The organism is Allorhizobium sp. DMC15 (genome assembly GCF_056314065.1).
Genome location: NZ_JBQUZB010000002.1, coordinates 444969 through 669095, shown reverse-complemented (window position 1 = coordinate 669095; position 224127 = coordinate 444969). Strand labels below are relative to the sequence as shown.

General features: G+C 60.9%; 220 protein-coding genes, 1 tRNA gene, 1 other RNA gene and 1 pseudogene (2 of these 223 running past the window's edge). 116 read left to right on the top strand and 107 right to left on the bottom strand.

What is annotated here, in order from left to right:
- From ACT53S_RS11830 to ACT53S_RS11805, 6 genes are all read left to right on the top strand, one after another.
- Positions 1-609, top strand: the end of a protein-coding gene (locus ACT53S_RS11830; protein ID WP_476067115.1) for a KAP family P-loop NTPase fold protein. The gene continues 945 nt to the left of window position 1, outside the view; 609 of the gene's 1554 nt are visible here — the last part of the coding sequence; the start codon falls outside the window, past its left edge; the stop codon is at positions 607-609.
- Between the two features lie 14 nt (positions 610-623).
- The gene (locus ACT53S_RS11825; protein ID WP_476067114.1) at positions 624-1343 is read left to right on the top strand and encodes a hypothetical protein; all 720 of its coding nucleotides are present in this window, start codon (positions 624-626) and stop codon (positions 1341-1343) included.
- A gap of 4 nt (positions 1344-1347) precedes the next feature.
- Complete coding sequence (locus tag ACT53S_RS11820) at positions 1348-2274, top strand: hypothetical protein (RefSeq protein ID WP_476067113.1); 927 nt, start codon at positions 1348-1350, stop codon at positions 2272-2274.
- 236 nt (positions 2275-2510) lie between these two features.
- Complete coding sequence (locus tag ACT53S_RS11815; RefSeq protein WP_476067112.1) at positions 2511-3128, top strand: recombinase family protein; 618 nt, start codon at positions 2511-2513, stop codon at positions 3126-3128.
- A gap of 375 nt (positions 3129-3503) precedes the next feature.
- A complete protein-coding gene (locus tag ACT53S_RS11810) occupies positions 3504-4070 on the top strand; it encodes a transposase-like zinc-binding domain-containing protein (RefSeq protein WP_476067111.1) in 567 nt (188 codons plus the stop codon).
- A gap of 36 nt (positions 4071-4106) precedes the next feature.
- Positions 4107-4775: a hypothetical protein gene (locus tag ACT53S_RS11805; RefSeq protein WP_476067110.1), complete on the top strand. Its 669-nt coding sequence runs from the start codon at positions 4107-4109 to the stop codon at positions 4773-4775.
- A gap of 43 nt (positions 4776-4818) precedes the next feature.
- Here ACT53S_RS11805 and ACT53S_RS11800 read toward each other — a convergent pair whose 3' ends face one another.
- Positions 4819-5400: a hypothetical protein gene (locus ACT53S_RS11800; RefSeq protein ID WP_476067109.1), complete on the bottom strand. Its 582-nt coding sequence runs from the start codon at positions 5398-5400 to the stop codon at positions 4819-4821.
- A gap of 162 nt (positions 5401-5562) precedes the next feature.
- Between ACT53S_RS11800 and ACT53S_RS11795 the strand changes: the two genes are divergently transcribed.
- A complete protein-coding gene (locus tag ACT53S_RS11795) occupies positions 5563-5943 on the top strand; it encodes a hypothetical protein (RefSeq protein WP_476067108.1) in 381 nt (126 codons plus the stop codon).
- A 47-nt stretch (positions 5944-5990) separates the two neighbouring features.
- Here ACT53S_RS11795 and ACT53S_RS11790 read toward each other — a convergent pair whose 3' ends face one another.
- The 4 genes from ACT53S_RS11790 to ACT53S_RS11775 form a co-directional block, all read right to left on the bottom strand.
- A complete protein-coding gene (locus ACT53S_RS11790; RefSeq protein ID WP_476067107.1) occupies positions 5991-6614 on the bottom strand; it encodes a hypothetical protein in 624 nt (207 codons plus the stop codon).
- A 53-nt stretch (positions 6615-6667) separates the two neighbouring features.
- A complete protein-coding gene (locus ACT53S_RS11785) occupies positions 6668-7591 on the bottom strand; it encodes a hypothetical protein (RefSeq protein ID WP_476067106.1) in 924 nt (307 codons plus the stop codon).
- A 403-nt stretch (positions 7592-7994) separates the two neighbouring features.
- Entirely contained in the window at positions 7995-8378 is a 384-nt protein-coding gene (locus ACT53S_RS11780; RefSeq protein WP_476067105.1) for a DUF5681 domain-containing protein, read from the bottom strand.
- The gene (locus tag ACT53S_RS11775) at positions 8378-8650 is read right to left on the bottom strand and encodes a hypothetical protein (protein WP_476067104.1); all 273 of its coding nucleotides are present in this window, start codon (positions 8648-8650) and stop codon (positions 8378-8380) included. Before ACT53S_RS11775 ends, ACT53S_RS11780 begins: the two co-directional genes overlap by 1 nt.
- A gap of 95 nt (positions 8651-8745) precedes the next feature.
- Between ACT53S_RS11775 and ACT53S_RS11770 the strand changes: the two genes are divergently transcribed.
- From ACT53S_RS11770 to ACT53S_RS11695, 16 genes are all read left to right on the top strand, one after another.
- Positions 8746-9141: a hypothetical protein gene (locus ACT53S_RS11770; protein WP_476067103.1), complete on the top strand. Its 396-nt coding sequence runs from the start codon at positions 8746-8748 to the stop codon at positions 9139-9141.
- Positions 9142-9254: 113 nt separating this feature from the next.
- A complete protein-coding gene (locus tag ACT53S_RS11765; RefSeq protein WP_476067102.1) occupies positions 9255-10700 on the top strand; it encodes a hypothetical protein in 1446 nt (481 codons plus the stop codon).
- 79 nt (positions 10701-10779) lie between these two features.
- Positions 10780-13026, top strand: coding sequence for a portal protein (locus ACT53S_RS11760; protein ID WP_476067101.1), 2247 nt, complete (start codon positions 10780-10782; stop codon positions 13024-13026).
- Positions 13026-13280, top strand: a complete 255-nt coding sequence (locus ACT53S_RS11755; protein WP_476067100.1) for a hypothetical protein — start codon at positions 13026-13028, stop codon at positions 13278-13280. The genes ACT53S_RS11760 and ACT53S_RS11755 overlap by 1 nt, the downstream gene beginning before the upstream one ends.
- Positions 13281-13342: 62 nt before the next feature.
- Positions 13343-14374 carry a hypothetical protein gene (locus ACT53S_RS11750; RefSeq protein WP_476067099.1) on the top strand — a complete coding sequence of 344 codons (1032 nt, stop codon included), beginning with the start codon at positions 13343-13345 and terminating at the stop codon, positions 14372-14374.
- Positions 14375-14387: 13 nt separating this feature from the next.
- Entirely contained in the window at positions 14388-15317 is a 930-nt protein-coding gene (locus ACT53S_RS11745) for an SU10 major capsid protein (RefSeq protein ID WP_476067098.1), read from the top strand.
- A 76-nt stretch (positions 15318-15393) separates the two neighbouring features.
- Positions 15394-15735 (top strand): hypothetical protein, encoded by a 342-nt coding sequence (locus tag ACT53S_RS11740; protein WP_476067097.1) that lies wholly within the window; start codon positions 15394-15396, stop codon positions 15733-15735.
- 2 nt (positions 15736-15737) lie between these two features.
- Positions 15738-16328 carry a phage adaptor protein gene (locus tag ACT53S_RS11735; protein WP_476067096.1) on the top strand — a complete coding sequence of 197 codons (591 nt, stop codon included), beginning with the start codon at positions 15738-15740 and terminating at the stop codon, positions 16326-16328.
- A complete protein-coding gene (locus ACT53S_RS11730; RefSeq protein ID WP_476067095.1) occupies positions 16328-17857 on the top strand; it encodes a hypothetical protein in 1530 nt (509 codons plus the stop codon). Before ACT53S_RS11735 ends, ACT53S_RS11730 begins: the two co-directional genes overlap by 1 nt.
- A 7-nt stretch (positions 17858-17864) precedes the next feature.
- Complete coding sequence (locus ACT53S_RS11725) at positions 17865-18161, top strand: hypothetical protein (protein WP_476067094.1); 297 nt, start codon at positions 17865-17867, stop codon at positions 18159-18161.
- Positions 18161-18586, top strand: coding sequence for a hypothetical protein (locus ACT53S_RS11720; RefSeq protein ID WP_476067093.1), 426 nt, complete (start codon positions 18161-18163; stop codon positions 18584-18586). The genes ACT53S_RS11725 and ACT53S_RS11720 overlap by 1 nt, the downstream gene beginning before the upstream one ends.
- A 2-nt stretch (positions 18587-18588) precedes the next feature.
- Positions 18589-19812 (top strand): tail fiber domain-containing protein, encoded by a 1224-nt coding sequence (locus tag ACT53S_RS11715; RefSeq protein WP_476067092.1) that lies wholly within the window; start codon positions 18589-18591, stop codon positions 19810-19812.
- Positions 19812-21329 (top strand): hypothetical protein, encoded by a 1518-nt coding sequence (locus ACT53S_RS11710; RefSeq protein ID WP_476067091.1) that lies wholly within the window; start codon positions 19812-19814, stop codon positions 21327-21329. Before ACT53S_RS11715 ends, ACT53S_RS11710 begins: the two co-directional genes overlap by 1 nt.
- A 29-nt stretch (positions 21330-21358) precedes the next feature.
- Positions 21359-22303, top strand: coding sequence for a phage tail tip lysozyme (locus tag ACT53S_RS11705; protein ID WP_476067090.1), 945 nt, complete (start codon positions 21359-21361; stop codon positions 22301-22303).
- On the top strand, positions 22303-24396 hold the full coding sequence (locus tag ACT53S_RS11700; protein WP_476067089.1) for a hypothetical protein: 2094 nt from the start codon (positions 22303-22305) through the stop codon (positions 24394-24396). The genes ACT53S_RS11705 and ACT53S_RS11700 overlap by 1 nt, the downstream gene beginning before the upstream one ends.
- 54 nt (positions 24397-24450) lie before the next feature.
- Positions 24451-25590 (top strand): phage tail protein, encoded by a 1140-nt coding sequence (locus tag ACT53S_RS11695; protein ID WP_476067088.1) that lies wholly within the window; start codon positions 24451-24453, stop codon positions 25588-25590.
- On the opposite strand, the gene ACT53S_RS11690 is transcribed toward ACT53S_RS11695, so the two are convergent.
- Positions 25580-27424 (bottom strand): recombinase family protein, encoded by a 1845-nt coding sequence (locus tag ACT53S_RS11690; RefSeq protein ID WP_476067087.1) that lies wholly within the window; start codon positions 27422-27424, stop codon positions 25580-25582. The genes ACT53S_RS11695 and ACT53S_RS11690 overlap by 11 nt on opposite strands.
- Before the next feature lie 167 nt (positions 27425-27591).
- Here ACT53S_RS11690 and ACT53S_RS11685 point away from each other — a divergent pair, with 167 nt between their 5' ends.
- On the top strand, positions 27592-28587 hold the full coding sequence (locus ACT53S_RS11685; protein ID WP_476067086.1) for a KpsF/GutQ family sugar-phosphate isomerase: 996 nt from the start codon (positions 27592-27594) through the stop codon (positions 28585-28587).
- A gap of 9 nt (positions 28588-28596) precedes the next feature.
- Here ACT53S_RS11685 and ACT53S_RS11680 read toward each other — a convergent pair whose 3' ends face one another.
- From ACT53S_RS11680 to ACT53S_RS11630, 11 genes are all read right to left on the bottom strand, one after another.
- On the bottom strand, positions 28597-28884 hold the full coding sequence (locus ACT53S_RS11680) for a type II toxin-antitoxin system RelE/ParE family toxin (protein ID WP_476067085.1): 288 nt from the start codon (positions 28882-28884) through the stop codon (positions 28597-28599).
- A complete protein-coding gene (locus tag ACT53S_RS11675; RefSeq protein ID WP_142071711.1) occupies positions 28884-29120 on the bottom strand; it encodes a ribbon-helix-helix protein, CopG family in 237 nt (78 codons plus the stop codon). The genes ACT53S_RS11680 and ACT53S_RS11675 overlap by 1 nt, the downstream gene beginning before the upstream one ends.
- Before the next feature lie 46 nt (positions 29121-29166).
- Positions 29167-29625, bottom strand: a complete 459-nt coding sequence (locus ACT53S_RS11670; protein WP_476067084.1) for an NfeD family protein — start codon at positions 29623-29625, stop codon at positions 29167-29169.
- A gap of 2 nt (positions 29626-29627) precedes the next feature.
- Positions 29628-30656 (bottom strand): SPFH domain-containing protein, encoded by a 1029-nt coding sequence (locus tag ACT53S_RS11665; RefSeq protein ID WP_476067083.1) that lies wholly within the window; start codon positions 30654-30656, stop codon positions 29628-29630.
- 195 nt (positions 30657-30851) lie between these two features.
- Positions 30852-32813 (bottom strand): methyl-accepting chemotaxis protein, encoded by a 1962-nt coding sequence (locus tag ACT53S_RS11660; protein WP_476067082.1) that lies wholly within the window; start codon positions 32811-32813, stop codon positions 30852-30854.
- 80 nt (positions 32814-32893) lie between these two features.
- Positions 32894-33502, bottom strand: a complete 609-nt coding sequence (locus ACT53S_RS11655) for a hypothetical protein (protein ID WP_142071703.1) — start codon at positions 33500-33502, stop codon at positions 32894-32896.
- A gap of 401 nt (positions 33503-33903) precedes the next feature.
- Positions 33904-34938: a ferrochelatase gene (hemH, locus tag ACT53S_RS11650; RefSeq protein WP_142071701.1), complete on the bottom strand. Its 1035-nt coding sequence runs from the start codon at positions 34936-34938 to the stop codon at positions 33904-33906.
- A gap of 125 nt (positions 34939-35063) precedes the next feature.
- Complete coding sequence (locus tag ACT53S_RS11645) at positions 35064-36992, bottom strand: 5'-nucleotidase C-terminal domain-containing protein (protein ID WP_476067081.1); 1929 nt, start codon at positions 36990-36992, stop codon at positions 35064-35066.
- Positions 36993-37194: 202 nt separating this feature from the next.
- On the bottom strand, positions 37195-37560 hold the full coding sequence (omp10, locus tag ACT53S_RS11640) for an outer membrane lipoprotein Omp10 (protein WP_113376500.1): 366 nt from the start codon (positions 37558-37560) through the stop codon (positions 37195-37197).
- 206 nt (positions 37561-37766) lie between these two features.
- On the bottom strand, positions 37767-39209 hold the full coding sequence (locus ACT53S_RS11635; RefSeq protein ID WP_476067080.1) for a homospermidine synthase: 1443 nt from the start codon (positions 39207-39209) through the stop codon (positions 37767-37769).
- A 137-nt stretch (positions 39210-39346) separates the two neighbouring features.
- Complete coding sequence (locus ACT53S_RS11630; RefSeq protein WP_476067079.1) at positions 39347-40240, bottom strand: heme-dependent oxidative N-demethylase family protein; 894 nt, start codon at positions 40238-40240, stop codon at positions 39347-39349.
- Positions 40241-40424: 184 nt separating this feature from the next.
- Between ACT53S_RS11630 and ACT53S_RS11625 the strand changes: the two genes are divergently transcribed.
- Positions 40425-41495, top strand: a complete 1071-nt coding sequence (locus tag ACT53S_RS11625) for an alpha/beta fold hydrolase (RefSeq protein ID WP_476067078.1) — start codon at positions 40425-40427, stop codon at positions 41493-41495.
- A gap of 47 nt (positions 41496-41542) precedes the next feature.
- Here the strand turns inward: ACT53S_RS11625 and pyk are convergent, their stop codons facing one another.
- The gene (gene pyk, locus ACT53S_RS11620) at positions 41543-42982 is read right to left on the bottom strand and encodes a pyruvate kinase (protein WP_113376358.1); all 1440 of its coding nucleotides are present in this window, start codon (positions 42980-42982) and stop codon (positions 41543-41545) included.
- A complete protein-coding gene (locus tag ACT53S_RS11615; RefSeq protein WP_476067475.1) occupies positions 42982-43410 on the bottom strand; it encodes a DUF1036 domain-containing protein in 429 nt (142 codons plus the stop codon). Before ACT53S_RS11615 ends, pyk begins: the two co-directional genes overlap by 1 nt.
- Before the next feature lie 264 nt (positions 43411-43674).
- On the opposite strand from ACT53S_RS11615, the gene ACT53S_RS11610 reads away from it, so the two are divergent.
- From ACT53S_RS11610 to ACT53S_RS11600, 3 genes are all read left to right on the top strand, one after another.
- Complete coding sequence (locus ACT53S_RS11610) at positions 43675-44484, top strand: N-formylglutamate amidohydrolase (RefSeq protein ID WP_476067077.1); 810 nt, start codon at positions 43675-43677, stop codon at positions 44482-44484.
- A gap of 11 nt (positions 44485-44495) precedes the next feature.
- Positions 44496-44801: a DUF1244 domain-containing protein gene (locus ACT53S_RS11605; protein ID WP_476067076.1), complete on the top strand. Its 306-nt coding sequence runs from the start codon at positions 44496-44498 to the stop codon at positions 44799-44801.
- A 107-nt stretch (positions 44802-44908) separates the two neighbouring features.
- On the top strand, positions 44909-45175 hold the full coding sequence (locus tag ACT53S_RS11600; protein ID WP_054148241.1) for a DUF2312 domain-containing protein: 267 nt from the start codon (positions 44909-44911) through the stop codon (positions 45173-45175).
- 78 nt (positions 45176-45253) lie between these two features.
- On the opposite strand, the gene ACT53S_RS11595 is transcribed toward ACT53S_RS11600, so the two are convergent.
- Both ACT53S_RS11595 and ACT53S_RS11590 read right to left on the bottom strand, forming a co-directional pair.
- A complete protein-coding gene (locus ACT53S_RS11595; RefSeq protein ID WP_476067075.1) occupies positions 45254-47110 on the bottom strand; it encodes a peptidoglycan L,D-endopeptidase MepK in 1857 nt (618 codons plus the stop codon).
- Between the two features lie 184 nt (positions 47111-47294).
- Positions 47295-48836 (bottom strand): sigma-54-dependent transcriptional regulator, encoded by a 1542-nt coding sequence (locus ACT53S_RS11590; RefSeq protein WP_476067074.1) that lies wholly within the window; start codon positions 48834-48836, stop codon positions 47295-47297.
- A 280-nt stretch (positions 48837-49116) separates the two neighbouring features.
- On the opposite strand from ACT53S_RS11590, the gene ACT53S_RS11585 reads away from it, so the two are divergent.
- From ACT53S_RS11585 to ACT53S_RS11570, 4 genes are read left to right on the top strand one after another with little or no spacing between them, the layout of a single operon-like run.
- On the top strand, positions 49117-50967 hold the full coding sequence (locus ACT53S_RS11585) for a M3 family oligoendopeptidase (RefSeq protein WP_476067073.1): 1851 nt from the start codon (positions 49117-49119) through the stop codon (positions 50965-50967).
- 20 nt (positions 50968-50987) lie between these two features.
- Positions 50988-52151 carry an aminodeoxychorismate synthase component I gene (locus tag ACT53S_RS11580; protein ID WP_476067072.1) on the top strand — a complete coding sequence of 388 codons (1164 nt, stop codon included), beginning with the start codon at positions 50988-50990 and terminating at the stop codon, positions 52149-52151.
- Positions 52136-52756 (top strand): aminotransferase class IV family protein, encoded by a 621-nt coding sequence (locus tag ACT53S_RS11575; protein WP_476067071.1) that lies wholly within the window; start codon positions 52136-52138, stop codon positions 52754-52756. Before ACT53S_RS11580 ends, ACT53S_RS11575 begins: the two co-directional genes overlap by 16 nt.
- A 7-nt stretch (positions 52757-52763) precedes the next feature.
- Positions 52764-53048 carry a YciI family protein gene (locus ACT53S_RS11570; protein ID WP_476067070.1) on the top strand — a complete coding sequence of 95 codons (285 nt, stop codon included), beginning with the start codon at positions 52764-52766 and terminating at the stop codon, positions 53046-53048.
- A 64-nt stretch (positions 53049-53112) separates the two neighbouring features.
- On the opposite strand, the gene ACT53S_RS11565 is transcribed toward ACT53S_RS11570, so the two are convergent.
- The 5 genes from ACT53S_RS11565 to ACT53S_RS11545 form a co-directional block, all read right to left on the bottom strand.
- Positions 53113-53835, bottom strand: coding sequence for a tetratricopeptide repeat protein (locus ACT53S_RS11565; protein WP_476067069.1), 723 nt, complete (start codon positions 53833-53835; stop codon positions 53113-53115).
- A 111-nt stretch (positions 53836-53946) separates the two neighbouring features.
- Positions 53947-54072 (bottom strand): type B 50S ribosomal protein L36, encoded by a 126-nt coding sequence (ykgO, locus tag ACT53S_RS11560; protein ID WP_006726873.1) that lies wholly within the window; start codon positions 54070-54072, stop codon positions 53947-53949.
- A 178-nt stretch (positions 54073-54250) separates the two neighbouring features.
- Entirely contained in the window at positions 54251-55315 is a 1065-nt protein-coding gene (locus ACT53S_RS11555; RefSeq protein WP_476067068.1) for a 5-(carboxyamino)imidazole ribonucleotide synthase, read from the bottom strand.
- Positions 55312-55812 (bottom strand): 5-(carboxyamino)imidazole ribonucleotide mutase, encoded by a 501-nt coding sequence (purE, locus tag ACT53S_RS11550; protein ID WP_142071676.1) that lies wholly within the window; start codon positions 55810-55812, stop codon positions 55312-55314. Before purE ends, ACT53S_RS11555 begins: the two co-directional genes overlap by 4 nt.
- Before the next feature lie 16 nt (positions 55813-55828).
- Positions 55829-56032, bottom strand: coding sequence for a DUF465 domain-containing protein (locus tag ACT53S_RS11545; RefSeq protein WP_113376496.1), 204 nt, complete (start codon positions 56030-56032; stop codon positions 55829-55831).
- A 233-nt stretch (positions 56033-56265) separates the two neighbouring features.
- Between ACT53S_RS11545 and ACT53S_RS11540 the strand changes: the two genes are divergently transcribed.
- Positions 56266-56442: a DUF465 domain-containing protein gene (locus ACT53S_RS11540; protein ID WP_113376347.1), complete on the top strand. Its 177-nt coding sequence runs from the start codon at positions 56266-56268 to the stop codon at positions 56440-56442.
- Between the two features lie 152 nt (positions 56443-56594).
- On the opposite strand, the gene ACT53S_RS11535 is transcribed toward ACT53S_RS11540, so the two are convergent.
- Together ACT53S_RS11535 and ACT53S_RS11530 are read right to left on the bottom strand one after the other, a co-directional pair.
- Positions 56595-56855: a metalloregulator ArsR/SmtB family transcription factor gene (locus ACT53S_RS11535; RefSeq protein ID WP_113376346.1), complete on the bottom strand. Its 261-nt coding sequence runs from the start codon at positions 56853-56855 to the stop codon at positions 56595-56597.
- Between the two features lie 64 nt (positions 56856-56919).
- Positions 56920-57696, bottom strand: coding sequence for a sulfite exporter TauE/SafE family protein (locus ACT53S_RS11530; RefSeq protein ID WP_142071674.1), 777 nt, complete (start codon positions 57694-57696; stop codon positions 56920-56922).
- Positions 57697-57799: 103 nt separating this feature from the next.
- On the opposite strand from ACT53S_RS11530, the gene ACT53S_RS11525 reads away from it, so the two are divergent.
- The 7 genes from ACT53S_RS11525 to ACT53S_RS11495 all read left to right on the top strand — a co-directional run bounded on the left by ACT53S_RS11525 (position 57800) and on the right by ACT53S_RS11495 (position 65832).
- Positions 57800-58447, top strand: a complete 648-nt coding sequence (locus ACT53S_RS11525) for a thiamine phosphate synthase (RefSeq protein ID WP_113376344.1) — start codon at positions 57800-57802, stop codon at positions 58445-58447.
- Between the two features lie 8 nt (positions 58448-58455).
- Complete coding sequence (locus ACT53S_RS11520) at positions 58456-59646, top strand: tetratricopeptide repeat protein (protein ID WP_476067067.1); 1191 nt, start codon at positions 58456-58458, stop codon at positions 59644-59646.
- A 44-nt stretch (positions 59647-59690) separates the two neighbouring features.
- A complete protein-coding gene (locus ACT53S_RS11515) occupies positions 59691-60956 on the top strand; it encodes an MgtC/SapB family protein (protein ID WP_476067066.1) in 1266 nt (421 codons plus the stop codon).
- Between the two features lie 139 nt (positions 60957-61095).
- A complete protein-coding gene (locus ACT53S_RS11510) occupies positions 61096-61896 on the top strand; it encodes an inositol monophosphatase family protein (RefSeq protein WP_113376341.1) in 801 nt (266 codons plus the stop codon).
- 121 nt (positions 61897-62017) lie between these two features.
- Positions 62018-63058: a flagellar motor protein MotA gene (locus ACT53S_RS11505; RefSeq protein WP_142071666.1), complete on the top strand. Its 1041-nt coding sequence runs from the start codon at positions 62018-62020 to the stop codon at positions 63056-63058.
- Positions 63059-64090: a peptidoglycan -binding protein gene (locus tag ACT53S_RS11500; RefSeq protein WP_476067065.1), complete on the top strand. Its 1032-nt coding sequence runs from the start codon at positions 63059-63061 to the stop codon at positions 64088-64090.
- A 95-nt stretch (positions 64091-64185) separates the two neighbouring features.
- Positions 64186-65832: an FAD-binding dehydrogenase gene (locus ACT53S_RS11495; RefSeq protein WP_476067064.1), complete on the top strand. Its 1647-nt coding sequence runs from the start codon at positions 64186-64188 to the stop codon at positions 65830-65832.
- 70 nt (positions 65833-65902) lie between these two features.
- Here the strand turns inward: ACT53S_RS11495 and ACT53S_RS11490 are convergent, their stop codons facing one another.
- Together ACT53S_RS11490 and ACT53S_RS11485 are read right to left on the bottom strand one after the other, a co-directional pair.
- Positions 65903-66874, bottom strand: a complete 972-nt coding sequence (locus ACT53S_RS11490; RefSeq protein WP_476067063.1) for a Bug family tripartite tricarboxylate transporter substrate binding protein — start codon at positions 66872-66874, stop codon at positions 65903-65905.
- 211 nt (positions 66875-67085) lie between these two features.
- Positions 67086-68888, bottom strand: a complete 1803-nt coding sequence (locus ACT53S_RS11485) for an ABC transporter transmembrane domain-containing protein (RefSeq protein WP_476067474.1) — start codon at positions 68886-68888, stop codon at positions 67086-67088.
- Between the two features lie 199 nt (positions 68889-69087).
- Here ACT53S_RS11485 and rpmE point away from each other — a divergent pair, with 199 nt between their 5' ends.
- Entirely contained in the window at positions 69088-69309 is a 222-nt protein-coding gene (gene rpmE, locus ACT53S_RS11480; RefSeq protein WP_113376335.1) for a 50S ribosomal protein L31, read from the top strand.
- Positions 69310-69498: 189 nt separating this feature from the next.
- Here the strand turns inward: rpmE and rcdA are convergent, their stop codons facing one another.
- From rcdA to ACT53S_RS11465, 3 genes are all read right to left on the bottom strand, one after another.
- Positions 69499-70017, bottom strand: a complete 519-nt coding sequence (gene rcdA, locus ACT53S_RS11475) for a protease adaptor protein RcdA (protein WP_113376334.1) — start codon at positions 70015-70017, stop codon at positions 69499-69501.
- Positions 70018-70380: 363 nt separating this feature from the next.
- Positions 70381-70575: a DUF1192 domain-containing protein gene (locus tag ACT53S_RS11470; protein ID WP_476067062.1), complete on the bottom strand. Its 195-nt coding sequence runs from the start codon at positions 70573-70575 to the stop codon at positions 70381-70383.
- On the bottom strand, positions 70572-71861 hold the full coding sequence (locus tag ACT53S_RS11465; protein ID WP_113376495.1) for an MFS transporter: 1290 nt from the start codon (positions 71859-71861) through the stop codon (positions 70572-70574). Before ACT53S_RS11465 ends, ACT53S_RS11470 begins: the two co-directional genes overlap by 4 nt.
- Positions 71862-72080: 219 nt before the next feature.
- On the opposite strand from ACT53S_RS11465, the gene ACT53S_RS11460 reads away from it, so the two are divergent.
- Positions 72081-72236, top strand: coding sequence for a hypothetical protein (locus tag ACT53S_RS11460; protein WP_174238537.1), 156 nt, complete (start codon positions 72081-72083; stop codon positions 72234-72236).
- Positions 72237-72251: 15 nt separating this feature from the next.
- Here ACT53S_RS11460 and ACT53S_RS11455 read toward each other — a convergent pair whose 3' ends face one another.
- From ACT53S_RS11455 to tkt, 8 genes are all read right to left on the bottom strand, one after another.
- Positions 72252-72689: a PACE efflux transporter gene (locus ACT53S_RS11455; protein ID WP_476067061.1), complete on the bottom strand. Its 438-nt coding sequence runs from the start codon at positions 72687-72689 to the stop codon at positions 72252-72254.
- 176 nt (positions 72690-72865) lie between these two features.
- Positions 72866-73777, bottom strand: a complete 912-nt coding sequence (locus ACT53S_RS11450) for a PhzF family phenazine biosynthesis protein (RefSeq protein WP_476067473.1) — start codon at positions 73775-73777, stop codon at positions 72866-72868.
- 115 nt (positions 73778-73892) lie between these two features.
- Positions 73893-74807: a fructose bisphosphate aldolase gene (locus ACT53S_RS11445; protein WP_476067060.1), complete on the bottom strand. Its 915-nt coding sequence runs from the start codon at positions 74805-74807 to the stop codon at positions 73893-73895.
- A 426-nt stretch (positions 74808-75233) separates the two neighbouring features.
- The gene (locus ACT53S_RS11440) at positions 75234-76433 is read right to left on the bottom strand and encodes a phosphoglycerate kinase (RefSeq protein ID WP_142071652.1); all 1200 of its coding nucleotides are present in this window, start codon (positions 76431-76433) and stop codon (positions 75234-75236) included.
- Positions 76434-76517: 84 nt separating this feature from the next.
- The gene (locus tag ACT53S_RS11435) at positions 76518-78347 is read right to left on the bottom strand and encodes a potassium/proton antiporter (RefSeq protein ID WP_142071650.1); all 1830 of its coding nucleotides are present in this window, start codon (positions 78345-78347) and stop codon (positions 76518-76520) included.
- Positions 78348-78571: 224 nt separating this feature from the next.
- On the bottom strand, positions 78572-80212 hold the full coding sequence (locus ACT53S_RS11430) for a BCCT family transporter (protein ID WP_142072175.1): 1641 nt from the start codon (positions 80210-80212) through the stop codon (positions 78572-78574).
- 250 nt (positions 80213-80462) lie between these two features.
- Positions 80463-81473, bottom strand: a complete 1011-nt coding sequence (gene gap / locus ACT53S_RS11425; RefSeq protein WP_113376327.1) for a type I glyceraldehyde-3-phosphate dehydrogenase — start codon at positions 81471-81473, stop codon at positions 80463-80465.
- A 72-nt stretch (positions 81474-81545) separates the two neighbouring features.
- Positions 81546-83528: a transketolase gene (tkt, locus tag ACT53S_RS11420; RefSeq protein ID WP_142071648.1), complete on the bottom strand. Its 1983-nt coding sequence runs from the start codon at positions 83526-83528 to the stop codon at positions 81546-81548.
- 341 nt (positions 83529-83869) lie between these two features.
- Between tkt and ACT53S_RS11415 the strand changes: the two genes are divergently transcribed.
- The 3 genes from ACT53S_RS11415 to ssrS all read left to right on the top strand — a co-directional run bounded on the left by ACT53S_RS11415 (position 83870) and on the right by ssrS (position 84842).
- Positions 83870-84142, top strand: coding sequence for a DUF4164 domain-containing protein (locus ACT53S_RS11415; RefSeq protein WP_113376325.1), 273 nt, complete (start codon positions 83870-83872; stop codon positions 84140-84142).
- Between the two features lie 80 nt (positions 84143-84222).
- Entirely contained in the window at positions 84223-84606 is a 384-nt protein-coding gene (locus ACT53S_RS11410) for a cell division protein ZapA (RefSeq protein WP_113376324.1), read from the top strand.
- Between the two features lie 77 nt (positions 84607-84683).
- A non-coding RNA gene (gene ssrS / locus ACT53S_RS11405) (6S RNA) lies at positions 84684-84842 on the top strand.
- Between the two features lie 78 nt (positions 84843-84920).
- Here the strand turns inward: ssrS and ACT53S_RS11400 are convergent.
- Complete coding sequence (locus ACT53S_RS11400; RefSeq protein ID WP_476067059.1) at positions 84921-86939, bottom strand: methyl-accepting chemotaxis protein; 2019 nt, start codon at positions 86937-86939, stop codon at positions 84921-84923.
- Between the two features lie 164 nt (positions 86940-87103).
- Here ACT53S_RS11400 and ACT53S_RS11395 point away from each other — a divergent pair, with 164 nt between their 5' ends.
- The 3 genes from ACT53S_RS11395 (at position 87104) to ACT53S_RS11385 (ending at position 89473) form a co-directional block, all read left to right on the top strand.
- Positions 87104-87685: a 5-formyltetrahydrofolate cyclo-ligase gene (locus ACT53S_RS11395; RefSeq protein WP_476067058.1), complete on the top strand. Its 582-nt coding sequence runs from the start codon at positions 87104-87106 to the stop codon at positions 87683-87685.
- Positions 87686-87694: 9 nt separating this feature from the next.
- Positions 87695-88519 carry a TIGR00282 family metallophosphoesterase gene (locus tag ACT53S_RS11390; RefSeq protein WP_113376493.1) on the top strand — a complete coding sequence of 275 codons (825 nt, stop codon included), beginning with the start codon at positions 87695-87697 and terminating at the stop codon, positions 88517-88519.
- 111 nt (positions 88520-88630) lie between these two features.
- Entirely contained in the window at positions 88631-89473 is an 843-nt protein-coding gene (locus ACT53S_RS11385) for an MBL fold metallo-hydrolase (protein ID WP_476067057.1), read from the top strand.
- 9 nt (positions 89474-89482) lie between these two features.
- Here the strand turns inward: ACT53S_RS11385 and ACT53S_RS11380 are convergent, their stop codons facing one another.
- Positions 89483-89986: a pyridoxamine 5'-phosphate oxidase family protein gene (locus ACT53S_RS11380; RefSeq protein ID WP_113376320.1), complete on the bottom strand. Its 504-nt coding sequence runs from the start codon at positions 89984-89986 to the stop codon at positions 89483-89485.
- Positions 89987-90146: 160 nt separating this feature from the next.
- On the opposite strand from ACT53S_RS11380, the gene ACT53S_RS11375 reads away from it, so the two are divergent.
- Entirely contained in the window at positions 90147-90893 is a 747-nt protein-coding gene (locus ACT53S_RS11375; protein ID WP_113376319.1) for a YebC/PmpR family DNA-binding transcriptional regulator, read from the top strand.
- Between the two features lie 93 nt (positions 90894-90986).
- Here ACT53S_RS11375 and glmM read toward each other — a convergent pair whose 3' ends face one another.
- From glmM to ruvC, 19 genes are all read right to left on the bottom strand, one after another.
- Complete coding sequence (gene glmM / locus ACT53S_RS11370; protein ID WP_113376318.1) at positions 90987-92342, bottom strand: phosphoglucosamine mutase; 1356 nt, start codon at positions 92340-92342, stop codon at positions 90987-90989.
- Positions 92343-92576: 234 nt separating this feature from the next.
- Positions 92577-94508, bottom strand: coding sequence for an ATP-dependent zinc metalloprotease FtsH (ftsH, locus tag ACT53S_RS11365; RefSeq protein ID WP_113376317.1), 1932 nt, complete (start codon positions 94506-94508; stop codon positions 92577-92579).
- Between the two features lie 120 nt (positions 94509-94628).
- Positions 94629-95906: a tRNA lysidine(34) synthetase TilS gene (gene tilS / locus ACT53S_RS11360; protein ID WP_476067056.1), complete on the bottom strand. Its 1278-nt coding sequence runs from the start codon at positions 95904-95906 to the stop codon at positions 94629-94631.
- Between the two features lie 41 nt (positions 95907-95947).
- Complete coding sequence (gene ybgF / locus ACT53S_RS11355) at positions 95948-96925, bottom strand: tol-pal system protein YbgF (protein ID WP_113376315.1); 978 nt, start codon at positions 96923-96925, stop codon at positions 95948-95950.
- Between the two features lie 157 nt (positions 96926-97082).
- Complete coding sequence (gene pal / locus ACT53S_RS11350; RefSeq protein ID WP_113376314.1) at positions 97083-97622, bottom strand: peptidoglycan-associated lipoprotein Pal; 540 nt, start codon at positions 97620-97622, stop codon at positions 97083-97085.
- Positions 97623-97789: 167 nt separating this feature from the next.
- Positions 97790-99094, bottom strand: a complete 1305-nt coding sequence (gene tolB / locus ACT53S_RS11345; protein ID WP_140828895.1) for a Tol-Pal system beta propeller repeat protein TolB — start codon at positions 99092-99094, stop codon at positions 97790-97792.
- A gap of 21 nt (positions 99095-99115) precedes the next feature.
- Positions 99116-100189, bottom strand: coding sequence for a hypothetical protein (locus ACT53S_RS11340; RefSeq protein WP_476067055.1), 1074 nt, complete (start codon positions 100187-100189; stop codon positions 99116-99118).
- 9 nt (positions 100190-100198) lie between these two features.
- A complete protein-coding gene (gene tolR / locus ACT53S_RS11335; protein WP_113376311.1) occupies positions 100199-100651 on the bottom strand; it encodes a protein TolR in 453 nt (150 codons plus the stop codon).
- 25 nt (positions 100652-100676) lie between these two features.
- The gene (gene tolQ, locus ACT53S_RS11330) at positions 100677-101396 is read right to left on the bottom strand and encodes a protein TolQ (RefSeq protein ID WP_142071632.1); all 720 of its coding nucleotides are present in this window, start codon (positions 101394-101396) and stop codon (positions 100677-100679) included.
- A gap of 236 nt (positions 101397-101632) precedes the next feature.
- Positions 101633-102079, bottom strand: a complete 447-nt coding sequence (gene ybgC, locus ACT53S_RS11325; protein WP_476067054.1) for a tol-pal system-associated acyl-CoA thioesterase — start codon at positions 102077-102079, stop codon at positions 101633-101635.
- Between the two features lie 98 nt (positions 102080-102177).
- Positions 102178-102744 (bottom strand): DinB family protein, encoded by a 567-nt coding sequence (locus ACT53S_RS11320; protein ID WP_476067053.1) that lies wholly within the window; start codon positions 102742-102744, stop codon positions 102178-102180.
- Positions 102741-103250: an NUDIX hydrolase gene (locus ACT53S_RS11315; protein WP_476067052.1), complete on the bottom strand. Its 510-nt coding sequence runs from the start codon at positions 103248-103250 to the stop codon at positions 102741-102743. The genes ACT53S_RS11320 and ACT53S_RS11315 overlap by 4 nt, the downstream gene beginning before the upstream one ends.
- A gap of 4 nt (positions 103251-103254) precedes the next feature.
- Positions 103255-104295, bottom strand: coding sequence for a Holliday junction branch migration DNA helicase RuvB (gene ruvB, locus ACT53S_RS11310; protein WP_476067051.1), 1041 nt, complete (start codon positions 104293-104295; stop codon positions 103255-103257).
- Entirely contained in the window at positions 104292-104696 is a 405-nt protein-coding gene (locus tag ACT53S_RS11305; RefSeq protein ID WP_476067050.1) for a PIN domain-containing protein, read from the bottom strand. The genes ruvB and ACT53S_RS11305 overlap by 4 nt, the downstream gene beginning before the upstream one ends.
- On the bottom strand, positions 104693-104959 hold the full coding sequence (locus ACT53S_RS11300) for an AbrB/MazE/SpoVT family DNA-binding domain-containing protein (RefSeq protein WP_476067049.1): 267 nt from the start codon (positions 104957-104959) through the stop codon (positions 104693-104695). Before ACT53S_RS11300 ends, ACT53S_RS11305 begins: the two co-directional genes overlap by 4 nt.
- Before the next feature lie 94 nt (positions 104960-105053).
- On the bottom strand, positions 105054-105671 hold the full coding sequence (gene ruvA / locus ACT53S_RS11295) for a Holliday junction branch migration protein RuvA (protein ID WP_476067048.1): 618 nt from the start codon (positions 105669-105671) through the stop codon (positions 105054-105056).
- Positions 105668-106108, bottom strand: a complete 441-nt coding sequence (locus ACT53S_RS11290) for a type II toxin-antitoxin system VapC family toxin (protein WP_476067047.1) — start codon at positions 106106-106108, stop codon at positions 105668-105670. The genes ruvA and ACT53S_RS11290 overlap by 4 nt, the downstream gene beginning before the upstream one ends.
- On the bottom strand, positions 106089-106349 hold the full coding sequence (locus ACT53S_RS11285; RefSeq protein ID WP_476067046.1) for an AbrB/MazE/SpoVT family DNA-binding domain-containing protein: 261 nt from the start codon (positions 106347-106349) through the stop codon (positions 106089-106091). The genes ACT53S_RS11290 and ACT53S_RS11285 overlap by 20 nt, the downstream gene beginning before the upstream one ends.
- 55 nt (positions 106350-106404) lie before the next feature.
- Entirely contained in the window at positions 106405-106917 is a 513-nt protein-coding gene (ruvC, locus tag ACT53S_RS11280) for a crossover junction endodeoxyribonuclease RuvC (protein ID WP_476067045.1), read from the bottom strand.
- A gap of 150 nt (positions 106918-107067) precedes the next feature.
- Between ruvC and ACT53S_RS11275 the strand changes: the two genes are divergently transcribed.
- From ACT53S_RS11275 to ACT53S_RS11265, 3 genes are all read left to right on the top strand, one after another.
- Positions 107068-108069, top strand: a complete 1002-nt coding sequence (locus tag ACT53S_RS11275) for an LLM class flavin-dependent oxidoreductase (protein WP_476067044.1) — start codon at positions 107068-107070, stop codon at positions 108067-108069.
- Positions 108070-108222: 153 nt separating this feature from the next.
- Complete coding sequence (locus ACT53S_RS11270) at positions 108223-110502, top strand: methyl-accepting chemotaxis protein (RefSeq protein ID WP_476067043.1); 2280 nt, start codon at positions 108223-108225, stop codon at positions 110500-110502.
- Between the two features lie 236 nt (positions 110503-110738).
- On the top strand, positions 110739-111575 hold the full coding sequence (locus ACT53S_RS11265; RefSeq protein WP_476067042.1) for an outer membrane protein: 837 nt from the start codon (positions 110739-110741) through the stop codon (positions 111573-111575).
- Between the two features lie 88 nt (positions 111576-111663).
- Here the strand turns inward: ACT53S_RS11265 and ACT53S_RS11260 are convergent, their stop codons facing one another.
- Positions 111664-112656 (bottom strand): transporter, encoded by a 993-nt coding sequence (locus tag ACT53S_RS11260; RefSeq protein ID WP_476067041.1) that lies wholly within the window; start codon positions 112654-112656, stop codon positions 111664-111666.
- A gap of 276 nt (positions 112657-112932) precedes the next feature.
- Between ACT53S_RS11260 and ACT53S_RS11255 the strand changes: the two genes are divergently transcribed.
- The 5 genes from ACT53S_RS11255 (at position 112933) to ACT53S_RS11235 (ending at position 119674) form a co-directional block, all read left to right on the top strand.
- Positions 112933-114111, top strand: a complete 1179-nt coding sequence (locus tag ACT53S_RS11255) for a phosphoserine transaminase (protein ID WP_476067040.1) — start codon at positions 112933-112935, stop codon at positions 114109-114111.
- Between the two features lie 88 nt (positions 114112-114199).
- Positions 114200-115795 carry a phosphoglycerate dehydrogenase gene (gene serA, locus ACT53S_RS11250; protein WP_476067039.1) on the top strand — a complete coding sequence of 532 codons (1596 nt, stop codon included), beginning with the start codon at positions 114200-114202 and terminating at the stop codon, positions 115793-115795.
- A 230-nt stretch (positions 115796-116025) separates the two neighbouring features.
- On the top strand, positions 116026-117438 hold the full coding sequence (locus ACT53S_RS11245) for a cytochrome ubiquinol oxidase subunit I (RefSeq protein WP_476067038.1): 1413 nt from the start codon (positions 116026-116028) through the stop codon (positions 117436-117438).
- Positions 117428-118432 carry a cytochrome d ubiquinol oxidase subunit II gene (gene cydB, locus ACT53S_RS11240; RefSeq protein ID WP_476067037.1) on the top strand — a complete coding sequence of 335 codons (1005 nt, stop codon included), beginning with the start codon at positions 117428-117430 and terminating at the stop codon, positions 118430-118432. Before ACT53S_RS11245 ends, cydB begins: the two co-directional genes overlap by 11 nt.
- A 237-nt stretch (positions 118433-118669) precedes the next feature.
- A complete protein-coding gene (locus tag ACT53S_RS11235; protein WP_476067036.1) occupies positions 118670-119674 on the top strand; it encodes a TIM44-like domain-containing protein in 1005 nt (334 codons plus the stop codon).
- A 304-nt stretch (positions 119675-119978) separates the two neighbouring features.
- On the opposite strand, the gene ACT53S_RS11230 is transcribed toward ACT53S_RS11235, so the two are convergent.
- Positions 119979-120563 carry a transglycosylase SLT domain-containing protein gene (locus tag ACT53S_RS11230; RefSeq protein ID WP_476067035.1) on the bottom strand — a complete coding sequence of 195 codons (585 nt, stop codon included), beginning with the start codon at positions 120561-120563 and terminating at the stop codon, positions 119979-119981.
- Between the two features lie 94 nt (positions 120564-120657).
- On the opposite strand from ACT53S_RS11230, the gene ACT53S_RS11225 reads away from it, so the two are divergent.
- The 3 genes from ACT53S_RS11225 to ACT53S_RS11215 all read left to right on the top strand — a co-directional run bounded on the left by ACT53S_RS11225 (position 120658) and on the right by ACT53S_RS11215 (position 122730).
- Entirely contained in the window at positions 120658-120837 is a 180-nt protein-coding gene (locus ACT53S_RS11225; protein ID WP_476067034.1) for a four-helix bundle copper-binding protein, read from the top strand.
- A gap of 123 nt (positions 120838-120960) precedes the next feature.
- On the top strand, positions 120961-122061 hold the full coding sequence (locus ACT53S_RS11220; protein WP_476067033.1) for a Gfo/Idh/MocA family protein: 1101 nt from the start codon (positions 120961-120963) through the stop codon (positions 122059-122061).
- A gap of 27 nt (positions 122062-122088) precedes the next feature.
- Complete coding sequence (locus tag ACT53S_RS11215; protein WP_476067032.1) at positions 122089-122730, top strand: ThuA domain-containing protein; 642 nt, start codon at positions 122089-122091, stop codon at positions 122728-122730.
- Between the two features lie 7 nt (positions 122731-122737).
- On the opposite strand, the gene ACT53S_RS11210 is transcribed toward ACT53S_RS11215, so the two are convergent.
- The 3 genes from ACT53S_RS11210 to mnmA all read right to left on the bottom strand — a co-directional run bounded on the left by ACT53S_RS11210 (position 122738) and on the right by mnmA (position 124632).
- Positions 122738-123067 (bottom strand): hypothetical protein, encoded by a 330-nt coding sequence (locus ACT53S_RS11210; RefSeq protein ID WP_476067031.1) that lies wholly within the window; start codon positions 123065-123067, stop codon positions 122738-122740.
- A 132-nt stretch (positions 123068-123199) separates the two neighbouring features.
- Positions 123200-123276 (bottom strand) — tRNA-Met (locus ACT53S_RS11205).
- 159 nt (positions 123277-123435) lie between these two features.
- Positions 123436-124632, bottom strand: coding sequence for a tRNA 2-thiouridine(34) synthase MnmA (gene mnmA / locus ACT53S_RS11200; protein ID WP_476067030.1), 1197 nt, complete (start codon positions 124630-124632; stop codon positions 123436-123438).
- A 197-nt stretch (positions 124633-124829) separates the two neighbouring features.
- Here mnmA and dgcA point away from each other — a divergent pair, with 197 nt between their 5' ends.
- Positions 124830-125813, top strand: coding sequence for an N-acetyl-D-Glu racemase DgcA (gene dgcA / locus ACT53S_RS11195; protein WP_476067029.1), 984 nt, complete (start codon positions 124830-124832; stop codon positions 125811-125813).
- Positions 125814-126124: 311 nt separating this feature from the next.
- On the opposite strand, the gene ACT53S_RS11190 is transcribed toward dgcA, so the two are convergent.
- On the bottom strand, positions 126125-126793 hold the full coding sequence (locus ACT53S_RS11190) for a spermidine synthase (protein WP_476067028.1): 669 nt from the start codon (positions 126791-126793) through the stop codon (positions 126125-126127).
- 215 nt (positions 126794-127008) lie between these two features.
- On the opposite strand from ACT53S_RS11190, the gene ACT53S_RS11185 reads away from it, so the two are divergent.
- The gene (locus tag ACT53S_RS11185; RefSeq protein ID WP_476067027.1) at positions 127009-127821 is read left to right on the top strand and encodes an HpcH/HpaI aldolase family protein; all 813 of its coding nucleotides are present in this window, start codon (positions 127009-127011) and stop codon (positions 127819-127821) included.
- Here the strand turns inward: ACT53S_RS11185 and ACT53S_RS11180 are convergent.
- Both ACT53S_RS11180 and ACT53S_RS11175 read right to left on the bottom strand, forming a co-directional pair.
- The gene (locus tag ACT53S_RS11180; protein ID WP_476067026.1) at positions 127815-129146 is read right to left on the bottom strand and encodes a sigma-54-dependent transcriptional regulator; all 1332 of its coding nucleotides are present in this window, start codon (positions 129144-129146) and stop codon (positions 127815-127817) included. The genes ACT53S_RS11185 and ACT53S_RS11180 overlap by 7 nt on opposite strands.
- Entirely contained in the window at positions 129143-130975 is a 1833-nt protein-coding gene (locus ACT53S_RS11175; protein ID WP_476067025.1) for an ATP-binding protein, read from the bottom strand. Before ACT53S_RS11175 ends, ACT53S_RS11180 begins: the two co-directional genes overlap by 4 nt.
- A gap of 258 nt (positions 130976-131233) precedes the next feature.
- On the opposite strand from ACT53S_RS11175, the gene ACT53S_RS11170 reads away from it, so the two are divergent.
- The gene (locus tag ACT53S_RS11170; protein WP_476067024.1) at positions 131234-132571 is read left to right on the top strand and encodes a dicarboxylate/amino acid:cation symporter; all 1338 of its coding nucleotides are present in this window, start codon (positions 131234-131236) and stop codon (positions 132569-132571) included.
- A 147-nt stretch (positions 132572-132718) separates the two neighbouring features.
- Here ACT53S_RS11170 and ACT53S_RS11165 read toward each other — a convergent pair whose 3' ends face one another.
- A complete protein-coding gene (locus ACT53S_RS11165; protein WP_476067023.1) occupies positions 132719-133909 on the bottom strand; it encodes a ceramide glucosyltransferase in 1191 nt (396 codons plus the stop codon).
- 148 nt (positions 133910-134057) lie between these two features.
- On the opposite strand from ACT53S_RS11165, the gene ung reads away from it, so the two are divergent.
- The 7 genes from ung to ACT53S_RS11130 all read left to right on the top strand — a co-directional run bounded on the left by ung (position 134058) and on the right by ACT53S_RS11130 (position 140030).
- Positions 134058-134765 carry a uracil-DNA glycosylase gene (ung, locus tag ACT53S_RS11160; protein WP_142067670.1) on the top strand — a complete coding sequence of 236 codons (708 nt, stop codon included), beginning with the start codon at positions 134058-134060 and terminating at the stop codon, positions 134763-134765.
- A gap of 138 nt (positions 134766-134903) precedes the next feature.
- Positions 134904-136181, top strand: a complete 1278-nt coding sequence (locus tag ACT53S_RS11155) for an NAD(P)/FAD-dependent oxidoreductase (protein WP_476067022.1) — start codon at positions 134904-134906, stop codon at positions 136179-136181.
- Positions 136182-136289: 108 nt separating this feature from the next.
- Complete coding sequence (locus ACT53S_RS11150; RefSeq protein WP_476067021.1) at positions 136290-137717, top strand: aldehyde dehydrogenase family protein; 1428 nt, start codon at positions 136290-136292, stop codon at positions 137715-137717.
- Positions 137718-137747: 30 nt separating this feature from the next.
- Positions 137748-138644 (top strand): DMT family transporter, encoded by an 897-nt coding sequence (locus ACT53S_RS11145; protein WP_476067020.1) that lies wholly within the window; start codon positions 137748-137750, stop codon positions 138642-138644.
- Positions 138645-138658: 14 nt separating this feature from the next.
- Positions 138659-139048 carry a RidA family protein gene (locus ACT53S_RS11140; RefSeq protein ID WP_113376275.1) on the top strand — a complete coding sequence of 130 codons (390 nt, stop codon included), beginning with the start codon at positions 138659-138661 and terminating at the stop codon, positions 139046-139048.
- Between the two features lie 158 nt (positions 139049-139206).
- Complete coding sequence (locus ACT53S_RS11135; RefSeq protein WP_113376274.1) at positions 139207-139605, top strand: DUF1236 domain-containing protein; 399 nt, start codon at positions 139207-139209, stop codon at positions 139603-139605.
- A gap of 83 nt (positions 139606-139688) precedes the next feature.
- Complete coding sequence (locus tag ACT53S_RS11130) at positions 139689-140030, top strand: hypothetical protein (RefSeq protein WP_476067019.1); 342 nt, start codon at positions 139689-139691, stop codon at positions 140028-140030.
- An 88-nt stretch (positions 140031-140118) separates the two neighbouring features.
- On the opposite strand, the gene ACT53S_RS11125 is transcribed toward ACT53S_RS11130, so the two are convergent.
- From ACT53S_RS11125 to ACT53S_RS11100, 6 genes are all read right to left on the bottom strand, one after another.
- Positions 140119-140700, bottom strand: coding sequence for an NAD(P)H-dependent oxidoreductase (locus ACT53S_RS11125; RefSeq protein WP_476067018.1), 582 nt, complete (start codon positions 140698-140700; stop codon positions 140119-140121).
- 235 nt (positions 140701-140935) lie between these two features.
- Entirely contained in the window at positions 140936-142345 is a 1410-nt protein-coding gene (locus ACT53S_RS11120; protein WP_476067017.1) for an FAD-binding oxidoreductase, read from the bottom strand.
- A gap of 2 nt (positions 142346-142347) precedes the next feature.
- Entirely contained in the window at positions 142348-143661 is a 1314-nt protein-coding gene (locus ACT53S_RS11115; protein WP_476067016.1) for a cytosine deaminase, read from the bottom strand.
- Entirely contained in the window at positions 143661-144455 is a 795-nt protein-coding gene (locus ACT53S_RS11110) for an ABC transporter permease (protein ID WP_113376269.1), read from the bottom strand. Before ACT53S_RS11110 ends, ACT53S_RS11115 begins: the two co-directional genes overlap by 1 nt.
- Positions 144455-145273, bottom strand: coding sequence for an ABC transporter ATP-binding protein (locus tag ACT53S_RS11105; protein WP_476067015.1), 819 nt, complete (start codon positions 145271-145273; stop codon positions 144455-144457). Before ACT53S_RS11105 ends, ACT53S_RS11110 begins: the two co-directional genes overlap by 1 nt.
- A 255-nt stretch (positions 145274-145528) precedes the next feature.
- Entirely contained in the window at positions 145529-146545 is a 1017-nt protein-coding gene (locus ACT53S_RS11100) for an ABC transporter substrate-binding protein (RefSeq protein WP_476067014.1), read from the bottom strand.
- A gap of 178 nt (positions 146546-146723) precedes the next feature.
- Between ACT53S_RS11100 and ACT53S_RS11095 the strand changes: the two genes are divergently transcribed.
- A complete protein-coding gene (locus ACT53S_RS11095; RefSeq protein WP_476067013.1) occupies positions 146724-147677 on the top strand; it encodes a LysR family transcriptional regulator in 954 nt (317 codons plus the stop codon).
- 12 nt (positions 147678-147689) lie between these two features.
- Here the strand turns inward: ACT53S_RS11095 and ACT53S_RS11090 are convergent, their stop codons facing one another.
- Positions 147690-148490 carry a creatininase family protein gene (locus ACT53S_RS11090; RefSeq protein WP_476067012.1) on the bottom strand — a complete coding sequence of 267 codons (801 nt, stop codon included), beginning with the start codon at positions 148488-148490 and terminating at the stop codon, positions 147690-147692.
- Positions 148491-148684: 194 nt separating this feature from the next.
- Between ACT53S_RS11090 and ACT53S_RS11085 the strand changes: the two genes are divergently transcribed.
- A complete protein-coding gene (locus ACT53S_RS11085) occupies positions 148685-149446 on the top strand; it encodes a metallophosphoesterase family protein (RefSeq protein ID WP_476067011.1) in 762 nt (253 codons plus the stop codon).
- Here ACT53S_RS11085 and ACT53S_RS11080 read toward each other — a convergent pair.
- Positions 149443-150345: a DMT family transporter gene (locus ACT53S_RS11080; protein WP_113379038.1), complete on the bottom strand. Its 903-nt coding sequence runs from the start codon at positions 150343-150345 to the stop codon at positions 149443-149445. The genes ACT53S_RS11085 and ACT53S_RS11080 overlap by 4 nt on opposite strands.
- Before the next feature lie 214 nt (positions 150346-150559).
- Between ACT53S_RS11080 and ACT53S_RS11075 the strand changes: the two genes are divergently transcribed.
- From ACT53S_RS11075 to ACT53S_RS11060, 4 genes are all read left to right on the top strand, one after another.
- Entirely contained in the window at positions 150560-151858 is a 1299-nt protein-coding gene (locus ACT53S_RS11075; RefSeq protein WP_113378979.1) for an adenylosuccinate synthase, read from the top strand.
- Positions 151859-151915: 57 nt separating this feature from the next.
- Positions 151916-154438 carry a DNA polymerase III subunit gamma/tau domain-containing protein gene (locus tag ACT53S_RS11070; RefSeq protein ID WP_476067010.1) on the top strand — a complete coding sequence of 841 codons (2523 nt, stop codon included), beginning with the start codon at positions 151916-151918 and terminating at the stop codon, positions 154436-154438.
- A 150-nt stretch (positions 154439-154588) separates the two neighbouring features.
- Positions 154589-155533: an ABC transporter ATP-binding protein gene (locus tag ACT53S_RS11065; RefSeq protein ID WP_476067009.1), complete on the top strand. Its 945-nt coding sequence runs from the start codon at positions 154589-154591 to the stop codon at positions 155531-155533.
- Complete coding sequence (locus ACT53S_RS11060; RefSeq protein ID WP_476067008.1) at positions 155530-156324, top strand: ABC transporter permease; 795 nt, start codon at positions 155530-155532, stop codon at positions 156322-156324. Before ACT53S_RS11065 ends, ACT53S_RS11060 begins: the two co-directional genes overlap by 4 nt.
- A gap of 79 nt (positions 156325-156403) precedes the next feature.
- On the opposite strand, the gene rpoH is transcribed toward ACT53S_RS11060, so the two are convergent.
- Positions 156404-157306, bottom strand: coding sequence for an RNA polymerase sigma factor RpoH (gene rpoH, locus ACT53S_RS11055; protein ID WP_113378983.1), 903 nt, complete (start codon positions 157304-157306; stop codon positions 156404-156406).
- Positions 157307-157567: 261 nt separating this feature from the next.
- On the opposite strand from rpoH, the gene ACT53S_RS11050 reads away from it, so the two are divergent.
- Complete coding sequence (locus ACT53S_RS11050; protein ID WP_476067007.1) at positions 157568-158497, top strand: DMT family transporter; 930 nt, start codon at positions 157568-157570, stop codon at positions 158495-158497.
- Here the strand turns inward: ACT53S_RS11050 and ACT53S_RS11045 are convergent.
- Positions 158472-159500 carry an RluA family pseudouridine synthase gene (locus tag ACT53S_RS11045; RefSeq protein WP_476067006.1) on the bottom strand — a complete coding sequence of 343 codons (1029 nt, stop codon included), beginning with the start codon at positions 159498-159500 and terminating at the stop codon, positions 158472-158474. The two genes, ACT53S_RS11050 and ACT53S_RS11045, sit on opposite strands and share 26 nt — an antisense overlap.
- 162 nt (positions 159501-159662) lie before the next feature.
- Here ACT53S_RS11045 and ACT53S_RS11040 point away from each other — a divergent pair, with 162 nt between their 5' ends.
- Complete coding sequence (locus ACT53S_RS11040) at positions 159663-160049, top strand: hypothetical protein (protein WP_476067005.1); 387 nt, start codon at positions 159663-159665, stop codon at positions 160047-160049.
- Positions 160050-160054: 5 nt separating this feature from the next.
- Positions 160055-160888, top strand: a complete 834-nt coding sequence (locus ACT53S_RS11035) for a TrmH family RNA methyltransferase (protein WP_476067004.1) — start codon at positions 160055-160057, stop codon at positions 160886-160888.
- A 6-nt stretch (positions 160889-160894) separates the two neighbouring features.
- Here ACT53S_RS11035 and ACT53S_RS11030 read toward each other — a convergent pair whose 3' ends face one another.
- Both ACT53S_RS11030 and ACT53S_RS11025 read right to left on the bottom strand, forming a co-directional pair.
- Entirely contained in the window at positions 160895-162046 is a 1152-nt protein-coding gene (locus tag ACT53S_RS11030) for a hypothetical protein (RefSeq protein ID WP_476067003.1), read from the bottom strand.
- Positions 162047-162233: 187 nt separating this feature from the next.
- Positions 162234-162821 carry an EipA family protein gene (locus ACT53S_RS11025; RefSeq protein WP_113378988.1) on the bottom strand — a complete coding sequence of 196 codons (588 nt, stop codon included), beginning with the start codon at positions 162819-162821 and terminating at the stop codon, positions 162234-162236.
- Positions 162822-163010: 189 nt separating this feature from the next.
- Here ACT53S_RS11025 and chpT point away from each other — a divergent pair, with 189 nt between their 5' ends.
- Together chpT and ACT53S_RS11015 are read left to right on the top strand one after the other, a co-directional pair.
- On the top strand, positions 163011-163652 hold the full coding sequence (gene chpT, locus ACT53S_RS11020; protein WP_113379040.1) for a histidine phosphotransferase ChpT: 642 nt from the start codon (positions 163011-163013) through the stop codon (positions 163650-163652).
- 115 nt (positions 163653-163767) lie between these two features.
- Complete coding sequence (locus tag ACT53S_RS11015; protein ID WP_113378989.1) at positions 163768-164130, top strand: response regulator; 363 nt, start codon at positions 163768-163770, stop codon at positions 164128-164130.
- Between the two features lie 178 nt (positions 164131-164308).
- On the opposite strand, the gene ctrA is transcribed toward ACT53S_RS11015, so the two are convergent.
- Complete coding sequence (ctrA, locus tag ACT53S_RS11010; RefSeq protein ID WP_110791846.1) at positions 164309-165010, bottom strand: response regulator transcription factor CtrA; 702 nt, start codon at positions 165008-165010, stop codon at positions 164309-164311.
- A 432-nt stretch (positions 165011-165442) separates the two neighbouring features.
- Here ctrA and ACT53S_RS11005 point away from each other — a divergent pair, with 432 nt between their 5' ends.
- Positions 165443-165793 carry a flagellar export protein FliJ gene (locus ACT53S_RS11005; RefSeq protein WP_062279749.1) on the top strand — a complete coding sequence of 117 codons (351 nt, stop codon included), beginning with the start codon at positions 165443-165445 and terminating at the stop codon, positions 165791-165793.
- Positions 165794-165887: 94 nt separating this feature from the next.
- On the opposite strand, the gene ACT53S_RS11000 is transcribed toward ACT53S_RS11005, so the two are convergent.
- Positions 165888-166175 (bottom strand): GNAT family N-acetyltransferase, encoded by a 288-nt coding sequence (locus tag ACT53S_RS11000; RefSeq protein ID WP_476067002.1) that lies wholly within the window; start codon positions 166173-166175, stop codon positions 165888-165890.
- Between the two features lie 106 nt (positions 166176-166281).
- Between ACT53S_RS11000 and ACT53S_RS10995 the strand changes: the two genes are divergently transcribed.
- The gene (locus tag ACT53S_RS10995) at positions 166282-166743 is read left to right on the top strand and encodes a paraquat-inducible protein A (protein WP_476067001.1); all 462 of its coding nucleotides are present in this window, start codon (positions 166282-166284) and stop codon (positions 166741-166743) included.
- An 84-nt stretch (positions 166744-166827) separates the two neighbouring features.
- Here the strand turns inward: ACT53S_RS10995 and sciP are convergent, their stop codons facing one another.
- On the bottom strand, positions 166828-167103 hold the full coding sequence (gene sciP / locus ACT53S_RS10990) for a CtrA inhibitor SciP (protein WP_110791849.1): 276 nt from the start codon (positions 167101-167103) through the stop codon (positions 166828-166830).
- A gap of 401 nt (positions 167104-167504) precedes the next feature.
- Between sciP and ACT53S_RS10985 the strand changes: the two genes are divergently transcribed.
- A complete protein-coding gene (locus ACT53S_RS10985) occupies positions 167505-168245 on the top strand; it encodes a helix-turn-helix transcriptional regulator (RefSeq protein WP_476067000.1) in 741 nt (246 codons plus the stop codon).
- A gap of 72 nt (positions 168246-168317) precedes the next feature.
- Here the strand turns inward: ACT53S_RS10985 and ACT53S_RS10980 are convergent, their stop codons facing one another.
- Together ACT53S_RS10980 and cysQ are read right to left on the bottom strand one after the other, a co-directional pair.
- A complete protein-coding gene (locus ACT53S_RS10980; protein ID WP_476066999.1) occupies positions 168318-169340 on the bottom strand; it encodes a DUF2793 domain-containing protein in 1023 nt (340 codons plus the stop codon).
- A 128-nt stretch (positions 169341-169468) separates the two neighbouring features.
- On the bottom strand, positions 169469-170263 hold the full coding sequence (gene cysQ / locus ACT53S_RS10975) for a 3'(2'),5'-bisphosphate nucleotidase CysQ (RefSeq protein WP_476067472.1): 795 nt from the start codon (positions 170261-170263) through the stop codon (positions 169469-169471).
- 235 nt (positions 170264-170498) lie between these two features.
- On the opposite strand from cysQ, the gene ACT53S_RS10970 reads away from it, so the two are divergent.
- The 5 genes from ACT53S_RS10970 to ACT53S_RS10950 all read left to right on the top strand — a co-directional run bounded on the left by ACT53S_RS10970 (position 170499) and on the right by ACT53S_RS10950 (position 176760).
- The gene (locus ACT53S_RS10970) at positions 170499-171752 is read left to right on the top strand and encodes a sarcosine oxidase subunit beta family protein (protein WP_476066998.1); all 1254 of its coding nucleotides are present in this window, start codon (positions 170499-170501) and stop codon (positions 171750-171752) included.
- A gap of 9 nt (positions 171753-171761) precedes the next feature.
- Positions 171762-172043, top strand: a complete 282-nt coding sequence (locus ACT53S_RS10965; RefSeq protein ID WP_113378995.1) for a sarcosine oxidase subunit delta — start codon at positions 171762-171764, stop codon at positions 172041-172043.
- Positions 172040-174997, top strand: a complete 2958-nt coding sequence (locus tag ACT53S_RS10960; RefSeq protein WP_476066997.1) for a sarcosine oxidase subunit alpha family protein — start codon at positions 172040-172042, stop codon at positions 174995-174997. The genes ACT53S_RS10965 and ACT53S_RS10960 overlap by 4 nt, the downstream gene beginning before the upstream one ends.
- A 10-nt stretch (positions 174998-175007) precedes the next feature.
- Complete coding sequence (locus ACT53S_RS10955; protein WP_476066996.1) at positions 175008-175559, top strand: sarcosine oxidase subunit gamma; 552 nt, start codon at positions 175008-175010, stop codon at positions 175557-175559.
- A gap of 76 nt (positions 175560-175635) precedes the next feature.
- Positions 175636-176760, top strand: coding sequence for a metallophosphoesterase (locus ACT53S_RS10950; RefSeq protein WP_476066995.1), 1125 nt, complete (start codon positions 175636-175638; stop codon positions 176758-176760).
- Positions 176761-176814: 54 nt separating this feature from the next.
- Here the strand turns inward: ACT53S_RS10950 and ACT53S_RS10945 are convergent, their stop codons facing one another.
- Complete coding sequence (locus ACT53S_RS10945; protein WP_476067471.1) at positions 176815-178548, bottom strand: methyl-accepting chemotaxis protein; 1734 nt, start codon at positions 178546-178548, stop codon at positions 176815-176817.
- A gap of 255 nt (positions 178549-178803) precedes the next feature.
- On the opposite strand from ACT53S_RS10945, the gene ACT53S_RS10940 reads away from it, so the two are divergent.
- On the top strand, positions 178804-181230 hold the full coding sequence (locus ACT53S_RS10940; RefSeq protein WP_476066994.1) for a GcvT family protein: 2427 nt from the start codon (positions 178804-178806) through the stop codon (positions 181228-181230).
- 44 nt (positions 181231-181274) lie between these two features.
- Here the strand turns inward: ACT53S_RS10940 and ACT53S_RS10935 are convergent, their stop codons facing one another.
- Positions 181275-181481, bottom strand: coding sequence for a hypothetical protein (locus ACT53S_RS10935; protein WP_142067698.1), 207 nt, complete (start codon positions 181479-181481; stop codon positions 181275-181277).
- A 24-nt stretch (positions 181482-181505) separates the two neighbouring features.
- On the opposite strand from ACT53S_RS10935, the gene ACT53S_RS10930 reads away from it, so the two are divergent.
- The 6 genes from ACT53S_RS10930 (at position 181506) to ACT53S_RS10905 (ending at position 187037) form a co-directional block, all read left to right on the top strand.
- Positions 181506-182408 carry a branched-chain amino acid ABC transporter permease gene (locus ACT53S_RS10930; RefSeq protein WP_113379001.1) on the top strand — a complete coding sequence of 301 codons (903 nt, stop codon included), beginning with the start codon at positions 181506-181508 and terminating at the stop codon, positions 182406-182408.
- Between the two features lie 49 nt (positions 182409-182457).
- Entirely contained in the window at positions 182458-183807 is a 1350-nt protein-coding gene (gene livM, locus ACT53S_RS10925) for a high-affinity branched-chain amino acid ABC transporter permease LivM (protein ID WP_476067470.1), read from the top strand.
- On the top strand, positions 183807-184679 hold the full coding sequence (locus ACT53S_RS10920; protein WP_476066993.1) for an ABC transporter ATP-binding protein: 873 nt from the start codon (positions 183807-183809) through the stop codon (positions 184677-184679). Before livM ends, ACT53S_RS10920 begins: the two co-directional genes overlap by 1 nt.
- Positions 184679-185407, top strand: coding sequence for an ABC transporter ATP-binding protein (locus tag ACT53S_RS10915; protein ID WP_142067701.1), 729 nt, complete (start codon positions 184679-184681; stop codon positions 185405-185407). Before ACT53S_RS10920 ends, ACT53S_RS10915 begins: the two co-directional genes overlap by 1 nt.
- Before the next feature lie 18 nt (positions 185408-185425).
- Positions 185426-185779 carry a DUF6867 family protein gene (locus ACT53S_RS10910; RefSeq protein ID WP_113379005.1) on the top strand — a complete coding sequence of 118 codons (354 nt, stop codon included), beginning with the start codon at positions 185426-185428 and terminating at the stop codon, positions 185777-185779.
- A gap of 142 nt (positions 185780-185921) precedes the next feature.
- On the top strand, positions 185922-187037 hold the full coding sequence (locus tag ACT53S_RS10905) for a branched-chain amino acid ABC transporter substrate-binding protein (RefSeq protein WP_142067702.1): 1116 nt from the start codon (positions 185922-185924) through the stop codon (positions 187035-187037).
- 67 nt (positions 187038-187104) lie between these two features.
- Here ACT53S_RS10905 and ACT53S_RS10900 read toward each other — a convergent pair whose 3' ends face one another.
- The 6 genes and pseudogenes from ACT53S_RS10900 to ACT53S_RS10875 form a co-directional block, all read right to left on the bottom strand.
- Positions 187105-187638: an AAA family ATPase gene (locus ACT53S_RS10900; RefSeq protein WP_476066992.1), complete on the bottom strand. Its 534-nt coding sequence runs from the start codon at positions 187636-187638 to the stop codon at positions 187105-187107.
- A 123-nt stretch (positions 187639-187761) separates the two neighbouring features.
- Positions 187762-188685 (bottom strand): response regulator, encoded by a 924-nt coding sequence (locus ACT53S_RS10895; protein ID WP_476066991.1) that lies wholly within the window; start codon positions 188683-188685, stop codon positions 187762-187764.
- Positions 188678-192061, bottom strand: coding sequence for a hybrid sensor histidine kinase/response regulator (locus ACT53S_RS10890; RefSeq protein WP_476066990.1), 3384 nt, complete (start codon positions 192059-192061; stop codon positions 188678-188680). The genes ACT53S_RS10895 and ACT53S_RS10890 overlap by 8 nt, the downstream gene beginning before the upstream one ends.
- Positions 192062-192153: 92 nt before the next feature.
- Entirely contained in the window at positions 192154-192612 is a 459-nt protein-coding gene (locus ACT53S_RS10885; protein ID WP_113379010.1) for a DUF5680 domain-containing protein, read from the bottom strand.
- Positions 192613-192704: 92 nt separating this feature from the next.
- Positions 192705-195249, bottom strand: a pseudogene (locus ACT53S_RS10880) (HWE histidine kinase domain-containing protein).
- Positions 195206-195793 carry a biliverdin-producing heme oxygenase gene (locus ACT53S_RS10875; protein ID WP_476066989.1) on the bottom strand — a complete coding sequence of 196 codons (588 nt, stop codon included), beginning with the start codon at positions 195791-195793 and terminating at the stop codon, positions 195206-195208. Before ACT53S_RS10875 ends, ACT53S_RS10880 begins: the two are co-directional and overlap by 44 nt.
- A gap of 288 nt (positions 195794-196081) precedes the next feature.
- Here ACT53S_RS10875 and urtA point away from each other — a divergent pair, with 288 nt between their 5' ends.
- The 19 genes from urtA (at position 196082) to ureG (ending at position 211787) form a co-directional block, all read left to right on the top strand.
- Complete coding sequence (gene urtA / locus ACT53S_RS10870) at positions 196082-197371, top strand: urea ABC transporter substrate-binding protein (RefSeq protein ID WP_476066988.1); 1290 nt, start codon at positions 196082-196084, stop codon at positions 197369-197371.
- 174 nt (positions 197372-197545) lie between these two features.
- Positions 197546-199150, top strand: a complete 1605-nt coding sequence (gene urtB, locus ACT53S_RS10865) for an urea ABC transporter permease subunit UrtB (protein ID WP_476066987.1) — start codon at positions 197546-197548, stop codon at positions 199148-199150.
- The gene (urtC, locus tag ACT53S_RS10860; RefSeq protein WP_142067709.1) at positions 199147-200316 is read left to right on the top strand and encodes an urea ABC transporter permease subunit UrtC; all 1170 of its coding nucleotides are present in this window, start codon (positions 199147-199149) and stop codon (positions 200314-200316) included. The genes urtB and urtC overlap by 4 nt, the downstream gene beginning before the upstream one ends.
- A 4-nt stretch (positions 200317-200320) precedes the next feature.
- The gene (gene urtD, locus ACT53S_RS10855) at positions 200321-201076 is read left to right on the top strand and encodes an urea ABC transporter ATP-binding protein UrtD (protein WP_476066986.1); all 756 of its coding nucleotides are present in this window, start codon (positions 200321-200323) and stop codon (positions 201074-201076) included.
- 172 nt (positions 201077-201248) lie between these two features.
- On the top strand, positions 201249-201944 hold the full coding sequence (gene urtE, locus ACT53S_RS10850; RefSeq protein WP_476066985.1) for an urea ABC transporter ATP-binding subunit UrtE: 696 nt from the start codon (positions 201249-201251) through the stop codon (positions 201942-201944).
- A gap of 97 nt (positions 201945-202041) precedes the next feature.
- Positions 202042-203169, top strand: coding sequence for a CE1 family esterase (locus ACT53S_RS10845; RefSeq protein ID WP_476066984.1), 1128 nt, complete (start codon positions 202042-202044; stop codon positions 203167-203169).
- Positions 203112-203930, top strand: coding sequence for an urease accessory protein UreD (locus ACT53S_RS10840; RefSeq protein ID WP_476066983.1), 819 nt, complete (start codon positions 203112-203114; stop codon positions 203928-203930). Before ACT53S_RS10845 ends, ACT53S_RS10840 begins: the two co-directional genes overlap by 58 nt.
- A 21-nt stretch (positions 203931-203951) precedes the next feature.
- Positions 203952-204254 (top strand): urease subunit gamma, encoded by a 303-nt coding sequence (locus ACT53S_RS10835; RefSeq protein WP_062279689.1) that lies wholly within the window; start codon positions 203952-203954, stop codon positions 204252-204254.
- A gap of 11 nt (positions 204255-204265) precedes the next feature.
- A complete protein-coding gene (locus ACT53S_RS10830; protein WP_102018245.1) occupies positions 204266-204520 on the top strand; it encodes a DUF1272 domain-containing protein in 255 nt (84 codons plus the stop codon).
- Positions 204521-204540: 20 nt separating this feature from the next.
- Positions 204541-204846 (top strand): urease subunit beta, encoded by a 306-nt coding sequence (locus ACT53S_RS10825; protein ID WP_476066982.1) that lies wholly within the window; start codon positions 204541-204543, stop codon positions 204844-204846.
- A gap of 24 nt (positions 204847-204870) precedes the next feature.
- Entirely contained in the window at positions 204871-205299 is a 429-nt protein-coding gene (locus tag ACT53S_RS10820; protein ID WP_476066981.1) for a lysozyme inhibitor LprI family protein, read from the top strand.
- Positions 205300-205311: 12 nt separating this feature from the next.
- Positions 205312-205962: a Urease operon accessory protein gene (locus tag ACT53S_RS10815; RefSeq protein ID WP_476066980.1), complete on the top strand. Its 651-nt coding sequence runs from the start codon at positions 205312-205314 to the stop codon at positions 205960-205962.
- 5 nt (positions 205963-205967) lie between these two features.
- A complete protein-coding gene (ureC, locus tag ACT53S_RS10810) occupies positions 205968-207680 on the top strand; it encodes an urease subunit alpha (RefSeq protein ID WP_113379024.1) in 1713 nt (570 codons plus the stop codon).
- Positions 207681-207753: 73 nt separating this feature from the next.
- Positions 207754-207996, top strand: coding sequence for a hypothetical protein (locus tag ACT53S_RS10805; protein ID WP_476066979.1), 243 nt, complete (start codon positions 207754-207756; stop codon positions 207994-207996).
- 138 nt (positions 207997-208134) lie between these two features.
- Entirely contained in the window at positions 208135-208824 is a 690-nt protein-coding gene (locus tag ACT53S_RS10800) for a TIGR02117 family protein (RefSeq protein ID WP_476066978.1), read from the top strand.
- A 254-nt stretch (positions 208825-209078) separates the two neighbouring features.
- The gene (locus tag ACT53S_RS10795) at positions 209079-209933 is read left to right on the top strand and encodes a GGDEF domain-containing protein (RefSeq protein WP_476066977.1); all 855 of its coding nucleotides are present in this window, start codon (positions 209079-209081) and stop codon (positions 209931-209933) included.
- A 63-nt stretch (positions 209934-209996) separates the two neighbouring features.
- On the top strand, positions 209997-210464 hold the full coding sequence (gene ureE / locus ACT53S_RS10790; RefSeq protein WP_476066976.1) for an urease accessory protein UreE: 468 nt from the start codon (positions 209997-209999) through the stop codon (positions 210462-210464).
- Positions 210457-211146, top strand: a complete 690-nt coding sequence (locus ACT53S_RS10785) for an urease accessory protein UreF (RefSeq protein ID WP_476067469.1) — start codon at positions 210457-210459, stop codon at positions 211144-211146. Before ureE ends, ACT53S_RS10785 begins: the two co-directional genes overlap by 8 nt.
- A 20-nt stretch (positions 211147-211166) precedes the next feature.
- Positions 211167-211787 carry an urease accessory protein UreG gene (ureG, locus tag ACT53S_RS10780; RefSeq protein ID WP_142067721.1) on the top strand — a complete coding sequence of 207 codons (621 nt, stop codon included), beginning with the start codon at positions 211167-211169 and terminating at the stop codon, positions 211785-211787.
- A gap of 23 nt (positions 211788-211810) precedes the next feature.
- Here ureG and ACT53S_RS10775 read toward each other — a convergent pair whose 3' ends face one another.
- The 10 genes from ACT53S_RS10775 to ACT53S_RS10730 form a co-directional block, all read right to left on the bottom strand.
- On the bottom strand, positions 211811-212494 hold the full coding sequence (locus ACT53S_RS10775; protein ID WP_476066975.1) for a Crp/Fnr family transcriptional regulator: 684 nt from the start codon (positions 212492-212494) through the stop codon (positions 211811-211813).
- A gap of 315 nt (positions 212495-212809) precedes the next feature.
- A complete protein-coding gene (locus ACT53S_RS10770) occupies positions 212810-213478 on the bottom strand; it encodes an outer membrane protein (RefSeq protein ID WP_476066974.1) in 669 nt (222 codons plus the stop codon).
- Between the two features lie 148 nt (positions 213479-213626).
- Positions 213627-216950, bottom strand: coding sequence for an efflux RND transporter permease subunit (locus tag ACT53S_RS10765; RefSeq protein WP_476066973.1), 3324 nt, complete (start codon positions 216948-216950; stop codon positions 213627-213629).
- A 14-nt stretch (positions 216951-216964) separates the two neighbouring features.
- The gene (locus tag ACT53S_RS10760; protein ID WP_476067468.1) at positions 216965-218149 is read right to left on the bottom strand and encodes an efflux RND transporter periplasmic adaptor subunit; all 1185 of its coding nucleotides are present in this window, start codon (positions 218147-218149) and stop codon (positions 216965-216967) included.
- A 338-nt stretch (positions 218150-218487) separates the two neighbouring features.
- Complete coding sequence (locus ACT53S_RS10755) at positions 218488-219480, bottom strand: ABC transporter substrate-binding protein (protein ID WP_476066972.1); 993 nt, start codon at positions 219478-219480, stop codon at positions 218488-218490.
- A gap of 30 nt (positions 219481-219510) precedes the next feature.
- The gene (locus tag ACT53S_RS10750; protein WP_476066971.1) at positions 219511-220377 is read right to left on the bottom strand and encodes an ABC transporter permease; all 867 of its coding nucleotides are present in this window, start codon (positions 220375-220377) and stop codon (positions 219511-219513) included.
- Complete coding sequence (locus ACT53S_RS10745; RefSeq protein WP_476066970.1) at positions 220374-221261, bottom strand: ABC transporter permease; 888 nt, start codon at positions 221259-221261, stop codon at positions 220374-220376. Before ACT53S_RS10745 ends, ACT53S_RS10750 begins: the two co-directional genes overlap by 4 nt.
- Positions 221261-221596 carry a hypothetical protein gene (locus ACT53S_RS10740; RefSeq protein ID WP_140828683.1) on the bottom strand — a complete coding sequence of 112 codons (336 nt, stop codon included), beginning with the start codon at positions 221594-221596 and terminating at the stop codon, positions 221261-221263. Before ACT53S_RS10740 ends, ACT53S_RS10745 begins: the two co-directional genes overlap by 1 nt.
- Entirely contained in the window at positions 221593-222000 is a 408-nt protein-coding gene (locus tag ACT53S_RS10735; protein ID WP_476066969.1) for an endonuclease domain-containing protein, read from the bottom strand. The genes ACT53S_RS10740 and ACT53S_RS10735 overlap by 4 nt, the downstream gene beginning before the upstream one ends.
- 265 nt (positions 222001-222265) lie before the next feature.
- Positions 222266-223054 (bottom strand): ABC transporter ATP-binding protein, encoded by a 789-nt coding sequence (locus tag ACT53S_RS10730; protein WP_476066968.1) that lies wholly within the window; start codon positions 223052-223054, stop codon positions 222266-222268.
- A gap of 124 nt (positions 223055-223178) precedes the next feature.
- Here ACT53S_RS10730 and ACT53S_RS10725 point away from each other — a divergent pair, with 124 nt between their 5' ends.
- The gene (locus ACT53S_RS10725) at positions 223179-223592 is read left to right on the top strand and encodes a cupin domain-containing protein (RefSeq protein WP_476066967.1); all 414 of its coding nucleotides are present in this window, start codon (positions 223179-223181) and stop codon (positions 223590-223592) included.
- A gap of 362 nt (positions 223593-223954) precedes the next feature.
- Here ACT53S_RS10725 and hydA read toward each other — a convergent pair whose 3' ends face one another.
- Positions 223955-224127 carry the final stretch of a dihydropyrimidinase gene (hydA, locus tag ACT53S_RS10720; RefSeq protein WP_476066966.1) on the bottom strand. It continues 1285 nt past the right edge of the window, so 173 of the gene's 1458 nt are visible here — the last part of the coding sequence; the start codon falls outside the window, past its right edge; it ends in the stop codon at positions 223955-223957.

The following is a 224127-nucleotide window of genomic DNA, read 5'->3' as shown; positions in this document are numbered from 1 at the left end:
AGCCAGTTCATTGATGCAATGGTTGCCGCGCAGGCCGTAGATACTTCGAAATGGCACTCAATCGGCGCAGCGAACGATTGCGTGAAGTTCCTCGGCGAAGCCTCTGACCGATTTGGTGCAGGTCTTCGCGAAATTCAGAGGGCTATGGATGTTTTGTTCGACCTGACGACCTCCTGGAAGCATCCCTTCCCAATAGAAATCGGTTTGCTTTACCCGATGATCCTTGGTTACCTAAGAGGACAAGACATCGACCAGTGGGGCGCGGGATCTTGGCTGGATGTCGAGGTGCAGCGGTTGGTTACTGCGGGATGGCTTCTGGACGAGGTTCATTCAGACCCTTATGGACGCAATCCTAGTAGCCGACCAAACATTCCGTATTTCATACAATCACTGTATCGGGCGGCGAAAGTCGATTTTCACGAGCATCTGAGCAGTTTACGGGAAACTGCTTACTCGGACAGCAACCAGGCTGATCCCATCCCACGGTTCGTAGTTCAGGTGCTTGAGCAAGAGTATCACGCTCGTTTTCAGAATTACGTGAAAAGACAAGAGCGATCCGTACTGGAGACATATCCAAAACTGATAAAATATGCAGGTAACCTTAAGTGATTGAGGAGTGTGGCGTGAACTATTCGAAGAGACCCTGGAATTGGTTTGCTATCGCGGTCGCTGTGATCGTCATTTACGTAGCCGCACTAATATGGATGGTCGGCCCGGCTGACGTTCATACGTTTTTCGACCGCCCCGGTCTGAATGAAATCGGTGACTTCCTAGCCGGCTTCTTCGCCTTGCCAGCGCTGGTGATGCTCGTTGCCGCAGTAGCAACACAGCGACAAGAATTGAAGGAAGCGCGAGATCAGTTTTCGGAAAGCCAGCGGGTAGTGCAGCAACAGTTGGACAACGCAAACCAGCAAGCGAATGTGATCGCCTCACAGCAACGGCAATCAGAGGTTTCCGCAGAACGTGCTTATCGGTTGAGTTTGTTTCCGCACCGAATGGAGATATTCAAGCGGTTTGATCGCCACTGTAGAGACATCGTAGACAAATCAGCGCTAAGTGCCGCCTACGCCGCTTTAGAGCCTCTCGCTCAAGAATGTTTGTTCGCTTTCGGCCCAGTTATTCGTGACTACGTGCAGGATGTCGCGGATGCCACTAAAGAGGCGATGGACGCTCAAGTGCAGTATTCCCACTTTACCATGTGGGATGATGGTGCTGCAACGCCCGAGAAGACTGCGGCGATCGGCGTATTAAACGGCACGATTGACAATTTGAAGAGCATGGTAAGCCTTGAAGTTAGGTTGTCGAAATTCGGTCCCTATTTAACAATCGATGATGGTGTCTAAAAAAATGTCGAACAAGCAAAAATCAGAAATTGTTGAAGAAGAAGCGACAGCAAAGCGATCCTTCTGCGGGATTATTATGCCGATCGCGTCAATGCCCGGTTATGATGCTGCGCATTGGATAAGGGTCAAAAACATTTTAGAGCGCGGAATTGAGGCCGCCGGATACGTTCCAAGATTGGTTAGTGAAAGCGAAGAGATCGGAGTGATCCACGGGCGGATCGTCCAAAACCTGTACGATGATGACATCGTTGTCTGCGATGTAAGCGGAAAGAATGCGAACGTTATGTTCGAATTGGGAATGCGGCTGGCATTCGATAAGCCTACGATCATTGTGAAGGATAATGATACCGGATATTCCTTTGATACCCAGGTCATCGAGCACATCAATTATCGACAGGATCTGCGCTATGATGATGTCGAAGAATTTGTTGAAAAATTAGCGACGACCATCACTGCAACATTGGCTGCCAAAGCGGCAGACGCCAATTATTCGCCATTCCTCAGCCATTTCGCAAAGCGGATAAAACCCAAGAAACTGGAAACAGAAGAAGTTTCTGGTTTGGATTTTGTCTTGCAGAAGATGACTGAGATGGATGCTCGTCTTTCTCAAATGATGCGGTTAATCGACGGAGCGGGCCAGTTTGTGTTTAGCGAGGCTGATTATTTACGATTGGCTGCGATGCCCGATCGAGGACCCTTACGCGTTGCGCTAAAAGCGACGATACAAGGTCATATCGAAGCCATTTTGCGCGAGGCTAAGGCTGCGAATTCAGAGTATAACGATGCAAAGTTAAAGAACCTGGTTCATCAGAGGGTAGTTAATAGTGGATTTGAGGTTCCGATGGCGGACTTCTCCAAGGCCTTTGAGGAGGTTCTCAACTCGGGCCGATATAGAGTGCACCGTACGTTCGCTATGACGAAGCCAGACTGAAGAGTTGCTTGCGCTCGACGAATAAGTTGGGGATCAACGAGATTTCAGCAGGAACTCGATGTCGGCTGTGGCGCTGAAGAGATCAACACATGATCCTCTCCACCGTTCAATCACAGCGGAAAATCCGAAGAAGCGTATTTTAATCCGATCAGATCAAAGGGCAACCGATCAATTGTTTTGCCCTTTGCCGATTGCGGCAGCAGACAAAGAACGCACGTTCATTGTCAGAGGTTGCCATGCAGTATGTCGCTTACTATCGAGTTTCCACCCAACAGCAGGGTCGTTCCGGTCTCGGCCTGGATGCTCAACGCTCAGCAGTCAGATCGTTCGCTGGCGGTCACGAGGTTATTGCCGAGTTCACTGAGATCGAGAGCGGCAAGCGTGATGATCGCCCACAGTTGGAACTCGCCCTGCAAACGGCTCAAGCCGTTGGCGCAACGTTGGTGATCGCGAAACTCGACCGTTTGTCACGCGATGTGCATTTCATATCCGGGCTGCTCAAGCGCATGGTGCCGATCAAGGCCTGTGATATGCCCAACGCTGATAACTTCCAGTTCCACATCATGGCAGCGGTTGCCGAGAAGGAGCGCGAGATGATCGCTGAACGTACTCGACTGGCAATCGCGGCCAAGCGGGCTCGTGGTGACGAGTGGGGGACGAATGCTGCTCGTGCGGATGCAGCGCAGACATTTGCGGAAAGTGTTCGCAAAGACATCCAGGCGCTCATGGGCGCAGGTATCACAACTCCAGCAGCGCTGGCGCGTGCATTGAACGGACGCGCTGTACGGACGGCTGGAGGGCGATTGTGGGGTAGTGGTCAGGTGGTGCGGCTGCTTCGACGGCTATCGCTGTGAGGGCTGTTGCGTTGGCTGGGGGCAGGGCACATACACCCCCCTGTGGAGCCGCTTAAAAACTCTAACATGCGGTTCCAATTTTGGTATGCTGCCAAAAACGCTTCACAGATCAGAAAGTGATTGACAATCAAGAATTTCTGTAAATCAAAAAATCTATCTAAAAATTATCGAATTCCGAATCTCTTCTGACTGGTCGAAAACAGCCTTATCTTGAGCCTACTAAACCATGCTCGTTGAAGGGAAGGCAATGGATATTTCTACGATTACCACTGTGGTGACGGCACTCGCCTTGCTTCTTGGCGCGATCGCGGCACTGCTAAGAGAGGTTCGTTGCTGGAGGTCTAATTCTGGCCGAAACGGCAGGGATGGAGCCCAATGAATATGAAGTTCAATCTCCATTGCACGCGCTGCCCTGAATGCGTGACGGGCGAATGTGTGAAGAACGGTATCGTGCGTGGGGTGCAGCGCTACAAGTGCCGTGCGTGCGGATATAACTTCGTTACCCAGCCTAAAAATCGAGCCTCCCGCTCGTTCAAGTATGATCAAGTGGTGTGTCTGGTCCAGGGGCGGCCACTGAGCAGTGACGTGTCGTTGGCATCTGTTGAGAGATGGCTCCTGGAGGCTCAAGAGCACCACGACTGGTTTTTGCGCAGGATCGCAGAGTATGGTGTTTCGGCATATCAATATACGGGGCGCGAAGGTGATCGCCGTGCTCGCAACACACTGAGGCGCATGGATCTCGGTAAGGCTGCCATTGATGGCGCCTTCGGGGCTTATGAGCAGGTCCTTCGACGTGACCCGAAAAAACATCTCAGCGACATCCAGTTCAACAAGATCCTCGATTACATGGAGAAGATATCGTGGTGGGAATTGCCCGACGCGCTTGCCGAGTATCTGTCGAAACCGGATAACCTAAGTGGTTGGATTGTCGCGCCAGCCTAATGCGCGCTTCATAAGGTTGCACGCGAAGGAGCCTGCATGAACTGGGCAACTGTTCTTCAAACTGTATCGGCGGTAGTGGCGTCGCTTTCTTTCGCCTACGGGGTCAACGCTTGGCGGCGGACATCAGTAGGTCAACGTCGTATAGACCTCGCGGTGCGTACGCTGATAGCGTTCAATCGTGTAAAGCAGGCAATCCACGAGGTGAGATTTCCCGGTTCAAGTTCGGCTGAGGGCTTAAGTAAGTGGCCAGAGGGCACAAAGCCCGCTTCAGACGCCGAAAGGCAAGCATACATCGCCATCGAGCGACTAAACCGCCGAGCGGAACGCTTCACTGAATTGGAGGCCGTGAAACTTGAGTTTCAGGCGATCTTCGGTCGAGAAATAGATCAGGCATTCGCGGAGGTTGAGAGGGTCCGCAGCGATATAATCCGTGCATCTTTGCGGCTCGAACTTCATTGGAAGCAGCAAGGAAAGCCATTCAGAACAGAAGATGAGCGGCAGCAGCATCTTACGCGGATGCATGAAGCCGAAGCCGTCATTTGGGAGGGATTTGAAGAAAGCGATGCCATCAATATCAGGGTCCAGGCGGCGGTTGAGCAGATGGAGGAGTATTGCAGGCACGTCATCGATCCGGCCGCGACTTTCGCAGACCTGCGGAAGGGCTATTCGCGGCGATTTAAGCGCTACTGGGGAATTACCAAATGAGGTTTTTGCAACTCCCCTGTAGCAGGCTGAATAAAACGCGAAATTAAGAACTTCCGCCTGTTGTTGTCGGACTAGGTGAGGCTTCATCAGCCGTTGCGCCAGCCGCTGTCTCTGCCTGAGTTTCAGAGTTCGCAGCGGGTGGTGACACGGGCGCCGCTAAGTCGCGTTCTGCCTTTTGTACCTGTAAAGCGAGAAGTCTATCGTTAAGTTTCTGATGCTTTCTCCAAGCATTGAAGCCCGCCAAGAAAAATACAAATCCGGATGCAACCAAGAAACTTGAAAATATCCATCTAGTTGTGAGGTATCCAGATTCCTCCGCATATTTTTCTATCGCTCGATTATTCTCTGCAATCTGCGAGTTGCTTTTTTCCTGCTCTGTAATGTTTTTGTTTCTAAGTGCCTGACGCTCTTCATCGGATTGAATGCGAATGTAGGCTTGCCCTAGATTGCGCAAAACGCCGGTACTGTCCTCTACCGCGTATACGGTCTGATAAATATCATCGATCAACTCGCTATGGCGATTGTACGTTTCGTTGAACTGCCAGACACCAATTCCGATGAGCGCAATTCCGCCGACCGTGGCAAATTTATAAATGTTGTCAGTGGGTAACTCAGGTATCATCATGTAACTCCATTTCGATGGTGCTACCTACGGCACGGCGCTCTAAAATCGCCTTGATTAGATGCGGGCAATTTTAACGTTCTGAAATCTTCGGTTGCCCTGAAAATCCAAAGGCTATTGATCGGATGATACGGCGCAATTCAGCGCTGGTCTGTGAGAAGCCCAATGACCAATGCACTCGAAATCCTCAAGTCCGCAGCGACAACCGGCCCTGTAGGCGGGAAGAACCCCGTTGAGGTCTTCCTCGCCAAACTCGATCAGCAGGCCGCCTATGCGGGCGATCTGATCGCTGGAAAGCAGGTCAGCGGTCGCAGCCTTTGGTTCCGGAAGGATGGCGCTGGATGGATCGTCCGTATCGGACGCGACGCGTTCGAGATCGCCGGCAGCAAGATGTTCCGCGCAAAGGATCTCGAAGGGGTGGTTGCGCTGTTGGCGGCGGCTAAGGCTGCCATCCAGGCGGATAAGCAATTGCAGGACACGATCGCACTTTATGCGATGGAACGCAGCGAGCGGCTGAAGGCCGGTCGGAAGCCGAAGAAGAAGTAAGCGAACGCTACAAACGCAAGAAGCCCCGGAGTGATCCGGGGCTTCTTTCATTGCTGAGGTTTCATATGGATCTTGTCGTAGGCTTTGATCTTTTCCTCCCACTCGGCAGTCCATTCCTGTAGCAAACTGAGTTGCTCTTCGTGCAGGACTTCACGTGGTAGAGGGGCAAAATCGTCCCCTTGTTTCCATTCAACCAACCAGGCACAACGGTCATTGGGCCTGATGATGAAATCCCAGTCGTTTTCGTCGAGTGCGACAACTGCTTCTCGCAGCGCTGCCTTCTCAGATTTGATTTCGCGAAGTAGAGGCCGCAAGCGCTTCTTGTGAACGCGCAATTGGCTATCATCCGCTCGCTTCCAAGAACGAAGCCGCCGGAAAGCATCGGCGAGTTTTAAGCGCAAAGCCTGAACTTTTTTGCCTTTCTCGACGATGACCGGGAGATGGAGCAAACCGTGCTCCACAGCATGGCGCGAAGCGCTTTGAAGTTCGTCACGGTGCTTGTTCAAGCGCGCGACTGCAAGATCCCACTTTTGCTTCTGCTCCGGGGTCATAACCTTGTGGAGTAGGGGGTACTCGAAGGTGTCGGCTTTGAAACCCTCAAGGGCGACACGGAAGTGTGCTCGAACATTCCGTGCGTAAACGCTGGTTTTGTCTGGTCCTATAGTATGCATGGTAACCTCCGAAAGCGTGAGGGGGTGACCCGAAAGCCACCCCCTCAATCACTTCATCCCCTTGCGTTAGCGATCTCAAACTCTTCACCGAGAACGTCTGCCTCGTCCGGAACTCGCATTGCCTCATGGTAGGCCTTGCGGAGTTCGTCCTTTCGGGTCTTGAACTGGCGCAACACTGCGTTGCCGTTTTCAATACCAGCCGATCCCAGTAATAGGATCTGGCCGCCCTCGATGCGGATCGATGCAATTCCGAGTCCACCTTCACTCAAAGTGAAGGCAAGCGCCTTGGAAAGCCGCTTCGTGAGCGGAATGGTCGCGAGTGGCTGCAAAGCCATGATCTCGTGCCAATCCTCATCACTGAGGATTTTCCGCTCAGCGGCTTGATGCTGAACTTTATCTTCAGCAATCACTGCGTTGATCGTTGCCCGAACAGACTTCTCTCCATCCGGCGTTTGGATTTTGAACTCCTCGCCAGTCGTGAATTGCTTAAGCATCTCCGCGCCGGTGTATCCGTTGCGGACTGCGAAGCGGCAGACGGAAGCGTACTTCTCGCTGCTACGGTTCGGCTCCCAATAGATGACACTCTGACCAGCCTTATTCACTTTGGACGCCCACTTGCCATCAGCAATGCGGACGAGGTTGAGATAAGGATTGGTCTGAGTGAGCACCTGGCCTACAGGGTTCTCCGTCGTTTTGCGAACCGTAAGGAGCGCATCAGCGAGTTTCTGCACGCCGACCGAGTATGTATCGTCCTCGGCCATCTTGTGGGCCGCATCACACAACCTCGCAACGAAGTTATATGTGATGTCCCGAACCTTGACGGTTGCGGCATCGAGCGATTGCGCATCCGTATTGAGATCACCAATCTCCTTCTTGAGCACGTCGCTCAAAACGACGTCTTTGCCAGCGTAGTCGAGAGCCGACTTGCTAACCGAAGAGAGAAGGGTGGTGGAGGTTTCATTCTGTACGTTCGTCATTGTGTGCGTCCTTTTGCTTTTGCTCGGGATTGAGCTCCGCAGCAGACTGCTCACTTGTGAGTGAGGTGAACCAAGGTTCAAATCCACCAGCACATGGCACCCTAATGCCCACGGCAAAACCGCTGCCGGTTCGAACGGCTGAAACTGGCGTCAAAACTACTTGGACGCGAAAATGACGAATTCAAAGAACGGTCAAACAACAAGTCATTCGACGAGTTCAGATGTAGCACAATCTTCGTGCCCGTCAAGTGAATAAATCAAAAAAAGTGTTCAATAACAATATATTAACTTCACTTACGAGTGAAGAAAAATCGATGTCTGCATTCGATTTGACTTTAAATAAAAGTTTAGCAGACGCTACGCTCGGTTGAGGGTTTGGACTAGTCTTCACTTTGAGTGAAGATTAGTCGAGCCCACCTTTAGGGAGCGCCAGAATGGGGGAGTGTACGATATTACCCTCGATCACGTTGCGGCGTCGATTGACGCGAGCCAGCAAGTCGCTGACCTCCACCCGCACATCAACGTCCACCTTTTGCTCCTGTGCGGCTTTACTCACATTGAGCGCGAGGATCGTTTCCGACGCTTTCAAGCGGACCATCTCGTTGGTGCTGTTGTTGGCCAGGTCATAAAGGTTGTCCAGCATTTCGGGGGCCATGTAAGCGGCCTTGGTCTTGAGTTCCTGCGGCATGGGTGGTCTGCCCTTGGGGTTGCCGCTTTGGCCTTTCTTGAACCCTTGTCGCTTGAGTTTGGCCTTTTCCTCTTCCGTTAGTTCACGCTTCTTTCTCATTAGGTCTCCTCGACAACTCTGCCGCCGATACGTTTGCGAAACTCCAGCGCATCATCCTCGTATGTGAATTCGACCTCAAAGGACTGCTCGGCAACGTTGAGGATCGAATAGTTGTCTTGGGCTTGCGGCATGTTCGCAGCAATCCAGGGGACATATCGTTCTTGGATGAACTGATTGATCGCGTCGGATTGAGAGATCAGCGGATTGTGCAATCGAATTTCTTTGATGCGGCCATTAAGGTAGCCGTTCGCGATGTCTAAGCGTAGTTTCATTGGTTGCCTTGAAATCGATTAAATTGGGTTTACCCTTTATTTAATCGGAACGTTGCAAAACTCGCATCAAACGCCTCGTAATATGGAGAACACGCATGGCCAAGAACGAAGCCGTCAGAAAGAAGTTGCTCGCAAAATTCATGGAGCCTTCGAAAAAGAAGGTTGGTTCTGCCGATCGCGTAACCGCGTTGATCGAAAGCGGAGTTGAGCAGATCAAGATCATCGAGAAGTTGATCGCAAAGGATGCATCCACGAAGATCGTCGCTCAGCGTGATTGGTTCCGTGAAGTGGAAAACGGTCAATATGAGATCAAGGTTGGCCGCACGGCTTATCCGTTCAACGGGGACACGACAAAGCGCTTCAAGGCTGCTTCCCTCGAAGAGGTGAAAGAAATCGTCGAAGGTTTGGTCGAGTTGGCCAAAACTGATGACGATTTCCAGAAGGAAATCCGTGACTATCAGCCAAAGCCCAAGGCTAAGGCGAAGAAGTAGTATCCAGGTTGAATGACAGAAAAGGCCCGCCAAGTGCGGGCATTTTGCGTTTAAACAGTCAAAACAAGCGCCTTCGATAAATACCCCGGATTTCAATTACCGGTGTATTTTCGATGGTTTCTCAAAAGGAGCAATTGGAACTTATCGAGAGTTTGCTCGATGAGTATCGAAACGATATAAGCGCTTTCGCATTCGATGTTTTCGAAAGCGTTCTCAGACCCAAGCAGGTTGAGTTTGCAAACGCTGCGATGCGCAGCAAGCGCGTTACCTTTAAGGGTGGCGTAGGTTTCGGCAAAACCCATATCCTCGCGATCTTTGTTTGGTGGAGTTTGTTCTGCCACGATCGCGTCAAGTGCTCGATCTTCGGTCCCAGCGAAGCGCAGTTGAAGAGCGGCGTTTGGAACGAAATGCACAGCCTTTGGGAGCGAATGCCCGAGGAGTTCAAAAACGCCTGGGACGTTACGGCTACCAAGATTAGCCGAAAGACTGCACCGTCGAACTGCTATGCGGAGTTTCGTCTCGCCAGCAAAGACAACGTGGCGGCATCACGCGGTATTCACGCCGACAACAACTTTATCGTTGTGGACGAGGCCACTGGTGTTTCCGACGAGATCCTAAAGGGCGCTCTACAGAACCACCTCACATCGGACCCTAACCCCAAACTGATCCTGATCTCCAACCCCAACACTACCAGCGGGTATTTCTGGGACACCTGGAACGATGAGGATATCAGCCCGCATTGGGTCAAGGTTCACGGCAGAATGGCCGATAATCCAAGGGTCACCGAGGACGACTTGGAGATGGAAGCCAAGCAGCGCGGAGGCAAGTCATCCAACGATTACATCATCCACGTTGAAGGCGATTTCCCATCCAGCGATGATGACGGTCTGATCCCCGCTTATCTCATCGATGCAGCGGTAGAGCGTGAAGACGCCGTGCCTAGCGATCTAAGGCCGATCCATTGGGGCGTTGACCCCGCCGGTCCTGGCCGAGATCGATCAGTGATCGTCAAGCGTCACGACAACAAGATCATCGACGTTCACGAGTATCGCGGACTGACGACCACACAACTGTCCTATGTGATACGCGACCAGTTTCAAGCGCTGACGCCTGCTGAACGCAAACGGGTGATTATCTCCGTTGACGCGAACGGCCTCGGACGCGGTGTCGCTGACAATCTCTCCGACTTTGGTCTGCCGGTCAAAGCGGTTGCCACGCAAAGCCAACCCACAAAGGGTAGGGACGTCAAGGGCAACGACAAGTACGCGAAACTGCGCGATCAACTTTGGTGGGAGGTCAGGGAGTGGTTTGCTACTGAAGCGGTTTCCATCCCGTTTTGCGTTCCTCTGATCCGTGAACTCAAAGCCCCAACCTACGCCTACGATAATCGCGGCGCTATCAAGGTCGAGGGCAAGAATGAAATGAAAAAGCGGCTGAAAATGTCGCCGGATTATGCCGACGCTTTGTGTCTGACGTTTGCAGCGGAAGAAAGTCGATATTTCGGAAAATTCAGTTGGAGCAAGCCATTAGTGCAGATGGATCTCCGAGTTTTTGAATAAGCGGAGAAATCGGCATCACGAATAAATACTGAAATAGAAGAGAAATGAGAAGGGCGGATCAACCGCTCCGAAAGGTGCAATGGCGAAGGAAGTCAAAAAGAAAATAGATGAAGCCGCACTATGCAGCAGAATTTCAAAGGCGTTACAAGAAGCCGTAGGTATCTCTGACACCAATATCGCACAACGACAGGCTGAAGCGTTTCGCACATATATGCGAAAGCCGATGGCTGGTGATGAGCAGATCCAAGGCCGCTCCAAGTATGTCAGCAACGAGGTGCAAAGCGCCGTTGATTGGTCGGTAAGCACGGTAATCCGAGTTTTCGACAGTCAGCGCGAGCCTGTCTCGTTCCAACCCAATACGTCGAGCCCCGGAGACGCAGCGCTGGCCAAGCAGATGACGCATGTTGTCAATTTCGTTCTCCGCCAGAAAAACAAGCACGTGGGCTTTTTGCAGCCCTGGCTGACCAATGCGTTTCAGACCGGTCTCGGCGTGACCATGGTTTCGTTCAATTCCTATACCGAGCAATCGCTACCGCAGTTGGTCAAGGGTGTCACAGACCAAGCGCTGGTCGAGATCTACGAGGACGAAGAAGCCGGCCACATCGAGATCGTGGAGGTTGGCGAGCCATATCAGGCCAAACTATCCGCGAACCAGGCAGGTATGATGCCGCAAATGGCAATCCTCGCGGAAAGCCTCTTGCCGATGGTGAGAGACGTTAAAATCCGCCGGAACAAAAAGCAGATCGAACTAAACATCGAGAACTTGGCTCCCGAGGATTTCATCGTTTCCAAGGATGCCAAGTTCAATCAGCAAACCGGTGGTATCCGAGCCAGCCTCCAAGGCCACAAGCGCGTTATCAGTCGTGGCGAGTTGATCGATCTGGGTTTTGATAAGGCCAAGGTCGCGCAATTGCCATCAGCCAACGATGACGACGAAAGCGAACTCGCTCATGAGCGCAGCGAAGTTATCGACTACAGCCAGGGCGTTGGTGACGTTCATGATGACGTGTTGATTTATGAAATCTACACGCGAATGGCGATCGAAGACAAAAAGGCTCGTCACTATCGCATCACCATTGGCGGTGGGCTGGAAAGCAAGCCCATCCTGTTGGGCTATCAGGAAGTCAGCAAGTTCTATCCTTATGCGGCCTTCTGCCCATTTCCGACGCCGAACACGCTTTTCGGTCAGGGCATTTTCGACCGTATCGGACCCGAGCAAGCGTATATCAGTAAGATGATGCGCTATGTGTTTGACAACCTCGCGCAGCATTCCAATCCCATCAAGATCATCAATCCGAACGTCACGAACCCCAATGACGTGCTCAACCTATATCCGGGCGCGGTGGTTCGTTCGGAAGATCCAACCGGCGGCATCTCTTATAACCAGCCAGCATTTTCAGGCGGCAATGCCCTAAGCGTTATCCAAAGCGTGTCAGGTAAACTGGACTTCGCAACGGGTGTTGGTCCCAACATGATCGCCCTCAATGCGAGCGATCTGCAAAACTCGACCGCCACTGCCACAAGTCAACGTGCGAATGCCAGCCAGACGTTCATGGAGCGCATCTGCCGGTGGTTTGCAGAAACTGGTTATGCCTATCTGGTCAAATTGATCATCGACGCGCTGGTTTCCAACGCCGAAGACGCAGAGGCGTTTATCGCCCGTCTTACCGACACCTATGTTCCCATCCAGGTTGATGACTGGGATCCAGATATGGATGTGACCGCCAACATCTCGTTTGGGGTCATGAACAAGGACTTCAACGCGGCTGCTCTCAACCAGATCCTAGCCCAGCAGATGCAAGCGATGCAGATGGGAATTGTCACCCCGGACAAGATCATAAACACGCTGACCAAGATCGCTGAAAATGCCGGGTTTACGAACCCATACGAGTTTTATCTCACCAAGGAGGAGTGGCAGCAGAAGGTTCAGCAGGAGCAGGCCAACGCCAAGCCGCCGCAGCCAAGCGCGGATACCTTGGGACTTATCCAGATCGAGCAGACCAAGGCCCAATTGCGAGCGCAGTCGGATGCCGCCGAGCGCGATTTTGAGATGCGCAAACTGATTGTCACCAACGATATCGAGCGCGATCGAATGGCCCAGGAAAAGTGGCTCAAGGCCGCTGAAATCGCTGCCAAGTATGGCACTGAACTCGACTTGGCTCGTCTGCAACAGGAACAGGCTGCATCGCGCAACGACGTGGATTTGGCCATGGCCACAATCGACCAACAGAAAGAGGGAATGAACCGGCTGGCTGAAATTCACCAGGCCGAGCAAGCGGCTCGTGCGGTGCCGCAAATGCCCACAGCCCAGCAAGGACAAGCATAATGAACCGAGATCTCTTATTGCGCGGCCAAGCCGCCAAAAACCTATTGGCTAATCACGAATTCAAGTTCCTAGCCGATGAAGTTCGCAAGGACATCTTCGAGCAGTTCGTGCGCACGAACATCAATGAAACTGAAAAGCGAGAGGATCTTTTCAAATGCGTGAATGCGCTGGAAACGCTGATCGTGTTCGTCCAGCGATATGCCAATGACGCCGAGTTCGAACTCAGCAAGCAAGGCATGAACTTGGACGTCTAAAGGCGCCAAGATTGAAGCGATCTCCATAAATAGTTGAACAAAAACAACATTATGGAGAATTCATGGAACTCGCCAATAATCCCATCGAGGGAACTGGTCTTACAGTCAATGAAGCCGCAGAACGTATCGAAAAACTATTGGACTCCGAGATTGGAGCAACCGCAGAAGTAGATGCTGATATCGAAACCGAAGAGGTTTCAACAACCGAATTGGAAGTGGAAGAAATCGACACGGAACAAGCCGAAGAGGCCTCCGAGGAAGTCGATAAAAACTTAGAAGCCGATGAGGTTGAGGAAAGTACGGAAGAAGCCGAAGAGGCTAATCCAAGCGATGATGAGATTGTTTTCGAAGTCGACGGAAAGCAGGTCACACGCAAGGAAGCCCAACTGGGTTATCTACGTCAATCCGATTATACGAAGAAAACTCAGGAACTCGCTTCTGACAAAAAGGCTCACTTGGAGCGCTATAAGGTCGAGCAAGTAAACTTTGATGAACTTCGTACAAAAGTGGATGCTGAAATTCTTGACATCAAGAAAAGCATTGCACGTGAGTTTTCTTTTCAAGAACCCAATTGGGATGATCTCCTCGCGCACGACCCCTCGGAGTTTACGCGGCAGAAGCACGAATGGGAGCGCAAGCAGGCCAAGGTACGTGAACTTTACGAACTTGAACGCTTGAGTAACGAAAAGAAAGCCCAATGGCAGCAAGAGCAGATCAAACTCGCTCAAGCCCAAGCCTATGAAGAACTTGCAACCAAACACTCCGAATTCGCGGATGCCAAAAAGGCACCAGCGTTGCTGTCGGAAATTGGTCAGTATCTCCTAGATAATGGCTTCAAGCGTGACGAGATCGAAGGCATTGCCGACAGTCGCATCATGGACGTGGTTTACCGTCTCTACAAGTTGGAGAAGGTTCAGCAAAAAGTCCCGGAAGTGATCAAGAAGTTGGAAAATAAGCCTGCGCTCACAATGCCTGGAACGACAACGTCCAAGCAGGCAGTTGAAACCCAATCTTATGCAAAGGACAGAAATCGTTTGAAGAAGTCAGGCAGCATCAATGATGCCGCCGATTTTATCAGCAAATATATTCTATAAGGAGAAGCCAATAATGGCCACATTGAAGACAACCGACGTCAAGCACGTCAGAGAAGACCTTGGCGATCTAATCAGCGATATCACGCCAAAGGAAACACCAGTTCTTTCCTCGATCGGCACGGTCAAAGCATACAACACTTATCACGAAACCCTAAAAGACACCCTCGCTGCGCCAAACGCCGACAATGCCCGCGCTGAGGGTTCTGACGCTCCTGCTGCCAACAACACTGGACCAGAACGCGTTGGTAACTGGACACAGATCTTTTCCAAGCAGATCACCGTGGCGAGCACTCTCGAGAAGGTCAACACTGCTGGTGCCAAGAAGGAAAAGTCTCGTCAGATCGCAAAGGCGATGCTGGAACTAAAGCGAGACGAGGAAGCAGCAATCACCTCCGACAACGCTTCGGTTGCTTCCGGCACACGCAAACTCGCCGGTATTGGTGCATGGCTCGAAACTAACGTTGACGCAGGTGCAACTGGCGCTGCTGGCGGTTTCAGCAATGGTATCGTCGCTGCTCCAACACCAGGCACAAACCGAGTTCTCACAGAAGACATGTTCAAGGACATGGCACAAAGCGTTTGGGAGCAGGGTGGCGATCCAACGCTCGTGTTCGCACCAGGCGACCTGAAGGCTGCGATCTCGGGCTTTAGTGGTCGCGCAACTCAACACCAAGCGGTTGATGCTGGCACGATCTACGCGAACGCGGACATCTACGTGTCCAACTTTGGTACCCACAAGATCATTCCTCACCGCTACATGCCTACCACAAGCGTCTATTTCCTCGACAAGTCACTTTGGAACAAGGCTGTTCTCGGTGGGATCGAAAAGTACGACCTCGCCAAGACCGGTAACAGCGAGAAGATGGAGATCGTGGAAGAGTTCACGCTGGAGTGCTTGAACGAGGCCGGTAACGGCGTAATCCGCGACGTTGCAGCGGCTTAATCCGAGACTGAATGGGGAGCGAAATGCTCCCCATTTTTGCAATGCGCCCAATAACAAAAACAACAAGAGGCGATCAGTGTTTCATGAAGAATTTCAGATTGGCGATCTCGTAACGCACGGCACCTACGTCCTAATCGATGATCCGCAAAAGACCGTTTGGGTCACCCGTGATGGCGACCTCATGTACATCACGACCGAATACAAGGGTTTTCAGGCGACCCTGGATGCCAACGCCGAACTCGCAAACAGTTTCAGCAAAAACCAAAAACTCGGAGACATGGAGCGTGTCGCGAGCATTCCGCTGGGCGTTTATCACGAGTGGGCAAAGCATGGGATTACCGAGGACGACGACGCGTTGAAGCGCCGTCTCAATGATGCCGACTACCGCAAGTTCCGCACGAACAGTTTGAGGCTGTAACCATGGCCATCTCAAACTTCGACGACCTCAAAGCGGCTATCGTGAATTTTACCCCGGAACTCAGCACAAGCGATCCGATCGATCTCTTCGTTTCGCTGGCCGAGGCCGAGTTCACGCCCTACGTCAAACATTTCAAGGCAGAAAAGTCCGTGGTTCTCGCAACCACCGACAATGCCATCACGCTGCCCGAGGATTTTCAGGAAGCGATCCGCGTTTATGTAGATGGTAAGCCAGTAACACCAGTAAGCCGTCACGGAGCCACGCTAAAAGCGGGTGAGGTCGGCTATTTCCAAGCCGGTGATACCTATGTGTTTGTCCCAGCCGTTAATGAAAGCCGACAGATTGAACTCGACTACTATGCACGTCCGAGCGCTTTGTCTGTCACACAGCCATCGAACTGGCTCTTGAGCCGTTTCCCAAACCTTTACCTCCATGCGGCCCTCGCGCAGGGCTTCAACTGGCGCGGAAACAAGGAGGCAGAAGCCGCCGCAAAAGCACAGGTGGCCATGGTGCTCGGCGTTATTGCCGACGACCACAAGAGAGCAACTCAGATCAGCAACCAGTTTGTGATCTTCCCCGGAGGGTTCCACTAATGCAGATCGAACTTCCATTGCGCTCATGGCTTCCCGACCTACCAGAGTTGAATAATCCGGGCCTGACCACCGCATTCAATGTGGTGCCTGGATTTGGTGCTGGACAGGGTGCAGTCACATACCAACCCATGAGCGCGGCGACTTTGTATTCGGCCACCGCCATGGAAAGCCGACCGCTAGGCACAGCCATCGGTTTTGACACTCTTGGCAATGCCAAGGTCTACGGGGGCAGTGCTGCAAAACTCTACAAAGTTGATCCCGCCGATCGTGCTTGGCGGGATGTTTCACGTCCAAGCGGCTATTCTACGGGGCAGGGGGAAAACTGGAACAGCACCGAGTATGGAAACGCGGTCTTCTTCACGAACTTCAACGACGAGATGCAGTTCATCAACAAGGATCTCGACCTGCAGTTCGGCGATGTGACCACACTGGTCAAAGCCCGTCATATTGCCACGGTCAAAGATTATATCGTCGTCGGCAACACCTACGATGAACTCGATGGCGCAGTGCCGTTTCGAGTGCGCTGGTCCGGCCTTGGCTTGCCTCTGAGTTGGGAGTTTTCTCAGTCCACGGGTGCCGATTTCCAAGACGTCTACGGCTACGGCTCTATGCAGGGCATTGTCGGTGGTGAAGCCGGTTGGCTGCTTATGCAGAAGGGCATCGTGAAGATGACCTTTGTCGGCTTTCCGTTCTGGTTCCAGTTCGATCCTGTCCCAAACTCCAAGGGCTGCGCAGTCCCGCAAAGCGTAATCACTGTCGAGGGCAACACCTACTTTATTAGCGACGACGGCTTCTACGTGATGAATGGCAACACCGGTCAAACCACGCCCATTGGCGTTGGCAAGATCGACCAGTTCTTTCTCAATGGCGCGGATACCAGCCAGTATTCGCAAATGACCGTGGCCACAGATCCAAGAAGCAAACTCATTTACTGGGCCTACATGACCAAGGATGCCGTGGACGGCGTTCCCGACCGATTGCTGGTCTATAACTATGTGATCGGCGACTGGTCCCATGCCGAAGCATCAGCAAACTTTGTTTTCAACGCCCTGAGTTTACCGTGGACTATCGACCAACTCGACATTTTCGGATCAATCGACGCGATCCCTGCAAGTCTTGATAGTCCAATTTGGGCAGGCGGTAACGCCATGCTTTGGGCCATGGATGTCAGTGGGGCGATCTACGTTTTTGGCGGCCCGACGCTACCTGCAGTGATCGAGACCGGCGAGGTCATGCTTGCCTCTATGATGAAAGCAGCGGACCCGACGATTTCCGCGGATCGCGCCATAGTCCGAAAGATCCGTCCGCTTTTCCACGGAGACAGTGGGATTGCTCGTGTTCGTGTAGGGCATCGTTCAACTAGTAAAGAGCCGGTCGCCTGGAGCAACAGGGCGGATCTACACCCAGAAACACAGACCGCATACGTCCGGGAATGCGATCGTTTCCACCGAATTAGAATAAGCCTTTCAGGAGGTTGGACCAAAGTGATGAGCGTTCAAATTGACGCTGATCCAGCGGGTTCTCGATAAATAACGCATGTATGTAAGAGACGTAACAAACACCGCGCAACTCAAAACGCTGATCGACTGGATACTGCGTCAGATTTCCAACAACACGGGAAGCGTGACGTTAAGGGCAGGCCATTCAACGACGGTAGTTGAGAATGCCAAATGCACAGCGGAAACGGTGATCATTCTGTCTGCGCAAACGTCGGATGCAGCGAGCGAAATTTCTTCAACATACGCAACGGCAACTGGTGGGTCATTTACGATCAGCCATGCAGATAACAGCAACACGAACAGAAAGTTCGGATACGTTTTGATGAAGGTTTGATGGCGATAAAGCGAATTGACAGGTCAGAAGACTTTGAGAGTGAATTCGTTCGCTGTCTGCCTTGGTTGATCGCCGCACACCAACATAACAAAGATGGCATCAATTTTAGATCGATCATCAAAGGGTTGATCGAGCGAGACTTACTGCTTTGGGTAGGGGAGAATGCCGCTTGTGTGACGGCTCTCACTGAATGGCGCGATCACAAGGTTTGCTGCTTGTATTTGATTGGTGGCAATAAGGGCAAAGCCCTCAATGACATCCGTATGGGATTTGATCCGATACGAGAACATGCCTTGCAGTTCAATTGTGATGGCCTGATCGGAATTGGCCGGTCGTCTTGGGCAAGATTTTTAATTAGGGAATTCGGTTTTGAGATTGCTGAGCAGCAAGGAGAAGGCGAAGGCATTTTTTATAGGAAGTTGTAAGCATGGCGAGTACACCAAAAGAAACAACGCAAAAGGTTGAGCCCTGGGATGGTTCTCAGTCGTATCTCAAGGGCGTCTACAGCCAGTACGACAAACTTATAAAGCAGGGTGCTCCGGAAACCTGGTCGGGACCAACAGTCGCGGATCAATCAGCCGCCACGCAGCAAGCGCAGCAGCAACAGGTCACCTACGCGACAAACCCTTCGAACTCTCAACTGCTAACGAATGCCCAGAACGCTACCAGCGGGATTGCTTCGGGTGCATCAACAGACCAAGCCGGCAACAACGCGCTTCGAAGCCTTCTCGGTGGTGTTTCCTACGCAACTGACCCATCCGCTTCTGGCTATGGGGCATTTGCGTCGGGGTCGATGGTTGGAAAGAACCCCTGGCTTGATGCCAGCGTGAACAACGCTACCGCAAAGATCGCAGACCAATTGGGCAGCACGACGCTCCCGACGATCCAGGGACAAGCCGCTGGTGTCGGTCGCTTGGGATCGAATGCCTCTGCAAGCCTGATCAACGGGGCCAGCAGAACTGCTGCCGATGCGATGAGCAAGGTGGCAACAGATATGTATGCGAACCAGTACAACCAGGACATCGCCAACGTTTTCACCGGCCTGCAGGGGCAGAGCAACGCTTTCAATCAGGCTACGGCCAACGCCTTTAGTAATGCGGCAGTGAAGTCAGACGCCGCAAACTCTCTCAACGCAGGACAAAACCAACAGCAACAGACGCAGTTGTCGGCTGCTGGTATGGCAGGCGATCAATATCAGAACGGTTTGCTACCAAGTCAGGTGCTCGCTGGTGTTGGTCAGCAGCAGGACGATCGCGCACAGAACGTTCTCAACAACCAAATCGCACTGTTCGACCAGGAACAGCAGAAGGGCCTCACAAACTTGGCCAACTTCGCAAACGTGCTCAACGGTGGCGGATACTCGAACACAACCACCCCTGTCTATTCGAACACGGGCGGCCAAATCCTCGGTGGCCTCACATCGGTTCTTGGTCTGCTCCTTTCCGACAAGAGAGCCAAGCGCATTCATCGACTAGTCGAATTCGGTGTTGGAGGCATTCCGATTTACGAATGGTCCTACAAGCACGACAACGACAATCAGATCCACGTTGGCCCTCTCGCGCAAGATGTTGAGGCCGTCATGCCGGATGCCGTCGTCGAGATCGCGGGTGCGAAGTTTATCGTCACTCACAGATACTCGGAGGCCGCATAATGGCAGTGGATTTTTTGGAAGAATTTTTAAAGCGTATTCGCGAGGGACAAGCGGCTATCGCAGTGCCACAGGCACGTCCAGAGCAGCCTACCAGCGTTCCAGTTGCGCAAGCACCCGCAGCGCAGCCCGCAGAGGAAACGCGTCCTAACCTGCTTGGGCGTCTGTTTGATACTTCGGAGGAAGCAATGGCCGAGCGCAGAGCAACGCTGCTGCCGATGGGCGCTGCAATGATGGTCGCTGGTGGTCCAAGCCGAGACCCGACAAACTTCCTCAGTGTTTTGGGGCAGGGCGTTGCAGCGGGCACAACTGCAAACGATGCATTCAATAAAGACGCTGGTGCGAGAGCCGCCGAGCGTGCTCGCTCTCAAATGCAGGAGCAATTGCTGACTGGCCTGGGGGCGAATGGTTCGAACAATCCGTACTCGATCGCGGAACTCAAGCAGATCTTGGCTTTTCAAGTGCGAACAGGTGATGACGCCGGTGCCCGTGATACCTTGGGTATGATCCAAGCGCTGCAAAAGGAAGCCGCCGACAACGGTATGTTGATCGATGAAAGCGGAAGCATGGTCGCTGCTCCGGGGTACAATGAAGGGCTTGGAACCACCGAGCAGATCAAGGCTGCTGGCCGCGTCGCTGGTGAGGAAAGCCAGCGTCAAACCGACGACATCCGCGAGTACAATCTCTACGTCAAACAAACCACAGACGCTGGCGGAGAGCCGTTGGATTTCACGACATGGGTTCGTGAAAACAAGAAGGCTGGTTCAACGCAGGTCAACGTGGATACTGGCGTAAACGGCAGCAAATATGGGGAAAAGAACGACACCTTAGCCGCCGAGCGTCACAATCAGATAGTCGCTGATGGTGCAAGAGCCACGCAAATGATCGGCGACATGCAAATGCTTGCTGATCTTGGCCGTCAGGTAAAGAGCGGCAAGGGCGCAGAGATCATGACTACGTTGGGGCCATGGGCTGAAATGTTGGGCGTTGAGATTGACGGTCTTGATGCCGCACAGGCATTCAAATCCATCACGGATCGCCTCGCTCCGCAGATGCGTCCGGCGGGTTCAGGTTCTTCGTCTGACCTAGACGTGAAGATGTTCCTCAACGCCCTTCCAAACATCGGCAATACGCCTGAGGGCAACGAGATCATCAACTACACTTGGCAGGCGATTTCCAAAAACAAGATTGATGCCGCTGAAATCGCTCGTCGCGCTCAGATGGGTGAGATCACCTGGCAGGAAGCAGACAAGCAGATTGAAGCACTGCCAAATCCATACGCGCGTTTCAAAGAATTTGAAAAGGCCGGGGGCAAGCCTTCAGAGCAATTCGGAGAGCAGCCCGCAGAAGGTCCGGTTCGCGTTTTAGGTGGCGCTCGAATTGGAGGAACGGGAGAGCAACCAAAAAGCATCCCTCAGGTAAATAGTCCCGAGGACGCATACAAACTTCCAAGAGATGTCGAGTTTTTCACAACGCCGGATGGTCGCAAAAAGCGTAATCCGAATTTTGAAAAGCAATAAGAACCCCGAAAATGGGGCGAGGTGAATGGGTGGCATTAAACGAGAATGCTCAATACGCATATCGCTATTACATGGATAAGTGGAAACTAAAGCCGCATCAGGCCGCTGGTATCGTTGGCAATCTGATGCAGGAAAGCAGCCTAAATACGGGAGCAAGAAATCCCGGTGACGGTAGCGATGGTTCCGACAGTATTGGTGTCGCGCAGTGGAATGGCGGTCGAGCCAGAGGCTTGCACCAATTCGCAAAAGAGCGCGGCACAGACGTCAGCGATCTCGACACGCAACTCGACTATGTCATGCACGAGTTACAGGGGCCGGAGCGCAGTGCTTACGAGCGTTTGATGGCTGCCGAAGACGTGGCCGGTGCCACACAAGCGATCATCGGCTTTGAACGTCCCGCAGGCTGGTCTGCTGACAACCCAACCGGCGGTCACGGCTATGGCAACCGCTTGAAGTACGCTGGCACAATCCTGGGAATGTCTCCCGAACAGTTGGCGCAAGCAACTGGCACCAGCGGCAGATTGGAAACAGGTAGTTCTCCCTCGATCGCAGCCGCAGGTTCGGCGGGGGCTGGAACCGGTGCAGGTGCTTCCGGCTCAGTCACAGTTGGCAAACCCGAAAGCGAGGGTTTGCTCGCCAAATTGGGCATCAGTGTTCCCGATAAGATCCTCGGTATTGAAACCAACAAGGGCCTGAGCGCGATGAGCGGCTTTGCCGAGTTGATGGCCAAGCAAGCCGACAACATGAACCAGCAGATGCATCAAACGGCACAGGCTGCCCAGGCCCGCCGAGCAAGCACGGGACCCATTCAGGTCCAGGAGCACAAGCCCACGCCGATGGGAGGGATGTCTGGTCCGTTGATGGCCGGTGCCATGGGAACAGCAAACACACAGATTGATGAGGAACTACTCAAGAAATTGATGCTCGCCCGCAGGGGTGGCCTTGGTGGCCTCGGTGGAATTGGGAGAGCATGATGCAACCGCGACTTAACCTGAAAAAGAAGGACATCTGGGCCGACTTCGAAGACGCACCCGAAGATGATGTTTGGGGCGAATTCGAGGATGCACTCGACGATGAGGCTTCACTCAAGGTGAAGGCCCTGGACCCCGAGCAGATCAACGTCAACTACTCGGCCCCCGCTGCCGTCCGCTTGGAACTCAGCGGCCTCGAAAAGCCCGAGGACAAACTCGCAGCCCTCCGAAAATACTACCCGGATGCACAGCCCTACGAAGACGGCAATTTCATCATGACCAACCCGGAAAACGGCGAGGTAATGCTGATGAACCAACCCGGTTGGATACCTGATGCCGGAGATTTCGCAGAACTCACACCCTTTGCCGGTGAAATCGTCGGTGGTGTTGTCGGCAGTGTTGGAGGTGCGGCAGGTGGTGGCGCGGTGGGTTCGGCAGTACCAGTCGTGGGCACAGCCGTTGGTACCGTTGGCGGCGCTATCGCCGGTGCAGGAACCGGTGCAGCAGCAGGCAGAGACTTAGTTCAGAGAGTGATCAACTGGGGCTTTGGTAACGACGACACCCGAACACTTAGTGAGTACGCTAAGGACAAGGCTGTCGATTTCGCCATGGGTGCAGCGGGTGAGGGCGTAGGTCGAGCCGCAATAAAGGGTGCATCTCTTGCTGCTCGTCCCATTCAGAAGGCTCTCGCGGGAAAAGCCGATGATGCAGCCGCTGCGGTTGGTCGTGCCCAAGATTTCGCAGACGCAGGTATCAGTCCAACCGTAGGAATGATTACGCAGAACCCACAAGCCTTGGTGCGCGAAGCAACCATGGTTCGCGACTTCCCGCAGTCTCGACTGGCTCAAGCCGCCCAGGGAATCGATGACAACGTAGGTCGCGAGTTCGACCGGATTACAACAGGACTTGCATCGAGCACAAACCCAGCGCTCAAACCGACAACCGTGCAAAGCGTGGGTGAAGGCCTGATTGGCAAAGCCGACGAGGCCAACCAAGCGATAAACGCGCAGCGTGATGCCCTCTATAAGCAGGTAGACAGCCTGGTAGGTGCCAAGCCTGCGACCACAAATTCCAACACGAAAACGCTGCTGGAAACGCTCAACGCGGAAAAGAAGAACCTTGGAAGCAGTGCGAAACTGAACAAGGGTGGCCTACTGGATGATGTGATCGAACAGGCAAAGGCCGCATCATCGGATCTTGGAAAGGGCCTGTCGTTCTCGGATGCGCAGGCCATGCGCAGCACCATAGGAAAACTCGCATTCGACAAGAACACCGACCCCTTTTTGGCCACCCGTATGAAGTCGCTCTATGAAAGTGTGACCAAGGACATGGCCGAAACGGCCAACGGTGCTGGTGATGACGCTTATAAGGCTTGGCGAGAAGCCGATGCATTCAACGCGTCGCTTTATGGACCAGACAGCCCAAGATCCGCGATCAAGGGTATTGCGAAGGCTCAGGATGGGGAAAGCGCATACAAGTTCCTGACCGCGAAGATCCGTGACGGTGGAAGTAGATTGGCTGCTGCACGCGAACAGATCGAAAAGGTTGGAGGTCGCGCGGAGTGGGATCAAATGACCGCTTCATATCTACAACGCATGGGCACAACGCTTTCCGCTGATGGTGCCGAAGCATTCAGCCCCAAGCGCTTTATGACCGAGTGGAACAAGATCGCTCCGGAAGCCAAGGATGCGATGTTCGCCGGAACGACACGCCAAGGGTATCGTAAGGACTTGGATCGTTTGGCTCGTATCGTAGACATTCGCCAGAATGCGTTGAAAACACGTGCAAAGCCCCAGGATGATTTTGTCGATCAAGGCACTCGTTTGCTGCTGAATGCCGCAACGGGTGGAGCAGCGATCGCAGGTCGAAGAATGCGAAACGCATACATGGATCGGCTTTTGACCAATCCAGAAGTTGTTCGATGGATGACTGGAATCCCTCAAGCGCAAATGACCCGGAACGGGATCAATGAGCACGTGGGATTGTTGCGCAGAATGGTTCGCGCATCGGCGCCCACGGTCGAGGGAAGAGCGCTTCTAGAAGCCGTTGAAAGTTATCTCGAAGAGAGTGGCTTCCCAAATGAGGAAGAAGAATAGGGCCTCATAAACACGAGGCGCACCCGATAACAAAACAATAAGCGGTGATTTTAAATGGTTGATATTATTGATAACAAGTGGACAGAAGAGGATAACAACAACACCAGTCCCGCGCCGGATGGCGTGCAAGGTGGTTACCTCCCCAACTCGATCGCGCCGATCCTCAGAAACATCATGGGTGGCGTCAAACGTTGGTATGTCCGACAGAATGCCATCTATTCGGCAACGGGTTCGGCTAATGCATACGCCTTAGAATATGATGTCGCGCCCACAGGCTATCGAAAAGGCGAAATTTTCGCATTTTGGGCAAATCATTCCAATACCGGTGCGGCTACACTCAACATAAACGGGCTTGGCTCTAAAGCCATTCTGGCATCAGACGGTTCGACCCTTGCGGCGGGTAAAATTGGTGCAAATCAGATCACCAGTGTCGCGTATGATGGTGCTGCATTCCGTTTGCTTTTCACAGGTGACGGAATTGTTGGCAGCGGGTCGGCAGCAGTTGCAAGCAATCGCGCTACACTCGGCATCAGCAACGTTGATAACACTTCTGATTTGAATAAGCCGATCTCCACGGCGACCCAAACGGCTCTCACTTCCCTGCAGAGTTCGCTCAACACGCATACCCATCCGATTAGCGCCGTGGTGGGGTTGCAGACTGCATTGGATGGTAAAGCCAATTCCGCTGATATCACTGCTCCAGTTCCATCGGGTGCCGTTATGGCATTCGCAATGTCGAACGCACCAACAGGTTGGTTGAAGGCCAACGGCGCGGCGGTTTCTCGCGCAACATATGCGGCGTTGTTTGCTGCGATCGGCACTACATTCGGGGCGGGGGACGGGTCAACCACCTTCAACCTCCCAAATCTGCGCGGTGAGTTTGTTCGCGGGTGGGACGATGGTCGTGGTGTGGACAGTTCCCGTGCTTTCGGTTCTGCCCAGACGCACGAATTTGCTAGCCATAGCCACACCGGTACAACCAACACCACTGGAGCGCACACGCACACATTTACGTCGTATGGTAACAACGGCGCTGGCACAAACAATCCAGACACAGGCAACAATAGCAATACGCCGCGCAACAACAGCACAAGCAGCGCAGGCGCGCACTCGCACACGCTCAGTATTGATGCGACTGGCGGGACGGAAACTCGTCCGCGCAACATCGCACTGCTCTACTGCATCAAGACGTAATTGCAGCCCGGCGTTTGGCCTTGATCGCTTGAACGTCGGGATCTTTAAGCCGTGGGTTTTCGGTGACAACTCGTTTTAGAGGTGCCTGCATGATTTGTTCAACAGCGAGTACACGCTCTGCTCGATCGGTCGCGTCTCTCAGATCCGTCGCAAAGTGCTCGGCGCGCAGACTACCGGGGTGATCGTTGATCATGCCGCTTTCCATAGCATCGAACACCTGTGTGAGTTTGCCGTCTCTAACCTTGAACGCCCGGATGCCACCGCCGATTACGACTAAGTGTTCTTTGGCCACGGGATCAAAACTGATCATCGTCACAAACCGCTTAAGCGCGGAATGTACACGGGTTCTCGATCGGAATAGGTTTTCCTGGTCCATAGAAGCCCATGCAGCGCGTTCCTGCTCTATCTCGGCCTCTACGTCTGTTTGAGGGTTTTGCTGCGCGAGCGCGTTAATCCGGAGGTTTTCCAATTCATCGCGTTCTCGATCCAACTGCTCCAGCAGTTTTGCATTTTCGCTGATCTTGTCACGAAAAGCCTGACGTGCCGCTTGGGGTGCTTCACTGAGTTCTGTGACCAGCGTGAGCATCTTCTTTTCGACCTCCTCCCGTTCGTATTGGAGATCAATTAGACGGGTAGCCATGGCGTTTATGTCGGCTGGTTTCTCTCCTTGTCGAAACGCCTCATGAAGTTTGAATTCAGGGATCAGGTCGAGCATTTGCTGCTCGAACATGGGGTAGTTGATGCCCTTGCCGTTGGTGCACTGAAATTGCTTTGGCTGATCGTCGTACCGCTTGTGCGTCCGCATTCTGTTATAGCAACGCAGGTAGCAATTCCGCTCCTTATCACGACCGTGATAAAGCGTCATCGGACCATGGCAGACAGCACAGGAAACCAATCCTTGAAAAAGATTGGCCATCTTTTCACCTTTACGTCCTCGATTTGGTCGAGCACGTTTGGCCTTGATCGCTTTCCAGTAGAGATCGGTTTCCACGGCAGCAGGGAAGAAGTTTCGCTGTGGCGGTCCTGCATTGTGATATGCGCCATTGCGAAACTCGCGAACCTGCAACGTACCGACAACGGTTTCGGTGTTCAGCAAGTGCGATACCGTTGATTGATGCCATCCGCGTTGCGCCTTGCGGAAAACCGGCACCTCCCTCCGATGTAATATTCGGCAGATTTCCATTTGGCCCAATCCATCAGCGGCCAACTCGTAGATCAAACGAACGGTTTCAGCATGTTCGTTCAGGTCGTAACGGATCGTGCCATCTGGCTGCTTTGTCGCATCAATCCATGTGGGAAGGTTGATGTTGTATCGGTTCTCGCCCTTCATTGCGGCTTCACGTTTCCGCATCATTGCTTCGCGGATACGTTTGCTCTTTGTTTCGCTTTCCTCGTTCGCACGGATCATAACGATCAAACTACCCATCAACTGGAATGGGCTGTCTTTGATCTTTTCCTCTGAATAAACCTGACGGTCAGCGAGGGTAACGACGATGATGCCCGCATTGATCAAGGCCAAAAACCTCGGCAACGCTTCGAGTACGTTTTGACGGCTCAAGCGATCCAGGCTTTCAATGATCAGATAACTTCCTTTGGCAACTTGCCCAGTTTGGACCAGTTCATGGAACTTTGCCAGTTTACCAGTCTGTGCGTTTTCACCCGTGAATGCGGAAACGCCTATATCCCGAAGGCTGTCATCGAGATCCAAACCATGTTCAGCCGCATATTCCCTGCTCGCTTGCAACTGACGCCGAAGGCTATCGCCCGAGATCTGTTTCTCGGTACTCATGCGAATGTAAGAGTACGCCTTTGGCTTGATTGGAAAAATTGTCATCATACACCTCGATCGCATCCAAGCACGTTGCGCTTAAAAAACGCTTGCTGGAGACCTGTGTATGTAAAACAACATTAGACAAAAGCCTGGTGGTTAATGTTTGGTTTCGCGGAGTGGCATGCAGGGCGGCTGATTTACAGCGTCCGTCAAACGCAGTAAGGACGGCCATGATCAAGCGCGCCGTCAATCTCGTCGAAGCCAGTGCCACCCAATCTGCGATCCGGGTCGTCGCGACCGAGCGGGAGGGCTTGCAGGTGCTGGAAGATGCATTGGCCGGACCCCTTGCCGTACCTTTCGGTCATGCCGTGAAGACGATCGGCGACATCAGCGGGCGTGTCATTGTCACGGGCGTCGGCAAGAGCGGTCATATCGGTTCGAAGATTGCTGCGACCTTCGCTTCGACCGGTACGCCCGCCTTCTTCGTCCATCCGGCCGAGGCCAATCACGGCGATCTCGGAATGATCGCGCAGGACGATGCCATCCTTGCCATTTCCTGGGGGGGCGAGACGGTAGAATTGCAGGGTATCCTCAATTACTCTCGTCGGTTCTCGATTCCGCTTATCGCAATCACTTCCGGTGAGACTTCCACCCTGGCCCGCAATGCCGATGTCGTGCTCCTGATGCCGAAGGTCACGGAAGCCTGTCCGCACGGATTGGCGCCGACCTCTTCCGCCGTGCTGCAGCTCGCGATCGGCGATGCCATCGCAATCGCTCTATTGGAGGCACGGGGCTTTTCGCCCTCGGACTTCCGGACATTCCATCCCGGCGGAAAGCTCGGGGCGGCGCTCACGCATGTGCGCGACATCATGCATACAGGTGATCGCGTGCCGCTGGTTCCCCTCGGCACGTCCATGCCGTATGCAGTCAAGACCCTGTCCCACAAGCGCTTCGGCTGTGTGGGGGTGGTTGATGGCGAGGGCAGGCTCTGTGGGATCGTCACCGAAGGCGACATGGCCCGCAATCTCGCACGCGATCTCTCGGTGCTTTCCGTCGAGGACGTGATGACCCGCAATCCCAAGGTGATCAAGGGCGATGCGCTGGCGACCACGGCGGCGGCGATGATCAACAAGCTCGGCATTGGCGCTTTGATGGTGGTCGACGATCACGATCATCCGATCGGTCTCATTCACTTCCACGATTTGCTGCGGATCGGCGTTGCCTGAGGGGTACCCTTATGCGTCCCCGGGCCAATCCCGCGCTCCATGGACGACCGCGAGTATCTCCACCTGATCGGAAATTCGGTAGACCACGAAGTAGGGGGTGCCGACGACGACGAGCTCCCGAGTGCCGACAGCCCGTCCTCGCCGCCCAATCTGCGGGTTTTGGCCGAGAAGATCGTTGGTTCTTGACCATGTTTTCAATGCGACCTGATAGGCAGCGCGTGGGCTTTCGACGGCTATATAATCCTCGATCGCTTCGAGATCTCCCAGAGCCCGCAGGGTCCAGGTGACCTCCATCATCATGCTGGCCGGTATTTATTCAAGACCCGCTCAATTTCCTGCGGATCCGCAAAAGCGCCTCGATCAGCTTCCTCAGCGGCTGCGGCCACTTTTTCCAGAAAGCGTTCCTGCCATTCGATGGAACGACCGTTCTCAAGGGCATCCCGCACGATGTCGGAAGCCGACAGGTTCGACCTGGCCGCGAGTGCATCAATGCGGGCAGCAAGATCGGCGGTGATGTCGAGTTTAATGCTCATGGGCGAACTATGCCATGGATTATCGTGGTTTCAAGATAGCGGCGCATCAGACCTGTTCAACCGTCAAATCACGGCCGTTGCTCGCGATGACGCGGACCTGTGTGCCAGCAGGCAGATCGGGGCCGGAGACGATCCATATGGTGTCGTCGAGGCGGATGCGGCCGCGACCTTCGCGGATCGGTTCGGCAAGGGTTGCCGTGCGCCCGACAAGGCTTGCGCCGCGCTGGTTGAGCAGCGGTTCGTCACTGCCGATATCTGTGCGGCCGAAATGGCGGCGGCCAATGAGCGTGAAGAGGACGGCAGCCGCGGCGAAGAACAGCGCCTGCACCTGCCATGTCCAGACGGCGAAATCCCACAGGAGCAGGGAGAGCGCACCGGTCCCCAGTGCGGCGAGCCCGATCCAGACAAGGAAGACGCCGGGCATCAGCAGTTCGGCCGCGAGCAGCAGCATCCCTAGAACCCACCAACTCCATGGGCCGAGTTCGGTTATGATGCGGGCCGCCATCGTCATGTCTCGCTGGAGGGGCCGAAGGGATTGACGGCGGGCGTTGTGCGAGCTGGTGTCGTGACACGCGGTGCGGCGGCAGGTGCTGCAGGGCGCGCGGGCGGCTGATCGCCGAAGACTTCACGGGCGATCGCGCCGATCCCGCCGAGCGAACCGATCAGGGCGGAGGCTTCCATCGGCATGAGGACGATCTTGGAGTTGCCGGCTGTGCCAATGGCTGCCAGGGCCTCTGTGTATTTCTGTGCGACGAAGTAGTTGATCGCGTTGACATCCCCGGCGGCGATGGCCTCCGAGACGGCGCGGGTCGCCTTGGCTTCGGCTTCGGCGAGGCGTTCGCGCGCTTCTGCCTCGCGATAGGCGGCTTCGCGCTGACCTTCGGCCTCCAGGATTGCCGATTGTTTTGCGCCTTCTGCCCTGAGGATCTGGGCATTGCGGAAGCCTTCGGCCTCCAGCACCTGGGCGCGTTTCTCGCGCTCGGCCTTCATCTGTCGACCCATCGCATCCACGAGGTCGGCGGGGGGCTGAATGTCCTTGATCTCAACACGGGTGACCTTGATGCCCCAAGGACGCACGGCTTCATCGACCACCTTCAGCAGCCGGTCATTGATTACTTCGCGGTTGGACAGGAGTTCGTCGAGGTCCATGGAGCCCATGACAGAGCGAATGTTGGTCATGGTGAGGTTCAGGATCGCATTCTCCAGATTGGCCACCTGATAGGCGGCTTCGGCTGCATTGAGAACCTGGTAGAATGCTACCGCATCGGCCGAGACAGATGCGTTGTCCTTGGTGATCACTTCCTGTGTGGGGACGTCGAGGACCTGCTCCATGACGTTCATCTTCGCGCCGATGCGCTCGATGAAGGGAACGATGAGGTTGAGGCCCGGCTCCAGCGTCCGCGTGTAGCGTCCGAAACGCTCGATCGTGTAACGATAGCCCTGAGGCACTGTCTTGATGCCGGCGAAAAGAACGAGAACGACAAGCGCCACCAGCGCGATGACGACGATATCCGGACCTGCGAGCATGACGTGCATCCCTCCCCAAAACGGTCGCATGCGACCACGATCATGGCGCTAACATCGGGATATCAGAGGTTTATTGCAAGACCCGTTAGAGAATCGGAAGCCAAGTATCGTCGGGCGGGCGGTATGAAAACGACAAGAGGCGGAGGGTGTCCTCCGCCTCTTGTCGTCGTATTTCAGTGCAGACTGCTGCTAAGCCGCTTGTTCTCAGAACTCTTCCCAGCTGTCCTGAGCGACCGCGGCATTGCCGTGTGAGCGCGGGGCAGGGGCTGCGGCGCGCGTCGGTTGGCTTGGGCGCGAGGGCGCCGGCATTGCGGCGGGGTGGCTCGGGCGAGCCATGGCACGCGCTGTATCACGCAGAGCGCCGGCTTGGGCCGTCTGGACGCCGTCGATCTGGAAGTGCGAGATCAGGTCGCGCAGCTTGGCGGCTTCGGCAGCGAGTGCGCCGGAGGCAGCGTTCGATTCCTCGACCATTGCGGCGTTCTGCTGGGTCGTCTGGTCCATGGCGTTAACGGCGTGGTTGACTTCCGAAAGGCCGGTCGCCTGTTCCTTGGCCGAAATCGCGATGGCATCCATATGCGTGTTCATCTCGCTGATGAAGCCGCCAATGGTGCGCAGCGCCTCGCCTGTCTTGCGAACGAGATCGACGCCGCCGGCGACTTCCGTCGAGGAGTTCTGGATGAGCGCCTTGATTTCCTTTGCGGCGTTTGCCGAACGCTGGGCGAGTTCGCGGACTTCCTGAGCGACGACGGCAAAGCCCTTGCCGGCTTCCCCTGCGCGGGCAGCTTCGACGCCGGCGTTGAGGGCGAGCAGGTTGGTCTGGAAGGCGATTTCGTCAATGACGCCGATGATGTTCGAGATCTGCTGCGAAGATCCTTCAATCCGGCGCATGGCCTCTTCAGCGCGAGCGACAACTTCCGAGGACTGGTTTGCCGATGCGTTGGCCTGGGAGGCAACACCGCGGGCTTCTTCGGTACGCTTTGTCGAGTTCACCACGTTTGCGGTAATCTCCTCGACTGCAGCGGCTGTCTCTTCAAGAGCTGCGGCCTGCTGCTCGGTGCGCTTCGACAGGTGATCGGTTCCCGAGGCGATCTCGCGGGTGCCGGTCTCCATGGTTGCCACGCTGTTGGTGATGCCTGCCATGGTCTCGTTCAGCTGGCGGACCGACTGGTTGAAGTCGTGGCGCAGGGATTCAAAGTCTGGCGCGAAAGCCTCGGTGATCTGGAAGGCCAGATCGCCGGCTGCAAGCCGCTTCAGGCCGCCGGCGAGGCCGGATGTTGCGATACGCAGGCGCTCTGCCGCATCGGCTTCTGCGCGCTGCTGGTCGGCAATGCGGTTTGCCTCCGCCCTCTGGCGGTTGGTTTCGGCTTCCTCTTCCAGGCGCTTGTTGGCAATGGCGGCCTCGCGGAAGATCTGCATGGAGCCTGCCATGCGGCCGATTTCGTCCTTGCCACCCTGTTCGATGACGACATCCAGATCGCCGTTGGCGAGGCGCGACGTGACATCTGTCAGTTTGCCGAGCGGACGGGAGACCAGCTGGAAGTTCAGGAAGCCCATGAGGACGGCGGCCGCGCCGACGACGAGCGAGGCGATCAGGCTGACGCCCTGGACGATGTCCAGGGCCGCATGCTGCGTTGCATTGGCCGCCTGTGCTCGGGCCGCCATCGCGGTCTGTACCTCAGCCAGTTTCTTCTCGATCACGCCGACGTAACGCGCACCTTCACCCGTGACCTCAATGGCGCGGGCGAGTTCGACCGTCTGCGGGTCGCGCATCAGGAGGATCTGGCGTTCGACAACCTTGCTCGTCCAGTCGGTGACCGCAATGAACGCGTCCTTCAGCTTGGGAAGCTCCGACGGCGCCGATTCGGTGAACATCTTTTCGATGGCGGCCATGTCGCTCTTCATCTCGGCGACACCCTTGTCCGCTTCAGCCGAATATTCCCGGTTGCCGGTCAGCAGGAAGGTCTTCAGATGCGTGTCGGTGACAGACAGATCGGCAGAGAATTCATTGATCGTGTCGACCAGTTGGTTGACAAGCTCGGTTTCCGCTACCTGGTGATTGGCTTCCACCGCGCGGTTGTAGATGAAGGTCGATGATGCGATGGCGATGGTCGCCAAAATGCCGAAGGCGATGAAGCCCTTGGCGCTGACAGAAAGGTTCTTCAGCATGGTCTGATCCAGTTTCGGTCCGAGAGAATGTGCAACATGGTTTCGTGGCACAGTCGCCGTCATGGCGCCGTGGCGGTCGCTCAGGAACCGGCCTGCATGCGTCTTTCGAGTTCCGTCAGGTTCAATTCGACCGTAACGGCACCAATCTTCTTCTTGTCGGCCGACAGAATGGTGAAGCTCACCTGGTCGCGCCAGATCTTGGCTTCATCGTCCCATTCCGGCTCATCGATGAACAGTGCATCGTCCGCAACGGCAAAGGTCTTCTGGTACTTGTCCTCGTCACCCTGCCAGAAGTCGCTGGTCACAGAGCTCTGGCCGACGTTGAGGCCGGTCTTGTCCATCACGAAGACTTCGGCATAGAGGCCGAGTGACTTGCCCTGAATGCGGGCGAGATAGACCGACAGGGGGCTCGACAAGGTCGCTGCGATCAGCGGCTTGTCGGCTGCTTCGCGCTCTGCCTTCCACTGGTTGTCCAATGCGTCGATCTTGTCCTGCGTGAGATTGTCGAAGCGGGCGTTCTGCGCTTCGACCGAGACCTGGACGATCTCTGTGTCGATGAATTTCCGCATGTCCTCGATGACGGCGGGCGTCACGAGCTTTGCAACGTCCGGCTTCGGCGGTTCGGCAAAAGCCGAGCCAGTGGTCATCATCAGAACAGCCATTGCTGCGGATGTTTTCAGAATACTCATCGGGGGTCTCCTGTTGTTGATGAGAATTCTAGCATCCATTGTTAAACGGTCCCTTAATATAAGAAAACGCGGATCAAAAACTGTAATAAAATTCAAATGGTTGCAATTGAATTTGATCGGGTGACCAATTTTTTACCCTCGCAGGTTGCTGAGGCTTGCCGCGAAGAAGCCGCCGCAAGACTACTCATTTGCCTTGAATATGTGCGGGTTAGCCGATGGTGGCATTGCTCTGGTGGTGAAGATTTGCTCACGAATTAAAAAGGTTGCATGGTATAATGGTTGTGCCACTGCCTTGAACTGGCACGCCATCTGCAACACGCGCTGTGCCATTCGAAGACGCAGGCGGAGCTCCAAAGTAAAAGGCCGCCCGAAAGGCGGCCTCGAAGGTCGTCGACGGGCGTTCAGGCCCAGCCTTGCAACTCGCGCCGCACGACGTTCTCGATCACGCGCATGCCGTTGGCGCTGTCGTTCAGGCAGGGAATGTGGGTGAACTTCTCCCCGCCATTGTGAAGGAAATCCTCGCCCGCTTCGCCGGCGATCTCTTCCAGCGTTTCAAGGCAGTCCGAGACGAAGCCAGGATTCATCACGGCAATGCGCTTCACGCCTTCCTTGGCCAGTTTCTCCACCGTCTTGTCCGTATAGGGCTGCAGCCATTCTTCCGGCCCGAAGCGGGACTGGAAGGTGACCATCAGCTTCTCCTTGTCCCAGCCGAGATGTTCGCGCAGGAGGCGCGTCGTCTTGTAGCACTGGCAGTGATAGGGATCGCCCTTCATGAAATAGGACTTCGGAATGCCGTGGTAGGAGGTGATCACGAGCTCCGGCTCCCAGTCGAGCGTGGCGAGGTGTTCGTTGATCGAGTTGGCGAGTGCCTCGATATAGACCGGATCGTCTGCGTATTGCGGAACGGTACGCAGGGCCGGCTGCCAGCGCATTTTCAGGAGTGCCTTGAAGGCTTCGTCATTCACCGTCGCGGTCGTTGCCGCCGCGTATTGCGGATAGAGCGGATAGACGAGGATCCGTTCGCAACCGGCCTTCTGCATCTCGTTCATCTTCGCCTGGATCGCCGGCTGGCCGTAGCGCATGGCCCAGTCGACATGCACATTGGGTAGGTCCTTCAAGGCAACGGCGAGTTTCTCGGCCTGGCTGCGGGTGTAGGTGCGCAGATAACTTTCATCGAGATCCTTGTTCCAGATCTCTTCATAGGCCTTGCCGACCTTTTGCGGACGTTTGTTGAGCACGATACCGTAGAGGATGGGATACCAGAACCAGCGGGACCACTCTATGACGCGCTTGTCCGTCAGGAATTCCTCGAGATAGCGACGCATGGACTTGTAGTCCGTGCCATCGGGCGTGCCGAGATTGACGAGGAGCACGCCGACCTTGCCGAAATTGACGGGTGGGTGGTCGGAGGGCCAGTGGGCGGGCATTGCGGTCATTGGGACATCCTGGTGATTTGCTGCGGTGAAGCAATACGTCGAAACATCGCGCTGGGATCATCTGATAAAAGCAAAAGCCGGCCCGGGGAAGCCCGGACCGGCCAATGTGTCTGCGGCGAAGGGTCTTACTTCGGCGGCAGCTGCAGTTCCTTGCCGATGGCGATCAGGTTCGGGTTGCGCAGGGCATTGGCCTCGGCAATCTTGGTCCACAACAGACCGTCGCCATAGGTGGCTTTGGCGATCTTCCAAAGGCTGTCGCCGGCTACCACCTTGTAGGCAGTTTCTGCGACTGTCTTGGCGGTTTCGGTTGCGGTCGGGGCCGGAGCGGTTGCTGCCGGTGCTGCAGCTGTGGGCGCCTCTGCTGCCGGGGCGGCAGGAGCAGCCGGGGTTTCCGTGGCGGTTGCTGTCGGCGTTTCAGCGGCGGGCGCCGTCGTCGCGGCCGCAGCCGTTTCGACAACGGTGATGCGACCGTCGGTATAGGGCTTGTAGGGGCTGTTCTTGGCGATGTAGTCAGCCACCACGGTTTCAAGGCCAGGGCCGAAGTCATAGGCGTTCTGGCCCCCGGTCGCGAAGACCTTGTAGCCGTCGCCGCCGGAGCGCATGTAGTTGTTGGTCGCGACCCCATAGATCTTGTTGGTGTCGATGGCGACCCAGGCGTCGCCCTCCTTCACCTGAACGTCGGAGATGCGGCTGCCGGCGGGCTTCGATTTGTCAAAGGCAAATTTCAAGCCCGAGACCTGCGGGAAGCGACCAGCGCCTTCCTCGACCTGGCTGACGCCATTCTCCAATGCCGCGACAATGTCAGAGCCCTTGAGCTGGAACGAGGCGAGGGTGTTCTGGAAGGGCAGGACGGTCAGGACTTCGCCCATGGTGACCGTGCCGGCATCGATCGAGGCGCGCAGACCGCCACCGTTCTGGATGGCGATGGTGACGCCCTGTTCCTGCAGGCGATCAACCATGGCATCGGCGACGAGGTTGCCCATGGAGCACTCGACCGAGCGGCAGGTTTCGCGCGCGCCATCGATGGCGTCGGCGGTAGCGCCGATCTCCTTCTGCTTGATCTCTTCGATCGGCCCGGCGAGTTCGGCAACCTTGGCGGTGAAGGCGGCATCCGGGGTCACCGAGGCATCGAGCAGTTTCGGCGCGCCCGTAGCGGACTTTACGACGCCTGAGTCGTCAAAGGTGACGGTAAGATCGCCGAGGTATTTCGAATAGGCATAGGCCGTGACGATCGGCACGTCATTGCCGGACGGGTTCTTGACCAGCGTCGGATAGGGGCCGGCGGCCTTTTCGTCGGTGGAGGACAGAAGTGTGTGGCTGTGACCGCCGACGATCACGTCGATGCCATCGACAGCGGCTGCGATTTCCTGGTCCCTGACATAACCGACATGCGACAGAAGCACGATCTTGTCGATGCCCTGGCCTTCGATCTCCTTTACGGCTTCCTTTAGATAGCCGATCTCATCGGAAAAGAGGATCGCATCGCCGGGCGAAGAGGTTTCGTCCGTGTCGGTTGCGAGAACGGAGACGACCGCGACTTTCTCTCCGCCGAAGTCCTTGACGATGTAGGGCTTGAACTTGTCGGCGACCGGCGAATTCAGGCCCGCGAGCGTATTCCCGGAGATCATTGGGAATTTCAGCGCATCGATGAACTTGGCGAGTTCCTCCGGGCCATCATCAAATTCGTGATTGCCAATCGCCATCGCGTCAAAGCCGATGCCGTTCATGAACTCGGCGATCGGGGCGCTCTTGTATGTGGTGTAGAACAGCGAACCCTGGAACTGGTCGCCGGCGTCGAGCGTGAGCACGTTCTTGCCGGAAAGTTCGGCGCGGCGGGCGTCGATGGCGGTCTTCACGCGGGCAATGCCGCCGAAGCATTCGTTCTTGGCCGCGTCTTCGGCCGAGCAGGTGGAATCCGACTTGTTGATCGCCTCGATGCGGGAGTGCAGATCATTGATGTGCAGGATGTTGAGTTCGAAATCGGCAAAAGCCGCGCCGGTGGAAAGGGCGAGCACGGACGCACTCAAAAGGCCAATTCGCAGGTGTCTGAACATCATTTTTCTCCTGTTTCAATCCGTCTGTCACTGTCTGGCATGCAACTGTGACAGAGGCATGCCGGCTCGGGATGCCGGATGTTTTCATCAAGGTCGTGACAGGGCAAGGGAAAAAGCAGTTGCGTGCGTTCGGGCGGGCGTTCCCAAACGAAAAAAAAGCGGCCGTGGTGGCCGCTTTGATTTCCGGAGATAAAACCAGTGCTTATGCGCGCCGGGCGAGCGAGAATTGCGCGCCGCTGTCGGAGGTGCAGTTCAGTTGCGTCGGCGTGACCAGGGCGCAATTGACCTTCTGCTGGGTGTTGCGGACGAGCGAGGTCATGTTGATCTCGACGAGGCGGTCGCCCTGCAGTGTGTAGGTGCCGGAGGCCAGCACCTGGTTCGTGTCGGTGGTGCGCGTGGTGAAGGTGCCACCCCGGAAGCTTGACGCGATGCCGTTGGGGTCAACCCAGTCGCCCTCGATCGACGGACCTTGCTGTACGGTCGGAAGCTGACGCGGGGGACCGGACGAATAGCAGGACGTGAGGGCGAAGCTTGCCGCTGCGAGCGTCACCACGGTTTTGGTCTTCATCTCAATCTCCCAGGAATTCGACGGTTCGGCCACGCCGCCCGCCCTTCTGCGTTGTTGCAAACCATGCCGCGAAGCCTTGGCCAAAGCAAGGCGCAGCGCTTCAGCACCCTCAGTTATCCCGGCCCAGTTGCGCTCCAGGATGCCGGCCGGCGCCGCATGGAAAAGGCCCGCCGCAAGCGGCGAGCCTCAATCGGTGTCTGAATGGCTCAGCGCACCAGAATGTTCCGGAACTGCCACGGATCCTTTTCATCGAGGTCTTCCGGGAAGAGGCCCGGGCGGCCGTCGAGCGGGGTCCAGTCGGTGTAGTGGCCTTCGACCGGGCCGAGATAGGGCGACTGCACTTCGAGGCAGCGCTTGTAGTCCATCTCGTCAGCTTCGACGATGCCGGCCTTCGGGTTCTCGAGCGCCCAGACCATGCCGGCGAGCACGGCGGAGGTCACCTGCAGGCCGGTCGCGTTCTGGTAGGGCGCGATGCGGCGGGTTTCTTCGAGCGACAGGCGCGAACCGTACCAGTAGGCGTTCTTGTCGTGGCCATAGAGCAGCACGCCCAGTTCGTCGACGCCATCGACCAATTCGTCTTCGTCCAGAACGTGGAGGACCGGCTGCGGCGTGCCGCCATTGCCGAACATCTCGTGCAGCGAGAGAACGGCATCATTGGCCGGGTGGTAGGCATAGTGGCAGGTCGGGCGATACACGACCTCGCCGTCCTTCTCGACGGTGAAGTAGTCGGCGATCGAGATCGACTCGTTGTGGGTGACGAGGAAGCCATATTGCGGGCCGGGCGTCGGGCACCAGGTGCGAACGCGGGTGTTGGCGCCCGGCTGCTCCAGATAGATCGCCGCCTTGCAGCCCTTCTTGTGCTTCTTCGCGTTCTTCGGCATCCAGTTTTCGTGCGTGCCCCAGCCGAGTTCGGCCGGCTGCAGGCCTTCCGAGATGAAGCCTTCGACAGACCAGGTGTTCCAGAAGACGTTGAGCGGCTTCGGGTTCTTGGTGCGCTGGGTGTCGCGCTCGGCGATGTGCACGCCCTTGACGCCGACCTTCTTCATCAGCTTGGCCCAGCCGTCGCGGTCATTCTGGTCCGGCTCGTCGAACTTGATGCCGAGTTCGTTGGCGATGTTGACGAGGCCCTGCTTGACGAACCAGGAGACCATGCCCGGGTTTGCGCCGCAGGTGGAGATCGCCGTCGTGCCACCGGGGTTCTTCGCCTTTTCCTGGCGCACGGTTTCGCGCAGCGCATAGTTGGTGCGCTCGGAGTTCTTCATGTTCTTGTCGAAGTAGAAGCCGAGCCAGGGCTCGACGACGGTGTCGATGTACAGCACGTCGAGCTTGCGGCAGAGCTTCATCAGGTCGAGCGAGCCAGTGTCGACCGAGAGGTTGACGCAGAAGCCCTGGCCTTCGCCTTCGGTCAGAAGCGGCTTCAGGAGCTTCTTGTAGTTATCCTTGGTGACATGGGCCTGGATGTGCTTGATGCCATGCTTGGCGAGCAGTTCGGCCTCGTCGTTGCGGGGATCGATGACGACCATCCGGCTCTTGTCGAACTTGAAGTGGCGTTCGATCAGCGGCAGGGTGCCGCGGCCGATCGAGCCGAAGCCGATCATCACGATCGGACCGGTGATCTCGCCATAAACCGGGTAGGTCATTTCACTCATCTGGGTCTCCTTGGAGGCGTGACCATGCTGGTCGCGCAGGTGCGTTTCGGCTCATGACAAGAGCCTCAACGATAATGGCGGTTCTAGATCACAAAACACTGACACAATAAAGACCGTCACCGAGCCGCTGCCGGCCGTCAGCCGCTATTTTTCAGTGCCGCATCCTGTCGCAGCCGCGCAACCAGCCGCGCCCTTTGCCGATCAAGGCCCTTGTATGCGAGTTGGGCGGGCTCCAGGGCCTCCAATTGGTCGGCAAGCGCGAGCGCCAGCCTGCCGCCTTCAGGATGGGTTTTGAACACTCTGACGGGGTCGAGATAGATGCGGATGGTGAAGACGATCGCCCGCGTGCGCGGAAGCTTGGTCAGGGTCTGCCGCTCGACGCGGATCACAGCCTCTTCCGGGGTAGCCTGATCGTTGCGGCCGGTTTCGGGGTGGAAGAGCTTGTGTTGCCAGTTGATCGACCAGTTGAAACGCTCCGCAGGCTGCCCGGGCAGGAGGTTGTCGAAGATACGGTTGATCATCGCTGCATTGCGTGTCCCCGCCTGGAAGCCGGGCACGTGCTCGTGCACGGCTTCCATCGGCCGGCCGAACTTTTCGGAGATCAACCAGGAGGAGGGGAAGGACAGGTGGGCCGCGGCGATATGCCATCCCATCTCGCGCTTCATCATGATCACGAGGTCGTCCTGCACAAGCATACCCGCGCGCAGCAGCGGGGGAATGGTTTCATCGGCGAGGTTCGTTGCATGCCCGGCCACATGAAACGTGTTGCCTTCCTGGCAGCCGTGGTTGGGGTGATCGGAAACCAGATGATCGAGCAGCGCCTCCAGGCACTCCCTCTGGGCCGGAAGGCTGTCCTCCGTGGCGCGAAAAACCTCGTCGCGGCGCGTCTCGATCAAAGTGCGCTTTTCGTCGAGATAGCGCTGCAAATCTGCATCAGGCTCGATCCAGCGCCTTGGGTCAAGGGCGGAGAGGCCGATGGTGAAGGGCCTGGTCGGACCGGCATAGGGGGTGTGGGAAAAGGCATCGGACATGGGCTCAGGCTCGCTTTGCCGTCAACCTGCCGTGTCGGCGGTCCGATGGCAAGCGCGAGGTTGCCGTCCTTGGCAAGGCAGGTGTCGTCTTTGCCGGCAGGTTGCTTTTGCGGTCAGGGTCTTGACGAAAGGCGCCTCGGGCCGATCTTCTTTCCCTGTCTCTCCTTCTCCGAAAGCCCTGTCTTTGTTCCTGCTTCCCCGTCTCGGCCTGATCCTGCTCGGTCTCCTCATTGTCCTGGTGCTTCTTTCTGTGGCGCTCTTCATCGCGACACAGATAAGGGCGCGGGGCATTGAGGCGCAGTTTCCCAATACCGGCACGCTGACCGATGTCGGCGGCTTCCGCCTGAATGCCCTGCATGTGCCAGCCGGCTCCGATGCCGACCTGCCGCCCATCGTTTTTATCCATGGGGCTTCCGGCAACCTGCGCGACCAGGCCGGGGCTTTTCTGGAGCCGTTGAGAGGACGCGCCGAAATGCTCTTTGTCGACCGGCCCGGGCACGGCTATTCCGAACGAGGCGGGCCTGACAACGATACGCCGGCCGGTCAGGCCCATGCGATTGCGACGCTGATGGAGAAGAAGGGCATCGCGCGGGCGATCATCGTCGGACATTCCTTCGGCGGCGCCATCGCCGCGAGTTTCGGCGTTTTGCATCCGGACAAGGTCGAAGGGCTGATTTTCCTCGCAGCCGCGACCCATCCCTGGCCCGGCGGCGTGGACTGGTACTACCACGTCGCTTCGGCGCCGATCATCGGTCCTTTGTTCTGCAACACGCTGGCGCTGCAGGCCGGTTTCTCCAGGATCGAACCGGCAACCGCGCATGTGTTTGCCCCGAACCCGGTGCCTGCGTCCTATATCGCCGAAACCGGGGCGGCGCTGGTCCTGCGTCCGGCGACCTTCCGAGCAAACGCGACCGATGTCGCGGGGCTGCACGCCTATGTGACGGATTTTTCGAAGCGCTACAGCGAGATCGACAAGCCCACCGTGATCATCACCGGGGATAGTGACGAGATCGTGCTGGAGGAGATCCACTCGAAAAGCCTCGCCCGCGACATAAAGGGGTCGGAACTCGTCTGGATCAAAGGGCTTGGGCACAAGCCCGACTATATCGTGACCGACATCGTGATTGCTGCCCTGGAGAAGGTTGCGGGACAGCCGCGCGACCTGCAGGCTATGGCGCGTGCCGTGGAACCGCGTCTTGCGGCGACGCGCGTGGAGCCCGAGGGAAGCGCGCCGTCTTTGCAGGCCGGCCAGTAGCGCACCAAAAAGCCGCCCGGAGGCGGCTTTTCGGTAATGGTGCGCGATCAGATACCCGTCTGGCCGTCCGAGCCGATATAGGCGATGCGCAGCATGTTGGTCGAACCGGGGGTCCCGAGGGGAACGCCGGCCGACATGATGATGCGGTCGCCGGGCTTGCCGAAGCCTTCTTCCACGACGATGCGGCAGGCGCGGTTGACCATGTCGTCGAGATCCGTCGGCTCCGAGGAGACGACGCAGTGCAGGCCCCAGACCACCGACAGGCGGCGCGCGGTCTGAATAACCGGCGACAGCGCGATGATCGGAACTTCCGGACGCTCACGCGAGGCGCGCAGGCCGGTATTGCCCGACGACGTGTAACAGACGATCGCCTGCAGACGCAGCGTCTCGGCGATCTGGCGGGCTGCCAGCGAAATGGCGTCGGCGCCGGTCGCTTCCGGCTGGGCGCGCTGGGCGTAGATGATGCCGGGATAATGCGGCTCGCGTTCGACGGTTTCGGCAATCGAGGCCATGGTGGCGACGGCTTCGACCGGATACTGGCCAGACGCAGACTCGGCCGACAACATGATGGCGTCGGCGCCTTCGAAGACGGCGGTCGCAACGTCGGAAACTTCCGCGCGGGTCGGGACCGGAGCGGTGATCATCGATTCCAGCATCTGGGTCGCGACGACGACCGGCTTGCCCTCGCGGCGGCAGGCGCGGATCAGTTGCTTCTGGATGCCGGGAACGCGCTCGAGCGGCATTTCCACGCCGAGGTCGCCACGGGCAACCATCAGTGCGTCGGACAGTTCGATGATCTCGTCGATGCGCTCGATCGCCTGAGGCTTTTCGATTTTCGACATGAGGCCGACACGGCCCTGGGCGATCTTACGGACTTCCGCCAGGTCTTCCGGACGCTGGATGAAGGACAGCGCCACCCAGTCAACGTCATTGACGGCGAGCACCGCATCCAGGTCGGCGCGGTCCTTGTCGGTCAGGACGCCGGTGGCCAAAATGGTGTCGGGAAGGCTGACACCCTTGCGGTCGGAGATCTTGGTGCCGGACACGACGGTCGTCACGATGCTCTTGCCGTCGCACTTCTCGGCCTTCAGATGCAGCTTGCCGTCGTCGATCAGCAGGCGATCGCCGGGCTTGACCGATTCCAGGATTTCCGGATGGGGCAAGTAGACGCGGGTCGCGTCGCCGGGCACGTCCTTGTTGTCGAGCGTAAAGGTCTGGCCGGGTTTCAGCTCGACGGTGGTATCGGCAAACTTGCCGACGCGGAGCTTCGGGCCCTGCAGGTCGGCGAGGATGCCGATCGGGCGGCCACAGGCGGCCTCGACATTGCGGATGCGCTGAACCAGCGTGCGCATCAGGTCATGGCTGGCATGGCTCATGTTGATGCGGAAAAGATCGGCGCCAGCTTCGTGCAACTTGCGGATCATGGCCTCTTCGGAAGAGGCGGGACCGAGGGTGGCGAGGATCTTTACTTTGCGGTTGCGCTTCATCAGTTCTGGCTTTCCTGGGTGCCCGACGTGTCGGAGAGCTGGACCATCCAGCTGCCTTGTCGTCCGGTGTCGTATTCCTTGAATCCCATCTGCTGGTAGCCGCGTGCGAAGCAGTCCTTCACGCCGACGATCTTGAACTCGTTTTCGGCGACACACATGTTGATGTCACCAGCCCAGCGTCCGCCTCTAGCAGCGTCCTCAGCATAGAGATAATAATAACGCGATTGGAGTTCGCCTTCGATCAGCGTGGCACAGGTGCCGGCCGGAACCTGCCACCAGCCTTCGGTAATCCAGCCCTCTTCCGCGCGGTAACCGACGGCGACACCGACGAGGTTCTGCGTGCCGTTGCAGACCCGGAATTCGGCATGGGCTGCGCCGGCTGCGAGCATCGGGGCAAGGAGTGCACCCGCGATCGTGAGAGGCCTCAGAAAACGCGCGGCAACGCGATTGCAAAACTCTGTGAATTGCTTGTCCACGATTGCCGCCGGAACTCCAAAAATGCGCATGGGATGCCTTCTTGCGATGCTGACCTGAGAATGTCAACGCAACTCTAATCGATTATATTTCCAGTCTTCACCCAGTCCCGGGACCATGTTGTCCGATCTTGGCACAAACGTGACAGGCATGAAAGCTTGCGCTCCCTATTCCCCCATGCGATCAAGCCTGCCTTAGCAGACGATGGCTTCGAACTGATGAACGATCTTTCCGTTTTCGAAATTTTGGACGGCCGTCATGACAGCGGTTTGGTGCTGCTCGCCGATCATGCCACGAATATTGTGCCAGAGCGCTATGGCCGCCTCGGTTTGCCGGACAACGCTTTCGAACGCCACATCGCCTATGACATCGGCATCGAAGCGCTGACTAGACGGCTTTCCGCCGTATTGAACGCGCCGGCCGTGCTGTCGCGCTTTTCCCGCCTTTTGATCGATCCGAATCGCGGCGAAGACGATCCAACCATCATCATGCGTATCTCGGACGGCGCGATCATTCCGGGTAATCATCCGATCAGCGCGGAAGAATGGCAGCATCGGATCGAGACCTATCATCGACCATATCACCAGGCTGTGTCGCAGGTCATCGCAAAGGTGGCGGAAGCATCCGGCAAGGCGCCTCTGGTTCTTTCCTTGCACTCCTACACGCCGGCCTGGAAAGGCGTGCCCCGGCCATGGCATGCGGCCGTTCTCTGGGACACCGATGCTCGCGCCGTCCGTCCGCTCATCGACGGGCTGGAAGCTGCGGGAGACATTCTCGTCGGCGACAACGAGCCCTATGACGGCGCGCTCAAGGGCGACACGATGTATCGTCACTGCATGATGAGAGGTATCCCCCATGCGCTGCTCGAAGTGCGGCAGGACCTCATTGGTCACGAAGAGGGCGTCGAGGCCTGGACCGGACGGCTGGCGCCGATCTTCGCTCGCCTCAATGCCGACCCGATGCTGCACGAATATCGCATCCACGCTTCCCGCACAGGCCCTTATCCGGACCTGCCGATTACGCCTTGAAGGATGACGCCATGTCCCTGCCCACAAAGGAGCAACAGACCGAACTGGAGGCTGCCGCGTTTCGCCGTCTTGTCTCCCATCTGCGCAACCGTGCCGACGTGCAGAACATCGACCTGATGAACCTCGCCGGGTTCTGCCGCAATTGTCTGTCGAACTGGTATCTCGATGCGGCGAAGGAAAAGGGTCTCGATCTGACAAAGGACGAGAGCCGCGAGATCGTCTACGGCATGCCCTATGACGACTGGAAGGCGTTGCACCAACGGGCGGCGAGCGCCGAACAACAGCGGGCCTTCGAGACAAACCGTCCGAAGGAATGACGCGCGGCGCCTGCTTTGGGGACTTGACGCGGGCTTCGGTTCGCGGCACGTGATCGCCCACGAATTTCCATCCCGAACTGCCATCCCCGACATGAAGGAGATTGCCCATGTCTGATGCCGCCCACGGCGTCGCTCGCGACCAGCTCCGCGCTTTCGTCGAGCGTATCGAGCGCCTCGAAGAAGAAAAGAAGACGATCGCCGACGACATCAAGGACGTCTATGGCGAAGCCAAGTCCATGGGCTTCGACACGAAGATCCTGAAAAAGGTCATTGCGCTGCGCAAGAAGGACGATCAGGAGCGTATGGAAGAAGACCTGATCCTCGACACCTATCTGCATGCGCTGGGTATGATCGAAAGCCCGCCGGAAGGCTGAGCGACGTTCAGAACGCCGACAAAAAAACCCGCCGATCCGGCGGGTTTTCTTTTGGCTGCAATTCAGATGGACTGAAGATCAGGGCGTGCCAAAGCGGCTCGGGTCGACGGTCGTGGCATCCAGGCGGAAGCCGACGGGGACGGTCGTGGTGGGGGCGAGCAGCGAGCGCGATACGACGCGCGGCGCCTTGCCCGGTTTGATCACCGTTTCAAACTTGCCCTGGTTGAGAGCCCATTGCTCGATCATGCCCTTGGTGAGCTTGGTGCCACCATACATGGCCATATGTGCCCGTTCGGCCTCTTCCTGACCCGGACGGCCACCCTTGACGGGCAGAGCCGCATCGGCGGCGGGAACGCCGGCCTTGGGCGTGTCGAACATGTCGCCGAAGTCCGATGTCGGCTCCCCGGCCGGCTTCTGCGGCAGGGATGCGACTTCCACCGACTTGGCGGCGGGTGCTGCCGGTGCGGGCGTGGCTGCGACTGGCGCTGTCGGTGCGGCACTTGCCGCTGCCTGTTGCGGCGGGATCGGTGCAACCATCTCTGCCTGATTGCTGCTTTCCAGAGCTTCGGCTGCTTCCGGCGACAGAATGGCCTGCTCGACTTCGTCGACTTCGGCTTCGTCTTCGGCCTGGGCATTGGCGAGCAGGGCCTCGGCGACGGCCGGGCGTGCGGTCGGAACCGGAACCGTCGCGCCATTGGCGAGAACCATGGCGTCGCTGTTGGGATCGATCGACGCCGTCATCACAGCCGGATCATTGGTTGTCTGGTCCGGACGCGGTCCAAGCAGGGTCGGGACCGGCACCTTCATGTTGGCGAGATCGGCAAATTCACCGGTCGGAGCGCTGGCCGGAACAGGAACACCATTTGCTACCTGCTGGAGGGCGTCTTCGGCGGCGTTGCGCGGCGGCTGGTAGAGCGCCACGGCAAGGCTGGCATCAGCCGGTCGGAGCGCGGGGCGAGCCTGCGGAACCGGTGCGGAATCGACGCCCGGCAGGGCGTTGGCGACCATGACCGGCTCGGTTGCTGTGACGACCGGCGGCGGAGGCGGTGCTGCGGGCTCGGGCTGCGCGGCGAGAGCGGGGCGCTCGGCCGGAGCCGGGATATCCTCTTCCTCATCTTCGTCACCACCACCAAACAGCATGGCAAGGAAGTTGCGCGGACGGCTCGGACGCTTGTCGTCCGCCATCATGATCGCGCCACCGGCCTCAAGCCGGCGCTTGTATTCGGCCATTGCCTGCTGATAGCCCGGCAGCGGCTTGCCGTCCGACGGAATATGCACGGTCTTTCCATCCGGGAACAAACGCACGAGGTCCTGGCGGTTCATGCGCGGCCAGGCGCGCACACCTGCCACATCCATGTGAACGAAGGGAGAGCCGGAATTCGGATAATAGCCGACGCCGCCGGCCTGCAGCTTCACACCCAGTTCGCGCAGCGTCTTCAGCGGCACGCCAGGAATGTAAAAGTCCATCGCGGTGCCGCGCATGTGCTGACTTTCCTTCGCGACGCCCTTGGAGCGCGAGCGCAGCATGGCATTGGTCTGCGGCGAACGGTAGCCTGAGACGGCCTTGATGTAACCCTTGGCGCCGGCGCGGCGATAGACTTCCCAGACGAGGTCGAAGAGGCGCGGATCCATCTTCGTCGGCTCGTTGCGGCGCCAGTCGCGCAGGATGTAGTTGAGTTGCTTCAGACCCTTGGGGTCATAGCGCCCATTGCGCTTGAAGGTGATCGAGGCGCGTTCACCCGTATGGACGAATTCGATGTTGAGGGTGCGTGTTTCGGCGCGTGCCGCCGTCGTCGTGCCGAGCACGGTTGCGGCACCGACGAAGAGAAAGGCCATAAACGAACAGACCAGTCTCGCTGCAATCTTTGCGCATGCGGCCTGGGCCTTGCGCCCGTTCTGCCATCGGCGCGCGCTGATGTCTTGCGATGTCTGCAATGCTATCCCCGTCAGAATACGTCCCACGCCAACTCAAGGTGAACGTCAAATGCGGTCACACCATGGCAAATTTGCCACATCCGCACAAGCAGTCCCGTTATGGTGAACGTCTGCCTAACACATGTCAGGCTCTTGGTAGGCGATTAAGCTTACTCCAGGGTTAACATTGGCCGATTGCGCCAAATCAAGCGGCATCCTTTTGCGGGTCGTCGGGATCGATTCCATAGTCCTTGAGCTTGCGGTAAAGCGTCGAGCGGCCGATGCCGAGCTTGCGGGCCACCTGGCTCATCTGACCCCTATAGAATTTCAGCGCGAAGCGGATCAGCTCCTCCTCGATCTCGGCGAGCTTGCGCACATTGCCGGCCTCGTCCGTGCTGATGATGACATTGCCGGTCGTCGTTGTGCCGAAAGTTGTGGACGGGGAGGGGGCGGGTGGGTTTGAAAAGGTCGCCGTGCGCTCTGCAAGCGCGGCCTGCACCCTGGCGACAGGACTCGATTCGTCCCTGACCTCGGTCGCTTCGCGCGCATGCATTCCGGCGCGGTGGCCGCTGACCTGTGCTGCAATCTGCGGAAAATCGCCTTCGGTCAGGCTGCCGCCCTCCGCCAGGACCACGGCGCGGAAGATGGCGTTTTCCAGCTGGCGGGTGTTGCCGGGCCAGTCAAATGCCGTGAGCAAGGCGATTGCGGAGGATTCGACCTGGAGCGTGCGGGGCAGCCGCTGCTCCAGCGAAAAGCGCTCGACGAAGGCGCGGACCAAATGCGGGATATCCTCCTTGCGGCGGCGCAAAGCGGGAATCGTGATCGGAAACACGTTCAGTCGGTAATAGAGATCCTCGCGGAAGCGGCCGGATTTGACCTCTTCGATCAGATCCTTGTTGGTGGCCAGGACCAGCCGGACATTGGTTTTAGAGGATTGCCCCTGGCCGCTGCGCGTCAACTCGCCCGTCTGGACTGCATCGAGCAGGCGCACCTGGGCCGCGGCCGGCAGTTCGCTGATCTCTTCAATGAAGAGCGTGCCGCCTTCGGCCTCCGCGAACTTGCCGGCGGAAGGTCCTTCGGTTCCGGCGTGGAGATTATCTCCGAACAGGATGTCGCCGAATTGAGCCGGCGAAATTGCCTGGCAATTGACCGTCACAAATGGGCGCGAAGATCGGTCGCTCGCCGCATGGATGGCGCGAGCCACCAATTCCTTGCCGACGCCGGCCTCGCCCTCGAGCATCACGGGAATTGTCGATTGCGCGGCGCGTCGGCCGAGTTCCACGACGCGCGACATGGCAGCGCTCGCCGCCACGATATCGGCAAAACTCACTGCACCGCTGCGGGCCCGGCGCGGCGTGCGTCCATGCAGGGTGCTGCGATGGATCTTCAGCGCGGCCTCGACCGCGCCTGAAAGCCGTTCCGGGGCGAAAGGCTTGACCAGAAAATCGAAAGCGCCGGATCGGACCGCGTCGAGCGCCGTCTCTGTGGCACCTTCCGCCGTCGCGACAATCACTGGGACACCCGGATTGACTTCGGCAAGAACGCTAAGAAGGCCGGATTGCAGACCTTCGGGGGACGAGGCGTCGACCACGATGACGCCAATCTGCTCACGAAGGCGTCGAAAGGTGTCGATCGCGGTATGCGCCGTATCGGCGACATGAACGGCATGGCCGTGCGCCTCGATTGCAGCCTTCATGCTGCGGCGCTCGGCGGCATCTTCATCGATGAGTAGGATTTGTGCAGTCAACGTGCGGCTCCCCGAGGTCAGTACCGGCGCTTTGCGCTCCTGGGTTATCGACGGGGAGCCTGCCAGAAAGGACTGAACATGTTGTTGGGAGAAAGCTTCGGATTTTAACGATTCTTAACCTGTATTGGCACAGGCGACCAAAATCACGCGGGATGCCGGATTCCTGCGCATAAGCTCCGCGAGGCGGATCGAGCCAGGGGATATGCGACTGCTGCGTCGCTTGCCGATTGTACCGGGACTGACTACATCTCCCCGACAAGAGACAGGAAAGGACATCACTATGAAGATCGAACGAAGCACCGTTCTCGCCGGCGCTGCCGATGCTCAGGCAAGGCAATCAGGACAGCTTGGCGATCTGCCTGTCTGGACCCTCGACCATCTCTATCCGGGGCAGACATCAGCTGAATTTCTGTCTGCCGTCGATAAAGCGGGTGCCGATGCGCTCGCTTTTGAAACGAAGTGGAAGGGCAAGCTGGCTGCCGCGCTCGAAACCGTGGGCGATCACTCGCTTGCTGAAGCGCTGCGCGAAATGGACGCCCTGGAAGACTTGCTCGGTCGCATCGCTTCTTATGCGGGTCTCACCTATTATTCCGACATGACCAATCCGGCGAACGGCAAGTTTTTCGGTGATATCCAGGCAAAGCTGACGGATATGTCGTCGCGCCTGCTCTTCTTCCCGCTGGAACTCAACCGTCTGCCCGACGACGCGGTCGATGCCGCCATGGACCGCGATCCCGCACTTGCCCACTTCCGCCCCTGGATCGTCGATCTGCGCAAGGACAAGCCCTTCCAACTGGATGACCGGATCGAGCAGCTTTTCCTCGAGAAGTCGCAGACGGGCGCTGCCGCCTTCAATCGCCTGTTCGACGAGACGCTCGCAGCCCTCCGCTTCAAGGTCGGCGAGGACGAGATGCCGCTCGAGCCGACGCTGACACTTCTGCAGGATGCAGATCCCGCCAAGCGAAAGCTCGCCGCCGAAGCCCTGTCGAAGACCTTCAAGGACAACATCCGCATCTTCACCCTGGTGACCAACACGCTGGCGAAGGACAAGGACATCTCCGACCGCTGGCGCGGGTTCGAGGACATCGCCGACAGCCGCCACCTCGCCAACCGTGTCGAACGCGAAGTTGTCGACGCACTGGCAGAAGCCGTGCGCGAGGCCTATCCGCGCCTCTCGCACCGCTATTACAAAATGAAGGCGAAGTGGCTCGGGATGGACCAGATGAATTTCTGGGACCGCAATGCCCCGCTCGCCGAAACCCCGGACCGCCTCATCTCCTGGGATGAAGCCAAGGATATGGTTCTCTCGGCCTATGGCGGTTTCGCCCCTGAAATGGCCGAGATCGCCGGCCGCTTCTTCGACGGCGGCTGGATCGATGCCCCCGCCCGCCCTGGCAAGGCTCCGGGCGCCTTCGCCCATCCGACCGTGCCCTCCGCACACCCCTACGTGCTGGTCAACTATCTCGGCAAGCCGCGCGATGTCATGACACTCGCCCATGAACTCGGTCATGGCGTGCACCAGGTGCTGGCCGGCGGCCAGGGCGCGCTGATGTGCCAGACCCCGCTGACGCTCGCCGAAACCGCCTCCGTCTTCGGCGAAATGCTGACCTTCCGTGCCCTCCTCGACAAGACGACCGACAAGCGTGAACGCAAGGCCATGCTCGCCCAGAAGGTCGAGGACATGATCAACACGGTCGTGCGCCAGATCGCTTTCTACCAATTCGAGCGCAAGATCCACACCGCCCGCAAGGAAGGCGAACTGACAGCCGACAAGATCGGCGAATTGTGGCTCTCCGTGCAGCAGGAAAGCCTTGGGCCGGCGATCAAGATCTCCGAGGGCTATGAGACCTGGTGGGCCTATATTCCCCACTTCATCCACTCGCCCTTCTATGTCTACGCCTATGCCTTTGGCGACTGCCTGGTGAACTCGCTCTACGCCGTTTACCAGAACGCCGATCAGGGCTTCCAGGACAAGTACTTCGCGCTGCTGAAGGCCGGCGGGACGAAACACCACTCCGAGCTTCTCGCTCCCTTCGGCCTTGATGCGACCGATCCGTCGTTCTGGGCCAAGGGTCTGTCGATGATCGAGGGGCTGATCGACGAGTTGGAAGCGCTAGATAAGGCAGCCTGAAGCGGAGCAGCCGACATTCCATGCGTGACCACGCGCCCTATGCGCTCTTCCGCGACGACCGCGCGGGAACGAGCCTCGTTTTCGCCGAACCGGAGACGCTCGTCGTCGCCCGGGCGGCAGACGAGGTGGAGCCTGCGCTTGCGCGGCTGGAAGCGCACCGGAAGGCCGGCAAGTGGCTGGCCGGTTATCTATCCTATGAAGCCGGTTTCGTTTTCGAGCCGAAGCTTCGGCCGTTGATCGAGGATGGACGCGAGACACCGCTCATCGCTATGGGTGTTTTCTCCGATCCGGCAGCGGACCATCACCCGCTGGCGCAAGCGCCGTCCAACATTGCGAATGCGCCGCTGCTCAGCGATCCCCGCGCCGCCTGGAACTTTGACACCTATCGCAATCGTTTCGACCGACTGCACCACCATCTGCGCAAGGGCGATTGCTATCAGGCCAATCTCACCATGCCCATCGAGGCCAATTGGGAGGGCGATCCCTGCGCGGCCTTCTGGTCGCTCGTCGGCCGCCAGCCCGTGCATTATGGCGCCCTGATCGACTACGGCGCCGGCCCCGTCATCCTGTCGCGCTCGCCCGAACTCTTCTTTTCCGTCGATGAAGAGGGCTGGATCGAGACCCGTCCGATGAAGGGCACGGCAGCGCGGGGCGCGTCCCCAGAAGAGGACGAGGCGATTATTGAGGCGATGCTGGGAGACGAAAAGACCCAGGCCGAAAACCGCATGATCGTCGATCTCCTGCGGAACGACGTCTCGGTCATATCCGAGGTCGGCACGCTCTCCGTTCCCAAGCTGTTTGCCATCGAGACCTATCCGACGGTCCACCAGATGGTGAGCTATGTGCGGGCCAAGCTCCTGCCGGGAACCGGCCTGCCCGAGATCATGGCCGCTCTCTTCCCCTGCGGTTCCGTGACCGGCGCCCCGAAAATGTGGGCCATGCGCATCCTGCATGAGCTCGAAGCGGGGCCGCGCGATGTCTATTGCGGCGCCATCGGATGGTGCGACCCTTCCGGGCCGATGCGTTTTTCCGTGGCGATCCGCACGATCTCTCTTTTCAACGGCGGACGGGCCGTCTTCAATGTGGGCGGCGGCATCGTCTTCGATTCGAAGGCAGAGGCCGAATATGAGGAATGCCTCTTGAAGGCGCGCTTTGCCCTGGGGGATCAATGGATTTCTCGCTGATCGAGACGATGCGGTGGCAGCCGGGTACGGGGTTTCTCCGGCTCGACCAGCATCTGCGCCGGCTCGCCCGCTCTGCCGATGCGCTCGGGTTTCGCCAGCCGCAGGACGCCAAGGGCAAGCTTGAAAAGGAAGTGTCAGGCGACGCGCCGCTGCGTGTCCGGCTGGTGATGAGCTTTCGCGGCAAGATAGAGATCTCGACCAGCGCCTTCATCCCCGAAGGGGACGAGACCGTATGGCGGCTCAAGGTCGCGAAAACGCGACTGCAATCCGAGGATAGCCTGTTTCGGCACAAAACCACCCGCCGCGAACCCTATGAGGCGGCGCGCGCCGAATATTCCAAGGACGAAGCCGACGAGGTGATTCTGCTCAACGAGCGCGATGAGGTCTGTGAGGGCACGATCACCAATGTTTTCGCCGAGGCTGCGGACGGGACGCTGATTACCCCGCCGCTGACCAGCGGCCTTCTGCCGGGTGTGCTCAGGGCGGAACTGATCCGCGAGCGCAAGGCGCGGGGTGAGGTCCTGAAGCTTGCCGACTTGCGCCATCGCAGGCTTTTTGTCGGCAATTCCCTGCGCGGGCTGATCCGTGCCGAACTGGTTGAATAGCTATCCGATGTTCATTCTCTCCCTGACCTATGTAAAGCCCGTCGAGGAAGCCGACCGCTTCATGGCGGCGCATATGGATTGGGTGAATGAAGGCTACGATCGCGGTGTGTTCATCGCGTCCGGACGCAAAACCCCGCGCACCGGTGGCGTCATCCTGGCCGATGGTGAACGTCATCAAATCGAAGCCTATGTCGCCGACGATCCCTTCGTGGTGGAGGGCATCGCGGTTTGCGAGGTGATCGAAGTCGCGATAACGCGGACCGTGGCGGGCCTTGAGGGCTTGAAGGGCTGAATAGGCCCAAGCCAATCGTCGATGCATCACGCGTCTGTGGCCTAGGCCAGGTCGGCCAGTGTCTTCACGTTCGCTGACCGGCCAGCTCTTCGGAGAGTTTCGAGACGATTTCCTGGGCCTCGCGGTCTGCCGGGTAGATGTCGAGATATCGCTCCCAGGCATGCAGGGCTGCCTGTTTGCTGCCGCGCTCTGTCAGGATGCCGGCAAGCCCCGCAAGTGCACCGAAATGGCGCGGCTCCAGCTTCAGCACGCGCTCGATGTCCGAGACGGACTTCTTGTAGTTGCCCATGGTGAAATGCAACGTGGCGCGCTGGTTCCAGGCGCCGACAAAATCGGGCTTCAGCGTGATGGCCTGGTCGATAAAGTCGAGCGCTGCAGAATTGCGCTTCTCGGCAGCCGCTTTTGCAGACCATTGCATCAGGAGGTCGACGGTCGGGCTGTGCGACTCACTCCAGGCTGCCATGGTGGAATTCGCAAGAATACGGGCAGCCTGAGGATCACGCTCACGCTTCAGTTGCGCCAGCATGTCGTCGATGCTCTGCGCTTTCGGCGGAGCCAGCGGTACCCGTTCTATGGCGGCCTCAGCCGGCGGCGTCACGGTTGGGGCAGGGGGCGCCGGCATTGGCTGCTGGGGCCGATCGGGCAGGGCCTGATCTGGCACTGGCTGCCCAGGCATGGGCTGCTGCAGCATCTGCTGATCGAGCGCCTGCGCTGCCGCGTTGCCGGAAGATAGCGCGGATGAGAGAAGCAGAAGGCTTGAAGCGAGTCGCAAAGAAAAACGGCGCATGAAGGGAAGGTAGTCCCTCAGCGCCGTCTTTCAAACTCAAATCTTCGGTATCAACACGCCGTTGCCGGCGGCAGTCACATCGCGCCGGGATCCCTAAGGATCCCGAAAGTCTCAGCCCTGGCGAGCCTTGAAGCGCGGGTTCTGCTTGTTGATGATGTAGATGCGGCCCTTGCGGCGAACCAGACGGTTGTCGCGATGACGGGCCTTAAGCGCTTTCAGCGAGTTCTTGATCTTCATTTTTCTGGTCCACAACGATTGTCGGGGAATGTGTCATTCACCCACTGTCTTCAAACAATCAAAAGCGCGCCGCTGGGCGCGCCCCTGAAGAGTTGGCGGCAATTAGCCCGAGGAGGGCCTGCCTGTCAACCGGTCCGGCGGCATTTGCCTCGCCGAAACGGCTAAAAAACCCGGCATATCAATCGCGGAAAGGCAGGATTTCCGTCACATGCCCCATCTTTCGGCCGGGACGGGCTTCCGTCTTGCCGTAGAGATGGACAAGCACATTGGGCTTGGCGAGCCAGGTCGGGACAGAATCGATGTCGTGGCCGATCAGATTCGTCATCACGCAGTCGGAGTGGCGGACGGGATCGCCCAAGGGCAGGCCGGTTACCGCGCGGATGTGCTGTTCGAACTGTGAGACGATGCAGGCGGCTTCCGTCCAGTGGCCGGAATTGTGGACGCGCGGCGCGATCTCGTTGGCAATCAGATGGCCGTCTTCGAGCACGAAGAACTCCATGCCGACGACGCCGACATAACCAAGGCCGTCTAGCAGCTTCGTCGCGGCGGCCCGGGCTGCCGTCGCCGTTTCCGGCGTGATCGCGGCAGGCTGGGTCGAGGTGTGCAGAATGCCGTTCCGGTGGACGTTCTCTGTCGGGTCGTAGCAGCGCACCTGGCCGTCGATGCCGCGGGCAGCGATGATCGAGACCTCGCGGACGAACGGCACGAAGCTTTCGAGAATCAGCGGCACGGAACCGAGGGCCTCAAAGGCGCCACCTGCCGAGTCGCCTTTGCGGAAGACCTTCTGCCCCTTGCCATCGTAACCCAGCCTGCAGGTCTTCAACACGCCTTCGCCGCCGAAATCGGCGAGGGCTGTCTCAAGGTCGGCCTGGCTGTTCACGGCGTGGAAGCGGGCCGTCTCGATACCGGAGGCGTTGAGAAAGCGCTTTTCAGTCAAGCGATCCTGAGCGACTTCCAGCGCCTTTGGTGGCGGATAGACGGGGACGCTCTTTGCCAGATGTTCGGCCGCCGAAACGGGTACGTTTTCGAACTCGTAGGTGACGACGTCGCAGAGGCTCGCGAGTTCGACCAGTGCTGCCGGGTCGTCGTAAGCTGCGGTAATCTGACGGTTGGCCACTTGGGCTGCGGGACTGTCAGCCTGCGGTTCCAAGATGATCGTGCGGAAATTCAGCCGCGCTGCTGCCATGGCCAACATGCGGCCGAGCTGGCCGCCGCCAATGATGCCGACCGTGTGCACTGTCATGGAGTTTCGTCCATCGGGTAGTCGGCGACCGATCCTGCCTGGCGGGCGATCCACTCGTCCAGGCGGTCGGCCAGTTCGTCGTCATGAAGCGCCAGCACGCGAGCGGCCATCAGGGCGGCGTTCACCGCACCGGCGCGTCCGATGGCCAGCGTGCCGACAGGAATGCCGGCCGGCATCTGGACGATGGAATAGAGGCTGTCGAGTCCGGACATGGATTTTGACTGGACCGGTACGCCAAAGACGGGCAGGGGCGAGAGGGAGGCCACCATGCCAGGCAGATGAGCGGCCCCGCCGGCACCGGCGATGATCACCTGGAAGCCTTCGTCACGGGCGCCCTTGGCAAAGGCGTACATCCGGTCAGGCGTGCGATGTGCCGAAACGATGCGTGCCTCGTAGGAAACGCCGAGTGCGTCGAGGGTATCGGCGGCATTCTTCATGGTTTCCCAGTCGGACTGGCTTCCCATGATAATGGCGACGGGCGGGCAGTCGGCAGCCATGCTTGGTCCTTCCGGCTCAGGCGATGATATCGGGGATGATCTGGTCTTCCAGCGCTGTGATCTTGTCCTTGATGGACAATTTCTTCTTCTTCATGCGCTGGATTCTGAGGGCGTCGCAACCGGTTGTGATCATCGCGTTGATCGCCGCGTCATAGTCTTCATGCTCCTGGCGAAGCCGCGCCAGCGAGAGCCGGATGTCAGCCTGTTCCTGATCGGCCATCTTGTTCCCCATCTTCGCCCTGTGGCCCATCGTTAAAGAATGGCCGTTGGATTCGCGCAAGCTCCTATCATCAAATACCGGTAACGGGAAGTTATCCTTGTCCCTGATTTTCGGGGGTCGAAATCACGAAATCGCCTTCGACAAACCGCATTTCTCGTGTCACATTACTTTCGCAAAGCCTGAAACTCCAGCGGATGAGGGCTGGAGGTAGGCGACAAGGAAGGACGTATCAAATGACCATACAGGCTCATCTTGACTCGCTGCAGAAGAAGCATGGTGCACTGGAAGACCAGCTCCATGACGCGCTCGCATCCCCCTCCGTCGACGACCGTCAGATCGCCGAACTCAAGCGTCTGAAACTGCGCCTCAAGGATGAAATGGAACGCCTGAAGGCGTCTACGCGCCACTAACCTTCCAGACCGGCTGCGCCGGGATCCAATTGCCCCCGAGGCCCCCGAAGATCCCGATGTATTCTTGAAGCAGCCAGAAACATTCCCCCGCCCCGGAGTTCCCAAGGACTTCGGGGCTTTTCTTTGGCTTCAGGGCTGTGCGGAGATCACTATCAGGTCCAGAACTGGTCGAGCCAGATGTTCATCCGGTCGAAACCGGGTCGGCGAACGCTGTAGAAGCGGCGGGTACCCTCGGCGTTGACTTCGACCAGGCCGGCGTCGAGCAGGGCCTTCAGATGCTGCGAAACGGCGGGGCGGCTGATGGGCAGGCGGCTTGCCAGATCGTTCACGGTCTTCGGCCCCCGGCGCAAATCCTCAAGGATGTGCCGCCGGTTCGGGTCTGCGATCGCCATGAAAGGGTCCGCGTTCGTCATGGCGAAACGTTATGTCAAAGGCCGGTCTCCGGCAAGCGCGATGTGCGGTGCAGCAAGCGCCCGGTCAAGGACCGAGCAGGCCTGTGCCGCCGTCGTAGAAGAGCTTCGCCCCTGCGATCAAGACCATGCCATACATCAGCGGGTAAAAGATCTTCGGCTTCATGTAGTGGACCACTTTCGCGCCGATCAGGGTGGAGACCAGTGCGACGGGCAAAAGGACCGCGGACAGGCTCAAATTGGTGCTGTCGAGCTCGCCCAGGGCGAAATACGGGATCACCTTGATCGCATTGAGAATGGCGAAGAAGCGGGTCGACATGCCGGTATAGGTTTTCGGGTCGAGCTTCAGCGGCAAGGTGTAGACCTGAAAAGGCGGGCCACCGGCATGGGCGACAAAACTGGAATAGCCGGCAAGCGCCCCCCAGAAGGAACCGGCAATCGGCCGTTCGGGCGCTGGAGGCTTTTCTCCGCCGTCTCGTGCCGCATAACTTTCGATAAAGTAGCGCAGTGCAAAGATGAGCGAGATGCCCCCGAGGACCAGGCGCATGGCATTCGGCGAGACGAGCGTCGAAGTCGCCCAGCCGAGGATGATGCCGATGATGGCGCCGGGAAGCATAACGAAGAGCGTTGCCCGGTTGTTGTGCCTGCGCCAGGCCCAGAGCGCCACGGCGTCCATGACCAGCAGGATCGGCAGGAAGATCGCGGCCGCCTGCATCGGCGGCACGGCGATTGCCAGCAGGGGCACGCCGATCAGGGCAAATGCGCCACCCAGCCCACCCTTGGACAGGCCGACCAGTGCGACAGCGGGAATAGCGACGGCATAGAAGTTCAGGTCTGTCAGCATTGATCGGTTGATCCTTTCGGAAGAGCGGTCTATCGGATTTGTCTAGATAAAACGAGGACGAATTCCACCGTCGTGGAAATGTCCCGCAAACGGATATCGCTGCATGACTGAAGACCGCTGCCGCCTCGTGCTCATCGTCCCCGAGATCGCCGATCCGGCTCTGCGCGCCGAGACGGTGGCCAATGCTCTGCGGGGTGGGGACGTGGCCTCAGTCATCATCCCGCAATACGGGCTCGACGACGGTGAGTTCCAGAAACATGCAGAGCTTCTGGTGCCGGTGATCCAGGAGGCCGGCGCTGCCGCTCTCGTGGTCGACAACAGCCGGGTCGCAGGGCGGGTGAAGGCAGATGGTCTGCACATCACCGGGAATGCGGAAGCACTGGCCGAAGCGGTGGAGAAACACCAGCCAAAGCTGATCGTCGGCGGTGGCAATGCGATGGACCGGCACCATGCGCTGGAAATCGGCGAAACTCAGCCGGACTATGTCTTCTTCGGCAAGCTGGACGGCGACATCAAGCCAGAGGCGCATACGAAAAACGTCGCGCTCGGCGAATGGTGGTCGGCGATGATCGAGATCCCGGCGATCGTCATGGGTGGCACGGACCCGTCATCGGCGGTCGTTGTGGCCGAAGCCGGCGTCGAATTCGTAGCGCTTGGCAAGGCGGTCTTCGAGGATCCGGCCAATGCGGCCGCGATCGTTGCACGGGTGAATGCGGAGCTTGACGAAAAAGCGCCACGGTTTGCGGATTGAACCGCGGCATGCGCCAATCTTTGACCTCCCGCAGCCTGATTCTTGCCGTTCTCATCGGAGCCAGCCTGGCTTCGGGCCTGCCCGCGATGGCTCAGGAGAGCGAGGATGGTGTCGAGATCGGTGACGCACCGGCCATCCAGCCGGCCAATCCTTCCGATGCGGGCGACATCGATCGCGGCAAGCGGGACGACAGCGCCGGTGGCGATGCCACCAAGCTTGATCGCAATGCCGGGAAAGCGGATCCGCCGCTCGTCAAGGGCGGGAAGGTCACAGCGGGGACAAAGAGCGAAGAGCTGCAGGGCATCAACATCTACCTGCGCATGGGCGCCCCTCTGCCGGACCTGCCGGCGGAGAAGCCGTTCAACGGAGAGCCGGATGAGGCTTACGGTGCCTTTCAGCGCGGGCTGTTTCTGACGGCCGTCGATAAGGCCCTTCCGCGCGCCCAACTGGGCGACCCGGCGGCACAGACCCTGCTTGCCGAGATCATGTCACGAGGGCTCGGGGTAAAGCGGGACACAAAAGGCGCTGCCTTCTGGTATGCCCAGGCCGCGCAGGGCGGAGACACCTCTGCCATGTTCAAATACGCCCTTCTTCTCATGGAAGGGCGTGAGGTCGAACGCGACAAGGCCAAGGCCGACGATTACATGAAAAAGGCCGCCGACGGTGGCAACGGATCGGCGCAGTTCAACTGGGCGCAGATCCTCGTCTCGCAGAATCCCGGCGTCCGCGGGCTGGAACTCGCCATGCCCTATTACGAGAAGGCTGCTGAACAGGGTATCGCCGATGCGCAGTATGCGCTGGCTCAGGTCTATACGGCCCTGAAGGAGGTGCCGCCGGAAAAGAAGCAGCGGACGCGCGAATGGATGGAGCGCGCCGCCAAGGCCGGTTTCGATACAGCGCAGCTCGATATGGGGCTGTGGCTCGTCAACGGGATCAACGGTCCGCGAGACTATGAGGGGGGCTATCGCTGGCTGTCGATTGCCGCCAAGCGCGGCAATGTGGTGGCGCAGAACCGGTTGGCGCATGTCTATATCAATGCGCTTGGCACGGCGCCCAATCCGGTGGAGGCCGCGAAGTGGTACGTGTTGTCGCGACGGGCCGGGCTGAAGGATCCAACGCTTGAAGATTTCTATCTCGGACTGAACGAAGAGCAGCAGAAGCAGGCAATCGATCGCGCCAACCGGTTCCGCCGGAGCTGAGTTGGCAGCACGGGTCGACGTCGCGTCCGGGGAGGGCGGCGCTCATGGATCTCGTCGATGTCTTCCAAAGACTGGGCCTGGCAATCGCGATCGGTGCGGCCGTCGGGGTCGAGCGCCATTGGCGCGAGCGTGCCGAACCCGAAGGAGCCCGCACGGCCGGTATCCGAACCTTTACGCTGATCGGCATGACCGGCGGATTGGCCGGTCTTCTGGAACTCGGGATCCGCGTCAGCCCCTTGCCCGGACTTATCGTCGCCGCCTTCCTCGTTGCCGTCACGACGGTCGTGCTGCGCTTTGAGCTGATCCAGGCGCGAGCCGAAAACAGCGTCAGCGCAACGACCGTCATTGCTGCCATCACCACGTTCGCGCTCGGGGCGCTCGCCGTGCTCGGCGACATGGTCATCGCGTCTGCAGGCGGTGCCGCGATCGTGACGGTGCTCGCCAGCCGTGAGTTTCTGCACGGGGCCATTCGACGGTTGACCTGGGTGGAATTGCGTTCAGCGGTGGTGTTGCTGGCGATGAGTTTTGTCTTGCTGCCGCTGATACCCGCCACACCCTATGGTCCTTTCGGCGGTGTGTCTCCGCGCAGCCTGCTGGTCCTTGTCATTCTGCTCGCCTCCGTATCTTTCGTTGGTTACGTTGCGGTTCGCCTGCTCGGCAGCGGGCAGGGATATCTGGTGGCCGGCGCCGTCGGCGGCCTCGTGTCGTCGACCGCAACGACGGTCACGCTCGCCCGGCAAAGCGTTTCCGGCATGCCTTCGCAAGCCGCTGCCGGTGGTGCTGCGGCCGCAGGAGCGGTATCGCTGGTGCGGACCGGCTTTCTGGTCGCGGCCCTCGCTCCCTCGCTCGTTTCCGCCGTCTTGCCACCGTTGCTGATTTCCGGTGCCGTGATGATGGTCTGCGCCGTTCTCTTCATACGCCGTGACGCCTCGCGCGTCGCGGCGGAGCCACCGGCCAATCCGTTCGAGCTGCTGCAGGTGGTGAAGATGGCGCTGCTGATCACCGTCGTCGCCTTCGTCGCCCGGGCATCAAGCCAGATCTTCGGTGACGGCGGGCTATACCTTGTTTCTGCATTGTCGGCGCTTGCCGATGTCGATGCGGCGACCGTTACGGTCGCGGGGATGGCCGCACAGCTTACGCCCACCGTGGCCACTTACGCGATCGGTATCGCAGTCGTTGCAAATTTGCTGGCGAAGGTCGCCTATGGTGCGGTAACAGGAAGCCGGGCCTTCGTCCTGATGCTGACAACTGCCACGACACTTGCCGTCGCTGCGGGCCTGATCGCTGCGTTCGTGGCGCAGCTGCCGTGATCCAGTCGCAGGACGATCGGCGGCTTTGCCCCTTGAATTCCGGCGTTATTTGTGGTCTTGAACCCGCCAATCGCCGCGCTGTCGCGTGCTGCATCCTCGCCGCTCTCCGGCGACCATCCAATCTTGAGGAATACCACTTATGGCACGCTCCGCCCTTCTCAACGTCATGGTTCAGGCCGCCATCAAGGCCGGCAAATCGCTGGCACGCGATTTCGGCGAAGTGCAGAACCTGCAGGTTTCGGTCAAGGGCCCCGGCGACTTCGTCTCGCAGGCCGATTTCCGCGCCGAGAAGATCGTGCGTGAGGAGCTTCTGAAGGCCCGTCCGACCTATGGGTTCCTCGGTGAGGAAAGCGACGAGATCAAGGGCACGGACGGCGCACATCGCTGGATCGTCGATCCGCTCGACGGCACGACCAACTTCCTGCACGGAATTCCGCAGTTCGCCGTCTCGATCGCGCTGGAACGCAATGGCGAGATTGTCGCCGGCGTCATCTTCAACCCGGCGACGGACGAACTCTACACGGCCGAGAAGGGCGGCGGCGCCTTCCTCAACGATCGCCGCATCCGCGTCGGTGCCCGCAAGGTCCTGTCCGATTGCGTCATCGGTTGCGGCGTGCCGCATCTCGGCCGCGGCCAGCACGGCAAGTTCCTCGTTGAACTACGCCACGTCATGGGCGAAGTCTCGGGCGTTCGCCGCATGGGCGCTGCCGCGCTCGATCTGGCCTATGTCGCCGCCGGCCGTCTGGACGGCTTCTGGGAAGCGCAACTGAATGCCTGGGATATCGCTGCCGGCGTGCTGCTGATCAAGGAAGCCGGTGGTTTCGTTTCGGACATGAAGGGCGGTCAGGAGATGTTCGAGAACGGCACCGTGCTCGCCGGCAACGAATATATCCGCAAGGCTCTGGAAGAGGTCGTCAACCGTCCGGTGCCGCAGGCCTGACGCCGAAGACATGTCGGCCATGCGGTGGCAAGGTGGTAAAATTCCCCTGTCGCTTCGGCTTCAATTCGTCTCAATTTTCCACTAGCCTCCGCAGCAAGATTCTGCGGAGGTCGTGCATATTATGGCGAAAGTGAAGGTGGAGGACCTGGAAGTTGGGGTGACCCGTCCGGGAGACTACGGTCAGAAACTCTCCAGCCCGATGCCGTTCTTCACGACAATGGTCATCTTTCTGATCATTGTCTGTTTCATCGCAGCAATCCTCTACCGGCAGGCGCATGCCGCCTTCGTGACCAATCCGGGGCTCAATGGCCTCATTCTCGGTGTGCTCGCGGTCGGCATCATTCTTGTGTTCAACCATGTCTGGGCCCTGCGGCCGGAAGTGCGGTGGTTCAACAATTTCCGGGCCGCTGGCGACAATGCAGATCGGGTCGGGCGCGATCCGCGGCTTCTGGCGCCAATGCGTGCGCTGATCGGCGGGCGCCGGTCTATGGCGATCTCGACGACTGCGTTGCGCTCGATCCTTGATTCGATTGGCACGCGTCTCGACGAATCGCGCGACACCACGCGTTATCTCATCGGCCTTCTTGTCTTTCTCGGCCTGCTTGGCACCTTCTGGGGGCTGCTGGGTACCATCGGCTCGATCAACGACGTCATCCAGTCCCTTGACCCGGCTTCGGGCGACAGCAATGACGTCCTCCAGGCGCTGAAGAGTGGCTTGACCGCACCTCTTCAGGGCATGGGCACGGCCTTTTCGTCCTCGCTGCTCGGTCTTTCTGGATCGCTGATCCTCGGATTCCTCGACCTGCAGGCCGGGCGTGCGCAAAACCGCTTCTACGTCGAACTGGAAAACTGGCTGTCGTCGGTGACAGATCTCGATTCCGAGCGTCCGGTGGCGATCGATGCCGATGGCGCCGTTGCGGCGGAGGATATCCGCTCTCTCGTTGCCGAGATCCAGAAGCTCGCCAATCGCGAGGGTGCTGCCGGTGGCGATAGGTCGGTGGCGGCCATCGCCGGTCTCGCCGAGGGTATCCAGGGGCTCGTCAAGAACATGCGCAACGAGCAGCAGATGCTGCGCGACTGGATCGAGGCGCAGCAGGAAGACGCGCGGGCCATGCGCAAGACGCTTGACCGGCTGAACGACAAGATCGGCGGGGCGAAGTAAATGGCACTCGGGCGCAACCGCCGCCGAGAGCGCGCCGTCGATTACTGGCCTGGCTTTGTCGACGCCCTGTCGACGCTGCTTCTCGCCATCATGTTTCTGCTCACGGTTTTCGTCCTGGCGCAGTTCATCCTCAGCCGCGAGATCTCGGGCAAGGACGAGGTGCTCAATCGTCTGAACAGCCAGATCGCCGAACTGACCAATCTCCTTGCGCTGGAAAAGAGCGGCAAGCAGGATCTGGAAGATACACTGGCCGCGCTCCAGTCGTCCCTCTCGACGTCGGAAAGCGAACGTACCCGGTTGCAGCAATTGCTCGACAGCGGGGCAGGGTCGGCCGATGCAGCCAATGCGAAGGTTGGACGCCTCAACGACGAACTGGTCGCGGAAAAGCAGGTCAGCGCGCGCGCGATGAGCCAGATCGAACTGCTCAACCAGCAGATTGCGGCGCTGCGGTCGCAGATCGCCGCTGTCGAGGAGGCTCTGCAGGCGTCCGAGGCGAAGGACCAGTCGTCTCAGGCGAAGATTGCGGATCTCGGACGGCGGCTCAATGTGGCCCTCGCCCAACGGGTGCAGGAGCTCAATCGCTATCGCTCTGACTTCTTCGGCAGGCTTCGCGAAATTCTGTCTGACCGGGAAAACATCCGCATCGTCGGCGACCGCTTCGTCTTCCAATCCGAAGTGCTTTTCCCCGTCGGTGGCGCCGAACTCGATGCGGCGGGTCAGGCTGAAATGGACAAACTGGCCGCAGCTCTTCTTGAGCTGGCGCAGGAAATTCCCGCCGAGATCAGCTGGGTCTTGCGCGTCGACGGGCATACCGATGCATCGCCGCTCACCGGCACCGGTCGGTATCGGGACAACTGGGAGCTTTCCTCGGCGCGTGCCACCTCGGTGGTCAAATACCTGATCTCCAAAGGTGTTCCGGCCAACAGGCTGGTGGCCGCCGGTTTTGGCGAATTCCAGCCGATTGCGGAGGGCGATACACCTGATGTGCTCGCTCAGAACCGGCGCATCGAGTTGAAGCTCACCGAACGCTGACGCTGATCCCACGCAGGCCTTCTCTCAGGCGGCTGCAACTTGCGAACTGACTTACGTGTGCGTAAAAGTAAGACATGACGCTTTGGGAGGGTGGCATGCAGCAATTCGACGTCGTTGTGATCGGCGGGGGCCTCGCTGGCCTCGTGGCCGCGACGGAGGCCGTTGACAGAGGACTGAGGGTCTGCGTGATCGATCAGGAGGGCGAGCAGAACCTCGGCGGTCAGGCGTTCTGGTCGCTTGGAGGACTGTTTCTGGTCGACAGCCCCGAACAGCGCCGCATGGGCATTCGCGACAGTTTGGAACTTGCCCGGCAGGATTGGTTCGGCTCTGCCGGCTTCGACCGCACGGAGGATTTCTGGCCGCGCCAGTGGGCAGAGGCTTATCTGCAGTTCGCCGCAGGCGACAAACGCTCCTGGCTCAAGGCGCAAGGGGTCGGTTGGTTCCCGGTGGTCGGCTGGGCGGAACGCGGCGGATCGCTTGCCGATGGGCATGGCAATTCCGTTCCCCGCTTCCATGTGACCTGGGGCACCGGTCCCGGCGTGCTTGCTCCCTTCGTGCGCCGGGCGCGGATGGCGGCGGAGGTCGGCAGGCTCACCTTCCTGTTCCGACATCAGGTGGACCAGCTGACAGTCCAGGACGGCGTGGTCACAGGCTGTTCAGGCACGGTGCTGGCCGGTGATGCGACGGTGCGGGGCGCGAGCAGTTCCCGCAACGTCGTGGGAGATTTCGAGGTCCGGGCGGATGCCGTCATCGTGGCCTCGGGCGGGATCGGCGGCAACCACGATCTCGTGCGCAAGAGCTGGCCGGTCGATCGCCTCGGTCCTGCGCCCAGACACATGGTGGCCGGGGTGCCGGCCCATGTCGACGGCCGGATGCTGTCGATCACCCAGGCGGCCGGTGGCGAGATCATCAACGGCGACCGCATGTGGCATTACACCGAGGGACTGAAGAACTGGGATCCGATCTGGCCGAACCACGGGATCCGCATCCTGCCCGGGCCTTCGTCCTTCTGGTGCGATGCCGAGGGTAACCGCTTTGCACCGCCCGCGATGCCGGGCTTCGACACGCTCGGGACGCTCAAGGCGATCCGGTCGCGCGGGCATGAATACTCCTGGTTCATCCTCAACAAGGCGATCATCAAGAAGGAATTCGCCCTGTCCGGCTCTGAACAGAACCCCGATCTCACGGAAAAGAACATTCCTCTGCTGCTCAAGCGTCTGGGCAAAAACCCACCCGGACCAGTGCAGTCCTTCATGGACAAAGGCGAGGATTTTGTCGTCCGCGACACGCTGGAAGACCTGGTGTCGGGCATGAATGAGCTGTCGGGTGAGCACCGGCTCAGTGTGCATCACCTCCGCGCCCAGATCGAGGCGCGCGACCGGGAGATCGGCAACCGTTTTTCCAAGGATGCGCAGGTGACGGCGATCCGGGGCGCACGCAACTATCTGGGCGACAAGCTGATGCGCACGGCCAAGCCTCATCGGTTGCTCGATCCCGCTGCCGGGCCGCTGATCGGAGTGCGGCTGCACATTCTCACGCGCAAGACCCTGGGCGGGTTGCACACTGATCTCGAGGGGCGTGTTCTGAACCGGGAAAACAAGCCGGTGCCGGGACTTTACGCAGCCGGCGAGGTCTCCGGTTTCGGCGGTGGCGGCATGCATGGCTACAATGCGCTCGAGGGGACATTCCTCGGCGGCTGCCTCTTTTCCGGTCGGGTGGCGGGTCGCAACGCGGGACGTTGAGCAATCGTCGCTGAGGAACGGCAAAGGGCGGTGTCGTGTACCGGCCCTTTGCCGCAGTTGGATAGCGTGATCAATCCATCTGCACGTTGGCGTCCTTGACGACCGGGGTCCACTTGGCGACTTCCGCCTTCACATGGGCGCCGAGTCCCTCCGGCGAAGAGGCGACGATGGTGGCGGAGAACTCCTTCATGCGTTCGGCGACACCGGGATCGGCCATGGCCTTGACCGCTGCGGAATTCAGGCGGTCAACGACCTCTTTCGGCGTGTCTTTCGGGGCAAAGAGCGCGTTCCATGTATAGGTCTCATAGCCGGGCAGGCCCGCTTCGGCCATGGTCGGAATATCCGGAAAAGAGGGTGCCCTCTCGGACGTCGTTACCGCCAAAGCCCTCAGCGTACCCGCCTTGATGTGAGCCGAAGAGGACGGAAGGTTGTCGAACATGATCGACACCTGGTTGCCGAGCACGTCGTTCAAGGCCGGTCCCGACCCCTTGTAGGGGATGTGCTCCATGGTGACGCCGGCCATCGATTTGAACAGCTCGCCGGAGAGATGCAGCGGGGTCCCATTGCCGGAGGAGGCGTAGCTCCATTTGTCCGGCTCGGCCTTGAGAAGGGCCAGAAGTTCCTCCACCGATTTGGCCGGAAGCTCCGGATTGACCACGAGCACGTTGGGCACCACCACCAGAAGCGACACCGGGGCGAAATCCGCTTCGGCATCATAGGGCTTGCTCTTGAGGATCAGCGGATTGAGCGCGTGGGTCGCGACGGTGCCCATCAGGATCGTGTAGCCGTCCGGCTCGGCCCGGGCGACATTTCCGGCGCCGAGGCTGCCACCGGCCCCTGCCACGTTCTGGACGATCACCTGCTGCCCGAGATCCTCGGACATCTTCTCCGCGATCACGCGGGCGACGACGTCGGTCGAGCCGCCTGCGGCAAAGGGGACGACGAGCGTCACGGGACGCTCTGGGAAGGCGGCCTGTGCCTGAGCCGCCGCCAGGAATCCGGCAACCAGGCTGCCGGCAAAAAGGGATTTGTAGAACGACATGAGTACTCCTCCATCCAATGTCGGATGTCCCAGGCCGCTCCTCCAGCCCGCGGGACGGGTTTGAGTGTGTCAGGCCTGCCGGATGCTTCAACAGGAGGGAGTGCGCGAACGGGCGTCACGCTGGCGCCGGAAAACTCTATGGGTGGGTTCCCACCCATTTCAGCATGTCCATAGGGTGGATATCCACCCATCTCGCAGCGCGGTGAATACGCTACTGCGCCGCAGCCGTGAAGTCGCGACCACCGGTCTCGAACTGCAGACGCGCGAGCTTGGCGTAGAGGCCGCCCTGCTGGATCAGGCTCTGATGGGTGCCTTCCTCGACGATGCGTCCGTCGTCCAGCACAAGGATACGGTCGGCCTTGAGCACTGTTGCGAGGCGATGCGCGATGACGATCGTGGTGCGGTCGCGCATCAGGCCGTCGAGCGCCTTCTGCACCAGCGTTTCGCTTTCCGCGTCGAGCGCCGAGGTCGCCTCGTCGAGCAACAGCAGCGGAGCATTGCGCAGAAGCGCGCGGGCGATTGCGATGCGCTGGCGCTGGCCGCCGGACAACGTGATGCCGCGCTCGCCGACCAGCGTGTCGAAGCCGTTGATCTGCCGGCCGATGAATTCACTGGCCTGGGCTGCATCGGCTGCGGCCTCGACCATCGCTCTTGTTGCGCCCGGAGAGCCGAAGGCAATGTTGTCGTGGATCGACGAGGCGAAGATCGTCGTGTCCTGCGGCACGATCGCGATGCGGTCGCGGACAGCCTGGGGATCGGCCGTGCGAATGTCGACGCCGTCCAGACGGATCGTGCCGGAGGCTGGATCATAGAAGCGCAGGATGAGCGAGAAGATCGTGCTTTTGCCGGCGCCTGATGGGCCGACGATGGCGACCGTTTCGCCATGAGCGACCGAGAAGGAAAGACCCTTCAGGGCCGACTTCGTTTTTGCGGAAGGATAGGAGAACTGCACGGCCTCGAAATCGACGCTGCCGCGGGCCGGCGTCGGCAGGAGGGCGGGATTGGCCGGTGCGGCGATCTCCGGATGTTCGGCAAGCAGTTCATGCAGGCGCTCGGCAGCACCGGCGGCTTGAGACAGTTCGCCCCAGACTTCGGACAGCGTGCCGAGCGAGCCGGCGGCAATCAGCGAATAGAGCAGGAACTGGCCGAGCGTGCCGGCGGTCATCGTGCCTTCAAGCACGTTCTGGGCGCCATACCAGAGGACGCCGACGACGCTGCCGAACACGAGTGAAATGGCGACGCCGGTCAGAAGCGCGCGCGACTTGATGGCGGCACGGGCAGCCTCGTAGGCACTTTCGACGGCGGTGACATAGCGGCCGCGAGCCGCATCCTCGGCGTTGAACGCCTGCAGCGTGCGGGCGGCGCCGATGACCTCACCGGCATAGGAGGAGGCTTCGGCCAGCGTATCCTGTGCGGCGCGCGAGCGCTTGCGCACGGACCGGCCAAAGGCGACCAGCGGGAAGACGATGACGGGAATCGCTGCCAGCACCATGATCGACAGTTTTGGGCTGGTGGCGATCATCATCACCATGGCGCCGAGGCAGAGAATGGAATTGCGCAGTGCCAGCGAAGCGGTGGCGCCCACGGCCGATTTCAGCTGCGTGGTGTCTGCCGTGAGGCGCGAGACGATTTCGCCGGACTGGTTGATGTCGAAGAAGGCGGGCGAGAGGCGCGTGACATGGGTGAAGACATCGCTGCGCAGATCGGCCACGACGCGTTCGCCGATGGTGATGACATAGTAATAACGCAGCGCGCTTGCGACCGCGAGCACGAGTGCCATGACGATCATCATCGCGAAGTATTTGTTGATGAATTCGCTGTCGGCAGCGTTGAAGCCATGGTCGAGCATGCGGCGGATGGCGATCGGCAGCGCCAGTGTCGTCACGGCCGCGAGACAGAGGAAGATCAGAGCGCCGGCAACGAGGCCCTTGTAGCGCTTCAGGTAGGGATAGAGATCGGCGAGCGGTTTCAGGGAGCGGCGCTTCTTCTCGGTGTTTTCGGCTTCCAAGGTCACTCTGTCATGCTCCTGCTTCACGCTCACAAGGGCTGTCAGGCTTTGCTGCCATGGCACTTGTTATCCCTGCGCCCTTCATGTATAGGCACGGCATCGAATTGGGAAGCCGTAGCCCATTGGACTGCGGCTTCATCTATTGAATAGGTCCCGCTGACGCAATTGCGGCAAATGGACCCCACGGCACAGCAGGAACAGAGCGATGAAGGCTGACATCCATCCCGACTACCACGTCATCAAGGTCGTCATGACCGATGGCACCGAATACGAGACCCGTTCGACCTGGGGTTCCGAAGGCGCAGTGATGAACCTCGAAATCGACCCGAAGTCGCACCCGGCCTGGACCGGTGGTAACCAGCAGCTGCTGGACCGCGGCGGTCGCGTTTCGAAGTTCAACAAGCGTTTCGGCGGCCTCGGCCTCTAATCGTCTTGAACGATCTGAATACGAAAAGCCCGGCCTTCGCGCCGGGCTTTTGCGTTTGGGCGAACCACGCCTTGGCTCGGTGAAGTGTTACCGGCCTAACGTCCCCGGGCTCGACCCTATTTGCAGGACAGAAAAAAGCCGGCTCTGCGGGTGCAGGCCGGCTGAAAGGTGGTGCTGTCGCTGATAGTATCAGCCGGCGTTGAAAGCGGTCCGCAGAAGGTTGAGTTGGGCCTGGACGCTGTTTTCATTGTCCGGCTGGAATTCTTCCTCAGAGGCGGGGCGATAGATCTCGCGGTCGAGCAGCGCAATGCGGTTCTGCAGGCGGAGCGAGCGTTCGACCAGATCGCGGAAAGCTTCCGGCAGATCGTTCCAGCCCGGTGCATTGCGGTCGACGTTGAAGCCGTCGAGGCGAACCTTGCTCTTTTCCGACAGGACCTGATCGCGGCTCATCTCGCCGTTGTTGACGGCGCGCTGCAGGAGAAGCCAGGATGCCATCTGCATCAGGCGGGTGGTGAGACGCATGGATTCGGCAGCGTAGAGAACCGATGCCTGACGCGGCAGAACCTTTGCGGCAGCGCGGCCCGGGCCATCGAGAAATGCGGCCGTTTCTTCGACGAGACCCATGCCCTCGGCATAGGTCGCCTTGAACTGGCTGGATGCTGCTGCTCGTCCGGCGAAGCTCACCGTATTCATACCGAGTTCCGACATGGATGTTTCCCTGTAAAACGCATCACTATGGCATGTAACGAGAGCGCTACGATCTTGTTCCTGCCGCATTTGGTGAAGGCACGATGCAATCATTACCCCAAATGCGCAAGGCGAAACTTAAGGAAGGGTTAATTCCCACACTTTTGCGATAACCCGTGATCGCTAGACAAAAAAAGAGCCGCAAATGCGGCTCTTAAGGTAAAACAGGGAGAAAATCAGACCATCGCCATGAGGAGAAACTGCCTGAGTCCAGAAGTTCTGGATGAGCATAGTTTCCCAGAAAACGCTTAACGGGAAGTAAACGGGATCGTGAGAAATGGTTCTTTCCGGTCCTGTTGGAGCGCCTCTGCAATAAACGGGCGCCTATACTTTCGGTCCGAACAGCCTGTCGGCGGCCTTTCGGCTCGCTTCCTTGCTTGTGATCTCGGCATTGATTCGCACAATCTCGGCTTCGAGCTCCGCTATCCGCCGGCGCAATTCGTCGGCTGATATCGCCGACAGGTCGCAGCCCAGCTGGTGGGCGGTCGGAGCCTTGCGGGGTTCTTCCTCGATCGTCATGCGCTTGCTCCCATGCGGACTTCGGGTTCTTCGGTGTGCTCGGGCAGGGGGGCGGCGCGCGGATCGAGGTTCAGGCTTTCAGGCGTGCTGAGCGGCGAGGCGCTGATCGGCAGGTTCGGCATGTTTTCCCGATCCTCCGCCGGGATCGCCTTGCGCAGTCGGCTGCGATAGATCGCATAGGCCGAGATCGAAAGATGCGCGAGGGCCGTGACGGTGAACAGCGAGTAGGGGCCAGCCGCCGTCATAACGGGGCCGCCGATCGTGGGGCCGATGATGGTGCCGATGCCGAAGAGCAGCAGGAGGCCGCCCGAGACCTTCACGAATTCGTCCGGTTTGGCAAAGTCGTTCGCGTGGGCAACGGCGATCGGGTAGAGGGCGTTTGCCGCCGCGCCATAAATGCCGACGAGAATGAAGATCCAGGTGGGGCTGGTCGGCTCGATGAAGACGAGGGCGACGGCGGCAAAGGCGGCCAGTGCCGAGAGGGCTGCCAGGACATAGCGGCGGTCGATACGGTCCGAGAGTTTGCCGGCTGGAAACTGCATGACAGCGCCGAGGAAGATGGTGACGGACAGGAGCGTTGCGATGGTCGCAGCGTCGAGGCCGACCCGGGTGCCGAAGACGGCGCCGAGCGTGCCATAGGCGCCGTTGGCGATCCCGACCAGCAGGATGCCGACGAAGGAGACGGGCGAATTGCGATAGAGCAGCGGCAGGTCAAGCTTCAGCGATTTCAGTGGCTGGGGGGAAGCCGCCGTCGACATGGTGGTCGGCATGACGGCGACGCCATAGACGATGCCGCAGATCATGAACAGGATGGTCGTCGTCGGGTCGAAGACGCCGACCAGCATCTGACCGCCGACGACGCCGATCAGGGTGATCGAGATGTAGAAGGAGAAGATGGCGCCGCGGCTCTCGTTGGTGGCGCGCTCGTTCAGCCAGCTTTCGATGATCATCGAGGTGCCGGCGGTGCAAAAGCCGGTGATGGCGCGCAACACGATCCACCAGTGTGCATCGATGATAATCCCGCTTGTCAGCGCGATGACGGAGATGAGCGACACGAAGGTGGAGAAGGCGCGCACATGGCCCACCCGCATCACGAGTTTCGGGGCCACGAAACATCCGAGCACGAAGCCCGCGGCCCAGGATGTGCCGAGCAGGCCGAGAACTTCGTTGGAATAGCCTTCAGCCGCGCCGCGAACAGGAAGCAGGAGGCCGTAGAGGCCATTGCCGAGAAACAGGAAGAGCGTGCCCAGAAGCAGGGCCATTACGGGCAGGAGATTGCGTCTCATGGTCTTCTTCATCGATCGGAGTTTTGGCGAGCCTGCAGCCATCGGCATGGGACTGCTATGTTAGTCCCATCTTCCTACCGTTGTCTGAACACCCCGCCTTGGGCTTGCGGGATCTGTGTCTGGAGGGCAAAAGTGACAGCGATGTGGCTGGTGGGGTGTCTGGCCGACATTTCCTGCCGAAGGGCACATGTCTGCGGCCAATGCCGACAAGGAATGAGAATGAACAAGGCCATATCCGCCTTCCTGCTGCTCGCCATGCTGATCCAGATCATCAAGCCGCTCGGCTTGCCGGGACTTCGACGTCGTCTGGATTTCTGGAAGCTCGCCGTGGTCGCCTTCGTCGCCTGGTCGGTGACGCTTCTGCTCAGGCCGTGATTCGGCTTTATCCGTTCAACGCGCCGACTTTACCGTCTGCCATTCCGGCAGGGGGAAGAGGCGGTCATAGGTCCAGTTGAACACGAAAGCATAGACCATGTAGAAGGCTGCGAAGGCGATATCCATGACAAAGGCCTGCAGCAGGCCGATGCCGAGATACCAGGCGACGAACGGCAGCAAGATCATCAGCAACCCGAGTTCGAAGGCAACGGTGTGGACCACCCGCATCGGAACGGTCTTCAACGTTGTGCCCCTCAACCGCAAGAGCATGTGGTCGAAGCCGAGATTGTAGATGTAGTTCCAGGCGGTTGCGAGTGTGGCGCTGACGACGCCGACAATGCCGATATCAGCGGCGGGCATCGAAAAGGCCCAGCTGCCGACGGGAACCAGGATGGCAAGGCCGATGAGTTCGAAGCTGACGGCGTGGCGAATACGATCTGCTGCGGTGCGCATGTTCTTCCCTCCGGGAAACCGGCGGGTCGTCCCGCAGTGCAATCAGACCCATAATGGGGAGGTCGTCCTCGTCGCGCCATATAGGTTGTGTTCGAGTGACGAACAAGCAGGTTGTGCTGTCGATTTGAGCAAAAGCACAACAATTAAGCTTTATTGGCGAGGTGGTTGCCTTCCGGTCACAGATGGATCTCTCCTCGCATCACGGGAACGGAGCAGCCGCTGATCTCGACAAAGTCGAACCGCCCGTCCGTTGTCGAGACCGCGAGGTGGATCAGGCTCCGCCGGCCCATCTCCACGCCCTGTTCGACCAGCAGACTGCGCTGGCGTGGATGGGGACCGAGAGTCGTGAGGAAGGCGCCGAGGGCCGCAGACGCGCTGCCGGTCGCCGGGTCTTCCGCAACATTGTCGAACGGCGCAAACATGCGGGCACGCACATGGTCTTGGCCAACCCAGGTGTAGAGGAAGGTCGCGCAGTCGCAATCCTCGTCGGCATGGGCGGCGCGCAGGGCGGCTAAGGACTCGATATGCGGCTGTGCACGTCCGAGCGCTTCGAGATCGGTGACTTCGATCAGAATGAATTTCAGTCCCACGGAGGCAAAGACGGGTTCATGCCGGCTCGTCTCGATGTCCCTGATGCCCAGATTGAGGCATGGCGCCATCGTGGACGGCGAGATGGGCGCGCCGATGACAAGCGGGCCGGGCGCCCGGATCGTCGTTCCGGTGAGCCGACCCTCGCTATCGCGTGTCACGGAGACTGAAACCAGGCCCGCCTTTTCTTCGAAACGAATGCTGTCACCAACCGGATTTCCGAACACGCTGCTGGCGCTCGCAAGCACGAAGGCCGTCCCAACATTGGGATGGCCGGCAAAAGGCACTTCCGTGACCGGTGTGAAGATCCGCACCTCGGCTGTATTTCCCGGATCCTTCGGCGGCAGGACGAAGGTCGTCTCGGAATAGCCGAACTCGGCTGCAATCCGCTGCATGTCGGCGTCGCTCAGTCCCCGTGCGTCGGTGATCACAGCGAGCGGATTGCCGGCGAAACGGGTTTCGGTGAAGACGTCGACGGTGACGAAGGGGAGGGGCTTCATGGCGGACGGCATTATTGCTCCGAGGTTTGGTCGTGCCACTGATAACGGAAAAAGCCCGGCGGGTGGCCGGGCTTTTGTGTCCTCGTGACAAGTTTTGAGAGCTATCCGTGGCCGGTCACTCGGCCGCTATTGCGCTCACTTTGTTCACGCTTGCCGCATAAATCTGCTCGATGGTCTTGGCGATGCTCGTGTTGAATTCCGCATCGCTCATCGACACGCGCAGCTGTTCGGCGAGCGCGCGGGAGAAGCTGGCGATCATGCCGTGGTTGCGGCTCAGCTTGTCGCAGGCCTCGATCGTCTTGTAGCCTCCGGACAGGGCGACGACGCGAACGACAGAGCTGTGGGCCACCAGAGCGGCGTAGAAATCATCGAGCGTCGGAATGGTCAGCTTCAGCATGACCTTTTCACCCGACGGCAGCTTGTCGAGCTGGGCGGCAATTTCGTCGCGCAGGATGGCCTCGGCTTCCACCTTTGTCGGGCTCTTGATCGAGACTTCCGGTTCAACGATCGGCACGAGGCCCTGGCCGATGATCTGGCGGGCAACCTCGAATTGCTGCTTGACCACCGCGGCGATGCCGGCCTTGTCTGCATGGGCGATGACCGAGCGCATCTTGGTGCCGAAGATGCCCTTCTCGCGTCCACGAATGAGGAGCGCATCGAGGTCAGGCATCGGCTTCATCAGCTGAACGCCGTTTTCTTCGTCCAGGAGACCCTTGTCGATCTTCAGGAACGGGACGACGCCGCGCTTCTGCCAGAGGAAGGTGGGTACCGGCTCGCCGTCGACATCGCCATCCATGGTGCGTTCGAAGAGGATGGCGCCAATGACCTTGTCGCCGGTGAAGGCGGGGGCCTTCATGATGCGCACGCGCATGGCGTGGATCAGGCGGTACATTTCGTCGTCGCCGCTATAGTCGGTTTCCTGCACGCCATAGAGACGCAGGGCGCCTGGTGTCGAACCGCCACTCTGGTCGAGCGCGGCGATGAAGCCGGGTGCCGAGGTGATCTTGTTCAACATTTTCGCGTCCACCATATCTCACTCCTATCCCTGAACATGGCGCCACCGCGCCTCACAATCTCTGACGTCTGCTGGCGACATTGCAGCCGCCCCGGTCACTCCCTGACCGCATTCGATCCGTTGAGGATCGCGATGACTCCGGCGATAACAGAAGTTAAGCAAAGGGAAAATGGGTGGCTAAGCTATTGAAACGATTGAAATCATTTCAATCGTTTGAAAATTCAAAGATTTTTAAACCCATTTCAAACGGCATGGAAATTGCCGTGCCGAAGTCGCCTCTATGCGGGTCATTCATGGGCCGGGAACCCTCCAAACGCCTGGAAGTTCCTTCGGCCAGAATGGTAACATCGAATTCCGGACGGCCCAATGACATCGGGCACGAAAAAACCGCGTGTCCGGGGACACGCGGTTTGACAGTCTATTGTCCGCTTGTGGAGCAGATCAGCCCTTGGTGAGGACCGCTACGCCCGGCAATTCCTTGCCTTCCATCCATTCGAGGAAGGCACCGCCTGCTGTCGAGACGTAGGAAAAGTCCTCCGCGACACCGGCATGGTTGAGGGCTGAAACCGTATCGCCACCGCCTGCGACCGAGACCAGCTTTCCGGCCTTGGTCTGATCGGCGGCATGTTCGGCGGCCGAAACGGTCGCCTTGTCGAAGGGCGCGATCTCGAAGGCACCGAGCGGACCGTTCCAGACCAGCGTCGCCGCCTTCTCGATCCAGCCGTTGATCAGCTCAACCGACTTCGGCCCGACGTCGAGCATCATCGCATCGGCAGGGATCGCCTTGATGTCGACCGTCTCGTTTGCCGCATTGGCCTTGAACTCGCGGGCGACGACGCCATCGACCGGAAGGACGATGGCGCAGCCGGCCTTCTTCGCGGTTTCCATGATCGAGCGGGCGGTCTCGGCCAGATCATGCTCGCAGAGCGACTTGCCGACATCGATGCCCTGGGCGGCGACGAAGGTGTTGGCCATTCCGCCGCCGATCACGAGGGCGTCGACCTTGGTGACGAGGTTCGACAGGAGGTCGATCTTGGTCGAGACCTTGGCACCGCCGACGATGGCAACGACCGGGCGCTGCGGCTGTCCCAGGCCCTTTTCCAGGGCCTCGAGCTCGGCCTGCATGGTGCGACCGGCATAGGCGGGCAGGTGGTGGGCGAGGCCTTCCGTCGAGGCGTGCGCCCGGTGGGCGGCCGAGAAGGCATCGTTGACGTAGATGTCACCGTTCTTGGCGAGTTCTGCGGTGAATTCCGGCGTGTTCTTCTCTTCGCCCTTGTGGAAGCGGGTGTTTTCGAGAAGCAGGATATCGCCGTTTTCCATCTTGGCGATGGCGTCTGCAGCTGGCGCGCCAATGCAATCAGATGCGAAGGCGACACGCTGGTCGAGCACTTCCTCGACCGCGGGCGCGATCAACGACAGCGACTGGTCGGCGACCGGTTCACCCTTGGGGCGGCCAAAATGGGCGAGCAGGATGACCTTGGCGCCCTTGTCCGACAGTTCCTTGATGGTGGGGGCGACGCGCTCGATGCGGGTCGTGTCCGACACCTTGCCGTCCGTGACGGGAACATTGAGGTCGACGCGGACAAGCACGCGCTTGCCTGCGATATCGGTGAGGTCGTCGAGGGTCTTGAAAGCCGGCATGGATCTACCCGTCTTGTATGCTGTTGAATGGGGCTGACGGGCCGGACCTTACACCGCTTATGTGACGGTGCAAGGCGAGGGCTGTCATTTTTCGCTCTGTGATCCGGTCTGGGCGGCCGCGCGTTTCTGGCGCAGATAGTCGCGCAGGGCATGGGCGAGTTCGCGGATGTTGAGGAAGATCGGCCAGGTGGTGGCCGGTTCCACCGGTTCCATCGAGACACCGACGGACGCAATGTGGCCATGCTCATCGATGTCGCGGACGATGAGTACGATGGTGCCGAGGCGCACACGGTCGGCATAGTCCGCCCGGCCGCCAACGCGCTGGGTGATCAGTTCGGCCACGGTCTTGCCGCGTTCGCTGTCGGAGATGGACAGCGGGCCATAGGCGTCATCAAGGTTCTTAACCTGCGTACCGGGCGCAATGGCGAAGGTGCCGAAGAATTCGCTGTCGTCATCCTCCACCGCCGCTTCCGTTGCGAAGAGCCGGTCGAGAAGCTTCGAGTAACTTGGCGCGATGAAGAGATAGACATGGTCGTTTTCGCGCAGCCGACCGGCATACTGGTAGCGCATGGACTTGCCATCGCGGATGACGAGCGAGGGCATGGCCCAGCGCGGGATACGCTCGCCACGCAGCACCGGGCTGCCCTTGACGACGCGATAGGCGAGCAGTTCATGGTTGGCCGTGCCCGGCAGGTCGAGTTCGACCTTGTCGATCGCACCGATGCGCGGCGGGATGATCAGGCCGAGCCGCTTGGCGACCGGCTTGATGGTCCAACCTTGTATCACCAGGGAGACCATCACGACGATGAAAGCCGTGTTGAAAAAGATCTGCCCGTTCTCGAGATTGCCGACGATCGGCAGGATGCCGAGCAGGATGGAAACTGCGCCGCGCAGTCCCACCCAGGCGATGAAGCCGGTTTCGCGCTGGGTGAAATCGAAGGGAAGCAGACACAGCCAGACGGCGAGCGGACGGGCGATGAAGATCAGAAACAGCGCCAGAACAACCGCCGGCAAGAGGATGCCGAGAAATTGCGAGGGTGTGGCGAGAAGCCCGAGCAGCAGGAACATGATGATCTGAGCAAGCCAGGTCATGCCGTCCTGAAAGCGGCTGATCGTGATGCTGGAAGGCAGTTTGCGGGAGCCGGCATAGATGCCGGCGACGTAGACGGCCAGGAAGCCGCTACCGTCCATCATGCCGGTGAAGGAGAAGATCATCAACGCGAGCGCGAGGATGAAGATGGGGGCGAGGCCGCGTTCGACCTGCATACGCCTGAGGATGAAGACGATGATCACGCCGCCGATCAGGCCGAAGACCAGCCCAACGCCCATCTGACGGACGAAATGCAGCAGGAGGTCCATGCCGAAACCGTTGGTGTCGCCGCCGCTCGCGATCAGTTCCACCAGGGCCACGGTCAGGAAGATTGCCATCGGATCGTTGGTGCCGGATTCGACTTCAAGCGAAGAGCGGACCCGGTCGCGGATGTTGATGCCGCCGATGCGTAGCAGGAAGAAGACAGCCGCCGCATCGGTCGAGCCGACGATGGCGCCGAGAAGGAAACCCTGCAGGTAATCGAGGCCGAGCAGAAAATGCGCCGCAACGCCAAAGATGACGGTCGTCAGCAACACGCCGACCGTCGCCAGCGTGATCGCGGGTGCTGCCGAGAGCTTGAAGGATTGCAGCGAGGTGCCGTAGCCGGAATCGAAGAGGATGACTGCTAGGGCAAGCGAGCCGATCACATAGGCCAGCGGAAAGTTAGAGAAATCGATGCCGAGCCCGTCGACGCCGGCGGCGAGGCCGATGCCGAGGAAGAGCAGGAGAAGGGGCGCGCCGAAGCGAAAGGCGATGAGGCTGGAAAAGGCCGCCAGAAGAACGAGCGCGGTGGCGACCAGTGTGACGGCATAGAATTCGGTCAAGCGCTCGTCCCCTTCCCGACAGCCGTTGGCACGACCGCCGCTCAATGCCGCCCAGCGCCGCTTCCGGTTTTCAAACCAGCGAGCGCACTTTTATCCCGCTGTCATGGCGGGCTGGCGATTGAAGATTATGCATGCATGCCGGATGGCATGCATCTTCATGGAACAAGATCGTGATGAGAGTGGGGCGAAATTTAAATTTTTGAATTTCGCCCCACTTTTTTTAGTCAGCGTGGTTCCGCCAGCAATCCCCTGATCAGTGCATAGGTTGCGCCGAGGAGGACGATGGCAAAGGGCAGGCCGGTGGATACGGCCATCGCCTGAAGCGCCACCAGCCCGCCACCGAGCAGGAGTGCCACGGCCACCAGTCCTTCAAAACTTGCCCAGAAGACGCGCTGGGGGATCGGTGCATTGACCTTGCCACCGGCAGAAATCGTGTCGATCACCAACGAGCCGGAATCAGATGAGGTGACGAAGAAGACGATGACCAGGACGATACCCACGAAGGAGGTGATTGCGGTGAGCGGCAGATGCGCCAGCATCTCGAAAAGCTGCAGTTCAAGGGCTGCATCCTTCACGCTTGTCATACCGTCGTTGACCAACTGGCTGATGGCCGTGCCGCCGAGAGCCGTCATCCAGAGTACGGAGACGAGTGACGGGATGAGAAGAACCGCCGTCAGCAGTTCACGCACGCTGCGGCCGCGGCTGACGCGGGCGATAAACATGCCGACGAACGGGGACCAGCTGATCCACCAAGCCCAGTAGAAGGCCGTCCAGCCATGGACGAAGTTGGTGTCCTCACGACCGAAGGGATTGGCAAGCGCCGGCAAATAAGTGCCGTAGGCGGCGAGGTTGAGGAAGAAGCCTTTGAAGATCTGCCAGGTGGGGCCGACGGCAATGACGAAGAGCAGCAGAAGCGCCGCTAGGCCGAGGTTGATTTCCGAGAGAAGTTTGACGCCCTTGTCCATGCCGGCTACGACGGAGGCAATGGCGATGGCCGTGATGACCAGAACGAGAGCGATCATCATCGTCTCGGTGGCTGGAATGCCAAACAAGAATTCCAGGCCGGCGCTCGCCTGCTGCGCGCCGATGCCGAGCGAGGTGGAGAGGCCGAAGATTGTCGCAAAGACGGCGAGGATGTCGATGATGTGGCCCGGCCAGCCCCAGACGCGTTCGCCGAAGATTGGATAGAATACGGAGCGCAGGGTGAGGGGGAGGCCCTTGTTGAAAGAAAAGAGCGCGAGGGACAATGCAACGATGGCGTAGATCGCCCAGGGATGCAGGCCCCAGTGGAAGATCGTGGCGGCCATGGCCAGGCGTCTTGCCCCTTCCGGATCGTTTACCGCACCGCCAAGGGGCGCCCAGTCGGTGCGAGCGCCGCCTTCGAAGACCGGACCATCAAGGGCTGCGGTGAAGTGGCCGATGGGTTCGGATACCCCGTAGAACATCAGTCCGATGCCCATGCCGGCGGCAAACAGCATGGAGAACCACGACAGATTGGAATAGTCGGGCGTCGCCTGCGGGCCCCCCAGCCGAATGCGGCCGAGCGGCGAGACGATCAGCCCAAGGCAGGCGAGCACCAGCACATTGCCGGTCAGCAGGAAGAACCAGTCGAGATGACCGGTCAGGAAATCGCGCAAACCGGTGAAGGCGGGCTCGAGCGTGGTCTGGAAAGCCAGCGTGAGGAAGGTGAATGCGACGATCGCGAGCGCCGATACGGTGAAGACGACATTGTGGATGTCGAGTTCAAACACCAGGCGTTTCCGGTAGCTGATGTTGTCCTGGCCGATCTCATAGGGTGTGTCGATGATCTGCGTCTCCCCTTCCGGGGCGGGGACAGCATCCTCCTGAGGCTCGACATTTGGCATGGTCGCGTGAGTCAACGTCTCGGATTCCTTTCGAATTGTCCGGGACTGAGAAGCCCGGGAACGCGGCTGAAGGCCGCTGGAGATGGCGTCGCGATGCCGCGTTTGTGCCACAATTCAAAGGGGCAACCGTCATGGTCGGATATTGTTCCATCGCCATGGAGAATTAATTGGCAAAGCCGTTGAGCGGCTTCTTTCGCAAAAAAAGGCGGGCCCTTGCGAGCCCGCCCTTTGGATACCGATCCTTCGTTGATCAGAAGGTCTTCGACAGAGCGACTGCCGTGTCCGACATGCGGTTCGAGAAGCCCCACTCGTTGTCGTACCAGGTCAGGATGCGGACGAAGTTGCCTTCGAGAACCTTGGTCTGGTCCAGAGCAAAGATCGACGAGTGGCTGTCGTGGTTGAAGTCGCGCGAAACCAGCGGCTCGTCGGTGTAGCCGAGAATGCCCTTCAGCGCGCCGTTGGAGGCGGCGATGATGGCTTCGTTGACTTCTTCCTTGGTGGTGTTCTTCTTGGCGACGAACTTGAAGTCGACGACCGAGACGTTCGGGGTCGGGACGCGGATCGAGGTGCCGTCCAGCTTGCCCTTCAGTTCCGGCAGAACCAGGCCAACAGCCTTGGCAGCGCCGGTCGAGGTCGGGATCATCGAGAGCGCTGCCGCGCGGGCGCGGTAGAGATCCTTGTGCATGGTGTCGAGCGTCGGCTGGTCACCGGTGTAGGAGTGGATCGTGGTCATGAAGCCATGATCGATGCCGATGGCGTCATTGAGGACCTTGACGACCGGAACCAGGCAGTTCGTCGTGCAGGAGGCGTTGGAGATGACCAGGTGATCCTTGGTCAGCTTGTCGTGGTTGACGCCGAAGACGACGGTCAGGTCAGCGCCGTCGGCCGGGGCCGAGACGATGACGCGCTTGGCGCCGGCGGTCAGGTGGGCCGAGGCCTTGTCCTTCGAGGTGAAGATGCCGGTGCATTCCATCGCGATGTCGACGCCCAGTTCCTTGTGGGGAAGGGTGGACGGATCCTTGATCGCGGTGACCTTGATCGGCTTGCCGCCGCCGACGATGATCGTGTCGCCGTCGACCTTCACGTCGGCCGGGAACTTGCCGTGGATCGAATCGTAACGGAGCAGGTGGGCGTTGGTCTCGACCGGGCCGAGGTCGTTGATCGCGACGACTTCGATGTCGGTGCGGCCGGATTCGACGATGGCGCGCAGTACGTTGCGGCCGATGCGGCCAAAGCCGTTGATGGCAACTTTCACAGTCATTGGTGGACTCCCGATTGAATAGTGGGCTCTTGAGCTATGTCAGGGCGCCCGAGGGACGCCCTGGCGGGAAGGTCAGGCAAGCTTGGCTTCGGCAGCCGCGACGACTGCTTCTGCGGTGATGCCGAAATGCTTGTAAAGGTCCTTTGCCGGGCCGGAGGCGCCGAAGGACTTCATGCCGATAAAGGCGCCGGTCGAACCGATGATCGCGTCCCAGCCCTGGCGGATGCCGGCCTCGACGCCGATCTTCACCGGAGCGTTGCCGATGATGGCCTGCTGGTAATCGGCGTCCTGTTCGAAGAAGAGCTCGAAGCAGGGAACCGAAACCACGCGGGTCGGAATGCCCTTGGCGACCAGCTGCTGCTGTGCCTTGATTGCGATCTCGACTTCCGAACCCGAGGCGAAGATGGAGACCTTGGCGTCGCTGGCCGAGATCAGCTCATAGGCGCCATAGGCGCAGAGGTTCTTGTCTTCGTATTCGGTGCGGGCCGGAACGAGGTTCTGGCGGGTGAGCGCCAGGCCGGACGGGCGATGCTTTTCTTTCAGCGCAATCTGCCAGCATTCCGCCGTTTCGGTTTCGTCAGCCGGACGGAAGAGAAGCAGGTTCGGGATGGCGCGGAGGGCTGCGAAATGCTCGACCGGCTGATGGGTCGGGCCGTCTTCGCCGACGCCGATGGAGTCATGCGTCCAGACATGCACGACGCGGATGCCCATGAGGGCGGCCAGACGCACGGACGGACGGCAGTAATCCGAGAAGATCAGGAAGCCGCCGGAATAGGGGATCAGGCCGCCATGCAGCGCGATCCCGTTCATGGCAGCCGCCGTCGCATGCTCGCGAATGCCCCAGTGCATGTAGCGGCCGGAGAAGTCGGTCGGCGTGATCGACTTCATCTGGCTGGTCTTCGTGTTGTTCGACGGCGTCAGGTCAGCGGAACCGCCCAAGGTTTCCGGCAACAGGCCGTTGATGACTTCCAGCGCGTCTTCCGATGCCTTGCGGGTGGCGACTGTCGGGTTGTTTGCGGCGATCTTCTGCTTGAAGGCGTCGATCGTGGTGTCGAAGCTGCCCGGCAGATCGCCGGCGAAACGACGGTTGAACTCGGCGCGCTTCTCGGCGTCCGCCTTGTTCAGCCGCTCTTCCCATTCCTTGCGCGCCTTCGTGGAGCGCAGGCCGACGAGGCGCCAGGCGTCCAGGACGTCGGCCGGCACGGAGAAGGCTTCCGCTTCCCAGTTCAGCGACTTGCGGGCGGCTGCAATTTCTTCGGCGCCGAGCGGCGAGCCGTGGACCTTGTGGGTGCCCTGCTTGTTCGGAGCACCGAAACCGATGATGGTCTTGGCGGCGATGAAGGTCGGCTTGTCGGACTTATGCGCGGCCTCGATGGCTGCTGCGATTTCGTCCGGGTTGTGACCGTCGATCTCGATGGTGTTCCAGTTGGCCGACTTCAGGCGGGCGATCTGGTCGGTCGAGTCCGACAGAGAGACGGCACCGTCGATGGTGATCTTGTTGTCGTCCCAGATGACAATCAGCTTGTTCAGCTTCAGATGACCGGCCAGTGCGATGGCTTCCTGGCTGATGCCTTCCATGAGGCAGCCGTCACCGACCAGCGCATACGTGTAGTGGCTCTGCAGGTCGGAGCCGAACTCTTCAGACAGCTTGCGTTCAGCGATCGCCATGCCGACGGCATTGGCGATGCCCTGGCCGAGCGGGCCAGTCGTCGTTTCGATGCCGGAGGCATGACCATATTCCGGATGGCCGGCGGTCTTGGCACCCAACTGACGGAAGGACTTGATGTCCTCGATCGTCATGTCTTCGTAGCCGGTCAGATAGAGCAGCGAATAGAGAAGCATCGAGCCGTGGCCGGCCGAAAGGACAAAACGGTCGCGATCGGGCCAGAGCGGGTTCTTCGGATCGAACTTCAGATAACGGCCGAACAGGACGGTGGCGACGTCAGCCGCGCCGAGGGGGAGACCCGGATGGCCGGAATTGGCCTTCTCGACGGCATCCATGGCGAGGAAGCGGATCGCATTCGCCATCCGGTTATGTTTTTCTGGAGAGATCATGGCTAGTCCGCTGGTTCGCAGTGTCAATCACGGCCCTTCGCAGGACCAAATGAGGAGCGAGCGATCCATATCAGGTGCCACGCGCAAGTCAACAAAATGGCCCGGTATAAGCCTTTTATCGTGCAGGTTCCCATCGATCTGCCGCTTTCCTGTGCGACCCGGCTGGATGGCTTCGGCAAGGGCAGGTGCACTTCCGATAGTCCACAGAATTGGACCATGCCGGGTGGGCGCGCTTTATTGACGCGTGCCAAGCGTGGGGCTTAGTGTCGCCGCTCAAATCACCCGGATTGCTTGGACGATTCGCAAACAGCGAAAGCGCAGCAACGAGGCAGGGGTCAGGGATGCCGGTGGAAAATTCGGTCGAAGCCGCGCTCGCGGCGCTTCGTCAGGCCGTGGGCGGCCTCGAAAATGCCGTCGACATGCGTTTTGAAGCAGAACGGGAAAGCAGCGAAGTCGATGGCGAGGTCCGTCGCGTGCATGCCGACCGTGCCCGTTTGGCCCAGGAACTGGACGAGTCGCAGTTTCGGGCCAACAGCCTGGAAGAGGTCAATCGCGAGGTCTCGCGGCGCCTCGTCACCGCCATGGAAACGATCCGGGCCGTGCTCGACCGGTAGACCACCGGTTCGTGCGGCCGCAGACCTGAGATTTGGTGTTGGGCGTCGTCCCGCCCGCGTAACGAAGAGTTGGATGGCCGATGGCCCAGGTGACAGTCACGATCGACGGGAAGGCCTATCGCATGGCGTGCGAGGAGGGGCAGGAGCCCCATCTCACCAACCTCGCGGGCCAGTTCGACCGTTATGTGGGCCACCTGAAAAGCCAGTTCGGGGAAATCGGCGATCTCCGGATCACGGTGATGGCCGGCATCATGGTCATGGATGAAATGGCGGAGCTCAATCGCCGGCTCGCAGACGCCGAACGGGAGCTGGCGGATCTTCGCCACGGGCGCGACAGCGTTCTCGACGGTGCGAGCCGGCGCGATGAGGCCGTGGCACAGACGCTGGCCGAGGTTGCCGAGCGGCTGAACGGCATTACCCGCAAGCTTACCCAGCGCCCGGCGCCGGCAACCAGCGACAATTGAGAAAAGCGGCTGTGGTCGCTTTATCCGAAACGCATTCTCCCACTGGCGGAGAGGGCGCGAAGCGCCTATATCTTGCATGCGGTCTGCGCCTCACGACAGGAACCACAATCCCTGGGGCCATACTCGATCCAAAGGGAGCTGTCCCTGGCCGGGCCCGTGGGCTCGGACATATGGCGCCCACCTACGTTTGTAGGCACCCAGGATCGTAAATCTCCATCGGTTGCCGTGGATCGCACTTCATCCTCGACATGAGACCACAAAAAAGCCGCCGCGATCGCTCGCGACGGCTTTGTTCGTCCTGGTTCGACCTTCGCTCAGAACTCTTCCCAATTGTCCTGCGAAGCGGCGGTCGCGATTGCGCCCGCACCGAAGGCCTTCGTCAGCTTGCCGACCATGGACCGCGCCGGCGAGGGCGCCGGGCGGGACTGGCTTTCGGCAGCACGCGGCGTTGTCATGCGCGGGGCAGGGCTAGCCGGCTGGTAGGTGGAAGCTGCGGCAGGTGCTGCCCGCTGCCCCTCGGCGGTCTGGAACCGACCGAGAAGGCCTGCCAGCGTGCGCGCACTGTCTGCCAGACGGTGGGTCACGGCCGTCGCTTCCTCGACCATTGCGGCGTTCTTCTGGGTGAACTGGTCCATGTGATTGACCGAGCCGTTGATCTCGTTCAGTGCCGTCGACTGCTCTCGGGCGGCCGAGGCGATGGCCGAGATGTGCTCGTTGATCGAGGCGACCTGGCCGGAAATTTCACCAAGCGCATCGCCGGTCTGCTGGACCAGGGAGACGCCACCGGCGACAGCTTCGCCCGACTTGTGGATCAGCGACTTGATGTCCTTGGCGGCATTGGCAGAACGCTGAGCGAGTTCTCGCACTTCCTGGGCGACGACCGCAAAACCCTTGCCGGCTTCGCCTGCACGGGCGGCTTCGACACCGGCGTTGAGCGCGAGCAGGTTGGTCTGGAAGGCGATTTCGTCGATCACATTGATGATCTTGGAAATTTCGCTTGAAGCCTGTTCGATACGGCCCATGGCGTCGATCGCGTCGGAAACGACCTTGCTGGAGCTTTCCGTGCTCTGGCGGGCGACGGCTGCGATCTGGGCGGCCTGATCGGCCTTGGCAGAGGATCCACGGACGGTCGCCGTGATCTCTTCGAGTGCGGCGGATGTTTCTTCCAGCGAGGCCGCCTGCTGTTCGGTCCGCTTCGACAGATCGTCGGTTGCCTGACGCATTTCGGCGGAGCTTGCCTCGATGCCCGACGTTTCGAGGCGAATGTCGGCAAGGGTGCTGCTCAGTTTCTCGACGGAGGCGTTGAAGTCGACCCGCAGCTTGTCGAGATTGCCGGCGAAGGACTGCCCGATGCGGACTGTCAGGTCGCCGTCGCTCAGCTTGTGCAGCGACTGGGCCAGAACGTCGACAGCCTGTTCGACAGCCTTGGCGTCCTCGGCCTTGGCGGCTTCGCGTTCACGGCGTTCCACCTCGCCCTGGGCGGCCGCGTCCGCCGCCTTGCGTTCGATCTCGATCTTGTGGATGGCGCTTTCGCGGAAGACGTTGATCGAGCGGGCGAGGGCTCCGATTTCATTCTTCAGGTCCTGATCCGGGACTTCGGTTTCGAGATGCCCGCTGGCCAATTGATCGGCGACGCCGGTGATGCGCGGCAGGGCGCCGACAATCTGGCGGACCAGAAGGGCAATCAGGGCGGCAGCGATGACGAGGACGATCAGAGCCGTGCCGCCAATGGCATAGGCCATTTCCGTCGCGATGCCGTTGATGTCGGCGGAGCGGACACCGGCATAGAGAATGCCGATGACGTCTCCCGTTGGAGAGAAGATCGGCTGGTAGATGGTGTAATAGGGAACGTCGAGGATGACGGCCTCACCGCGATAGACCTGACCCTTCGTGGCATAGGGATAGACGGCGCCCGTCTGGCCGAGGGCGGTTCCAACCGCGCGCTTGCCGTCCGGCTTGATAATGTTGGTCGTGCGGCGCCAGAAGTCCTTGCTTTCGGCATCCCAGCCGAAGATCGTCGCCGTCTGGCCGGTCATGCGGCCGATCGTGTCGATCATCGTATGGTCGGTGAATTCCTTGGGAACCTCCGGCATGACGATACGGTCGACATTGCCATTCGATGCCCAGGTGATCTTGGTGCCCGGCAGGTCGCGCTCAATGATCGTGGCGGCTGTGCGAAGGCTCGCGTCCTGACCGCTGATGGCCTGTTCCTGGATGCGCGTGGCAATGCTGCCGGAGATGACCCAGGAGACGGCGCCGAGCGACGCCACGAGGATCAGAACTGTCGTCGCCGTGATTGTTTTCGTGATGCCGAAGCGCGAAAAGATCTTCATGCAAAAGTGCCCCTAAAACGTTTGCTTGGGCTTTAGTATAAGCCAATACTGTTAATCCTTGGTTTTTCAGGGGATTTTGCGGATGGCTTGATAAATGGCAAAATTGAAGAAATTGCCCGGATTTTCTCCCCAAATTTGGCGGGTCTGCGGCTTCGGAGGCGAAAATGAGTGATAAAAGCGCTTTGAAGGCGATCTTGCGTAAGGAGCGGCTGAGCCTGCGTGACCAGATTGATCCGGCGGTCCGTTTGGAGCACAGTCTGGCGATGGCAGACTTCGCAGGCCAGACGATCGCCATCGAACCGGGCGCGGTGGTCTCCGGCTTTTTCCCGATCCGTTCGGAAGCCGATATCCGGCCCTTGATGGCGCGCTTGAAGACGCGCGGCGCTCGTCTCTGCCTGCCGGTCGTGCTGGATAGGGAAACCATCGTCTTTCGCGAGCTCGTTACCGGCGCGGAACTGGTCGACACCGGGTTCGGGACGCGCGGCCCCGGGCCGGAGGCCGAGGTCCTGGATCCCGACCTGCTGCTGGTGCCGCTCTCGGCATTCGATGCCAGGGGCAACCGGATCGGCTATGGAGCGGGTCATTATGACCGCGCAATCGCGCGTTTGCGGGAAAAAGGACGCAATCCGCGCCTCATCGGCATTGCATTCGACTGTCAGGAGGTGGCAGAAGTGCCCGATGAAGCGCATGACGTCCGGCTCGAGGCCGTTCTGACGGAAAGTGGCCTCAGAACATTCATGGAGTGATTGGACGAAATGCGACTTCTGTTTCTCGGAGATATGGTGGGCAAGACCGGACGGACGGCTGTGTGGGAGCGGTTGCCGGGTCTGATCTCCGATCTGAAACTGGATTTCGTCATCGTCAATGGCGAGAACGCCGCCGGCGGCTTCGGGATTACCGAGGACATCTATCTCGAAACCATCAATGCCGGCGCTGACGTTGTCACCACGGGCAATCATGTATGGGACCAAAAGGAGGCCGTCTCCTTCTGCACCCGCCATGACCAGTTCCTGCGGCCTGCCAATTATCCGGCGGGCACGCCGGGCAAGGGCTCGGGACTGTTCTATGCCCGCAACGGCGCGCGCGTGCTCGTCGCCAACATCATGGGCCGCGTCTTCATGCACCCCGAGCTCGACGATCCCTTCAAGTCGGCTGAGACAATCCTGGCTGCCTGCCCGCTGAAGGAACAGGCCGACGTGATCGTCTTCGATTTCCATGCGGAAGCGACGAGCGAAAAGCAGTGTTTTGGCCATTTCGTCGATGGCCGTGCGAGCTTCGTTGTCGGGACCCATACCCATGTCCCGACCGCCGATCACCAGATCCTGAACGGGGGCACGGCCTATATGTCGGATGCCGGCATGTGTGGCGACTACGACTCCTCGCTCGGCATGGAGAAGGAAGAACCGCTCAATCGCTTCATCTCGAAGATGCCGAAGGGGCGCTTTGAGGCAGCGAGCGGCCCGGCAACCATCTGCGGCGTCGGGGTCGAGATTTCGGATGCGACAGGGCTTGCCGAAAAGATCGCGCCACTCAGGATCGGGCCGCGGCTTGCCGAAACCATTCCGTCGTTCTGGGCCTGATCGCGACCCGATAACACCATTGTGACGCCATCTGCCGGTCGGGCTGCTTTACGCCCGCCAGCCTCTCCCGCATTCTCGTCACCGAGGACACGCGAGCGATGCGGGAGCGGCATGATGCTGAGACTGGTGTTTTCGAGCCTAGCCGTGTTTCTGGTCGCGCAACATGCGCTGGCACAGGACGCAGAGCGTCCGCCGGTCAGCCAGTGCCAGCTGATTGCGGAAGCCCTACCGCAGGTTCAGTTTGCAAGCTTCAAGCCCTCAGGCACTTTCGGTGGAGCCGTCATTCCTGCGCAGCTTCAGGAAGATGTCACGATCAGCTTCGTCGGGCACTCGACCTTTCAGATCGACACACCCGGCGGCATCTCGATCGCCACCGACTTCAACGGCTGGCTTCGCACATCCCGCACGCCCGATGTCGTGACGATGAACAAGGCGCATTCGAGCCACTACACGCTCAACCCGGATCCCGCGATCGCGACCGTGCTGCAGGGGTGGAATGCCGCACAGCCGGGCGAGAAGATCGAACACCGCGTCGTTGTCGGCGACACCTATGTTCGCAATGTCTCGACCGATATTCGCAGCTGGGGAGGGGAATTCGAGCCTAACGGCAATTCGATCTTCATTTTCGAGGTTGCGGGGCTCTGCATCGGCCATCTCGGCCATCTGCATCACGAACTCACCGACGCGCATTATGCTGAGATCGGCCGGTTGGATATTGTGATGGTGCCGGTGGACGGTGGGTTGACGATGGGCGCCCAGAGCATGAGCCGGACCATCGAGAGGCTGCGCTCTGCCGTCGTCCTGCCCATGCACCGGCGTGGCGCTGTCGTCGAAAGCTTTCTGGCAATGTTCGATGACAGTTTCGATGTCGAGCGGTCACAGAACAGCGGCTTCACGGTGTCCATGCGGACCTTGCCGAAGAAGCCGCTGATCTTGGTTCTGGCGGGCGTTTGACCAGGCTGATCAGGCAAAACGCACGTGGCGGTGGACGCCGACATCCGGCATTTTTTCCGGATCAAGGTTCGCCTTGGCGATTTCCCATCCGAACTTGACCGTGCTGCCGGTCGACGCCCAAATCTCGCCGTCGTCGAGAGACAACGACAGAAGGATGAGGCTGGGGTCGGACTTCCCGCCTTCGTACCAGGCTGCAACAACCGAGTTCCAGTACTCATCGATTTTCGCACTGTCCTTGACGGCTGTCAGCGGGCCGGAGAGGCAGGCGTGATAGTCATGGTTCTTGCCGACGACGCAGAAGTGTCCGCGGCTACCGGGTCGCAGGGCCTTGACGAGGTCCGTGTCGGTCTTGGTGAAGAACCAAATGGTGTTGGTGCGGTGATCGGCGAAGGGGGCCATGGGCCGCATATGCATGTCGGACCCGGCGAGACCGAGCATGCCGGCATGGATATCTTCGATCTCTTCCCAGAGCTGTTCCACTGGGTTTTCGCGGGCTTCGCTGAAGCTTGCCATCTGTCCTGTCTCCTTGTCGTTTAGCGAGGAGAGCAACGAGCAGCGCATCCACTTGTTCCGGGCGCCAGACGAGTTCCTTGTCGGTCGGTGGCCTTGAACAGGACCCCAATCGCCCGTATAAGGCGGCCATTCCGAACATTCAGACCTGATCAGGGGTGCCATGGCTGGCCATTCACAGTTCAAAAACATCATGCACCGCAAGGGGAAACAGGACGGTATCCGTTCGAAGATGTTCTCCAAGCTCGCACGCGAAATCACCGTTGCCGCCAAGACCGGTCTGCCCGATCCGGCGATGAACGCGGCCCTTCGTCTCGCCGTGCAAAACGCCAAGGCGCAGTCGATGCCGAAGGACAACATCGAGCGCGCGATCAAGAAGGCATCGGGCGCCGATGCCGAGACTTATGACGCGATCCGCTACGAAGGTTACGGTCCGGGCGGCGTTGCCGTCATCGTCGAGACGCTGACCGACAACCGCAACCGCACCGCTTCCTCCGTACGTTCGACCTTCTCGAAGGCCGGCGGCGCGCTCGGCGAAACCGGCTCGGTGTCCTTCTCCTTCGACCATGTCGGCGAGATCACCTACAAGGCCTCCGTCGGCGACGCCGACAAGGTCATGGAAGCAGCGATCGAAGCCGGTGCTGAAGACGTCGTTTCCGATGAAGACGGCCACACCATCTACTGCGCCTTCGAGGACATGAACGAGGTTTCGAAGGCACTCGAAGAGGTGCTGGGCGCAGCCGAGTCCGTCAAGGCGATCTGGAAGCCGCAGAACACGATCGAAGTCGACGAGGACAAGGCGACTTCGCTGATGAAGCTCATCGACACGCTGGAAGACGATGACGACGTGCAGAACGTCTATTCGAACTTCGAAGTGTCGGACGAAGTCATGGCGAAGCTCTCCGCCTGATCGCCCAATACGTCTGTTGAAACAAGAAGCCCGGCTGTGTGAACAGCCGGGCTTCTTGCATTTCGCCTTGGATGCGGCGGTGGATTTCGTGTCTCAGGCGGCAGCGCTGCGAACGCTGGCGATGACGTCAACGAGGCCATTGACGATGCGTTCGACCTGTTCCTTGTCGTCGCCTTCGGCCATTACGCGGATCAGCGGCTCGGTGCCTGAGGGGCGGATGACGAGACGGCCGGACTTGGCGAGTTCGGCTTCAGCGTCCGCAATCGCCTGCTTGACCGTAGCGTCCTCGAGCGGCTTGCCGCCGGAGAAGCGGACGTTGCGCAACAGTTGCGGCACGGGATCGAAGCGGTGGCAGATTTCGCTGACGGTCTTGCCGGTGCGCTTGACGGCGGCGAGGATCTGCAGGGCGGCCACGAGGCCGTCGCCGGTCGTTCCATGGTCGGACAGAACGATATGGCCCGACTGCTCACCGCCGACATTGAAGTCGTGGCTGCGCATGTGCTCGACGACGTAGCGGTCGCCGACCTTGGTGCGTGCAAGGGTGAGACCCTTGTCGCCGAGGAAGCGCTCGAGGCCGAGATTGGACATCACGGTGGCGACAATGCCGTTGCCGCGCAGCGTCCCATCCTGTGCCCAGGTTTCCGCGACAACGGCCATCAGTTGGTCGCCGTCGATCACGGTGCCATTCTCGTCAACGATGATGACACGGTCGGCATCGCCGTCGAGCGCAATGCCGATGTCTGCACGAACTTCGTGAACCTTCTTCTGCAGCGCCTCCGGATGGGTGGAGCCGCAATCGAGATTGATGTTGGTGCCGTTCGGTTCGTTGCCGATGGTCACCACATCGGCGCCGAGTTCCCAAAGTGCGGCCGGCGCGACCTTGTAGGCGGCGCCGTTTGCGCAATCGATGGCAACGCGAAGCCCGTGCAGCGTCACGTCGCGGGGCAGGGTGCGTTTGGCAAATTCAACATAACGGTCGTGAACGCCGTCGATACGCTTGGCGCGGCCGATTTCCGTCGGCGCTGCCAGCTGGCCATAGATATCCTTTTCCAGCAGCTCCTCGATCTGCAGTTCCAGCTCGTCGGAGAGCTTGTAGCCATCGGGGCCGAAGAGCTTGATGCCGTTGTCGGCGAAGGGATTGTGAGAGGCGGAGATCATGACGCCGAGATCGCAGCGGAGCGAACGGGTGAGCATGGCAACGGCCGGCGTCGGGATCGGGCCAAGGACGAAGGCGTCGAGGCCGGCTGCGGTGAAGCCCGCGACCATGGCGTTTTCAAGCATGTAACCGGAGAGGCGGGTATCCTTGCCGATCACCACTCTGTGGCGATGGCCGCCACGGCGAAAAATCGTGCCGGCGGCAATGCCGACGCGCATGGCGAGGTCCGGCGTCATCGGGAATCGGTTCGACAGACCGCGAATGCCATCGGTGCCAAAATAACGACGTGTCATCTGTTTTCCTTCAAGTCCATGCCGGGCGGCTGCCGGCTCAGGCCCGGTTAAGGGCGCACCGACACCAATAGGTCGGCTGCTCATGCCACAGTTCGCGGCAAAGAACACATAAATTACGGCAAAAACTGATTACATCCCGTTACCAATGCTGTCGCTTCTTCCGTGTCGCGTCGGCGGCAACGAAAAAAGGCCGCCCGGGTGGGCGGCCTCTGCGTCTATCAGGTCAAGATCCGCTCAGTGCGGCTGCGGCTCCAAGCCGCCCTCGGCCTCACCGCCTTTGTTGACGTCCTTGCGTCCCGTGGACGGGACTGCCGAGCTGCGGCTGGTCGGGCCTTCGTCGCCGCTGTCACGGGCCGGCTTTTCGCCGCGGATCAGCGCCTTGATCTCATCGCCGGTCAGTGTCTCGTATTCGAGCAGGCCTTCGGCAATGGCGACGAACTCGTCGTGGTGATCGGTCAGGATTCGACGCGCTTCCGTATAGGCTTCGTCGATCAGGCGGCGCACTTCGGTGTCGATCTTCTGGGCGGTCGATTCCGAGACGTTCTTCGACTGCGAGACCGAGTGACCGAGGAAGACCTCCTGCTGGTTCTCACCATAGGCGACCTGGCCGAGCACGTCGGAGAAGCCCCACTGGGTGACCATGGCGCGGGCGAGCTTGGTCGCCTGCTCGATGTCCGAGGAGGCACCAGACGTGATGTTTTCCTTGCCGAAGGTCAGCTCTTCTGCCACGCGGCCACCCATCATGATGATCAGGCGGGAGACCATCCACTTGTAGCTCATCGAATAGCGGTCGCCTTCGGGGAGCTGCATGACCATGCCGAGGGCACGGCCGCGCGGAATAATCGTCGCCTTGTGCAGCGGGTCGGCCACCGGCACCTGCAGCGCGGTGATGGCATGGCCGGCTTCGTGATAGGCGGTCAGCTTCTTTTCGGCCTCGGTCATGGCGGACGAGCGGCGTTCCGCGCCCATCATGATCTTGTCCTTGGCGTCTTCGAATTCCTGCATGGTCACGACGCGCTTGTTGCGGCGCGCTGCCATCAGGGCGGCTTCGTTGACGAGGTTCATCAGGTCGGCACCGGAAAAGCCGGGCGTGCCGCGGGCGAGAACCTTCAGGTCGACATTCGGTGCCAGCGGCACGTTGCGGGCATGGACCTTGAGGATGCGCTCGCGGCCAACGATATCCGGGTTCGGCACGACGACCTGGCGGTCGAAGCGGCCCGGACGCAGAAGGGCGGGGTCGAGAACGTCGGGACGGTTGGTCGCGGCGATCAGGATGATGCCTTCATTGGCTTCGAAGCCATCCATCTCGACCAGCAACTGGTTGAGGGTTTGCTCGCGTTCATCGTTACCGCCGCCGAGGCCTGCGCCACGATGGCGACCGACGGCATCGATTTCGTCGATGAAGATGATGCAGGGCGCGTTCTTCTTGGCTTGTTCGAACATGTCGCGGACGCGGCTTGCACCCACACCGACGAACATTTCAACGAAGTCCGAACCGGAGATCGTGAAGAAGGGCACGTTGGCTTCGCCGGCAACCGAACGAGCGAGCAGCGTCTTACCGGTGCCCGGAGGGCCAACCAGCAGCACGCCGCGCGGGATCTTGCCGCCGAGACGCTGGAACTTCTGCGGGTCGCGCAGGAATTCGACGATTTCTTCCAGGTCCTGCTTGGCTTCGTCGACGCCGGCGACGTCGTCAAAGGTGACGCGGCCATGCGCTTCGGTGAGCAGTTTGGCCTTGGACTTGCCGAAGCCCATGGCGCCGCGCGAGCCACCCTGCATCTGGCGCATGAAGAAGAGCCAGACGCCGAGGATCAGCAGCATGGGGAGAAGCGTGCCGATGTAGCTCAGGAAGCCGGACGAGCCGTCGGTTTCCGGACGGGCAACGATCATGACGTTCTTTGCTTCCAGCTTGCTCAACAGGTTGTCGTCAACAACCGGCGCATAGGTCTGGAAGGCGGTGCCGTTTTCGGAATAGGTGCCGAGAACGCGGTTGCCGGTGACCGTTACGTCCCGCACGCGGCCCGAATCGACTTCACGCAGGAATTGCGAATACGGAATCTCGCGCGAGCTCGATTGCGACGGTGACGTCTGGAACATGCTGAACAAAGCGATCAGCAGGAGAGCGATGATCGCCCAGAGCGCGAAATTGCGAAAATTTGGGTTCATGGAATTCCCCGAACATGTGCTGCGGGACGGAACCCCGCTATCTTACCGGCTAACATAGGAGCGCACTGCGCCATTGCCAAGGCAAACCGGCCCTCTCCCATCGTTTTCCGTCAATAAGTCTTAAACGGGACAGGCAATTGCAGGTTCCCGGCCGAAAAGACGCGCGATCTCGTTGGCGAGCGGAAGATCGAAGTCGGGCAGGAACTGATCGAAGACAGAGAGCCGCGGGGTGACGGTGACGGTCGGGGCGTCGGTGTCCGTGGTCGCGCAGAAACGCCGGCTCTGCGGGCAGTTTCCGGCCATGGCGAGACGAATACGGTGGGGCAAATCAGGCGCGATCTCCGGCGCCGGACCAGGCGAAATGATGACATCGGTGCCACTGTCGTTGACGATCTCGTAGCGTCCGTCCCAGACAGCGCTCGCTCCGGAGGGCAGGGGGAGCGGCAAAAGACCGCGCCTCTCGCGCGTGAGGAAAAAATCCGATTTTCGAGAAACGACGAGGCAGCCGGAGAGCGTTTGCGCAAAGTCCCTCTTCGTCGAAATCTGCGCGCCCAGCCGTTCCATCGCGTGCGTTGCGGCGCGGTGCGGCCGCCCCCCAAGGATTGCGGAGAGGGGGGCGAGGACATGCCGGGCTTCGGTGGTCTCTGCCCACGCATCGGTGTCTAAACGCAGGCGCAAGGCTCCATCACCGATGACCTCGGCATGATCTGCCAGCCACGTGGCGGCGCGTTTCGAAAGCGCCCGCCGTTCCTCGCCAGCCCTGGCGATCGCGCGCAGGTCGGGGGAGATTTGCCGCTGCCGGATACGGACCCGTTCGGAGCGAAGATCTTCGTTGCTCGGGTCATCGATCCAGCCGTGACCTTTGCCGGCGACGAAGTCGCGAATGGCGGCGCGTGTGGTCGACAGGAAGGGGCGCAGGATCCATAGACGGCGTTCGTAAAGGGTGGCAGCTGCCATGCCGGAAAGACCGAGTGCGCCCTCCGCGGATCGTTCCGAACGCATGGTAATCGTCTCGACCTGATCGTCGAGGGTGTGGCCGGTCACCACGGCGTCGGCTCCAAACTCGCTGGCGGCTTCGGCGAGCAGGCGGTAACGCGCATTGCGTGCGGCGGCGGAGAGACCGGTGGTCGGCTTGTCGCCGGTCCAGCGGATAGACCGGTGGCGGATCTCCAGGCTCTGGCACAGCGCTTGGACGGCGCGTGCTTCGGCGGCGGAGGCGGGGCGCAGTCCGTGATCGACGGTGACGGCGCAAACGGAATGGGGAAAGCTGCCGGCACGGAGCACCTCAAGGAGGGCGAGGAGAAGGCCGGTGGAGTCGCTGCCGCCAGAAATGGCAACCAGTAGACGGGAAGGCTTGTTCAAAGAAGAGAGAAAGGCGCGAGCAGCCTCTAGCGGCATGCGAGGTTCCGGCAGGACCGATGTCCCGGCCTCGGACGTCATCAGCAACGCAGGCGCTTCTGCTCGCTCGCGACCTTGGAAACGACGGCGCGGGAGGCTTTCGGGTAACGCTTGGAGACTTCGCGCAGCGTCGCGCAGGCGGTCTCGGTGTTGTCGAGGGCGGCAAGCGACATGCCGAGCTTCAGCAGCATTTCAGGCGCCTTGGGCGAGGTGTTGTAGGTCTGGTGGGCGTTGAGGAAGGTCTTGGCCGCCTCGTTGTAATTGCCCTGCGAGTAGAGCGCTTCGCCGAGCCAGAAGTTGGCGTCTGCAATCTTGGCGCTGCTCGGATAGGCTTCGATGAAGTCGCGGAATTCGCTTTCGGCCAGGCTGTAATCGCCGGACAGAACATGGCCGTAGGCGACCTGGTAGACGTCCGCCTCGGAGTTCAGGGATGCGGTTTCCTTGGGGGCGGCGGGTGGCGTGACCGACGGAGCGACAGTCGGAGCCTCGACGCCGGGCAGTGCCGAAGCGTTGGCGCCGGGTTCTTCGTTGAGCGTCGCGCCAATGGGCATACCGCTATCATCGAGCGCAATCTCACCCAGCGTCTGTTCGCCGGGTGCAGTACCGGAAACGTCGGCGCTGGCGCCGACGTCGGGGGTATCAGTGATGATCTGGGCGACGGAATCGGATCCACCGCCACCGTCGACGGGTTTCGTCAGCGAGCCCGTCTTCTTCTTTTCAAGATCCTGGAAGCGGAACTCGTTGTCTTCCTGCTGCTTGCGGATCGTCTCCTGCATCTGCAGAAGTTGGAAGCTCATTTCCTCAATGCGGCCATTGAGGGTGCGGATCTCTTCTTCGAGCTGCTGGACACGCAGGGTCGGATCGGTGGCCTGGGCCATGTGGACCTCGGCCTTCGGCTGCTCCGGCGCTTTCTTATGGCCGAGCGAGACGTTCGGAAACAGCTGGAACGCTTCTGCGCTGCCATGCAGTCCCGTGAGCGAGGCCGTCGCTAGCAGTGCGGCCATCACAAGTTTCTTCATGTCCCTTTTCCTGTTTTCGCGATGAAGTGCACCGAACCGGCGCCGACAGGAGATTTTTCCAATTGCCTGCAAAAAGCAACCAAGTTCGGCCAAACTAAGGAGAAATGTAAAAGGCGGCCCGGGGGCCGCCTTTCGTGTTCAGGCGATCCGTTGCGGATCACATGCCGGCGCCACCGAGAACGGTGACCGCGCGGCGGTTCTGCGACCAGCAGGAGATGTCGTCGCAGACAGCGACCGGACGTTCCTTGCCGTAGGAGATGGTCTTCATGCGCTGCGCCGGAACACCACGCTGGGCGAGGTAGTCGCGGGTCGCGGCTGCACGGCGGGCGCCGAGTGCCAGGTTGTATTCGCGGGTGCCGCGCTCGTCGGCATGACCTTCAATGGTGATGGCGTAGTTCGGGTAACGGGCGAGCCACTGGGCCTGACGGTCGAGCGTCTGGGCGGCATCCGCACGGATCGAGGTCGAATCCGTATCGAAGAAGATGCGGTCGCCGACATTGACGGTGAAGTCCTGGGTCGAGCCCGGGGTGGCGGCACCTGCGCCGCCGGCGCCGAGGCCGAGGTCACCGGCGCTGTTCGGCAGGTTCTTCTTATTGGCGCAGCCAGCAAGCGCCAGAGCGACCGTGAGGGCAATGAGGGCCGGGTTGCTGGCGAGGGTCTGCAGACGGCTCTTGGCCGGAGTGTGAATGCGGCTCATGCCGGTCTCCTTGAATTTCCTGTTAGGGTTGCTGGACCATAACCAATCGCGGTTAACCGGCTTCCAACAATCATGGTTAACAAATCGACAATTCGAATGGGATGACGCCCGATTTGCCTGAGTTTACGGCGAAAAAGAGGCGCTTTCGCGCCTCTTTTCAGTCAGTGCTATTCCATCAAAGGCGACCAGGCCGGGTCGGATGCGAAGGAGGGGGTCTTCACCAGCTGTTCGTTGTAACCCGACAGGTCGATCGAGTAGAGCTGAGGACCGCCGGCGCCGGCATTCTGGCGGAAGAACATCAGGACACGGCCGTTCGGTGCCCAGGTTGGGCCTTCGTTGTGGAAGCCCGTGGTCAGGATGCGCTCACCCGAACCATCGGTCTTCATCACGCCGATCGAGAACTTGCCACCGGACTGCTTGGTGAAGGCGATCAGGTCACCGCGCGGAGACCAGACCGGGGTCGAGTAGGAGCCGTCGCCGAAGGAGATGCGGCGCTGGCCGGAGCCGTCGGCCCCCATGACGTAAAGCTGCTGGCGGCCGCCACGGTCACTTTCGAACACGATCTGGCTGCCATCGGGCGAATAGGACGGAGAGGTGTCGATCGCCGCCGTCGAGGTCAGGCGGGTGGTCGTGCGCGAGCGCAGGTCCATCGTGTAGATATTGGCATTGCCGTCCTGCTGCAGGCTCATGATGACGCGCTGGCCATCCGGCGAGAAGCGAGGAGCAAACGTCATGCCCGGGAAGTTGCCGACCACTTCACGGCCACCGGTCTCCAGCTGGAGCAGGTAAACGCGCGGCTGATCGCCCTCGAAGGACATGTAGGTGATTTCCTGGCGGCTCGGCGAGAAGCGCGGCGTCAGAACGATATCCTTGCTGTTGGTCAGCATGCGGACGTTCTCGCCGTCCTGGTCCATGATCGCCAGCTGACGCTTGCGGTCGGTCTTGGGGCCGCTTTCCGAGACGAACACGACCCGGGTGTCGAAATAGCCCTTTTCGCCGGTGATGCGCTCGTAGATGGCGTCGGCGATGATGTGGGCAACGCGGCGCCAGTTCTTCGGGTCGGTGAAGAACTGCTGGCCGGTCATCTGCTGGCCACCAAAGGTATCCCAGAGACGGAATTCGGCGCGCAGACGGCCGTCAGCTTCGCGGGTGATGCGGCCGACGACAAGCGCATCGGCCTTGATGACCTTCCAGTCCTCGAAGCGCGGCGGCTGGTCGGGATTGGAGATCTTCTCGATGAAGGCCTGACGGTTGATCGGGGCAAAGAGGCCCGAGCGCTTCAGGTCGGCCTCGACCACGGCCGAGATCTGCGCACCGATGCCGTCACCCGAGATGAAGTCGGTGATGGCGATCGGCAGCGGCTGCACGTTGCCACGGTTGATATTGATTTCCACGGCTGCGTTCGCGGGGGAAACGAAGGCACCGGCCAGGCCGGCACAAACCAGCAGAAGTCGGAGGAATGCGTTTTTCATGCTCTCGAAGCCTTTCAGCTCTTACATCAGTTCGCTGGGGTCGAAATTGACGACAACTTCAGACCAAGCGTCGTATTTGTCCCGCGGCAGATTGGTGAACGGGGCGGATTTGCGAACGGCACGCACGGCGCCGCTCATGAGGACCTGTTGGGCGCTGGGGGAGCCACCGGTGGCGCTCGCCTCCGGTTCACCGACCAGTTCGCCGTTTTCGTCCAGGCGGAAGGTGACGCGGATGCGCACGTCGGCGGCATCGGCCATGCCCGGGGTGATCAGCCAATTGTTCTGAATGATGCCGCGCAGGGCATCCAGTTCGCTCTGGCTGAGCTTGGAGCCACCGGTATTGGTCTTGCCGCCAAGCGCTGCCTTGTCGGTCGAGCGTTTGGCGCCGCCACCGGCCGCATCCGTCTTGTTGAGCAGGGCGGCCACTTCGTCAGCATTGAAATCGCTTTCCATCTGCTGCTTCGACTTGGCGGTTTCCTGCGTCTTCGTATCCTGCTTGGCGTCCTTTTTCGCGGTCGTCTTCGGCTCCGGCTTTTTCTCAACGGGCTTGGCGACTTCCGGCTGCGGACGGGCGGCCGGGATTGGCGCCTGCTCAGGCAGCGGGATTTCCTCGGCAGCGGCCTGTTCGGCGGGCGCGGGTTCGGGTGGCTTGGTCTCTTCCGGCGGCGTCGGCTCGGCGGGTTTCGGCTCCGGTGGCGGCGCCGTCTCTTCCTTGACGATTTCCTTGACGTCGTTGACCTCGGGATCGGGCTCCGGCACCGGGGTCTCGACCTTTTCCGGGGCAGCCGCGACTTCCTGCTCAACCGGACGCTTGGATGGTGTCGGCGGCGATTTCAGGTCAACCTCGTTGTCGCCGAAGTTCTCGGCGGGCTGCGCAATCGGCGGCTTTTTGGTCGGAACGGGCGCGGATTTCTCGGCGAGCGGGGCCTTCTTGTCGCCCTGCTGGATCTGGGTGAACTCTTCGATCGGTACGATGTCGACCGGAAGCGATTCCATGTTGACCACTTCCAGCTTTTCAGGCGAGCCAAGGCTCACCAGCGTCGCTACGAGCGCCAGTCCGTGCAGAAACGTAGATGTGAAGAGGCTGCCCTTCATGTCGTCCGATCAGTTCTGCTGTTCCTGCAAGGTCACGAGACCGATATTGGTGAAGCCCGCGGCCGAGATCCGCGCCATGACCTGCATGACGATGCCATAGGTGGCGGCGGTGTCGGCGCGTACGTAGATGCGTTCATTGTAGCCGGTGGTGGCGATCGCCTGCAGCTTCGGTACGACCTCGTCGATCGGGATTGCCGTTTCCTGCAGATAGATCTCGCCCTTCGGATTGACCGAGACGGTGATCGGCTGGGTTTCGCTGTTCATCGCCTTGGCCTGCGTCTGCGGCAGGTCGATGGGAACGCCGACCGTCATCATTGGCGCTGCGACCATGAAGATGATCAGAAGCACCAGCATGACGTCGACCATCGGGGTGACGTTGATTTCGCTGACGAGGGCGCGCTTGCCGCTGCGACGTCCGCGACGGCCTCCGCCTCCTCCACCTGAACCGACCGACATTCCCATGCGCTAATCTCCTGCCGTCGAGGCCTTATTGCGCCGCCTGGCGGGGCTGCAGCTTCTCGTCGATCTGGCGCGAGAGGATGGCCGAGAATTCGTCGGCGAAGCCTTCCATGCGCGCGGTGAGCTTGCCGGATTCGCCCGAGAACTTGTTGTAGGCGATGACGGCGGGGATAGCCGCGACGAGACCGATCGCGGTCGCGAGCAGTGCTTCGGCGATACCGGGGGCGACGACGGCGAGGCTGGTGTTCTTCGAGCCGGCGATGGCCTGGAACGAGGTCATGATACCGATGACGGTACCGAAGAGGCCGATGAAGGGCGCGGCAGAGCCGATGGTGGCGAGCGAGGAGAGGCGGGCTTCCAGCGTTTCCGACTCACGTGCCATGGTCACGTCCATGGCGCGGTCGATACGCATCTGCAGGCCGATCGGCGAGCGGGCGCCGCGCTCAAAACTCTTCTTCCATTCGCGCATGGCGGCGACGAACATGGCGGCAAGGCCAGTGTTGTTACGCTCGGCGAGCGTACGATAAAGCTCTTCCAGCGACTGGCCGGACCAGAACACCTGTTCGAACTGGTCGAACTGGCGGCGCGCACGGGCATAGCTCAGATATTTGTCGATGACGATCGCCCAGGTCCAGACCGAGGCGGCCAAGAGGCCGAGCATGACCAGCTTGACGATCAGGCCCGCCTGCATGAACAGTCCCCACAAGCTCACGTCGTGGGTCGCTGCTGCCATTCCAACTTGTTCCATCGCCTAAAAATCCCCGAAATCCAAACGCCCGGTGAGAGGACCGGGCGGCGACATGAGCTGAGTTGCTGGAAGAATGCGGTCGCTGCCGCCGACATCCCTATCCCGCCTAAGCTCCCAGAATGCCTTCTGGGCTGAAAATTTGGTCAAAGGAAGGCGTGCGGTGCACAAACTCCCACTCCGGAGTAAGACCCCATTATGGTTAAGAAGGCGTTACTTTCGGGGAGATCACAGAGATGTCAGGATTGCCCGAGGAACTGTGAAGCGAGCGCCTCGGGCAGCCGCCGCGGACGGCCGTTCCGATTGACGACGGCGATGATCACCTTGGCCGCGATCAGCAGACCGCCATCGCGGAGGACTTCCTGCTGCAATACCATCTTGGCGCCGCCGGCTTTTTCCGTGCGCGTGCGCACCGTGATGATATCGTCCATGCGGGCCGGGGCCTTGAAGTCGATTTCCATGCGGTGGACCATGAAGGCCAGCCCTTCGTCGGAAGACTGGAAGAGGTCCGACTGTTCGACGCCGAGGCAGCGCAGATAATCGGTGCGGGCACGCTCCATGAAATGCAGATAGCGGGCGTGATAGACGGCGCCGGAGAAATCGGTGTCCTCGTAATAGACGCGCTGTGTGAGGGAGTGCACGCCGTCGGTGATCTCGCCGGAGAGGGGAATGGATAGGGGTGACATGGCATTCTCCGGCGGCGATCGTCTCAACGGCTCCTCCCCTCGAACGATTGCCGAGGGGAAAGGGCTTCACGTGCTGCGCTCGCTAGCGCATGACGGTCTCATCTGTCCAGATCCATGACGTCTGCTTCCGTCACTCCCAGCCTTTCCATCACGTCGACGCGGCTCGCCGCATCATCGGCGACGATGAATTCGTCCAATTGCGGCGGCTTGATGCTGGTGCCTGACAGCATGGCATGCGCCTGGCCGCGATGGTGGGTCTGATGCTGGAAGAGATGGGAGAGCACGTCGTCCGTGCGCTCCACCTGAATGCGGCCGGTGCGGTGAACGCGCGTAGGCCGTCCGAGATCCTCGTCCCCAAGCTTCTGGCACAAGGTCAACAGGCGAAGGTCGGATGCCTGTTGCGCGGCGCGGAGTTCGGCTGCGACCGGGTATGGTACCGCGTCCTGCCAGGCTCTAGGGCCGAGGTCGCCGCCATCCAGGGCGTCGATGTAGAACCAGTCGATGATCAGGATGTGATTGAGGGTTGCGACCAGTGACGGAAAGAAGCCGCTTCGCGGCCCCTCGAATTCGCCGGACTGAAGGGCGGAAACCGCCTCGTGCAGCCGGTCGTTGGCCAGCATATTGGCAAAAGCGAGCTTGCGAATGAACCTGATCGCATTGGTCATGGCGTATCCAGGTCTCCGTCGTGCCAGACGATGTGTTTCGGCGAGGTGGGCAACCTCTCGATTTCGTCCGCGATGAAGTAGGGCGGGATATCGAGCGCGGTCAGGGCTTGCCGCGTTGCCGGCACCCACTTGAATTCGAGGCTGTTCTTGCCGTCTTCGTTGCGGTGGACGATGTCGGACGCATGGAAGGGGAAGTGATCGGGGATTTCCATGCGATAATAGAAGCCGAGCTCGTGCCAGGCTTTGCCTTCGTAGTGGAAGAAATTTTCGGCGATCCAGAGAAGGGGGCCAACGACGGCCTCGACGCCCAGTTCCTCCTGCATTTCGCGGACCAGCGTTTCCGTCGACGTCTCGCCGATTTCCGCCCGGCCGCCTGGAAACGTCCAGAAAGTTTCATGCGTGGCGCGGTGGACGAGGACGTGACCATCGCGAAAGGCAAGGCCGGCGATGCGATGGTTGAAGCGCCGCTTACCGTCCTTGATGGTGATGAGGGTGCGTTTGGACATGAGGTCAGTCGTCCTCGAGTGTCAGCCTGAATTGTGCAGCCTCTAGATCCTTTGGTGGGGTCATACCGAGATGTTTCCAAGCGGTGGCCGTCAAAACACGGCCGCGCGGGGTGCGCTGAATGAAGCCCTGCTGGATCATGTAGGGCTCGATGATGTCCTCGATCGCGTCGCGCGGTTCCGACAGGCCCGCGGCGATGGTTTCGATACCGACGGGGCCGCCGCCAAAATTGACGGCGATCATCGAGAGGTAGCGCATGTCGAGCTGGTCGAGTCCCATATTGTCGACGTTGAGGCGCGTCAGCGCTTCATCGGCGATCTCGCGGGTAACCGCTTCGGCGCGGGCGACTTCGGCGAAGTCCCGGACGCGGCGGAGCAGGCGGCCGGCGATCCGGGGTGTGCCACGGGCGCGGCGCGCGACTTCGCGGGCGCCATCCTCGGTCATCGGCAGGTTCAACAGACGGGCGCCACGGCGGACGATCGATTCCAGTTCTTCGACGGAGTAGAAATTGAGGCGCACGGGAATGCCGAAACGGTCGCGCAGCGGGGTTGTGAGCAAGCCTAGGCGGGTGGTGGCGGCAACAAGGGTGAATTTCGACAGGTCGATCTTCACCGAGCGGGCAGCCGGGCCTTCGCCGATGATCAGATCGAGCTGAAAATCCTCCATGGCCGGATAGAGGATTTCCTCGACGGCGGGGCTCAGTCGATGGATCTCGTCGATGAAGAGCACGTCGCGCTCTTCGAGATTGGTGAGTAGGGCGGCAAGATCGCCGGCCTTGGCGATGACCGGGCCGGAGGTCGAGCGGAAGTTGACGCCGAGTTCCTTGGCCATGATCTGGGCGAGCGTCGTCTTGCCGAGGCCCGGCGGGCCGACGAAAAGCACATGGTCCAGCGCCTCGCCGCGGTTCTTCGCCGCCTCGATGAAGATCTTCAGATTGGCGCGCGCCTCGGCCTGGCCGGTGAAGTCGTCGAGCGTCTGCGGACGCAAGGCGGCATCGAGGTCCTCGCCGCGCTTTTCCGGGGTCAGGATCGGATTGTTGGTCATCATGCGAGAAGTTCCATGCCTGGCACGCGAGAGGCGGCGCGTTTGTCGAAGGTCTTTACGGAGGCGCAGCCTTCTTGAAGCGATCGGGCCGCAATCAAGGCGTCGGCGAAATCGGCATTCTTCTGGTCGACCTGCCGCAGCGCCTTAACCACAAGATCGTGGCTTTCGATGGTCAGCCCCCGGACCTGGAGGAGCTTGCCTATGGCCGCTGATGCGTCCCTTCTGGTGTAGCCGAGTTGCGATCGCAGCGCCCAGTCCAGTTCCAGTACGCAGATGAGGGGTAGAAAGGCCAGGTAGTTCTTGCCGAGATCCTCCGCAAAACGCAGCGCTGAACGTCGTTGGTCAGGATCGTCGTTGGTCAGAAGGCGGATGACAATGTTGGTGTCTAAGCCCACCAGCGTCATGCCGCGATGTCCGACGGATCGTCGCCTCCGGTGGATAGTGCGTTTTCGCCTGCACTGCGCACCACTGCTTCGTCGATTTCTTTCAGCGTCGCACGCCCGTTGGGTGGTGTGCCCAGGAAGCCTGCGAGATCCTTCAGATCGATGTTTTTCGGCGTGATGACGATCTCCCCGTCGACGACGCTGTAGACCATCTGATCACCAGGGCTCAGCTTCAAAAGCTCGCGCATCTCTTTCGGAATGGTGATCTGGCCCTTGGCCGACATGGTGGCTTCCCATATCTTCACGACACTCTCCGACGTCTTAAATATTGTCCGACTCTAGCCGATATGTCGTAGCGAAACAAATCTGGTGGAAAGATCACCGCGACAGCTCCTTCAGCCCCAACCGGATCAGCTTGGCGCTATCTGCCCCTTCGCCGCCGTTCTTCAGCGCCGCCGCGATGGCATTGGCCGCCTGGTCGCGGGAATAGCCGAGATTGGTCAGCGCCGAGACGGCATCGGTGACAGGCGCGGAGGCGACGCCTTCGCCGAGTTCCTGCTTGAGGCCGATATTCGCTGACGCCTCGCCGGCAAAGGCGGGGGCCTTGTTCTTCAGTTCGGTGACGAGGCGCAGCGCCACCTTGGGCCCGACGCCGGGGGCGCGGGAGATCGCGGCCTTGTCCTGCAGGGCAATCGCGTTGGCGAGTTCCGATGGGGTGAGGGTCGAGAGTACGGCAAGCGCCACCTTGGCACCGACGCCCTGGACGCTCTGCAGGAGGTTGAACCATTCGCGCTCCAGCGCGCTCATGAAGCCGAAGAGTTTCAGCTGGTCTTCGCGCACATAGGTCTCGATGAAGAGCACGACGGCTTCGCCGGCCGAGCCAATGCGCGACAGGGTGCGCGACGAGCAGTGGGCGACGTAGCAGACGCCGTGGACGTCGACGAGCACGTGGTCGTCGCCGATCTCGTCGATGGTGCCTTTGAGTTTGCCGATCATGGAAAGCGTCCGTCGCGTTCAAGAGGATGGGTTTCTGGGGAGATGATATCGATATCCGGGAAATAGCTGCGGTAGCGTGATGCATCCCGCGTCAGCAGACGATGCGAACGGACGGCTGCATGCGCGCCGATGAAAAAATCCGGGAGTGTCCGCTCGCGCTGTCCACCGTTCTTTCGATAAAGCAGGTGGGCCTTGCCGGCGCGGAATGCCACTTCATAGGAAAGCGGTTCTTTTTTCAAATCGAGCCAATCGAGCGCCTGGCTGAGTTGTTGTTCGCTGAGCGGTGAGGCTGCAAGCTCAGACCAGATGACAGGATTGATCACCAGCGGCCCCTCGTGGAAGCAAAGCCTCATGGCGCCCAATGACCATAACCGCGTCGGGCTATTCGGCCCGAGCACATCGATCAGAGCAGTGGTGTCAAGGATGGTCGAGGTCATCACGCGGTCCTCGAAGCCATTCGACATACTCGTCAGATGTCATTCCTTGCGTATCGAACGTCCCCTCGACACTTTTGGCCCAGGCTTCGAAATCCTCGAATGCGTCGCCGGCATCGCCGTTCTTAACCAGCATGACGCCCGCCTCTGCCACGACGAAGTTCACCTCCGATCCCGGCTTGATATCGAGCCGATCACGGATGTCCTTGGGGATGGTGACCTGACCTTTTTCGGTGACGCGCATGGTAATACCTCTTGGGTATTACTTACAGGCGGATGTGGAACAAGTCAAGAACAAATCAGGCGGAGGCCAGCACCTTGCGCATTCTGTCGCCGCCGCGATTGTGGGCGTGGCAGATGGCGATGGCGAGTGCGTCGGCGGCGTCGTTGCCCTTGAATTCCGCCTTGGGCATTAGGATCTTCAGCATCATATGGATCTGCTGCTTTTCGCCGTGGCCGACGCCAATGACGGCTTTCTTCACGGCGTTCGGCGCGTATTCCGCGACCCGCAGACCGGCTCGGGCAGGAACGAGCATGGCAATGCCGCGAGCCTGGCCGAGCTTCAGGGTGGCCACGGCATCCTTGTTGACGAAGGTCTGCTCCACGGCGGCCTCATCGGGCTTGTAGCTGTGCACGACCTCGGCGAGGCCGTCATGCAACTGGCACAGCCGGGAGGCGAGGTCCATGTCGCCGTCCGATGTCACCGTGCCCGAGGCGACGAAGCGCAGGGAGTTGCCGAGCGTCTCTATGACGCCCCAGCCGCAACGGCGCAGGCCGGGGTCTATGCCGATGATGCGAATCGTGGAAGTCATGGAACACCTTACGCTGGAATGGCCGACGAGTGCCAGAGAAATGTGAACAAAACAAAAACACCGAGAGTGGTTATAATTTATTATCATAACCTCTTGGGTGCCTGGACGGGCGTCCCTACATGAGCTGGACATAGATCAAAGGCTTCAGACATGATCCCGTTTTCCATTCTCGATCTCTCTCCGATTGCCGAAGGACACAGTGTCCGCGAGGCTCTCGACGCTTCGCGGACACTCGCGCAGGCGGCCGAGAGGAACGGGTATCGGCGGTTCTGGCTCGCCGAACATCACGGTATGCCTGGTATTGCCAGTGCCGCGACTTCCTTGGTCATCTCCCATGTCGCAGCCGGGACCGAGACGATCCGGGTGGGCTCCGGCGGCATCATGCTGCCCAACCACTCGCCGCTGGTGATCGCCGAGCAGTTCGGGACACTGGAGGCGCTCTATCCGGGCCGCATTGAGCTCGGCCTCGGCCGCGCGCCGGGAACCGACATGCGAACCGCTCGGGCGCTCCGCCGGAATATGGAAGCGGGTGCCGAGAGCTTTCCGCACGACATTCTCGAATTGCAGAGATTGATGGGAGAGCCGGATGAGGAGGGCGGTCTGATCGCCGTTCCCGGCATGAACAGCCATGTGCCGATCTGGCTCCTGGGGTCCAGCCTCTACAGCGCTCATCTCGCAGCAGCCCTCGGCCTGCCCTATGCCTTTGCCTCGCATTTCGCGCCAGACCAACTGCTGGATGCGGTTGCGATCTATCGCGAGCGGTTCCAGCCTTCAGCGGCGTTGCAAAAGCCGTATGTCATGGTCGGCACGATGGCGGCAATCGCGGATACGGATCGCGAGGCGTCTCACCTCTTCACCTCCGCGCAGCAGCAGTTCGTCAATCTGCGGCGCAATATTCGCCGGCCGTTCCCGAGGCCCGTCGACAGCATGGATGGGTTCTGGTCTGAAATCGAGCGGATCGGCGTCGAACACACGTTGCGCTATGCGATTGTCGGTTCACCGGAAACCGCAGCGGAGAAGCTCGCCCGTTTCATCGCGGAGGTCCGCCCCGACGAAATCATCGTTTCAACGCCCGTTCACGATCTCGCTGCGCGAATCCGATCCGTCGAGCTTTTTGCCGGGCTCAGAGCAGATGTGGCACAGGTGGTCTGACCCCCCGCATTACAGGGTTTCGCGCGCCGTCTTTACGGGCGATTAAGGCCTGAAGAGCGATTGTTCCCCGATAAAGAGAGAATCTGCCGACCCATGCGGCAGATCGAAACTCCGACCGGGGCCAGCTGTGGCCGGGTCGTCCGGGGAACAGTTATGACAGCTCGCATTCATTCGCTTTCGTTCAAGGTCATCGCCGTCTTTCTGGTCCTGACCTTCATCACCGTCGCCCTCCTGAATATCTTCGCCTATCGCAGCTCGAGCCAGCTGTTTGGCGAGCAGACGGAAAAGGCGATGGCGAGTACGCTGACCTTTCGCGGCGATCTGTTGACCGAGAAACTGCATGCGTTGGAAAACCAGGCGGCTTCCATCGCAAAGATCGAAACCCTGCAGCAATCCCTGACCGGCCTGAAGAGCGGCTGGAACACGATCACCAAGAGCAGCGGCGATGCCAAGGGGGAGCTGCAGCGGATCTTCGTCAAGGAAAACCCCTTCCAGGCCGGCGAGCGGGAAAAGTTGATCAAGCCGGAAGGGCCGAGCGGCTTCTACTATTCCACCCATGAAACAACCCAGACCCAGGTTGCCGCCTATCTCGACGGAACGAGCTTCAGCGACATGCTGATCGCCGATCAGAACGGCAATGTCGTCTATTCCTTCAAGAAGGGCCCAGCCTTCGGTGAAAACCTGAAAGACGGCAGCTTCGCCGCGACAGGTCTCGGAAAAGTCTACCAGCAGTCCGTCGATGCCGCTGCAAAAGCAGTCGACGACGTCGTCGGCGTCAATTTTTCGGGGCTTTCGGTTGGCGCCGATGCGGCCTATCCGGATATCTATTTCGCGGTTCCCCTGGTGAAACTCGGCAGCTTCAAGGGCAGTCTGATGTTCCAGGTCAAGGCGGACGTCTTCGTTGATCTCCTATCCAAGGGCATGGTGCCTGGAAGCAGCCAGACGGCGGCCATCGTGTCGGCCGAAGGCGCCGGCATCGCGCTGGATGCCGCCGGCAAACTGACCGATGTCCGCGCCGATTTCTCCGCGTCCGGTGACGGCATTTCCGTAACGTCCGGAGAACGTCCGGACGGTGCTGCGGTCATCTACGGGCGACGCGTGAGCTTTGGCGACCAGAGCTTTGTGGTGACTGAGAGCCTGACGGAAGCGGAACTGCAGGCGGGGTCCATCCGCATCGCGACCATCCTCGTGATCACCGGTCTCGTGGCTCTGGGTGTCCTTGCGGCTGCGACCTGGATCTTTACGCGCCGCCTCTTCGCGCCGCTCGAACGCCTCGTCATCTTTACGGGTGCTGTGGCCGACGGCCAGATCGACCAGCCGGTCGAAAACCAGGAGCGGCGAGACGAAATCGGCAGCATGGCGCGTGCGCTGGAGCGGTTCCGGCAGGCCCTCATCGAGCAACAGAGGCAGTCTGCAGAGCGCCGCGAGGAACGCGCGCGCGCCGAAGAAGAGCGCCGGCAGAGAATGGAAGAGAGGGACCAGGAGGCGAAAACCTTGCAGGAGGTCGTGGAAACGCTCGACACCGGCCTCGACAGGCTGGCTGCAGGCGATCTTGCCTTCCGCATCGAGCGCCGCTTCCCCGCCGATCTGGAAGGGTTGCGTTCCAATTTCAACAAGGCGATCGAGACGCTGAGTGCTACTCTCGGCGGTATTGGGGGCAACTCGGTCGCGGTTCGCGAAGGTTCCGAGGAGATGCGGGCGGGCGCCGATCAGCTCGCCGAGCGGACAGAGCGACAGGCCGCCGCGATTTCGCAGGCCGCTGGCGCGATCCAGGAGATTACCAGCGCGGTGAAGACGCAGATCGCGCGCGCTGAAGAAGCCGAGCGCATTGCGCGCGCAGCCAAGGACGATACGGCCATGTCGGGCCTGATCATGCGCGACACGATCGCGGCGATGGAGGCAATTCAGGGGTCGTCCCAGGAGATCAACAAGATCGTTTCGGTGATCGACGAGATTGCCTTCCAGACCAATCTGCTTGCGCTCAACGCCGGTGTGGAAGCCGCTCGGGCCGGTGAAAGCGGCAAGGGCTTCGCGGTGGTCGCGCAGGAGGTGCGCGAACTTGCGCAACGGTCCTCGAACGCCGCCAAGGAGATCGCCAACCTGCTTTCAAAGTCCCGCGGCGAAGTCGATCACGGCGTGAAACTGGTCGAGAAGGCCGGGAATGCACTGGATGGCATCGGTTCACACGTGCTTTCCATCAACAGCCATATCGGCGAGATCATGGAGTCGACGCGGGAGGAAGCGCAGACCCTGGTCGACATCAACGCTTCGGTGAACCAGCTCGATACGATGACGCAGCAGAATGCCGCCATGGTCGAGGAAACCACGGCTGCCATCCACCGCTTGGCCGGCGAGGCTGCAGAGATGGACCAGCGGCTTGGACTGTTCAACCTGGGGACCGTTGCCGGTCATGCCGGCAAGCGCGCCGCCTGAAGGCGAATTATCGGGTTTATCCAATATTTTAAGGCGCGGTTCCTTCGGGATCCGCGCCTTTCCTTTGTTTCTGCTCCGCAAATCCAGGTATCACGGTAAGCAAATCACTAAAGGTTAGAGTTAAGATCTGTAGTTAATCGCAACTTAACCTTTACGCGGCATTCTCTGTCCCAATTCAGGATATCGGGCCGTGAACCGGCCTGATGAGACAACGCTGGGATTTGGAGTATCCTGTCATGACGAAAACCATACTTGCTGCTGCAACGGCTCTCTTGTGCGCCAGCTCAGCCGTTCTTGCTGCCGACCTTTACCAGCCCGAGCCGCAGCCGGCCTATGTCGATGCTCCGGAAGTCACGGTTGCCGAAGCGTCCGGCTGGTACCTGCGCGGTGATCTGGGCTACAACTTCAACAAGCTGCGAGGCGCCGAGTATTTCCAGGGTTCCAATGACACCCTGACCGATTTCACGACGGCTTCGATCAAGGACAATTTCACGGTCGGCGCCGGTGTCGGTTATCAGGTCAACAGCTATCTGCGTACGGATCTGACCTTCGACTACATGTTCAAGTCGGATTTCCGTGGTTCGACGACAGGTACGTGCGGTGCAGGTCCTGAGCCATGCACTTCGAGTGATCTTTCCGCCATGAGAGCCTACACACTGATGGCCAACGCTTATGTCGATCTGGGTTCCTACGCCTATTTCACGCCGTATGTCGGCGCTGGTATCGGCGGCTCCTATGTCAAGTGGGACAAGCTGCGCAACACCTCCTGCCAGGACGACGGCGGCGGTTGCGATCCGACGGAAGAACATGGCGGCAAGGGCAGCTGGCGCTTCGCTTACCAGCTGATGGCGGGCGCCTCGATCGATGTCACCTGCAACGTCAAGGCAGATGTCGGCTACCGCTTCCGCCACACGCTCGGCGGCGATATGTTCGGCTACCAGGCCAATGGCGGCCCTGGTTACGACAAGGGTTTCTACAGCCACGGCATCCATGCCGGTGCGCGCTATGTCTTCGGCGGCTGCGAACAGCCGGTCGCCTACGAGCCGCCTGTCGAGCCGATCGTCTACAAGTAAGACTGAACGCGGCTGCGGGCGAGCACCTGCAATCCGTGATCAAGGCTTCCACCAAGGGTCCCTGCGGGGGCCCTTGTTGCGTTTGTCGTCAGAGAATTCCGGTGCGGCGCAGAACCCACCAGGACAGCATCACGGAAATCACGATGAAAGCGAAGGCATAGCCGGTGCCGTGCAGTCCCTCGGCGAAGGGCAGGCTGGTGGTGTTCATGCCGAAGAAGCCGGTTACGAGCGAGGGCGGGAGGAGCAGGGCGGTCATCAAAGACAGGATGTAGAGATGTCTATTGGTCTCCGCACTCTGCTTCGAGTCGAGTTCCTCGTGCAGCAGGCGTGCGCGATCGGCCAGAGCCTGGACGTCCTGATCGACGGCTTCCAGCTTGCCCGACAGACGCACAAGGCTTTCTTCAACGCCTGCGGGCATCTCGTCATCGTCGGTTGCGGCCGCCCGGCGCATGATCAGCAGCATGGTGCGCAGATGCCGGTGCAGCCGGACGATCAGGCGGCGGACAGGGGTGAGGCGGCGACGTTCGTCGCGCAGTTCGCTGCCGTAGACAAGATCCTCGATCTGGTTCAGCTCTTCCGTGAGTTCGAGAACGACCGCGATCAGCCCGCGCTGGAATTCCGCGACCAATACTTCGAACAGTTGCAGCGGCGAAGCATAACGGCCGGCATTCTTCTCGACGGCTGCCCGCACCTTGTCGACCGAGCGGATCGGCTGCAGTCGGGTGGTGATGATGAACTTTTCCGACAGCGCGAAATGCAGCCAGCCGATATCGCGAGTCGTGGCGTCGAACTCCCGCTGAAAGTCGATCAAGGTGCCATATAAGAGGCCCTCGTCGATGGCGAGGGCTGCATGGGTGTCGTGCGTCGTCAGTGCTGCGTGGACGGGTGGTGTAAGTCCTGGGAACTGCTCCAGGAATGTCGGTAGCCGGGTGTCTGCAAGGTTGAGATGCAGCCAGACGAAACCGTCGCCGGGCAGGGCTTCCTGGGCGGTACATTCGGCAGGGAGGCGCTCGCTTCCGCCACCTGCGGTCACCCGATAGGCCCAAACGAGACCGGGAATGGTGTTGGTCAGCGGAAACATCTGTCCTCGTGTGCTCGGCGATGGCTGCAGGCAGCAGGGCCGGTCGCCTCGGGGATGATCGGTGCGTCTGCTCATGCGCCCGGTGCATGAAGGATTGATGACAGTGCCTGGCCGCGGGGGCGATCCCTTCAGGATGCGAAACGGCTTGGCGCGGACGGAACAAAAATTTTGCTCACCGCGACGCAGACCCGCTTGACGACGCTTTCCGACAAGAGTAGTTCCGACGGCGGGACACCTCTCCCCAACGAGAGGCTAATTACCTGGAAGGGTATCTATATGGCTGATGTGATCGCCCCCGCCGCGCGTCCGGCAAACACTCATTTTTCGTCTGGCCCCTGCTCGAAGCGCCCCGGTTGGTCGCTCGATGCGCTTTCCGATGCCCCGCTCGGTCGTTCGCACCGCGCCAAGGTCGGCAAGGAAAAGCTGAAGCTGGCCATCGACCTTACCCGCGAAATTCTCAACGTTCCCGCTGACTACCGCATCGGCATCGTTCCGGCCTCCGACACGGGCGCCGTCGAAATGGCCATGTGGTCGCTGCTCGGCGAACGCGGCGTGGACATGCTCTCCTGGGAAAGCTTCGGCGCCGGCTGGGTCACCGATGTGGTGAAGCAGCTGAAGCTCGCCGATGTCCGCAAGTTCAATGCCGATTATGGCTTGCTGCCGGACCTGACGCAGGTCGATTTCGACCGCGACGTCGTCTTCACTTGGAACGGCACGACCTCGGGTGTCCGCGTTGCCAATGCCGATTTCATCCCGGCTGATCGCAAGGGCCTGACCATCTGCGACGCCACGTCTGCCGCCTTCGCGCAGGATCTCGACTTCTCCAAGCTCGATGTCACCACCTTCTCCTGGCAGAAGGTTCTGGGCGGCGAGGGCGGTCACGGCGTGATCATCCTTTCCCCGCGCGCTGTCGAGCGTCTGACGACCTATGTGCCGGCCTGGCCGCTGCCGAAGATCTTCCGCATGACCTCGGGCGGCAAGCTGATCGAGGGCATCTTCGTCGGCGAGACGATCAACACGCCGTCGATGCTCTGCGTCGAGGACTATATCGATGCGCTGAAGTGGGCAAAGTCGATCGGTGGCCTTGAAGCCCTGATCGCTCGTGCCGATGCCAATGCGAAGGTGATCTTCGACTTCATCGAGAAGAACGACTGGATCGCCAATCTCGCTGTCGACCCGGCCACGCGCTCCAACACATCGGTCTGCGTCAAGATCGTTGACCCTGAAGTCACGGCACTCGATGCCGATGCCCAGGCCGCCTTCGCCAAGGGTATTGCCAGCCTTCTCGAGAAGCAGGGTGTCGCCTATGACATCGGTGCTTACCGCGATGCGCCGGCCGGTCTTCGCATCTGGGCTGGCGCCACGATCGAAACCGCCGACATGGCAGCTCTGATGCCGTGGCTCTCCTTCGCCTATGAGACGCAGAAGGCGTCTCTGGCCAAAGCTGCCGCCTGATCATCGCCGATTTCGGCTCCGCCTGATGGGCGGAGCCCCGCAATTCCCATCATTTTCTTCAAACGAACTCTCTGAAGGAGGCCTCGTCATGGCACCTCGCGTTCTCGTATCCGACGAACTCTCGGAAACCGCCGTCCAGATCTTCCGTGATCGCGGCGTTGAAGTCGATTTCCAGCCGAAGCTCGGCAAGGACAAGGAAAAGCTCGCCGAAATCATCGGCAATTATGATGGTCTCGCCATCCGTTCGGCCACCAAGGCGACGGAAAAGCTGATCGCTGCTGCGACCAACCTCAAGGTCATCGGCCGCGCCGGTATCGGTGTCGACAATGTCGACATTCCCGCCGCCTCCAAGCGCGGTATCATCGTGATGAACACGCCGTTTGGCAACTCGATCACGACGGCAGAACACGCCATCGCGCTGATGTTTGCCGTTGCCCGCCAGCTGCCGCAGGCCGATGCCTCGACCCAGGCCGGCAAGTGGGAAAAGTCGAAGTTCATGGGTGTCGAAATCACCGGCAAGACGCTCGGCGTCATCGGTGCCGGCAATATCGGCGGCATCGTCTGCAAGAAGGCGATCGGCCTTGGCATGCATGTCATCGCCTATGATCCCTTCCTCTCGGCTGAACGCGCTCAGGAAATGGGTGTTGAGAAGGTCGAACTCGACGAGCTCCTGCCGCGCGCCGATTTCATCACCCTGCATGTGCCGATGACCGACAAGACCCGCGGCATTCTCGGCAAGGAGAACATCGCCAAGACGAAGCCCGGCGTGCGCATCATCAACTGCGCTCGCGGTGGTCTGGTGGATGAAGCAGCCCTTGCCGAAGCCATCAAGTCCGGTCATGTCGCCGGTGCCGGTTTTGACGTCTTCGAGGTCGAGCCCGCGACCGAAAGCCCGCTCTTCGGCCTGCCGAATGTCGTCTGCACGCCGCATCTCGGTGCATCCACCACGGAAGCCCAGGAGAATGTCGCCCTTCAGGTCGCCGAGCAGATGTCGGACTACCTGATGAAGGGTGCGGTTTCGAACGCGATCAACATGCCGTCGATCACGGCTGAAGAAGCGCCGATCCTGAAGCCCTTCATCCGTCTTGCCGACGTGCTCGGCTCGTTTGCCGGCCAGATGACCGAAGATCCGATCAAGGAAATCGAGATCCTCTATGACGGCGTCACCTCGACCATGAACACCAAGGCGCTGACGTCTGCGCTGCTCGCCGGCCTCATCCGCCCGCAGGTGGCCGACGTCAACATGGTCTCGGCCCCGATCATGATCAAGGAAAAGGGCGTCATCGTCTCGGAAGTGAAGCGCGACAAGACCGGCGTCTATGACGGTTACATCAAGCTGACCGTCACCACCGACAAGCAGACCCGCTCGGTTGCCGGCACGGTCTTCTCCGACGGCAAGCCGCGCTTCATCCAGATCAAGGGCATCAACATGGATGCCGATGTCGGTCAGAACATGATCTACATCTCCAACACCGACGTGCCGGGCATGATCGGCTTCATGGGCACGACGCTCGGCAATGCCAAGGTCAACATCGCGAACTTCCAGCTCGGTCGCGACAAGGAAGGCGGCGATGCGATCGCGCTTCTTTATGTCGACGGTCCCGTCGAGCAGGCCGTTCTCAACCAGCTGACCGCCAATCCGGCCATCAAGCAGGCAAAGCCGCTGGTCTTCAACGTCGACTGATCGACCAGCCAACGAACATGAATAAGTTGACGGCGCGGGATCAAACCCGCGTCGTTTTTGTTTCGGGAACAACCTGGAGAATGGAAGGGCCACATATAAGGAACAGTTGATGCGTTCAACTGCCGCATGGCGGCTTGTCGCATTGATCCTGACCTGTGAAGCTATAATTGACTTCTGTCATCTCAATCGGCGTCTGGCGATCGAGATCGAAAACGAAGGACGCAGTCATCATGTTCGAAAACTTCGACGCTCAGATCCTCGCGCGCATCCAGTTCGCGTTCACGGTCTCCTTCCACATCATCTTTCCGGCCTTCTCGATCGGTTTGGCGAGCTACCTCGCCGTGCTCGAAGGCCTGTACCTATGGAAGAAGGACAAGGTCTATCTGGAGCTCTTCGACTTCTGGAAGACCATCTTCGCGGTGGCCTTTGGTATGGGGGTCGTCTCCGGGATCGTGATGTCCTATCAGTTCGGCACCAATTGGTCGGTCTTTTCCGACAAGGCCGGGCCGGTCATCGGACCGCTGATGGGTTACGAGGTGCTGACCGCCTTCTTCCTTGAGGCCGGGTTCCTGGGCGTCATGCTGTTCGGACGCAATCGTGTCGGCCCGGGGCTGCATTTCTTCTCGACGCTGATGGTCGCCATCGGCACGCTGATTTCGGCCACCTGGATCCTTTCGGTCAATTCCTGGATGCAGACGCCGGATGGTTTTGCCATCAACGAGGTGGGCCAGTTCGTGCCCGTGGACTGGTGGAAGATCGTGTTCAACCCGTCCTTCCCGTATCGCCTGACCCATATGGTGATCGCCGCCTATCTGACCACCGCTTTCGTCGTCGGTGCGGTCGGCGCCTGGCACCTGCTGAAGGGGACGGCGCCGCGCCGCGCCGGCGTGATGTTCTCGATGGCCATGTGGATGGCCGCGATCGTCGCGCCGATCCAGATTGCCGCCGGTGATGCGCATGGCCTCAACACGCTGGAACACCAGCCGGTCAAGGTCATGGCGATGGAAGGCCATTTCGACAGCCATCCGGATGGTGCGCCGCTGATCCTGTTCGGCATCCCGAACACGGAAGAGAAGCGGATCGACTACGCGATCCAGATCCCGAAACTGTCCAGCCTGATCCTCAAGCATGACCTCAACGCACCGCTCGCCGGCCTCGATACGGTGCCCGACGACAAGGAACCGCCCGTTGCGATCGTGTTCTGGTCGTTCCGCGTGATGGTGGCGATCGGTTTTGCCATGCTCGGCGTCGGTCTGTTCTCGCTCTGGTGTCGCTGGAAGGGGACGCTCTACGAGAACCATTGGATGCATCGCGTGGCGCTGGTCATGGGCCCCTCCGGTTTCGTCGCCGTGCTCGCCGGGTGGATCACCACGGAAGTGGGTCGTCAGCCCTACACTGTCTATGGCCATCTGCTGACGGCGGATTCGATCTCGCCGATCGCGGCACCGGCGGTCGCTGCCTCCCTGATCGCCTTCATCATCGTCTATTTCATCGTCTTCGGTGCCGGCACCTTCTACATTCTGCGCCTGATGGCCCGCCTGCCGCGCGATCCTATGCCGGATCTCGACGACGGCCCGATCCGCTCGTCCGGCATCACGCCGGCCGCCCAGCCCGGTCACCATGGAGGCAAACATGCCCATTGATCTTCCCTTCATCTGGGCCGGCATCATCGCCTTCGCCGTGCTCGCCTATGTCATTCTCGACGGTTTCGATCTCGGTGTCGGCATCCTCTTTCCCTTCTTTCCGGAGAAGCACGAGAAGGACCTGATGATGAACTCGGTCGCCCCCGTCTGGGACGGCAACGAGACCTGGCTGGTGCTCGGCGGAGGAGGGCTGCTCGCCGTCTTTCCGCTCGCCTATGCGACGATCCTGCCGGCGATCTACGCGCCGATCATCCTGATGCTGCTGGGACTGATCTTTCGCGGCGTGGCCTTCGAATATCGCTGGCGCACCAAGCGCGCCGAACATCTGTGGAACTGGGCCTTCACAGGCGGTTCGGTTGTCGCGACCTTCTTTCAAGGCGTGGCGCTCGGAGCTCTGGTGCAGGGCATTCCGGTGGAGAACCGCGCTTATGCCGGTGGCTGGTGGGACTGGCTGACGCCGTTTTCGATCGCGACGGGTTTTGCCCTGTTGATCGGCTACGGCCTGCTCGGGGCCACTTGGCTCGTGATGAAAACAGAGGGCGAGATCGCCGAACGGGCGAAGGTTTTCGCGTTCCGGCTCGCCTTTGCCACGGTCGCCGCCATGGGCGTGTTCAGTCTCTGGACGCCGTGGCTCGAACCGGCCTATCTCGATCGGTGGTTCGGCTATCCAACCATCGTCTTCTCGTTCGTCGTGCCGGCGCTGGTGCTGGGCTGCCTCTGGCTGATCGTGTCGGGCCTGCGCAACGGTCGTGATGTCCAGCCGTTTCTGGCGGCGCTCGGTCTCTTCGTGTTGGGCTATGCCGGTATCGGCATTTCCTTCTATCCCTATATCGTACCGACATCGTTGACGATCTGGGAGGCCGCAGCACCGGATTCCAGCCTCGCCTTCCTGCTGGTCGGCGCTGTGGTGCTGGTACCGATGATCCTGTGCTACACCGCCTATGCCTACTGGGTATTTCGCGGGAAACTCAATCCGGATGAGGGGTACCACTGATGGACACACGCCAGACGCTCAGTCGGATCCTGTGGTTCGTCGCCCTCTGGGCGGCAGGCGTAGCGGCCATCACCATCGTCGGCTTGATCATCAAGTTCTGGCTGAGAGCTTGAGCCGATCACCTGAATTTCAACGGATAATCCGCCGCTCGGTCTACAAAAGAGATCGGGCGGTCTCCATATGAGCGGCAGGGTCCGATGGGACCAAGAGAGTTTAGAGGAGGAGGGGAGACCCCCAATGCGGCAATACGGAAAGATTTTTGCGACGCTGGCGCTCGGCATGATGGTCACTCTGGTGGCCGTCGACTTCGCCGAGGCGCGTCGCGCTTCGGGCGGCTTCGGTAGCCGCGGAACACGCACGTTCAACCAGCCGGCGATCACCCGCACGGCGCCGGCGCCGGCCGCGCCGATCGAGCGCACGATGACACCGCGGACCAATGCTACCCAACCGGGCGCCAGCCAGACGGCAATGCAGGGCCTCAATCGCCCCGGCGGCCTGTTCGGTGGTCTCGCCGGTGGCCTGATGGGCGGCCTGCTGCTCGGTGGTCTGTTCGGCATGTTGATGGGCACCGGGTTTGGCGGCGGTTTTGGTTTCCTCGGGCTGCTTCTGCAGGGCCTACTGATCTTCTTCCTGGTCCGGTTCGCCATGCGCATGTTCGCCAATCGCCAGCCGGCCTCTGCCGGCGCCGGCAACAATTCCGGCATCGGCGGCTTCCCCGGCTTCGGAGGCCTTGCCCGCGATAACCAGAGCGATGCTGGTCGCTCCAGCTTCCAGATCCCGAAGATCGGTGGCGGTACGGCAGCGGCTTCTGCTGCCCGGCCCGGCCAGCCGGACGAACTCGGCATCACCCAGGGTGACCTCGAGCGTTTCGAGCAGTTGCTGAAGGACATGCAGGCGGCCTTTGCGGCCGAGGACTATGGCACGCTGCGCCGGATCACGACGCCGGAAGCCATGTCCTATCTTGCCGAGGAACTCAGCGAGAACGCCACCAAGGGCGTGAAGAACGTCGTGCGCGACGTGCATCTCGTGCAGGGTGACGTTGCCGAAAGCTGGGCCGAGGAGAAGGCGGAATACGCCACCGTCGCGATGCGCTACGAGGCCGTCGACTACATGGTCGATCGCCAGACCAATGCGGTGGTTGAGGGCGACCCGAACACGCCTTCGGAATCGGTCGAGATATGGACCTTCGTCCGACGTCCCGGCACGCTGTGGCAGATCTCGGCGATCCAGAGCGCCAACTGATCTGACCTGCTTCGGTATTTCAGACCTCCCCGTCGGGTTCGGCGGGGAGGTTTTTCTAACATCGATGCTGGCGCGTGGGTTACCCCCCTCTGTCACTCCGTGACATCTCCCCCACAAGGGGGGAGAGTGTCCGCCGCGTCGTGGCCACCTCACCGAAAAGGCTCGGTAGCCAGCAACTGAACGGCCGTTGGATGTGCGCAGTTGGCCGCGCTCCGCTCTCCCCCCGTGTGGGGGAGATGCCCGGCAGGGCAGAGGGGGTAAACTCGATCACTTCCCTAAATTTGGTCAGATCGTGTTGCTGACCTCAACCCGGGCACTGCTGCAATTGCCGCGCATAGGTATAGGTGATCTCCGTAAACCGCTTCGCCCCCTTCAATGCTTCCGGGCGCTTCTTGTAAGCGCCCCGCAGATAGCCGGTCAGGCCGGAATGATAGGCGAGATAGAGATTGTAGGGATCGTTGAGCGGGATCTGCAACTTGTCGGCCGTCTCGCGATGGTACCAGCCGATGAAGCGGATGGCATCGGCGAAATCGGTGCGGCGGGCGCCCCAGCGGCCGGTTTCCTTCTGGTAGCGGTCCCAGGTGCCGTCGAGCGCCTGTGAATAGCCGTAGGCCGAGGAGGCGCGCTTGCCGGGGATGAAGCCGAGATACCATTTGCGCGGCGGCTTCGCGTTATGGCGGAAACTCGATTCGGTATAGATGGTCGCCATCAGGATCGGGACCGGAACGCCGTATTCGCGTTCCGCCGAGACGGCGGCGCGGCGCCAGTTGTTGAACAGGCCGTCGCGCTGCTCGAAGATCGCGCAGGCATTGCGAGTCTGGGATGGCGGCTTGGCACAGGCCGACAGCATCAGCATGACGCCGAGAGCGGAATAGAGAGCGGTACGCATGACAAAACCTCGCTACAGGCCGCCCATTCTATTCATTAAAATTTAACGAAAGGTTTTCTTAACCGCCCCCGGATCTCGCATCCCACGATCAGGGGTGGCAAAGCCTTCGCCGCAGGTGGTTGCCGAGGTCTTGCGGAGGCCCGTCGGGGTCTGTGTGCTCTGCGACGAGGAAGGTGACCGTCATGGCGAAAAGCACGGCTATTGCCGTATCCGCGCGCAGGCCTGCCGGAGCTGTGAAGATGCCTGTCGACAAGCTTTGACCCAGATACAATGAGGCGTTGACGACGGTTCGATTTGCCACCAGTCTGCCGGGCGATCGCGGGCAGCGAGGAGAGGCGTCACAGTCTTTGCCTGCCGGTCACAGATGGACATTTGTCCGGGAGCGAGGATTTCAGGCATGCAGCACGTCGGCGTCGGCATCATCGGATGCGGCAATATTTCAAGCGCTTATCTCAAGACTTTGCCAAACTTCCCGATCCTCAAGGTCTGCGGCGTGGCAGACCTCAATGCGGATCTGGCGGCAGCACGGGCGGTGGAGTTCAACGTCCCGGACCGCTCGATAGACGAACTCTATGCCGACCCGGAAATCAGCATCATCCTGAACCTGACGGTGCCGAAGGCGCATGTGGCGGTCGGGTTGAAGGCGCTCGAGGCCGGCAAACACGTCTATTCGGAAAAGCCGCTCGGCGTGACCTTTGCAGAGGGAAAACAGCTGTCTGAGACGGCGCGGGCCATGGGCCTTCGCATCGGCTCGGCGCCGGACACCTTTCTCGGCGGCGCCCACCAGACCGCGCGGGCGCTGGTTGATGATGGCGCGATCGGCCAGCCGATCGGCGGCACGGCTTACTTCATGTGCCCCGGTCACGAACGATGGCATCCCAATCCGGATTTCTACTACGAGGCCGGCGGCGGGCCGATGCTCGACATGGGGCCGTATTACATCACCGATCTCGTCAACCTGCTCGGCCCGGTCGAGAAGGTGGCGGGGTTTGCCACCAAGGTCCGCGATACCAGAAACATCGGCAGCGAGCCGCGCCGGGGCGAGGTCATCCCGGTGCATGTGCCGACCCATGTCACGGGGCTGATGTCCTTCGTCAACGGCGCCGTGGTGCAGATCTCCATGAGTTTTGACGTCGCCGGCCATCGTCACACGCCGCTTGAAATCTACGGCACGGAGGCGAGCCTGATCGTGCCCGATCCCAATCATTTCGGCGGCGACCTCTTCCTGCTGCCGCTCGTTGGCGAAGCCCAGGGCAAGCCCGTGAGCCTGCCCTATGCCGAGGGCAACTGGCGCTCGCTGGGCTTGGCCGACATGGCGCATGCGATCATCGAGGACCGCCCGCACCGGGCGAACGGCGATCTGGCGCTGCATGTGCTCGAAGTCATGGAGGCCTTCCAGACGGCCTCCGACCGGGGCGAAACCGTCGCGATCACCACCCGTGTCGAGCGCCCGGCGCCGCTCTCCGGTTCCCTCGTCGATGGCCTGCTTGGCCGCTGACCTTCCAATTCTAAAAAGGATTTCATCATGCGTCAGGCTCTGATCTGCTGGGGCGGCTGGGACGGGCATCAGCCCGAACAATGCGCCGCCCTCATCTCCGACATGCTCAAGGCCGAAGGGTTCACCGTCCGCGTCGAAGCGGGCACGGAGGCCTTTGCCGACCCTGCCATTCGTGACTACAGCCTCATCGTGCCGATGCTGACGATGACCAAGATCGAGAAGCCTGAAATCGAGAACCTGGAACTTGCCATCCGCGGCGGCGTCGGTCTCGGCGGCTTTCACGGCCAGGCGGGCGACAGTTTTCGCGATTGCGTGCAGTATCAATACATGATCGGCGGCCAATGGGTCGCCCATCCCGGCAATATCTATGATTACACGGTCAATATCGTGAAGCCCGAAGACCCGCTCGTCTCCGGCATCGGCGATTTCCCCTATCGCTCCGAGCAGTATTACATGCATGTCGACCCCAACAACGAGGTGCTGGCAACGACCACCTTTACCGGCGAACACGATGCCTGGATCGACGGGCATGTGATCCCGGTCGTCTGGAAGCGCCGCCACGGGCAGGGCAGGGTGTTCTACTCCTCGCTCGGCCACCAGGCGGCGGAGTTCGAGGTGCCGCAGATGCGGGAGATTGTAAGAAGAGGGTTGGTTTGGGCGGCGAGGTGAGGGCGGATTAGCCAACGAGCCAGGAGCGTACTGCGGTCCAGTTGTTGAGAATGACAATGACGGCAGTTGCGATCGACAGCATCGCGGCTGCCTTGCCCATGGTCGGCAGGCTGTTGACGCGGCCCTTCAGTTCGCCGAACTCGATTGCGGAGGGGGCTGCGCGCAGCATGCCCTTGATCTCGGCGGTGTCCTGCAGGACCCGCTTCATATCATCTTCAAGGGCTTTGACGCGCTGTTCCATGGCATCAAATGTGCCACCGCCGTCGCTGTCTTTCAAGGCGGATGCTGCCGCGAGGCGGCGCTTCGGCGTGTTGGTGACCATGTCATCCCATACCATCGGGTAGTCTTGACGATGGTTGCAATCTTTGCGGGAATTGGCTTGCGCGTCAAGAAACGCATTTCATCAGCGGAGCCGTGAAGCTGCTCTGATTCAATTCATTCTACCAAGTCAATGAGAACTAAGAAATTTTGGTAGCGGGGGGCGGACTTGAACCGCCGACCTTGGGGTTATGAATCCCACGCTCTAACCACCTGAGCTACCCCGCCACACATCGAACATTCTGGCTTAGAAGCCGTCGCCGTCCGAAGCGATGGGCGGCTTATAAGGCGATGGTCCGATCAAAGTCAAGCGCGGTTTCGGCAAAAACAACCTGGCTTTCCACCGGCTTGGCAGAAGCGCTTCAGAGCGGCCCGAAAGCCGCAGCTTCAGGCTGCCACGGGGCTGGCGAGAAGCGCCTTTAGCGCGCTTTCGGCCGTGCCGGAGCGTTCCGACCGCTCGATGAAGCCGCCGCCATAGACGCGGGCGTCGGCGCCCGGTGCCGAATAGAGCACGCAGGCCTGGCCGGGGGCCACACCGGCTTCGCCGATTTCGAGATCGACATAGACGCCCTTGTCGTCGGCATGCAGGACCGCCGGGGTCGGCGGGCGGGTGGAGCGGACCTTGGCAAAGCAGGGCATACCGTCGGCCGCGTCTTCCGCCAGTGTCCGGTCACCCAGCCAGTTGATGTCGCGCAGATAGACGCGGTGGGTTTCCAGCGCTTCCTTCGGGCCGACGATGACGCGGCGCGAGCGGGCGTCGAGATAGATGACGTAGAGCGGTTCGCCGGTAGCGACGCCCAAGCCCTTCCGCTGGCCGATGGTGTAATGCAGGATGCCTTCGTGATTGCCCAGCACCCGGCCATCGAGATGCACGATCTCGCCGGCCAGAGCCGCATTCGGCTTCAGCTTGTTGATCACGTCGGCATATTTGCCCTGCGGCACGAAACAGATGTCCTGGCTATCGGCCTTCTGGGCGACGACGAGGCCCATGTCTTCGGCGAGCTTACGCGTTTCCGCCTTCGACATGGCGCCGAGCGGGAAGCGCAGATAGTCGATCTGCTCCTGGGTCGTGGCAAAGAGGAAGTAGCTCTGGTCGCGCTCGCTATCGATCGGGCGGAAGAGGGCGCGGTGGCCGGGATCGTTTGCCAGCGGCACGGACTTGGAGCGGATGTAATGGCCGGTCGCCAGCGCATCGGCGCCGAGTTCTCGTGCCGTCGCCAGAAGGTCGGCGAACTTGACCGTCTGGTTGCAGGCCACGCAGGGGATCGGCGTTTCGCCGGCGACATAGCTTTCCATGAACGGGTTGATCACGGTGTCGCGAAAGCGCTGTTCGTAGTCGAGCACGTAATGGGGAATGCCCAGCGTTTCGCAGACGCGGCGCGCATCGTCGATGTCCTGGCCGGCGCAGCAGGAGCCGGCGCGGTGGACGGCAGCGCCATGGTCGTAAAGCTGCAGCGTGATGCCGAGGACGTCATAACCCTCGCGCTTCAGGATGCCGGCGACGACGGAGGAATCCACGCCGCCCGACATGGCGACGACAACGCGCGTATCTTCCGGTCTCTTGTCAAAATCCAGCGTGTTCACGGGCTTCGTCTCTGTGCTTCATGCGACCGTTGATGATCCCGCTTGCGGGATTTGAGCCGAGCTTCCCGGGCTTTTTCGCCCGCTGCCGCTGCCGGTCTGATTGTTGACGGATATAGAAAGGATTGCCTGTTCATGCAAGGGGAGCGATTCGCCGGGCTCTCGCCCCGTTCGCCCCCCGCCACCGGAGGTTTTCAATCATGCCATTCCAGATGACCGTGACGCCCGAGAGCTTTCCGATCGCAGGCACCTTTACCATCTCGCGCGGGTCGAAGACCGAGGCCAAGGTGGTGACAGTGCGGCTGACGGATGGCGTGTTTGTCGGCCAGGGCGAATGCGTGCCCTATGCGCGTTACGGCGAGACGGTGGAGAGTGTTGTTGAGGTGCTGAACGGGCTGGTAGCGGATGTGGCTGATGGTCTCGACAGGGTGGGTCTGCAGGATCGGTTGCAGCCGGGGGCGGCGCGCAATGCGCTCGACTGTGCGTTCTGGGATCTGGAGGCCAAGCGGGCTGGTAACCCGGTCTGGCAACTTGCGAAGTTACATGAGCCGAAGCCGCTCTCGGTCACCTATACGCTGTCGCTCGGCACGCCGGAGAGTATGCAAGCCGCTGCCGCGAAAGAGGCGGCAAGACCGCTGCTGAAGGTCAAGCTGGGAGGCGATGGCGATGTGGAGCGCATCCGGGCTGTCAGGGCAGGCGCGCCGAATTCGGCCATCATCGTCGATGCCAACGAGGGCTGGAGCCTGGAGCAATACAGGGCGCTGGCGCCGGTCTTTCTTGATCTCGGGGTCAAGCTGGTCGAACAGCCTTTTCCTGCGGGTGCCGATGATGCGCTTATAGGTCTCGAGCGCGTGTTGCCTGTCTGTGCTGACGAGAGCTGCCATGACCGGCATTCGCTGGCGGAATTGGTGGGCAAGTATGATGCGGTCAACATCAAGCTCGATAAGACGGGCGGGTTGACCGAGGCGCTGGCCATGCGGGATGCGGCTGTTGAGCAGGGCTTTCAGATCATGATCGGCTGCATGGTCGGCTCGTCGCTTGCCATGGCTCCGGCGTTTCTGGTGGGGCAGGGCGCGGCGTTTGTGGATCTCGACGGACCGCTGCTGTTGGCGCGGGATCGGGAGCCGGGGATTGTTTATGACGGGGCGATCATGGGCGTGCCACCGCGCGGGTTGTGGGGGTAGGCTGAAGAAAGTCCCCTCCCAAACCCTCCCCACAAGGGGGAGGGCTTAACCCAGCCGCGCCCTATGCGCCCAAATGCTATCTCATTCTCCGTGTGGCAAGAAGAATTCCGATTTCTGTGCGGTTTGCGCGGGGCTATCGCTTAGGGGAGTAAACCCTCTCTGGCCTGCCGACCATCTCCCCCACAAGGGAGGGAGAACACCCTGGGAAACCTCTCACTCAACCGTCTAGGGAGCACTCGGCGCCAAAGCCCCTCCCCCTTGTGGGGAGGGGGTGGGGAGGGGACTTTCTTCATAAGAAAAGCCCGTTGGACTCAAGCCTTCGCCATCCAGATCATGTGCTTCTTGCCCCGCCCGGTTTTGCCCGCGCGTGTCGGAATCTCTTCAACGACATAGCCGGAGCCCTTGAGGCGCTGGGTGAAGCGGGGATCGGGGCCGGAGGACCAGACGGCGAGGACGCCGTTTCTGGTCAGCGCGCTCTTCGATTTGCGAATCCCGTCATAGGCATAGAGGCTGTCGTTCTCTTCGCGCGTCAGGCCATCGGGGCCATTGTCGACATCGAGCAGGATGGCGTCGAACTGACCCTTCGACTTGGCGATCAAGGCACCGACATCGCCTACATGAACCGTCACGCGCGGGTCGTCGAGGCTGCCGGCATAGATCTCGGCCATCGGTCCGCGCGCCCAGTCGACGACGGCGGGCACGAGTTCGGCGACGGTGACCTTGGCATCCTGAGGCAGCACGGCAAGCGCGGCGCGGAGCGTAAAGCCCATGCCGAGGCCGCCGATCAGGATGTGCGGGCGCTTGTGATGAGCGATCCGGTCGTAGGCCAAAGTGGCGAGCGCTTCCTCGGATCCGCTGAGACGGCTGTTCATCAGCTCGTTGCTGCCGAGCATGATCGAGAATTCGGTGCCGCGTTGTTTCAGGCGCAATTCGCCGCCGCCGGGTATCTTGGCCGTGTCGAGCTGGATCCAGGGGAGCATGGCAAAACGTCCTCTTGTGCAATCTGGCGTCCCCGTATCACGGGCGATGCGTCGGGTTCAACGTTGCGGCCGTACCGACGGGGATGAATTGAGGCTTGCGGCGTTGGCGCATCCGGGGCTAGCTCTTCCCACGACGCCGAGCCTGCGCCGCCGGGCGAGACCATCCGCCGACGCTGCAGTTCTCTTGCTCGGATCAGAACTCCAGGAGACCGCCCATGCCCGCGCCCGTCAATCCGTTCAAGGCCGCCCTCCAATCCGGCGGTGATCTGCTGACCGGGCTCTGGGTGGCGCTCGCCAATCCGCATTCGGCGGAAATCTGCGCCGGAGCCGGCTTCGACTGGATCCTGATCGATGCCGAACACGGGCCGAACGACATTCCGTTGATCGCCGCCCAGCTTGCGGCCGTCACCCGCCATCCCACCCATCCGGTCGTGCGGCTGCCGATGGGCGAACCGTGGCTCATCAAGCAGGCGCTCGATATCGGCGCGCAGACGCTGATGATCCCGATGGTCGAGACGGCGGAGCAGGCGGAGTTGCTGGCCAAGGCGCTGCGTTATCCACCGTTCGGTATTCGCGGTATGGGCGCGAGCCTGGGGCGCGCCTCGAATTTCGGCCGGATCGCCGACTATGCCGAGACGGCCAATGATCAGGTCTGCCTGATCGCCCAGATCGAAAGCCGGCTGGGTGTCGAGAATGTCGATGCCATCGTCGCAACGGAAGGTATCGACGCGATCCTGATCGGTCCAGCCGATCTCTCAGCCGACATGGGTTATGGCGGCAAGGCAACGGTGCCGGAGGTCATGGAGACGGTCGAGATGCTGATCGGCAAGATCAAGGCTGCCGGCAAGCCGGCGGGCATCATGACCGGCGACCCGGAGATGATCGCGCTCGCGCGCCGCGCCGGCGTGCGATTCATGGCGAATGGGACGGATACCTGGTTGTTGGCCAATGCGGCTGCGACCATGGCGGCGCAGATGCGCAATCCGGATGGCGAAGGCGGCACATCCTCAGGTTCGACCGGTTACTGATAGTCGGCCCGGTTGATGCCGTGGCGCTGGAGCTTGTCGTAAAAGGTCTTGCGCGGGATGCCGAGCGTCTCGATCGTCGAGCGCACGTCACCCCTGTTCGCCTGCAGGGCCTCGCGGATGAGTGTGGCTTCGTGTTGCTCCATCTGTTCCGGCAGGCTGAGACCCGGCGCCGCTGACCTCAAGGCCTGTTTCGGCGGCGGGGTGATGCCGAGCACGACGCGTTCGGCAAAATGCGAAAGCTCACGCACATTGCCCGGCCAGTCGTGGCTTTCCAGATGCCGGCGCACGTCCGCCGTCATGCCGGGGATTTCGCGACGGAAGCGCTCGGCGGCGCGGGCGATAAAATGGCCGAAGAGCAGCGGGATATCGGCGCGGCGTTCCCTGAGCGGCGGGATCGAGATCGTCACGACGTTCAGACGATAATAGAGATCTTCGCGGAATTCGCCACGTTCGGCCGGATTGCCGAGATCGAGCTTGGCGGCGGCGACGACGCGCAGGTCGACGGGCCTCACCTCATTGGTGCCAAGCGGGCTCACCTCGCGCATCTCCAACACCCGCAGCATCTTCACCTGGGTAGACAGCGGCATGCTCTCGATCTCGTCGAGAAACAATGTGCCGCCGCTCGCATGTTCGATGCGGCCGACGCGCTTCTTCTGGGCGCCGGTGAAGGCGCCCGCTTCATGACCGAAGAGTTCGCTCTCGATAACGGTTTCCGGCAAAGCGCCGCAGTTGAGGGCGACGAAATTACCTTTGCTGCGCCGGCTCCAGCGATGCAGGAGGGTTGCCACCACTTCCTTGCCGCTGCCGGTTTCGCCGGCGATCAACACATCGACATCGGTGTCGGCGATCTGGCGCAATGTCTGGCGCAGATGCTCCATGGCCGGCGTCTGGCCGATCAACGGCAGATCGTCGGGCGTCGCAGTCGCCGCCTCGCGCAGACGGCGGTTTTCCAGGACCAGCCGGCGCTTCTCGGCAGCACGGGCGACGCTCTGGACGAGCCTGTCGGCGGGGAAGGGCTTGGCGATGAAGTCATAGGCGCCGTCATGCAGTGCGCCGACTGCCATGTCGACATCGCCATGGCCGGTGATCAGCAGGACAGGCAGATCCGGGTCGAGGGCGCGGATCTGGGCGAAGAGTTCCAGCCCGTCCATGCCGGCCATGCGGATATCGGTGACCACGACCGCCTCGCTGTCCCGCGACAGCTGGGCCAGCGCCTGGGGTGCTGCGCCAAAATCGCGAACCGGATAGCCGGCCAGTTCCAGCGTCTGGCGGGTGGCGCGGCGGAGCGCTTGGTCATCGTCGACAAGGATGATTTCGATGGTCATGCCCGAGCCCTCTTCAGGGTGATGGTGAAGGTGGTGCCCGTGGCCCCGGTTTCGACCGAGAGCCGTCCGCCATATTCGGTGACGATGTCGCGGGCGATCACCAGGCCGAGGCCGAGCCCACCCTCCTTGGAGGTGGTGAAGGGGATGAAGAGGTTGTCCCTGACATTGTCCGGTAGACCGGGACCGGTGTCGCTGACGGCGAGATCGAGCTCGTCGTCCGTGAGGCGCGTGAGCCCGATAGTTATCGCGGCATCCGCTTTGCCTTCAATGGCTTCCAGCGCGTTCTGCAGGAGGTTGATCAGCACCTGTTCGAGGCGGATGCGCTGGCCGAGGACCTTGAGATCGGCGGGGATGTCGCCGATCTCGAGGCGATCGAAGCTGCCGGCGAAGCGGCTTTTCAAAAGGAAAAGCGCGCCGTCGATGGCGGCCTTCAACTCGACCGGCTCGGCGGCCTGGCGGCCCTTTCGGGCGAGGCCTTTCAGCTCGCCGGTGATTGCGCCGATGCGATCGGTCAATTCCGCGATGAGGCCGAGGTTTTCCTTCGCGGTCTCGCCCTTTCCACGGTCGAGGAATGCCCTGGCATTGTCGGCATAGGCGCGGATGGTGGCGACCGGCTGGTTGATTTCGTGGGCGACGCCGGCTGCCACCTGGCCTAGGATCGCCAGACGGTTCGCCTGAACGAGGTCCTGCTGCACGCCCTGCAGGCGGATGTCGGTGGCGTGGTGTTCGGCGATCTCGGCCTCAAGGCGGTCGCGGGCCTCGGTCAGCTCCGCGGTGCGCAGCGTCACCTGGCGCTCGAGTTCCGCCTGGGCGGCTTCTGCTTCTGCTGTGCGGCGGGCGGCTCGGCCGGTGCGGTCGATCAGCCAGGCTCCTGATGCGAGGAGCGGCACGAGGATCGCCAGGGCAGAGAGGCGTCCCTGCCAGAGGGCCGCCTGCTCGATCTGCGAAGTCGGTGTCAGCACATGGATCAGCCAGCCATTGCCGGGTACGTCGAGCGATATCGCGAGATTGGTCTGGTGCGGCTTGTCTTTCGCCTCGTCCACGGCGACAAATGTTTGGCCGCCTTCCGTCTCCAGCGACCAGACGGGTAGGGTGACCAGGGGGGCTTCGCCGAACTGCAGGCTCTCGCGGATCGCCAGCCTTTCGGCCTGGGGGATGTCTGCCATGGTATAGAAGCGCCAGTCAGGCCGGCTGGTGATGAGCACGATACCACGCGTGTCCGTCACATAGGTGGTGTTGCCTGAGCGCTGCCAGTTCTTTTCCAGATCTCCGAATTCGACCTTGACCACGACCACGCCCAGCGCATGCCCCGCACCGTCCTCAACGCGTTGCGACAGGTAAAGGCCGGGTCTGCGGCTGACGCTGCCCAGAGCATATTGCTCGGCAGCTCCGTTCGCCATGGCGTCGGCAAAATACCGGCGGAAGGCGTAGTTGCTTCCGACGAAGCTGTCGGGTTGGCGGAAATTGCTGGCGGCGATGGCCGTGCCGTCTGTTCGGACCACATAGATGACGGAGGCGCCGGTGCCCGGGATCAGGGCTTCCAGCTTCTGGTTCAAGGCCGCCAGACCAGCCGGTGATGACGTGGTGAGGGCCGCGGCCAGGTCGGCATCTTCGGCCAGAACCAGAGGCAGGGTGCGCGAGCGGTCGAGAACAGCCAGCAGGAGCGCGCGCTTGAGCTCCGCGCCGGACATCGCTTCCTCCGCTAGCGCGCCAATCGCCGCCTCCCGCGCCCGCTGTCCGGCGTAGAGCAGCCCGATCAAGAGCGTCAGCGCCGCAAAGGTCGCATAGCTCAGCCACAAGGTTCGACCGGTTCGGCGAAGGGTGCGCATCAGACGGGGCTCTCACGAGAGGTGTGCGTTCATTCGCACACTAACACAGGAATCGTGTGTGGAAAACCGCACTTCGTGGGCCTCAATCAACTCCTTGCAGCACGGGTAAATCCATTTGATTCAATGATTTACTCCGGTGTTTTGCGTTTGGCACGCACTTTGCTGAACCAAATCACAAGCAGCTCGTCTCTGCGAATCCAGTTCAGCAACCGCCCGGGAGGCCGGAATTCGTTCCGTCGGGGCACCATGGAGGAAAGTATGCATATCGATACAACAGCAAGCGCCCCTGGCGGCGCGCGGCAACCCCTCTACAAGCATCTCTATGTCCAGGTTCTCGCGGCGATTGCCGCTGGCATTCTGCTCGGCCATTTCTACCCGGAGATCGGCGCGCAGCTGAAGCCTCTGGGCGATGCCTTCATCAAGCTCGTGAAGATGATCATCGCGCCCGTCATCTTTCTCACCGTCGCCACCGGCATTGCCGGCATGAGCGACATGAAGAAGGTCGGCCGCGTTGCCGGCAAGGCGATGCTCTACTTCCTGACCTTTTCGACGCTGGCCCTCGTTGTCGGGCTTGTTGTCGCCAACGTCGTGCAGCCGGGTGCCGGCATGCATATCGATCCTGCGACCCTCGACGCCAAGGCGGTCGCGACCTACACCGAAAAGGCGCATGACTCGACCATCGTCGGCTTCCTGATGAACATCATCCCGACGACCATCGTCGGTGCCTTTGCCGATGGCGACATCCTGCAGGTGCTGTTTTTCTCGGTTCTGTTCGGCATTTCGCTGGCGCTGGTCGGCGAGCGCGGCAAGCCGGTCACCGACTTCCTGCAGGCGGTCATTGCACCGGTCTTCAAGCTGGTCGCCATCCTGATGAAGGCGGCTCCGATCGGTGCCTTCGGCGCCATGGCGTTTACCATCGGCAAGTACGGCATCGGTTCGGTGACCAGCCTCGCAATGCTGATCGGGACCTTCTATCTGACGTCCTTCCTGTTCATTGCCGTGATCCTCGGTGCGGTCGCCCGTTACAACGGCTTTTCCATCCTGTCGCTCATCCGCTACATCAAGGAAGAGCTGCTGCTCGTCCTCGGCACGTCGTCTTCGGAAGCAGCCCTTCCTGGCCTGATGAACAAGATGGAAAAGGCGGGCTGCAAGCGGTCGGTCGTCGGCCTCGTCATTCCGACCGGCTATTCCTTCAATCTCGATGGCACCAATATCTACATGACGCTGGCGGCACTGTTCATCGCCCAGGCCACCGGTATTCACCTGTCGCTCGGCGAGCAGATCCTGCTGCTGGCGGTCGCCATGCTGAGTTCCAAGGGTGCCGCCGGCATCACCGGCGCCGGCTTCATCACGCTTGCCGCCACACTCTCGGTCGTACCGTCCGTACCGGTCGCCGGCATGGCACTGATCCTCGGCATCGACCGCTTCATGTCGGAATGCCGCGCGATCACCAACTTCATCGGCAATGCGGTTGCAACCGTTGTCGTTGCCCGCTGGGAAGGCGAACTTGACGAGACGCTGTTCCACGCAGCGCTCGGCGGCAAGGTGATGGAAGAGGCCGAACTGCCGCAGCCGGTGTTGCAGGCGGCGGAATAACACGTCCTCGCCGACCCAAGACGGCGGTGGAACAGAAGCGCGGCCCGGCATTTGTCGGGCCGCGCTTTTTGTTTGCATTCACGCGACGACAGTGATGCGAAATCTGCCGGGCTGGTCGGGGAAACCTGCCGACGAAACGATGGTGCCTTAGTGGCTTCGGGCGGCGACGAGGGCGCGGGCTTTTTCACGGGTGCGGGCGACGACCTGGCGGATGCGGGTGGTGCGGCCATTGTCATTGTCGGCGACTGTCATGGCATTGCCCCTCCATTCAAATCCGCTGCCGAACCATGCCGAAACGAAGAGGGCAGGAAGAAGCAGATCGCGGGCGGCCATGGCCGGCAGCATACGCCAGCCGCTGGGCCAGCCATAGGCGCGTGCAAGCAACACTTCGGCGCCGTACCAGGCGATGAGATAGATCGGAAGTGCCACTGTCGGCAGGCCGCCATCGATTGCAAGCGCCAACATGGCCGCCACAGGCAGGGCGGCGCCGGTGAAAAGCTCGGGCAGGAAGTAGAACGGGAAGGAGGCGCGACGCAGGCGGGCCCAGCGCAGCTGGCGTTTCCAGACGGCGGTGATGTCGCGGCGCCCGAGCGGCTGCGGGAAGGGCTCGTGTACGAGGCGGACATGGAGGCCGGCTCCCCGGATCAGAATGGTGGCTGCCGCATCCTCCGCCACCTCTTCGCCGAGGCGCTCGAAACCGCCGAGCCTTGTGATCAGGTGACGATTGAACAGCATGGACTTGCCCTGGGCGAAGCCGAAGCCGGCCGCATCGGCAAAGAGCTGCCAGCGGGCCTGGAAACTGTCGAGCCAGGCACTTTCCAGCATGGCCCCGAAATTCGCCGGTTCGGTTCCGGCCGGCGGCGAGCAGACGAGGCCGGTTTTGTCGTCCCAGCGTGCCATCATGCGGGTGATTGTGTCCGGCGGCATCAGGACGTTGCTGTCGGTCATCACGATCCAGTCGTGACGGGCGGATCGCCAGCCTTTCACCACGTTGTTCATCTTCGGATTGACGCTGAACGGATCCTCGCCGACCAGCAGACGCGCGGGTATGTGCGGGTGCTCCGCCATCAAACGTTCCGCGATCGTGGCTGCCGGGTCGTCTGGCCGCGCCACGCAGAAGATCAGTTCGTAGGCCGGCCAATCCAGTTGGAAGGAGGAGGCCAGGCAGCGTTCCAGATTGTTTTCCAGCCCGCAGATCGGGCGGATCAAAGAAACCGGCGGATGGGGTGCCCTTGGTTTGTCTTGATTGCGGTGACGCAGCCTGGATACGATGACGAAGGCAATGCTTGCAAGCTGCACCAAAAGCGCGATTGCAGCGAACCCGATCAGAAGTGTCATGGCGAGTCTCCGAAAATTCCTTCCCGGATAACACCGCTGTGTGACAGTTCGGCGAAGCCCGAAGGCCCACAGGATCCGGGCGGTTGACACGGGAGGCCTGCCGCCCTCTATCGTCACCGCGTAGTGAAACGAACGAGGAGCGGCGGTGATGGCGGAAGCAGAGGTCAGGCTCGATGACAGTTGGAAGGCCGTGCTCGGAGACGAGTTCTCGTTGCCCTACATGCAGGATCTCAAGGCCTTTCTCCGCAGCGAGATTGCCGCCGGGAAACACATCTTCCCGAAAGGCCGGGAGTATTTCCGCGCACTCGATCTGACACCGATCGACCAGGTGCGCGTGGTGATCCTCGGGCAGGATCCCTATCACGGTGCGGGCCAGGCACACGGGCTGTGCTTCAGCGTCCGACCGGGCGTGCGTATTCCGCCTTCACTGGTCAACATCTACAAGGAACTGCAAAGCGATCTGGGCATCCCGCCGGCGCGGCATGGTTTTCTGGAACACTGGGCCCGTCAGGGCGTCCTGTTGCTCAACAGCGTGCTCACCGTGGAGGAGGCGCGGGCGGCCTCCCATCAAGGACATGGCTGGGAGCGGTTTACCGATCAGGTAATCCGTGCGGTGAATGAGGATTGCGAGCACGTCGTGTTCATGCTGTGGGGCTCCTACGCGCAGAAGAAGGCGGGTTTCGTGGACCGGTCGCGCCATCTCGTGCTGAAGGCCCCGCATCCGTCACCGCTTTCGGCGCATAACGGTTTCTTTGGCTGCCGCCATTTTTCACAGGCGAATGCTTATCTGGCGTCGCAGGGCAAAAGTACCATCGAGTGGCAATTGCCCGACGATCCGTTATCCGGCAGTTCTTAATTAGTATTCCTGAAACAAATGATTGCAAAAGATACCAATTTTACTCCCTAATATCTTTACAGCCTGACGTTGGTGGATTTCCAAATGGCAATCGTCAAGATCATGTCGTTGGTTTGATGTCATTTCAGGTATTTCTACATGACCTCCTCTTTGTCGGGCCTGCCCGTATGGCGCCGCCCAGTCGGCGTTCCCATGTGCGGCTTGATCGAAGGGCCGATTGACCTGCTCGTCATCGGTGCGGGCTATCAGGGGTTGTCCACGGCTCTGCACGCAGCGCGCCGCGGGCTGCGGGTTCAGGTGATCGAGATGGGTGCGCTTGGCGCAGGCGCGTCGGGGCTCAACGGTGGGCAGGTCATTCCCGGGCTGAAGCACGATCCTGAAATCCTGCGGCGCATGCTCGGTGACGAAGCCGGGGAGAGACTTGCAGACTTTGCCGCCGGCACGGCCGATGCCGTCTTCGACCTGATCCGCTCCGAGGAGCTTGCTGTCGAACACCAACGCGACGGCTGGATCCAGGCGGCCCATACACGCACGGCCATGCAGGCCGCCATACAGCGGAACCGCCAATGGCGTCAGCGCGGGGCGGACGTGATGCTGCTCAACGATGCAGAAATCGCACTGCTGACCGGTGCGCGCGGCTATTGCGGTGGCTGGCTCGATCGCCGGGCGGGTGCGGTCAATCCCTTGGCTCTGGTGTTCGAACTGGCGCGACTGGCAACCCGTGCCGGTGCGGGCCTGCTACTCAACGAACGGGTGACCCTGTTGCAGCGGAGGGATGCTCTCTGGGTCGCCTCCACCGATCGCGGCCGGACGCTGCTTGCCAGGAAGGTGCTGGTGGCGACCAATGCCTATTCGGATGCGCTCGTTCCCGGACTGGCAGAAAGCCTGGTCTGGCTGCATTCCTTCCAGATCGCCACGGCGCCTTTGTCGAGCGACATTCTGGACCAGATCCTGCCAGGCGGGCAGCCGGTCTCGGACAGCCGGCGCATCCTGGTCTATTATCGCCGCAGCCCGGACGGACGGCTGGTGATGGGCGGACGTGGCCCCATGCGCGAGCCACGCTCGGCGGAGGATTGGGCGCATCTGGAACGCGCCATGCTGCGGCTTTTTCCCATGCTTGCGGGGATCTCGATCACGCATCGCTGGTTCGGCCGGGTTGCCATGACGCCCGACTATCTGCCGCATCTGCACGAGCCGGCGCCTGGCCTGATGGCCGTCGCCGGGTGTCAGGGGCGGGGGATCGGCCTTATGACGGCCCTGGGGCCGCGGCTTGCCGAATATGCGGCGACGGGCAATGCCGATACTCTGCCATTTCCGATCTCACCGATCGCGCCCATTCCGTTTCATCGTTTCAGACGGCTCGGTGTGGCTGCACACGTCGCGTGGTATCGCATGCTCGACCGTCTGGAACGGTAATCCTGTGCCGTGGTTGGGGATTGCCGGTGTTCCTGATCTCTCTCGCTTGAAGTCGTACTCGGCGTAGCCAATAGTATCCCATCAATTCTCGCAGGCCTCGGAGGCATGATGTCCAACTCCCTGAAGTTCTTTATCGACGGCGCATGGGTCGATCCAATGGTGCCGTCTTTGCTGGACGTCATCGATCCCTCCACCGAGGAGGCGTTCACCCAGATTTCCGTCGGCAGCAAGGGCGACGTGGATCGGGCTGTCGCTGCGGCCAAGGCGGCGTTCGTCAGTTTTTCGGTGACCGAACCTGCGGAACGGCTGGCGCTTCTCAAGCGTATCCTCGAGGTCTACAACGAGCGCTATGAGGACATTGCCCAGGCGGTCAGCCGGGAGATGGGGGCGCCGATCGCCTTTGCCCGCGAGGCCCAGGCCTGGGCGGGGCGCGCGCATCTGGAATCGACCATTGCTGCTTTCGAAGAGTTCGCGTTTTCCGAATTGCGCGGCTCGACGATGATTGTGCGCGAGCCGATCGGCGTCTGCGCGCTTATCACGCCGTGGAACTGGCCGCTCAATCAGATTGTCTGCAAGGTGGCGCCTGCGATTGCGGCGGGCTGCACGGTGGTGCTGAAGCCCTCCGAAATCGCGCCGATCTCCGGGGTCATCTTTGCCGAAGTCATGGAAGCTGCCGGGACACCGAAGGGTGTGTTCAATCTGGTGCAGGGACGGGGTCCCGATGTCGGCCAGGTCATGGCCGGGCATCCGGATGTCGACATGGTCTCGTTCACCGGTTCGACCCGCGCCGGTATCATCGTCGCCAAGACGGCGGCCGATACCGTCAAGCGCGTGGCGCAGGAGCTGGGCGGCAAGTCGGCCAATATCATCCTGCCGGATGCCGATCTGGAAACGGCTGTGCGCAAGGGTGTGGAAGGGTGCTTCGGCAATTCCGGCCAGTCCTGCGATGCGCCGACGCGGATGCTGGTGCCGCAGGAGTGGCACGACGAGGCGCTGCTGATCGCGCGCGAGGCTGCAGAAGCCCATACCGTCGGCGATCCGCAGGCGGAAGGAACCGTTCTCGGTCCCGTTGTCAGCGATGTTCAGTTCAACAAGATCCAGCGGCTCATCGAAACCGGCATCGAGGAGGGCGCGTTGCTCGTGACCGGCGGTCCGGGGCGGCCGGAACATCTCAATCGTGGTTATTACGTCCGTCCCACGATCTTCGGCCACGTCACCCCGGACATGACGATCGCGCGCGAAGAGATTTTTGGCCCTGTACTGTCGATCCTGCCTTACGAGACGGAGGAGCAGGCGATCGAGATCGCCAATGACACGGTTTATGGTCTGGCGGCCTATGTCCAGTCGGGCGATCTTGCCCATGCCCGGCGGGTCGCATCCCGCATGCGGGCAGGTTCGGTCTATCTGAACTATCCGGACTGGGACACGATGGCACCGTTCGGTGGCTACAAGCAGTCCGGCAACGGGCGCGAATATGCGGACTGGGGCATTCACGACTTTCTCGAGATCAAGGGCATCGTCGGCTACGGCAGCTGACGATCACGTCGTGAGAACCACCCGCGCGTCATGAGCCTCGACGATCCCCGCCAATACCGCCTCGGCCTCGTCTACGGCGCCATCTCGGCGCTGGCCTGGTCGTCTTCGGGTCTGTTCATCCGCCATATCGGCACCGATCTCATGACCATGCTGTTCTGGCGGGGTCTGTTTTCCGGCACTTGCGTCTTCCTGTTCTTCGTCTATCTGGAGCGCAGCCGTGTGCCCGGCATCCTCAGGCGCATGGGCTGGCCGAGCGTCTGGACGATGATCTTCTCCGCCGCCAGCATGGTTACCGGCATCGGCTCGATGTATTACACGGCGATTGCCGATGCGATGGTCATCTACGCCACCGTGCCGTTCGTCACGGCAGCTGTCGCCTTCGTCTTCATTGGCGAACGCCCGAGCCGCTCGACGCTGATTGCAAGCGGTGTGGCGCTGATCGGCGTTCTGGTCATGCTGACGGATGCGCATGGGCAAAGCGGCGGGCTGTTCGGCAAGTTTCTCGCGGCGGTGATGACGCTTTGCGTCGCGGCCATGGCCACCCTCATGCGCAAGCACCGTGACGTCCCGATGCTGCCGGCAATGGCTGGCTCCGCCTGGCTCTGTTCGTTCGTCACCTTCTGGTTTGCGGCCCCGCTGAGCGTGACCATGGTCGATCTCAGGATGATCATCCTCTTTGCCATCGTGCAGAATGCCATGGGTTTGATCTTCTACACCGCTTCGACCCGGCGGTTGCCGGCTGCGGATGCCAGCCTGCTGACGGCGCTCGAAGTGCCACTGACGCCCCTGTGGGTGTGGCTGGTCCTCAGCGAAGTCCCTTCTCAGGGGACGCTTGTCGGCGGACCGATCGTGCTCGCCGCCCTGTTCGGCCACATCCTCTACGAAGTGCAACGCAACCGCACGGCGCCTGTGGCGCCGCTCCCGTAAGAGAGGTCAAACCGATGAAACGCAGCTTCAACCCGACTTCGGTGCGCAAACCGTTCGGCCAGTATAATCACGGTCTGCTGGTGCCGCCGGGAGCGAGCCTGCTGGTGACCTCCGGGCAACTCGGCATCCGGCCCGATGACAGCATCCCGCCTGATGTGACAGGTCAGGCCGAACTCTGCTTCGAGGCGATCCGGGCCATATTGGAAGAAGCGGGCATGACCTTCGCCGATGTCATTCGGATCTCGGGCTTCGTGACCAGACGGGAGGATTTTCCGGCCTATATGGCGGTCAGAGATCGCTACACGCTGGAACCCAAGCCCGTTTCCACCCTGATCGTGGTCGGCGGGTTCACGCGCCCAGAGTTCCTTGTGGAAGTGGAAGTAACGGCTGCCAAAGTCATGTGACAACCTGCGGTCGTTTTCGATATTGTTCCGTTGTATAGTGCAGAAAGCGCTCTTTTTCTTCGCGGCTTCAGCAACAGAGGTCCCGTCTGTGCGGGGGAACAATTTATTGCTCCGGGTGTTCTTGTCGTCGATGGCAGTCAAACGGAAAGGATGAAGCCATGAAGACGAAGATTATCGCTCTTGGAGCTATCGTAGTTGGTTCGATCGCGTCGCCCGTCCTGGCCCAGGAAGGGACTGTTACCGGTGCTGCCGGTGGTGCGGTCACCGGTGCGATCGTCGGTGGTCCGGTTGGTGCCGCCGTGGGTGGTGTGGTCGGTGCAATCGCCGGCACGGCTGTCGCCCCGCCGCCGCCGCCGGTCGTCACCTACGTCCAGCAGCAGCCGATTCCGGCCCAGCCGATCGTGATCGAACAGCAGGTCGCCGTTGGTGAGCCTCTGCCGCAGCAGGTCGTCCTGACCCCGATCCCGGAGCAGCCGAAATATGCTTACGCCGTGGTCAACAACCAGCGCGTGATCGTCGACCCGCAGACCTATGTGGTCGTCGGCGTGGTGCAGTAAGCCACCTCTTTCGATCGATCCATCACATCGACGGGTGACGCGTGATCAACATGCGCACCGCCGACCACCCAAGGAGTTATACCATGGACCAACGTCCTGATCCTCGCCTCGATACGCGTCCGCACGTGACACAGCAGAATGCCGGTATGAGCGGCGCCAGCTGGGGTATCGCTATCCTGCTGATCGTTGTGATCGCAGCGGCAGCCTTCTTCGTCTTCGGTGACCGTAACCCGGCCGATACCACGACTGCCCCTGCGACCTCGACGAGCGAGCCGGCCACGCCGCCTGCTGCGGCACCGGCCGATCCGGCTCCGGCGACCCCGCCGGCTGCCACCGCTCCGGCAGAACCGGCGACGCCGCCGGCTGCTGAGCCCGCCGCTCCGGCTCCGGCTGCCCCGGCAACCCCGCCGGCAACCACGCCGTAACGCGGGAAGCGTCATGATTAAGGAAAGGCCAGTCCGACACCGGACTGGCCTTTTTCACGTTTGGCCCATCGCATTCACATACAGGGATTCAAAAGTTCTCCATCTCGCGGCGGATCTTTTCCATGAACCGGGCGCGGGTCTGTTCCGTGCAATTGTTCATGTCGTAATGGGCCAGATACTTCACCGGCGCGCCGATCTTGATCTGCGCGCGGATGACCCGCTTGACGATCTTCTTCGGCGGATTGCCGGCGAGGAAGGCGCGCATTGGGGTCGCGCCATAGGTCATGACGGCGGCGAGCTTTCTGATATGGCGGAGCGTCGGCGTCAGCTTGCCGTCTACCAGATCGAAAGATACGCCGGGCAGCCAGACGCGGTCGAAATAGCCTTTCAGCATGGCCGGAAAGCCGAAGTTCCAGACGGGCGTGACGATGACCAGCGCTTCAGCCTTCAATAGGCGATCGACATAAGGTTTCACCAGCGTCAGATTGTCCGGGATGTCATGATAGACGCGGCGGTCATGGGCCGATAGCACCGGGTCGAAACCCTCCTCGTAGAGATTGCAGCCGTCGACCTCATGGCCGACCTTTTCCAGGCTTTCGCAGGTGAGCTTGTACAAAGCCCGGCCGAAGCTTTCATCGAGAGGGTGGGAGTGGAGGACGAGTACGCGCATGTCAAAAGCTCCAAGTCGTTGCCCGCCGCTTTCGCAGTCGGGGTTCAATTCAAAACTTCCGCGCCGTTTGTCCCAGCATCCCCGTCCTTCGCCGCCTGATGCCGAGGGGTTGGGGGTGCCATGTCTTGGAGAGCATGGGCCGGAGGGCCGACCGGGAGTACCTTCGGAATAAGTTCGTTCCGGCGGTTCTTCGTTGCGGCTCCGGAACGGGGAGCCGCAACGCATCTGATGGGCCTTACGAGGCTTCGGAAAAAACCTCCAGCCCCGGGAACAGGTAGTTCTTGCCGGCGGAGAAATCGAAATCCGGGTTCTCCCAGGCGATCATCTTGCCGGGGTTCAGCAACCCCTTCGGATCGGTTTCCTTCTTGAAGGCAAGCTGGACCTGGTCGGTCTGCTTCATGCCGCCTTCTTCCAGCGTGTAGCGGTGCGGGTTGAAGATCGGGCAGCCGTTTTCCTCGTGGATACGGATGATCTCTTCGAGCCTTTCCTTTGTCGTGTAACGCACCAGTGGCAGGCCGGCGCACTGGATCTGGCCGTCGAACTTGATGAATTCGAGATGGCCGATGACCTCGTCCGGAAACAGCTCGGTCATCACGCGGACCTTCTCGACATGGTCGGGGCCGGGATACTGGACCTGCAGATAGGTGATGTTGGTGTCGAGCTTCAGGGCCCGCAGTGTCGTGTGGTTCCAGGTCAGCTCATAGGCATGCGGGATGCCCTTCATGCTTTCGACCGTATCGGAGCGGAAGCGGATGTCGCCATTCATGCGTTCGGCGAGCGCCAGGAACGGCTCCATCGAGTGCGGGGCCACCATCAGCACAACGACCGACTGGCCTTCCTTCAGCCAGGGTTTGTGGCGGGTGAAGTAGTCGAACGGGATCGGGGCAGCGATCGGGGCAACTTCCTTCAGGAGGATGCCGTTCTTGTGGGAGAGTGCATCGGCGAATTTCACCGCGTCCATGAACTCGTCATAGCCGACGATGACGTCCACCCAGTCGTAAGCGGGTGCCAGCGGCATCTCGACTTCGGTGATGATGCCATTGGTGCCATAGGCGTGGGAGACCTTCTGCAGGTCCCAGGCGGAGAGTTCGAGCACGCGGGGCTCGGCTTCCATGGTGACGACGCGGAGCCGCAGAATGTTGCCGAGGTCACGCAGTCCGCCCCAGGTGATCGAGCCGACGCCGCCGGAACCGCCGGCGATGAAGCCGGCGACGCTGGCGGTCTGCTTGGTCGACGGGTGGAAGCGCAGTTCTTGGGCCGAATGCTCCTTGGTCTGGCGGTCGAGTTCCGAGATGATGATGCCGGGCTCGCAGATGACGCGGCCGGGCAGAATCTGCTTCACCTTGTTCATGTTGATGAGGTTCAACACGATGCCGCCCGAGAGCGGCATGGCCTGGCCGTAATTGCCGGTGCCGCCGCCGCGCGGGGTGACGGGCACGCCATGGGCATAGGCCACTTTCAGAACCCGGATGACCTCTTCTTCCGTCGTCGGCGAGACGATGAGGTCACCCACCACGTTGTCCAGCTCGGCTTTCAGGATCGGCGAATACCAATAGAAATCGCGGCTCTTCTGTTTGACGAGCGCCGGATTGTCTTCGACGGCGATGCCCGCCAGCTCTTCCTTGATTTTGGCATAGTCGGCCATGGCTAAACTCCAAGCAACGGGTCAAGTTCGCGGTAATCCGGCAGGCTGCGGTCGATGCCCATGCCATTCCGCATCACGATGCGGTCGGCCTGCGGACGGGACAGAAATTCGCTCCAGCGGCGGGCGCTGAAGAGGATGAGATCGGCGCGACCGCCGACGGCGATGCGGCCATGATCGGGGCGTCTCAGGATATCGGCCGGGGTGCGGGTGACGACCCTTGCGGCGGTGTCGAGCGGGTGGTCGAGATGGATGATGCGCACCGCCTCGCGGAAGACCTCGACGGGGTCGAGGTCGCCATAGGCATAGAAGGGGTCGCGGGTGTTGTCGGAGGAGACGGCAGTGGCGACACCGGCGGCTGACAGTTCGTGAAACAGGGTAACGCCGCGCTGGCGGGGCGTGCGGCCGGGGTGACGGTCCTGGAGATACATGTTGCACATTGGAAGGGACACGACCGAGAGGCCGGCCTCTGCCACCAGATCGATGGTGTGTTTGGCGAGGTCGTCGTCCTGCTGGGCGAGCGAGCAACAATGGCCGACGGTGACAGAACCCTCGAAGCCATTGCGGAGCTTGGCTTCCGCGATGGTCTTCAGCGTGAGGGTTTCCTTGTCCTGCGTTTCGTCGACATGCAGGTCGATGTCGAGGCCCTTCTCGCTTGCCGTGCGGAAGAGGATGTCGAGCTTCTCATCCAGCCCAGGCATCAAGTAGGTGACGCCACCGAGCAAGCCTTTGTGGGCGACGATGACCTCAACCAGATCCTTGAAGAACGTCTCGTCTGTGATCTGGTCGAAGGGGAAGAGGGCGGCAGCCTGCAGGTCGATCTTGCCCGCCCAGGTGTCACGGACTTCGGCGAAGACCTCGAAAGAGATGCGGTGCTGGGGCGCGAGGCTGTCGAGGTGGGTGCGGATCAGGCTGGTGCCGTGGGCGTACGCCGTGCGCAGCGAGAATTCCATCCGGGCCTTCACGTCTTCCGCCGTCCAGCGGGCAACTCGGTCGGCATGCACGGCTTCGAGTGCGCCGGTGAAGTCGCCTGTCGGGTTCGGCTTGCGGTCCCAGATATGGCCCTTGTCGAGATGGGTGTGCATGTCGACGAAGGTCGGCCAGACCATGCCGTGGCGGAGATCAGTGGAGGGCAGGCCTGCGGGGGCTTCGCCCGGCTTCAATATCGCCTCGACCTTGCCATCAGCGACGACGATGTCGGCGCTGATCAGGCCCTCGCAAGCGGGCGCCTCGACGCCATCGACGCAGATTTCCGGTAGCGTCGCATTGGCGAGGACGAAGCGCTTGGCGGCAGGCAGAGTGGCAACGGCAGTCGACATCAGTTTTCTCGTTTCAGGCTGCTCTCATGCCAGCGGTGGAGCGCCAGCCAGGAGATGAAGGAGGTGATGGCGAAGATCACGACGCCCAGGCAGGAGAGCAGGAAGAGGGCTGCGAACAGGCGCGGAATGTTCAGACGGAACTGGGCCTCGAGCAGGCGGAAGGCAAGGCCTGATCCCGCGCCTGCGGACCCTGCGGCAAATTCGGCGACGACGGCGGCGATCAGCGCGAGGCCGCCACCAATGCGCAAGCCCGTCATGAAATAGGGCAGGGAGGCCGGGAGCTTCAGGTAAAGCAGCGTCTGCCAGCGTGAGGCGCCGTAGAGGTCGAAGAGGTTGAGCAGGTTGTGGTCGACGCTCTTCAGGCCCTGCACCATGTTTGACAGGATCGGGAAGAAGGCGACTAGGAAGGCGCAGATCAAAAGTGCGACCTGTGTCGAAGGCGCGTAGATTAGGATCAGTGGTGCAATCGCGACGATCGGCGTCACCTGCAGGATGACGGTGATCGGGTAGAAGGCGACCTCGATCCATTTCGACTGGACGAGGAAGACTGCGATACCAACGCCGCCGATCAGTGCCAGCGCGAGAGAAATCAGAGTGATCTGGGTGGTGACCCAGAGCGCCGGCGAGAGCGTGCCCCAGTCCTTGATCAGGGCGCCGGCGATGGCGATCGGGCCTGGCAGGATGTATTGCGGCACGCCGGAGACCCAGACGCCGACCTGCCAGATCACCAGCAGGACGCAGACAACGAGGATCGGCACGAGGATTTTCAGGAGGGTTTCGGCCGGTCCGGTCATCAGTGTTCCTCCCCGCCGATCGCTTCGAGCAGTGTTCTGGAGACGGTTTCACAGGCCTGGCGATAGTCTTCCGAGGTCCGATAGAAAGCGTCGCGGTCAAGGCTGGTCTGCAGCGGGAAATCCGCATGCACCCGGCCCGGACGCGCCTTCATGACGACGATGCGGCTCGAGAGATAGGCGCTTTCGTACACCGAATGGGTCACGAAGATGACGGTAATGCCGGTGTCCTTCCAGAGTTTCAGCACGTCGTCGTTCAGCTTCTGGCGGGTGATCTCATCAAGGGCCGCAAAGGGTTCGTCCATCAAGAGCAGTTTCGGCTTGGTGACGAGAGCGCGGGCAATCGAGACGCGCATCTTCATGCCGCCGGAGAGTTCGCGGGGATAGGCGTTCACGAAATCCTTCAGGCCGACGCGTTCCAGGGCGGCCATGATGTCGTCAAAGGCTGCATGTTTCGAGACGCCGCGCAGCTTCAAGGGCAGGTAAACATTGCCGAAGACGGTTGCCCAAGGCATCAACGTCGGTTCCTGGAAAACGAAGGAGATATCGCCGTCGGGCAGGCCCTTGGCATTGATGCGCGAACTTGGCCAGTCGATGGTGCCTGATGTGGTGTCACCCAGGCCGGCGATGATGCGCAGCGCCGTCGACTTGCCGCAGCCGGAGGGGCCGAGCAGCGAGACGAATTCGCCGCCGTTTACGGTCAGCGACATGCCGGTAAGCGCGACCGTACCACTGGAAAAGACCTTGGACACGTCCTTCATCACCACGAGCGCCCGGCGCTGTTCGGGGGGAGGCGGGGTGATGGGATCGATCTCAGCCATGCGATACTCGGTTTGAAGGAATGCTACTCGGCAATGTCAGCGGGTAAAAACTCCCCCTCTGGCCTGCCGGCCATCTCCCCCACAAGGGGGGAGCGGATCCGTGGCAACCGCTCGCTTCCCTTGAAGCGAAGGCGATGCGGCTGGGTTGAGCCCCCCTTGTGGGGAGGGTTTAGGAGGGGTTTTACTGTCAGTTGACGGCGATCACCCCCACCCGCAGCTTCGCTGCGACCTCCCCCCTCAAGGGGGAGGTGGCGACTACTTTTTCAGGGCCAGACCCACGCCCTTGCAGACGAATTGGGTGGTGTAGGCCTTCTTGAAGTCAAGGTCGGCCGGCTGGACGCCGATCTGGACCATGGCGTCGAAGAAGGCCTTGTATTTGTCGTCGGTCATGCAGCCGATGCCCTTGTCGAGCGCCTCGGCGGATTCGACGATGCCATATTCCTTCATCTTCTTGATCGAATACTCGATCTGACCATCCGTCATTTCCGGATTATCCTTCTTGATGAGGTCGTTGGCGGCCTTGTTGTCGCCGTAGAGATAGTTGTACCAGCCTTCGATCGAGGCATCGACAAAGCGCTGTACGACATCCGGCTTGCTCTCGATCATGGTCGCTGTGGTGGTGATCATCGTCGAGTAGGGGTTGTAACCGTTGTCGGCGAGCAGGAAGACTTTTGGCGCCCAACCGGCCTGCTTCTCGATCTCATAGGGTTCAGACGTGAGATAACCCTGCTGTGCGGACTTCGGATCGGCAATGAAGGGGGCCGGGTTGAAGGTGTAGGGCTTGTACTTCTCGTCGGTGAAGCCCTCGAAGTTCTTCTTCATCCACTCGTAATAGGTAACGTAGCCGTCCTTGCCCATGAAGATCGTGTCGAGTTTGGCGAGGTCGGCAAATTTCTCGATGCCCTGATCAGGATGGGCGAGCAGAACCTGCGGATCCTTCTGGAAGATCGCCGCGACATCGACCAGAGGAATGCCTTCCTTGACGGCGTCCATCTCGCCGAGCGGGCTTCCCATGTAGAAATCGACCTTGCCAGCGATCAAGAGCGAGCGGTTTGCGGCCTGCGGGCCGCCCTGGACCACGGTGACCTTCAGGCCGTATTTTTCATAGGTGCCATCGGCAACGGCCTGGTAGAAACCGCCATGTTCGGCCTGGGCCAGCCAGTTGGTGCCATAGGTGACTTCGTCAAGGGCCAGAGCCGAGGACGTGGAGGCCAGCGATGCTGCAAGGCCCATCAGGGCAAAGAGGCTGGTCTTGGTGAGCATGTCGCGCATTGATCGTTCCCCTGTTCGTTGCAGGACCCGTTTTCGGGCTCCCTTTTTGGTCATTTGATCGGTCCGATTGCGTCTTGAAAAGCATCAAAATTCGTCCGCATTGATGCTTTTTTTGCACTGCTCCAAAGTTTGATGCATAGTGATGCGGCATGACTAATTTTTGCGCAACGGAGGTCCCGTGCTGCACTCCAGAAAGCTCGTCTATATCAACGAAATCGTTCGATGCGGCTCGATCCGCAAGGCGGCGGCGCGGCTGAATGTTGCGTCGTCGGCAGTCAATCGCCAGATTCTGGCGCTTGAGGAAGAGCTGGGTGCTCCGATCTTCGAGCGGCTCCCCAAGGGGCTGCGCCTGACGGCTGCGGGCGAGCTCTGCGTCGAGCATATCCGCGAAGTTCTGAAGAACTACGAGCGGCTCGAGGGGCGCCTCAGAGGTCTCAAGACGCCGCAGATCGGCAAGGTCTCGCTGGTGACCACCGTCGGTCTGGCCTCCGGCCCACTGCCGGCGATCCTGGCCGGCTTTATCGCCAAACATTCGCGGGTGCAGATCAAGCTGCGCAGCGATGGCGGGGTGACGACGATCAATCCGGTGCTGACAGGTGAGGTCGATGTCGGCCTCGGTTTCAACATTCCGGCAACGCCGGGCATCCGGACGCTCGCCAATTTCGACGTGCCCGTCGGCGTGGTGCTGCCGCCCGGGCATCGGCTGGCGCAGGAGGAGGGGCCGGTCGATCTGGTCGAGGTGGTGCAGGAGCCGTTGGTCCTGGCACAATCGGGCACCAGCCTGCGCAACATTATCGACTTGGCGCTCGCACCACTGCCGCTGCCGGTCGAACCCGTCGTCGAGACGAACTCATCCGAACTGATGAAGCAACTGGTCAAGTCCGGGACGGGGTTGACGCTGCTCAACCCGCTCGATGCGCTGGCCGAATGTCGGCGCGGCGAGTTGGTGTTCCGGCCGCTGACCGACGCGCATGTTCGGCATCAGCCGATGAAACTCTTTGCCCGGGCGCGGGCGACACTCGATTCCGCCACCAGCCTGTTCATCGAATACCTGCTGCAGGAACTGATCGTTCTGGTTCAGGATCTCAAAGATCGGGGGCATATTCCTGAAAGCATTCGCGGCGGCGCGTGAGGCGATCGTTTCTCAGCCGGGTGTGTAGAGGTTTGACAGGGGATAGGCGGCGACGTCGCGCAACAGCTCGATGAAGCCGGCGACCTGATGTTTGCAGATCGCTTCACCCTTTTCCGCCGTGCCCTTGGAGGCGTCGCCGACCACGCCATTCGGGTTGAGGTCGTGGGCAATCCAGGCGAGCGAGTGCGGCGGGAGCGGCGTCAGGTATTTCGAGTTCGCCCGCATCTCCTCGGCCTTCGAGACGAAGTTCTGAGCCTTGTCCATGCGCACCAGCTCGGGGCGGAAATGCAGCATCAGCGAGGTCTCGACCTCGCCGCCATGGATGCCATAGCGGCTTTCATGCTCGGAGATCATGCCGTCCGGATTTCCGAAGCGGCCCCATTGGGTGGAGACAACCACCATCTGGTGGCGAACGCGCAGTTCGCGGGCGACGATGCTCATGACATCGACATTGCCGCCATGGGAATTGACGATGACCAGCTTGCGAATGCCGGCTTCTGCAACCTTCGTACCGATCGCCGTCCATGCGGGGATTAGGATTTCCGGGCCGAAGGACAGACTGCCGGGGCCGTAGACGTGTTCATTGGCCTTGCCGATTTCCTGGGTCGGCAGGACGAGAAAGTCCAGGTCGTCGGGCCGCTGCACCTTCAGTTCCGCCAGCATGCCATTGGCAATGGCCACATCGGTTGCGATGGGCAGATGAGGACCGTGCTGCTCGGTCGAGGCGATGGGCAGGACGGCGATCGTGGTGTCGGCGGAAAGGGCGGCGAAGTCCGTCGTCACCAGTTCGTTCCAGAAGAAGGGTTTCGCCATTGCCGTACCTCTTTGTCTCGTTTCATCGACCGATAGGGCAAAACGGCAGGCTTCGAAAAGCATCATAATCAGTGCAGGCCGCTGCCTTTTTGGGTGCGCGTTCCACTCCCGAGATCGTGGAAAGAGATTGCGGCGGCGACCGGCGCCGGCGCATGATGGCTGCACATCACATATGGGCTCCAGGGAACGGCGGAGTGGATAAACACGATCTGGGCGGGGATGGCTTAAAGCCGAGGATCGAGATCGAGCCTGGGACCTACTCCGCGATCTATGCGATCGGCGACGTGCATGGCTGCCTCGACCCTCTGCTGGCGCTGGAAGACAAGATCCGCGAGGATGCAAGCCTGCGCGAAGGGCGCAAGCTGATCGTGATGTTGGGGGATTATGTGGATCGTGGCCCGCAGTCTGCGGCCGTCCTTTACCACCTCAACGCCGCGCCGCCGGTCGGTTTCGACCGTATCTGCCTGCGTGGCAATCACGACGATGCCTTTCTCGATTATCTCAAGGGCGATCCGGCCGGAGACTGGTATCTGGAGCACGGGGCGGATGCCACGCTGCAGTCATATGGCATGGATATCGAGGCCCATGGGCCGTTCACAGGATCAAACTTTGCGCTGCGGCAGTCGGTGCGCGCGGCTATCCCGGCAAGCCATGTCGACTTCCTGCAGGCCCTGCCGGTGCTGCTGACCATTGGCGACGACGTCTTCGTCCATGCCGGCATCCGGCCGGGACGACCGCTCGCCGAGCAGGAGGACGAGGACCTGTTGTGGATCCGGCGGTCCTTCATCGATCTCGGACCGGGCTTGCCCGTGCGCGTCTTCCATGGCCATACGCCGATGCGCGAGGCCTTTGTCGGAGCGAACCGCGTCAGCCTCGATACCCATTGCTACAAGATGGGGCGGTTGACTGCCGCGCGGCTCGCAGACGGCGAGGTGCAGATCCTGTCCGTCGGCTAGGCTGAGGCTTTCAGCGGATCGCGCGGCTTGCCCCATTCGGCAATCGCGATGCCGCCGAGGACGAGGGCGAGCGCCAGGATGTGGAAATATTCGAGGGTCTCTCCGAGAAGGGTGATCGACAGCAGCGTGCCGAAGACGGGCACGAGGTTGATGAAGAGACCGGCGCGGTTGGCGCCGATTCCCTCGACACCCTTGATGTAAAGGATCTGCGAGATCAGCGAGGGGAAGAAGCCGCAATAGAGAATGATGAGCCAGCCGCGTGCGTCGGGCAGAATCATCTGGCCTTCGCTGGCTTCCCACCAGAGAAGCGGCAGGCTGGTGAGGGCTGCGGCGAGCGCTGGCACGGCCATCAGGCTCTTCCAGTGCACCGGCGGCTTCCAGCGCAGCGATATCGTGTAGATCGCATAGGCGATGCCGGCGCAGAGCATCAGCAGGTCGCCATAATTCAGCGTGAGGGTGAGAAGCGTCTGCAGATTGCCGTGCGAGGCCGTGACGGCTGCACCGGCAAAGCTGATGACGAAGCCCAGGATCTGGATTGCGGAGACCGGGATGCGGAAGAGCAGGAAGTTGATGACGAAGATCAGGACGGGAATGGCGCCCTGTTCGATCGCGCCGTTGACGGCGCTCGTATACTTGAGCGCCGTGTAAAGGAAGCCGTTGAATGCGGCATAGCCGACGGCGCCGTAGAAGATCAGAAGCTTCCAGTTTGCTTTCAGGAGATCCCAGTCCTTGCGGATCTGAGGGACCGAAATCGAGGCAATGACGAGCGTCGCGACCGCCCAGCGACCGAAGCTCAGGGCCATCGGGCTGACATGGCCGAGCGCTAGCTTGCCGGCAATGGTGTTGCCGCCCCAGAGCAGTGTTGTGATGACGAGATAGATATAGGCGCGGATCGGCAAAGCGTTTCTTCCCTGCATGTCTGCGCTCATTCCGGGAGACGTCAGGGCGTATCCCTCGCGGCGCGAATTGCCTCGGAAATAGGCGAGGGGTGACGCTTTGTCACGTAAAAAGCCAAATCGCCCGTCATGAGGGGTCGATTCCATAAAAACAACACAGTATAGATGCGCGGGTTTGGGTAGGGCGCAGACGCTGCGCGATATACAGGATTATGAGATGACGAATGTCGTGGTGATTGGTTCGCAATGGGGTGACGAGGGCAAGGGCAAGATTGTCGACTGGCTCTCCGAACGTGCGGACATCGTGGTCCGCTTCCAGGGTGGACACAATGCCGGGCATACGCTCGTCATCGATGGCGTGTCCTACAAACTGTCGCTGCTGCCATCGGGCGTCGTGCGTCCTGGCAAGAAGGCCGTGATCGGCAATGGCGTCGTCGTTGATCCGCATGCGCTGATCGCCGAAATCGGCCGGTTGAAGGACCAGGGCGTCGAAGTGACGCCTGACAATCTGCGCATTGCCGAGAACGCCACGCTCATCCTCTCCCTGCACCGTGAACTCGACGGCATGCGCGAAGATGCAGCTTCCAACAGCGGCACGAAGATCGGCACCACCCGCCGTGGCATCGGCCCGGCTTATGAAGACAAGGTCGGCCGTCGCGCGATCCGTGTCATGGACCTCGCCGATCTCGATGCGCTGGAAGGCAAGGTCGAGCGGATCCTTACCCATCACAACGCGCTGCGTCGCGGCTTTGGCGTGGCCGAAATCGAACACAAGACGATCATGGATGAGCTGACCTCGATCGCCGATCGTGTGCTGCCTTTCATGGATTCGGTCTGGGTGCTCCTGGACAAGGAGCGCCGCAAGGGCTCGCGCATCCTGTTCGAAGGCGCGCAGGGTTCGCTGCTCGACATCGATCATGGCACCTATCCCTTCGTCACGTCTTCGAACACGGTTGCCGGCCAGGCCGCTGCCGGTTCGGGCATGGGACCGGGTTCGCTGGGCTACATCCTCGGCATCACGAAGGCCTACACCACGCGCGTCGGCGAAGGTCCTTTCCCGACGGAACTGCATGACGAGATCGGTCAGTTCCTGGGCGAAAAGGGTCACGAGTTCGGTACAGTGACGGGTCGCAAGCGCCGTTGCGGCTGGTTCGATGCGGCGCTGGTGCGCCAGTCGGTCGCCACCAATGGAATCACCGGCATCGCGCTGACGAAACTCGACGTTCTCGATGGTCTCGATGAGCTGAAGATCTGCGTCGGTTACAAGCTCGACGGCCAGGAAATCGATTATCTGCCGGCTGCCCAGGCCGCCCAAGCTCGAGTCGAGCCGATCTACATCACGCTCGAAGGCTGGAAGGAATCCACCGTCGGCGCCCGCAAATGGGCGGATCTGCCGGCGCAGGCGATCAAATATGTCCGTCAGGTGGAAGAACTGATCGGTGCTCCGGTCGCGCTTCTGTCGACAAGTCCGGAACGCGACGACACCATACTTGTGACGGACCCCTTCGAAGACTAATCTGAAGGTTAACGATTTTTGCCGGCGCGGCGGGCCGGCTTTCAAGAGAAAGTGCTGATGGCTGACTTTATCGCAGTGATTCGACGGGCCGTGGACGGCCTGTCGAACAATACTCCGGAGATGCGTGCGCGGGTCTATGAAAAGGCCCGTTCTGCCGTCGTTCGGCAGCTCGAGAACATGTCACCGCGCCCGCCCGAGCACATGCTGCAGCGCCAGCTGGAAAAGCTCGATGCCGCGATCCGGGAGGTAGAGGCCGAACACGCGGAGGCCCTGCCGGCCATCGACGACGTCCAAGAACCCGCCTTCGTTGCCGACGTTGCGGAGCAACCTGCCCCTCAGACTGAGCCGGAACCGCAGCCCGCATGGAATGAAACGCCGCCAGAGGCGGCGGTCGAACCCGTCTATGCGGCACACGAGGAGCCGGCCGAACCTGAGCCTGCCCATGCCGTGGTCGATGAGAGCGACACCGCTCATCGCGAGCCGGAGCCGGTTCAGCCCGAGGCGCCCAGTGTGACGGGTGACGACTGGGCCGATGCCTATATGCGTGAGCACGCGCCCGAACCGGAAGCGCCTGTGCACGAGGCGGCTGTGGTTGAGGATGTAGTCGAGGACGCGCCCGTGCGCGCCGAACCCGCGGCCGAGCCGGCGCCGGCCGTTTGGTCGGATGCCGATTACGGAATCACCGGCGACGAAACCGATTATGCCGGCATGTATAATGCCAAGGTGTTCGGCGAGACGCCGTCACGCGAAGCCGAGGCCCAAACTGAAGAGCGTGCCGAGCCTGCTTTTGCCGCCGCGCCTGAGACGGACCGTGACGCTGCACCGGCACAGCCGGCAGAACCGGTCTTTACCGGATGGACTGCGGCGTCCGAGCCGGAGTTTGGCGCCGCCCCCAAGGCTGAGCCGGCCTGGGGCGAGTTTGCCGGAGAGCTGCCTGCTGCGACGACCGAAGCACCGGCTGAAGCCATCGACCATGCGCCGCCGGTCGCCGAGGCAAGGCCTGCCATCCTCGACGCGGTCGATGACTGGCTGCAGAGCCGTGCTGCCGATCCGGCTCCTACCATTCCGGCTGCGAGCTGGGACATTCCGCCTGCGGTCGAAACTGCTGCCAATCGTGTTCCCGAACTTCCCGAGATCGATCCCGCACCCGTTGCGGTGTCCTATACGCCGACCGACGAGTTTCCGGCTTACGATGAGCCTGCGCGCGTCGAGGTCGATCAGGACTTCCCCGTGCCCGCCGGTCTGCGTCTCGAGGAAAGCCAGCCCGAAGCCTTTGGCTCCGTGGCTTCCGGTCCCGCTGTGGCTGCAACGGTCGAACCCGATGATTTCAGCCAGTGGTTCCGCGACAATGTCGATGCGCAGCCCGCAGGGGCGGCCGGAACAGCGGCAACGACAGAACTGCCCGTAACCCAGGACTGGGACACGCATCTGTCGACCTTCTCGCCCGATCCGAAGGGACCGGGTATCGATCAGGACAATGATGTCGGTCGGATGATGGGGGGCTATGACCAGCCGGCCTATCGCCTGGAGCCGAAGAAGCGCCGCAATCTTGCGCCGATCATTCTCGGGGTTGTCGGGCTGCTGGTCATTGCCGGTGTCGGCTATGCCGGGTGGACCTGGCGGGACGATATCGGCGGCATGGTGGCGAGCCTGACCGGAGAGCCGGAGACGGCGACCGAGGGGGCGGCAACGACCCCGGCTACGACGGCGACCCCGCCGGCCGACCCCGCGCCGGCCACGACAACCGCACCTGCGGCTTCCACGTCGTCGCCTGCGGCGGCGCCTGCAGAAGACGGCTCAGCAAAGGGGCAGAAGTTCACCCAGCGGCTCAAGGCCGACGGGACGGAGATTGACGAAGGGGCGGGGGCTGCGTCTGCCGGAACGGCCGAAGAGGGACGCTCCGTCTCGGCCCAGACCGTTGCCTCGACCATCGAGCCGACGGATGTGCCGGCAGCAACGAATACGCCGACCGCCGGGCCGGCACCGACCAATGGTGCTTCCACCGTGGCTCCGGTTGCCGGTGGCGAAAAACTGTTCCTCTATGAGGAGCGCATCGGACAGGCGACCCCTGTTGCCGTCCCGGGCTCGATCGCCTGGTCAGCGGTGCGCGAGACTGGTGCCGACGGCAAGCCCGATCCGCAGATCCAGGGCAAGATCAACGTGCCCGAACGCGGTATCTCGGCACTCGTCACCATCAAGCGCAACACCGACAATTCGCTGCCGGCGAGCCACATCATCGAAGTGGTTTTCTCGGTTCCCGCCGATTTTGAAGGCGGCGCGATCGACAACCTGCAGCGCATCGCCATGAAGCGCACGGAACAGGATCGCGGTGATCCGCTCGTCGCCGTCACTGCCAAGGTGACCGATGACACCTATCTGGTGGCGCTCAACGATTTTGCCGATGTGGTGAAGCGCAACATGGAGTTGCTCTCGACGCGGGGCTGGATCGACATCCCCGTCACCTATCGCAACGGTCGTCGGGCGCTGCTCACCTTCGACAAGGGCACCCAGGGCGCCAATGTCTTCCAGCAGGTGATGCGCGAATGGGCGGCGCTTGCGCCCGCTGCGCCGGCCAACTGAGCGATAGCGTTTCATCTAGAGAAATCCGCCGAGAGACATTTCGGCGGATTTTTTGTTTGCGGCCGGATCCGAAGGTATCCACGATGGGCTTCATAGAAATGACGTGTCCGGTCGCGATCATTGGCAGCCCATGAGCGGCAGGAAAGAACGATGACAGCCATTGCCGACAACGTGCCTGCACGATCCGCCGTCCCTCCGGCCGGAGAGCCCGCGATCGCCTTCCTCTCTGTCGACAAGAGGTTCGGACGGGGCGGGGCATCCGTTCAGGCGCTGGACGGTCTCAGCCTTTCCGTCCCGAGAGGGGCCGTCTATGGACTGCTCGGCCCGAACGGTGCCGGCAAGAGTACGCTGCTGCGCATACTGGCGGGGCTGCTGACGGCCGATGGTGGCGATGTCATGATCTTCGGAGAGGCGGCCGCCCCCTCCAATCGCCGACGTCTCGGCATGCTGATCGAAGCGCCCAGCTTCTATCCCTTCCTCAGCGCTCGCGACCATCTGCAGATGCTGTCGCGCTTCACGGATACGGCGTCTCTCGTCGACCCCATTTTGCGGCGCATCGGTCTGGAAAAGGCGGCGGACAAACCGGTCTCCGGTTTTTCGCTGGGTATGAAGCAGCGGCTCGGGATCGGCTGCGCCCTGATCGGCCAACCGGAAGCCATAATTCTCGACGAGCCGACCAACGGGCTCGATCCGGATGGTATTCTCGAAATGCGCGCGCTGATCGACGAACTCGCCCATCGAGACGGTCTAACGGTGCTTCTGTCCAGCCATCTCCTCGACGAAGTGCAACGGGTCTGCGATCGGGTGGCGATCCTGCAGCACGGTCGTCTCGTCGCAGAGGGGGCCGTTGCTGATCTCCTCGAAAGGGAGGGGCGTTTCTGGATGTCGGTCGAGACGCCCGAGACGCTGCTTAAACAGCTGGGCGAGCGGGCGGTGGCCGGCGATGGTGGCGTGTACCTGCGGATAGAGAGGGAACAGGTTCCGGATCTGATCGCGAGCTTGGCACGCGCAGGTCTGCGGATCCACGAAGCCAAATGGGTCAAACCGGATCTGGAAACCGTCTTTCTGTCGCAGACGCGGGAGGACGGCCGATGAGATCGCTTTTGTCATCCGAAATGCTCAAGCTTGGTCGCCAGCGGGCCATCCTGTTCTGGGGCTTCCTGGCAGTGCCGCTTCTTTCCTTGGCGTTCAAGGTGATCCTCGAGGGGCTTCTTTTTGTGCGGATGGGACACCAGGGTGGCGGAGAGGTCGATATCTTCCTCTCGGCGGCCAAGAGCCTCAGTATTTCCGGCAATTCGCTTGGGCAATTGCTCTATGCGCTCGGCATCGCCTCGGTGTTCTTTCTCGAATACCGCTACGCCACCTGGCGGCTTCTGGTGCCGCGACAGGGCCGCATACCGCTCTTTGTCGCCAAGTATGCGATCTGCCTCATCTGGCTCGCTCTCGGGCTGCTGCTGGCTGTGCTGGGGGATATGGCGCTCAACGTCCTCTTTTCCGTGCTCAAGGGACAGGGGCTCGGCGGGGTCGTGATCCGGGTGGGGTCGTTCGTCACGCTGGTTGCCGCATTCGCCGGTGCGCTTCTGGAACTCGCTGTGCTCACGGCCCTCGTCGCCGTGCTGGTCGTCGTCTTCCGCTCGATGATCGCCGGTGTCATCCCGGCCTTTCTGCTCGCCATCGGGTCCACGGTTCTGCAGCTCTATCTGGGGGCGAACGCGGACCGGTTGCCATTGCCGAGCTATGCGGCGCAGTGGCTTCGCGACTGGATCCTGGCCGGTGGATCTCCGGTCGCGGGCCTGACCGGTGGTGCCGTGCTGGCCGGATGGGCCGTCATCCTCTTTGCCGGTGGCCTTCTGCTCTTCTCACGGCAGCAGCTCGCCGCGGAGTAGGGGGCGGGTTAAGGCCGCGCAACGAAAAAAGCCGCCCGGTGTCCCGGACGGCTCGTCTGCTTCAACGGTGATCGGTCGATCAGGCTTCGACAACCCTCAATGCCTTGGCCCGTTCCAGCGCGTCCTTCTGGACGGCTTCCTGGACCTTTTCGAAGGCGCGGACTTCGATCTGGCGAACGCGTTCGCGGCTGATGTCGAATTCGGCCGAGAGCTCTTCGAGCGTCACCGGATCTTCCGCCAGGCGACGCGCCTCAAAGATGCGGCGCTCGCGTTCGTTCAGCACGCTCATGGCCCGCTGCAGCATGCGGCGGCGGGTTTCCAGCTCGTCCTGCTCGATCAGCACCTCTTCCTGGCTGTCATGGTCGTCAACCAGCCAGTCCTGCCACTGACCGCTTTCGCCTTCCGAAGCGCGCAGGGGCGCGTTCAGCGAGGCGTCGCCGGAGAGGCGGCGGTTCATCGAGATGACTTCATCCTCGGACACGTTCAACTTGGTCGCGATCTCGGCCACCTGATCAGGCTTCAGGTCGCCTTCCTCGATCGCCTGGATCTTGCCCTTGAGGCGACGCAGGTTGAAGAACAGGCGTTTCTGGTTGGCGGTCGTGCCCATCTTCACCAGCGACCAAGAGCGCAGGATGTATTCCTGGATCGAGGCCTTGATCCACCACATGGCATAGGTCGCCAGGCGGAAGCCGCGTTCGGGGTCGAATTTCTTGACGGCCTGCATGAGGCCGACATTGCCCTCCGAGACGACTTCACCGATCGGCAGGCCGTAGCCGCGATAACCCATGGCAATCTTCGCCACAAGGCGCAGATGGCTCGTCACCATGCGGTGGGCAGCGTCGCGGTCGCCGTGTTCGGCATAGCGCTTGGCCAGCATGTATTCTTCCTGGGGTTCCAGCATGGGGAACTTGCGGATCTCGTCCAGGTAGCGATTGAGGCCGGCTTCACCGGCAGTGATGGAAGGTAGACTGTTGCGGGCCATATAGCACCCCTCTTTCTTCGTGGACTCCCTGAAACCGGCGAGTCCCATCTCCGTGGATCTCTCTATCCCACAGAAATCCGTATGACAGATAAGTATGGCAAAACGGCGATACAAGATTTGCGTTCCGTCACGAGAGCGTGACGGTGTGTTCGGAATCCGGGATAATCGAACACGTCGAGTAACGTCGCCTGATGACGTCACGGTGGCAGTTGGGCTCTGCTACAAGGGGCTATAGTTTATGTCTTTCAGAAGGTGCGCCGCATGTCCATCTCCTCCTATTCGCGAGGGCTGATTGCCGTCACGGCCGCGACGGTGGCGCTGTCCACGGCGGGGCTGATGACGCGGCTCGTATCTATCGACGGGCCGACGCTGCTCTTTCTGCGCGGGACGATCGCAGGGCTGTTCCTGCTTCTCTGCCTCGTCGGGACGGCGCGGGGGCGGGCGGTGGGGGATTTTGCCCGGCTCGGCTGGGCGGGCCTCCTGATTTGTGCGACATCGGCCGCCTGCGCCGTGCTGTTCATCGGTGCGCTCTACACGACCTCCGTCGCCCATGTGGCAATCATCTTCGCGACCTGCCCGTTTCTGGCCGCCGGCCTCGGCTATCTGCTGCTCGGCGAGCGACCCGGTCGGCCGGCGCTGGTTGCCAGCGGCGTGGCCATGGCCGGGGTGGTGGTGATGATCGGCAGTGGCGAGGAGGGCACGCTTCTCGGCGATTTGCTGGCTTTCGCCATGACCGCCATGGTGGCGCTGTGGACGGTGCTCATCCGCCGTCATCCCGATAAACCGGCGCTGCCCTGTACGGTGGTTTCCTGCCTGATGAGTGCAGCGCTCGCATTGCCCTTTGCGGCGCCCTTTGCGGCATCTGGCCATGACCTGCTGGTGGTTCTCGGGTTCGGGGTCCTGGCCTTTTCGCTGGGTTTCCTGCTGCTGACTTTGGGGGCGAGGGACGTGCCGCCGGTGGAATCGGCGCTGATCGGAGCGCTGGATGCGCCCCTTGCGCCGTTCTGGGTCTGGCTGGTGGTGGGCGATCGGCCTTCGCCGACCACGCTAATCGGCGGGGTCATCGTTCTCGCCGCCGTGATCGGTCACGTTCTCCTGGCACGTCACGTGGTGACGCTGGAGGCTGCGGTGCCGGTCGATCGCTTAAGCGGTCCGCCCGCCGCTGTCAGATCGCCTTCAAGGCGTCGATGACCTTCTGCAAATCGGCTGGGATCGGCGCTTCGAAGCGCATGGTCTTGCCGGTGGTCGGATGCTCGAAGGCAAGCAGATAGGCGTGCAGCGCCTGGCGGTGGAACTTGTTCACCGCGCGCTTGGCGTCTTCCGGCAATAGATTGGCCTTGGTCTTGAAGGCGGCGCCATATTCCTGGTCGCCGACCAGGGGATTGCCGATATGGGCCATGTGGACGCGGATCTGGTGGGTGCGGCCGGTTTCCAGGCGGCATTCGACCAGCGAGGCGAGGCAACTGGCATCAGGCTTTTCGCCGTAGCGTTCCAGCACGGTGTAATGAGTGATCGCCTCGCGGGCGTCGTCGGTGTCCTCGCGTTTCACTGTGCGCTTGGTGCGGTCGGCGCCAGAGCGGCCAAGGGCTGCGTCGATCGTGCCAGCGAGCGTGCGCGGGCGGCCCCAGACGACGGCGCGGTAAGCCCGCTCCAGCGGTCCCGTGCGGCCATGGTCGGCAAACTGGTCGGCGAGGTGGCGATGGGCGATGTCATTCTTGGCGACGACCATGACGCCGGACGTGTCCTTGTCGAGGCGGTGGACGATGCCGGGGCGCTTGACGCCGCCGATGCCGGAGAGCGTGTCGCCGCAATGATAGATCAGCGCATTGACCAGCGTGCCGTGCCAGTTGCCGGCACCTGGATGCACGACGAGGCCCGGCGGCTTGGCGATGACGATCAGGTCCTTGTCCTCGTAGAGGACTTCGAGCGGGATGTTCTCGCCCTTCGGCTGCGGGTCCTCAGGCGCCGGCAGATCGATGACGACGCTGTCGCCGGTCTTGATCTTGCGGTTGGGGGAATCCAACAGAACGCCGTTCACCTGCACCGCGCCTTGCTCGATCAGCGCCTTGACGCGGTTGCGGGAAAACTCGGCCCCGAGCGCTGCCGTCAGCCAGGCGTCGATGCGCCCTGCGGCATCCGCGTCGGCAATCAGCTCTTTTCTTGCGGCAGTGCTTTCGGTAAAGGGGGCGCTCATCGTGTCATTCCGTCTTTCCTCGACCGACGGTGCGGCCCGGTTTTCCTGCCATGTGGCACAGACCGGCGCTTTCGACAATCGATTGCCGGATGATTTCGCTCCCGTTGCCCCTGTGAGGGACGCCGGGTCTACGACCATGAAGCTTAGGACAGAACCGCAACCATGACCCATCTCGACGACGAAGAAGACGAAAAGCCGCTGGATCCGGCGATGGAAAGCGTCCGCCGCAAGATGATCAAGTTGCAGATGGTCTCCGGCGGCATTATGGCCGTGATGTTCCTCGCAGTGCTGGTTGCGATCGGCTACAAGCTGACGCGCGATGACGGACGTATGGCGCCTGCTTCGACGGTCGGACAGCCCTTTGCCGTGCCGTCGGGCCAGCCACTGTCGCTGACGGCCGATCTGCCAGCCGGGTTCCGGGTTCTCTCCACCTCGCTTTCGGGAAGTCAGATGCTGATCCTCGGCGAGACGGCTGGCGTCAAGAAGACGTTCATCTTCGATCTTGCGCTCGGCCGCATCATCGCCGATGTAACGCTGTCGGAAAAGTAAGCCTGATGGCCGGCGGGAGCACGATCGAGATCACTGATCCCGCCGATCCGCGGATAACCGAATTCACTGCCATCCGCGAACGCGACCTGACGGGCCGCCACGGACAGTTCATCGCCGAGGGCACGGTGGTGCTCTCGATGCTCGCCAAGGCGCATGCTGCCGGCGGGGATGTGGTCGCGGAGAAGCTGCTGATCCTCAAGAACCGGCTCGCCGGTCTCTCCGATCTTCTGGTGCGGTTTCCAAGCGATGTTCCGGTCTATGTGGCCGAAGCGCCAATGCTCGACGCAATCGCCGGTTTTCACCTGCATCGGGGCGTGCTCGCGCTCGGACGTCGGCTTCCTGCGCCGGCGCTCACCGACCGGATTGCGGCGCTGCCCGAGGATGCTCTGGTACTGGTTGGCTGCGGGATATCCAATCACGACAATATCGGGTCGCTCTTTCGCAATGCCAGCGGGTTTACCGCTGACGCGGTGCTGCTCGACGAAACCTGCTGCGATCCGCTCTATCGCAAGGCGTTGCGGGTCTCGGTCGGCTCTGTTTTGACGATGCCTTACAGCCGCCAGGGATCGGCCGAGGATCTGCTTGGCGCCCTGGCGTCTTCAGGGTTCGAGATCTGGGCGCTGTCGCCGGCGGGAACGGTCGAGATCGGGGCGATAACACCGGGTCGGCGCGTGGCCCTTGTGATGGGAACGGAAGGCGAGGGATTGCCCGAGGCGATCCTCAGGCGCTTCCAGTCGGCGCGCATCGCTCAGGCGCCGGGGCTCGACAGTCTCAATGTTGGAACGGCGAGTGGAATCGCGCTCTACGCCATCGCGCGTGCGATGGGCCGGTTGGGCTGAACCCGATTATTCTGCGGGTGTCGGCTGGCTTGCCGATCTGCCGACCGAGGGGTCGAGTGCCAGGACTCGATCAATGAGGCTCAGCGGTGCATTTGAACCGCGGGCGGTCGGCAGCAGGAATTCGCCGATGGGAGATGTGCCCTCGCCTGCATTTTCGCGCATCGAGGTCAGGAGGATCATCTTGGCGGCAATATCCCCCAGCTCTTCACGCAGTTCGTTGTCTGCCGCCGATGACGAGGCCTTCAACAGGCGTTCTGTCAATGCCGTCTGCCGATGGCGGATATCGTTTTCGAGAAGGTCGGGGCTGAGGCGCGGGGTAGAATTCTGCTCTTCGGGCATCGTCGGGTCATCCGTGATCTCGGGCAAAGGCAGGCCCGCCTGCTTGAGGCCGCGCTGAGCATTCCTGAGCTGCAGATTGGCTGCTTTCAGCTTGGCTCTCACGTCGGCCAATTCCCGCTGACGGCGCTCCAGAGCCGAACTCGCATCGGCGCGCTCTGCCGCATCCCGCGCGAGGCTGTCTTCCAGCCTGAGCACCTTGTGTTCTTCCTGGGTCAGCCGGATCTCGGCATCCTTGGCGCGTTTGGCCAGAAGCTTGTTTTCGCGGCGAAGCTCCTCACGCTCGTCCCGCATAAACTGAATCCGGGTTTTGAGCGTGTCGATCTCGGTGTCGCGGCTCATCGCTTCGATCCGCATGTGATCGATGTCGCTGACGAGGCGGCCGATACGGTGGGCGCGGTCCTCGAGTTCGACGTCCTTGGCTGCTGTCGCAATCTCGACGCGCTTCAGTGTTTCGTGAACCGTGGCCATGTCGAGATCGGCGCGGCGGAGGCCGGAGCGCATGTCTGCCGCCTCCGTGCTCATCTCGTCGATCTGAGTCTTCAAATCCTTGTTCTCGGCAACCAGGCGACCTGCTTCCGCAGACAGCGTCTCGTTCTGCAGTTTGAGCGCAATCCCTGCTTCGCGCTCCCTGAGCAGGGCGTGCTGGGTCTTGGCGTTTTCAGCAGCGTATAGCGCGCGCACCATGTCCTTCTGGGCACGGATTTCCTGCGGGCTCAGCGGCATTGTCGCCTTCAGGCGATTTTCGGTGTAGAGCACCACCCGTCTGTGGATTGCGGGTGCCAGCAGCATTGCCAGAAGGGCTGCGGCCATAAATCCCATTGCGAAAATCAGCGCATATTCAATCACGGTCGGGCCACGGCGTTCATGTGAGCATTAGAGCATATTTAATCATGGTGGCCCCGTGACGGCAAGGATTGCCGCCGGGGCTGCACCGGATTCTCGAACTATGCCTAACGACAGAGCAGAGCCAGCTTGCGTGAGCCTGAGCTTCCTCAGGCGGGTCGGATCAGAAGGGATTCCATGTGGGCGTGCGGGTCAGCTTTAGATAGCCGACATTGACGCCGAGGCGGGCACCGACGCCGGTGCGGATCGGCACCAGCACCACATCGCGGCTTTTCAGCACGGTCATGCCGACGCCGGCCACGATGTAGGCGGAACCGCTGACGCCGCCGTAACGGGCATAAAGGGTGTCTACATCGGGAAGATCGTAGACCAGCATCATGGCGCGGGTGCCGTTGCCGCCATAATCGATGCCGAGCGACGGGCCCTGCCAGAAGACGTCATGCTGGCCGACATTCTTGGTGTAAAGCGTGCCTTCGCCGTAGGTGAGGCCGGCAATCAGGGCGCCGGATCCTTCCTGACCCAAGATGTAGCCGTTCGGCAATCCGTATTGCTCGAAGGCCTGCTCGATGACCTTGGCCAAGGCACCACTGGTCTCGCCGAAGAAACCATGCCCGGCATCGACCACTTCCTGGATCGTGTATTCGCCGGCGGCCTGGACCGGTCTCGGAGCCGCTGCCAGTCCAGACACCGCAAATACGGCCAGTAGGAAGAGGCGCATGGCCGGGAAGGAGCGGATTGTCAGGTGACGCATGGAGCCTCCTTGATGTGAAGTCGACGGATTCGGCTTCTCCGATGGGGGTAATTAAACCTAGCGAGCATCATCTTAATAATCGGTTTACCAAATATGGTGTCATTATGGCCGACAAGGAATCCGGTGACGCCGCAGGCCGTGTTCATGTTCGACCGCTGCGAGACCCACGACACTTCTCTGGAGACGACCATGGCGAAAAACCCCAATCTCACGCTCGCGGGTCCCGATCTCGCGGCCCTCTTGTGCAGCCGTGTCTGCCACGACGTGATCTCGCCGGTCGGTGCGATCAACAACGGGCTGGAGCTGCTCGACGAAGGCGGTGCGGATGCCGACGCGATGGATCTCATCCGCACCAGCGCTCTCAATGCCTCCGTCCGGCTGAAGTTCGCCCGGCTCGCGTTTGGCGCCTCCGGTTCGGTCGGCGCGTCAATCGATACCGGCGAGGCTGAAAAGGCCGCCCGGGACTTCGCAGCTGCCGAGAAGAAGACGGAAGTCACCTGGAACGGTCCGCGCGCCATCATCGCCAAGAACCGCGTCAAGCTGCTGCTCAATCTCTTCCTCGTCGCCTACGGTGCTATTCCGCGCGGCGGTTCGCTCGACGTCACGCTCGAGGATCCGGAGAACGAGGCGAAGTTCAAGATCGTCGCCAAGGGCCGCATGCTGCGCGTGCCGCCGAAATACCAGGAAATCCTCTCGGGTCATCTGGAAGAGGCGATCGATGCGCACACCATCCAGCCTTACTACACGGTGCTTCTGGCTGACGAGGCGGGCATGGAGTTGAAATGCCTGCCCAGCGAAGGCGAGATCGCCTTTACGGCCGAGGTCATCTAAGCCGTTGATCCGTTTCGGGACGGGTTGTGTCCCGAGGCGGTAACGGTTCCTTAGGCGCTGTGGCATAAGGTGCGGGCAGCATTGTTTTTGCCCGGAAGCAGGAGAGGATTTGGCCATGAAGCGCCTCATGATTGCAGACGGCTCGGACGTGGTTCGCAAGGTGGGTCGCAAGATCCTGTCCGAACTGGGCTTCAAGCTGTCCGACGCGGCGACTGGCCGTGAGGCTCTGGCGCTTTGCGAGCGCGAATTGCCGGACTTTCTGATCGTCGATGCGGCCATGGACGACGCCCTCGATCTCATCACCAATGTGCGCGCGCTTCCGAACGGCAAGGACGTCCGGATCTATTACTGCGTGATCGAGGCAGAGCTGAAGGTGATGATGGCCGGCAAGCGTGCCGGTGCAAACGACTTCCTGCTGAAGCCGTTCGACCGGCAGATTCTGACGGCGACGTTCGGAGACAAGGCCATGGCGGCCTGACAGCGGTTACCGTTACGATCCAGATGAAGTGACAGGCGGCACCGTTTCGGTAGCCGCCTTTTTCTTGTCCGTTCCCCGGGAGCGGGTTGCCCTGGTCGTGCGCAGAATTCTGCCGTGCAATTCAAAAGGCCCGCATCCTGGATGCGGGCCTTTTGCGGCAACATATGCGGGAAACGGATCAGGCCGTTTCCATGTATTCCGCGCCATCCGGCTCACGCAGCACATAGCCACGGCCCCAGACGGTTTCGATGTAGTTGGCGCCACCGGCAGCGTTGGCGAGCTTCTTGCGGAGTTTGCAGATGAAGACGTCGATGATCTTCAGTTCCGGTTCGTCCATGCCGCCGTAGAGATGGTTCAGGAACATTTCCTTGGTGAGCGTCGTGCCCTTACGGAGCGAGAGGAGCTCCAGCATCTGGTATTCCTTGCCCGTCAGGTGAACGCGCGTACCGCCGACTTCTACGGTCTTGGCGTCCAGGTTGACGATCAGTTCGCCGGTGATGATGATCGACTGGGCGTGACCCTTGGAGCGACGGACGATCGCATGGATGCGGGCAACGAGCTCATCCTTGTGGAAGGGCTTCGTCATGTAGTCGTCGGCGCCGAAACCGAGGCCGCGAACCTTGTCCTCGATGCCGGCCATACCGGAGAGAATGAGGATCGGCGTCTTTACCTTCGACAGGCGGAGCGTGCGAAGCACCTCGTAGCCGGACATGTCGGGCAGGTTCAGGTCGAGCAGAATGATATCGTAGTCGTAGAGCTTACCGAGATCGACACCTTCTTCGCCGAGGTCGGTTGTATAGACGTTGAAGCTTTCCGATTTGAGCATCAGTTCGATGCTCTGAGCGGTCGCGCTGTCGTCTTCAATGAGTAGAACCCGCATATTTATCCCCTTTACCGCCGCCGAAAGGTCGAGAAGCCCCCTACGCGATACGGATCCAGTCGTTGCCTGATTTGCAGGCTGCCACCAAATGGTTAACAAATTCTGATTCCCTCTGGCAAGGTGTATCGAATTTATTAAGCAAAGATTTCAGCCTCATGATTTTGCATGTGTTTCGGTCATCGCCACACTTGAATCTGCGCCTCAGGTTTTACCCGTAACCGATTCATTTGACTCATCATTGTCATGTGCCGTTTTCCGGCGCTGGCATTTACTGACCCTTAAGTGATCCGCCTTATCATTAACGATGCCCGTAAACGAAAGGTTACCAAGGGTAGCTTTTTGTTAACGCCGCAGACTTTTTTTGGACGGTTCGCGGTCGGCGTGTTGAGTAGCAAGTGTGGCGGGGGGTCTCGCATCACGGGAGTATTGCGTATGAAGTCGCGTGAGAGCCTGGTTCGCCTGAAAGGTTTTCAGGTCACCGAAAAGCGTCGGCAATTGCAGCAGTTGCAGTCGATGATGGCGGAGTTCGAACGGATGGCGAAAGAGCTCGAAGCTCAGATCGGCATCGAGGAGAAAAAATCCGGCATCACGGATCCCAATCATTTCGCCTATCCCACCTTCGCCAAGGCGGCTCGCCAGCGCGCGGACAATCTCCAGGTCTCGATCCGGGAACTGAAGGTCCAGCAGGAAGCGGCAGAATTGGCGTTGGAAGAGGCAGAAGCGGAATACCAGAAGGCCTCAGCGCTCGAAGAGCGCGACGGCCAGATGCGTGTTCGGGCCTGAACCGACGGTTCCAGCCCATTGAGACTATGAAAAAGGCGGTCGCAGCTTTGTCTGCGTCCGCCTTCGTGCGTTGAGGATCTGTCGTTCGATCGGCTCAGGACTTGCGAACGTCATCCCAGTCGGGATGACGGTCCATCTGTGCCTTCATGAAAGGGCAGAGCGGGATGATTTTCCATCCACCCTCGCGGGCCTGGGCAACCGCGTGCTCGGCCAGCGCCTGACCGACGCCCTTGCCGCGCATCGCATCGGGCACCTGGGTGTGGTCGATGATGATCAGGGTAGGGGAGGCACGCGAAAAGGTCATTTCCGCCGCTTCCGAGACGCCCTCGACATGGCCGAGATAACGGCCGCCCGAGTCCTTGTCCTCGCTGGTGATCTGCATCTCCGTTCCTCCTGTTGCTGTACACTCTGTCCTCTGCTTAACATCTGGTCTGCGGATGCGGCAACGGATCGGCGCGTGACACAGCGTTCAGCAGGGAGGGGCTTGTTTGTCGATCTGGTCGAAAGCCTCGCTGCTTGTCCTGGCTCCGGCCTTGCTCGCTCTCGGGGTGACCCTGCCGCTCATGCGGTTTGAAAGCTTCTATGTGCTGAAGACCGACGCTTCGCTCGTTGATATCGTGGTTACACTTTGGGCTGGCGGTGACGCAGCCTTGTCGGTTCTCGTCGTTCTTTTTTCCATCGTCTTTCCGCTTGCCAAACTGATCCTGGTGACGGCGGAAAGCCTCTCTGCTCACCTCAACGAGGATTTTGGCTGGATCGGTCGGGTGGTGCCGCATCTTTCGCGTTGGTCGATGATGGACGTCCTTCTGGTCGCAATCATCATTTTTGCCACGAAGACCAGTGGGCTGGCGGAGGCCTTCACCCAGCCAGGTCTCTGGTTCTACGCGGGATCGAGCGTGATCGTGGCTATTTTGCACGGCGGGGTGCGGCGCGGGGGCCGCAATGAGTAAAACCGGCAGGCGGGGCCTTGCCGGTTTTGGGATGGGTCTTTTCTGAAAAGTGACTGGCGTGCCGCGGAAGCGGCGCAAAATCGATTAATGGCGATACTGCTGGATACGGGTGGTGCGCAGGCCCGGCAGACCGTGATCGTTGATCGAGGACTGCCAGGACAGGAACTCCTCAACCGTCAATGTATAACGGTCACAGGCTTCTTCCAGGCTCAGCAGACCGCCACGCACAGCCGCGACAACCTCTGCCTTGCGGCGGATCACCCAGCGGCGTGTGTTGGCCGGCGGAAGATCGGCAATCGTCAGGGGGCTGCCATCGGGGCCGATGACATATTTAACTCGTGGGCGGATCATTTCGGTCATTGGACTCTCTATACAAACTCAAGACCACACATCCGCATACTAGGAGCGATGCTTTAAAATTTGCCTAAGCAGGTTGTAAGCATTTGATAATAATTTCTCATTGCGCCAGTGCGCGAGATTCGCCGGTTTTGCACCTTACCCTGCGCAAAGTTGCGGCAAATGCATGGGAGTTATGCAGGGCTCACGGCTAGTCGTGTCGCCCGTTTCGTGCGACATGCGCCGCAGAATGCCTTGATCGACGTTCATTCGAACGATCGGCGTAATTTTTCTCCCCTTGCTGACGGTATCTACCCCGCAAGATCGGCGACAGGCCCGACTGATAGCTGTTCCGTATCGGAACGATACTTTGTTCATGCACATGCAAATCCCGGCCGGACATTCATCCGGTCGAAAGGAGTTCGATGTTTAGGCCGACTGATGTGGCGCGACGCCACGAACTGGGTGCTCATGCCGAGTTGCAGACGAATGACGCGGGATCGTCCGGTTCCTTTGCGCGTGACCTTGCCTCGCTCGGCCGAAGCAATGGGTTCGAGCACTGTCTGCTGACGCGGTTTCCGAAAGCGGACAGTCCGGAATTCGCCGCCAACCTGCTTGTTGCAACCTGGGCAAATGAATTGCGGCTCGCCTACGAGCATGCGGAGATTTTTGCCGGCAGCCTGCTGGTGCAGCGTCTTAAGCAGACGGCGTTGCCGATTTATTCAGTGGAGAACCTGTTTCTCGGCAATGCAGCATCCGAGGCGCGCAATCCTGTATCGCTTCTGTTCGATCAGCATGCGCCGTCTGGCCATCTCGCCTTCACTCTGCACGACCGGCATCAGACACAGTATATTCTCGTTTTTTCAGGCCGTCCCACCAAGCCTGCGCGCGAGGAGATCGCGATCATGCTGTTGTCGGCCATGGAACTGATCGACGGCGGCGTCGAAAGCCTCGTTCCGCGGCCAGGGCCGAAGGAGAAGCTCTCGGCCCGTGAAATCGAATGTCTGCGCTGGTCGGCTGCGGGCAAGAGCAGCGACGAGATCGCCATTATCCTCGACATCTCCAGCCACACAGTGGTCAGCTACCTGAAGAGTGCCATGCGCAAGCTCGAGGCGGTGAACCGCATGCAGGCTGTCGCGCGCGCATGCCGGTTTCGACTGCTCTGAGACGCGGGCTCCGGCCAAAAACGCAGGATGGGCGCCGCCTTGTTCGGCGCCCTCGTTGATCGTGGACTGGGGTCAAAGCAGGAACAGGCTCAGTTCAGTGCGCCCGTAGCCGAACTGATATTGGGCAGCATTGGCGTGACGGAGCGCCAGCGTGTCGCCCGCATCCAGCCAGACCAGCGTTGACGTTCCCGACGTGCCGACACTTCCGCTGTGGGTTGCGATATCGCTTGACCCGTTGCGGCTGACATGAAGCTCGTGAGCCGCATCGTCGGCCGTTACAGTGAGCGCCAGCAGGTAGTAACCCGAGGCGGAGACGGCGAGAAAACGACCGTGGCCCGAGGATAGAGCCGGGCCGAGAGCCATGTCGCCGCCCGATAGATGCAGCGTGTCAAAGCCGGTGAAGCTGCCGGAAGTGGGCGTGAGGGTGGCTGGCGCAAGGGCCGCACGCGCGAGCGGGCGCTGTTCGTGGCGCACATAGCCTTCCGGCGAAATTCCGATCGCCGGACGCCAACCGGTGATGTCCCCATACATCTTGAGCGAAAAGCGATCCTCGCCGGCGAGCCCCATTTCCGTACGACCCTGCCAGTTGGATTGAAACACCAGGCTTGCCGTGTCGGCGGTTGATGCCTTGTTGATCGACATGCGGTGACTGTCGCCGCCATGGTTGAACAGGCTGCCGGGCGACTGGACCAGCAGGCGATTGTAGCCATCGGGAGTGCCGGATATGCCAAGCCTGTCGAGGCTGACTGCGCCGGGCAGGGCAGGGCTCTGCCAGTCGCTGCCGTCGAAGATCTTGACCATGGCGCTATCCCGGAAAACGGCTATCCAGCCTATCTTCGGAGCGATGAAAGTCCATGCGCCGTCCTGGCGAACGGCCAGCGTCCGCGCACGGCCGGTGAAGGCGCCGCCGGCCGCATCGGTGATCCACAGGATTTGCCCCTCGCTCGGGCTTTCCGGCGGGTCACCGGCCTCGCTTTCGACGACGAGTTGGACGACAGCGTCGAGCCTCAGCAGGGCTTCGTTGTGGGTGACGTGTTTTTGTGCCTGAGCGGGCATTATGAACGGTAGATCGAGGCGTGTGGTTGTCTCGGACATCGGCATCTCCTCTCGGTTTCCGGCTGCAACATGCAGCAGCGGATGGCAGCGAGCAGTATGACGTCGTGTCCGGAGCGGGGGATGAAATCGCCACGCCATCTCTGATTTTGTTGGATAATTTTGAGAATTCATCCCCGCTGGTGCGGGTCGGCCCAGGCGATGAAATTGGGGTTGGCGAAGGGGGCGTCGTCCTGCACATGCTTGCCATAGACGAGCGGCGTGCCGTTCGTCGTCGCGGTCAGTCCGCCGGCGGCACGCAGAATGGCGTCTCCTGCGGCGGTGTCCCACTCCATCGTGCGGCCGAAGCGGGGGTAGATGTCGGCCTTGCCCTCCGCCAACAGGCAGAATTTCAGCGAGGAACCGACTGTGTGCTTCTCTTCTATGCCGGCCTCGTCAATGAAGGCCATGGTCGCCTCGCTGTTGTGCGAGCGGCTGATCAGGGCGCAAGGGCGAAGCGGGCGCTGCCGCGTGCGGATCGGGCAACGTGCCGCCACCTGGAAATCGGCGCCGATGGTCAGCCGCTCCGCAACGCCACCCGCTCCGAGATAGGCGACACCGAGGGCCGGTGCATACACGACGCCTGCGACCGGAACGCCGTTTTCGACCAGGGCGATGTTGACGGTGAAGTCGTCGTGGCCGCCGATGAACTCCCGCGTGCCGTCCAGGGGGTCGACCAGAATGAAGCGCCCGCCGGAGATGTCGGGCAAACGGCCGGCTGCCGCCTCTTCTTCGGCGACGACGGGAATTTGCGGCAGGCCGCGGGAAAGTGCCGACAGGATGATGCGTTCGGCGGCTTCATCGGCTTCCGTCACCGGCGTCCTGTCGCCCTTGAGCCGGATCTCGGCGCCCGCCCGGTAGACCTCGAGAATGACTGGTCCGACGGACAATGCTGCCTGTTCGAACAGGCTCAAGATTTCCGTCATCGGCGGCATGTGCATCTCCTCGGGACGTTTCTGTCTTCGTCCACCCGACCGATTTAGAGCGGCTTTCCAGACTTGTGAAGCCTTCTGCCACCAGCATAAGGCGGGTTGCGGCTTTCGTGCTGCACTGCGATCAAACCTGTGTTCCATGTCTCAAACAGCATAGTTTTTGTCCTGATCGCGCTTGCTCTTTGTGACGCCTATGCGAATGTGACGCGACATTTGCAGAGGTTGTTCGATGCGTTATTCCGCCCTTTCGATCTTCCGCCAGGCGCTTTCCGGCAACCGGAACTGGGCGCCGATGTGGCGCGAGCCGCAGCCGAAACCGCATTACGACGTCATCATCGTCGGCGGGGGAGGGCACGGCCTTTCGACGGCCTATTATCTCGCCAAGGAATTCGGCATCACCAATGTCGCCGTGATCGAGAAGGGTTATCTCGGCGGCGGAAATGTCGGGCGCAACACCACGATCATCCGCTCGAACTACATGCTGGAGGGCAACGAGCCGTTCTACGAGCTGTCGATGCAGCTGTGGGAAGGTCTGGAGCAGGACTTCAACTACAACGCCATGGTTTCCCAGCGCGGCATCGTCAATCTCTTCCATTCCGACGGCCAGCGCGACGCCTATGCGCGGCGCGGCAATGCGATGATGATGCATGGGGTGAAAGCCGAGCTGCTCGACCGCGAGCAGGTGCGCCAGATGATGCCCTATCTCAATTTCGATCATGCGCGCTTCCCGATTTTGGGCGGGTTGCTGCAGCGGCGCGGCGGCACGGCCCGTCATGACGCGGTCGCCTGGGGTTACGGGCGCGGTGCCGACGAGCGCGGTGTCGATCTCATCCAGCATTGCGAAGTGACCGGCATCCGCCGCGACGAACTCGGCCAGGTGACCGGCGTCGAGACGACCAAGGGCTTTATCGGCTGCAACAAGCTGGCGCTGGCGACGGCCGGCCATACCTCTGTTACCGGCAAGATGGCCGGGCTCGACCTCCCGATCGAGACGCATGTGCTGCAGGCCTTCGTCTCGGAAGGCATCAAGCCCGTCATCGACAACGTCATCACCTATGGCGCCGGGCACTTCTATATCTCGCAGTCCGACAAGGGCGGTTTGGTCTTCGGTGCCGACATCGACTACTATTCGTCCTATGCCCAGCGCGGCAATCTGGCGACCGTGGAGCATACGATCGAGGAGGGCGTGTCGCTGATCCCCGGCCTGTCCCGCGTTCGCGTGCTGCGCGCCTGGGGTGGCGCCATGGATATGTCGATGGATGGTTCACCGATCATCGACCGCACGCCGATCGACAATCTCTATCTGAATTGCGGCTGGTGTTACGGGGGCTTCAAGGCGACGCCGGCTTCCGGCTTCTGCTTTGCCCATCTGATTGCCAAGAACGAACCCCATCCCGTGGCCCGCCTGTTGCGCCTCGACCGCTTCGAGCGCGGTTTTGCCGTCGACGAAGGCGGCAAGGGTCCACAACCGAACCTGCATTGAGACATCGCCATGGCCAGCCTGATTACCTGTCCGCATTGCGGCGTCCGTCCCAAGGAAGAATTCAGCATTCGCGGTGACGCGAGCCCGGTTCGCCCGGCGCCAGGTGCGTCCGACGACGCCTGGAACGCTTACGTTTTCATCCGCGACAATCCGAAGGGCCGGATCATCGAGCACTGGCATCACACCGCTGGTTGCCGGCGCTGGCTTGTCGTCGAGCGCGACAATGCCGCGAGTCACGAGGTCTATAGCGTGACCGATGCGAGCGAATACGCAAAGGAGGCTGCACGATGAGTGGTTTCAGGCTGTCCTCCGGCGGGCTCGTCAACCGCGCGCGCACGATTTCCTTCACCTTCGATGGTCAGACCTATACGGGTTATGAGGGCGATACGCTGGCCTCGGCCCTGATCGCCAATGACCAGCTGCTGGTCGGCCGCTCCTTCAAGTATCACCGTCCGCGTGGTATCGTGACGGCGGGTTCTGCCGAGCCGAATGCGCTTGTGACGATCGGAGCTGAAGGGCGCACCGAGCCGAATACACGCGCAACCGTCGCCGAGCTCTATCAGGGGCTCGAAGCCAATAGCCAGAACCGCTGGCCGTCGCTGAAATACGACATCGGCGCGGTCAACAGCCTGTTGTCGCCGTTTCTCTCGGCCGGCTTCTACTACAAGACCTTCATGTGGCCGAAGGCTTTCTGGGAAAAGCTCTACGAGCCGATCATCCGCAAAGCCGCCGGCCTCGGCAAGACGCCGTTCATCGCCGATCCCGATCGCTACGAAAAAGCCTGGGCGCATTGCGACCTTCTGGTGATCGGCGCTGGTCCGGCCGGGTTGATGGCGGCACGGGCTGCGGCGCGAGCGGGGCTGCGCGTTATTCTGGCGGATGAAGGTTTCCGGCTGGGTGGTTCGCTGCTGTCCGAGCGCGTCACCGTCGGCGGCGTGCCAGCAGCCGAATACGCTGCCTCCGTCGTAGAGGAGTTAAAGAGCCTTTCCAATGTCACGCTGATGCCGCGCACCACGGTGTTCGGCTGGTATGACGACAATGTCTTCGGCGCCGTGGAAAAGGTGCAGAAGCATGTGGCGCAGCCTTCGGGCGATCTCCCGGTCGAGCGGGTCTGGCGCATCGTCGCCAAGCGGGCGATCCTGGCTTCGGGTGCGGAAGAGCGGCCTCTGGTCTTCGGCGGCAATGACAAGCCCGGCGTGATGACCTCGGTTGCCATCAGGACCTATCTCAATCGTTATGGCGTGGCCGCCGGCCAGAACGTCGCCATCTTCACCAATGGCGGTGCGGGTTATCGCACGGCGGCCGATCTCGTCGCTGCCGGGGTTGGCGTTGCGGCCGTCATCGACGGGCGGACACACTCGTCTGATGTTGGTCCACCAGGCGTGCGGGTCATCCGTGGTGGCTCCGTCATCGACACCAAGGGGTACTACCGCATCAAGGGTTTGATCGCCGAACGCATGGCCCATCAGGAAGAGATCGCCTGCGATGCGCTCGCCATGAGCGGCGGCTATAGCCCGATCGTGCATCTCGCCTGCCAGCGCGGCGCCAAGCCCACCTGGTCGGACGAGCACCAGGCCTTCCTGGCGCACGATGTGGGGCACGGGCTGCGGATCGCCGGCTCGGCTGCCGGTCATGCCTCGCTTGCCGCCGTGTTGCGCGATGGTGCTGACAAGGCCCATGAGGCGATCGGCGATCTCGGCCGTCTCGTCGGCAATGTCGATGTGCCGCAAGTCGAGGGCGAATATGATGCGAGCTTTGCGCCGCTCTGGTATGTGCCGGGCGCCAAATCCAAGGCCTTCGTCGACTTCCAGAACGACGTGCATGTGAAGGACCTGAGCCTTGCCCAGCGCGAGGCCATGGGCCATGTCGAGCACACCAAACGCTACACGACCGGCGGCATGGCGACCGATCAGGGCAAGCTCGGCAATGTCGCGACGATCGGCATCATGGCCGGCATGCGTGGCGTGTCGCCTGCAGAAATCGGCACCACGACCTTCCGGCCCTTCTATACGCCTGTCTCCTTCGGGGCGATGGCGGGCACCTCACGCGGTGAACATTCTCGGCCCGTGCGCACCTCGCCGCTGCATGGCTGGGCGAAGAAAAACGGCGCCGTCTTCGTCGAATCCGGCCTCTGGTATCGCTCCTCCTGGTTCCCGCGCGATGGCGAGAAGACCTGGCGCGAGGCCGTCGACCGTGAAGTCTTGAACATCCGCGCCAATGCCGGCATCTGCGACGTCTCGACCCTCGGCAAGATCGAGATCTTCGGCAAGGATGCTGCGGAATTCTTGAACCGCGTCTATTCCAACGCCTTCCTGAAGCTTCCCGTCGGCAAGGCGCGCTACGGCCTGATGCTGCGCGAAGACGGGATGATCTACGACGACGGCACGACGAGCCGCTTCTCGGACGAGCATTTCTTCATGACCACGACCACGGCCTATGCCGGCGAGGTGATGACGCATCTGGAATTCTGCTCCCAGGTTCTCTGGCCGGATCTCGACGTGCGCTTCGTCTCCTCCTCAGATCAGTGGGCTCAGATGTCGGTCGCGGGTCCCAAGGCTCGGATCATCCTCGAACAGATCATCGAAGACGATATCTCCGACGAGGCCTTCCCGTTCCTGTCTGCGCGCGAAGTGCTGCTCAAGGGGGGCTTGAAGGCGCGCCTCTTCCGCATCTCCTTTTCTGGCGAACTCGCCTTCGAAGTGGCGGTGCCGGCGAATTACGGCGAAGCGGTCGCCGATTCGATCATGGCCGCCGGCAAGCCGCATGGCATTTGCGCTTACGGCGTCGAGGCGCTCAACGTGCTGCGCATCGAAAAGGGCTTCATCACCCACAGCGAAATCGATGGTCGCACGACGCCAGACGATGTGGGCTTGGGCAAAATGTTCTCGACCCAGAAGCCTGACTTCATCGGCAAGCGTCTGTCGAGCCGGTTCGGCCTGACCGCTGCCGACCGTCCGCAGCTCGTGGGCCTGAAGCCCGTCGAGCGCGACAAGAGTTTCGCCGCCGGTGCGCATTTGCTGAAGGAAAACGTCAAGCCGTCGACGCTGAATGATCAGGGCTGGGTGTCCTCCGTCTGCCATTCGCCGACACTCGGCCACACGATCGGTCTGGCCTTCCTCAAATCCGGCCGCGAGCGGCTAGGCGAGAAGATCGTCGTCTGGGATGGTTTGCGCGGTTCGGAAGTGCTGGCCGAGGTCGTGAGCCCCGTCTTCTACGATCCCGACAACAAGAAACTGAACCTGTGAGGATCCGACCATGCCGGTGACCTATGCCGCCCGTCACGTGCTCGAGGACCACATTTCCGGTTTCGAGGCGACGCCGAACCCTCATCATCTCGCCATCCTGCGGGCCGTCTCCGTGTTTTCCGTGCTCGCCCATTCCGGCCATGAGGCCGACATCGACGAGGCGCTGACCAATCTCGAAGATGTGCATGTGCGGGTCTGCGGGCCCAGCGAGTGGCTCGTGCTCAGCGAGACGGTCGCCGCCGATACGATTGCCCGGCAGTTGGCAGACCTAGGGGCGAGCCGCGCGTCGTTCGTCGACCAGAGCGACGGTCGCGTCGTGCTGCGTATTCAGGGGCCAAAGGTGCGGGCGATCCTTGCCAAATGCACGGCGCTCGACCTGCATGCCGACCTGTTCGAAATCGGTCAGTCGACGAATTGCCAGATCTGCCATGTCGCCGCGAACCTCGCCCGCACGGGGCAGGACGCGTTCGAGATGATCGTGATGCGCAGCTTTGCCGGCTTCCTGTTCGACGAGATGCGCGAGATGGGCCGGGAGTTTGCCCTGACGGCGGGGTTTGCGTGAGGGACTGAGCGTTCTTATCTTCGGGTGAACTGCCTACGCAGTTTCAGCGTTTACGCTGCAAAGGAACCCGTCCCGCATGTTTCACCTGATGTTTTCGCTGCCATGGCTCATCGTGGCGTCCCGTTTCATCGCCCCCTTGCCGTGGCCGTGGTGGGTGAGGCTGCTGCTGGCAGTCTTCCTGCTGTTTGCCTCGCAATATCACCTGTTCAGCCGCTTCACCTCCGGATCGGTATTTGCGCCGGAATTTCCGCGGCCGCTGGTGATCGGCTTCAACCTGTTCTTCGGCGCGATCGTGCTTCTGGCCGCGATGCAGGTGGTCCTCGATATCGTCAGCATCCTGATTTTCGCCGTCACCTGGTCCTTCCCGGTCGTGCCGCCGGAGGTGCGATACACGATGGGCGTTGCGGCGCTTGTGCTCGCGAGCTTCGGCATCAGCCAGGCGATCCGGGTGCCGCCGGTGAAGCGGATCGAGGTCAGCATTCCTGGCCTCTCACCCGAACTCGACGGTTACCGGATGGTGCAACTGACCGACTTGCATATCAGCCGGCTGTTTACCGGCCGATGGGCGAGTGCTGTCGTTGAAAAGACCAACGCGCTTGATGCCGATCTGATCGTGATCACCGGCGACCTGATCGACGGCAGTCTCGATATTCGGCGCGAGGACATTGCGCCGCTGGCGGGCCTGAGCGCGCGGGATGGGGTGCTGACCGTGCCGGGCAATCACGAATATTTCTTCGATGTCGACCGCTGGCTCGGCCACCTCCCGTCGCTCAATATGCGCATCCTGGCCAATGAGCATGTGGTAATCGAGCGCGCGGAGGGCCGGCTCGTCATCGCCGGTGTCACCGATCTTTCGGCGCGATTTACCGGGGCGGTCGAGCCTGACCTTAGCAAGGCACTTTCCGGTGCCCCTGCCGATGCGCCCGTCATCCTTCTCGATCACCAGCCACGGCTGGCCGTGCGGGCCGCGAGCCATGGTGTTGCCCTCCAGCTTTCCGGTCATACCCATGGTGGCATGGTGCGCGGGCTGGACCAGATCGTCGCCCGCGCTAATAACGGTTTCGTTTCGGGCTTCTATCAGGTTGGTCAGATGCTGCTCTATGTGAACAATGGCACAGGCCTCTGGCCGGGGTTCGCGCTCCGGATCGGTGTGCCGGCGGAGTTGACGGAGTTCACGCTGCGGGCTGCGCCGCGTATCTGATAGCTAAAACCGGCCGGGCAGTCTGTCGCCGGGCCGGTTCTGACGTCAGTCGGGTCAGGAGGCGGCGCGGTAGGCGGGCTGTCCGAGACGGGCTGCACGCTCGGCCGGTGTCCAGACGTCCTTGCCGCCTTCTCGGATCTCGCTGCGACGGTTCAGCTTGAAGCGCTTCACGAGGTCTGCGAGTACGCTTGCCCCGTCCGATACGGCTCGGCTGATCTCGGTCGATTGCGTCACCATGGCCGCATTGGCCTTGGTCATGCCGTCGACTTCGCTGACAGCGCCATTGATGGCTTCGAGAGCGGCCGTTTCTTCCGCTGCCGATCGTGCGATGCGGTCGACATTCTGATCGATATCGGACACGAACTTCTCGATCTCCTGGAGAACGCGACCCGTCTCGCCGACGAGGCGAACACCCTCCTGCACCTCGGTTGCAGAGGTGTTGACCAGAGCCTTGATTTCCTTGGCTGCATTCGCCGATCGTTGGGCGAGTTCACGCACTTCCTGCGCGACGACGGCAAAGCCCTTGCCGGCTTCGCCCGCGCGGGCGGCCTCGACCCCGGCATTCAGTGCGAGCAGGTTGGTCTGGAAGGCGATCTCATCGATCACGCCGATGATCTTGCCGATCTCGTTGGAGGCACCCTCTATGCGCTCCATTGCGCTGACGGTATCCTTCACCACGGCGACGGAGGAAGTGGCAGCCGTGCGGGCTTCCATGGCGATCTTGCGGGTTTCCCGGGTGCGCTCGGTTGCCGTTCTGAGCTTGTTGGTCGCCTCGGAGAGGGCCGCTGCCGTCTGCTCGAGGGCTGCAACCTGCTGATGGGTGCGGCCGGACAGTTCCTCTGCGGAATTCCTCATCGAGCTGCCGTTGCGCGCGAGTTCATAGGTCTGGTCGAGAACGCCCGACAGGGTCTGCTGGAAAGCGCCGATCGAGGCGTTGAAGTCGCGGCGAAGCGGCTCGAATTCCGAACTGAACGGCTGGTCGAGCGTCATGCGGATGTTGCTGTCGGCGAGGCGGCCGAGGCCGGCGCCGAGTTCCTCGATCACCCGGATGCGCTCGGTGACGTCGGTCGCGAACTTCACGACCTTCAGCACCTTGCCGTCGGTGTCCATGATCGGATTGTAGGAAGCCTGGATGTTGATCCGCTTGCCACCCTTGCCGAAGCGGGTGAACTGGTCGGCCACAAACCGGCCTTCGCCGAGGCCCTTCCAGAAATCGCGATATTCGATCGAGGCCGCGTAATCCTTGTCGCAGAAAATGGAATGATGGCGCCCGACGATCTCCGACAGGCTGTAGCCCATGGCGCCGAGGAAATTCTCGTTGGCGTGCAGGATTTCGCCCGTCGGGGTAAACTCGATGATGGCCTGGGCGCGATCGAGTGCTTCCAGCTTGCCTTCGGCATCGAGCGACTTCAGCTTCATGGCGGTGATGTCGGTGGCGAACTTGACGACCTTGTGCGGGCGACCACCCTTCAGCACCGGATTATACGTCGCCTCGATCCAGATTTCGCGACCGCTTTTGGCCACGCGCTTGTATTGTCCCTGGCCGAAGTTGCCGGCGGCGAGGTTGCGCCAGAACTGCTTGTAGTCGGCGGAGGCAGCTTCGGTCGGGGTGACGAACATGCGGTGATGCTGGCCGACGATCTCGTTCAGCTGATAGCCGAGCGCCTTCAGAAAGTTCTGGTTGGCGTGGAGAATACGACCTTCGAGGTCGAATTCGATGATGGCTTGGGATTTTTCGAGGGCGTCGAGAATGGACCGGGCATCGCTGCCAAAGGCGAAAAAGGACATACGCATCTCTGGGTTCTAAAACGCGGCCAGGAGTTCATTGCCGCCCGCTGATGATTATATCTGCTAACTTACTGAACCCTTAAAAATTGGTGGAATTGTCGTGCTAGGTTGACACATTGCCCGGACAGGGCCGCCGCGCTGAGAACATTGCCTGTCATCCATGCGACATCTTTCGTCGCAGCATGGTCTTCTGGCTTTCATGCGCGCGATCTAGCTTTGCGACATCAATCTTTGCTGCCAAGGGGAGCGTTTTCCATGAAGAGCCATGCGCGTGTCGTCGTCATCGGCGGGGGTGTCGTCGGATGTTCAGTCCTGTACCATCTGACCAAGTTCGGCTGGACCGATGTCGTGCTGCTCGAGCGCTCCGAACTCACCTCCGGCTCCACCTGGCACGCTGCCGGCGGCATGCATACGATCAATGGCGATCCGAACGTTGCCAAGCTGCAGAAATACACCGTCGAGCTCTACAAGGAGATCGAGGAATATTCCGGTCAAGACATCGGCCTGCATATGACGTCCGGCCTGATGCTGGCGGCCACGAAGGAGCGCTTCGACTGGATGAAGTCGCTGCTCGCCAAGGGCAAATATGCCGGCGGCGAAGCGACGCTGATTTCGGCGCAGGAAGCTTATGAAATGATGCCGCTGCTTGATCCCAAGCAGTTCGTCGGCGCTGTCTTCGATCCGCATGAAGGCCACCTCGACCCTTACGGCACCACCCATGCCTATGCGAAGTCGGCCAAGAAGAATGGTGCGGAGATCTATCTGCACACCAAGGTCGAGGATCTGGTGCAGCTCGAAGACGGCACCTGGCGTGTCATCACCGACAAGGGCGAAATCCGCGCCGAGCATGTCGTCAATGCCGCCGGTCTCTGGGCGCGCGAAGTCGGCCGCATGGTCGGGCTGGAACTGCCGGTGCTGGCCATGGAGCACATGTATCTGATCACCGAGGACATGCCGGAGGTCATCGAGTTCAACAAGACGACCGGCAAGGAGCTGATGCATTGCGTGGACTTCGATGGCGAGATCTATATCCGCCAGGAGCGCAACGGCATGCTGATGGGCACCTATGAAAAGGACTGCCGTCCCTGGTCGCCGATCGAAACGCCGTGGACCTTCGGCCATGAACTCCTGGCGGAAGACCTGGAGCGCATCACCAATGAGCTCGAAATCGGCTTCCGGCATTTCCCGGCGTTCAACAATGCCGGCATCAAGAAGATCATCAACGGCCCCTTCACCTTCTCGCCCGACGGCAATCCGCTCGTCGGTCCCGTACGCGGCATGACGAATTTCTGGTCGGCCTGCGCGGTCATGGCCGGCTTCTCTCAGGGGGGCGGCGTGGGGCTGGCGCTTGCCAACTGGATCATCCAGGGCGATCCGGGCTTCGATGTCTTCGCCATGGATGTCTGCCGCTACGGCGATTATGCGACGCTCGCCTATACCAATGCCAAGGTGCGCGAAAACTATTCCCGCCGCTTTTCGATCCGCTATCCGAACGAGGAACTGCCGGGCGCGCGTCCGCTGCTGACCACGCCCATCTACGACAAGCTGAAGAGTGCCGGCGCCGTCTTCGGCGCGTCCTATGGTCTGGAAACGCCACTGTGGTTCGCCCCCGAGGGTGTCGAGGACAAGTTCTCCTGGCGCCGCTCGACCGATTTCGAGGCTGTCGGCCGCGAAGCCAAGGCCGTGCGCGACAGCGTCGGCCTGATGGAAACCTCGGGCTTTGCCAAATACATGGTGACGGGTGAGGGGGCAAAGGACTGGCTCGACCATATGCTGGCCGGCAAGATCCCGGAGGTCGGCCGCATGGCGCTCGCGCCGATGCTCAACGACGCCGGCAAGCTGATCGGCGACTTCACCGTCGCCAACATGGATGATGAGGATTTCCTCGTCATCGGTTCCGGCATCGCCGAAGACTATCACATGCGCTGGTTCGAGCAGCATCTGCCCGACGACGGGTCGGTCGACGTCGAGCCACTCAATCTCGGTCTGTTGGGCCTGTCGATCGCCGGGCCCAAAGCGCGCGACGTGCTGGCCAAGCTCACCCATCTCGATGTCTCCGACGAGGCGATGCCGTTCATGGCCATCCGCGAGATGGATCTCGGCATGGCGCCGGCAATTGTCGGACGCGTCAGCTATACCGGTGACCTCGGCTACGAGATCTGGATGCGGCCGGAATATCAGCGTTATCTGTTCGAGGCGCTGATGGAGGCCGGTGCCGAGTTCGGCATTTCGCTGTTCGGGCTGCGGGCCCTCAATGCACTGCGTCTGGAAAAGGCCTTCGGCAGCTGGTCACGCGAATACCGGCCGCTCTATGGCCCCTACGAAGCGGGTCTCGGCCGTTTCGTTGCCCTGAAAAAGCCGGCGGACTTCATCGGCAAGAAGGCGGCCATGGAAGAGAAGCTGTCGGGCGGGACGCTCAGGCTCAAAACCTTCATCATCGAGGCGAAAGACGCCGACGTCATCGGCGACGAACCCATCTTCCACAAGGGCGAAGTCTGCGGCTGGGTCACCTCCGGCGGATTTGCCCATGCCAGCGGCGTTTCCGTTGCGCTGGGTTATGTTCCCAAGGAGATAGCAGACGAGGTCGACGGTTGGAGCGTGGAAATTCTTGGGGACATTCTTCCGGCACGGCTCCAGCCGCAGCCGCTTTTTGACGCAAATGGGTCGCGAATGAGAAACTGAACCAAATTCGGCAAAAATGGGCTTGCATTAGTGCAAGTTCACGTTCAGCAGGTCGCCTCCGGTGACCTGCTGATTTCATAGACTTTTTCTGCCGCTTTTTTGTGTGCTGTGATCCTGACGGTGCCAAACTGTTGGTTAACAGTAACATTTTGTCCACCTTTTGCCTTTTTGGCTTCACATTTTCCGCCAAAGCGATATGGAATCCCCCTCATACCCATGGCTTCATGGGACAACAAAATGAGACGCAACACTCAGGCGCGTCCGGGGGATAATATATGGAGTACTTCATCCAGCAGCTCATCAACGGGCTGACTCTTGGATCCATCTATGGCCTCGTGGCTATCGGCTATACGATGGTTTACGGCATCATTGGCATGATCAACTTCGCCCATGGCGACATCTTCATGCTTGGCGGCTTTGCCGCCCTCATCGTCTTCCTCATCCTGACATCCTTCTTCGCCGGCATTCCGGTGGCGCTTGCGCTGCTGATCATGCTGATCGTGTCGATGCTGATGACGGGGTTGTGGAACTGGACGATCGAGCGGGTGGCCTATCGGCCGTTGCGCGGCTCGTTCCGCCTGGCGCCGCTGATCACCGCGATCGGCATGTCGATCGTTCTGTCCAACTTCATCCAGATCTCGCAGGGCCCGCGCAACAAGCCGATCCCGCCGCTGATCAACGACGTCCTGCACATCGGCAACGTCACCATTGCGCTGAAGCAGGTGGTGATCGTGATCGTGACGGCAGTGCTGCTTGCCGCCTTCTGGTACATCGTCAACAAGACGCCGCTCGGTCGCGCCCAGCGTGCAACCGAACAGGACCGCAAGATGGCGGCGCTGCTCGGCGTCGACGTTGACCGCACGATCTCCATCACCTTCGTCATGGGTGCTGCTCTGGCCTCCGTCGCGGGCACCATGTACCTCATGTATTACGGCGTGGCCTCGTTCAACGACGGGTTCATCCCGGGCGTCAAGGCTTTCACGGCTGCTGTTCTCGGTGGTATCGGCTCGCTGCCGGGCGCCGTTCTGGGCGGGCTGCTGATCGGCCTGATCGAGTCGCTGTGGTCTGCCTATTTCAGCATCGCCTACAAGGACGTGGCTACGTTTGCTATCCTTGCATTCGTGCTGATCTTCAAGCCGACCGGCATTCTCGGTCGACCGGAAGTCGAGAAGGTTTGATCCGATGACAACTCCTGTAAACGTAAACGCTGCCGCTTCGTCCGGCACGATGGCGCGCGCCGTCAAGGAAGGCCTGTTCGCCGGCCTTCTGGCCCTCGGCTTGTTCAGCCTCTATATCGGCATCAAGACCGACCAGAACATCAGCAACGAGCTGATCTGGTATACGCGCTGGGGCATGCTGGCGATCTTCGTGATCATTGCTGCCGTGGGACGTTTCGCCATGGTCGCTTTCTTCGCGCCCTGGCTTTCGGCGCGCAAGGAGAAGAAATCGGCAGCCATGCCGGTGCACGACATCGATGCAAAGCCGAGCTTCTTCAAGACGCATTTCCTGAAGATCGCTCTTCTCGCCCTGATCCTTTATCCGCCTGTCATCGTCGCGCTGAGTGGCGTACAGGGATCTCTGAAGTTCATCGACAACTTCGGTATCCAGATCCTGATCTACGTGATGCTGGCCTGGGGGCTCAACATCGTCGTCGGCCTCGCCGGTCTGTTGGACCTCGGTTATGTCGCGTTCTACGCGGTCGGCGCCTATTCCTATGCGCTTCTCGCGCAGAATTTCGGTCTGTCCTTCTGGATCCTGCTGCCGCTCGCCGGCATCCTGGCCGCTTTCTGGGGCATCATTCTCGGCTTCCCGGTCCTGCGTCTCAAAGGTGACTATCTCGCCATCGTGACGCTCGCCTTCGGGGAAATCATCCGACTGGTGCTGATCAACTGGCAGGAAGTCACGAAGGGTACCTTCGGGATCTCGAGCATTCCGAAGGCGACCTTCTTCGGTATCGAGTTCAACGCGTCTGCCGATGGCTTCGCGAAGACCTTCGGCCTGCCGATGTCGTCGGCTTACTACAAGATCTACCTCTTCTACGTGATCCTGGCGCTCTGCTGCCTGACCGCCTATGTGACGATCAAGCTGCGTCGCATGCCGATCGGCCGTGCCTGGGAAGCGCTGCGCGAGGACGAGATCGCCTGCCGTTCGCTCGGCATCAACACGGTGACGACCAAGCTGACGGCGTTTGCAATCGGTGCGATGTTCGGCGGTTTCGCCGGCTCGTTCTTCGCCGCCCGCCAGGGCTTCGTTTCCCCGGAAAGCTTCGTGTTCCTCGAATCCGCTGTCATTCTCGCCATCGTCGTTCTCGGCGGCATGGGCTCGCTGACGGGCATCGCGGTTGCGGCCATCGTCATGATCGGCGGCACGGAAGCGTTGCGTGAAATGGAGTTCCTGAAGCACATCTTCGGCGAGGACTTCACGCCGGAACTCTACCGCATGCTGCTCTTCGGTCTGGCCATGGTCGTGGTCATGCTGTTCAAGCCGCGCGGTTTCGTCGGCAGCAGAGAGCCGACGGCCTTCCTCAAGGAACGCAAGGCCGTCTCGGGCAGCTTCACCAAGGAGGGCCACGGCTGATGACCTCCGGGAACACGACAATGAGCAATGACACCATCCTGAAAGTCGAGCATCTGTCGATGCGCTTTGGTGGTCTGATGGCCATCAACGATTTCTCTTTCGAAGCCAAGCGCGGCGACATCACCGCGCTGATTGGCCCCAACGGTGCCGGCAAGACGACCGTCTTCAACTGCATCACCGGCTTTTACCGGCCGACCATGGGCATGATCACGCTGCGGCAGAAGTCCGGCCAGGAGTTCCTGCTGGAGCGCCTTCCGGATTTTGAAATCCCGAAGAAGGCGAAGGTCGCCCGTACCTTCCAGAACATCCGCCTGTTCTCGGGCCTCACCGTTCTGGAAAACCTTCTGGTGGCGCAGCACAATGCACTGATGAAGGCGTCGGGCTATACGGTTCTCGGTCTGCTCGGCATGCCGGCCTATAAAAAGGCGGCAGGCGAGGCGATCGAGAAGGCGCGCTACTGGCTGGAAAAGGCCGATCTCATCGATCGCGCCGACGACCCTGCCGGCGACCTGCCTTACGGCGCGCAGCGTCGTCTGGAGATCTGCCGCGCCATGTGCACGGGCCCGGAGTTGCTATGCCTCGACGAACCCGCCGCCGGTCTCAACCCGAAGGAATCGCTCGCGCTCAACACGCTGCTCAGGAGCATTCGTGACGAAGGCACCTCGCTGCTTCTCATCGAGCACGACATGTCCGTCGTCATGCAGATTTCGGACCACGTGGTGGTTCTGGAATACGGCCAGAAGATCTCCGACGGCACGCCCGATCACGTTAAGAACGACCCGAAGGTCATCGCGGCCTATCTGGGTGTCGAGGATGAAGAATTGGACGAAGCGATCCATGAAGTCGAAGCCGTTGCCGGAGGGAACAACTGATGTCCTCTGAACCGCTTCTGAAAGTCTCTGCCGTCGAGACCTATTACGGCAATATCCGTGCGCTTGCCGGTGTCAATGTCGAGGTCCACAAAGGCGAGATCGTCTCGCTGATCGGCGCCAACGGTGCCGGCAAGTCGACCCTGATGATGACGATTTGCGGCAGTCCGCAGGCACGCGCCGGCCAGATCGTCTTCGACGGAGAGGACATCACCAAGCTGCCGACGCACCTGATCGCCCGCCGCCGCATCGCGCAGTCTCCGGAAGGTCGTCGCATTTTCCCGCGCATGACCGTGATGGAAAACCTGCAGATGGGCGCCGGTCTCGACAATATGAAGTTCTTTGCGGAGGACGTGGAGAAGGTTTTCACCATGTTCCCGCGTCTGAAGGAACGTCAGAACCAGCGCGGCGGCACCCTGTCGGGTGGTGAGCAGCAGATGCTGTCCATCGGCCGTGCGCTGATGGCGCGGCCGAAGCTGCTTTTGCTCGACGAACCGTCGCTCGGTCTCGCGCCGCTGATCGTCAAGGGCATTTTCGAGCAGATCAAGCGCCTGAACAAGGAAGAGGGGCTGACCGTCTTCCTCGTGGAGCAGAACGCGTTTGCCGCGCTGAAGCTCTCTGACCGTGCCTATGTCATGGTGAACGGCAATGTCACCATGAGCGGGACGGGCAAGGAACTGCTCGCCGATCCGTCGGTCCGGGCGGCCTATCTCGAAGGCGGCCATCATTGAGCGCGCGGAGGATTTGACATGCAAGGATTGTTTTTCGAAAGCGACACCACCGTTCGGCTCGTGCTGAGGTTCCTGGTGCTCTTGCTTGGTTTCTGGACTGCCTGGCGCACGGGCAAGGCAGTTGCGGAGAACTGGCAGAGCTATGGCAGCGTGTTCATCGCAGTGCTCGGACTGGGTGTTGCGATGCGGTTCCTGCACTTTTCGTTGTTCGGCGGGCCGTTCATCAGCCCGTTCTACTACGTCATCGATGTCGTGCTGCTACTGGCCTTCGCGCTCGCCGGATTCCAGGCGCGGCGGACGACCCAGATGGTCGACAACTATTACTGGCTCTATGAGAGAACATCGTATCTTTCGTGGAAGAACAAAGATTGACAAGGTGTTGTTTTCTGTCACAGATTGGCGACAGAGAGCCTCGGCTTGAAATAACGAGTGGAACAGTTTTCCGGCGCAGTGAGAGCGGGTATTGCGCACGGTTTTCAAACCCAAACCCGCATAAAAAACTGGGAGTAACAGTATGAAGAAGTCTCTCCTCTCGGCGGTTGCGCTGTCGGCCATGGTTGCCTTCAGCGGCAACGCCTGGGCTGACATCCTCGTCGGCGTTGCCGGTCCGCTGACCGGTCCGAACGCTGCCTTCGGTGCACAGCTCCAGAAGGGCGCCGAACAGGCTGCCGCCGACATCAATGCCGCTGGCGGCATCAATGGCGAACAGATCAAGATCGTGCTCGGCGACGACGTCTCCGATCCGAAGCAGGGCATTTCCGTTGCCAACAAGTTCGTTGCCGACGGCGTCAAGTTCGTGATCGGTCACTTCAACTCGGGCGTCTCGATCCCGGCGTCGGAAGTTTATGCCGAAAACGGCATCCTCGAAATCACCCCGGCTGCGACCAACCCGGTCTTCACCGAGCGTGGTCTGTGGAACACCTTCCGTACCTGCGGCCGTGACGACCAGCAGGGTGCCGTTGCCGGTGCCTACCTCGTTGAAAAGTTCAAGGACGCCAAAATCGCCATCGTTCACGACAAGACCCCGTATGGCCAGGGTCTCGCCGATGAAACCAAGAAGGCGATGAATGCCGGTGGTCTGACCGAAGTCATGTACGAAGGCGTCACGACTGGCGACAAGGACTTCTCCGCGCTGATCGCGAAGATGAAGGAAGCCGGCGTTTCGATCATCTACTGGGGTGGTCTCCACACCGAAGCTGGTCTGATCATCCGTCAGGCTGCTGACCAGGGCCTGAAGGCTACGCTCGTTTCGGGTGACGGTATCGTTTCGAACGAACTGGCCTCGATCGCCGGCGACGCCGTCGAAGGCACGCTCAACACCTTCGGCCCGGATCCGACCCTGAACCCGGCCAACAAGGAACTCGTCGAGAAGTTCAAGGCTGCCGGCTTCAACCCGGAAGCTTACACGCTCTACTCCTATGCTGCTATGCAGGTCATCGCTGGTGCCGCCAAGGCTGCCGGTTCGGTCGACGCCGAAACCGTCGCAACGGCTATGAAGGAAAAGGGCCCGTTCCCGACCGCTCTCGGCGACATCTCCTACGACGAGAAGGGCGACCCGAAGATCCCCGGCTACATCATGTACGAGTGGAAGAAGGGCGCGGACGGCAAGTTCACCTACGTCCCGCAATAAGGTCTGCCACTACGGCGACAAGGAAAGCCCGGCTTCGTGCCGGGCTTTTTTGCGTTTTGGGGATCCCTCAGCAGGGCAGGGCCCGCAGCACGAAGTCGACACGTTCCTCGACGGGTGCTTTCGGAATGATCGTCCATTCGTAACCAAGGTCTGCGTAGTGGGCGCCGAGCCTGTCATATTCCTCAACAGCGGCTGCCAAGTCGTGTTGGCGCTCGTCATCCTTCGCGAAGATCTCGGGCCATGGCGGGACGGCGAAGACGCGGCGGTGATAGCGCGCGTCCGCTCTCAGGGACTTGATTGCCGCTGGGTTGCCGGTCGCGGATGCGAGGGCGGAGGCAGCATCAACGAGGCTGCGATCAAAGAAGACCCAGCCATCATGCTCCTTCATGCGATCTCGGTCCTCTCGGGCGACGCGGATTGCCTCTTCTGCGAAGGCCTTCAGATCGATCCAGGGCAATGCCCTGCCGCCGATCGCCAGCTGATGACGGACGATGCGTCTTCCAGGTTCCTCGACTGTCGCAAAGCCCCGGTCCTGCAATGCCTTGAGGAGCGTTGACTTCCCGCCGCCGGAGCATCCGGTGACGATGACGAAATTGTCCATGATCCTGTCCTTGCGGTCGGTTGACGGTAGGCTGGCGGCTTCGCTCGCCTAGGGCGATGCCCGGGCGGCGGCGCGGGGCGATGCCACATGCGCTTGCGCGTCCACCTGTCCGATCTGATGTACTCAGGTCTCGCGCAACACATCAGCCGCCTTGACGGCGGCCGAGGCGCGGTTTTCGACGCCCAGCTTGGCGTAGATTTGCTCGAGATGCTTGTTCACCGTGCGGGCGGACAAGCCGAGGATCTCGCCGATATCCCGGTTGGCCTTGCCCTTGGCGATCCAGAGCAGCACTTCGCTTTCGCGATGGGTCAGGCCGAAGCGTTCACGCAGCATTTCGTCCTCGCTCTGACGGTTCGCCGAGGTGAGGCGGAAAAGATATTCGTCCGCGCCGATCGTGCCGAGCAGGGAGAGGGTGAGGGGAAGGCCGGTGGCGCCCGGGAAGGGGAAGCTGGAGTCCGAGTGCATGGACGTGCCGGCCCGGCGGGCCTGAAGCCAACTGGCGGCTGCTCTGGCAACGTCGCCGATACCCTCGGCATGACCTGTCGCTGTCTCGATCAGGCGATTGGCCTGTGGTGTCGTCCAGTGCACCTGCCCGTCGCCCCGGATGGCCAGCAGATGCCGGCCCGCGGCATCGAGAGCCACGCGGGCGCTTTGAGCCGACCGCGCGTTCGACAGATGGACGCGGATGCGCGCGCGCAGCTCATCGATGTTGATCGGCTTGGTGAGATAGTCGACGCCTCCGCATTCCAGCGCCTTTACCACATGTTCCGTCTCGGTCAGTCCAGTCATGAAGATCACGGGGACCTGGGCCACGACCGGTTCGGCCTTCAGTGCACGGCAGGTCTCGAAACCGTCCATGCCGGGCATCACGGCATCGAGGAGGATCAGATCGGGGCTGATGCGGGCGACGATCGACAGTGCCGCGTGGCCAGAGGTCGCAATCAGCACCGAATAGCCTGAGGCTTCCAGCGCTTCCGTGAGGAAACCGAGTGCATCGGGGCTGTCGTCGACGAGCAGGACGATATCGCGCTTTGCGGCTTCAGCCATCGATGGCCTCCCTGGCGCTTTCGAAGGAGGTGAGGAAGCTGCGCAGACCGGCGAGGTCGAAAGCCTGGACATGGGCACGGGCGGTCTCGACGAAGGCGGCGTTACTTCCCAGTCCCGCCAGTTCGGCAAGCTTGGATTCGATGCCGCGGATGTAGCCGATGTCGCAGAGACTGATCAACTCCTCCAGATGGGCCGCTCCCGGTGACACCGGCTTTTGCGGTTGAAGCGCGGGCTGCAACAGGCGCGGATCGTCGGCATAAATCCAGTCGAGACCGAGGAAGCGGGCGAGCTTGTCGCGCAGGCGCGAGATGTCCACAGGCTTGGTGATCGCGTCGTCGTGACCCTCGCCGCCGGGGGCCGGGGCATCGCCAACATTGGCGGACAGCATCAGGATCGGTGCCTTCTGCCCGGCATCGCGCAACTTCTCAACCAGTTGCCAGCCGTTCATGCCTGGCATGGCGATGTCGACCAGGAAGAGGTCTGCCTTCACACCCTCGATGAGCGTTAGGCATTCGAGGCCACCGGCTGCCGTCAGCACGACGAAGTCCAGCGGCGCCAGTACCTCGCGCATCAGTTCGCGATGGTCCTCGTTGTCGTCGACGACGACGATGGTGCGGCGCGGGCCCGTATAGGAGACGATCTTGCGTTCGGGGGCCGGCGCCGTGTTCGGCCGGTCGATTGCCGACAGCATCAGGCGGATCCTGAAAGTCGATCCCTTGTCTCGCTCGCTGACCACCGAGATTTCGCCGCCCAACGTCTGGGTCAGCAGTTTGGTGATGGTCAACCCCAGGCCAAGGCCCGGCTGCGGGCGAATATTGTCGGCCTCGCCGCGCTGGAAGGGTTCATAGATGCGGGTCAGGTCCTTTTCCGCGATGCCGCGGCCGGTGTCGCTGACGGTGAAGGTGGCCACCTGGCTGCGATAGTCGACCGTGAAGCGGATCGTGCCTTCGTCGGTAAACTTGATGGCGTTGGACAGCAGGTTGACGAGGATCTGGCGGATGCGGCGCTCGTCTGTGCGGACGTAAAGCGGCAGGTTGCGCGAGCGCTGGTGCTCGAAGAGGATGCCCTTGGCAGCGGCCTGGGGAGCAAACATGTCGATGAGCTGGTCGAGAAAATCCTGGATGTTGACTTCGTTGGAGAAGACCTGCAGGCGGCCGGCCTCGATCTTCGAAATGTCCAGCAGCCCGTCGATCAGACCGGACAGGTGGTCGGCCGAGCGGCGGATGACTTTGATCGCCGATTGCCGAGGGAGGGGTATGGTCTCGTCGCGCTCCAAGATCTGGGCATAGCCGAGCACCGCGTTGAGCGGGGTTCGCAGCTCGTGGGAAAGCCCCACCACATACCGGCTCTTGGCGCGGTTGGCCGCCTCTGCCGTCTCCTTGGCGTTCTGTAATGCGGCGTCTGTCTTGCGGTGCGCGGCGATTTCCTTGAGCAGCAGGGTGTTCTGGCGCGAGGATTCCTCCTCGGCCACCAGCCGGCTGTCATGGGCGAGTACGTAGAACCAGGAGACGATACCGGCAATGATGGCGAAGATGAAGAAGACCACCAGCACCGTGCGGTTGACGACGTCGGTCATTGCGGGTGTTGCCACGTTCACCTGATGCGCGATGAGCGCAAGGATCGCCCCAATGAGCGAGATCGATGCCATGGCGGTCAGGGCGTAACGGCCGAGCCGGGTGGAGAACTTTTCCAAGAGCACGGCCGGCAGGAAGGTGCGGGCGACAGCGCCTGCCTGGGCGTTGATCTTCGCATGCGGCTTGCACATGTCGTGGCAGCGGCTGTCCAGTGTGCAACACAGGGAACAGATCGGCGCGGCGTAAGCCGGACACCAGGCCATGTCCTCCGGCTCGAAAGGATGTTCGCAGATCGAACAGGTGATACCGGTCTGGTTTTTCCAGCTCTGGCGGGGTTTGCGCGCGAGATAGAACTTGCCCGCCGTCGCCCAGGCGATCAGCGGAGAGATGAGAAAGGCGATGAGGGTCACAAAGGTCGACAGCGAGGCGAGAAGGCTGCCGAAGGCGCCGAAATGCGCGGCGAGCGCCATGCTGGCCGACAGGAGCATGGTGCCACAACCGACCGGGTTGATGTCGTAGAGATGAGCGCGCTTGAACTCGATACCCGGCGGCGAGAGGCCAAGGTTCTTGTTGATGAACAAATCGGCGGAGATGGCGCAGAGCCAGCTCATCGCAATGATCGAGAAGATGCCGAGCGTTTCTTCAAGCAGGCCGTAGATGCCGAGCTCCATGAGAAGCAGGGCGATCGCGACGTTGAAAACGAGCCACACGACGCGGCCGGGATGGCTGTGGGTCAGGCGCGAGAAGAAGTTCGACCAAGCGAGCGAGCCCGCATAGGCATTCATCACATTGATCTTCAGCTGCGAAATCACCACGAAACCGGCCATCAGCAGCATCGCGGCCGTCTCGTTGGGGATCATGTAGCCGAAAGCGGCAACGTACATATGGGCCGGATCAGCTGCCTCACCGATGGGTACGCCCGTCGACAGCGTCAGGACGGCCAGGAAAGAGCCCGCCAGCAGTTTCGGCACGCCCAGCACGACCCATCCGGAGCCTGCGAGGAAGATCGCGATGCGGTGATGGAGCTTGCGTGCCCCCTCGGGCGGCAGGAAGCGCAGGAAGTCCACCTGCTCGCCGATCTGCGGCATCAGAGCCAGGATCACGGCGGACGCCGCGCCAAATTCGAGGAGGTCGAAAGGGGCAGCGCTGCCCATGTGGGCATTCGAATGACCCACACCGGCAAAGGCGCGCCAGAGGTCGATCTTTTCCCAGTCGAGAAAGGCAATGAAGATGAATGGCAGGATGTTGAGTACGATCCAGAAAGGCTGGGTCAACAGCTGGAATTTCGAGATCATGCGGATCCCATAGGTCACCAGTGGCAGGACCACGACGGCGGAGATGATGTAGCCGAGCCAGAGTGGTATGCCGAAAGCGAGTTCCAGCGCCTTGGTCATGATCGAGGCCTCGATGGCGAAGAGCATGAAGGTGAAGCTGGCGTAGATCAGCGAGGTGATCGTCGAGCCGATATAGCCGAAGCCGGCGCCACGGGTCAGCAGATCGATGTCGACGCCGTGGCGGATGGCATAACGGCTGATGGGTACACCGACCAGCAGCATCAGCACCGCCGCAACAATGATGGCAAAGAAAGCGTTCGTGGTCCCGTAAGCAATGGTGATTGTGCCGCCGATCGCTTCCAGGGCCAGGAAAGAGATCGCGCCGATCGCCGTTTGGGATATGCGGCTGGACGAGAATTTTCGTGCGCTTTTGGCCGTGAAGCGGAGCGCGTAGTCTTCCAGAGTCTGGTTGGCGACCCAGCGGTTGTACTCCCGGCGGACGGGGATGATGCGTTGGCGTGCCGGCATGCCTAAATTCTAGCGCCTGTTCAAGGGTGACGTCGGTTTAGGCATTTTCACGGGATTGGTCAGAATAGCAAGGGCACAGAAAGGACTTGCCGTCAGGGTTTGACGAGGCCCCCGTGATAATCCAGCTGGTAGGACAGCCGTCCATTCACGCAAATGCGTTCCACGCCCTGAAAGCTTGCGACATCGCCGATGGATTCGTCGATATATTCCCCGAAGGCATGCTGGAAAGTGAAGCCACCGAGAAAGCGACCTTCCTGATAGAGGGCACTGAGTGCCTGACGGATCACCGTGCCGGCCCGCTCGCCATTGATCAGACCGGGTTCGAGGATGCGGCCATAATAATTGAGGGCCCACACCGGTTCGTCATTCTTCCAGACGACTTCCTGGCCGAGGAAATCGGTGCCGCCATAATAGCTGTCGAGATAGCCGAAAGGTCCGCGCCGGTAGGTGATGTCGTGGGCTGCCCGGCGTGATGCCTGCGTTTCTGCCGTCTTGCCGCCGACATAGCAGGCCGCCTTTGCTTCCAGGATAAACGATTCCAAGGCCCGCATAGCGCTCCCCATGTCAGAACATAAAGGGAACGTAGCGGGGTTGACGCTGTTCGGCAACCCTGCCTTTCCAGGGGGAATGTGGCGTCGGGGGGTTAGGCGCTCTGCAAGCGGTCCGACAGGGCTTTCAACAAAGCCACCGAATCGTACGGTTTGCGAACCACCGGGACATCGGCAAATCCTTCTGGCACGATAGAGCGGTCGTCGTAGCCCGTGGCAAACACGAAGGGAATGCCCAGCCTGGACAGTTCCTCGGCAACCGGCACCGAGGTGTCGCGACCGAGATTGATGTCGAGAATGGCGATCGAGGGCGTAAAGGTCTTCAGCCGGTTGAGAGCATCGGCGCTGGAACTCGCCGTCACGACGTTCTCCAGCCCGGCATCGGCCAGCATCATCTCCGCGTCCATGGCAATGAGCACCTGATCCTCGACCAGAAGCACGGGCAGGCCGGGTTGCAGCGGCTTGCTCTCTGCGGTCGGGCCTGATGTCTCAGCGGACGGGTGCTCTTGGGAAATTGCAGCAGTCTCCCAACTCAGAAATCGACCGGGAATGCAGAATTCCGCGGTCAGACCTTCCGGTTTATAATCCAGATGGCTGGTACCACCAAGGTCATAAGGAATGCTGCGTTCGATGAGCGCCGTGCCGAAGCCCTTACGGCCGATCGGGCCGACGGTCGGGCCGCCGCTTTCCTGCCAGCGGATCAGGCAATCGTCGTCTGCCGTCCGCTGCCATTCAACGGATAGCGTTCCCCCCGTCCGAGACAAGGCTCCATACTTCGCGGCATTGGTGCAAAGTTCGTGGATGACGAGCGCGGCAACGGCATGGGCGCGCGCGTCAAGGGTCACGGCTCCGCCCTTCAGCGACAGCGTGTCGAGACCGCCGCGATAGGGCAGGAGTTCCGCCTGCAGCAGATCGGATAGCGAACCGCCACCGTCCCCACGCGTCAACTGATCATGGGCATGGGAGAGTGCATGGATGCGGCCCCGCAGGGAGCCGATATAGTGGTCGATCGGTACCTCGTCCTGTCCGGGTGCTGCGACCAGCGACTTGATCACGGCCAGGATGTTCTTCACGCGATGGTTCAATTCCTCGTTCAGCATCCGCTGACGAACATCCGCCTTGCTGCGCTCTTCCTGCATCAGTTCGTTGTGATGCAGGACGATCTCGACGGTGGCGGACCGGATCGCCTCGGCGATCTCCAGGTCTGCGTCCTGCCAGGGTTCTGCCTGGTGACGCACCGTCTCTTTCCAAATGGCAAAACTCTTGCGCGGCGTCAGCCGGTCGCCGAGCGGGCCGACATCGTAGGTCTTTTCCGGATTGCCGGCCCAGTTCAAGGTCTGCAAACGCTCTTTGCGGAAAAAGAACAGATAATCTCGCGGGATCTGCGACAGGGGAACGGCCAGTACGCCGGAGACGATTTCGGGATAATCCGCTTCGGGACAGTCGGTCGACAGGGACTTCGTCGCCCAAAATGCGGCCATCGGAGGTTTCGCCGACGAAGCGCGCGAGTTCTGCTTCCTCGCCGGAAGGCGGCACGGTGCCGATCGCGGTCCAGCGGTCCTTCATCCAGAGGCCGACACCATCGCAGGCCAACAGCTTCTGAAATTCTGGCAGGGCGCTCGCCAAAATCTCATCGACGTCCGTTTGATGCGAGGCCGACTGGAGGAAGCGGTCGAGCGCGCGGCGGGCTTCCGTCGAGATGTCGAGTTTGCGCTTCTGTCGCAGGGCAAGGAGATGCAACGAGAAGAATTCGCCGAACATTTCGGCTGCGATCCGCTCAGACATGGTGAGCGTTTTCGGCGCATAGTGATGGCAGGCAATGAGGCCCCAGAGTTTGCCGTCGAGGATGAGAGAGATCGACATCGACGCGGCCACGCCCATGTTGCGCAGATATTCGCAATGGATCGGGGAGACGCTGCGCAGGTGGGCGAAGGAGAGGTCGAGCGGCAGACTGATCTCGTCTTCTTCCGGCAGCAGGCTGACGCGGGTACCGCGTGCGTCTGAAATGACACGGATTGGGTTTTGCATATAGAGGATGCGGGCCTGCTGGGGGATGTCCGTGGCCGGAAAGTATTGGCCCAGGAAACTTTCAAGATCCGGGCGCTTGGCTTCGCTTGCAACTTTCCCGGATCCATCCTCCTCGAAGCGATAAACCATGACCCGGTCATAGCCGAGGACCGTTCGTACCAATCGGGCCGAGGATGAGATCAACAGATCGATGTCGGCGATGTCCTTGACGCGGCCGATCATCTCGCGGGCCAATTGGAGCGGTTGCGTACGGCGCAGGGAGGGTTCGAATTCCAGGATGGCGCCGTCGTGCTGGCGGTGTACGGCGATGTCGAAATGATCGCCGTTGGGCAGCCGCAGATGGGCTATGACGGCGGGGCGGCTTGGATCCGGGGCCTGCGCGATGGCATTGCGCAGATCGTGGGTCGCTTCGTCGCCGAGCAAGTCGGCAATATGCCGACCCTTCAGCGCGCCCTCGGCGCGGAGCATAGCGTTGGCATTGGCGGAATAACGGTTGACCACGGTGATGCCGGGGTCGCAGGCAAGCAGGCAACCATGGGGCTGGATGCTGCCAGGGATATGGATCGGTTCACGGTCGCAATTCGACAGGTCGACGGTAGGCACGGTTGGCATTCAGGGCACTTTCGAAGGCGTTACGGGCATAGTCGAAAGCGGTGTCGGCCCAAGCTGCAGCTGCCCGATCGTCGTACACACACACGTTCTCCATACGCGTCGAGAACGCGCGCCAACTGGAAAAGTTCCGTGCCTGCGCAAAAAGATGACGGGCCCCATTGCTGTCAGTAAAACCCAGAGCTTCCGCCCGCTTGGCGAGAAGCCGGGCGCCGAGGGCTGAGCCTTCCAGAACATAGAGAAGTCCGATCTGCCCCGCGCCGTCAGGCGGCAAAAACTCTGGTAGATCGAGGGGCTCATCCAAACCGAGATCGCGAAGATCGGCCCGCAATTCCTCGCTGTACAGCCCGGGTTGCCAGTCCTCAAAGCCTGCGGGCGGCGGCGCCTTGGCAAGCCATGCTTCCACCGGCAGCCGGAAGCGCGCCATGCCGTCAAGATAACGCGCGTAGGAGGTGAGGGTGTCGAAGCTCCCGATCATCGTGTCGAGCGCGTGATGTGCCTCGGCGGTGCTGGTCTTCAGACCGAGCCGCCTGGGAGAGATATCCATGCTTCGTCTTTCGTTTTTCCGTACGATCCTACAGTGCCGCCTTGATCACTGACAAGCCAAGAGGGCGTTGCGCCGGCTTAGAGGGGCTGCGCATCCTGTCGGGTCAGCAGTGATATAGGCATGATGTGGACTTGGATCGAGGTGGCACGGCTCCTCTTCCCTCTTTTACCCCCTGGCCTACGTCAAACGACGTATACGGTTTTGCACTGCGGCATCCGATAGTCCCTCTCAGCAACGGTTAACAGACATTAACCGACCGGTTGCGACCAAGAAGAGGGGATCACAACAATGTCCATGAAGATGAAACTGACAGGCGCGCTTCTCGGCGCCATGCTGTCGACAACCGCCTTCCACGGCGCGTTTGCCGCAGACGACACCATCAAGATCGGCGTTCTCCACTCGCTGTCGGGCACGATGGCGATCTCTGAAACGACGCTGAAAGACGCCATGCTGATGCTCATCGAGGAGCAGAACAAGAAGGGTGGCGTTCTCGGCAAGAAGCTCGAAGCCGTCGTGGTCGACCCGGCCTCCGACTGGCCGCTGTTTGCTGAAAAGGCCCGCGAACTGATTTCCAAGGACAAGGTTGCTGCCGTTTTCGGTTGCTGGACTTCGTCGTCGCGCAAGTCCGTCCTGCCGGTCTTCGAAGAGCTGAACTCGATCCTCTTCTACCCGGTCCAGTACGAGGGTGAAGAATCCTCGCGCAACATCTTCTACACCGGTGCTGCTCCGAACCAGCAGGCGATCCCGGCTGTTGACTACCTGGCCGAAAACGAAGGCGTCGAGCGCTGGGTTCTCGCCGGTACCGACTACGTCTATCCGCAGACGACCAACAAGATCCTCAAGGCCTATCTGATGTCGAAGGGCGTTGCCGAAGAAGACATCATGATCAACTACACGCCGTTCGGTCATTCCGACTGGCAGACCATCGTTTCCGACATCAAGAAGTTCGGCTCTGCCGGCAAGAAGACCGCCGTCGTCTCGACCATCAACGGTGATGCGAACGTTCCGTTCTACAAGGAACTCGGCAACCAGGGCATCAAGGCTGAAGACATTCCGGTCGTCGCCTTCTCCGTCGGTGAAGAAGAACTCGCCGGCCTCGACACGGCCCCGCTCGTCGGTCACCTCGCTGCCTGGAACTACTTCCAGTCCGTCGATGCCCCGGTCAATGCCGAGTTCATCAAGACCTGGCATGCCTTCACCAAGAACGACAAGCGCGTGACCAACGACCCGATGGAAGCCGCCTATATCGGCTTCAACGCCTGGGTTAAGGCCGTCGAAGCTGCCGGAACCACCGACACCGACGCCGTTCTCGACTCGATCATCGGCGTTGCCGTCCCGAACCTGTCGGGTGGCTATTCGACCGTCATGCCGAACCACCACATCACCAAGCCGGTCCTGATCGGCGAAATCCAGGCCGACGGCCAGTTCGAAATCGTCCAGCAGACCCCGTCTGTCGTCGGTGACGAATGGTCGGATTACCTGCCCGACTCCAAGGACCTGATCTCCGATTGGCGCAAGCCGATGGAATGCGGCAACTTCAACGTTGCAACCGGCAAGTGCGGCGGCAAGGGCAGCTGATAATCCCCTTCTCCCTTCGGGGAGAAGGTGGTCCGAAGGACCGGATGAGGGGGAGGCGAAGCCTTGCGGCTCCCCCTCATCGCCTCGCATCCGCTCGGCACTTCTCCCCGCGGGGGAGAAGAGGGAGCAAGCCGCAATCGCCGATTTCCTGGTGAGCGACGGGGGACTGCCACAATGACACATCGAATTCTCACACTGCTTTTCATCTTCCTTTCCTTCGCCGCGCCCTCCTTTGCGCAGAGCGATCCGCGCGAACTCCTGAACGCGCTCGGAAAAGCCAATTTCAAGCAGGCCGAAGAGCTTCTCGGGCAGATCGCGGCGACCGCCGACGCCCGCGTCGTTCCCGCTCTCGAAGCCTTTGCGGAGGGCGATCTCTATGTCCGCAAGTCGGACAACCAGGTCTTCATCACCAAACCTGCCGGTAGCAATCTCGCGGCCATTGATGCCTTGACTGGCGAGACGGTCGGCGAGGAGCCGAAGGGCGCCTTCACCAAGATCAAGGTCAACAACTCCCTGCGTCGAGCGATCCGCTCAGCACTCGGCGGGTTGACGCTCTTGAGCCCTGACCGCAGCGTGCGCCTCGCCGCCGCCCAAGCGGTGTTGCAGTCGCCGAGTGCGGAAAATCTTGCCTTGATCGAGACGGCGCTCGCCACCGAGGCCGACTCGGAAGTCAAGGCGCGCATGGAAGAGGCGCGGGCCGTCTCCGTGCTTGCGTCCGATCGATCCGCCGATGACAAGCGTGCCGCCATCGCCACCGTCGCGTCGCTCGGCGGGCGTGAGGCGATCGGCATCCTGATGTCGGTGTCGTCAACCATCGACGACAGCCTGAAGCCGGATCTCGATGCGGCAATCAGCAAGATCGAGGGGCAGCTCCTGTTCTGGGATATGGGGCAGAACGTCTGGTACGGCATCTCGCTCGGTTCGGTGCTGTTGCTAGCGGCCATCGGCCTTGCCATCACCTTCGGCGTCATGGGCATCATCAACATGGCGCATGGCGAGATGGTGATGATCGGCGCCTATTCCACCTTCGTCGTCCAGCAGGTGATCCGCACCAACTATCCTGAACTGTTCGACTGGTCGCTGGCGATCGCGCTGCCCGTCGCCTTCCTGGTGACGGCCGCAGTAGGCCTGATCATCGAACGTGGCGTCATCCGCTTTCTCTATGGCCGGCCGCTCGAGACGCTGCTCGCCACCTGGGGCATTTCGCTCATCCTGCAGCAGACGATCCGCACCATCTTCGGCCCGACGAACCAGGAAGTCGGCAATCCCTCCTGGATGTCCGGCTCGTTTGCGCTCGGCGGCCTCTCGATCACCTGGAACCGGCTGTGGATCGTGCTATTTTCTCTCACGATCTTCTTCGCCTTGCTGGCCTTGATGAAGCGTTCGTCCTTCGGCTTGCAGATGCGTGCCGTCACGCAGAACCGCCGCATGGCTTCGTCCATGGGCATCCGCACCCCCTGGGTTGACGCCTTCACCTTTGCGCTCGGGTCCGGGATTGCCGGGATCGCCGGGGTGGCGCTGTCCCAGATCGACAATGTCTCGCCCAATCTCGGCCAGTCCTACATCATCGACAGTTTCATGGTGGTGGTGTTCGGCGGCGTCGGCAATCTCTGGGGCACTTTCGTCGGCGCGCTGTCGCTCGGGGTGCTTAACAAGTTCCTCGAACCTTCGGTTGGGGCTGTGCTTGGCAAGATCCTCGTGCTCGTCCTGATCATTCTCTTCATTCAAAAACGACCGCGCGGGCTCTTCGCGCTCAAGGGAAGGGCGGTGGAAGCATGATCAGCGGCTTCATCCTGCGCGCACTCGACGGCAAGATCGTCATCGCCATCGGCGTTCTCCTGGGCTTTGCCCTGCTGGTGCCAGCACTCAACCTGCTGACGCCGCCCGACAGCGCACTGCATGTTCCAACCTATGTGGTGTCGCTGCTTGGCAAATATCTCTGCTATGCGCTCCTGGCCTTGGCACTCGATCTCGTCTGGGGCTATTGCGGCATTCTCTCGCTCGGCCATGGCGCCTTCTTCGCGCTCGGCGGTTATGCGATGGGCATGTATCTGATGCGCCAGATCGGTTCCCGCGGCGTCTATGGCGACCCGATTTTGCCTGACTTCATGGTCTTCCTGAACTGGAAGGAACTGCCCTGGTTCTGGCATGGAATGAATTATTTCCCCGTCGCCATGGCCATGGTGCTGCTGGTGCCTGGCCTGCTCGCTTTCGTCTTCGGCTGGTTCGCTTTCCGCTCCCGCGTCAACGGTGTCTATCTTTCGATCATCACCCAGGCGATGACTTATGCGCTGCTCCTGGCCTTCTTCCGCAACGACATGGGCTTTGGCGGCAATAACGGGCTCACCGACTACAAGGAAATCCTCGGCTTCAACGTCCAGGCGGATGGTACGCGCGCCGTGCTTTTCATGCTCTCGGCGCTGTTTCTGGCGCTGTGCCTGATCCTCGCCTCCGCCATCACCCGTTCGAAGTTCGGCAAGGTGCTTGTCGGGGTGCGCGATGCGGAAAGCCGCGTGCGCTTTCTCGGTTACCGGGTCGAGAACATCAAACTCTTCACCTTCGTCGTCTCGGCGATGATGGCGGGCATCGCCGGTGCGCTCTTCGTACCGCAAGTCGGCATCATCAATCCGGGCGAATTTGCCCCGGCCAACTCGATCGAAGTCGTCGTGTGGACGGCCGTCGGTGGACGCGGCACGCTGATCGGGCCGATCATCGGGGCAATCCTCGTGAACCTCGGCAAGAGCTATTTTACCGGTGCCTTCCCCGATCTCTGGCTGTTTGCCCTGGGCGGACTGTTCATCTTCGTCACGCTCTTCCTGCCGAAGGGCATCGTCGGCACGGTCCAGGCGTACTTGGCCAAGCGCAAGGACTATGCCCGCGAGGCAGACAAGGATGCGGCGAATACCGACGTGAAACCCGAAACGACCCCCGTGGCTGCGGAGTGAGACCATGAGCGACCAGACAACATCGAGCCTGCTCTATCTCAACGGCGTGTCGGTTTCCTTCGACGGTTTCAAGGCGCTGAACTCGCTCTCCTTCATCGTCGAACCCGGTGAACTCAGGGCCATCATCGGCCCGAATGGCGCCGGCAAGACGACGATGATGGACATCATCACCGGCAAAACGCGGCCTGATACGGGTGACGTCTTCTTCGACGGTGGCAAGGTCGACCTGACGAAGAAGGACGAGGCGGAGATCGCTCAGCTCGGCATCGGCCGCAAGTTCCAGAAGCCGACGGTGTTCGAAAGCCACACCGTCTGGGACAATCTGGAACTGGCCCTCAACCGCAAGCGAGGGGTATTCGCAACGCTCTTCTACCGGCTGTCACCGGAGGACAAGGCGCGCATCGAGGAGATCCTGGAGACGGTGCGGCTCACCCATCGCAAGGATGAACTGGCCGCCAATCTTTCCCATGGGCAGAAGCAGTGGCTGGAGATCGGCATGCTGCTCGCCCAGGAGCCGAAGCTTCTGCTGGTCGACGAGCCGGTGGCTGGCATGACCGATGCCGAGACGGCTGAGACGGCCATTCTCCTCAAGGAAATCGCCAAGACCCGCTCCGTGGTCGTGGTCGAACACGACATGGGCTTCATTCGGGATCTCGGGGTGAAGGTGACGTGTCTGGCGGAAGGCTCGGTGCTGGCCGAGGGAACGATCGATTTCGTCTCGAATGACCAGAAGGTCATCGAGAACTATCTGGGGCGGTGATGGCCAGGCTTTTTCCCCTCCCCAACCCCTCCCCACAAGGGGGAGGGGCTGTCTCCGCCTTCGGGCTCGGAGATAGGGGCAGGAGCTATCGTCCCGGTCTCTCCCCCCTTGTGGGGGAGATGGCCGGCAGGCCAGAGGGGGTATTTTTCTTGCTCATTCGGGGGACAAACCCATGCTGACAGTCGAAAACGTCAATCTCCACTACGGTGCCGCCCAGGCCCTGCGCGGCGTGTCGATCAATGCCGAGATGGGCAAGATCACCTGCGTGCTCGGGCGAAACGGGGTCGGGAAGTCGTCGCTCTTGCGCGCCATCACCGGCCAGCATGCGGTGTCGGCCGGAACGATCACCTTCAATGGCACCAAGCTCAACGGCATGGCTCCGTTCAACCGGGCGCGGACGGGGGTCGGTTATGTGCCACAGGGGCGTGAGATCTTTCCGCTGCTGACCGTCAAGGAAAACCTGGAAACCGGTTATGCACCGCTCGACCGTAAGGACCGCTACATCCCCGACGACATCTTCAGCCTGTTCCCGGTTCTGGATTCCATGCTGTCGCGGCGCGGCGGTGACCTCTCGGGCGGGCAGCAGCAGCAGCTCGCGATCGGGCGGGCCATGGTGACGCGGCCGAAGATCCTGGTGCTGGACGAGCCGACGGAAGGCATCCAGCCGTCGATCATCAAGGATATCGGCCGGGCGATCCGCTACCTGCGCGATACCTCAGGCATGGCGATCCTGCTCGTTGAGCAGTATCTCGATTTCTGCCGCGAGCTTGCCGATCACGTTTACATCATGGATCGCGGCGAGATCGTGCATCAGGGGGCGGCCGAAACGCTGGACACGCCGGAGGCGCGCCGACATCTGACCGTGTGATTTTGCAAGACAGGGTTGATGATTTATTAGCGAAGTCGGGTTGATGCTGGGGACACGCGTGGTATTGAACGCGCATCTGCAAACAGAAGGCACATCCATGACATCCAGCACGGTCTCTCACCGCGCTCGGGCGAGCGTATTTGCTCGTGCGGTCGCGGGGCTTTTTCTCTTCGGTCTTTCGGCAGTTTCCGCCGAAGCTGCCAGCTGTGGCACTGCGGTCCAGCCGGGCCAACATAGCCTGACCTTCCAGTCTGGCGGCGTGATGCGCGAGGCGGTCTATGTCATTCCGACCAGTTATTCGGGCAAGAAAAAGGTCCCGCTGGTCCTCGATTTCCACGGCTCAAACAGCAATCCCACGGTGCAGCTGAAGCGGAGCCACTGGGACGAAGTCGCCGAGCGCGAGGGTTTCGTCGTCATGGCGCTCGCCGGCAGCCTGAAGGGCGAGCTGCCCAATACCCATGCCTGGAACGTGCCGGGTGTCACGGCCGGCGAGGGGGCAGATGAATCGCTCGCCATCCGCGATGCGGTGAAGCTCGCCAAGGACACGCTTTGCATCGACACGGCGAAGATCTATGCCTCGGGTTATTCGGGGGGCGGACGGATGTTGTCGCAATATATCTGCAACGGATATGGCGATTTCGCCGCTGCCGGCTTTGTCATGGGGCTTCGTGCCGGCACGCCGGTCGAGGAGAACGGCGTATGGCGGCCAAGGCGCGAAAGCTGCCAGCCAAGCCGGCCCGTCTCGATCATCGCCTTCTCGGGCATGAAGGATCACGTCAACCCATTCGATGGCGGCGGCAAGGCCTATTGGCGTTATGGTGGCGAAGTGGCGCTCAACCGCTGGGCCGAGCTCAACGGTTGCGAGACACGGCCACAAACCGAGACCGGGACGTCGGCCGATGTCTCCCGTTATATGGGTTGCCGGGCCGGCACCAGCGTCATGTCCTATGTGATCGCCAATGCCGACCATGCCTGGCCGGCCCGCTCCGTGCTGTTCCAGCTGGCATCGAGCGGAGACAAGACGATCCGCGAGGTTGATGCGACCGACAGAATGTGGGACTTCTTCCGCACATCCGGCGGTGATTTGATGGCCGGAAATACCGTCGGTGCGTCCTGCACGGACGGACAGACAACCGCCTCGACACAGAATGGCGGGCAGGGGAAAACGTGCAAACAAGCCAGCACACACGACAACAGCGTGCCCGTGGTATCGGGCGACTTGTAACCAAGTCGCTCGGCGGGCGCACGCGCATCGCCGAGCTTTTCCAGGAGGGGGCGGCGAAGATCCGCTTGCCCGAAAGTTTTACCGACGAACTCGAGGCGGTGACGATCAACACCGCGGGCGGCATTACCGGCGGCGACGAATTCGACTGGCATTTTCGCGCCGGCCCCGGCTGCTTCGTCACCGCGACAACACAGGCCTGCGAGAAGATCTACAAGGCCTCTGCCGGCACCGGCCAGATCACCAGCCGAATCGAGGTGGGAGCAGGCGCCAAATTCCACTGGCTGCCGCAGGAAAGCATTCTCTTCGACAACGCTTCTCTCACCCGACGGCTTGAAGTCGATCTCGCTGAGGACGCCGAATTCCTGGCCGTCGAGGCGATCCTTCTCGGCCGCAAGGCCATGGGCGAGGCGATGAGTACCGGGCTCGTGCGCGATCGCTGGCGCATCCGCCGCGAGGGGCGTTTGCTGCATGCCGAAGACCTCAAACTCGAAGGTGATGTCGCCGGCCTGACCGCTCATCCGGGCGTGCTGTCGGGCCGGGTCGCCTTTGCGACGCTCATTCATGTCAGTCCCCGTGCGGAAGGGCTGGTCAGCCCAATTCGTGAGCTGATTGGTGAAGAAATGGGCGGCGTAAGTTATTGGCAAGGCAAGCTTGTTGCCCGTGTCTCGGCCAGTGACGGCTTTGCCTTGCGAAAAATCCTCATCCCGATCATTTCGGCCTTGCGCGGGGGCGCGTCTGTGCCAAAAGTCTGGACTCTCTGACGACACCTGATTGGAGCACGCATGAACCTGACGCCACGGGAAAAGGACAAACTGCTGATCGCCATGGCCGCCATCGTTGCGCGGCGCCGGCTGGAGCGGGGCGTCAAGCTCAACTATCCGGAAGCGATCGCGCTCATTTCCGATTTCGTCGTTGAAGGCGCGCGCGACGGCCGCAGCGTCGCCGATCTGATGGAGGCGGGCGCCCATGTCATCACCCGGGACCAGGTGATGGAGGGCATCGCCGAGATGATCCACGACGTGCAGGTCGAGGCGACGTTCCCGGACGGGACGAAGCTCGTGACCGTACACGAACCGATCCGCTGAGGACTGAGATCATGGCGCTGGAACTTCGGCCGAACTGCGAGTGCTGCGACAAGGATCTGCCGCCGGAGAGCCTGGCGATGATCTGCAGTTTCGAATGCACCTATTGCGCCGACTGCGCGGAGACCACGCTTGCCGGCATCTGCCCGAACTGCGGCGGTGAACTGGTGCGCCGGCCGATCCGGCCCGCCGGCAAGCTCGCCAACAATCCTGCCTCCACCAAACGCATCCTCAAAGCCGAGGGCTGCCAGCCCTCGCGCGCCGCTTGAACCCGCTGAAGGAGCGATTCATGATCCCCGGTGAAATCATTGCAGCCGCAGGCGAAATCGAACTGAATGCCGGCCTTCCGACGGTGACGATCGAGGTGTCCAACAGCGGTGACCGTCCGGTGCAGGTCGGCAGCCACTATCATTTCTACGAGACCAATGCCGGGCTGATCTTCGAGCGCGAACAGGCGCGCGGCATGCGGCTCGATATCCCGGCGGGCACGGCTGTGCGCTTCGAACCCGGTCAGACTCGGCAGGTGACGCTGATCCCGCTGTCGGGCAAACGCGAAGTCTATGGATTCCGCCAGCAGGTCATGGGCGGCCTCTGACATGGCTGGCCGGAGGGGATGGTCATGGTGCGTGCGATGAACTGGGGCGTGATCCTGATGCTGTGCGGCTGCGTATTGCTGCAAGACGCGCCGGCCTCGGGTGAGGACGTGCGGGACGTCGACTGCAACAATGCCCAGACTCAGGCCGACATGAACCAGTGTGCGGCCGAGGACTATCGAAAAGCCGATGCCGCGATGAATGCCCAATGGGCCGAGACGCGCGCCGCCATGCTCGCATGGGACAAGGCGACGCCCCCCTCAGGAGACAATGGAGCGGCCAAGCGGCTTCTGGTTTCGCAGCGCGCCTGGCTCGCCTATCGCGACGCCGCCTGCGATGTCGAAGGTTACTCGGTTGAAGGTGGTTCGATGCAGCCGTTGATGATCTCTTCCTGTCTGGCGGAGCTGACGAAGCGCCGGACGGAAGAGCTGAAATCATTGGTCGGGCTCTATTGAGGGTGTGACGCGATGGCTCAGGCACGGCAGGTCATGATTGTCGGCAATGGACCGGTGGACGAAGGAGTGGCCTCGCTCATCGATGCGGCGGATCTCGTCATCCGATTCAACGGCAGCCGCAATTTCGGCGCGGCGGGGCGCAAGACGGATATCGTCGCTGTCTGCAACACCGGCCGTCCGGGGGCTCAGATGCTCGCCGATCCGAACTGGCGCGACAGCGAAGCCGTGCGCCGCACGGCGGAGATCTGGTCGGTGCGCGATCCCCAGAAGTTTGCCGACCTCAAGCCGGCGCTTGCCATCAGCCATCCCGAACTCGACGATTTCTGCGATGATTACACCGACGGCTTCGCAACCTTTGCCCATGCAAATGGCAAGCGCCACAGGATCATCCATCGTGACGTGCACGAGGCGCTGGACGAGACCCTCCTTGCGCTCGACGCCGAGCCTTACGTCGTGCCGTCCAGTGGCCTGGTGGTGATCGAGGCGCTGCTCTCCGATCCTGCCCATGCCGATGACACGATCATCCTTGCCGGTTTCGGCCATGCCGGCTGGGATGGTCATCCCTTCGACGCCGAGCGTCGTCTGGTCGATCGTTACATCGCCAGCGGCCGCGTGATGCGGCTGCAACCCCTCTTTGCTTCCTCCCTCTCCCAAGGAGCCTGACGCCCATGTCCTTCAAGATGTCCCGCGCCGCCTATGCTTCAATGTTCGGTCCGACCAAGGGCGACAAGGTGCGTCTTGCCGATACGGAACTGTTCATCGAGGTGGAGAAGGATTTCACCACCTATGGGGAAGAGGTGAAGTTCGGCGGTGGCAAGGTCATCCGGGATGGCATGGGTCAAAGCCAGGTCACGCGGGCTGACGGCGCCGTCGATACCGTCATCACCAATGCGCTGATCCTCGACCACTGGGGCATCGTGAAGGCGGATATCGGCCTGAAGGATGGCCGGATCGTTGCGATCGGCAAGGCCGGCAATCCGGACACCCAGCCCGGCGTCGACATCATCGTCGGTCCGGGCACGGAAGCAATTGCCGGCGAAGGCAAGATCATCACCGCCGGCGGCATGGACGCCCATATCCACTTCATCTGCCCTCAGCAGATCGAGGAGGCGCTGATGTCCGGCCTCACCTGCATGCTGGGCGGCGGCACCGGTCCCGCCCATGGCACGCTCGCCACCACCTGCACGCCCGGCCCCTGGCACATCGCACGGATGATCGAGGCGGCGGATGCTTTCCCGATGAACCTCGCCTTTGCCGGCAAGGGCAATGCCTCGCTACCGGGGGCGCTCGAGGAAATGGTGCTGGCCGGCGCCACTTCGCTCAAGCTGCACGAGGACTGGGGCACCACGCCCGGTGCCATCGACTGCTGCCTGTCGGTTGCCGACCAGTATGACGTTCAGGTGATGATCCACACGGATACGCTGAACGAGTCGGGCTTCGTCGAGGATACGGTCGGCGCGATCAAGGGCCGCACGATCCATGCCTTCCACACGGAAGGGGCGGGCGGTGGCCATGCACCCGACATCATCAAGATCTGCGGCCAGCTGAACGTCATTCCGTCGTCGACCAATCCGACGCGGCCCTACACGGTCAACACGATCGCCGAGCATCTCGACATGCTGATGGTCTGCCATCACCTGTCGTCCTCGATCCCTGAGGATATTGCCTTTGCCGAAAGCCGCATCCGCAAGGAAACCATCGCGGCCGAAGACATCCTGCACGATATCGGTGCCTTTTCGATCATCTCGTCCGACAGCCAGGCCATGGGCCGCGTCGGTGAAGTCGCGATCCGCACCTGGCAGACTGCGGACAAGATGAAGCGCCAGCGTGGGCGCCTGCCGAGCGAGACAGGCGACAACGACAATGTCCGCGTCAAGCGCTACATCGCCAAATACACGATCAACCCCGCCATCGCGCACGGTCTGTCCCACGAAATCGGCTCGGTCGAAATCGGCAAGCGCGCCGACCTCGTCATCTGGAACCCGGCTTTCTTCGGCGTGAAGCCCGATATGGTGCTGCTCGGCGGCATGATTGCGGCAGCTCCGATGGGCGACCCGAACGCCTCGATCCCGACCCCGCAGCCGGTGCATTACCGGCCGATGTTCGGCTCCTTCGGCAAGGCGCGTACCAATACGTCCGTCACCTTCGTCTCCCAGGCGGCGCTGGATGGCGGGCTCGCCAACCGGCTCGGCACCGCCAAGCAGATGGTCGCGGTCAAGAACACGCGCGGCGGCATCTCGAAGAAGTCGATGATCCACAATGATCTGACGCCGCATATCGAGGTCGATCCGGAAACCTATGAAGTGCGGGCTGATGGCGAGCTGCTCACCTGCGAACCGGCGACCAAGCTGCCGATGGCGCAGCGGTATTTCCTGTTCTGATCGGGCGCAGGCGGCTGGATTGCCGGTTTCGCGGTTTGGTGTACACTGTCACCATGGACCACCGGTGGGCACCATGGCTGAAGACGTGAACAATCTTGTGCTGGAGCATTTGCGGGCCATCCGAACGGATATCCGTGACCTGCGTGACACATTGATGGACCACGGGCATCGGCTGACCCGGATTGAGATCGGCCTTGCCGGGCTTCGGCGTGACCAGAGTACGGATGCGACCGGTGTCGCCGAGATGGGGTTGAGGATCGATCGTTTGACGGAAAAGGTCCAGCGTATCGAACAACGTCTCGATCTTACCGATTGAGTGATCCGGTCAATTTTCGTTTTCTTTTGGTTGAAGCCGTATTTGCCAACCATCCCTCAAGGGCAACGCTGACTTGGCTTGCGTGAAAGACCGTCTGTCACAAATGCTGTCGCATGCCACGAAGTCGGAGTTGCGTTGATGCGAAGGCTTTTGCGCGCGCTCTCTGCGGGTTTCCTGCTCGTCCTTTTCGCGCTGGGCCTTGGGACCTTCGTCCCACGGCCGCTGGTGGGGCCATCGCTTGGCGGATCGACAGAGACGCGCGAAATCCTGCTGCTCTCCAACCCGATCCATACCGATATCGCGCTTCCGCTCGACGACGAGGTGCGGACCGCCTTTGCCGATCTCATCCCGTCCGGCCTGCCGATCGGCATGCCCGGCGCCGACTATCTGGTGTTCGGCTGGGGTGGCCGGTCCTTCTATATCGAGACGCCGACATGGGGCGATCTGAAACCTCTGCCGGTGTTGCGGGCGCTGACCCTTGACCGGTCGGTGATGCATGTCGAAGTCGCCGGACCGATCGACCGGGGTCATAAGACGGTTCGGGTGTTGTCCGTTTCGGCGGAGGGCCGGCGGCGGATGATCGCGGCGATCCGTGACAGCTTCCAGCGGGACGGTGGGTTGCCCTTGGTGATCGAAGGCGCTGCCTATGGTCTGGACGATGCCTTTTTCGAGGCGCGTGGCGGGTTCAACGCGCTGGCCGGCTGCAACACCTGGACCGCGGCCATGCTGCGCCAGGGCGGCCTCACGACCGGGTGGTGGACGCCTCTCCCGCAACTGCTCGACTGGTCTGTTCCGCGAATCGATTCGCCCGAATCGGCGCATTTCTGAGACAGATCACTCGACTGACTTGTGGCATCGCGTGGCCTGAGCCATTCCAATCCCCTAGAAAATCGGGGCAGCATTTGTGAAAACGCAAATCTGGCCGACGCGTCTTGTCGATTTCCGCATTCCCTGGTTGTGCTTTCGGCCTTTTTGGGTTGTTGTTCTTTCATTTTGCAGGTCGTTCAATTTCGACAGACTTCATTAGAGATTGGGGAAGAATTGCTCCCTAATCCATGTATATCTTCATGAAGGAGCATCTGGTGGATTTCATCAGGACGTGGCTGTGGCGGCAAATCGATCTGGGCAGTTTCGACAACCAGAAGGCGATCGTCGGGTTCGCGCTGTCGATCAGCTGCCGGGCGGTGATCCTTGCCAGTGGACTTAGCCTCGCAACCCTGCCCTTGCTCTATGGCCTCGGCTTCTTGACCATGCCGGTCGAAGAGGCGATCAAGATCACGGTGGCCTTCTCCTGGCTGTTCGGCGGTGCGTTTTCCGGTGCCTTTGCCTTCGTCGCCGGCCTTGTCATCCGCGATCTCACGCAATCGCGCGCCGAGTTCGAGCGCCTGAGCCGCACGGATACGCTTTCCGGTCTCGCCAATCGCCGAGCGTTCAATGATGCATTTGCGCATGTCTCGGGGGAAGCCTCTCTCGCCATCATCGACATCGACCGGTTCAAGTCGATCAACGACCGTTTTGGACATCATGTCGGAGATCTGGTCATCCAGGAAATCTCGGGGGTCTTGCGCCAGGTATTTTCAGATCACCATCTCGTGGCGCGGCTGGGTGGCGAGGAATTCGGTGTCATACTCAAGGGCGGCGAAAGCGCCGAGCGGCTTGCGCTGGTGGAGCGAGCGCGCAGCAAAGTCGCTGCGGGTCGTTTCATCTGTGACGATGTCGAGCTTTCCGTGACCATGTCGGCCGGCGTTGCGGAATTTCTCCCGGGACGGCGGCCGGAATGGGTTTATGCGCTGGCCGATAAGGCACTCTACCTTGCCAAGAGCGACGGACGCGACCGGGTCCTGCACGAGCGGGACCTCGGTTCAGCGGACGGCGTGAGTGCTCCCTACCAGGCTGATCCCTCGGGGATATTCGGCATCGCCGGAGCCGAGGCATAACTTCAATCTTGCTCGCTGCCTTCCGTTTGTGCATGGTTCAAAAAACAGACAATCGGAGACTTCATGCAGCGCGCGACAAGCTACAAACCCGCCGGCACCGTGGCGGAGGCTCCCGAAGGCATCGTGGTGTTGTCGCATGACGCGCGCCATCTGCGACGTAAGCTCTTGCATCTCGACGACGGTGAAATGGTCATGCTCGATCTCAAGGAGCCGGTGTTGTTTGCGCATGGTGACCGGCTGATTCTCGAAGACGGTACGACGATCGAGATTCGGGCGGCAGAGGAACGGCTGTTTCAGATCACGGGACGTGACGGGCTGCATCTGGTCGAGCTTGCCTGGCATCTCGGCAATCGGCATCTGGCGGCGCAGATCGAGGCGGAGCGGATCCTGATCCTGCGTGACCATGTCATTCGCGAGATGCTGACCGGGCTTGGCGCCGAGGTGATCGAGGTGGTGGAACCCTTCCAACCGGTGCGGGGAGCGTATCATGCTCACGGAAGCCATGGACACGGCGCAAGTGGCCATGGCTGACAGCCTGTTTTCGCGAGCGCCCGTGACCCAGCGCGGTTTGTTGCGGTTGATGGCCTGGCTGTCGCCGGCCTTTCCCGTCGGTGGATTTGCCTATTCCGGAGGGCTGGAAAGCGCCGTTGTGGAGCGGCATGTGCGCGATGCCGACAGCTTGCGGTCCTGGCTGTGTCTGCTGGTGGAGCACGGGGGACTGCGCAACGACGCCATCCTGTTTCTCGAAGCGCATCGGCGGCAGACCGAAGGCGACGATCTGGATGAACTCATTGAGCTGGCGGCCGCTCTTGCCGGTTCGGCGGAGCGCCATGCGGAAATCACCCGCCAGGGCGAAGCCTTTGTCAATGCTGCAGCCGGCTGGCCGCATCCGGTGCTCGGGCAGTTATCCGGTCCGGTCGCCTACAGTGTGGCCGTCGGCGCCATTGCGGCGGCCCATGGGGTGGCCGCCGGAGATGCCTTGGCCGCCTTTCTGCATGCACAGGTCTCGCAACTGATATCCGTTGCCATACGGCTTGGTGTCATCGGCCAGAGCCACGGCGTCCTCCTGATCGCCACCTTCGAGGAGCTGATCCTTTCCGCAGTGCCCGGGTTTGAGCGGCTCGGTCTCGACGACCTGGGTTCGGCAGCAATTGCAGCGGAAACACTCAGCATGCGCCACGAGACACAGTATTCCAGGCTTTTCCAATCCTAAGCATGACCCAGGATCAGAGTATGAATGCAAACAAATCCAAAAACGGTCCTCTCCGCGTCGGTATCGGCGGACCTGTCGGTTCGGGCAAAACGGCGCTGACGGAGAAGCTGTGCAAGGCGATGCGCGACCACTACTCGGTCGCCGTCGTTACCAATGATATATATACGCGTGAAGATGCGGATGCGCTGATCCGGATGCAGGCACTGAGCTCTGACCGGGTGGTGGGTGTCGAGACGGGTGGCTGTCCGCACACGGCGATCCGCGAAGACGCCTCCATCAATCTGAAGGCGATTGCCGATCTCAATCAGCGCATTCCGGACCTCGACCTCGTCTTCATCGAGTCCGGCGGCGACAATCTGGCCGCCACCTTCTCCCCGGATCTCGCGGACATCACCCTCTATGTGATCTCGGTCTGCCAGGGTGAGGAAATCCCGCGCAAGGGCGGGCCTGGCATCACACGCTCCGATCTGCTAGTCATCAACAAGACAGATCTTGCACCCCATGTCGGCGTCGATCTCGATGTCATGGAGCGCGATGCCGGGCGGATGCGGGCAGGCGGTCCCTTTGTTTTCACCGATCTCAAGCGCGGCGCCGGGGTTGAGCGGATCGTCAGTTTTCTGCAGGAGAGTGGCGGTCTCTAAAGCCCTGCCTTCTCGCGCGGCCCTCAGATCTGTTTGAGGGCCGAGACGTCGTTGATCTGGATGGTGCGGCCCCTGACCGTGACCCCGGCGCGGCGCAGCGTTGAAAAAGCGCGCGACAGGGCTTCCGGGGCCAGGCCCAGTTTGCCGGCAAGCAGGCTCTTCTGGAAGGGCAGGCGGACCGAAGCCGGGCCACCCTCGGCATTGCAGGCTGTCAGCAGATAATGAGCCACGCGCTGTGGCGCGGTCTGCAGGCGGTCGTTGGCGATGCAGTCCATGGTTGCCAGCAGATGGGCGGACAGACAGCGCATGATGGTTTTCGCGACCTCCTTCTCCTGCTCCGCCAAGGCACGAACCTTCTGCAGATCGAACCGGGCAAGCGTCACCGTCTCGGCAGCCTGAGCGTTGTAGAGATAGTGGTCGCCCATGGTCAGCAAGCATTCGGCGAATGTGTCGCCGGGGCCGCAGATGCGGATATCGGCCTCTCGACCGTCCTTGTTCAGCCGGTACAGGCGGACATAGCCGCCGAGCACGCAGTAGAAGTATTCCGCGTGTTCGCCCTCACGGAACAGTACGTCGCGCGATTCGTAATTCGCAACGGTCGCAATGTCCAACATGGCCGCCATCGCCGTGGGGCCGAGTTGCGACAGAAAAGATGTCCGCAGAAGCGTGTTCTTGTCTCGTGTGTTCAGTCTCAAGATCTTGTTCACGGTTTTCCCGGCTCCCCGTTGATAGCGACGCCTTGGACCGACAGAACGTCCGCACGGCGACTGGCCGCGCATCTGTGCCCCGCCCGCGAGACCGCGCCGCCACCCCCGTGGCGCTGCAGGTCTGCGACCTGTCGGACGCGTCGCCCCTATCCAGCCCCTGCAGCATAGTTTCGGTTGCACAAGCCCTGTTTGATTTCGATCAACCCGACAGGCGGTTGCATGAGAATATCCGCACGGACTGCTATCGCGGGCGCAAGAATAAGGGGCTCGGATGACCGAGCCCCCTTTGGGATCCTGTCGGGGTTGGGCAGGGCGTCAGAATTTTACGCCGAGGCCCAGCCGGACGCTGTGCTGGCTGAGGTCCGATTCGACCACCGTGCCGCCAAAGTTCAGGTCCTTGCTGCCGAAGTCGCTATAGCGATAGTCGAGACGGCCGAAGATCCGGTCGGTGACGGCGTAATCCACGCCAGCGCCCACGGTGTAGCCGTGATAGACTTCGCTGGTGCTGGCGTTGACGAGGCCGACGAGGTCGGCGTCGACATGGGCGGCTGCCCAACCGGCGCTGGCATAGACCATGGCGCGGCCGAAGCTGTAGCCGAGGCGACCGCGGATCGATCCTTGCCAGTCCGCCTTGCCGGTGAAAGTGCCGATCAGCGTCGCCAGGTCCTGTTCGTTCCAGTTGTGCTCGAGATCACCCTCGAGACCAATCACGACATTGTTGGCGAACTGCTTGTTGAAGCCGGCAAAGGCGCCGAGCGAGCCGCCGTCGAAACTGCCGTCCAGTGGAGTCAGGCCAGCGGTTTCAAAATGGCCGTCCAGCCAGCCATGACCGCCTTGGAGACCGGCATAACCGCCGGTCCATTCGAAGCCCCGGTTCTCGATGTCGGTGGCGACTGGGGCGTCCGGAACGGACGAAACGGCGTCTGCAGCAGAGGCGGCCGTGGCAAGGAGAAAGAGCGCCGTCGTGGCGAGGAGGTTCTTCATGATCAAATCCCGATGCGGTTGGTTTGGTCCCTTCGAGCGGAATTGAATGTTTCCGTCAGAGATCCCATACACAGCGGGAAAAATCGGTGATCGGCCAATTCCGGTTAGGGTCGAAATTGGCCGATCGAAACGCGTTGCGACGCTGCCGTTACTCTGCGGCGAGCGGCGGCAGGTTGATGACGTTGCCACCGCCATCGCCCTTGCGGATATCGGTCTTGCCGCGCTCGACGGCGGCAAGCCGTTTCTCCACCGCCTGCAGGCTCTCGAAGTTGCGGCGGGCGAGATGCGACAGGTCTTCTGCGGACAGCACCTGTTCCTCGACTTCCTTCTTGCCGACAAATCGACCGAAGACCCAGGCAAGCAGGCGCGAGACGTCGTCGAGGATCAGGAAGAAGGCGGGCACGACCACGAGGCTCAGAGCCGTCGAGACGATGATGCCACCGATCACGGCAATCGCCATCGGTGCACGGAACGAACCGCCTTCGCCGACGCCAAGGGCAGACGGCAGCATGCCGGCCGACATGGCAATCGAAGTCATGATGATCGGCCGAGCGCGCTTGCGGCCGGCTTCCACCATGGCTTCGAGGCGATGGAGACCCTGATGGCGCATCTCGATGGCGAAATCGACCAGCAGGATGGCGTTCTTCGTCACGATACCCATCAGCATCAGGATGCCGATCAGGACCGGCATGGACAGCGCATTGTTCGTCACGATCAGACCCACTGCCACGCCACCGATGGCGAGCGGCAGCGAGAACAGGATGGTGAAGGGCTGGATCACGTTCTTGAAGAGTAGGATCAACACCGTCAGCACCAGCAGCAGGCCGAGGATCATGGCGTTGAGGAAGCTCTGCTGCATCTCGGCCTGAACCTTGGCATCACCGCTCTCGGCCAGGCGAACGCTTGCCGGGATGTCGGCATTTTCCACGGCCGTGCGATAGGCCGCCGTGGCCGTGTCGAGTGCGACCCCTTGCGGAAGGCTCGCGCCGATGGAGACGACGCGGTTGCGATCGTTGCGCTTGATCGAGGAAACGCCCTCGGCATAGTCGATGTCGGCGACGCTCGACAGCGGCACGGTGGCACCACTTGCCGTGCGCACCTTCAGGGCGCGGATGGCGGCCAGATCGGTCCGCAGATCAAGTGAAGCCTGGACGCGGATCGGGATCTGGCGGTTGTCGAGCGAGATCTTCGGAAGAGCCGCGTCGACGTCGCCGATCGTGGCGACGCGCACCGTCTGGGCAATCTGCTGGGCTGTTATGCCCAGGCGAGCTGCTTCATCAGCGCGGGGGCGGATTTGCAGTTCGGGACGGGGCAGGGCGCCGTCGGCACTGACGTTTGCCAATTCCGGCACCTGGCGCAGCCTGGATTCCAGAATCCCGACCGCGTCATTCAGTTCCGACTCGTTCTTGGAGAGGAAGTTGAAGGTGATGTCGCGCTCGCCGCGGTCGTTGAGCTTGGTGATCCGGATGTCCGGGATCGCGGCCAGCTTGGCGAAGACTTCCTCTTCGATGTCCCACTGCGGACGCGTACGGCCGTTCTCCGGAAGTTTCGGCAGATATTGGCCGATCACGGGGAGACCGCCAAGACCCTTGTTGACGAGAGTCTTGGCCAGCGAATGCTCGATCCGGTCAAGGTTCATGGTCACGCTTGCGCGGCGCAGCTCGAGATCTCCGCGCGGGGAGGAGCCGCCGAGGATGAAGATGCTCGCAACATCCGGAACATCCTTGATCGCGGCATAAATTTCGTCCGTCTTGCGCTCGGTGTCATCGAGCTTTGCATTCGGCGGCAGTTCCACTGACAGCACGATGCGGCCGGCGTCCTCCGGGGGAATGAAGCTGCCGGGAACGCCGGACAGGAGGATAATCGAGCCGATCAGGAAGAGGATCGCGGCAGCGAGGGTTCCGAGGCGAGAGTACCAGCGGCGTGTCGTGAAACGCACCAGCTTCGTGTACATCTTCAGCGGCAGGCTGTCGTTGTCGTGATGGTCGTCCATCGCGTCTTCGGCCCGCATCAGATAGGCAGCCATCATCGGGGTGATGAGACGGGCCACAAGCAGCGAGAAGAAGACGGAGAAGGCGACCGTCAGGCCGAACTGGATGAAGTACTGGCCCGGGATGCCCGGCATGAAGGAAACCGGTACGAAGACCGCGATGATGGTGAAGGTCGTCGCGATGACGGCGAGGCCGATTTCGTCCGCCGCCTCGATCGCCGCTCGATAGGGCGTCTTGCCCATCTTGATATGGCGGGCAATGTTCTCCACCTCGACGATCGCGTCGTCGACGAGGATACCGGTTGCCAGCGTGAGTGCCAGGAACGAGACGAGGTTGAGCGAGAAGCCCATGATGTCCATGACCCAGAAGGTCGGGATGGCCGAGAGCGGCAGCGCGACCGCCGAGATCAGCGTTGCACGCCAATTGCGCAGGAAGAGCAGCACCACGATGACGGCGAGGATGGCCCCCTCGACGAGGGTGTGCATGGCCGCTTCATAGTTGCCATAGGTGAAGTAGACCGAGTCGTCGATCATCTCGATCTGGACGTCGGGATTTTCGGCACGGACCTGGGCAAGGCTCTCGGCGACGGTTTCAGCGACCGTCACCTCGCTCGCGCCCTTGGCGCGGAACACCGCGAAGGAAACCACCGGCTTACCGTCATGGCGGGCGAAGGACTTCTGTTCCTCATAGGTGTCGTAGACACGGCCGAGGTCGGAGAGCTTGACGAAGCGGTTGCCAGGAAGGGCGATGGTCGTGTTGGCGAGGCTCTCGACATCGCGGTTATCGCCGAGCGTGCGGATCGACTGTTCGGCACCGGCAACCTGACCGCGGCCGGAGCCGAGATCGACATTGGTGCCCTTCAGCTGGCTGGAAATGTCAGAGGCCGTGACACCCAGGGCGTCGAGGCGGTTCGGGTCGAGTTCGACGCGAACCTCGCGGTCCGCGCCGCCGTAGCGGTCCACGCGGCCGATGCCGGGCTGGCCCTGTAGAGCGCGCTTGATCGTGTCGTCGACAAACCAGGAAAGTTCCGCCAGATTCATGTTCGGCGAGGAAACCGCAAAACTCTGGATCGCCTGGCCCTCGACGTCGATCTTGCTGACGATCGGCTCATCGACGGAGGCCGGGAGATCGCCGCGGATCCGGTCGATCGCGTCCTTGACGTCCTGGACCGCCTGTTCGGTGGGCACTTCCATGCGGAACATGACGACCGTCTGGGACTGGCCATCGGTGACGGTCGAATTGATTTCGTCGACGCCGGTGATCGAGGCGACCGCGTCTTCGACTTCCTTCGTGACCTGGCTTTCTAGTTCGGCCGGGGAGGCACCGCTCTGGCCGACGGTGATCGCGACAAGCGGCACGTCGATGTTCGGGAACCGGGTGATCGGCAGCGCGTTAAAGGATTGGATACCGACAACGACCAGCAGGAAGAAAGCCAGAATCGGTGCGATCGGATTGCGAATGGACCATGCAGAGAAGTTCATGGCGACGTCGGTCCTCAGTTGGAAACGCTGCTGGTGTCTTCTACGGGTTTGATCCGGTCGCCTTCGCGGACGAAGACACCCGCCTTGGCGACGACCAGGTCGCCCTCTTTCAATCCTTCGGTCACCTCGATGAAGGGACCATCCTGGATACCGGTCTTGACCGTCTGCATTTTCACGATGCCATCGGCTACGAGCCGTACCGTGGTGACGTTACGCTCGCTGGTGATCGCCGACAGCGGCAGGGCGATATCCTCGGCCTGGCCGACGGTGACGTCTGCATTTCCATACATGCCGGCACGGGCGGCCGCGTCGTCATCGATGGCGATGTGCACGGAACCCATGCGGGTCACGGCATCCACGACCGGCGACACCAGACGAACCGAACCGGATATCGGTGTGCTCGTTCCTGCAACCGTAATGGCCGACGGCTGGCCAGCCTTCAACCGCAATATATCACTTTCCGTCACATCCGCCACAAGTTCGATCTGACCGTCTCGAATGACGGTGAAGAGCGGCGAGGCGCTGCCCGACGCAATGGCGCCGATGCGGGCATTGCGTACAGACACGATGCCGGCGACTGGCGACTTGATCTCGGTGCGGGCCAGGCGCAGATCAATGTCGGAAATCTGCGTTTCGATGACCTTGATATCCGCTTCGGCGACGGCGATCGCCTGCTTGGCGCTCTCAACGCGGGTCTGGGCGCTTGCCAGCGATGTTTCCGCCTGTTCGCGCTGCGAAGCGGAGACAGAGCCGCTGCTGACCAGACGCGAAGCCCGATCGAACTGGCGCTGGGCTTCCTTGAGATTGGCTTCGGCTTCGACAACTTGTGCGCGGGACTGCGCCAGCGACGCTTCAGCCTTCGCCAGATTGGCGGCCTGCTGGCTGCGCTCCAGCTTCAGCGTGTCATCGTTAAGCCGTGCCACGACCTGACCGGCGGTGACCGTATCGCCGACATCGACTTCCAGAGACCTGATCTGCAGGCCTTCGACCTGCGGCTGAATATACACATCCTCGACCGCCTTGATCGTGCCGGTGGCAAGGATGCGGTCGACCAGAGTGCGGCTCTTCGCCTGGGTGACGACAATGGCGGGAAGAGCAGGGCTCTTTGGCGGCTCTGCGGGCGTTTCCTGCGCGAAAACCGTGGAGGTCATAAGCGTCAGCGTGGAGGCCAGCAGAATGGCCTTGGGGCTCGTGTTCAAAAGCATGGGTCCCTTCCCCGAAGAAGATCGCAAGTCTCAGCATATTACGCATGTGCGCCGTGGCCGGCTCACCATTCATGACACAATAAAACTCCTGTCATGAACCGTATCGGCCGAGTGGCGGCCCCTAAAACATGGTGCAAGAGGTGGGCGATGTCAGAATGGCTTGCAAGAGGCGCCGTCGCGGAATTCAAGTGCGCGACAAAGAATGTTCAACATAGGACGATAGGTGTTGCCGAAATGCAATCGCAATTCGTTGAAATAATTCGTCTTACTTACAAAAAACTGAAAGGCACGGAGATTGCTCCCCGTGCCCGTTTTCGGTGGTCCGCCTGGTTCTACTTGAGGGCCGCGTCGGTGATTTCGGTCGTGAAGGCGCCGGTGGGCTCCTTGGTGATGACCGGATCGGAACCGCCGCCCAGCAGTGTCTTGACCGTACGGTCGTAGTCGGCCTTGTCGAGCGCGCCGTTGGAGCCAGCGGTCAGCTTGGCGACCTCGCCCATCATGCGTTTCTGATGCTGTTCGGTCTGGGCGCCGGAGGCGTCGTTTTCGAGCACGATTTCAGCGGCTTCATCGGAGTTCTCTTCGGCGTACTTCCAGCCCTTCATGGAAGCGCGGACGAACTTGACCATCTTTTCCTTGAAGGCCGGGTCGGCGAGCTTGTCTTCGAGGACGTAGAGGCCGTCCTCAAGGGTTGCGACGCCCTCGTCTTCATACTTGAAGGTCACCAGGTCTTCCGCCTTGATGCCGGCGTCGATGACCTGCCAGTACTCGTTGTAGGTCATGGTCGAGATGCAGGCAGCCTGCTTCTGCAAGAGCGGGTCGACGTTGAAGCCCTGCTTGAGGACTGTGACGCCCTCCGGCGAGCCATCGGTCTTGATGCCGAGCGTGCTCATCCAGGACAGGAACGGGTATTCGTTGCCGAAGAACCAGACGCCGAGCGTCTTGCCCTTGAAGTCTTCCGGCTTGGTGATGCCGGTTTCCTTGAGGCAGGTCAGCATCATGCCCGAGGACTTGAAGGGCTGGGCGATGTTGACGAGCGGCACGCCCTTTTCGCGGGTTGCGAGAGCCGACGGCATCCAGTCGACGATCACGTCTGCGCCGCCACCGGCCAGAACCTGCGGGGGAGCGATGTCAGGGCCGCCCGGCTTGATTTCGACGTCCAGGCCTTCTTCTTCATAGAAGCCCTTGTCCTTGGCGACGTAGTAGCCGGCGAACTGGGCCTGGGTTACCCATTTCAGCTGGAGGGTCACTTTGTCGGCGGCGGCGGCCTGCATGGCGGTCAGCGAGACCGCGGCAGCCAGCAGCAGGGATGCGAGTTTGATTGTCATTTCAGTTCCCTCTTTTTGTTTTGGTGCAGTTTACGTCCGTCCACCACGGACGGACGGATGCCAGAAGGTGACCCGGCGTTCTGCCAGTGCCACCAATCCGTAGAAGACCGAGCCGGCGAGCGCGGCAACCGCAATCTCGGCCCAGACCATGTCGACATTCGAGCGTCCGACCTCAGTCGAGATCCGGAAGCCCATGCCGACAATCGGGGTGCCGAAGAATTCTGCAACGATGGCCCCGATCAGAGCCAGAGTCGAGTTGATCTTCAGCGCATTGAAGATGAAGGGCCAGGCGGCGGGAAGCCGCAGGCGCACCAGCGTCTGCCACCAGGAGGCGGCATAGGTGTGCATCAGGTCGCGCTCCATATGGCTGGCCGAGGCCAGCCCCTGGACCGTGTTCACCAGCATCGGGAAGAAGGTCATGATGACGACGACGGCAACCTTGGACTGCCAGTCGAAGCCGAACCACATGACCATGATCGGAGCGATGCCGACGACGGGCAAGGCCGAGACGAAGTTGCCGATCGGCAGCAGCCCCTTCTGCAGGAAAGGCGAGCGGTCGATCAAGATCGCGACGATGAAGCCGAGGCCGCAGCCGGCGATGTAACCCGTGATCACGGATTTCAGGAAGGTCTGCTGGAAATCCGCCCAGAGGATATGGGTGGAGGTGATGATGCGCGCCCAGATCATCGAGGGTGCGGGAAGCAGGATCGAGGGGATCTCGAAGCCACGCACCATGCATTCCCAGATGACGAGCAGGGTCACGCCGAAGATGAGGGGTACGGCGAGGCCGATCGCGCGGCGTGTGGATGGGTCCTTCGGACGCTGAGCCACAAGCCACTGGTTCAGACCCCAGGCACCGAGCCAGAAGAGGAGGGCGAAGACGAGGTAACCGTTCATGGCTTGACCCCCATGCGTGCGAGAACCCGTGTATGGGCCATGCCGACGATCGAGACGAGCAGGGCCGCGAGCCCCGCCGCCATGAAGAGCGCTGCCCAGATCTGGATGGTCTGGCCGTAATAGGAACCGGACAGCAGTCGGGCACCGAGACCGGCGACGGCCCCAGTTGGCAGCTCACCGACGATGGCGCCGACCAGCGAGATGGCGATCGCCACCTTCAGCGAGGTGAAGAGGTAGGGCATCGAGGCCGGCCAGCGCAGCTTCCAGAAGGTCTGGGACTGGCTGGCATTGTAGGTGTGCATCAGATCAAGCAGCAGAATGTCGGGGCTGCGCAGGCCCTTCACCATGCCGACAACGATCGGGAAGAAGGAAAGATAGGTCGAAATCAGGGCCTTGGGCATGAGGCCTGAGATGCCGATCGAATTCAGAACGACGATGATCATCGGCGCGATGGCGAGGATGGGAATGGCCTGCGAGGCGATGACCCAGGGCATCAACGACTTGTCCATGGCCCGGTTATGAACGATGGCAATCGCCAGCACGATGCCAAGCACGGTGCCCATGGCAAAGCCGGCAAGCGTCGCCGAGAGCGTGATCCAGGCATGGTAGACGAGGCTGCGCTTGGAGGTGACGGCCTTGTTGATGGTGGTATCCCAGAGCTCGGCGACGATCTGATGCGGGGCGGGCAGGATCGGCCGTTCCTGGGCGAAGGTGCGCTCGACGACCTGGGCAAAGGTGATCTCCTCATTGGCCCGGGCGGCCTGGTCGCGCACGAAGGGCGCGTTCAGGTAGACGACGAAGACGTGCCAGATGACGAGGATCGCGAGAATGACGGTCAGAACCGGCAAAATGCGGTCACGGAAGGCGGAAGGGGCTGATGTCATCAGGCACCTCCTTTTGCGGGATAGAGCATGAGAGCCATTGAGACGACACCCAGCGCGACGCCTGCGGTTTGGATGGCGCTCAAGCGTTCTCCGAAGAGGAAGAAGGCGATCACGTTGATCAGCAGCAGCTGCGCGACGGAGGAGGCCGAGATGGCCAAGCCCAGGCCGCCCTCGCGCATCAGCTTCACCATCATCAGGTTGCCGACACAGTAGAGGGCGAGAGAGGCGAGAAGCACCCAGAGCTTGCCGTTGTCGACATAGGCCCGGGAGACAGTGGCGGCACCGAGGAAGGTCGCCATGGCGGCACCGAGCCACAGGAGGAAGGTGGGGTTCATGGGGTAGGTGCCTCCTTCAGGAGGTGTGAGATAGAGGCTTCGATCGTTAAGTAGACATGGTCGGGATTGTCGATCACCAGATCGTTGTCGAAGCGCAGGACCTTGAAGCCTTGTGACGCCATGAAGGCGTCGCGGCGGATATCGTGTTTGCGTCCAGCATCGGTTTCATGGCTGTCGCCATCAACTTCAACGACGATGCGCGCTGCGAGCCAGGCAAAGTCAGCGATGTAAGGGCCAATCGGCGTCTCCCGGCGGAAGCGCGCGCCCCGCGGGCGGAAGTCGCGGAGTATATCCCACATTTCGCGTTCCGCCTTCGTGAGTTCGGTGCGCAGAGTTCGGGCGCGTTTGCGCGTCTTCGGGTCGATGTTGGAATGCGGCATTTGGTCGTGCCTTCCATCGATCATGGAGCGATCAGTTTCCCCTCCCCAACCCCTCCCCACAAGGGGGAGGGGCTTTCCCGCCGCCCTCGTGCTCAAGGAAATTCTCCGCTGATGGTCCCCGCAAGGCCAGAGCGTTGGCAAGCATGATCTTTGCCCCGACGTGGGCATCATACTGAGGTTAGCCACTCGCTGATGCGTTAGTGGCAGGGTGAGAGCGGTGCCCCGGGCGCCAAAGCCCCTCCCCCTTGTGGGGAGGGGTTGGGGAGGGGTCTTCTTCCTCAACGAACCACTATTCCTCATAAGAATGCCCCGCCTTCAGACCCTCGCGCACCCGGTGTGCGATCTCGAGAAACTCCGGCGTCTCGCGGATGTCGAGCGGGCGTTCCTTCGGCAGTGTCGATTCGATGACATCGGTCACCCGGCCCGGACGCGGGCTCATGACGACGATCTTGGTCGAGAGGTAGACGGCTTCGGGGATCGAGTGGGTGACGAAGCAGATCGTCTTGTTGGTGCGGTCCCAGAGCTTCAACAGCTCGGAATTCAGGTGGTCGCGGACGATTTCATCGAGCGCGCCGAAGGGTTCGTCCATCAGCAGCAGGTCGGCGTCGAAGGCGAGCGCGCGGGCGATCGAGGCGCGCTGCTGCATGCCGCCCGACAGCTGCCAGGGATATTTCTTGGCGAAGCCCGAGAGGTTGACCAGTTCCAGCGTCTGCTCGATCCGCTTCTTCTTCTCATCGGCACTGTAGCCCATGATTTCGAGCGGTAGTGCAATGTTGTTTTCGATCGTGCGCCAGGGATAAAGGGCAGCCGCCTGGAAGACATAGCCGTAGGAGCGTGCCTTGCGGGCGTTTTCCGGTGTCATCCCGTTGACGGTGATCTCACCGGCCGTGTGTTTCTCGAGGTCGGCGATGACGCGCAGGAAGGTGGTCTTGCCGCAGCCGGAGGGGCCGATGAAGGAGACGAAATCGCCTTTCTTCACCTCCAGATTGACATTGGACAGGGCGTGGACCGGCCCATCATTGGTCTCGAAGGTGAGGCTCAGATTTTTGGCCGAGACGACCGAGTAAGGTGCATTCATGCGCTGGGACCAATCGGGTTTGTTGCAAAGGCAGCCTGCCTCTTGCATTCTTTGGATATGCGGACGCTCGGGAGCAGCGGACGGGGAAAGGCGGCCTTGCCGCCGAATGGAAGAGGACGGGACAATGGACGCATCAGCAAAGCCCACCTGCCGGATCGTGAAGCCCGGCCATACCTATGAGGGCAAGCAGGGACTGAGTTACTTTGAGGGCATCGCCGCCGAGACGGTCGGCTCGAAGGGCATCTGCATGCATGTGCTGACCATGCCGCCCGGTGCGCGCGCCAAGGCGCATCTGCACGAGAGCCACGAGACGGCGATCTACATGCTCTCCGGCCAGGCGCATACCTGGTATGGCGACCGGCTGGAGAACCATGTGATCGTGCATGCTGGCGAGCTCTTCTACATCCCAGCCGGCGTGCCGCATCTGCCGGCGAACCTGTCGAATGCGCCCTGCACGGCGATCATTGCGCGCACCGACCCGAACGAGCAGGAAAGTGTGGTGCTGTTGCCGGAGCTGGATGGGTTGGTTGAGGGGTGATGCTGCTCTTCTGACGTTGGCGCTTGGGTTACCCCCCTCTGTCCTCCTTCGATTGCATCGAAGCGCGGACATCTGCCCCACAAGGGGGGAGATCGGTCGGGGCAGGTGCTGACGCCTCACCCTCCCCTTGAGGGGGAGGGTCGGAGCGAAGCTCCGGGGTGGGGTGATGTGTAGAGCGCTAGTATGTTGCTGTGACGTCGAACTCGTCGCCGGGGTCACCCCCACCCGCCGCGTTGCGGCGACCTCCCCCCTCAAGGGGGAGGTGTGGCGCGAGCACGCGGCGACTGATCTCCCCCCTTGTGGGGGAGATGTCACGAAGTGACAGAGGGGGGTAAGACCACGCAGCAACGGCATCGACCTGCTCAAACCCCCGTCGCCGGAATGCCCGTGCGTTCCACCTTCCGCGGTGCCACGAGTTCCTTCCAGGTCGAGAGCGCCTTGGAAACCGCGGGGAAGGGCTCGCGCTTGACGAACTTGCCGTGGCCCTCACGGGTCTTTACTGCGCTCTCTTCAATCGCGACATAACCGCGGGTCA

What these genes read in the sequence shown, in the direction of transcription:
- ACT53S_RS11820 (WP_476067113.1), top strand. Translation starts at nt 1,348, where the DNA reads ATGTCGAACAAGCAAAAATCAGAAATTGTTGAAGAAGAAGCGACAGCA.
- ACT53S_RS11815 (WP_476067112.1), top strand. Translation starts at nt 2,511, where the DNA reads ATGCAGTATGTCGCTTACTATCGAGTTTCCACCCAACAGCAGGGTCGT.
- ACT53S_RS11810 (WP_476067111.1), top strand. Translation starts at nt 3,504, where the DNA reads ATGAATATGAAGTTCAATCTCCATTGCACGCGCTGCCCTGAATGCGTG.
- ACT53S_RS11805 (WP_476067110.1), top strand. Translation starts at nt 4,107, where the DNA reads ATGAACTGGGCAACTGTTCTTCAAACTGTATCGGCGGTAGTGGCGTCG.
- ACT53S_RS11800 (WP_476067109.1), bottom strand. Translation starts at nt 5,400, where the DNA reads ATGATGATACCTGAGTTACCCACTGACAACATTTATAAATTTGCCACG.
- ACT53S_RS11795 (WP_476067108.1), top strand. Translation starts at nt 5,563, where the DNA reads ATGACCAATGCACTCGAAATCCTCAAGTCCGCAGCGACAACCGGCCCT.
- ACT53S_RS11790 (WP_476067107.1), bottom strand. Translation starts at nt 6,614, where the DNA reads ATGCATACTATAGGACCAGACAAAACCAGCGTTTACGCACGGAATGTT.
- ACT53S_RS11785 (WP_476067106.1), bottom strand. Translation starts at nt 7,591, where the DNA reads ATGACGAACGTACAGAATGAAACCTCCACCACCCTTCTCTCTTCGGTT.
- ACT53S_RS11780 (WP_476067105.1), bottom strand. Translation starts at nt 8,378, where the DNA reads ATGAGAAAGAAGCGTGAACTAACGGAAGAGGAAAAGGCCAAACTCAAG.
- ACT53S_RS11775 (WP_476067104.1), bottom strand. Translation starts at nt 8,650, where the DNA reads ATGAAACTACGCTTAGACATCGCGAACGGCTACCTTAATGGCCGCATC.
- ACT53S_RS11770 (WP_476067103.1), top strand. Translation starts at nt 8,746, where the DNA reads ATGGCCAAGAACGAAGCCGTCAGAAAGAAGTTGCTCGCAAAATTCATG.
- ACT53S_RS11765 (WP_476067102.1), top strand. Translation starts at nt 9,255, where the DNA reads ATGGTTTCTCAAAAGGAGCAATTGGAACTTATCGAGAGTTTGCTCGAT.
- ACT53S_RS11760 (WP_476067101.1), top strand. Translation starts at nt 10,780, where the DNA reads ATGGCGAAGGAAGTCAAAAAGAAAATAGATGAAGCCGCACTATGCAGC.
- ACT53S_RS11755 (WP_476067100.1), top strand. Translation starts at nt 13,026, where the DNA reads ATGAACCGAGATCTCTTATTGCGCGGCCAAGCCGCCAAAAACCTATTG.
- ACT53S_RS11750 (WP_476067099.1), top strand. Translation starts at nt 13,343, where the DNA reads ATGGAACTCGCCAATAATCCCATCGAGGGAACTGGTCTTACAGTCAAT.
- ACT53S_RS11745 (WP_476067098.1), top strand. Translation starts at nt 14,388, where the DNA reads ATGGCCACATTGAAGACAACCGACGTCAAGCACGTCAGAGAAGACCTT.
- ACT53S_RS11735 (WP_476067096.1), top strand. Translation starts at nt 15,738, where the DNA reads ATGGCCATCTCAAACTTCGACGACCTCAAAGCGGCTATCGTGAATTTT.
- ACT53S_RS11730 (WP_476067095.1), top strand. Translation starts at nt 16,328, where the DNA reads ATGCAGATCGAACTTCCATTGCGCTCATGGCTTCCCGACCTACCAGAG.
- ACT53S_RS11725 (WP_476067094.1), top strand. Translation starts at nt 17,865, where the DNA reads ATGTATGTAAGAGACGTAACAAACACCGCGCAACTCAAAACGCTGATC.
- ACT53S_RS11720 (WP_476067093.1), top strand. Translation starts at nt 18,161, where the DNA reads ATGGCGATAAAGCGAATTGACAGGTCAGAAGACTTTGAGAGTGAATTC.
- ACT53S_RS11715 (WP_476067092.1), top strand. Translation starts at nt 18,589, where the DNA reads ATGGCGAGTACACCAAAAGAAACAACGCAAAAGGTTGAGCCCTGGGAT.
- ACT53S_RS11710 (WP_476067091.1), top strand. Translation starts at nt 19,812, where the DNA reads ATGGCAGTGGATTTTTTGGAAGAATTTTTAAAGCGTATTCGCGAGGGA.
- ACT53S_RS11700 (WP_476067089.1), top strand. Translation starts at nt 22,303, where the DNA reads ATGCAACCGCGACTTAACCTGAAAAAGAAGGACATCTGGGCCGACTTC.
- ACT53S_RS11695 (WP_476067088.1), top strand. Translation starts at nt 24,451, where the DNA reads ATGGTTGATATTATTGATAACAAGTGGACAGAAGAGGATAACAACAAC.
- ACT53S_RS11690 (WP_476067087.1), bottom strand. Translation starts at nt 27,424, where the DNA reads ATGACAATTTTTCCAATCAAGCCAAAGGCGTACTCTTACATTCGCATG.
- ACT53S_RS11685 (WP_476067086.1), top strand. Translation starts at nt 27,592, where the DNA reads ATGATCAAGCGCGCCGTCAATCTCGTCGAAGCCAGTGCCACCCAATCT.
- ACT53S_RS11680 (WP_476067085.1), bottom strand. Translation starts at nt 28,884, where the DNA reads ATGATGGAGGTCACCTGGACCCTGCGGGCTCTGGGAGATCTCGAAGCG.
- ACT53S_RS11675 (WP_142071711.1), bottom strand. Translation starts at nt 29,120, where the DNA reads ATGAGCATTAAACTCGACATCACCGCCGATCTTGCTGCCCGCATTGAT.
- ACT53S_RS11670 (WP_476067084.1), bottom strand. Translation starts at nt 29,625, where the DNA reads ATGGCGGCCCGCATCATAACCGAACTCGGCCCATGGAGTTGGTGGGTT.
- ACT53S_RS11665 (WP_476067083.1), bottom strand. Translation starts at nt 30,656, where the DNA reads ATGCACGTCATGCTCGCAGGTCCGGATATCGTCGTCATCGCGCTGGTG.
- ACT53S_RS11660 (WP_476067082.1), bottom strand. Translation starts at nt 32,813, where the DNA reads ATGCTGAAGAACCTTTCTGTCAGCGCCAAGGGCTTCATCGCCTTCGGC.
- ACT53S_RS11655 (WP_142071703.1), bottom strand. Translation starts at nt 33,502, where the DNA reads ATGAGTATTCTGAAAACATCCGCAGCAATGGCTGTTCTGATGATGACC.
- hemH (WP_142071701.1), bottom strand. Translation starts at nt 34,938, where the DNA reads ATGACCGCAATGCCCGCCCACTGGCCCTCCGACCACCCACCCGTCAAT.
- ACT53S_RS11645 (WP_476067081.1), bottom strand. Translation starts at nt 36,992, where the DNA reads ATGTTCAGACACCTGCGAATTGGCCTTTTGAGTGCGTCCGTGCTCGCC.
- omp10 (WP_113376500.1), bottom strand. Translation starts at nt 37,560, where the DNA reads ATGAAGACCAAAACCGTGGTGACGCTCGCAGCGGCAAGCTTCGCCCTC.
- ACT53S_RS11635 (WP_476067080.1), bottom strand. Translation starts at nt 39,209, where the DNA reads ATGAGTGAAATGACCTACCCGGTTTATGGCGAGATCACCGGTCCGATC.
- ACT53S_RS11630 (WP_476067079.1), bottom strand. Translation starts at nt 40,240, where the DNA reads ATGTCCGATGCCTTTTCCCACACCCCCTATGCCGGTCCGACCAGGCCC.
- pyk (WP_113376358.1), bottom strand. Translation starts at nt 42,982, where the DNA reads ATGAAGCGCAACCGCAAAGTAAAGATCCTCGCCACCCTCGGTCCCGCC.
- ACT53S_RS11610 (WP_476067077.1), top strand. Translation starts at nt 43,675, where the DNA reads ATGAACGATCTTTCCGTTTTCGAAATTTTGGACGGCCGTCATGACAGC.
- ACT53S_RS11605 (WP_476067076.1), top strand. Translation starts at nt 44,496, where the DNA reads ATGTCCCTGCCCACAAAGGAGCAACAGACCGAACTGGAGGCTGCCGCG.
- ACT53S_RS11600 (WP_054148241.1), top strand. Translation starts at nt 44,909, where the DNA reads ATGTCTGATGCCGCCCACGGCGTCGCTCGCGACCAGCTCCGCGCTTTC.
- ACT53S_RS11585 (WP_476067073.1), top strand. Translation starts at nt 49,117, where the DNA reads ATGAAGATCGAACGAAGCACCGTTCTCGCCGGCGCTGCCGATGCTCAG.
- ACT53S_RS11580 (WP_476067072.1), top strand. Translation starts at nt 50,988, where the DNA reads ATGCGTGACCACGCGCCCTATGCGCTCTTCCGCGACGACCGCGCGGGA.
- ACT53S_RS11575 (WP_476067071.1), top strand. Translation starts at nt 52,136, where the DNA reads ATGGATTTCTCGCTGATCGAGACGATGCGGTGGCAGCCGGGTACGGGG.
- ACT53S_RS11570 (WP_476067070.1), top strand. Translation starts at nt 52,764, where the DNA reads ATGTTCATTCTCTCCCTGACCTATGTAAAGCCCGTCGAGGAAGCCGAC.
- ACT53S_RS11565 (WP_476067069.1), bottom strand. Translation starts at nt 53,835, where the DNA reads ATGCGCCGTTTTTCTTTGCGACTCGCTTCAAGCCTTCTGCTTCTCTCA.
- ykgO (WP_006726873.1), bottom strand. Translation starts at nt 54,072, where the DNA reads ATGAAGATCAAGAACTCGCTGAAAGCGCTTAAGGCCCGTCATCGCGAC.
- ACT53S_RS11555 (WP_476067068.1), bottom strand. Translation starts at nt 55,315, where the DNA reads ATGACAGTGCACACGGTCGGCATCATTGGCGGCGGCCAGCTCGGCCGC.
- purE (WP_142071676.1), bottom strand. Translation starts at nt 55,812, where the DNA reads ATGGCTGCCGACTGCCCGCCCGTCGCCATTATCATGGGAAGCCAGTCC.
- ACT53S_RS11545 (WP_113376496.1), bottom strand. Translation starts at nt 56,032, where the DNA reads ATGGCCGATCAGGAACAGGCTGACATCCGGCTCTCGCTGGCGCGGCTT.
- ACT53S_RS11540 (WP_113376347.1), top strand. Translation starts at nt 56,266, where the DNA reads ATGACCATACAGGCTCATCTTGACTCGCTGCAGAAGAAGCATGGTGCA.
- ACT53S_RS11535 (WP_113376346.1), bottom strand. Translation starts at nt 56,855, where the DNA reads ATGACGAACGCGGACCCTTTCATGGCGATCGCAGACCCGAACCGGCGG.
- ACT53S_RS11530 (WP_142071674.1), bottom strand. Translation starts at nt 57,696, where the DNA reads ATGCTGACAGACCTGAACTTCTATGCCGTCGCTATTCCCGCTGTCGCA.
- ACT53S_RS11525 (WP_113376344.1), top strand. Translation starts at nt 57,800, where the DNA reads ATGACTGAAGACCGCTGCCGCCTCGTGCTCATCGTCCCCGAGATCGCC.
- ACT53S_RS11520 (WP_476067067.1), top strand. Translation starts at nt 58,456, where the DNA reads ATGCGCCAATCTTTGACCTCCCGCAGCCTGATTCTTGCCGTTCTCATC.
- ACT53S_RS11515 (WP_476067066.1), top strand. Translation starts at nt 59,691, where the DNA reads ATGGATCTCGTCGATGTCTTCCAAAGACTGGGCCTGGCAATCGCGATC.
- ACT53S_RS11510 (WP_113376341.1), top strand. Translation starts at nt 61,096, where the DNA reads ATGGCACGCTCCGCCCTTCTCAACGTCATGGTTCAGGCCGCCATCAAG.
- ACT53S_RS11505 (WP_142071666.1), top strand. Translation starts at nt 62,018, where the DNA reads ATGGCGAAAGTGAAGGTGGAGGACCTGGAAGTTGGGGTGACCCGTCCG.
- ACT53S_RS11500 (WP_476067065.1), top strand. Translation starts at nt 63,059, where the DNA reads ATGGCACTCGGGCGCAACCGCCGCCGAGAGCGCGCCGTCGATTACTGG.
- ACT53S_RS11495 (WP_476067064.1), top strand. Translation starts at nt 64,186, where the DNA reads ATGCAGCAATTCGACGTCGTTGTGATCGGCGGGGGCCTCGCTGGCCTC.
- ACT53S_RS11490 (WP_476067063.1), bottom strand. Translation starts at nt 66,874, where the DNA reads ATGTCGTTCTACAAATCCCTTTTTGCCGGCAGCCTGGTTGCCGGATTC.
- rpmE (WP_113376335.1), top strand. Translation starts at nt 69,088, where the DNA reads ATGAAGGCTGACATCCATCCCGACTACCACGTCATCAAGGTCGTCATG.
- rcdA (WP_113376334.1), bottom strand. Translation starts at nt 70,017, where the DNA reads ATGTCGGAACTCGGTATGAATACGGTGAGCTTCGCCGGACGAGCAGCA.
- ACT53S_RS11470 (WP_476067062.1), bottom strand. Translation starts at nt 70,575, where the DNA reads ATGACGATCGAGGAAGAACCCCGCAAGGCTCCGACCGCCCACCAGCTG.
- ACT53S_RS11465 (WP_113376495.1), bottom strand. Translation starts at nt 71,861, where the DNA reads ATGAGACGCAATCTCCTGCCCGTAATGGCCCTGCTTCTGGGCACGCTC.
- ACT53S_RS11460 (WP_174238537.1), top strand. Translation starts at nt 72,081, where the DNA reads ATGAACAAGGCCATATCCGCCTTCCTGCTGCTCGCCATGCTGATCCAG.
- ACT53S_RS11455 (WP_476067061.1), bottom strand. Translation starts at nt 72,689, where the DNA reads ATGCGCACCGCAGCAGATCGTATTCGCCACGCCGTCAGCTTCGAACTC.
- ACT53S_RS11450 (WP_476067473.1), bottom strand. Translation starts at nt 73,777, where the DNA reads ATGAAGCCCCTCCCCTTCGTCACCGTCGACGTCTTCACCGAAACCCGT.
- ACT53S_RS11445 (WP_476067060.1), bottom strand. Translation starts at nt 74,807, where the DNA reads ATGGTGGACGCGAAAATGTTGAACAAGATCACCTCGGCACCCGGCTTC.
- ACT53S_RS11440 (WP_142071652.1), bottom strand. Translation starts at nt 76,433, where the DNA reads ATGCCGGCTTTCAAGACCCTCGACGACCTCACCGATATCGCAGGCAAG.
- ACT53S_RS11430 (WP_142072175.1), bottom strand. Translation starts at nt 80,212, where the DNA reads ATGCCAAATGTCGAGCCTCAGGAGGATGCTGTCCCCGCCCCGGAAGGG.
- gap (WP_113376327.1), bottom strand. Translation starts at nt 81,473, where the DNA reads ATGACTGTGAAAGTTGCCATCAACGGCTTTGGCCGCATCGGCCGCAAC.
- tkt (WP_142071648.1), bottom strand. Translation starts at nt 83,528, where the DNA reads ATGATCTCTCCAGAAAAACATAACCGGATGGCGAATGCGATCCGCTTC.
- ACT53S_RS11415 (WP_113376325.1), top strand. Translation starts at nt 83,870, where the DNA reads ATGCCGGTGGAAAATTCGGTCGAAGCCGCGCTCGCGGCGCTTCGTCAG.
- ACT53S_RS11410 (WP_113376324.1), top strand. Translation starts at nt 84,223, where the DNA reads ATGGCCCAGGTGACAGTCACGATCGACGGGAAGGCCTATCGCATGGCG.
- ACT53S_RS11400 (WP_476067059.1), bottom strand. Translation starts at nt 86,939, where the DNA reads ATGAAGATCTTTTCGCGCTTCGGCATCACGAAAACAATCACGGCGACG.
- ACT53S_RS11395 (WP_476067058.1), top strand. Translation starts at nt 87,104, where the DNA reads ATGAGTGATAAAAGCGCTTTGAAGGCGATCTTGCGTAAGGAGCGGCTG.
- ACT53S_RS11390 (WP_113376493.1), top strand. Translation starts at nt 87,695, where the DNA reads ATGCGACTTCTGTTTCTCGGAGATATGGTGGGCAAGACCGGACGGACG.
- ACT53S_RS11385 (WP_476067057.1), top strand. Translation starts at nt 88,631, where the DNA reads ATGATGCTGAGACTGGTGTTTTCGAGCCTAGCCGTGTTTCTGGTCGCG.
- ACT53S_RS11380 (WP_113376320.1), bottom strand. Translation starts at nt 89,986, where the DNA reads ATGGCAAGCTTCAGCGAAGCCCGCGAAAACCCAGTGGAACAGCTCTGG.
- ACT53S_RS11375 (WP_113376319.1), top strand. Translation starts at nt 90,147, where the DNA reads ATGGCTGGCCATTCACAGTTCAAAAACATCATGCACCGCAAGGGGAAA.
- glmM (WP_113376318.1), bottom strand. Translation starts at nt 92,342, where the DNA reads ATGACACGTCGTTATTTTGGCACCGATGGCATTCGCGGTCTGTCGAAC.
- ftsH (WP_113376317.1), bottom strand. Translation starts at nt 94,508, where the DNA reads ATGAACCCAAATTTTCGCAATTTCGCGCTCTGGGCGATCATCGCTCTC.
- tilS (WP_476067056.1), bottom strand. Translation starts at nt 95,906, where the DNA reads ATGCCGCTAGAGGCTGCTCGCGCCTTTCTCTCTTCTTTGAACAAGCCT.
- ybgF (WP_113376315.1), bottom strand. Translation starts at nt 96,925, where the DNA reads ATGAAGAAACTTGTGATGGCCGCACTGCTAGCGACGGCCTCGCTCACG.
- pal (WP_113376314.1), bottom strand. Translation starts at nt 97,622, where the DNA reads ATGAGCCGCATTCACACTCCGGCCAAGAGCCGTCTGCAGACCCTCGCC.
- tolB (WP_140828895.1), bottom strand. Translation starts at nt 99,094, where the DNA reads ATGAAAAACGCATTCCTCCGACTTCTGCTGGTTTGTGCCGGCCTGGCC.
- ACT53S_RS11340 (WP_476067055.1), bottom strand. Translation starts at nt 100,189, where the DNA reads ATGAAGGGCAGCCTCTTCACATCTACGTTTCTGCACGGACTGGCGCTC.
- tolR (WP_113376311.1), bottom strand. Translation starts at nt 100,651, where the DNA reads ATGGGAATGTCGGTCGGTTCAGGTGGAGGAGGCGGAGGCCGTCGCGGA.
- tolQ (WP_142071632.1), bottom strand. Translation starts at nt 101,396, where the DNA reads ATGGAACAAGTTGGAATGGCAGCAGCGACCCACGACGTGAGCTTGTGG.
- ybgC (WP_476067054.1), bottom strand. Translation starts at nt 102,079, where the DNA reads ATGTCACCCCTATCCATTCCCCTCTCCGGCGAGATCACCGACGGCGTG.
- ACT53S_RS11320 (WP_476067053.1), bottom strand. Translation starts at nt 102,744, where the DNA reads ATGACCAATGCGATCAGGTTCATTCGCAAGCTCGCTTTTGCCAATATG.
- ACT53S_RS11315 (WP_476067052.1), bottom strand. Translation starts at nt 103,250, where the DNA reads ATGTCCAAACGCACCCTCATCACCATCAAGGACGGTAAGCGGCGCTTC.
- ruvB (WP_476067051.1), bottom strand. Translation starts at nt 104,295, where the DNA reads ATGATGACCAACAATCCGATCCTGACCCCGGAAAAGCGCGGCGAGGAC.
- ACT53S_RS11305 (WP_476067050.1), bottom strand. Translation starts at nt 104,696, where the DNA reads ATGACGCTGGTGGGCTTAGACACCAACATTGTCATCCGCCTTCTGACC.
- ACT53S_RS11300 (WP_476067049.1), bottom strand. Translation starts at nt 104,959, where the DNA reads ATGTCGGCCAAGGGCCAGATCACCATTCCGAAAGAGATGCGCGAGCTT.
- ruvA (WP_476067048.1), bottom strand. Translation starts at nt 105,671, where the DNA reads ATGATCGGCAAACTCAAAGGCACCATCGACGAGATCGGCGACGACCAC.
- ACT53S_RS11290 (WP_476067047.1), bottom strand. Translation starts at nt 106,108, where the DNA reads ATGACCTCGACCATCCTTGACACCACTGCTCTGATCGATGTGCTCGGG.
- ACT53S_RS11285 (WP_476067046.1), bottom strand. Translation starts at nt 106,349, where the DNA reads ATGCGCGTCACCGAAAAAGGTCAGGTCACCATCCCCAAGGACATCCGT.
- ruvC (WP_476067045.1), bottom strand. Translation starts at nt 106,917, where the DNA reads ATGACTTCCACGATTCGCATCATCGGCATAGACCCCGGCCTGCGCCGT.
- ACT53S_RS11275 (WP_476067044.1), top strand. Translation starts at nt 107,068, where the DNA reads ATGATCCCGTTTTCCATTCTCGATCTCTCTCCGATTGCCGAAGGACAC.
- ACT53S_RS11270 (WP_476067043.1), top strand. Translation starts at nt 108,223, where the DNA reads ATGACAGCTCGCATTCATTCGCTTTCGTTCAAGGTCATCGCCGTCTTT.
- ACT53S_RS11265 (WP_476067042.1), top strand. Translation starts at nt 110,739, where the DNA reads ATGACGAAAACCATACTTGCTGCTGCAACGGCTCTCTTGTGCGCCAGC.
- ACT53S_RS11260 (WP_476067041.1), bottom strand. Translation starts at nt 112,656, where the DNA reads ATGTTTCCGCTGACCAACACCATTCCCGGTCTCGTTTGGGCCTATCGG.
- ACT53S_RS11255 (WP_476067040.1), top strand. Translation starts at nt 112,933, where the DNA reads ATGGCTGATGTGATCGCCCCCGCCGCGCGTCCGGCAAACACTCATTTT.
- serA (WP_476067039.1), top strand. Translation starts at nt 114,200, where the DNA reads ATGGCACCTCGCGTTCTCGTATCCGACGAACTCTCGGAAACCGCCGTC.
- ACT53S_RS11245 (WP_476067038.1), top strand. Translation starts at nt 116,026, where the DNA reads ATGTTCGAAAACTTCGACGCTCAGATCCTCGCGCGCATCCAGTTCGCG.
- cydB (WP_476067037.1), top strand. Translation starts at nt 117,428, where the DNA reads ATGCCCATTGATCTTCCCTTCATCTGGGCCGGCATCATCGCCTTCGCC.
- ACT53S_RS11235 (WP_476067036.1), top strand. Translation starts at nt 118,670, where the DNA reads ATGCGGCAATACGGAAAGATTTTTGCGACGCTGGCGCTCGGCATGATG.
- ACT53S_RS11230 (WP_476067035.1), bottom strand. Translation starts at nt 120,563, where the DNA reads ATGCGTACCGCTCTCTATTCCGCTCTCGGCGTCATGCTGATGCTGTCG.
- ACT53S_RS11220 (WP_476067033.1), top strand. Translation starts at nt 120,961, where the DNA reads ATGCAGCACGTCGGCGTCGGCATCATCGGATGCGGCAATATTTCAAGC.
- ACT53S_RS11215 (WP_476067032.1), top strand. Translation starts at nt 122,089, where the DNA reads ATGCGTCAGGCTCTGATCTGCTGGGGCGGCTGGGACGGGCATCAGCCC.
- ACT53S_RS11210 (WP_476067031.1), bottom strand. Translation starts at nt 123,067, where the DNA reads ATGGTATGGGATGACATGGTCACCAACACGCCGAAGCGCCGCCTCGCG.
- dgcA (WP_476067029.1), top strand. Translation starts at nt 124,830, where the DNA reads ATGCCATTCCAGATGACCGTGACGCCCGAGAGCTTTCCGATCGCAGGC.
- ACT53S_RS11190 (WP_476067028.1), bottom strand. Translation starts at nt 126,793, where the DNA reads ATGCTCCCCTGGATCCAGCTCGACACGGCCAAGATACCCGGCGGCGGC.
- ACT53S_RS11185 (WP_476067027.1), top strand. Translation starts at nt 127,009, where the DNA reads ATGCCCGCGCCCGTCAATCCGTTCAAGGCCGCCCTCCAATCCGGCGGT.
- ACT53S_RS11180 (WP_476067026.1), bottom strand. Translation starts at nt 129,146, where the DNA reads ATGACCATCGAAATCATCCTTGTCGACGATGACCAAGCGCTCCGCCGC.
- ACT53S_RS11175 (WP_476067025.1), bottom strand. Translation starts at nt 130,975, where the DNA reads ATGCGCACCCTTCGCCGAACCGGTCGAACCTTGTGGCTGAGCTATGCG.
- ACT53S_RS11170 (WP_476067024.1), top strand. Translation starts at nt 131,234, where the DNA reads ATGCATATCGATACAACAGCAAGCGCCCCTGGCGGCGCGCGGCAACCC.
- ACT53S_RS11165 (WP_476067023.1), bottom strand. Translation starts at nt 133,909, where the DNA reads ATGACACTTCTGATCGGGTTCGCTGCAATCGCGCTTTTGGTGCAGCTT.
- ung (WP_142067670.1), top strand. Translation starts at nt 134,058, where the DNA reads ATGGCGGAAGCAGAGGTCAGGCTCGATGACAGTTGGAAGGCCGTGCTC.
- ACT53S_RS11155 (WP_476067022.1), top strand. Translation starts at nt 134,904, where the DNA reads ATGACCTCCTCTTTGTCGGGCCTGCCCGTATGGCGCCGCCCAGTCGGC.
- ACT53S_RS11150 (WP_476067021.1), top strand. Translation starts at nt 136,290, where the DNA reads ATGTCCAACTCCCTGAAGTTCTTTATCGACGGCGCATGGGTCGATCCA.
- ACT53S_RS11145 (WP_476067020.1), top strand. Translation starts at nt 137,748, where the DNA reads ATGAGCCTCGACGATCCCCGCCAATACCGCCTCGGCCTCGTCTACGGC.
- ACT53S_RS11140 (WP_113376275.1), top strand. Translation starts at nt 138,659, where the DNA reads ATGAAACGCAGCTTCAACCCGACTTCGGTGCGCAAACCGTTCGGCCAG.
- ACT53S_RS11135 (WP_113376274.1), top strand. Translation starts at nt 139,207, where the DNA reads ATGAAGACGAAGATTATCGCTCTTGGAGCTATCGTAGTTGGTTCGATC.
- ACT53S_RS11130 (WP_476067019.1), top strand. Translation starts at nt 139,689, where the DNA reads ATGGACCAACGTCCTGATCCTCGCCTCGATACGCGTCCGCACGTGACA.
- ACT53S_RS11125 (WP_476067018.1), bottom strand. Translation starts at nt 140,700, where the DNA reads ATGCGCGTACTCGTCCTCCACTCCCACCCTCTCGATGAAAGCTTCGGC.
- ACT53S_RS11120 (WP_476067017.1), bottom strand. Translation starts at nt 142,345, where the DNA reads ATGGCCGACTATGCCAAAATCAAGGAAGAGCTGGCGGGCATCGCCGTC.
- ACT53S_RS11115 (WP_476067016.1), bottom strand. Translation starts at nt 143,661, where the DNA reads ATGTCGACTGCCGTTGCCACTCTGCCTGCCGCCAAGCGCTTCGTCCTC.
- ACT53S_RS11110 (WP_113376269.1), bottom strand. Translation starts at nt 144,455, where the DNA reads ATGACCGGACCGGCCGAAACCCTCCTGAAAATCCTCGTGCCGATCCTC.
- ACT53S_RS11105 (WP_476067015.1), bottom strand. Translation starts at nt 145,273, where the DNA reads ATGGCTGAGATCGATCCCATCACCCCGCCTCCCCCCGAACAGCGCCGG.
- ACT53S_RS11100 (WP_476067014.1), bottom strand. Translation starts at nt 146,545, where the DNA reads ATGCGCGACATGCTCACCAAGACCAGCCTCTTTGCCCTGATGGGCCTT.
- ACT53S_RS11090 (WP_476067012.1), bottom strand. Translation starts at nt 148,490, where the DNA reads ATGGCGAAACCCTTCTTCTGGAACGAACTGGTGACGACGGACTTCGCC.
- ACT53S_RS11075 (WP_113378979.1), top strand. Translation starts at nt 150,560, where the DNA reads ATGACGAATGTCGTGGTGATTGGTTCGCAATGGGGTGACGAGGGCAAG.
- ACT53S_RS11070 (WP_476067010.1), top strand. Translation starts at nt 151,916, where the DNA reads ATGGCTGACTTTATCGCAGTGATTCGACGGGCCGTGGACGGCCTGTCG.
- ACT53S_RS11065 (WP_476067009.1), top strand. Translation starts at nt 154,589, where the DNA reads ATGACAGCCATTGCCGACAACGTGCCTGCACGATCCGCCGTCCCTCCG.
- ACT53S_RS11060 (WP_476067008.1), top strand. Translation starts at nt 155,530, where the DNA reads ATGAGATCGCTTTTGTCATCCGAAATGCTCAAGCTTGGTCGCCAGCGG.
- rpoH (WP_113378983.1), bottom strand. Translation starts at nt 157,306, where the DNA reads ATGGCCCGCAACAGTCTACCTTCCATCACTGCCGGTGAAGCCGGCCTC.
- ACT53S_RS11050 (WP_476067007.1), top strand. Translation starts at nt 157,568, where the DNA reads ATGTCCATCTCCTCCTATTCGCGAGGGCTGATTGCCGTCACGGCCGCG.
- ACT53S_RS11045 (WP_476067006.1), bottom strand. Translation starts at nt 159,500, where the DNA reads ATGAGCGCCCCCTTTACCGAAAGCACTGCCGCAAGAAAAGAGCTGATT.
- ACT53S_RS11040 (WP_476067005.1), top strand. Translation starts at nt 159,663, where the DNA reads ATGACCCATCTCGACGACGAAGAAGACGAAAAGCCGCTGGATCCGGCG.
- ACT53S_RS11035 (WP_476067004.1), top strand. Translation starts at nt 160,055, where the DNA reads ATGGCCGGCGGGAGCACGATCGAGATCACTGATCCCGCCGATCCGCGG.
- ACT53S_RS11030 (WP_476067003.1), bottom strand. Translation starts at nt 162,046, where the DNA reads ATGGGATTTATGGCCGCAGCCCTTCTGGCAATGCTGCTGGCACCCGCA.
- ACT53S_RS11025 (WP_113378988.1), bottom strand. Translation starts at nt 162,821, where the DNA reads ATGCGTCACCTGACAATCCGCTCCTTCCCGGCCATGCGCCTCTTCCTA.
- chpT (WP_113379040.1), top strand. Translation starts at nt 163,011, where the DNA reads ATGGCGAAAAACCCCAATCTCACGCTCGCGGGTCCCGATCTCGCGGCC.
- ACT53S_RS11015 (WP_113378989.1), top strand. Translation starts at nt 163,768, where the DNA reads ATGAAGCGCCTCATGATTGCAGACGGCTCGGACGTGGTTCGCAAGGTG.
- ctrA (WP_110791846.1), bottom strand. Translation starts at nt 165,010, where the DNA reads ATGCGGGTTCTACTCATTGAAGACGACAGCGCGACCGCTCAGAGCATC.
- ACT53S_RS11005 (WP_062279749.1), top strand. Translation starts at nt 165,443, where the DNA reads ATGAAGTCGCGTGAGAGCCTGGTTCGCCTGAAAGGTTTTCAGGTCACC.
- ACT53S_RS11000 (WP_476067002.1), bottom strand. Translation starts at nt 166,175, where the DNA reads ATGCAGATCACCAGCGAGGACAAGGACTCGGGCGGCCGTTATCTCGGC.
- sciP (WP_110791849.1), bottom strand. Translation starts at nt 167,103, where the DNA reads ATGACCGAAATGATCCGCCCACGAGTTAAATATGTCATCGGCCCCGAT.
- ACT53S_RS10985 (WP_476067000.1), top strand. Translation starts at nt 167,505, where the DNA reads ATGTTTAGGCCGACTGATGTGGCGCGACGCCACGAACTGGGTGCTCAT.
- ACT53S_RS10980 (WP_476066999.1), bottom strand. Translation starts at nt 169,340, where the DNA reads ATGTCCGAGACAACCACACGCCTCGATCTACCGTTCATAATGCCCGCT.
- cysQ (WP_476067472.1), bottom strand. Translation starts at nt 170,263, where the DNA reads ATGACGGAAATCTTGAGCCTGTTCGAACAGGCAGCATTGTCCGTCGGA.
- ACT53S_RS10970 (WP_476066998.1), top strand. Translation starts at nt 170,499, where the DNA reads ATGCGTTATTCCGCCCTTTCGATCTTCCGCCAGGCGCTTTCCGGCAAC.
- ACT53S_RS10965 (WP_113378995.1), top strand. Translation starts at nt 171,762, where the DNA reads ATGGCCAGCCTGATTACCTGTCCGCATTGCGGCGTCCGTCCCAAGGAA.
- ACT53S_RS10960 (WP_476066997.1), top strand. Translation starts at nt 172,040, where the DNA reads ATGAGTGGTTTCAGGCTGTCCTCCGGCGGGCTCGTCAACCGCGCGCGC.
- ACT53S_RS10955 (WP_476066996.1), top strand. Translation starts at nt 175,008, where the DNA reads ATGCCGGTGACCTATGCCGCCCGTCACGTGCTCGAGGACCACATTTCC.
- ACT53S_RS10950 (WP_476066995.1), top strand. Translation starts at nt 175,636, where the DNA reads ATGTTTCACCTGATGTTTTCGCTGCCATGGCTCATCGTGGCGTCCCGT.
- ACT53S_RS10945 (WP_476067471.1), bottom strand. Translation starts at nt 178,548, where the DNA reads ATGTCCTTTTTCGCCTTTGGCAGCGATGCCCGGTCCATTCTCGACGCC.
- ACT53S_RS10940 (WP_476066994.1), top strand. Translation starts at nt 178,804, where the DNA reads ATGAAGAGCCATGCGCGTGTCGTCGTCATCGGCGGGGGTGTCGTCGGA.
- ACT53S_RS10930 (WP_113379001.1), top strand. Translation starts at nt 181,506, where the DNA reads ATGGAGTACTTCATCCAGCAGCTCATCAACGGGCTGACTCTTGGATCC.
- livM (WP_476067470.1), top strand. Translation starts at nt 182,458, where the DNA reads ATGGCGCGCGCCGTCAAGGAAGGCCTGTTCGCCGGCCTTCTGGCCCTC.
- ACT53S_RS10920 (WP_476066993.1), top strand. Translation starts at nt 183,807, where the DNA reads ATGACCTCCGGGAACACGACAATGAGCAATGACACCATCCTGAAAGTC.
- ACT53S_RS10915 (WP_142067701.1), top strand. Translation starts at nt 184,679, where the DNA reads ATGTCCTCTGAACCGCTTCTGAAAGTCTCTGCCGTCGAGACCTATTAC.
- ACT53S_RS10910 (WP_113379005.1), top strand. Translation starts at nt 185,426, where the DNA reads ATGCAAGGATTGTTTTTCGAAAGCGACACCACCGTTCGGCTCGTGCTG.
- ACT53S_RS10905 (WP_142067702.1), top strand. Translation starts at nt 185,922, where the DNA reads ATGAAGAAGTCTCTCCTCTCGGCGGTTGCGCTGTCGGCCATGGTTGCC.
- ACT53S_RS10900 (WP_476066992.1), bottom strand. Translation starts at nt 187,638, where the DNA reads ATGGACAATTTCGTCATCGTCACCGGATGCTCCGGCGGCGGGAAGTCA.
- ACT53S_RS10895 (WP_476066991.1), bottom strand. Translation starts at nt 188,685, where the DNA reads ATGGCTGAAGCCGCAAAGCGCGATATCGTCCTGCTCGTCGACGACAGC.
- ACT53S_RS10890 (WP_476066990.1), bottom strand. Translation starts at nt 192,061, where the DNA reads ATGCCGGCACGCCAACGCATCATCCCCGTCCGCCGGGAGTACAACCGC.
- ACT53S_RS10885 (WP_113379010.1), bottom strand. Translation starts at nt 192,612, where the DNA reads ATGCGGGCCTTGGAATCGTTTATCCTGGAAGCAAAGGCGGCCTGCTAT.
- ACT53S_RS10875 (WP_476066989.1), bottom strand. Translation starts at nt 195,793, where the DNA reads ATGGATATCTCTCCCAGGCGGCTCGGTCTGAAGACCAGCACCGCCGAG.
- urtA (WP_476066988.1), top strand. Translation starts at nt 196,082, where the DNA reads ATGTCCATGAAGATGAAACTGACAGGCGCGCTTCTCGGCGCCATGCTG.
- urtB (WP_476066987.1), top strand. Translation starts at nt 197,546, where the DNA reads ATGACACATCGAATTCTCACACTGCTTTTCATCTTCCTTTCCTTCGCC.
- urtC (WP_142067709.1), top strand. Translation starts at nt 199,147, where the DNA reads ATGATCAGCGGCTTCATCCTGCGCGCACTCGACGGCAAGATCGTCATC.
- urtD (WP_476066986.1), top strand. Translation starts at nt 200,321, where the DNA reads ATGAGCGACCAGACAACATCGAGCCTGCTCTATCTCAACGGCGTGTCG.
- urtE (WP_476066985.1), top strand. Translation starts at nt 201,249, where the DNA reads ATGCTGACAGTCGAAAACGTCAATCTCCACTACGGTGCCGCCCAGGCC.
- ACT53S_RS10845 (WP_476066984.1), top strand. Translation starts at nt 202,042, where the DNA reads ATGACATCCAGCACGGTCTCTCACCGCGCTCGGGCGAGCGTATTTGCT.
- ACT53S_RS10835 (WP_062279689.1), top strand. Translation starts at nt 203,952, where the DNA reads ATGAACCTGACGCCACGGGAAAAGGACAAACTGCTGATCGCCATGGCC.
- ACT53S_RS10830 (WP_102018245.1), top strand. Translation starts at nt 204,266, where the DNA reads ATGGCGCTGGAACTTCGGCCGAACTGCGAGTGCTGCGACAAGGATCTG.
- ACT53S_RS10825 (WP_476066982.1), top strand. Translation starts at nt 204,541, where the DNA reads ATGATCCCCGGTGAAATCATTGCAGCCGCAGGCGAAATCGAACTGAAT.
- ACT53S_RS10820 (WP_476066981.1), top strand. Translation starts at nt 204,871, where the DNA reads ATGGTGCGTGCGATGAACTGGGGCGTGATCCTGATGCTGTGCGGCTGC.
- ACT53S_RS10815 (WP_476066980.1), top strand. Translation starts at nt 205,312, where the DNA reads ATGGCTCAGGCACGGCAGGTCATGATTGTCGGCAATGGACCGGTGGAC.
- ureC (WP_113379024.1), top strand. Translation starts at nt 205,968, where the DNA reads ATGTCCTTCAAGATGTCCCGCGCCGCCTATGCTTCAATGTTCGGTCCG.
- ACT53S_RS10805 (WP_476066979.1), top strand. Translation starts at nt 207,754, where the DNA reads ATGGCTGAAGACGTGAACAATCTTGTGCTGGAGCATTTGCGGGCCATC.
- ACT53S_RS10800 (WP_476066978.1), top strand. Translation starts at nt 208,135, where the DNA reads ATGCGAAGGCTTTTGCGCGCGCTCTCTGCGGGTTTCCTGCTCGTCCTT.
- ureE (WP_476066976.1), top strand. Translation starts at nt 209,997, where the DNA reads ATGCAGCGCGCGACAAGCTACAAACCCGCCGGCACCGTGGCGGAGGCT.
- ACT53S_RS10785 (WP_476067469.1), top strand. Translation starts at nt 210,457, where the DNA reads ATGGCTGACAGCCTGTTTTCGCGAGCGCCCGTGACCCAGCGCGGTTTG.
- ureG (WP_142067721.1), top strand. Translation starts at nt 211,167, where the DNA reads ATGAATGCAAACAAATCCAAAAACGGTCCTCTCCGCGTCGGTATCGGC.
- ACT53S_RS10770 (WP_476066974.1), bottom strand. Translation starts at nt 213,478, where the DNA reads ATGAAGAACCTCCTCGCCACGACGGCGCTCTTTCTCCTTGCCACGGCC.
- ACT53S_RS10765 (WP_476066973.1), bottom strand. Translation starts at nt 216,950, where the DNA reads ATGAACTTCTCTGCATGGTCCATTCGCAATCCGATCGCACCGATTCTG.
- ACT53S_RS10755 (WP_476066972.1), bottom strand. Translation starts at nt 219,480, where the DNA reads ATGACAATCAAACTCGCATCCCTGCTGCTGGCTGCCGCGGTCTCGCTG.
- ACT53S_RS10750 (WP_476066971.1), bottom strand. Translation starts at nt 220,377, where the DNA reads ATGAACGGTTACCTCGTCTTCGCCCTCCTCTTCTGGCTCGGTGCCTGG.
- ACT53S_RS10745 (WP_476066970.1), bottom strand. Translation starts at nt 221,261, where the DNA reads ATGACATCAGCCCCTTCCGCCTTCCGTGACCGCATTTTGCCGGTTCTG.
- ACT53S_RS10740 (WP_140828683.1), bottom strand. Translation starts at nt 221,596, where the DNA reads ATGAACCCCACCTTCCTCCTGTGGCTCGGTGCCGCCATGGCGACCTTC.
- ACT53S_RS10735 (WP_476066969.1), bottom strand. Translation starts at nt 222,000, where the DNA reads ATGATCGATGGAAGGCACGACCAAATGCCGCATTCCAACATCGACCCG.
- ACT53S_RS10730 (WP_476066968.1), bottom strand. Translation starts at nt 223,054, where the DNA reads ATGAATGCACCTTACTCGGTCGTCTCGGCCAAAAATCTGAGCCTCACC.
- ACT53S_RS10725 (WP_476066967.1), top strand. Translation starts at nt 223,179, where the DNA reads ATGGACGCATCAGCAAAGCCCACCTGCCGGATCGTGAAGCCCGGCCAT.